At 64.8% G+C, this 230686-nt stretch carries 206 protein-coding genes, 1 tRNA gene, 3 pseudogenes and 1 riboswitch (2 of these 211 running past the window's edge); of the genes and pseudogenes, 98 read left to right on the plus strand and 112 right to left on the minus strand.

The window, feature by feature from the left end:
* Positions 1–29: the end of a sulfite exporter TauE/SafE family protein gene (locus MTX21_RS23425; RefSeq protein WP_280967043.1), read on the plus strand. The gene continues 889 nt to the left of window position 1, outside the view; 29 of the gene's 918 nt are visible here — the last part of the coding sequence; its start codon lies beyond the left edge, outside the window; it ends in the stop codon at positions 27–29.
* On the plus strand, positions 26–796 hold the full coding sequence (locus tag MTX21_RS23430) for a TIGR02186 family protein (RefSeq protein WP_280967044.1): 771 nt from the start codon (positions 26–28) through the stop codon (positions 794–796). Before MTX21_RS23425 ends, MTX21_RS23430 begins: the two co-directional genes overlap by 4 nt.
* Before the next feature lie 130 nt (positions 797–926).
* Here MTX21_RS23430 and MTX21_RS23435 read toward each other — a convergent pair whose 3' ends face one another.
* Together MTX21_RS23435 and MTX21_RS23440 are read right to left on the minus strand one after the other, a co-directional pair.
* Entirely contained in the window at positions 927–1700 is a 774-nt protein-coding gene (locus MTX21_RS23435; RefSeq protein WP_280967045.1) for an MBL fold metallo-hydrolase, read from the minus strand.
* A gap of 12 nt (positions 1701–1712) precedes the next feature.
* Positions 1713–2627, minus strand: coding sequence for a DMT family transporter (locus tag MTX21_RS23440; protein ID WP_280967046.1), 915 nt, complete (start codon positions 2625–2627; stop codon positions 1713–1715).
* A 95-nt stretch (positions 2628–2722) separates the two neighbouring features.
* Here MTX21_RS23440 and MTX21_RS23445 point away from each other — a divergent pair, with 95 nt between their 5' ends.
* On the plus strand, positions 2723–3586 hold the full coding sequence (locus tag MTX21_RS23445) for a LysR family transcriptional regulator (RefSeq protein ID WP_280967047.1): 864 nt from the start codon (positions 2723–2725) through the stop codon (positions 3584–3586).
* 121 nt (positions 3587–3707) lie between these two features.
* On the opposite strand, the gene pdeM is transcribed toward MTX21_RS23445, so the two are convergent.
* The 4 genes from pdeM to MTX21_RS23465 form a co-directional block, all read right to left on the minus strand.
* The gene (gene pdeM / locus MTX21_RS23450; protein ID WP_280967048.1) at positions 3708–4406 is read right to left on the minus strand and encodes a ligase-associated DNA damage response endonuclease PdeM; all 699 of its coding nucleotides are present in this window, start codon (positions 4404–4406) and stop codon (positions 3708–3710) included.
* A gap of 179 nt (positions 4407–4585) precedes the next feature.
* On the minus strand, positions 4586–7252 hold the full coding sequence (locus MTX21_RS23455; protein ID WP_280967049.1) for a ligase-associated DNA damage response DEXH box helicase: 2667 nt from the start codon (positions 7250–7252) through the stop codon (positions 4586–4588).
* Positions 7253–7484: 232 nt separating this feature from the next.
* On the minus strand, positions 7485–8714 hold the full coding sequence (locus tag MTX21_RS23460; protein ID WP_280967050.1) for an ABC transporter substrate-binding protein: 1230 nt from the start codon (positions 8712–8714) through the stop codon (positions 7485–7487).
* A gap of 116 nt (positions 8715–8830) precedes the next feature.
* The gene (locus MTX21_RS23465; RefSeq protein WP_280967051.1) at positions 8831–9757 is read right to left on the minus strand and encodes a methyltransferase domain-containing protein; all 927 of its coding nucleotides are present in this window, start codon (positions 9755–9757) and stop codon (positions 8831–8833) included.
* A 204-nt stretch (positions 9758–9961) separates the two neighbouring features.
* Between MTX21_RS23465 and MTX21_RS23470 the strand changes: the two genes are divergently transcribed.
* The 5 genes from MTX21_RS23470 to MTX21_RS23490 all read left to right on the plus strand — a co-directional run bounded on the left by MTX21_RS23470 (position 9962) and on the right by MTX21_RS23490 (position 15439).
* The gene (locus tag MTX21_RS23470) at positions 9962–10999 is read left to right on the plus strand and encodes a ligase-associated DNA damage response exonuclease (RefSeq protein WP_280967052.1); all 1038 of its coding nucleotides are present in this window, start codon (positions 9962–9964) and stop codon (positions 10997–10999) included.
* Positions 10996–12924, plus strand: coding sequence for an ATP-dependent DNA ligase (locus MTX21_RS23475; protein ID WP_280967053.1), 1929 nt, complete (start codon positions 10996–10998; stop codon positions 12922–12924). Before MTX21_RS23470 ends, MTX21_RS23475 begins: the two co-directional genes overlap by 4 nt.
* Positions 12925–12997: 73 nt before the next feature.
* Positions 12998–13300, plus strand: a complete 303-nt coding sequence (locus tag MTX21_RS23480; protein ID WP_280967054.1) for a DUF6460 domain-containing protein — start codon at positions 12998–13000, stop codon at positions 13298–13300.
* A 23-nt stretch (positions 13301–13323) separates the two neighbouring features.
* The gene (locus MTX21_RS23485) at positions 13324–14058 is read left to right on the plus strand and encodes an MBL fold metallo-hydrolase (RefSeq protein WP_280967055.1); all 735 of its coding nucleotides are present in this window, start codon (positions 13324–13326) and stop codon (positions 14056–14058) included.
* Between the two features lies 1 nt (position 14059).
* Positions 14060–15439: an MATE family efflux transporter gene (locus tag MTX21_RS23490; RefSeq protein ID WP_280967056.1), complete on the plus strand. Its 1380-nt coding sequence runs from the start codon at positions 14060–14062 to the stop codon at positions 15437–15439.
* Positions 15440–15526: 87 nt separating this feature from the next.
* Here the strand turns inward: MTX21_RS23490 and MTX21_RS23495 are convergent, their stop codons facing one another.
* Positions 15527–16624 carry a quinone-dependent dihydroorotate dehydrogenase gene (locus MTX21_RS23495; protein WP_280967057.1) on the minus strand — a complete coding sequence of 366 codons (1098 nt, stop codon included), beginning with the start codon at positions 16622–16624 and terminating at the stop codon, positions 15527–15529.
* A complete protein-coding gene (locus MTX21_RS23500) occupies positions 16621–16965 on the minus strand; it encodes a DUF952 domain-containing protein (protein ID WP_280967058.1) in 345 nt (114 codons plus the stop codon). The genes MTX21_RS23495 and MTX21_RS23500 overlap by 4 nt, the downstream gene beginning before the upstream one ends.
* 190 nt (positions 16966–17155) lie before the next feature.
* On the opposite strand from MTX21_RS23500, the gene MTX21_RS23505 reads away from it, so the two are divergent.
* On the plus strand, positions 17156–17809 hold the full coding sequence (locus MTX21_RS23505; RefSeq protein WP_280967059.1) for a helix-turn-helix transcriptional regulator: 654 nt from the start codon (positions 17156–17158) through the stop codon (positions 17807–17809).
* A 149-nt stretch (positions 17810–17958) separates the two neighbouring features.
* On the plus strand, positions 17959–18711 hold the full coding sequence (locus MTX21_RS23510) for a carbonic anhydrase family protein (RefSeq protein ID WP_280967060.1): 753 nt from the start codon (positions 17959–17961) through the stop codon (positions 18709–18711).
* Between the two features lie 433 nt (positions 18712–19144).
* On the opposite strand, the gene MTX21_RS23515 is transcribed toward MTX21_RS23510, so the two are convergent.
* The 5 genes from MTX21_RS23515 to MTX21_RS23535 form a co-directional block, all read right to left on the minus strand.
* Positions 19145–20788, minus strand: coding sequence for a lysine--tRNA ligase (locus MTX21_RS23515; protein ID WP_280967061.1), 1644 nt, complete (start codon positions 20786–20788; stop codon positions 19145–19147).
* A gap of 220 nt (positions 20789–21008) precedes the next feature.
* Positions 21009–21947, minus strand: coding sequence for a transporter substrate-binding domain-containing protein (locus tag MTX21_RS23520; protein WP_280967062.1), 939 nt, complete (start codon positions 21945–21947; stop codon positions 21009–21011).
* A 135-nt stretch (positions 21948–22082) separates the two neighbouring features.
* Positions 22083–22673, minus strand: coding sequence for an SCO family protein (locus MTX21_RS23525; RefSeq protein WP_280967063.1), 591 nt, complete (start codon positions 22671–22673; stop codon positions 22083–22085).
* A gap of 28 nt (positions 22674–22701) precedes the next feature.
* Positions 22702–22896, minus strand: coding sequence for a hypothetical protein (locus MTX21_RS23530; protein ID WP_280967064.1), 195 nt, complete (start codon positions 22894–22896; stop codon positions 22702–22704).
* A 113-nt stretch (positions 22897–23009) separates the two neighbouring features.
* On the minus strand, positions 23010–23531 hold the full coding sequence (locus MTX21_RS23535; RefSeq protein ID WP_280967065.1) for a hypothetical protein: 522 nt from the start codon (positions 23529–23531) through the stop codon (positions 23010–23012).
* Positions 23532–23778: 247 nt separating this feature from the next.
* On the opposite strand from MTX21_RS23535, the gene MTX21_RS23540 reads away from it, so the two are divergent.
* The 3 genes from MTX21_RS23540 (at position 23779) to MTX21_RS23550 (ending at position 26451) form a co-directional block, all read left to right on the plus strand.
* On the plus strand, positions 23779–25449 hold the full coding sequence (locus MTX21_RS23540) for an FAD-binding dehydrogenase (protein WP_280967066.1): 1671 nt from the start codon (positions 23779–23781) through the stop codon (positions 25447–25449).
* 173 nt (positions 25450–25622) lie between these two features.
* Positions 25623–25973, plus strand: a complete 351-nt coding sequence (locus MTX21_RS23545) for a RidA family protein (protein WP_027549734.1) — start codon at positions 25623–25625, stop codon at positions 25971–25973.
* A 112-nt stretch (positions 25974–26085) separates the two neighbouring features.
* The gene (locus MTX21_RS23550) at positions 26086–26451 is read left to right on the plus strand and encodes a nuclear transport factor 2 family protein (protein WP_280967067.1); all 366 of its coding nucleotides are present in this window, start codon (positions 26086–26088) and stop codon (positions 26449–26451) included.
* A 189-nt stretch (positions 26452–26640) separates the two neighbouring features.
* Here the strand turns inward: MTX21_RS23550 and MTX21_RS23555 are convergent, their stop codons facing one another.
* From MTX21_RS23555 to MTX21_RS23605, 11 genes are all read right to left on the minus strand, one after another.
* Positions 26641–27489, minus strand: coding sequence for an amidohydrolase family protein (locus MTX21_RS23555; protein ID WP_280967068.1), 849 nt, complete (start codon positions 27487–27489; stop codon positions 26641–26643).
* 3 nt (positions 27490–27492) lie between these two features.
* Positions 27493–28470 carry an aldo/keto reductase gene (locus MTX21_RS23560; RefSeq protein ID WP_280967069.1) on the minus strand — a complete coding sequence of 326 codons (978 nt, stop codon included), beginning with the start codon at positions 28468–28470 and terminating at the stop codon, positions 27493–27495.
* 87 nt (positions 28471–28557) lie between these two features.
* Entirely contained in the window at positions 28558–29490 is a 933-nt protein-coding gene (locus MTX21_RS23565) for a sugar-binding protein (RefSeq protein ID WP_280967070.1), read from the minus strand.
* Between the two features lie 95 nt (positions 29491–29585).
* Entirely contained in the window at positions 29586–30668 is a 1083-nt protein-coding gene (locus MTX21_RS23570) for an ABC transporter permease (protein WP_280967071.1), read from the minus strand.
* On the minus strand, positions 30668–31429 hold the full coding sequence (locus tag MTX21_RS23575; protein ID WP_280967072.1) for an ATP-binding cassette domain-containing protein: 762 nt from the start codon (positions 31427–31429) through the stop codon (positions 30668–30670). The genes MTX21_RS23570 and MTX21_RS23575 overlap by 1 nt, the downstream gene beginning before the upstream one ends.
* A gap of 12 nt (positions 31430–31441) precedes the next feature.
* A complete protein-coding gene (gene xylA, locus MTX21_RS23580; protein WP_280967073.1) occupies positions 31442–32764 on the minus strand; it encodes a xylose isomerase in 1323 nt (440 codons plus the stop codon).
* Positions 32765–34219 carry a xylulokinase gene (gene xylB / locus MTX21_RS23585; RefSeq protein WP_280967074.1) on the minus strand — a complete coding sequence of 485 codons (1455 nt, stop codon included), beginning with the start codon at positions 34217–34219 and terminating at the stop codon, positions 32765–32767. It lies immediately after the preceding gene.
* Positions 34220–34324: 105 nt separating this feature from the next.
* Positions 34325–35389 (minus strand): LacI family DNA-binding transcriptional regulator, encoded by a 1065-nt coding sequence (locus MTX21_RS23590; protein WP_280967075.1) that lies wholly within the window; start codon positions 35387–35389, stop codon positions 34325–34327.
* 100 nt (positions 35390–35489) lie between these two features.
* Positions 35490–35954 carry a GNAT family N-acetyltransferase gene (locus MTX21_RS23595; protein ID WP_280971144.1) on the minus strand — a complete coding sequence of 155 codons (465 nt, stop codon included), beginning with the start codon at positions 35952–35954 and terminating at the stop codon, positions 35490–35492.
* 63 nt (positions 35955–36017) lie between these two features.
* Positions 36018–36599, minus strand: coding sequence for an XRE family transcriptional regulator (locus tag MTX21_RS23600; protein ID WP_027549745.1), 582 nt, complete (start codon positions 36597–36599; stop codon positions 36018–36020).
* A gap of 181 nt (positions 36600–36780) precedes the next feature.
* Positions 36781–36854 (minus strand) — tRNA-Gly (locus MTX21_RS23605).
* 178 nt (positions 36855–37032) lie between these two features.
* Here MTX21_RS23605 and MTX21_RS23610 point away from each other — a divergent pair.
* From MTX21_RS23610 to MTX21_RS23625, 4 genes are all read left to right on the plus strand, one after another.
* Positions 37033–37611: a methylated-DNA--[protein]-cysteine S-methyltransferase gene (locus MTX21_RS23610; protein ID WP_280967076.1), complete on the plus strand. Its 579-nt coding sequence runs from the start codon at positions 37033–37035 to the stop codon at positions 37609–37611.
* Positions 37612–37620: 9 nt separating this feature from the next.
* Positions 37621–38460 (plus strand): AraC family transcriptional regulator, encoded by an 840-nt coding sequence (locus MTX21_RS23615; protein ID WP_280967077.1) that lies wholly within the window; start codon positions 37621–37623, stop codon positions 38458–38460.
* A gap of 57 nt (positions 38461–38517) precedes the next feature.
* Positions 38518–38877: a VOC family protein gene (locus MTX21_RS23620; protein WP_280967078.1), complete on the plus strand. Its 360-nt coding sequence runs from the start codon at positions 38518–38520 to the stop codon at positions 38875–38877.
* Positions 38878–39006: 129 nt separating this feature from the next.
* Positions 39007–39405 (plus strand): SRPBCC family protein, encoded by a 399-nt coding sequence (locus MTX21_RS23625; protein ID WP_280967079.1) that lies wholly within the window; start codon positions 39007–39009, stop codon positions 39403–39405.
* A 25-nt stretch (positions 39406–39430) separates the two neighbouring features.
* On the opposite strand, the gene MTX21_RS23630 is transcribed toward MTX21_RS23625, so the two are convergent.
* The 4 genes from MTX21_RS23630 to MTX21_RS23645 all read right to left on the minus strand — a co-directional run bounded on the left by MTX21_RS23630 (position 39431) and on the right by MTX21_RS23645 (position 44253).
* On the minus strand, positions 39431–40876 hold the full coding sequence (locus MTX21_RS23630) for an MATE family efflux transporter (protein ID WP_280967080.1): 1446 nt from the start codon (positions 40874–40876) through the stop codon (positions 39431–39433).
* A gap of 382 nt (positions 40877–41258) precedes the next feature.
* The gene (locus MTX21_RS23635; RefSeq protein WP_280967081.1) at positions 41259–42311 is read right to left on the minus strand and encodes a hypothetical protein; all 1053 of its coding nucleotides are present in this window, start codon (positions 42309–42311) and stop codon (positions 41259–41261) included.
* 104 nt (positions 42312–42415) lie between these two features.
* Positions 42416–42835, minus strand: coding sequence for a PAS domain S-box protein (locus tag MTX21_RS23640; protein WP_280967082.1), 420 nt, complete (start codon positions 42833–42835; stop codon positions 42416–42418).
* A gap of 311 nt (positions 42836–43146) precedes the next feature.
* Entirely contained in the window at positions 43147–44253 is a 1107-nt protein-coding gene (locus MTX21_RS23645) for a 2'-deoxycytidine 5'-triphosphate deaminase (RefSeq protein ID WP_280967083.1), read from the minus strand.
* A gap of 109 nt (positions 44254–44362) precedes the next feature.
* A riboswitch (SAM riboswitch) is annotated at positions 44363–44442 on the plus strand.
* 74 nt (positions 44443–44516) lie between these two features.
* On the opposite strand from MTX21_RS23645, the gene MTX21_RS23650 reads away from it, so the two are divergent.
* Positions 44517–45704, plus strand: a complete 1188-nt coding sequence (locus MTX21_RS23650; protein ID WP_280967084.1) for an O-succinylhomoserine sulfhydrylase — start codon at positions 44517–44519, stop codon at positions 45702–45704.
* A 204-nt stretch (positions 45705–45908) separates the two neighbouring features.
* Here the strand turns inward: MTX21_RS23650 and MTX21_RS23655 are convergent, their stop codons facing one another.
* The 3 genes from MTX21_RS23655 to MTX21_RS23665 are packed head-to-tail and all read right to left on the minus strand — an operon-like array spanning position 45909 to position 48940.
* On the minus strand, positions 45909–46907 hold the full coding sequence (locus MTX21_RS23655; RefSeq protein WP_280967085.1) for an SGNH/GDSL hydrolase family protein: 999 nt from the start codon (positions 46905–46907) through the stop codon (positions 45909–45911).
* Between the two features lie 12 nt (positions 46908–46919).
* A complete protein-coding gene (locus tag MTX21_RS23660; RefSeq protein ID WP_280967086.1) occupies positions 46920–47699 on the minus strand; it encodes an SGNH/GDSL hydrolase family protein in 780 nt (259 codons plus the stop codon).
* A complete protein-coding gene (locus MTX21_RS23665; RefSeq protein ID WP_280967087.1) occupies positions 47699–48940 on the minus strand; it encodes an OpgC domain-containing protein in 1242 nt (413 codons plus the stop codon). Before MTX21_RS23665 ends, MTX21_RS23660 begins: the two co-directional genes overlap by 1 nt.
* A gap of 178 nt (positions 48941–49118) precedes the next feature.
* Between MTX21_RS23665 and apaG the strand changes: the two genes are divergently transcribed.
* On the plus strand, positions 49119–49511 hold the full coding sequence (apaG, locus tag MTX21_RS23670) for a Co2+/Mg2+ efflux protein ApaG (RefSeq protein ID WP_280971145.1): 393 nt from the start codon (positions 49119–49121) through the stop codon (positions 49509–49511).
* A gap of 140 nt (positions 49512–49651) precedes the next feature.
* Here apaG and MTX21_RS23675 read toward each other — a convergent pair whose 3' ends face one another.
* From MTX21_RS23675 to MTX21_RS23685, 3 genes are all read right to left on the minus strand, one after another.
* Positions 49652–50659 (minus strand): Hsp33 family molecular chaperone, encoded by a 1008-nt coding sequence (locus MTX21_RS23675; RefSeq protein ID WP_280967088.1) that lies wholly within the window; start codon positions 50657–50659, stop codon positions 49652–49654.
* 132 nt (positions 50660–50791) lie between these two features.
* Complete coding sequence (gene argF / locus MTX21_RS23680; RefSeq protein ID WP_280967089.1) at positions 50792–51727, minus strand: ornithine carbamoyltransferase; 936 nt, start codon at positions 51725–51727, stop codon at positions 50792–50794.
* Positions 51727–52929, minus strand: a complete 1203-nt coding sequence (locus MTX21_RS23685; RefSeq protein ID WP_280967090.1) for an aspartate aminotransferase family protein — start codon at positions 52927–52929, stop codon at positions 51727–51729. Before MTX21_RS23685 ends, argF begins: the two co-directional genes overlap by 1 nt.
* A gap of 453 nt (positions 52930–53382) precedes the next feature.
* On the opposite strand from MTX21_RS23685, the gene MTX21_RS23690 reads away from it, so the two are divergent.
* A complete protein-coding gene (locus MTX21_RS23690) occupies positions 53383–53895 on the plus strand; it encodes a GcrA family cell cycle regulator (RefSeq protein WP_280967091.1) in 513 nt (170 codons plus the stop codon).
* Between the two features lie 226 nt (positions 53896–54121).
* On the opposite strand, the gene phoB is transcribed toward MTX21_RS23690, so the two are convergent.
* From phoB to MTX21_RS23765, 15 genes are all read right to left on the minus strand, one after another.
* A complete protein-coding gene (gene phoB, locus MTX21_RS23695) occupies positions 54122–54829 on the minus strand; it encodes a phosphate regulon transcriptional regulator PhoB (RefSeq protein WP_212432749.1) in 708 nt (235 codons plus the stop codon).
* Between the two features lie 14 nt (positions 54830–54843).
* The gene (gene phoU / locus MTX21_RS23700) at positions 54844–55560 is read right to left on the minus strand and encodes a phosphate signaling complex protein PhoU (protein WP_280967092.1); all 717 of its coding nucleotides are present in this window, start codon (positions 55558–55560) and stop codon (positions 54844–54846) included.
* A gap of 11 nt (positions 55561–55571) precedes the next feature.
* Positions 55572–56390 carry a phosphate ABC transporter ATP-binding protein PstB gene (pstB, locus tag MTX21_RS23705; RefSeq protein WP_280967093.1) on the minus strand — a complete coding sequence of 273 codons (819 nt, stop codon included), beginning with the start codon at positions 56388–56390 and terminating at the stop codon, positions 55572–55574.
* Complete coding sequence (gene pstA, locus MTX21_RS23710) at positions 56387–57232, minus strand: phosphate ABC transporter permease PstA (protein ID WP_280967094.1); 846 nt, start codon at positions 57230–57232, stop codon at positions 56387–56389. The genes pstB and pstA overlap by 4 nt, the downstream gene beginning before the upstream one ends.
* Before the next feature lie 4 nt (positions 57233–57236).
* Positions 57237–58226: a phosphate ABC transporter permease subunit PstC gene (pstC, locus tag MTX21_RS23715; protein WP_280971146.1), complete on the minus strand. Its 990-nt coding sequence runs from the start codon at positions 58224–58226 to the stop codon at positions 57237–57239.
* 171 nt (positions 58227–58397) lie between these two features.
* The gene (gene pstS / locus MTX21_RS23720) at positions 58398–59408 is read right to left on the minus strand and encodes a phosphate ABC transporter substrate-binding protein PstS (RefSeq protein WP_280967095.1); all 1011 of its coding nucleotides are present in this window, start codon (positions 59406–59408) and stop codon (positions 58398–58400) included.
* Positions 59409–59551: 143 nt separating this feature from the next.
* Entirely contained in the window at positions 59552–60847 is a 1296-nt protein-coding gene (locus MTX21_RS23725) for an ATP-binding protein (protein WP_280967096.1), read from the minus strand.
* 32 nt (positions 60848–60879) lie between these two features.
* Positions 60880–61935 (minus strand): lysylphosphatidylglycerol synthase domain-containing protein, encoded by a 1056-nt coding sequence (locus MTX21_RS23730; protein ID WP_280967097.1) that lies wholly within the window; start codon positions 61933–61935, stop codon positions 60880–60882.
* Positions 61936–62130, minus strand: coding sequence for a hypothetical protein (locus MTX21_RS23735; protein WP_280967098.1), 195 nt, complete (start codon positions 62128–62130; stop codon positions 61936–61938).
* Between the two features lie 216 nt (positions 62131–62346).
* On the minus strand, positions 62347–62778 hold the full coding sequence (locus MTX21_RS23740) for a GNAT family N-acetyltransferase (protein WP_280967099.1): 432 nt from the start codon (positions 62776–62778) through the stop codon (positions 62347–62349).
* Between the two features lie 22 nt (positions 62779–62800).
* Positions 62801–63028, minus strand: coding sequence for an Rdx family protein (locus MTX21_RS23745; RefSeq protein ID WP_280967100.1), 228 nt, complete (start codon positions 63026–63028; stop codon positions 62801–62803).
* Between the two features lie 12 nt (positions 63029–63040).
* A complete protein-coding gene (locus tag MTX21_RS23750) occupies positions 63041–63973 on the minus strand; it encodes a haloalkane dehalogenase (RefSeq protein ID WP_280967101.1) in 933 nt (310 codons plus the stop codon).
* Positions 63970–64560: a TetR/AcrR family transcriptional regulator gene (locus MTX21_RS23755; protein WP_280967102.1), complete on the minus strand. Its 591-nt coding sequence runs from the start codon at positions 64558–64560 to the stop codon at positions 63970–63972. The genes MTX21_RS23750 and MTX21_RS23755 overlap by 4 nt, the downstream gene beginning before the upstream one ends.
* 117 nt (positions 64561–64677) lie before the next feature.
* Positions 64678–64974 carry a hypothetical protein gene (locus MTX21_RS23760; protein WP_280967103.1) on the minus strand — a complete coding sequence of 99 codons (297 nt, stop codon included), beginning with the start codon at positions 64972–64974 and terminating at the stop codon, positions 64678–64680.
* A 2-nt stretch (positions 64975–64976) separates the two neighbouring features.
* Positions 64977–66371 carry an OmpA family protein gene (locus tag MTX21_RS23765; protein ID WP_280967104.1) on the minus strand — a complete coding sequence of 465 codons (1395 nt, stop codon included), beginning with the start codon at positions 66369–66371 and terminating at the stop codon, positions 64977–64979.
* A gap of 165 nt (positions 66372–66536) precedes the next feature.
* Between MTX21_RS23765 and MTX21_RS23770 the strand changes: the two genes are divergently transcribed.
* Together MTX21_RS23770 and MTX21_RS23775 are read left to right on the plus strand one after the other, a co-directional pair.
* Complete coding sequence (locus MTX21_RS23770) at positions 66537–67595, plus strand: polysaccharide deacetylase family protein (protein WP_280967105.1); 1059 nt, start codon at positions 66537–66539, stop codon at positions 67593–67595.
* Positions 67596–67777: 182 nt separating this feature from the next.
* Positions 67778–68587, plus strand: a complete 810-nt coding sequence (locus tag MTX21_RS23775) for an SDR family oxidoreductase (RefSeq protein ID WP_280967106.1) — start codon at positions 67778–67780, stop codon at positions 68585–68587.
* 177 nt (positions 68588–68764) lie between these two features.
* Here MTX21_RS23775 and boxB read toward each other — a convergent pair whose 3' ends face one another.
* The 4 genes from boxB to MTX21_RS23795 form a co-directional block, all read right to left on the minus strand.
* Positions 68765–70216 (minus strand): benzoyl-CoA 2,3-epoxidase subunit BoxB, encoded by a 1452-nt coding sequence (gene boxB, locus MTX21_RS23780; protein ID WP_280967107.1) that lies wholly within the window; start codon positions 70214–70216, stop codon positions 68765–68767.
* A gap of 120 nt (positions 70217–70336) precedes the next feature.
* Positions 70337–72025 (minus strand): 2,3-epoxybenzoyl-CoA dihydrolase, encoded by a 1689-nt coding sequence (boxC, locus tag MTX21_RS23785; protein WP_280967108.1) that lies wholly within the window; start codon positions 72023–72025, stop codon positions 70337–70339.
* A gap of 201 nt (positions 72026–72226) precedes the next feature.
* Positions 72227–73045 carry an alpha/beta hydrolase gene (locus MTX21_RS23790; protein ID WP_280967109.1) on the minus strand — a complete coding sequence of 273 codons (819 nt, stop codon included), beginning with the start codon at positions 73043–73045 and terminating at the stop codon, positions 72227–72229.
* Between the two features lie 301 nt (positions 73046–73346).
* Positions 73347–74888, minus strand: coding sequence for a benzoate-CoA ligase family protein (locus tag MTX21_RS23795; RefSeq protein WP_280967110.1), 1542 nt, complete (start codon positions 74886–74888; stop codon positions 73347–73349).
* Between the two features lie 136 nt (positions 74889–75024).
* Between MTX21_RS23795 and MTX21_RS23800 the strand changes: the two genes are divergently transcribed.
* The gene (locus tag MTX21_RS23800; RefSeq protein ID WP_280967111.1) at positions 75025–75933 is read left to right on the plus strand and encodes a helix-turn-helix transcriptional regulator; all 909 of its coding nucleotides are present in this window, start codon (positions 75025–75027) and stop codon (positions 75931–75933) included.
* A gap of 93 nt (positions 75934–76026) precedes the next feature.
* Complete coding sequence (locus MTX21_RS23805) at positions 76027–76422, plus strand: group II truncated hemoglobin (RefSeq protein ID WP_280967112.1); 396 nt, start codon at positions 76027–76029, stop codon at positions 76420–76422.
* Positions 76423–76506: 84 nt separating this feature from the next.
* Here the strand turns inward: MTX21_RS23805 and MTX21_RS23810 are convergent, their stop codons facing one another.
* Together MTX21_RS23810 and MTX21_RS23815 are read right to left on the minus strand one after the other, a co-directional pair.
* Positions 76507–76839 carry a PRC-barrel domain-containing protein gene (locus MTX21_RS23810; RefSeq protein WP_027549787.1) on the minus strand — a complete coding sequence of 111 codons (333 nt, stop codon included), beginning with the start codon at positions 76837–76839 and terminating at the stop codon, positions 76507–76509.
* Between the two features lie 128 nt (positions 76840–76967).
* Positions 76968–77753 carry an IclR family transcriptional regulator C-terminal domain-containing protein gene (locus MTX21_RS23815; RefSeq protein WP_280967113.1) on the minus strand — a complete coding sequence of 262 codons (786 nt, stop codon included), beginning with the start codon at positions 77751–77753 and terminating at the stop codon, positions 76968–76970.
* A gap of 117 nt (positions 77754–77870) precedes the next feature.
* On the opposite strand from MTX21_RS23815, the gene MTX21_RS23820 reads away from it, so the two are divergent.
* Together MTX21_RS23820 and MTX21_RS23825 are read left to right on the plus strand one after the other, a co-directional pair.
* Complete coding sequence (locus tag MTX21_RS23820; RefSeq protein ID WP_280967114.1) at positions 77871–79229, plus strand: aromatic ring-hydroxylating dioxygenase subunit alpha; 1359 nt, start codon at positions 77871–77873, stop codon at positions 79227–79229.
* Between the two features lie 189 nt (positions 79230–79418).
* Positions 79419–80855, plus strand: a complete 1437-nt coding sequence (locus MTX21_RS23825; RefSeq protein ID WP_280971147.1) for a glutamine synthetase family protein — start codon at positions 79419–79421, stop codon at positions 80853–80855.
* Between the two features lie 591 nt (positions 80856–81446).
* Here MTX21_RS23825 and MTX21_RS23830 read toward each other — a convergent pair.
* The 7 genes from MTX21_RS23830 to MTX21_RS23860 all read right to left on the minus strand — a co-directional run bounded on the left by MTX21_RS23830 (position 81447) and on the right by MTX21_RS23860 (position 86924).
* Complete coding sequence (locus MTX21_RS23830; RefSeq protein WP_280967115.1) at positions 81447–82172, minus strand: ABC transporter ATP-binding protein; 726 nt, start codon at positions 82170–82172, stop codon at positions 81447–81449.
* Positions 82165–82932: an ABC transporter ATP-binding protein gene (locus tag MTX21_RS23835; RefSeq protein ID WP_280967116.1), complete on the minus strand. Its 768-nt coding sequence runs from the start codon at positions 82930–82932 to the stop codon at positions 82165–82167. Before MTX21_RS23835 ends, MTX21_RS23830 begins: the two co-directional genes overlap by 8 nt.
* On the minus strand, positions 82925–83869 hold the full coding sequence (locus MTX21_RS23840) for a branched-chain amino acid ABC transporter permease (protein ID WP_280967117.1): 945 nt from the start codon (positions 83867–83869) through the stop codon (positions 82925–82927). The genes MTX21_RS23835 and MTX21_RS23840 overlap by 8 nt, the downstream gene beginning before the upstream one ends.
* Complete coding sequence (locus tag MTX21_RS23845; RefSeq protein ID WP_280967118.1) at positions 83866–84783, minus strand: branched-chain amino acid ABC transporter permease; 918 nt, start codon at positions 84781–84783, stop codon at positions 83866–83868. The genes MTX21_RS23840 and MTX21_RS23845 overlap by 4 nt, the downstream gene beginning before the upstream one ends.
* Positions 84784–85229: 446 nt before the next feature.
* Positions 85230–85448, minus strand: coding sequence for a hypothetical protein (locus tag MTX21_RS23850; RefSeq protein ID WP_341512037.1), 219 nt, complete (start codon positions 85446–85448; stop codon positions 85230–85232).
* Position 85449: 1 nt separating this feature from the next.
* Positions 85450–86109: an acyl-homoserine-lactone synthase gene (locus tag MTX21_RS23855; RefSeq protein WP_280967120.1), complete on the minus strand. Its 660-nt coding sequence runs from the start codon at positions 86107–86109 to the stop codon at positions 85450–85452.
* Between the two features lie 86 nt (positions 86110–86195).
* Positions 86196–86924 (minus strand): LuxR family transcriptional regulator, encoded by a 729-nt coding sequence (locus tag MTX21_RS23860; RefSeq protein WP_280967121.1) that lies wholly within the window; start codon positions 86922–86924, stop codon positions 86196–86198.
* Positions 86925–87090: 166 nt separating this feature from the next.
* On the opposite strand from MTX21_RS23860, the gene MTX21_RS23865 reads away from it, so the two are divergent.
* The 10 genes from MTX21_RS23865 (at position 87091) to MTX21_RS23910 (ending at position 97148) form a co-directional block, all read left to right on the plus strand.
* A complete protein-coding gene (locus MTX21_RS23865; protein WP_280967122.1) occupies positions 87091–87267 on the plus strand; it encodes a hypothetical protein in 177 nt (58 codons plus the stop codon).
* Positions 87268–87530: 263 nt separating this feature from the next.
* Positions 87531–88469 (plus strand): LysR family transcriptional regulator, encoded by a 939-nt coding sequence (locus MTX21_RS23870; protein ID WP_280971148.1) that lies wholly within the window; start codon positions 87531–87533, stop codon positions 88467–88469.
* Positions 88470–88601: 132 nt separating this feature from the next.
* On the plus strand, positions 88602–89480 hold the full coding sequence (locus MTX21_RS23875; protein ID WP_280967123.1) for a shikimate dehydrogenase: 879 nt from the start codon (positions 88602–88604) through the stop codon (positions 89478–89480).
* 57 nt (positions 89481–89537) lie between these two features.
* Positions 89538–90668 carry an ABC transporter substrate-binding protein gene (locus tag MTX21_RS23880; protein WP_280967124.1) on the plus strand — a complete coding sequence of 377 codons (1131 nt, stop codon included), beginning with the start codon at positions 89538–89540 and terminating at the stop codon, positions 90666–90668.
* Positions 90669–90868: 200 nt separating this feature from the next.
* Entirely contained in the window at positions 90869–91744 is an 876-nt protein-coding gene (locus tag MTX21_RS23885) for a branched-chain amino acid ABC transporter permease (protein WP_280967125.1), read from the plus strand.
* Positions 91741–92739 carry a branched-chain amino acid ABC transporter permease gene (locus MTX21_RS23890; RefSeq protein ID WP_280967126.1) on the plus strand — a complete coding sequence of 333 codons (999 nt, stop codon included), beginning with the start codon at positions 91741–91743 and terminating at the stop codon, positions 92737–92739. The genes MTX21_RS23885 and MTX21_RS23890 overlap by 4 nt, the downstream gene beginning before the upstream one ends.
* Positions 92736–93479 (plus strand): ABC transporter ATP-binding protein, encoded by a 744-nt coding sequence (locus MTX21_RS23895; protein ID WP_280967127.1) that lies wholly within the window; start codon positions 92736–92738, stop codon positions 93477–93479. The genes MTX21_RS23890 and MTX21_RS23895 overlap by 4 nt, the downstream gene beginning before the upstream one ends.
* 11 nt (positions 93480–93490) lie before the next feature.
* On the plus strand, positions 93491–94225 hold the full coding sequence (locus tag MTX21_RS23900) for an ABC transporter ATP-binding protein (protein ID WP_280967128.1): 735 nt from the start codon (positions 93491–93493) through the stop codon (positions 94223–94225).
* Positions 94222–95280 carry a Gfo/Idh/MocA family oxidoreductase gene (locus tag MTX21_RS23905; protein ID WP_280967129.1) on the plus strand — a complete coding sequence of 353 codons (1059 nt, stop codon included), beginning with the start codon at positions 94222–94224 and terminating at the stop codon, positions 95278–95280. The genes MTX21_RS23900 and MTX21_RS23905 overlap by 4 nt, the downstream gene beginning before the upstream one ends.
* Positions 95277–97148: a sugar phosphate isomerase/epimerase and 4-hydroxyphenylpyruvate domain-containing protein gene (locus tag MTX21_RS23910; RefSeq protein ID WP_280967130.1), complete on the plus strand. Its 1872-nt coding sequence runs from the start codon at positions 95277–95279 to the stop codon at positions 97146–97148. The genes MTX21_RS23905 and MTX21_RS23910 overlap by 4 nt, the downstream gene beginning before the upstream one ends.
* 185 nt (positions 97149–97333) lie before the next feature.
* On the opposite strand, the gene MTX21_RS23915 is transcribed toward MTX21_RS23910, so the two are convergent.
* Positions 97334–98506 carry an ABC transporter substrate-binding protein gene (locus MTX21_RS23915; RefSeq protein ID WP_280967131.1) on the minus strand — a complete coding sequence of 391 codons (1173 nt, stop codon included), beginning with the start codon at positions 98504–98506 and terminating at the stop codon, positions 97334–97336.
* Positions 98507–98806: 300 nt separating this feature from the next.
* Here MTX21_RS23915 and MTX21_RS23920 point away from each other — a divergent pair, with 300 nt between their 5' ends.
* Positions 98807–100072 carry an NAD(P)/FAD-dependent oxidoreductase gene (locus tag MTX21_RS23920; protein WP_280967132.1) on the plus strand — a complete coding sequence of 422 codons (1266 nt, stop codon included), beginning with the start codon at positions 98807–98809 and terminating at the stop codon, positions 100070–100072.
* An 86-nt stretch (positions 100073–100158) separates the two neighbouring features.
* Positions 100159–101118, plus strand: a complete 960-nt coding sequence (locus MTX21_RS23925) for an IS5 family transposase (RefSeq protein ID WP_280964961.1) — start codon at positions 100159–100161, stop codon at positions 101116–101118.
* Between the two features lie 144 nt (positions 101119–101262).
* Here the strand turns inward: MTX21_RS23925 and MTX21_RS23930 are convergent, their stop codons facing one another.
* Genes MTX21_RS23930 through MTX21_RS23940 form a run of 3 tightly spaced genes read right to left on the minus strand, consistent with a single transcriptional unit; the run spans position 101263 to position 104089 of the window.
* The gene (locus MTX21_RS23930; protein ID WP_280967133.1) at positions 101263–102474 is read right to left on the minus strand and encodes an ABC transporter substrate-binding protein; all 1212 of its coding nucleotides are present in this window, start codon (positions 102472–102474) and stop codon (positions 101263–101265) included.
* Between the two features lie 58 nt (positions 102475–102532).
* The gene (locus MTX21_RS23935; protein ID WP_280967134.1) at positions 102533–102856 is read right to left on the minus strand and encodes a 2Fe-2S iron-sulfur cluster-binding protein; all 324 of its coding nucleotides are present in this window, start codon (positions 102854–102856) and stop codon (positions 102533–102535) included.
* 12 nt (positions 102857–102868) lie between these two features.
* Positions 102869–104089 (minus strand): cytochrome P450, encoded by a 1221-nt coding sequence (locus tag MTX21_RS23940; RefSeq protein ID WP_280967135.1) that lies wholly within the window; start codon positions 104087–104089, stop codon positions 102869–102871.
* Between the two features lie 83 nt (positions 104090–104172).
* Here MTX21_RS23940 and MTX21_RS23945 point away from each other — a divergent pair, with 83 nt between their 5' ends.
* On the plus strand, positions 104173–104679 hold the full coding sequence (locus MTX21_RS23945; RefSeq protein ID WP_280967136.1) for a MarR family transcriptional regulator: 507 nt from the start codon (positions 104173–104175) through the stop codon (positions 104677–104679).
* Positions 104680–105170: 491 nt separating this feature from the next.
* Here the strand turns inward: MTX21_RS23945 and MTX21_RS23950 are convergent, their stop codons facing one another.
* Positions 105171–107030, minus strand: a complete 1860-nt coding sequence (locus tag MTX21_RS23950; RefSeq protein WP_280967137.1) for a feruloyl-CoA synthase — start codon at positions 107028–107030, stop codon at positions 105171–105173.
* 155 nt (positions 107031–107185) lie between these two features.
* Here MTX21_RS23950 and MTX21_RS23955 point away from each other — a divergent pair, with 155 nt between their 5' ends.
* A complete protein-coding gene (locus MTX21_RS23955; protein ID WP_280967138.1) occupies positions 107186–107692 on the plus strand; it encodes a MarR family winged helix-turn-helix transcriptional regulator in 507 nt (168 codons plus the stop codon).
* 192 nt (positions 107693–107884) lie between these two features.
* Positions 107885–109693 carry an allophanate hydrolase gene (gene atzF / locus MTX21_RS23960; RefSeq protein ID WP_280967139.1) on the plus strand — a complete coding sequence of 603 codons (1809 nt, stop codon included), beginning with the start codon at positions 107885–107887 and terminating at the stop codon, positions 109691–109693.
* 119 nt (positions 109694–109812) lie between these two features.
* Here atzF and MTX21_RS23965 read toward each other — a convergent pair whose 3' ends face one another.
* The 9 genes from MTX21_RS23965 to ugpB form a co-directional block, all read right to left on the minus strand.
* Positions 109813–110535 carry a GntR family transcriptional regulator gene (locus MTX21_RS23965; protein ID WP_280967140.1) on the minus strand — a complete coding sequence of 241 codons (723 nt, stop codon included), beginning with the start codon at positions 110533–110535 and terminating at the stop codon, positions 109813–109815.
* A gap of 4 nt (positions 110536–110539) precedes the next feature.
* On the minus strand, positions 110540–110932 hold the full coding sequence (hpxZ, locus tag MTX21_RS23970) for an oxalurate catabolism protein HpxZ (RefSeq protein WP_280967141.1): 393 nt from the start codon (positions 110930–110932) through the stop codon (positions 110540–110542).
* Position 110933: 1 nt separating this feature from the next.
* Positions 110934–112328 (minus strand): AtzE family amidohydrolase, encoded by a 1395-nt coding sequence (locus tag MTX21_RS23975; RefSeq protein WP_280967142.1) that lies wholly within the window; start codon positions 112326–112328, stop codon positions 110934–110936.
* Between the two features lie 7 nt (positions 112329–112335).
* Positions 112336–112515: a DUF4089 domain-containing protein gene (locus tag MTX21_RS23980; RefSeq protein ID WP_280967143.1), complete on the minus strand. Its 180-nt coding sequence runs from the start codon at positions 112513–112515 to the stop codon at positions 112336–112338.
* Between the two features lie 20 nt (positions 112516–112535).
* Positions 112536–114404, minus strand: a complete 1869-nt coding sequence (locus MTX21_RS23985; RefSeq protein ID WP_280967144.1) for an ABC transporter ATP-binding protein — start codon at positions 114402–114404, stop codon at positions 112536–112538.
* Positions 114405–114757: 353 nt separating this feature from the next.
* A complete protein-coding gene (locus tag MTX21_RS23990; protein ID WP_280967145.1) occupies positions 114758–115657 on the minus strand; it encodes an ABC transporter permease in 900 nt (299 codons plus the stop codon).
* A 65-nt stretch (positions 115658–115722) separates the two neighbouring features.
* Entirely contained in the window at positions 115723–116736 is a 1014-nt protein-coding gene (locus tag MTX21_RS23995) for an ABC transporter permease (RefSeq protein WP_280967146.1), read from the minus strand.
* A 542-nt stretch (positions 116737–117278) separates the two neighbouring features.
* Positions 117279–118901 (minus strand): ABC transporter substrate-binding protein, encoded by a 1623-nt coding sequence (locus MTX21_RS24000; RefSeq protein ID WP_280967147.1) that lies wholly within the window; start codon positions 118899–118901, stop codon positions 117279–117281.
* Between the two features lie 433 nt (positions 118902–119334).
* Complete coding sequence (gene ugpB / locus MTX21_RS24005) at positions 119335–120657, minus strand: sn-glycerol-3-phosphate ABC transporter substrate-binding protein UgpB (RefSeq protein WP_280967148.1); 1323 nt, start codon at positions 120655–120657, stop codon at positions 119335–119337.
* A 212-nt stretch (positions 120658–120869) separates the two neighbouring features.
* Here ugpB and dctP point away from each other — a divergent pair.
* The 10 genes and pseudogenes from dctP to MTX21_RS24055 form a co-directional block, all read left to right on the plus strand.
* A pseudogene (gene dctP / locus MTX21_RS24010) lies at positions 120870–121259 on the plus strand (TRAP transporter substrate-binding protein DctP); the annotation flags it as partial.
* Between the two features lie 147 nt (positions 121260–121406).
* Positions 121407–123395: an ATP-binding protein gene (locus MTX21_RS24015; protein WP_280971149.1), complete on the plus strand. Its 1989-nt coding sequence runs from the start codon at positions 121407–121409 to the stop codon at positions 123393–123395.
* The gene (locus MTX21_RS24020; protein ID WP_280967150.1) at positions 123365–125110 is read left to right on the plus strand and encodes a DUF3369 domain-containing protein; all 1746 of its coding nucleotides are present in this window, start codon (positions 123365–123367) and stop codon (positions 125108–125110) included. Before MTX21_RS24015 ends, MTX21_RS24020 begins: the two co-directional genes overlap by 31 nt.
* Before the next feature lie 80 nt (positions 125111–125190).
* The gene (locus tag MTX21_RS24025) at positions 125191–125925 is read left to right on the plus strand and encodes a response regulator (protein ID WP_280967151.1); all 735 of its coding nucleotides are present in this window, start codon (positions 125191–125193) and stop codon (positions 125923–125925) included.
* A gap of 310 nt (positions 125926–126235) precedes the next feature.
* Complete coding sequence (locus MTX21_RS24030; protein ID WP_280967152.1) at positions 126236–126847, plus strand: sigma-70 family RNA polymerase sigma factor; 612 nt, start codon at positions 126236–126238, stop codon at positions 126845–126847.
* A 500-nt stretch (positions 126848–127347) separates the two neighbouring features.
* A complete protein-coding gene (locus MTX21_RS24035; protein ID WP_280967153.1) occupies positions 127348–128046 on the plus strand; it encodes a cytochrome c biogenesis CcdA family protein in 699 nt (232 codons plus the stop codon).
* A gap of 30 nt (positions 128047–128076) precedes the next feature.
* Entirely contained in the window at positions 128077–128640 is a 564-nt protein-coding gene (locus MTX21_RS24040; protein ID WP_280967154.1) for a thioredoxin family protein, read from the plus strand.
* Positions 128641–128742: 102 nt separating this feature from the next.
* Positions 128743–129717 (plus strand): hypothetical protein, encoded by a 975-nt coding sequence (locus tag MTX21_RS24045; RefSeq protein ID WP_280967155.1) that lies wholly within the window; start codon positions 128743–128745, stop codon positions 129715–129717.
* A 198-nt stretch (positions 129718–129915) separates the two neighbouring features.
* Positions 129916–130509 (plus strand): annotated as a pseudogene (locus MTX21_RS24050) (L,D-transpeptidase).
* A 111-nt stretch (positions 130510–130620) separates the two neighbouring features.
* Positions 130621–131658 carry an amino acid ABC transporter substrate-binding protein gene (locus tag MTX21_RS24055; RefSeq protein WP_280967156.1) on the plus strand — a complete coding sequence of 346 codons (1038 nt, stop codon included), beginning with the start codon at positions 130621–130623 and terminating at the stop codon, positions 131656–131658.
* Between the two features lie 271 nt (positions 131659–131929).
* Here the strand turns inward: MTX21_RS24055 and MTX21_RS24060 are convergent, their stop codons facing one another.
* Both MTX21_RS24060 and MTX21_RS24065 read right to left on the minus strand, forming a co-directional pair.
* Positions 131930–133069, minus strand: coding sequence for an acyl-CoA dehydrogenase family protein (locus MTX21_RS24060; protein WP_280967157.1), 1140 nt, complete (start codon positions 133067–133069; stop codon positions 131930–131932).
* A 155-nt stretch (positions 133070–133224) separates the two neighbouring features.
* Positions 133225–134439 (minus strand): acyl-CoA dehydrogenase family protein, encoded by a 1215-nt coding sequence (locus MTX21_RS24065; protein WP_280967158.1) that lies wholly within the window; start codon positions 134437–134439, stop codon positions 133225–133227.
* Positions 134440–134597: 158 nt separating this feature from the next.
* Here MTX21_RS24065 and MTX21_RS24070 point away from each other — a divergent pair, with 158 nt between their 5' ends.
* A complete protein-coding gene (locus MTX21_RS24070) occupies positions 134598–135143 on the plus strand; it encodes a carboxymuconolactone decarboxylase family protein (protein WP_280967159.1) in 546 nt (181 codons plus the stop codon).
* Between the two features lie 110 nt (positions 135144–135253).
* Positions 135254–135748: a VOC family protein gene (locus MTX21_RS24075; RefSeq protein ID WP_280967160.1), complete on the plus strand. Its 495-nt coding sequence runs from the start codon at positions 135254–135256 to the stop codon at positions 135746–135748.
* A gap of 128 nt (positions 135749–135876) precedes the next feature.
* Here MTX21_RS24075 and MTX21_RS24080 read toward each other — a convergent pair whose 3' ends face one another.
* Positions 135877–137109 carry an MFS transporter gene (locus tag MTX21_RS24080; RefSeq protein WP_280967161.1) on the minus strand — a complete coding sequence of 411 codons (1233 nt, stop codon included), beginning with the start codon at positions 137107–137109 and terminating at the stop codon, positions 135877–135879.
* Positions 137110–137325: 216 nt separating this feature from the next.
* On the minus strand, positions 137326–138573 hold the full coding sequence (locus tag MTX21_RS24085; protein ID WP_280967162.1) for an MFS transporter: 1248 nt from the start codon (positions 138571–138573) through the stop codon (positions 137326–137328).
* A gap of 191 nt (positions 138574–138764) precedes the next feature.
* Between MTX21_RS24085 and MTX21_RS24090 the strand changes: the two genes are divergently transcribed.
* A complete protein-coding gene (locus tag MTX21_RS24090; protein ID WP_280967163.1) occupies positions 138765–140840 on the plus strand; it encodes a prolyl oligopeptidase family serine peptidase in 2076 nt (691 codons plus the stop codon).
* A 287-nt stretch (positions 140841–141127) separates the two neighbouring features.
* Here the strand turns inward: MTX21_RS24090 and MTX21_RS24095 are convergent, their stop codons facing one another.
* Positions 141128–141802: a DUF938 domain-containing protein gene (locus MTX21_RS24095; protein WP_280971150.1), complete on the minus strand. Its 675-nt coding sequence runs from the start codon at positions 141800–141802 to the stop codon at positions 141128–141130.
* A 237-nt stretch (positions 141803–142039) separates the two neighbouring features.
* On the opposite strand from MTX21_RS24095, the gene soxX reads away from it, so the two are divergent.
* From soxX to MTX21_RS24150, 11 genes are all read left to right on the plus strand, one after another.
* Positions 142040–142396 (plus strand): sulfur oxidation c-type cytochrome SoxX, encoded by a 357-nt coding sequence (gene soxX, locus MTX21_RS24100; protein WP_280967164.1) that lies wholly within the window; start codon positions 142040–142042, stop codon positions 142394–142396.
* Between the two features lie 26 nt (positions 142397–142422).
* A complete protein-coding gene (gene soxY, locus MTX21_RS24105; RefSeq protein ID WP_280967165.1) occupies positions 142423–142914 on the plus strand; it encodes a thiosulfate oxidation carrier protein SoxY in 492 nt (163 codons plus the stop codon).
* 11 nt (positions 142915–142925) lie between these two features.
* The gene (gene soxZ, locus MTX21_RS24110) at positions 142926–143237 is read left to right on the plus strand and encodes a thiosulfate oxidation carrier complex protein SoxZ (RefSeq protein WP_280967166.1); all 312 of its coding nucleotides are present in this window, start codon (positions 142926–142928) and stop codon (positions 143235–143237) included.
* Positions 143237–144091 (plus strand): sulfur oxidation c-type cytochrome SoxA, encoded by an 855-nt coding sequence (soxA, locus tag MTX21_RS24115; RefSeq protein ID WP_280967167.1) that lies wholly within the window; start codon positions 143237–143239, stop codon positions 144089–144091. The genes soxZ and soxA overlap by 1 nt, the downstream gene beginning before the upstream one ends.
* A complete protein-coding gene (locus MTX21_RS24120) occupies positions 144088–144396 on the plus strand; it encodes a hypothetical protein (RefSeq protein ID WP_280967168.1) in 309 nt (102 codons plus the stop codon). The genes soxA and MTX21_RS24120 overlap by 4 nt, the downstream gene beginning before the upstream one ends.
* A gap of 55 nt (positions 144397–144451) precedes the next feature.
* The gene (gene soxB / locus MTX21_RS24125) at positions 144452–146200 is read left to right on the plus strand and encodes a thiosulfohydrolase SoxB (protein WP_280967169.1); all 1749 of its coding nucleotides are present in this window, start codon (positions 144452–144454) and stop codon (positions 146198–146200) included.
* Positions 146197–146655, plus strand: a complete 459-nt coding sequence (locus MTX21_RS24130) for a hypothetical protein (protein ID WP_280967170.1) — start codon at positions 146197–146199, stop codon at positions 146653–146655. The genes soxB and MTX21_RS24130 overlap by 4 nt, the downstream gene beginning before the upstream one ends.
* A 365-nt stretch (positions 146656–147020) precedes the next feature.
* A complete protein-coding gene (locus MTX21_RS24135; protein WP_280967171.1) occupies positions 147021–148061 on the plus strand; it encodes an MBL fold metallo-hydrolase in 1041 nt (346 codons plus the stop codon).
* Between the two features lie 83 nt (positions 148062–148144).
* Positions 148145–148300, plus strand: coding sequence for a hypothetical protein (locus MTX21_RS24140; RefSeq protein WP_280967172.1), 156 nt, complete (start codon positions 148145–148147; stop codon positions 148298–148300).
* 330 nt (positions 148301–148630) lie between these two features.
* Entirely contained in the window at positions 148631–149839 is a 1209-nt protein-coding gene (locus MTX21_RS24145; RefSeq protein ID WP_280967173.1) for an MFS transporter, read from the plus strand.
* A gap of 107 nt (positions 149840–149946) precedes the next feature.
* Positions 149947–151665 (plus strand): amidohydrolase family protein, encoded by a 1719-nt coding sequence (locus MTX21_RS24150; RefSeq protein WP_280967174.1) that lies wholly within the window; start codon positions 149947–149949, stop codon positions 151663–151665.
* Between the two features lie 197 nt (positions 151666–151862).
* Here the strand turns inward: MTX21_RS24150 and MTX21_RS24155 are convergent, their stop codons facing one another.
* A complete protein-coding gene (locus MTX21_RS24155; protein WP_280967175.1) occupies positions 151863–153212 on the minus strand; it encodes an MFS transporter in 1350 nt (449 codons plus the stop codon).
* A gap of 141 nt (positions 153213–153353) precedes the next feature.
* On the opposite strand from MTX21_RS24155, the gene MTX21_RS24160 reads away from it, so the two are divergent.
* From MTX21_RS24160 to MTX21_RS24175, 4 genes are read left to right on the plus strand one after another with little or no spacing between them, the layout of a single operon-like run.
* Complete coding sequence (locus MTX21_RS24160) at positions 153354–154007, plus strand: ABC transporter ATP-binding protein (RefSeq protein WP_280967176.1); 654 nt, start codon at positions 153354–153356, stop codon at positions 154005–154007.
* Entirely contained in the window at positions 154004–156466 is a 2463-nt protein-coding gene (locus MTX21_RS24165; protein WP_280967177.1) for an ABC transporter permease, read from the plus strand. Before MTX21_RS24160 ends, MTX21_RS24165 begins: the two co-directional genes overlap by 4 nt.
* Entirely contained in the window at positions 156456–157538 is a 1083-nt protein-coding gene (locus MTX21_RS24170; protein ID WP_280967178.1) for a lipocalin-like domain-containing protein, read from the plus strand. The genes MTX21_RS24165 and MTX21_RS24170 overlap by 11 nt, the downstream gene beginning before the upstream one ends.
* 25 nt (positions 157539–157563) lie before the next feature.
* Positions 157564–157950, plus strand: a complete 387-nt coding sequence (locus MTX21_RS24175; RefSeq protein ID WP_280967179.1) for an MAPEG family protein — start codon at positions 157564–157566, stop codon at positions 157948–157950.
* Between the two features lie 207 nt (positions 157951–158157).
* On the opposite strand, the gene MTX21_RS24180 is transcribed toward MTX21_RS24175, so the two are convergent.
* The 3 genes from MTX21_RS24180 to MTX21_RS24190 form a co-directional block, all read right to left on the minus strand.
* Complete coding sequence (locus MTX21_RS24180; RefSeq protein WP_280967180.1) at positions 158158–159345, minus strand: ABC transporter substrate-binding protein; 1188 nt, start codon at positions 159343–159345, stop codon at positions 158158–158160.
* Between the two features lie 287 nt (positions 159346–159632).
* A complete protein-coding gene (locus tag MTX21_RS24185) occupies positions 159633–162788 on the minus strand; it encodes a multidrug efflux RND transporter permease subunit (protein WP_280967181.1) in 3156 nt (1051 codons plus the stop codon).
* Positions 162785–163984, minus strand: coding sequence for an efflux RND transporter periplasmic adaptor subunit (locus MTX21_RS24190; protein WP_280967182.1), 1200 nt, complete (start codon positions 163982–163984; stop codon positions 162785–162787). The genes MTX21_RS24185 and MTX21_RS24190 overlap by 4 nt, the downstream gene beginning before the upstream one ends.
* Before the next feature lie 504 nt (positions 163985–164488).
* On the opposite strand from MTX21_RS24190, the gene MTX21_RS24195 reads away from it, so the two are divergent.
* Both MTX21_RS24195 and MTX21_RS24200 read left to right on the plus strand, forming a co-directional pair.
* Positions 164489–165643 carry an iron-containing alcohol dehydrogenase gene (locus tag MTX21_RS24195; RefSeq protein ID WP_280967183.1) on the plus strand — a complete coding sequence of 385 codons (1155 nt, stop codon included), beginning with the start codon at positions 164489–164491 and terminating at the stop codon, positions 165641–165643.
* Between the two features lie 17 nt (positions 165644–165660).
* A complete protein-coding gene (locus tag MTX21_RS24200) occupies positions 165661–167211 on the plus strand; it encodes an AMP-binding protein (protein ID WP_280967184.1) in 1551 nt (516 codons plus the stop codon).
* 238 nt (positions 167212–167449) lie between these two features.
* Here the strand turns inward: MTX21_RS24200 and MTX21_RS24205 are convergent, their stop codons facing one another.
* Positions 167450–168226 carry an SDR family oxidoreductase gene (locus MTX21_RS24205; RefSeq protein WP_280967185.1) on the minus strand — a complete coding sequence of 259 codons (777 nt, stop codon included), beginning with the start codon at positions 168224–168226 and terminating at the stop codon, positions 167450–167452.
* An 80-nt stretch (positions 168227–168306) separates the two neighbouring features.
* Between MTX21_RS24205 and MTX21_RS24210 the strand changes: the two genes are divergently transcribed.
* The 6 genes from MTX21_RS24210 (at position 168307) to MTX21_RS24235 (ending at position 175232) form a co-directional block, all read left to right on the plus strand.
* The gene (locus tag MTX21_RS24210; RefSeq protein WP_280967186.1) at positions 168307–169230 is read left to right on the plus strand and encodes a 3-keto-5-aminohexanoate cleavage protein; all 924 of its coding nucleotides are present in this window, start codon (positions 168307–168309) and stop codon (positions 169228–169230) included.
* 338 nt (positions 169231–169568) lie between these two features.
* Positions 169569–171167, plus strand: coding sequence for an ABC transporter substrate-binding protein (locus MTX21_RS24215; protein WP_280967187.1), 1599 nt, complete (start codon positions 169569–169571; stop codon positions 171165–171167).
* Between the two features lie 42 nt (positions 171168–171209).
* The gene (locus tag MTX21_RS24220; protein WP_280967188.1) at positions 171210–172157 is read left to right on the plus strand and encodes an ABC transporter permease; all 948 of its coding nucleotides are present in this window, start codon (positions 171210–171212) and stop codon (positions 172155–172157) included.
* Positions 172158–172351: 194 nt separating this feature from the next.
* Complete coding sequence (locus MTX21_RS24225; protein ID WP_280967189.1) at positions 172352–173245, plus strand: ABC transporter permease; 894 nt, start codon at positions 172352–172354, stop codon at positions 173243–173245.
* A complete protein-coding gene (locus tag MTX21_RS24230) occupies positions 173245–174249 on the plus strand; it encodes an ABC transporter ATP-binding protein (protein WP_280967190.1) in 1005 nt (334 codons plus the stop codon). The genes MTX21_RS24225 and MTX21_RS24230 overlap by 1 nt, the downstream gene beginning before the upstream one ends.
* Complete coding sequence (locus MTX21_RS24235) at positions 174246–175232, plus strand: dipeptide ABC transporter ATP-binding protein (protein WP_280967191.1); 987 nt, start codon at positions 174246–174248, stop codon at positions 175230–175232. The genes MTX21_RS24230 and MTX21_RS24235 overlap by 4 nt, the downstream gene beginning before the upstream one ends.
* Positions 175233–175379: 147 nt before the next feature.
* On the opposite strand, the gene MTX21_RS24240 is transcribed toward MTX21_RS24235, so the two are convergent.
* From MTX21_RS24240 to MTX21_RS24270, 7 genes are all read right to left on the minus strand, one after another.
* The gene (locus MTX21_RS24240; RefSeq protein ID WP_280967192.1) at positions 175380–177356 is read right to left on the minus strand and encodes an acetyl-CoA carboxylase biotin carboxylase subunit; all 1977 of its coding nucleotides are present in this window, start codon (positions 177354–177356) and stop codon (positions 175380–175382) included.
* On the minus strand, positions 177353–178969 hold the full coding sequence (locus tag MTX21_RS24245) for a carboxyl transferase domain-containing protein (protein ID WP_280967193.1): 1617 nt from the start codon (positions 178967–178969) through the stop codon (positions 177353–177355). Before MTX21_RS24245 ends, MTX21_RS24240 begins: the two co-directional genes overlap by 4 nt.
* Before the next feature lie 107 nt (positions 178970–179076).
* On the minus strand, positions 179077–179943 hold the full coding sequence (locus MTX21_RS24250) for a 3-keto-5-aminohexanoate cleavage protein (protein ID WP_280967194.1): 867 nt from the start codon (positions 179941–179943) through the stop codon (positions 179077–179079).
* 199 nt (positions 179944–180142) lie between these two features.
* Positions 180143–180943, minus strand: a complete 801-nt coding sequence (locus tag MTX21_RS24255) for an AraC family transcriptional regulator (RefSeq protein ID WP_280967195.1) — start codon at positions 180941–180943, stop codon at positions 180143–180145.
* A gap of 307 nt (positions 180944–181250) precedes the next feature.
* Positions 181251–181907, minus strand: coding sequence for a glutathione S-transferase family protein (locus tag MTX21_RS24260; protein ID WP_280967196.1), 657 nt, complete (start codon positions 181905–181907; stop codon positions 181251–181253).
* Positions 181907–183070 carry an acyl-CoA dehydrogenase family protein gene (locus MTX21_RS24265; RefSeq protein ID WP_280967197.1) on the minus strand — a complete coding sequence of 388 codons (1164 nt, stop codon included), beginning with the start codon at positions 183068–183070 and terminating at the stop codon, positions 181907–181909. Before MTX21_RS24265 ends, MTX21_RS24260 begins: the two co-directional genes overlap by 1 nt.
* 131 nt (positions 183071–183201) lie before the next feature.
* On the minus strand, positions 183202–184338 hold the full coding sequence (locus MTX21_RS24270) for an acyl-CoA dehydrogenase family protein (protein ID WP_280967198.1): 1137 nt from the start codon (positions 184336–184338) through the stop codon (positions 183202–183204).
* Between the two features lie 265 nt (positions 184339–184603).
* Here MTX21_RS24270 and MTX21_RS24275 point away from each other — a divergent pair, with 265 nt between their 5' ends.
* Both MTX21_RS24275 and MTX21_RS24280 read left to right on the plus strand, forming a co-directional pair.
* Positions 184604–186157 carry a long-chain fatty acid--CoA ligase gene (locus MTX21_RS24275; RefSeq protein ID WP_280967199.1) on the plus strand — a complete coding sequence of 518 codons (1554 nt, stop codon included), beginning with the start codon at positions 184604–184606 and terminating at the stop codon, positions 186155–186157.
* Between the two features lie 77 nt (positions 186158–186234).
* Complete coding sequence (locus tag MTX21_RS24280) at positions 186235–187458, plus strand: ABC transporter substrate-binding protein (RefSeq protein WP_280967200.1); 1224 nt, start codon at positions 186235–186237, stop codon at positions 187456–187458.
* A gap of 87 nt (positions 187459–187545) precedes the next feature.
* On the opposite strand, the gene MTX21_RS24285 is transcribed toward MTX21_RS24280, so the two are convergent.
* Positions 187546–188316: a helix-turn-helix transcriptional regulator gene (locus tag MTX21_RS24285; RefSeq protein WP_280967201.1), complete on the minus strand. Its 771-nt coding sequence runs from the start codon at positions 188314–188316 to the stop codon at positions 187546–187548.
* A 187-nt stretch (positions 188317–188503) separates the two neighbouring features.
* On the opposite strand from MTX21_RS24285, the gene MTX21_RS24290 reads away from it, so the two are divergent.
* From MTX21_RS24290 to MTX21_RS24310, 5 genes are all read left to right on the plus strand, one after another.
* Positions 188504–190765 (plus strand): marine proteobacterial sortase target protein, encoded by a 2262-nt coding sequence (locus MTX21_RS24290; protein WP_280967202.1) that lies wholly within the window; start codon positions 188504–188506, stop codon positions 190763–190765.
* 176 nt (positions 190766–190941) lie between these two features.
* Entirely contained in the window at positions 190942–191511 is a 570-nt protein-coding gene (locus MTX21_RS24295) for a class GN sortase (RefSeq protein WP_280967203.1), read from the plus strand.
* Between the two features lie 64 nt (positions 191512–191575).
* A complete protein-coding gene (locus MTX21_RS24300; protein WP_280967204.1) occupies positions 191576–192292 on the plus strand; it encodes a DUF1614 domain-containing protein in 717 nt (238 codons plus the stop codon).
* Between the two features lie 275 nt (positions 192293–192567).
* Positions 192568–194787 (plus strand): acetate--CoA ligase family protein, encoded by a 2220-nt coding sequence (locus MTX21_RS24305; RefSeq protein ID WP_280967205.1) that lies wholly within the window; start codon positions 192568–192570, stop codon positions 194785–194787.
* Between the two features lie 308 nt (positions 194788–195095).
* Positions 195096–195932 carry an MlaD family protein gene (locus tag MTX21_RS24310; protein ID WP_280967206.1) on the plus strand — a complete coding sequence of 279 codons (837 nt, stop codon included), beginning with the start codon at positions 195096–195098 and terminating at the stop codon, positions 195930–195932.
* A 144-nt stretch (positions 195933–196076) separates the two neighbouring features.
* On the opposite strand, the gene MTX21_RS24315 is transcribed toward MTX21_RS24310, so the two are convergent.
* The gene (locus MTX21_RS24315) at positions 196077–197579 is read right to left on the minus strand and encodes an NAD(P)/FAD-dependent oxidoreductase (protein WP_280967207.1); all 1503 of its coding nucleotides are present in this window, start codon (positions 197577–197579) and stop codon (positions 196077–196079) included.
* A 125-nt stretch (positions 197580–197704) separates the two neighbouring features.
* A complete protein-coding gene (locus MTX21_RS24320; RefSeq protein ID WP_280967208.1) occupies positions 197705–198463 on the minus strand; it encodes a trypsin-like serine protease in 759 nt (252 codons plus the stop codon).
* Between the two features lie 135 nt (positions 198464–198598).
* On the opposite strand from MTX21_RS24320, the gene MTX21_RS24325 reads away from it, so the two are divergent.
* A complete protein-coding gene (locus MTX21_RS24325) occupies positions 198599–199234 on the plus strand; it encodes an HAD-IA family hydrolase (protein WP_280967209.1) in 636 nt (211 codons plus the stop codon).
* Positions 199235–199418: 184 nt separating this feature from the next.
* On the opposite strand, the gene mtnA is transcribed toward MTX21_RS24325, so the two are convergent.
* The 3 genes from mtnA to MTX21_RS24340 all read right to left on the minus strand — a co-directional run bounded on the left by mtnA (position 199419) and on the right by MTX21_RS24340 (position 202005).
* Positions 199419–200525, minus strand: a complete 1107-nt coding sequence (gene mtnA / locus MTX21_RS24330) for an S-methyl-5-thioribose-1-phosphate isomerase (RefSeq protein WP_280967210.1) — start codon at positions 200523–200525, stop codon at positions 199419–199421.
* Positions 200526–200542: 17 nt separating this feature from the next.
* A complete protein-coding gene (locus tag MTX21_RS24335; protein WP_280967211.1) occupies positions 200543–201418 on the minus strand; it encodes an S-methyl-5'-thioadenosine phosphorylase in 876 nt (291 codons plus the stop codon).
* 314 nt (positions 201419–201732) lie between these two features.
* Positions 201733–202005 carry a phosphopantetheine-binding protein gene (locus MTX21_RS24340; RefSeq protein WP_280967212.1) on the minus strand — a complete coding sequence of 91 codons (273 nt, stop codon included), beginning with the start codon at positions 202003–202005 and terminating at the stop codon, positions 201733–201735.
* Between the two features lie 355 nt (positions 202006–202360).
* Here MTX21_RS24340 and MTX21_RS24345 point away from each other — a divergent pair, with 355 nt between their 5' ends.
* The 4 genes from MTX21_RS24345 to MTX21_RS24360 all read left to right on the plus strand — a co-directional run bounded on the left by MTX21_RS24345 (position 202361) and on the right by MTX21_RS24360 (position 206334).
* Positions 202361–203581, plus strand: a complete 1221-nt coding sequence (locus MTX21_RS24345) for an acyl-CoA dehydrogenase family protein (RefSeq protein WP_280967213.1) — start codon at positions 202361–202363, stop codon at positions 203579–203581.
* Between the two features lie 33 nt (positions 203582–203614).
* Positions 203615–204595: an amino acid--[acyl-carrier-protein] ligase gene (locus MTX21_RS24350; RefSeq protein ID WP_280967214.1), complete on the plus strand. Its 981-nt coding sequence runs from the start codon at positions 203615–203617 to the stop codon at positions 204593–204595.
* Positions 204596–204632: 37 nt separating this feature from the next.
* Complete coding sequence (locus tag MTX21_RS24355; protein WP_280967215.1) at positions 204633–205508, plus strand: acyl-CoA acyltransferase; 876 nt, start codon at positions 204633–204635, stop codon at positions 205506–205508.
* Positions 205509–205716: 208 nt separating this feature from the next.
* Positions 205717–206334, plus strand: a complete 618-nt coding sequence (locus MTX21_RS24360) for a class I SAM-dependent methyltransferase (RefSeq protein WP_280967216.1) — start codon at positions 205717–205719, stop codon at positions 206332–206334.
* Between the two features lie 239 nt (positions 206335–206573).
* On the opposite strand, the pseudogene MTX21_RS24365 reads toward MTX21_RS24360, so the two are convergent.
* Positions 206574–207459 (minus strand): annotated as a pseudogene (locus MTX21_RS24365) (branched-chain amino acid aminotransferase).
* 175 nt (positions 207460–207634) lie between these two features.
* Here MTX21_RS24365 and MTX21_RS24370 point away from each other — a divergent pair.
* The 6 genes from MTX21_RS24370 to MTX21_RS24395 all read left to right on the plus strand — a co-directional run bounded on the left by MTX21_RS24370 (position 207635) and on the right by MTX21_RS24395 (position 214798).
* Positions 207635–208570: an alpha/beta hydrolase gene (locus MTX21_RS24370; protein ID WP_280967217.1), complete on the plus strand. Its 936-nt coding sequence runs from the start codon at positions 207635–207637 to the stop codon at positions 208568–208570.
* A gap of 369 nt (positions 208571–208939) precedes the next feature.
* The gene (locus MTX21_RS24375; protein WP_280967218.1) at positions 208940–210241 is read left to right on the plus strand and encodes an O-acetylhomoserine aminocarboxypropyltransferase/cysteine synthase family protein; all 1302 of its coding nucleotides are present in this window, start codon (positions 208940–208942) and stop codon (positions 210239–210241) included.
* A gap of 12 nt (positions 210242–210253) precedes the next feature.
* Positions 210254–211255 (plus strand): homoserine O-succinyltransferase, encoded by a 1002-nt coding sequence (locus MTX21_RS24380; protein WP_280967219.1) that lies wholly within the window; start codon positions 210254–210256, stop codon positions 211253–211255.
* A 103-nt stretch (positions 211256–211358) separates the two neighbouring features.
* On the plus strand, positions 211359–212102 hold the full coding sequence (locus MTX21_RS24385) for a polysaccharide deacetylase family protein (RefSeq protein WP_280967220.1): 744 nt from the start codon (positions 211359–211361) through the stop codon (positions 212100–212102).
* 184 nt (positions 212103–212286) lie between these two features.
* Positions 212287–213144 carry a class A beta-lactamase gene (bla, locus tag MTX21_RS24390; protein WP_280967221.1) on the plus strand — a complete coding sequence of 286 codons (858 nt, stop codon included), beginning with the start codon at positions 212287–212289 and terminating at the stop codon, positions 213142–213144.
* Between the two features lie 46 nt (positions 213145–213190).
* The gene (locus tag MTX21_RS24395) at positions 213191–214798 is read left to right on the plus strand and encodes a Na+/H+ antiporter (RefSeq protein WP_280971151.1); all 1608 of its coding nucleotides are present in this window, start codon (positions 213191–213193) and stop codon (positions 214796–214798) included.
* A gap of 79 nt (positions 214799–214877) precedes the next feature.
* On the opposite strand, the gene MTX21_RS24400 is transcribed toward MTX21_RS24395, so the two are convergent.
* The 9 genes from MTX21_RS24400 to MTX21_RS24440 form a co-directional block, all read right to left on the minus strand.
* Complete coding sequence (locus MTX21_RS24400; RefSeq protein ID WP_280967222.1) at positions 214878–215687, minus strand: N-acetylmuramoyl-L-alanine amidase; 810 nt, start codon at positions 215685–215687, stop codon at positions 214878–214880.
* Positions 215688–215899: 212 nt separating this feature from the next.
* Positions 215900–216499 (minus strand): DsrE family protein, encoded by a 600-nt coding sequence (locus MTX21_RS24405; RefSeq protein ID WP_280967223.1) that lies wholly within the window; start codon positions 216497–216499, stop codon positions 215900–215902.
* A 38-nt stretch (positions 216500–216537) separates the two neighbouring features.
* Positions 216538–217089 carry a hypothetical protein gene (locus MTX21_RS24410; RefSeq protein ID WP_280967224.1) on the minus strand — a complete coding sequence of 184 codons (552 nt, stop codon included), beginning with the start codon at positions 217087–217089 and terminating at the stop codon, positions 216538–216540.
* Positions 217090–217166: 77 nt separating this feature from the next.
* Positions 217167–218204 carry a TAXI family TRAP transporter solute-binding subunit gene (locus MTX21_RS24415; RefSeq protein ID WP_280967225.1) on the minus strand — a complete coding sequence of 346 codons (1038 nt, stop codon included), beginning with the start codon at positions 218202–218204 and terminating at the stop codon, positions 217167–217169.
* A gap of 60 nt (positions 218205–218264) precedes the next feature.
* Positions 218265–220511, minus strand: a complete 2247-nt coding sequence (locus MTX21_RS24420) for a hypothetical protein (RefSeq protein ID WP_280967226.1) — start codon at positions 220509–220511, stop codon at positions 218265–218267.
* Positions 220512–220651: 140 nt separating this feature from the next.
* Positions 220652–221548, minus strand: a complete 897-nt coding sequence (locus MTX21_RS24425; protein WP_280967227.1) for a TauD/TfdA family dioxygenase — start codon at positions 221546–221548, stop codon at positions 220652–220654.
* A 220-nt stretch (positions 221549–221768) separates the two neighbouring features.
* On the minus strand, positions 221769–223052 hold the full coding sequence (gene ispG / locus MTX21_RS24430) for a flavodoxin-dependent (E)-4-hydroxy-3-methylbut-2-enyl-diphosphate synthase (RefSeq protein ID WP_280967228.1): 1284 nt from the start codon (positions 223050–223052) through the stop codon (positions 221769–221771).
* A gap of 140 nt (positions 223053–223192) precedes the next feature.
* Complete coding sequence (locus MTX21_RS24435) at positions 223193–224176, minus strand: DMT family transporter (RefSeq protein WP_280967229.1); 984 nt, start codon at positions 224174–224176, stop codon at positions 223193–223195.
* A gap of 36 nt (positions 224177–224212) precedes the next feature.
* Positions 224213–224707 (minus strand): transcriptional repressor, encoded by a 495-nt coding sequence (locus MTX21_RS24440; protein WP_280967230.1) that lies wholly within the window; start codon positions 224705–224707, stop codon positions 224213–224215.
* 157 nt (positions 224708–224864) lie between these two features.
* Here MTX21_RS24440 and MTX21_RS24445 point away from each other — a divergent pair, with 157 nt between their 5' ends.
* From MTX21_RS24445 to MTX21_RS24455, 3 genes are read left to right on the plus strand one after another with little or no spacing between them, the layout of a single operon-like run.
* Positions 224865–225347 (plus strand): MarR family transcriptional regulator, encoded by a 483-nt coding sequence (locus MTX21_RS24445; RefSeq protein ID WP_280967231.1) that lies wholly within the window; start codon positions 224865–224867, stop codon positions 225345–225347.
* A complete protein-coding gene (locus MTX21_RS24450; RefSeq protein ID WP_280967232.1) occupies positions 225340–226503 on the plus strand; it encodes an HlyD family secretion protein in 1164 nt (387 codons plus the stop codon). Before MTX21_RS24445 ends, MTX21_RS24450 begins: the two co-directional genes overlap by 8 nt.
* A 4-nt stretch (positions 226504–226507) precedes the next feature.
* On the plus strand, positions 226508–228064 hold the full coding sequence (locus MTX21_RS24455; protein ID WP_280967233.1) for an MDR family MFS transporter: 1557 nt from the start codon (positions 226508–226510) through the stop codon (positions 228062–228064).
* Positions 228065–228283: 219 nt separating this feature from the next.
* On the opposite strand, the gene MTX21_RS24460 is transcribed toward MTX21_RS24455, so the two are convergent.
* The 3 genes from MTX21_RS24460 to pcaH all read right to left on the minus strand — a co-directional run.
* Positions 228284–229348: a phosphotransferase gene (locus MTX21_RS24460; RefSeq protein WP_280967234.1), complete on the minus strand. Its 1065-nt coding sequence runs from the start codon at positions 229346–229348 to the stop codon at positions 228284–228286.
* Positions 229349–229438: 90 nt separating this feature from the next.
* Positions 229439–230029, minus strand: coding sequence for a protocatechuate 3,4-dioxygenase subunit alpha (pcaG, locus tag MTX21_RS24465; protein WP_280967235.1), 591 nt, complete (start codon positions 230027–230029; stop codon positions 229439–229441).
* Positions 230030–230686, minus strand: partial view of a protocatechuate 3,4-dioxygenase subunit beta gene (gene pcaH / locus MTX21_RS24470; protein ID WP_280967236.1) — the 3' portion only. Its footprint extends 45 nt past the window's final position; only the last 657 of its 702 coding nucleotides appear in the window; the start codon falls outside the window, past its right edge — the gene reads right to left on this strand; it ends in the stop codon at positions 230030–230032.

Below are 230686 nucleotides of genomic sequence, written 5' to 3' on the forward strand. Positions count from 1 at the left end.
CCATCCGCGAGCTGGGGGTGAACGGATGATGCGCGCACTGATCGCCGCGTGTCTCATCCTGCTGCTCGGCACATCCGCGCGCGCCGAGCGGCTGATCGTATCGGTCTCCAACCATCGCGTCACCGTGACGCCGAACTATTCCGGCGAGGAGCTGGTGCTGTTCGGCTCGGTCGAAAAGGACGCCACGACGCCGGCCGATCGCACCGCCTACGATCTCGTCGTCACGGTGATCGGCCCGCGCGCCGACATGGTGACGCGGCGCAAGGAGCGCACCTTCGGCATCTGGATCAACACCGACTACCGGCAGTTCCTGCAGGTGCCGAGCTATCTCGCGCTGTTCGCCAATCGCCCGTTCGACCAGATCACCTCGCCCGAGATCGCGCGGCGGCAACAGATCGGACTCAACAACGTGCTCCTGATGCAGCGCGTCGGCGGCGACTATGCCGACGTGGTGCCGAACGACGCCTTCCGCTCGGCCTTCGTTCGCTTGCGCACCCAGCGCGGGCTCTACCGCGAAGACGCCGCCGCGGTGACGTTCCTGACGCCGACACTGTTCCGCACCGGCATTCCGCTGCCCGCGGAGGTGCCCATCGGGACCTATCAGGTCGAGATCAAGCTGTTTGCCAACGGCGCGCTTGTCACCAAGACGGAGACCGCGTTCGAGATCGTCAAGGTCGGCTTCGAGCAGTTCGTCGCCACCAGCGCGCGGCAGAACGGGTTGATCTACGGCCTCGCTACGGCGGCCATGGCGCTGATGACGGGATGGATGGCGTCGATCGTGTTCAGGAAGGATTGAGTAGCGCTACTCACTCGTCTCGTCGTCGCCCGGCCTGACCGGGCGACCCAGTATTCCAGAGACGGCGGTGAGATACGGAGAAGCCGCGGCGTACCGGATGCCCCGCCTTCGCGGGGCATGACCGCCGAGACTACGGCGCCTCGATCACCGTCGGCACGCCCGGCTCGAGCAGCCGCAGCCGCGGGCCGAAGCCGAGCACGTCGAAGGTCTTGCGCAGATCTTCGCTGTTCTGGCGGAAATGCGCCCAGCCTTCGGTGTGAACCGGGACGATCATCGCATCGGGAAAAGCGCGTGCGGTCTCGATGGTATCGTTGGTGTCCATGGTGAGATGGAACGGCCCGCGCGTTTGCGCAGCGCCGGCGAAGGGCACCACCACGCCGCATTTGAAGCGGCGCGCGACCTCGGCAACGCCGTCGAACCAGGTGGTATCGCCGCTGATATAGACCGGGCGCGTCTCCTTGCGGCTCGACGACACCACAAAGCCGATGACATCGCCCGACAGCGGCTCGATGCCGGCCGGGCCGTGCCGCGCGGGCGTGGCGGTGATCGTCAGCGTGTTGCCGTCGCCATCCCTCAACTGCGCGGTGGCCCAGGGCGCGAGGCCCTCGACATCGCCGCCGAGGCGCTTTGCGCCGGCCTCGGTCGTCAGCACGCGCTTGACCTTGAAAAGAAACTCGCGGCCGGAATTGTCGAGATTGTCCGAGTGCTGGTCGTGGCTGAGCAGGACGGCATCGACCGGACCGATCGCATCGGCCTTCAGCGCGGGCCCGATGGTCTTCTCCAGCTTCACATGCGGCAGTTGGTAGGCGCCGGGCGCATCGAAGGTTGGGTCGGTCAAAAGGCGAAAGCCGTCGATTTCGATCAGCGCGGTCGGGCCACCAATCAGGGTGATGGATACGGGCATGAAAGATTCTCCTTAACCTGCTGCTTTCGCTGCCGGGCGCGTCACCAGGTAGATGCCGAGCGCGACCGGAATGACGCCGAAGAGGTCGCGCGCTTCGACATGCTCGCCGAGCACCAGGAAGGCGAACAGCATGCCGAGCGGCGGCATCAGGAAATGATACGCGCTCGCGGCGGTGGCGCCGCACACTTTCAGGAGATGGAACCAGAGCAGATAGGCGAGGATCGAGCCGCCGAGCACGAGGAAGGCGAAGGCGCCGATCAGGCTCGGCGTATAGTCGATCGCGTGGATGTCGGCGAAGGTCAGCGCGACCGGCGTCAGCACGATGCCGGCGGCGAGATTCTGGATGCCGTTGCCGATCCACAAGCTTCCCTTCGGCGCGAGCAGCTTGAACAGGATGGTGCCGGCGACGATGGAGGCCAGCGAGGCCAGCGTGAAGACGATGCCGTGCAGGCTGTCGGTGCCGACCGCGAGGCGGTGCCAGACGATCAGCGTCACGCCGATGACGCCGAGCAAGAGGCCGCCGGCCTTACGCCAGGTCATGCCCTCGCCAAGGACGAGAGCGGCCAGCGCCGCTGTGAACACCGGATTGGCCGAGACGATCAGACCACCGAGACCTGCAGAGACGGATTGCAGGCCGGTGTAGCCGAGGCCGAGATAGAGCGCGTTGTTGGCGATGCCGAGCACGGCGTAGATCGCGGCATCGCGCCATGACAGCGACCAGCCGTCGCCGCGGATCAGCGTTGCGCCGAGCATCAGGATGCCGGCGAGCGAGAAGCGCGCGGCGAGCAGGATCAGCGGTGGGCAATGGGTCACGCCGATCTTGCCGGCGACGAAGGCATAGCTCCAGAGCAGGCAGAACACACCGATATACAGCGGCAGCGGGTTGAAGCGGCTGCGGGGGACCGAAATTGAAGGCGCGAGGGACATGACATTCTCCTGAGCCCCCGATCTAGGGACCCGGCTTGTCATTTGGAAATTAAATGATTAACTTCCGATCAGTGGATTTTCGAATGGAGGCGGCCATGCTCGATCTGGAGCTCCTGCGCAGCTTCGTCTCGGTGGTCGAGGCCGGCGGCTTCACCCGCGCCGGCGAGCGTGTCCACCGCACGCAATCGACCGTGAGCCAGCAGATCAAGCGCTTGGAAGAAGATGTCGGCCAGGCGCTCCTGCACCGCGACGGCAAGGACGTGCGCCCGACCGAAGCCGGCGAGCGGCTGCTGTCCTATGCGCGACGGCTGCTCTCACTCGCCGAGGAGGCGCGCGACATGCTGCGCCAGCCTGATGGCGAAGGCGCAATTCGCCTCGGCATCCCCGAGGATTTTGCCGCCTACCGGCTCGCGAAGCTGCTCGGCGCATTCTCGCGCTCGCATCCGGGCCTGCGGCTGGATGTGCGCGCCGACCAGAGCAAGAATCTTAGCCGCGATCTCGAACGCGGCGAGCTGGATCTGGCGCTGTTCAAGCGCGCGGCTGGCGAAAAGGGCGCGATCGCGGTGTGGCCGGAGCGTGTGCATTGGGTCACCAGCAAGAGCCATCCGATCAAGACCGACGTCGCCTCCGTGCCGCTGATCGGCTTTCCGCTCGGCTGCCTCTATCGCGCCGGCGCCATCCACGCGCTGGAGAGCGCGGGCCGGCCCTGGCACATGGCCTATACGTCATCGAGCCTCGCCGGCATCCAGGCCGCGGTCGCTGCCGGAATGGGGCTGAGCATCTTGTCCGAGATGGCGATCCAGTCCGATCACCGCGTGCTGACCGCGAAGGATGGGTTTGCGCCGATCAACCGGACCGAAGTGGCACTGATGGCCTCACCCGGCGCCAGCCCCGCGACGCTGCGGCTCGCGGATCGGCTGGCGGAGTTTTGCGATAACGTGCAGGCGAAGGCGGCTTAGCTGCTGCAACGATCGTATCTGCCACCACGATGAAAGTAGGTTCCCTCCCCCCTTGCGGGGGAGGGAGCGCAGTGTGCGCGTGGCGAGAGGATCGAGATCAGATGGATTCGGCTATCGCCAATCAATAGCACCGCGACGCGGCGATGGCGTGGACGCGGCGGTCGCCGAGGAGATGCGCGACAAAGCCGTTCTTCGGGAAGATCTTTGCGAACGCGGCATCGCGGATGCTGAGGCCGCCGGCATAGGCACCGAAGGCGGGCATCACGGCGCGCATCCCGTCACAAGCGAAGCAGCGCCGCTCCATCGAACGGCCGCGCGCGGAAACGCGCGCCTTTGGATGCAGATGGCCGGCGATCTCACCGATTGCGCCGGTCGGCTCGTGGCGGAAGGTGATCGGCCCGACCGCGACTTCGTCCGCAAGTGTGCCGCCGAGATCGCGCGGCAGCAGCGGATCGTGATTGCCGGAGATCCAGATCCAGTCGCGTCGAGCCTGGAGCGCAGCGACGGTGTCGCGATCGGCCTCCGACAGCCGCTCATGCGCGGTGCGATCGTGAAAACTGTCGCCGAGCGCGATGACGATGCGCGGATCATGGCGGGCGACCACGGCGGCGAGTCGGCTCAGCGTTGCGACCGTGTCGTAAGGCGGCAGCAGTACGCCGCGCGCGGCGAAACTCGAGCCCTTTTCGAGATGCAGGTCGGAGACGACGAGCAGGCGTTGCTCTTCCCAGAACAACGCGCCGGAGAGATCGGTGTACAGCGAGATGCCCGCTACGTCCAAAGCGCGCGTTGAAGAGATTTGCAGCGCCGCGTGCTCCGTCATGGCCGGGCCTGCTCGCCCGGCGAAGCCTTGGCGTAGCCGGGTCCCGGCCATCCACGTTCTTGCCGCGGAGACAAAGACGTGGATGCCCGGGTCTTCCAATTGAAGACGCGTTCCGCGCTTTTGCCCGGCCATGACGATGTGGAGAGAGTTGCGCCCCGAAAAGTCATTTTTACAGCAGTCTACGACATCGCCTCTTTGACCAGCTCATCGGCGGCTTCCGCCAAAAGCTCGTCTGCAGCTTCGCCATAGACCGACTCGCGGCCGATTTCCAGCATCACGGGGACGGCGAGCGGGGAGACGTGATCGAGTTCCCGGTGGGTAATACGGCCCTGGATGCGCGTGAGCATGTCGCCGAGCCGACGCAGGTCGAGCAGGCCCGTGGCGGCATCGGCGCGCGCGGCGCGCAGGAGGACGTGGTCGGCCTGATGCTTGCGCAGGACGTCGTAGACGAGATCGGTGGAGAACAGCACCTGGCGGCGGCTCTTGTCCTCGTCGGCGAAGCGGCGCTCGATCAGGCCGGAGATCAGCGCGCAGTTGCGGAAGGTGCGCTTCATCAGCGCCGATTCCGCGAGCCAGGCTTCGAGATCGTCCCCTAACATGTCGGGACTGAACAGCGCATCGAGATCGAGCTGGCCGTTGCGGGTCATGAAGGAGGCATCGCCGAGCCCCCAGATCGCCACCGCATATTCGTTGGCGACGAAGCCGAGCGGCCGGGCGCGGGCGCGCTCCAGGCGGCGCGTCAGGAGCATGCCGAGCGTCTGGTGCGCGAGCCGGCCCTCGAACGGATAGCAGATGAGGTAATGCCTGCTGCCGCGTGGAAAGGTCTCGACCAGGAGCTCGCGCACGCCGGGGACGCGCGAAACGTCCTTCTGCAGCGACAGCCAGTCGCGCACCTGCTCGGGAAGACCATTCCAGGCACGCTTGTCGTCGAGCAGGCGGCGGACGCGCTCGGCGAGATAGGTCGAGAGCGGAAACTTGCCGCCCATGTAGGACGGCACCTTCGGATCCTTGTCGTTGGCGCGGGAGACGTAGACCTGATCTTCCGCCAAGGCCTCGTAGCGCACCACCTCGCCGCCGAACACGAAGGTGTCGCCGGGGCTCAGGCCCTCGATGAAATATTCCTCGATCTCGCCGAGCACCCGGCCGCCGCGGGCGATCGCGCCGGTCGAGCCGCTGCCGGTGGAGCGCGAGCGCACCAATCGCACTTTCAGCATCGGCTCCTCGACGATGGTGCCGACATTGAGGCGATAGCTCTGCCGCACCTTGGGATTGGCGACGCGCCAGCGCCCCTGCTTGTCCTGCTTGATGCGGGCGAAGCGCTCATAGGTCTTGAGCGCGTAGCCGCCGGTGGCGACGAAATCGACGACATCGTCGAAATCCTGGCGCGAGAGAGATGCGTAAGGGGCGGCGGTGCGCACCTCCTCGTAAAGCTCGTCGCCGAGGAACGGCTCGCCGCAGGCGCAACCCAATACGTGCTGGGCCAGCACATCGAGCGCGCCTAGGCGCAGCGGCGGCGTGTCCTGCGCATTCTCGGCGATGGCATCGATCGCGACACTGCACTCCAGCACTTCGAAACGGTTCGCCGGCACCAGCACCGCGCGCGAGGCTTCGTCGAGGCGGTGGTTGGCGCGGCCGATGCGCTGCATCAGGCGCGAGGATCCCTTCGGCGCGCCGATATTGACGACGAGATCGACATCGCCCCAGTCGACGCCGAGGTCGAGCGAGGAGGTGCAGACCACGCCGCGCAAGCGTCCTGCCGACATCGCGTCCTCGACCTTGCGACGCTGCGCGACGTCGAGCGAACCGTGATGCAGCGCGATCGCCAGGCCGTCGTCGTTCATGCGCCACAGATCCTGGAATAGCATCTCGGCCTGGCTGCGGGTGTTGACGAAGACCAGCGTGGTCTTGTTCTGCTTGATCAGCTCATAGACCTCGGGAAGCGCATGGCGCGCGCCGTGGCCGGCCCAGGGCAGCCGTTCGCGCGTATCCAGCATCTCGACCAGCGGCGGCGCCGCGCCGCCGGCGACGACGATGTCGGCGGCCTCGGCTTTGCCGCTCGGCTGCGGCACCAGGAAGCGCGCGAGTTGATCGGGCTCGGCCACGGTCGCCGACAATCCGATCGCGCGCATCTCGGGTGCGAGCCGCCACAGCCGCGCGAGGCCAAGCGACAACAAATCGCCGCGCTTGGAGGTCACCAGCGCGTGCAGCTCGTCGAGCACGATGCGCTTCAAGGAGGAGAATAGAAACGGCGCGTCGTCGGAGGAGAGCAAGAGCGCGAGCTGCTCCGGCGTCGTCAGCAGGATGTCCGGCGGATAGCGCCGCTGCCGCTGCCGCCGCGACACCGGCGTATCGCCGGTGCGGGTCTCGACCTTGATCGGCAGCTCCATCTCGGCAATCGGCCGCTCCAGGTTGCGCGCGATGTCGACGGCGAGCGCCTTGAGCGGCGAGATGTAGAGGGTGTGCAGGCCGCCGGTGCGCTGCACGGTGCGGCCAGTGGAGATGAGCTTGCCGTTGTCACCTCCCCCCTTGTGGGGGAGGTCGGCAGCCGAAGGCTGCCGGGAGGGGGGTAGCCCCACGAGCGGTGCCCGTGGCCATCCCCCTCCCCGACCCTCCCCCGCAAGGGGGGAGGGAGAAGAGAGCTCCACCAGCGTCGGCAGAAATCCCGCCAGCGTCTTGCCGGCGCCGGTCGGCGCGATCAACAGCGCAGAGCGATCCTCGCGCGCCTTCTCCAGCAGCGCCAATTGATGCGCGCGCGGCGACCAGCCGCGACCCACGAACCATTGTTGGAAGCGGTCGGGCAGCAGCGCGGCCGGCTCGGCCGATGTTTTGAGGGTACGGGGCGGCACGGCGTAAGAGGTAAGCCGTGGGGATGGGTTCGTCGAGGGGTGAGAGCTCTACGATGAGCAAGACGCCGTCCCCTCTCCCCTTGTGGGAGAGGGTGGCTCGCCGCGTAGCGGCGAGACGGGTGAGGGGTCTGTCTCAGCGAGTGAACCTCTCTCATTCGGACACGCGGATAGAACCCCTCATCCGGCGCTTCGCGCCACCTTCTCCCACAAGGGGAGAAGGGAAGAAGGCGCCCTACTCCGACATCGGCTTGTCGGAGATCTCCCAGTCCTTGCCGCTGAAGGTGGAGATGAAGAGCGTCTTCATCGGCGTGTAGTCCTCGGGCGTATAGCTGTAGGTGACGCCGTCGAGGAAATAGGGCGAGTGGAAGCCGGCGAGCGTGGAGGCCTGCTTCAGCACGTTGGCGCGGGTGAGATCGTCGCCGCAGCGGCGCAGGATCTCACCCATGGTCACAGCCTGGCCGTAGCCGGCAAAGGCGATGGTGTTGTCGGGGTCGATGCTCGGCAGGTATTTCTTGCGCAGCTCCTCGAACGCCATCACGTCCGGATCCTTCTCCCACTTCGGCAGCCCCACCTCCTTGTTGTAGCGGATCGCGACGATGCCGGTGGCGTTCTCCAGGCCCGCGGCGTTGAGGATGGAGCGCCCGGTCGAGCCCGCCGACAACAACTGCAGCGGCTTCCAGCCGAGCTCGGCGACTTTGCGGATCGACTGAGACGTCGCCTTGCCGGTGGTGATGTTGTAGAAGACATCCGCACCCGACTTCGAGAGATTGATGAGCTGGGAGTCGACGGTCGGATCGGTGAGATCATAGGTCTGCTCCATGATCACCTGCGCGGTGCCGCCGGCATCCGCCAGCACCTTCTTGAAGGGCCCCAAGAAGTCGCGACCGAAATCGTCGTTCTGGTAGAGGATGCCGATCTTGGCGTTCGGCTTCACGTTGACGACGTGCCGCGCCAGGATGCGTGCCTCGGTCGGATACAGCGGCAGGCCCGCCATCGTCCACTTGAACTCCTTCGGATTGTTCCACTTGGACGCGCCGGTGTTGAGCAAAAGCTGCGGCACGCCCTTGGAGTTCAGGTATTTGTGCACGGCGGTCTGCGGCGCGGTGCCGAGCGAGCCGTAGAGCGCCAGCACCTCCTCCTGCTCGACCAGGCGCCGCGTTGCCTCGACGCATTTCGGCGCGCTGTAGGCGTCGTCCGACGTGATGAACTTGATCTTGCGCCCGTTGATGCCGCCCTTCTCGTTCAGCATCTGGAAATAGGCCTCGCCAACGCGCCCCAACACGCCATAGAGCGAGCCGGGGCCGGAATGCGGCACGGTCTGTCCGATCTTGATCTCGGTGTCGCTGGCGCCCGCATCGTATTTCTTGTCCGCGGCCCAGACATGCGGCGCGGGCAGCGTGGATGCAGCGATGGTCGCGAGCGCGGCGGCGCTGAAATCGCGCCGCGATGGATTCTTCATCATTGTTGTTTTCTCCCTAATGCAAGCATTGTGCTGGCATCGGGCCGCGCGTCGCAAGTGGCAAGTCGCGGCTTTGCGACGCAATGACGCTCAAATCGCTGCAAGTGCAGCGCCTAGACTCAAGTTTTCTCGGCGACGACGACGAGGCCGCGCACCGGCTCGTTGTTCTCGTTGCGTGGGGACGCGGCCTCGAGTGTCAGGAGCTTGAGCCCGGCCTTGGCGATCGCGCCGCGCACATATTCCGCGGAGTGGGCATAGCGCAGGCCTTCGCCGAGCACGACGCCGCTGCCGTCATGCGTTTCCAGCGTGAATGCGAGCACGCCACTGGGCGCGAGCACGCGCTTGGCTTCGCCCAGCACCGGCGCGAGATCGGAGAGATACACGAACGCATCCGCCGCAACGACGAGGTTCGCGCTTGCATCAGCCTTGCCGCGCAGGCCTTCGATCATGTCGGCGACTTCGAGCTCGGCGTAGAGATCGGTGGCGCGCGCCTCCTTGATCATGCCGGGCGACAGATCGATGCCGGTGAAATGATCGACCTGATTGGCGAAGGCGGACGCCGCGAGCCCGGTGCCGCAGCCGAGATCGACGGCGCGCTTGAAGAAGGCCGGCTTCTTCGCGGCAACGCGCGCGGCCAGCACCGCCTTGAAGATTAGCGCCGGCGCGCGATAGCCGAGATCGTTGATCAGCGCGTGCTCGAAGCGCGGCGCATATTGATCGAACAGCGCCTGTACATAGGCCTTGGGCATCTCCGCCAGTTGCGCCTCGCCGAGCCGCATCAGATGCAGGCCGGCGCCATGCTGGTCGTCCGGGTCGGAATCACGCGCCTTGCGGAACGCCGCAATGGCCTTGTCGCGCTCGCCGAGTTCTTTGCGGATTTCGCCAAGCATGAACCAGGCCGAGATGAAGTTCGGCGCGAGCTCGATCGCCTGCTCCAGGAGATCGGCGGCGGCGGGCAGGTCGCCCTTGAGCTGGAGGTCGCGCGCGAACTCGAAGCGGCGGTCGGCCATCAGATCGCCGGAGGACAGGAACAGGCGCAGGGGCATTTTGGAACCAGAGACTGTCGTTGCCGGACTTGACCCGGCAATCCATCTAAAAAAGGGAGTGTTTAAGAGGATGGATGCGCGCGTCCCGCCTCCGCCAATGGCTTCGGCGGGCTTTTACACCACTGGGGCGGCGAAGCCTAGCGGAGACGGCAAGCCCGCGCATGACGGGTGAACATTGCGGTAGCGGCGCCCTATATAACCGGCATGCGTCCGCAAGACATCCTGCTGCCAGTTGCTGCCGGCCTGTGCTGCAAGCCCGGCGGCTTCCATATCGATCCTGTCTGCTCCGTGGAGCGGGCCGTAATCACCCACGGCCATTCCGACCATGCGCGCGCCGGCCACGGCGCGGTGCTGGCGACGCAGGAAACGCTGGACATGATGCGGCTGCGCTATGGCGAGAATTTCGCGGGCTCGACGCAAGCCATCCGCTATGGCGAGGAGATCCGGCTCGGCGATGTCCGCGTCAAGTTTCACCCGGCCGGCCATGTGCTCGGCTCGGCGCAGATCGCGGTGAGCTGCAAAGACACCTGCATCGTCGCCTCCGGTGACTACAAGGATGCGCCGGACCCGACCTGCACGCCGTTCGAGCTCGTGCCCTGCGACGTCTTCATCACGGAGGCGACGTTCGGATTGCCGGTGTTCCGGCACGGCAATGCGGCCGACGAGGTGAAGAAGCTGCTCGCGTCGGTCGCGCTGTTTCCCGAGCGCGCGCATCTCGTCGGCGCTTATTCGCTCGGAAAAGCCCAGCGCGTGATCGCGCTGCTCCGGCGAGCCGGCTACGACGCGCCGATCTATCTGCATGGCGCGATGGAAACGATCACGCATTACTACCAGAGCCGCGGGATCGATCTCGGCGAGCTGCGACCCGTGAAGGGCATGAAGAAAGCGGCTCTCGCCGGCACCATCACGCTGGCGCCGCCCTCGGCCACATCCGATATCTGGACGCGACGCTTTCCCGATCCCGTGACCGCGTTCGCCTCGGGCTGGATGCGGGTGCGTGCGCGAGCGCGGCAACGCGGCGTCGAACTGCCGCTGGTGATCTCCGATCATGCCGATTGGGACGGCCTCACCGCCACGATTGCCGCGACCGGCGCCGGTGAGATCTGGGTCACACACGGCCAGGAGGACGCGCTGGTGCACTGGTGCAGGAGCAGAGGCCTGCAGGCGCGACCGCTCAATCTCGTCGGCTATGGCGATGAGGAAGAGACCGAGACGCCGCTCGCTGACGAGGCCGAGGCATGAACCGCTTCGCCGAACTCCTCGATCGCCTCGCCTACGAGCCCGGCCGCAACAACAAGCTGCGGCTGATCACCAGCTATTTCCGCGAGGTCGGCGATCCCGACCGCGGCTATGCGCTGGCCGCGCTGACCGGCGCGCTCAGCTTCAAGCACGCCAAGCCCGCGTTGATCCGCGACTTGATCGCGGCGCGCACCGACGAGGTGCTGTTCGGGCTGTCCTATGACTATGTCGGCGACCTCTCGGAGACGGTGGCGCTGATGTGGCCGAGGGGAATCGTCAACGACAATCAGTCTTTCCTGGGCCACCCCCCTCCCCAGCCCTCCCCCACAAGGGGGGAGGGAGCGCAGCAGCGAATATGGCGAGCGACCAACGAGGTAACTGACAGAGACCCCGAAAGTGATGGACGCACGGCTCTCAACGTTCCCTCCCCCCTTGCGGGGGAGGAGACGAGCTTCGCTCGCTCCGGGGGGCAGGGAGGGAGGTACCCCGGGCGAGATGCTGACGCATCGCTCCGCCCGCGCAATCATAACAACCCACCACCTCCTACCCTCACCGACGTCGTCACAACGCTCCGCACGCTCGGCAAGACCGACATGCCGGCACAGCTTGCGCGCTGGCTCGACGAGCTCGACGAGACCGGCCGCTGGGCGCTGTTGAAGCTCGTTACCGGCGCGCTGCGCATCGGCATTTCGGCGCGCTTGGCGAAAACCGCGGCCGCCGCGCTCGGCGACAAGGATCCACATGAAGTCGAGTTGATCTGGCCGGGCCTATCTCCGCCCTATCTCGACCTGTTCGCCTGGCTGGAGGGGCGCGCGGAAAAACCCGTCAACCGCGATCCGGCGCCGTTCCGCCCCGTGATGCTGGCGCATGCGATCGAGGAGACCGATTTTGCCACGCTCGATCCAGCAGACTACATCGCCGAGTGGAAATGGGACGGCATCCGCGTGCAGGCGGTCGCGGGCCGCGACGACCGCGGCCATATCACGGCGCGGCTCTATTCGCGCACCGGCGAGGACATCACGGGAAGCTTTCCCGATCTCGTGCCGTCGCTGCGCCTGCCCGGTGCGATTGACGGCGAGCTTCTGATCCTGCGCGACGGGCGCGTACAAAGCTTCAACGTTCTGCAACAGCGCCTCAACCGCAAGGTCGTCTCACCAAAGCTGATCAAGGAGTTTCCGATTCACTTGCGCGCCTACGACCTGCTCGGCGACGACGAGAACGATTTGCGCCAATTGCCCTTTGCCGAGCGGCGCGAGCGGCTGGAGACATTCATCAAAAAACTCGACGATGCCCGCATCGACCTGTCGCCGACGGTCCCCTTCGCAAGCTGGGAGGCGCTGACCGCGGCACGCGCCGATCCGGCCAACGCCGGCGCGGGCGAGGATGCGGACGCCGTCGAAGGCGTGATGCTGAAGCGGCGCGACGCACCCTACTTGCCTGGGCGGCCAAGGGGACAATGGTGGAAGTGGAAGCGCGATCCACACATCATCGACGCCGTGCTGATGTATGCGCAGCGCGGCCACGGCAAGCGCTCCTCCTACTATTCCGACTACACCTTCGGCGTCTGGACCTCGGGCGAGAATGGCGACGAGCTGGTGCCGGTCGGCAAGGCCTATTTCGGCTTCACGGACGAGGAGCTGCTGCAGATCGACCGTTTCGTCCGCCGCAACACCACGGAAAAATTCGGCCCCGTCCGTCACGTCGTGCACGAGCCCGAGAAAGGGTTGGTGCTGGAGGTCGCCTTCGAGGGCCTGCAGCGCTCACCGCGGCACAAATCCGGTGTCGCCATGCGCTTTCCCCGCATCAGCCGCCTGCGCTGGGACAAGCCGCCACGCGAGGCGGACCGGCTGGAGACGCTGGAGAAGATGCTGAAAGCGGACGAATCCCTACCAACAATTAACGCGGCGACCGGAACCGGCGGCCATTGACGGCGGGAGGCGGGTTCCCCATGTGCCCTGCCGTGACCTATAATGCAGGCGAATCCGGCGAGGAGTTTTTGCGATGGCCAACGACGTCAGAGATTTGCCGGCAAGCCATGACGGCCTGAACCGCTTCCTCGGCGGCTCGCCACTGGCGGTCGCATTCCGCCTCATCATGCTCTCGATCCTAGTCGGCGTCGTGCTCGCCGCGATCGGCTTCGATCCCTGGAATATCATCTACAGCATCCGGCTGCTGTTCCGGCGGCTGTGGGATCTTGGCTTCGACGCCGTCAACTGGCTGTGGCGCTACTTCCTGCTCGGCGCGGTCATCGTGATCCCGATCTGGCTGCTGTCGCGCGTCTTCGGCGCGCCACGCGGCCGGTAAGACGCAAGGAAAGAGCACAGCCGATGCAATTGCGCTTTGTCGGCTGCGGCGATGCCTTTGGTTCGGGCGGCAGGCTGAACACCTGCTTCCATGTTACCGGGCAACAAGCCAATTTTCTGATCGATTGCGGCGCGTCGGCGTTGCCGGCGCTGAAGCGGCTCGAGATCGATCGCAACGAGATCGATCTCATTCTGATCACGCATTTCCACGGCGATCACTTTGCCGGCCTGCCGTTCTTCGTACTCGATGCGCAGTTCTCGCGGCGGACGCGGCCGCTCATCATCGCCGGCCCGCAAGGGATCACGACGCGGCTTGCGCAGATGATGGAGGCGCTGTTCGAGCACTCCTCAAAAACCAAGCAACGCTTCGAGCTCTCCGTCATCGAGCTACAGCCCGAGCAGAGCCGCAGCTTCGGCGCTGTGACGGTGACGCCCTACCCTGTCGTGCACGGCGAATCCGGCGGGCCGTTCCTCGCCTATCGCGTCGAGGCCGAGGGCCGCACCCTCGCCTACAGCGCCGACACCGAATGGACGGAGACGCTCATTCCGCTGGCGCATGGCGCGGACCTTTTCATCACGGAAGCCTATATGTACGAGAAGGTGGTCAAGAACCATCTCAGCCTGAAGACCTTGGAACAGCATTTGCCCGCCATCGGCGCCAAGCGGCTCGTCCTCACCCATATGAGCGACGACATGCTGTCGCACCTCGATGACGTCGCGCATCTTGCGGCCGAAGACGGCATGGTGCTCGCGGTCTGACATGCACGCGCCCGCTCATCCCAAGGTCGGTACCCGCCAGGTCTTCGCCATTGCGGGGCCGGCGATGGTCGCGAATCTCACCACGCCGCTGATCGGCGTGGTCTCGACCACCGCGATCGGACGACTCGACGACGCCGCGCTGCTCGGCGGCGTCGCGATGGCCTCGGTGATCTTCGACTGCCTGTTCTGGCTGTTCGCCTTCCTGCGCATGAGCACGCTCGCCTTCACTGCGCAGGCGCTGGGCGCGGGCGAGACGCACGAACTCAGCGCGATCCTGGTGCGCGGCTTCATCGTCGCAGGCCTGATCGGCGCCGCGCTGATCGCGCTGCAACTGCCGCTGGCTGCCGTGCTGTTCGACCTGATGGGCGGCAGCGAGGGCGTGACGCGCGCTGCAACAACCTATTTCATGATCCGGATCTGGTCGTCGCCGTTCGCCTTCGCCAACTATGTCATTCTCGGCTGGCTGGTCGGTCAGGCCCGTGCCAATCCGGCGCTGCTGCTTCAGATCGTCATCAACCTCATCAATATGATGGCGACGATCCTGCTGGTGCTCGTCTACGACACCGGCATCGCGGGCGCTGCGATCGCCGCACTGCTTTCGGAAACGGTCGGCTTCGTCCTCGGCGTGATCGTCTGCCGGCGCTATGCGGATGGCGGCTTCGCGGTGCCGCGAAAGACGCTGCTCGACCGGGCGAAGCTGATGCGGATGCTGTCGGTCAATTCCGACATCATGATCCGCACCGCGGCGCTGATCGCCGCGTTCCTGTTCTTCACCGCCAAGGGCGCCCGCGCCGGCGACGTCACGCTGGCCGCGAACTCCGTGCTCAACAATTTCCTGCTGGTCAGCGCCTTCTTCCTCGATGGCCTTGCCAATGCAGCCCAGCAGCTCTGCGGGCGCACCTTTGGTGCACGCGACGCAAAGGGCTTTGCCGCTTCGACCCGGCTGGTGCTGATGTGGGGGCTCGGTTTCGCGTTGGTGGTTGCGGTGCTGTTCGCCCTGTTCGGGCCGGCCATGATCGACTTCATGACCGCGAGCGAAGGCGTCCGCCGCAGCGCGCGCGACTTCCTAATGTTCATCGTGCTCGCGCCGGTGCCCGGCGTGTTCGCCTTCGGCTTCGACGGCATCTATGTCGGCGCGACCTGGGCGCGCGAGATGCGCAATCTGATGCTGGCCTCGCTCGCGATCTTCTTCGGCACCTGGTGGGCGCTGCAATCGCTCGGCAACGCCGGACTGTGGTGCGCGCTGCTCGCCTTCTATGTCGCGCGTGGCGGGTTGCAGGGCGCGCGCTATCCGGCGCTGTTCAGGGCGACGTTTGCTTCTCCCTCTCCCCGCTTGCGGGGAGAGGGTTGGGGTGAGGGGGACTCTCCGCGGGGGCAGTGACAGTTGGACTCGCGGAGAGTCCCCCTCACCCGGATTGCATCTTCGATGCGATCCGGCCTCTCCCCGCACGCGGGGAGAGGCGAAGGGCTACATCCCCGGCCAGTCTTCCGCCGTGAGCGTCGCGGCGTCGGCGCCGACGATTTCGGAGAGGGAATCCCTCCCTGTGCGCAACAGCGTCGAGGTGAGGTCGCGTTTGATCTCGTCGACGAGGCCGAGGCCCTTGTAGACCAGCGACGAATAGAGCTGGATCAGGCTCGCTCCGGCGCGGATCTTCGTCAGCGCCGCGCCGCCGGAATCGACGCCGCCGACGCCGATCAGGGGGAACGCACCCTCGACCCGCACATAGGTCTCCGCGACCATGCGCGTCGACAGGCGGAACAGCGGCCGGCCGGAGAGACCGCCCTGCTCTTTCGCGCGCATCTCCTCGCGCAGCGTGCTCGGCCGCGCGATCGTCGTGTTCGACACGATCATGCCGTCGACCCGGCGCGAGCGCGCGACCTGCACGACGTCATCAAGCTGGGCGAGGCTGAGGTCCGGCGCGATCTTGAGCAGCACCGGCGTGTCGCCGGCCTTCTGGCGCACCCGCTCGCGCGCGTCGATCACCTTGGCGAGGAGATCGTCGAGCAGCGCACCTTCCTGCAGGTTGCGCAGGCCCGGCGTGTTCGGCGAGGAGATGTTGACGGTGAAATAGCTCGCAACCGGCGCAAAGGTCTCAATCAGCTTGACGTAGTCGGCAACGCGGTCCGGCGAATCCTTGTTGGCGCCGACATTGACGCCGACGATGCCGCCGTTCTGCGCGCGCGCGGCCAGACGTCGTAGCGCGGCCTCCGCGCCGTCATTGTTGAAACCCATGCGATTGATGACGGCCTCGTCGCGCTCGAGGCGAAACAGCCGCGGCCGCGGATTGCCGCTCTGCGGGCGCGGCGTCACCGAGCCGATCTCGACGAAGCCGAAGCCGAGCCGAAGCAACGCATCCGGCACCTCGGCGCTCTTGTCGAAGCCAGCGGCCATGCCGATCGGATTGGGGAAGTTGAGCCCGAAGGCGCGCACCGCGAGCTTGGGATCGTCCTCACGGGGCTTTCCCGGCGGCAGGAACCGCAACCCCTGGATCGCGAGCCGGTGCGCATCCTCCGGATCGAGCCAGCGCAGGACCGGCAGCGACAGGGCATCGAAGGCGCGGATCACGGCGCAAGCTCCGGAATGTCGTGACCGCCATCGGAGCGCATTGCCAGGTTGATCACCGAGATCACCGCGCCGAGGTCGAGTTCGCCATAGAGGTGCGGAAACAGCTCGTCATTGCGCGAGCGCTCCCAGCGCAAGTCGGCGCCGAGCGCATCGCCATCGACCTCGACCAGGAACAGCGCACGCTGCCCGAAGAAATGCTTTCGCGCGGTCTCGGGAACCTGGGATGCGGTCGAGAAATGGATGAAACCGTCGCGCGCGTCATCCGCGCTGCCCCGGTAGACACCCTGCCGCTCCGCCTCGCGCCAGGCCGAGGCCGGACAGATTTTGTAGATCTTGACCACCGCTTAACGGGCCCTGTTTGCTCTTTGAGTCTCTTGGGGTTTTTCGCCTGGTACGGGTCCGAAAACCCGGGCGCGACCGTAAAGGCGGCCCCTGCCGAACTCAAGGCTTGCATGCCGCCTCTTGCACGGAAAACGGAAAACCGGTTGATTTGAGGATAGTTTTCCTGAGTTGCGACGGGCTGGACCTTCCATGGTCAGGCAGGCCAAAGCGCAGAGGATGCTGACCCACGATCAGATCTGGGGCGCGCTGGATCGGCTGGCCGCGCGCGCAGGCCTGTCGCCCTCGGGCCTTGCCAAGCGCGCCGGGCTCGATCCCACCACCTTCAACAAATCCAAGCGCGTGACCTCCGACGGCCGCGAGCGCTGGCCCTCGACCGAATCGATCGCAAAGGCGCTCAGCGCGGCCGGTTCGTCGATCGAAACCTTCGTCAGGCTGATCGACGACAGCCCGGGCGATGGCCGCTCGGTGCCGCTGATCGGCTTCGCGCTCGCCGAGGGAAGCGGCTATTTCGACGATCGCGGCTTTCCATCCGGCAAGGGCTGGGACCAGGTCGCGCTGCCTTCGGCCGAGGACAGGCATACCTTTGCGCTGGAGATTTCCGGTGACGCGCTCGCGCCGGCCTATCGCGACGGCGACATCATCCTGGTCTCGCCGGGCACACCGATCCGCAAGGGCGACCGCGTGGTGGTGAAGACCCGCGCAGGCGAAGTGATGGTGAGGACGCTGATGCGCCGCACGGCGAAGGCGCTGGAACTGCAGCCGCTCGATACGGCACAGGCCGGGCGCACGCTCGCCGTCGCTGACATCGCGTGGATCGCGCGGATCGTCTGGGCGAGCCAGTGATTGCCTTGCGCCAGGCCTCGTCAAAGGACGATGACAGGACGATCGCTGCGTAGGGTGACGATCCGCCCCCGATCGCCATTGCGACTCACCGTACCTCTCGCCTAGGTTGCGCGCCTATCGCGCACCGAATCATCGCGAGGGGGAATATGATGGATCGACGTCATGCATTGAAGGCGCTTGCAGGTCTCGCGCTGTGTCCGCTGTGCAAGCCGGCATTCGCCGCCGAAGGCGCGCATTGGAGCTATGAGGGCGCCGGCGGCCCCGCCAAATGGGGTGAACTCGACGCGGCCAACAAGGCCTGCACGGTCGGCCTGCAGCAGTCGCCGATCGACATCGAGGCGGCGATCAAATCGCAATTGCCCACGCTGAAGCTCAACTGGGCCAGGAGCGCCGATACCATCGTCAACAACGGGCACACGATCCAGCTCAACTTCGCGGAAGGCAGCACGCTGACGCTCGGCGACGTCAAATACAAGCTGCTTCAGGTCCACTTCCACCGCCCGAGCGAACACACGATCGGCGGAAAGAACTTTCCGATGGAGGCGCATTTCGTCCATCGCGCCGACTCGGGCGGGCTCGCCGTGGTCGGCGTGCTGATGGCCGAGGGCAAGCCGAACGCGGCCTTCAGCCGGATCGTCAAGACCATGCCTGGCACGGAGGGTCCTGTGGTGAAGGCGGATGCGGGCATCAATCCCAACGCCATGCTGCCACCGAGGCTCGGCTATTTCCGCTATCCCGGTTCGCTGACGACGCCGCCCTGCTCGGAGATCGTCGAATGGCTGCTGCTGACCGATCCGATCCAGGTCGCCAGCGCCGACATCGCCGCCTTCGCAAAGCTCTATCCCATGAACGCGCGCCCGGTGCAGAAGGACAACCGGCGCTCCGTGCTGCGATCGATCTGATGGGCGACACGACACGGCTATCAATGTCGTTCTGGCGAAAGGACGATTGCGCATGAAGATGCGGTGCCGACGCCCCAATCAACAATGTCGTCCCGGCGAAGGCCGGGACCCATTACCACAGGGAGCAGTTTGGCGAAGATTCGTAGTTGCGCCTTCGTCGGTACCGAGACCGCCGTTCCCCGCTAGAGCATGATCCGGAAAAGTGTGCAGCGGTTTTCCTAAAGCGCGATGACGATTTATCCTAATCTCATCGCGCTTTAGATCACGCGGTATGCGTCCCGGCCTTCGCCGGGACGACGTTGGGGAGATCGCTTGCGCCGCAACGGAGGTCTGTCGCCCGGATGGAGCGAAGCGCAATCTGGGACGGCTGGTGCCTTGTGAAGGCCCCGGATTTCGCTTTCGCTCCATCCGGGCTTCACGTTCACTACGCCGCTCACGCACTCCGCGCCAGCGCGCCGTCGATCATGTTGACCGCGTTCTGGATGCCGTAGACGGCGACGAAGGAGCCGAAGCGCGGGCCTTTCTCCTGGCCGAGCAGCACCTGGTAGAGCATGTTGAACCAGTCGAGCGTGACCCCGGGACGGCCGTCCTTACCCTTCTTGACCTGATCGAGGAACGGCTCGCGCCGGCCGATCTCGTAGACGACGTTCTGGATATCTTCGGCCGAGGCGTCCTGCGGAAGCTGCGACAGCGCGTCGCGCAGATCCTGCAACGCGGCGCGCTCGGTATCGGTCGGCTCGCGGAACTGCTTCGTCGGCGCGACGAAGTCGCGATAATAATTGATGGCGTAGCCGACCATCGCATCGAGCTTCGGATGTGTCTGCGGGCTCACGCCGGGCCGGTAGCGGCCGATGAAGCCCCACAGCGTCTCGGCGTTCTCGGCATTCGACGATGACACCAGCGTGAGCAGGAGCTGGAAGGTGACGGGCATATCGCCGCTCGGCGGATTGCCGTTGTGGATGTGCCAGACCGGATTGCCGAGCTGCTGCTTGGCATCCTGCCTCGGGAAGCCATCGATGAACTGCTGATAGTCGTCGACGTTGCGCGGGATGACGTCGAAATACAGTCGCTTGGCCGCCTTCGGCTCGCGATACATGAACAGCGACAGCGATTCCGGCGAGGCGTAGCGCAGCCATTCGTCGATGGTGAGACCGTTGCCCTTCGACTTCGAGATCTTCTGGCCCTGCTCGTCGAGGAAGAGCTCGTAATTGAAGCCTTCGGGCGGCGCGGCACCGAGCGCCCTGGCGATCGCGCTGGAGAGCTTCACCGAATCGATCAGATCCTTGCCGGCCATCTCGTAGTCGACGCCGAGCGCGACCCAGCGCATCGCCCAGTCGGCCTTCCACTGGCACTTCACGTTGCCGCCAGTGACGGGCGTCTCGACCTCCTCGCCGCTGTCGGGATCGACATAGGTCACCGTGCCGGCGGCGACATCGCGGCGGATCATCGGCACCTGGAGCACGGCGCCGCTGGTCTTGCTGATCGGTAGGAACGGCGAATAGGTGGCGCGGCGGTCGGGCCCCAGCGTCGGCAGGATGATCGCCATGATCTCATCGTAGGCGGCGAGCATCTTCAGAAGCGTCGCGTCGAAGCGGCCCGACTTGTAGTAGTCGGTCGAGCTCGCGAACTCGTAGTCGAAGCCGAAATGATCAAGAAAGGCGCGCAGGCGCGCATTGTTGGCGGCGCCGAATGAGGGATGCTCGTTCGAGAACGGGTCCGGCACGGCGGTCAACGGACGGCCGAGATACTGCGCCAAGAGCTCTTTATTCGGAACGTTGTCCGGCACCTTGCGCAGGCCGTCCATGTCGTCGGAGAAGGCGAGCAGGCGCGTCTTGATCTTGTCCTCGGTCAGCACGCGGAAGGCGTGGCGCACCATCGAGGTGCGCGCGACCTCGCCGAACGTGCCGATATGCGGCAGGCCGGACGGGCCGTAGCCGGTCTCGAACAGCACCTCGTCCTTCGGCTTCTTCTTCAGCCGCGCGACGAGCGCCTTCGCCTGCTCGAACGGCCAGGCGTTGGATTGTTCGGCGAGCGCGCGCAGATCGCTCGGGTTTGCGGCAAGATCGATAACGGACATTACGGGGCCTCCGGGCCGCGGAAATTAGCGATTTCCGGGCAGAATGCAATTTTGTGGGATGATGCGGCACCACACACCGTCATTGCGAGCCAACGGGTCCGCGCGAAGCGCGGCCCGATGACAGGCTCCGCGAAGCAATCCAGAATCTTTCCGCGGAGACACTCTGGATCGCTTCGTCGCTGCGCTCCTCGCAATGACGACGGAGGCGGCAGCGACAGAACTAAAACGGACTCACCGAGAAGTAGCGCAGCCACAGATCGGTGTAGCGGCCTTTTTCCCAGACGCGGAACAGCGCCCAGTTCAGGGCCTGGCGCAGCACGTCATTGCCTTTGCGCACGGCAATGCCGATGCCCTCGCCGAAGAAGCGGCTTTCGACGAAGGGGCCACCGGAGAAGGCGCAGCAATCGCCCGAATCCGTGCCGTTGATCCAGAAGGCGAGCGAGATGGCGTCGCCGAAGATGAAATCGACCTCACCCCTGCGGAGAGCGGCACGCAACGCCTCGTCATTGGGATAGGCGTGCAGCTCGGCGTCGGTGAACATCGCCTTGAGGTAGGCCTCATGCGCGGAGCCCGCGATGACGCCGACCTTCTTGCCCTCGAGATATTCGGGGCGGATCTCCGGCATCACCGCGTCCTTGCGCGAGGCGAAGCGCGCCGGCACGCGGTAATAGGGATCGGTGAAATCGACGCGCGCGCGGAGCTGCGGGCTCACTGCCATCGAGGCGATGATGGCATCGCCGCGATTGGACGTGAGCGCATCGACCAGCGTCTCGAAGCGGCGCATCTGCACCGTGCAGGTAATCCTGATCTCATCGCACAGCGCGCGGGCGAGATCGACGTTGAAGCCGGCCGGATTGCCGTCGGCCCCGGTATAGTTGAACGGCGGATAGTCCGTCTCGGTCAAAAAGCGGATCACGGTCAGGCGCGACAGGTCCGGCCGCTCAGGGCGCCGCCGCGGATCCCAGAAGCCGGGCACGGCCTGGGGGGCCGCGGCTTGAGGGGGGGCTTTGGGCGGAGCCTGAGGCGCCGCAGCCGGCGGCTGGGCCGGGGTCTGCGCCTCCGCGCCCGGCGCCAGCGCGAACAGGCACACCCCGACAGCCAGCCCGGTCAGGAGGCCACGGACAGTTTTGGGCAATTTCGCCTGTTGCGATGGGGCCATCGGCGGAAAATGAACGAATTTCGTTGAGATCGGAGGGCCTTATAGACCATCCCACCGGGAACGCGAGCGGGGATTGTGGCCAAGCGGGAGAGGTGCACCGAGTCCATGGATCGGTCGATCCCGCCAATGAAAGTATCAGAGATATCGCTTCAGCTCGGCCGCGGCCTCTTCCGGCGTGCGCTTCAGGTTGAAGGGGGAGACGAAGCGGCCGTCGCGGTCCATCAGGTAGATCAGTGCGGTGTGGTCCATTGTGTAATCGCCGTCCTTGGTCGGGACCTTCTTGGCATAGACCCGGTAGGACGTGATCACCTTGGCGATATCAGCGGGATCGCCGCTGAGGCCCTCGAGGTGAGGATCGAAGCTCGACAGGTAATCCTTCATCGCGGCCTGGGTGTCGCGCTCGGGATCGACCGAGATGAAATAGGCGTTGACCTTGTCGGCATCCTTGCCCATCGCGCGCAGCACCTCGGAGATCTCGAACAGCGAGGTCGGGCAGACGTCGGGGCAATGGGTGTAGCCGAAGAAGATCAGCGTCGGCTTGCCCTTCAGGCTCTTGTCGGTGACGGTCTTGCCGTGCTGGTCGGTGAGCTGGAACGGGCCGCCGATCGCGGCCGGCTGCGCCACCTTGCTCACGCCGCCCATCGTCCAGAACACCACGAGCAGCCCGACGACCAGGCTTGCGGCGAAGGCGGTTGCGATCACCAGCGGGCGGGTGGTGGAGCTCATGGTCGAAAAACTTCCTGTTGTCCCAGCGTCAGAAACAGGCGGCAAAGCCGGTCCTGATCATTTCAAAGAACACCTGGGTGCCATAGTGGAACCACAATGCGAGCGCGCCGATCACGATCAGGCCGCCGAGACCTGCGCCAGCCAACACCAGCATGGACGGCGTCCGGCCGGCAGTGGGCGAATTGTCCAATACCGGATGGGCGGGGTGCAGCGGTTGAGCCATGACAACGATCCGGGCGAACGCTCCGGTTCCCTGCCCTTCAAATAGGCGCTAGCCCGCGGGCGGGCAAGCGCCGCCGGCGGGCAAAACGATCAGGTCACGTCGCGCTGATGGATTTAGTGAAACAACTCGCCCCGGGCGGACTCGAGCTGGTCCGCTGGCGGAAGAGGCCGGCGCAGCGGCCTGCTGGTCGAAGCCTGCGCGTCCAGGTAGCAGGGCTTGTACATGGCCTGAAGCTGCTTGCCCCGGAGGAAGAGCATGTGCGGGGTGAGACCGCCACGCTGTGCGATCCAGCGCCTCACCTGCGAGGGATACATCGCGTAGAGCATCTGGGTGGCTTCGGCATTGGTGATGGCCCGGCCATTGGCGCCAAAATCCCAAGCCGCGTGGAAGCCCAGCGTCGCGTGCGAGGTGACGCAGATGCGATCGCGCGGGATCGCGCCGAGGACGATGGTGCAGGCCGAAGCACAAAGGCCGTCGATGATGACGGTTTCACCGGACTGGCGCAGATCCTGGTAGCGGTCGACATAGGTTCCGATCCGGCCGCCACGATCGTCCGCGATCCGAACCACCGCGTGAGAGGCCCCCATGCCCGCGATCAAGAGAATCGCCGCGAGCAACCCCGTCAGAAGCTTCATTTCCCCGCCCCAGTCGATTTCGAATCTTTGTGTCTGGTGGTGATGCGCAGCTAGCGTCCGTCGTAACCGTGGTTTTGTCTAGGCACGCTGGCCCGCTCAAAACAAATTCAAATCCAGTGTTGCGTCCGCGCTGCACTCCGCCGGCCTCGGTCCCAAACCGGAACAAGTTAACGGACTCTTACGCCTTCCACACTTGATCTCAGCTACGGCCGCTGGCTTCAATCCGGACAACTACAGGGGGAACCTCATGACCGTACATTCGGGCGAGCAGGCGGACGTCATCGTCGTCGGCGCGGGACTGTCGGGACTGGTGGCCGCAACCGAGATTGCGGATGCCGGCAAGCGCGTGATCGTCGTCGACCAGGAGGGCGAACAGTCGCTCGGCGGCCAGGCGTTCTGGTCGTTCGGCGGATTGTTCCTGGTCGATTCACCCGAGCAGCGCCGGCTCGGTATCAAGGACTCCTTCGATCTCGCCTTGCAGGATTGGATCGGCACCGCCGGTTTCGACCGCGACGAGGATTTCTGGCCGCGCCAATGGGCCGAGGCCTATGTGGCGTTCGCCGCCGGCGAGAAGCGCGACTGGCTGCGCGCGATGGGCCATCGCATTTTTCCGGTGGTCGGCTGGGCCGAACGCGGCGGCTATGACGCGATGGGCCACGGCAATTCGGTGCCGCGCTTCCATGTCACCTGGGGCACCGGCCCCGGTATCGTCGAGCCGTTCGAACGCCGCGCGCGCGAGGCGGCGAGTTCCGGACGGCTGATCTTCAAGTTCCGTCACCGCGTCGATGCGCTCTCCGTCACCAATGGCACGGTCGACGGCGTGAGCGGCGTCATTCTCGAGTCCGACAACGTGGAGCGCGGCAAGAGCTCCTCGCGCAAAGTCGTCGGCGAGTTCGCGCTGAAAGCGCAGGCGGTGATCGTCGCCTCCGGCGGCATCGGCGGCAATCACGACCTGGTGCGGCAGAACTGGCCGAAGCGGCTCGGCGAACCGCCGAAATTCATGATCTCCGGTGTGCCCGAGCATGTCGACGGCCGCATGATCGGAATCACCGAGGCGGCAGGCGCGCGGCTGATCAACCGCGACCGCATGTGGCATTATGTCGAGGGCATCCAGAACTGGTCACCGATCTGGCCGCGCCATGGCATCCGAATCCTGCCCGGCCCTTCCTCGATGTGGTTCGACGCGACCGGCACGCGCCTGCCGGCCCCGCTGTTTCCCGGCTCCGACACGCTCGGCCAGCTCGGCTACATCATGTCTACGGGCTATGATTATTCCTGGTTCGTCCTGACGCAGAGCATCATCAAGAAGGAGTTCGCGCTGTCGGGATCGGAGCAGAACCCCGATCTTACGGGGAAGAGCTGGCGCATGACGCTCCGCCGCGCCACCAACAAGGGCGCGCCGGCGCCGGTGGAAGCCTTCAAGAACCATGGCGTCGACTTCATCGTGCGCGACAAGCTCGAGGACCTCGTTGCGGCCATGAACAAGCTTGCCGGCAACGATCTCCTCAAGCTCGACTATGTCAAAATGCAGATCGAGGCGCGCGACCGCGAGATCGCCAACCCTTACGTCAAGGATGCGCAGGTGATGAACATCCACAATGCGCGCCGCTACATCGGCGACAAGCTGATCCGCACCGCCTCCCCGCACCGGATCCTCGATCCTGCGCACGGGCCGCTGATCGCGGTCAAGCTCAATATCCTCACCCGCAAGACGCTGGGCGGCTTCGAGACCGATCTCGACTCGCGCGTGTTCGGCCAGGAAGGACAGATCATTCCCGGGCTCTACGCGGTCGGCGAGGCCGCCGGCTTCGGCGGCGGCGGCATGCACGGCTATCGGTCGCTCGAGGGCACCTTCCTCGGCGGCTGCCTGTTCTCGGGCCGCAATGCGGGCCGCGCCGCGGCGAAAGCGGTGGGATAGATCGCGCGCCGGCACGCCGTTGCGGCATTCGCCGATACGATCGACGTCAAGGGCGTGACGACTCGATCCGGGCTTTTTCGGCCGATTTCCGTGGGCGACGCATGCGCCGCACGGGGTGGCAGAGCGCGAGGCCCTGCGCTAGACAGGGCCGCCCTTCCATCAGGAGACCCGCAATGAGCATTCAGCGTTTCGAAACCGGCCCGCGCATGAGCCAGGTCGTCGTGCACGGCAACACCGTCTATCTCGCCGGCGTCGTCGCCAACAAGGCGGCCGGCGAAAGCGTGACCAAGCAGACCCAGGACATCCTGGCGACGATCGACGGCCATCTCGCCAAGGCCGGCACCGACAAGTCGAAGCTGCTGTCGGCGACGATCTACATCACCGACATGAAGACCTTCCAGGAGATGAACGCGGTGTGGGACGCCTGGGTGTCGCCTGGCAACACGCCGGCGCGCGCCACCGTCGAAGCCAAGCTGGCGGCGCCGCAATACACCGTCGAGATCATGGTGACCGCGGCAAAGTGACGCCGCGTGATTTGTGCGCGCGCCGATAACCTCAGAGGTAATCGATCGGCGCGCGCAAACCTTCGATAGTCACGGTCAGCCGAACCACACGGCGCCATCGAAGGAGAGCACCATGACCGATCACGTCACCATCGCCCGCCGCTATATCGACCTCTGGAACGAGCGCACGGCGAGCCGCCGGCGCCAACTGCTCAGCGAAAACTGGACGGCGGACGCGAGCTACGTCGATCCCCTGATGAAGGGTGACGGCCATGACGGTGTCGACGCGCTGATTGCCGGCGTGCAGCAGCGCTTTCCCGACTTCAAGTTCAAGCTGATCGGCGAGCCCAACGGCTATGGCGACCATGTTCGTTTCAGTTGGGGCCTTGGCCCCGACGGCGTCGACAGCCCGATCAAGGGCACCGACTTCGCCGTACTCCGCGACGGGCGCATCAAGAGCATCACGGGATTTCTGGATCAGGTGCCCGCGGGGGCGTGAGGATCCGCGTTCTGCTTACCCTCTCCCCTTGTTGTGGGAGAGGGTGGCTCGCCGCGTAGCGGCGAGACGGGTGAGGGGTCTCTCTCCGCGAATAACTCTGCTGCGGTGAGCGCGCGGAGAGAGACCCCTCATCCGGCGCTTCGCGCCACCTTCTCCCACAAGGGGAGAAGGGGCAGCGAGGTCGCGGCTTTAGTTAGCCAGCAACCGATACGCAGCCTTCGCATTCGCCCCAAACGCCTTCTCGCGCACATGCGGGCCGAGCTTCGCCAGGCACGCTTCCAACGCGCCCTTGATCTCGCTGTAGCTTCCGGCAAGCAAACACACCGGCCAGTCGGAGCCGAAGATCAGACGGTCCTCGCCAAAACATTTGGCGACGTGGTCGACGTAGGGAAACAGCCGCTCCGCGGTCCAATCGTCCCATTTCGCCTCGGTCGCTAGCCCTGAGATCTTGCACCAGACATTGCCGCAAGCGGCGAGCGCGGCGATGCGATCGGACCATTCGGCGCTGCCGCCATCGGCGATCGGCGGCTTGGCGGCGTGGTCGAGGACGAAGCGCGCCTTGGGAAAGGCCTGCGCGGTAGCGATCGCGGCCGGCAGCTCGCGGCTGCGGACCAGGAGGTCGTAGGCGAGATCGTGCGCGAACACCGCGGTGAGTCCGCGCTGGACGTCCTCGCGCAGCAGCCAATCCGGATCGGACTCATCGTGGACCTGGTGGCGGATGCCGACGAGCTTCTCGCCACCAGGCGAAGTACGCAGCCGATGAAGCGTCTCGTCGAGCGCGCCGTCCGTAAGATCGGCCCAGCCGACCACGCCGATGACGGAGGGCGTTGCGCTGGCAATGCGCAAGAATTCCTCGGTCTCCGCCAGCGCGGAGCGGCATTGCACTAGGATGCTCGCGTCGATGCCGTTCGCCTTCAGAAGCGGCGCGAGGTCGACCGGGCCGAATGCGCGGCGGATCGGCGCCAGCTCCGGCGCTTCCATCCAGGGATAGTCGGCGCGCGCCGGATCCCAGAAATGCTGATGGCCGTCGATCACCATGCGCTACACTCCACCGGGCAACGGCGCCCGCGCATCGACGAGGTTGCGCGCGCGCAGCTCCTGCCAGAAGGCCGGCGGCACGGTTCGTTCCGACATCGCGATGTTGTCGGACACTTCCGCCGGCGTTCGGGCGCCGGTCAGCGCGACCGTCACCGCCGGATGGGCCATGCAGAACTGGAACGCGGCCGCCTTCAGCTCCGTGCCGTGCTTGCGACAGAGCTCGTCGAGCTCGATCGCGCGCTTGACGAGCACTGCGTCGGCATCCTCATAGTTGAATTTCGCGCCGGCGCGCGGATCGGCGAGGATGCCGCTGTTGTAGATGCCCCCGAGCAGGATGCCGATGTTTTTCCTAAGGCACAGCGGAAACAGCGCATCCAGCGCGCCCTGGTCGAGCAGCGTGTAGCGACCGGCCAGCAGGAAGCAGTCGAGGGACACGGCCTCGGCGAAGCGGACCAGCATCTCGGACTGGTTCATGCCGGCGCCGATCGCCTTCACCGTGCCCTCATCGCGGAGGCGACGGAGCGCGCGGAAGGCGCCGGCAACTGCGGCCTCAAAGTGGTCGTCCGGATCGTGAACGAGCAGGATATCGACGCGGTCGAGCCCAAGGCGCTTAAGGCTCTCCTCGACCGAACGCATGACGCCGTCATGACTGAAGTCGAACACCGGCCGCTCGCGCGGCGTGTCCTTATAGTGATCGTCCTCGCCCGCAACGCCGGCCGGCGCCCGCAAGAGCCGTCCGACCTTGGTGGAAATGACATAGGAATCGCGCGGTTTTTGCCGCAGGAAGCCACCCAGCCGCCGCTCGGCGAGGCCGAAGCCGTAGAGCGGCGCGGTGTCGAAGAAGCGGACACCAAGCGACCATGCGCGCTCGATCGTCGCTTCCGCGTCAGTGTCGCTGACCGCGGAAAACAATCCTCCGAGCGGCGCGGTGCCGAGACCGATTGATGTGACATCGAGAGCGCCGAACTGCGACCGTTTCATTGCCGTTCCTTCCGGGAGCCAGTGTCCCTCCCGCTTGCGGGCTCTGCAAGCGGGAGGGAGCATAAGAGTGTGGGGCTGGCGACACTCCTATTTCAACATCTGTGCGACGTTGTCCTTGGTCACGAGATCGAGGCCGGTATAGACGATCTCCGGCACCTTCTCGCCCTTCTTGATGGCGAGCAGCGTATCCATCGCCTTCTCGCCCATCTCGAACGGGCGCTGGCCGACCAAAGCATTGGCATAGCCGTCGCGCAGCAGCTCGAGCTGCATCTTCAGCGTATCGGCGACAACAAGCGTGAACTTGCCGGCGTCGATGTCCTTCTTGTACCTCGTGGCGAAAGCTTTGAAGCCTTCGGGGGCGAACATCGGCCAGCCGCCCACGGGAACGATCGCGGCGAGGTCGGGCGTCGCGGTACGCAAATCCGTCATCTGCTGGACCGCGAGCGCGGGATCATCGTTGCAGAAGGTCGGCGAGCCGCCGACCTCGGTCCATTTCGAGCCCTTCAGCGCCTCGCGAACGCCATCGACGCGTTCGGCGAGATTCTTGGCACCGGGGCCGCCCGAGACCATGGCATATTTGCCGCCGTCGGGCCGAAGCTTCAGCAATTGCTTGCCGAGCGCGAGGCCGAACTCCTTGTTGTTGGTGCCGATATAGGCGATGCGCTTGGAACCCGGCGCATCGGCGTCGAAGGTGATGACGGGGATGCCGGCCGCGGTCGCCGCCTCGATCGACTTGGTCATGGCCGCGACGTCGGCGACTGAGATCGCAAGGCCATCGACCTTCTGGGTGATGAAGTCCTGGATGATCTGCGCCTGCGTCGCCGGCTCGTGCTCGACCGGCCCCTTGTAGATGCACTCGATGTTGCCGAGCTCCTTGGCGCGCTTCTGGCAGCCATCGCGCGCGAAATCGAAGAACGGGTTGTTCATCGCCTTGGGCACGATCACGAAACGGTAGTTCGCGGCAAACGCCGGGGCCGCCATCATCACGACGGCCATGCCGGCAAGAAGAAGTCTCCTCATTGCTCTCCTCCACCCTTGTCTGGCGCCTATCCTCTCAAAATCGTCCGGGAAGCGGATAGGCGGCATCTTCGTTGCCCTCCCGAAACGACGTCACTTCAGATCATCCGCGAGCGGATGCGGTCGACCAGCACCGCCAGGATGATGATCACACCCACCAGCGTCTGCTGCCAGTAGGAGCTGACCTGCGCCAGCACGAGACCGTTGCGGATCACCTCGAGCAGCACGCAGCCGACGATGGCCCCTAACGGACCGCCGACGCCGCCGGCAAGATTGGCACCGCCGATCACGGCCGCCGCAATCACGTTGAGCTCATAGGATGTCGCCATGTTGGCCGGCGCCGATCCGAGCCAGCCGGAGATGATGATGCCTTGGAGTCCCGCGGCGAGCGCGCAGATCACATAGACCTCGATCTTTACCCGCACGACCGGGATGCCGGTCAGTTCGGCCGCCTTCTCGTTGCCACCGAGCGCGAAGACATGCCGGCCGAAGCTGGTGTGGTGCAGGACGATGGCCATCGCCAGCGCGAGGATGACGAGATAGATGAAAGGTACGGGTACGCCGAGCACGTCACCGGAGGTCGCTGCGTAGAAGTAATCGGCGTCCGGCCCGCCCGGAAAACTGCCGCGGCCGTTGGAGACGACATAGCCGAGCCCGCGCACGATCGAGAGCATACCGAGCGTGGTGACGAAGGGCGACAGGCCAAGCACGGCGATACAGAAGCCGTTGACGAGACCGGCGATCAGCGCGACGCCCAGACCGGCGAGGAGCGAGATCAGCAGGATGAGCCCCGGCACGTTGGCAATCACGGTCTTGCCGTCTGCGGCCATGTGAACGAACAGGGAGGCTGCGGGCGAGCCGGGCGTCGACAGCTCGGTCATGACCATCGAGGTGATCATCGCCGAGAAGCACATCATCGAGCCGACCGAAAGATCAATGCCGCCGGTGATGATCACGAAGGTGACGCCGAGCGTCGCAATGGCGATGAAGGAGAAATTCTTCGCCACGTTCTGCATGTTGCCTTCGGTGAAGAAATAGGGGCTGGCGAAATGCATGATCGCCAGCAGCACCGCGAGCGCGAGCAGGACATAGCCGGTCTGGGAGGCGAAGATGCCGCGCTGCCACCACCTGGCCTTGCCGATATTGGTGAAGGTGATCGGGGATTCCATGGGCATGGCCATCACGCCGCCTCCTTCGCGCCGGTGATGAGAGCGGTGACTTCCTCAGGGGACGTCTCATGGATCGGCTTGTCGGCGCGCTTCTCGCCGCGGCGCATGACCACGACGCGGTCGCACACCGCGAATACGTCCGGCATGCGGTGCGAGATCAGCATCACGGCGACGCCCTGCTCTTTCAGCCGGTGGATCAGGCTCAGCACCTGCTCGACCTGACGCACCGAGATCGCGGCCGTCGGCTCGTCCATCATCACCAGCCTGGCATTGGAGAGCCGCGTCCGCGCGATCGCGACCGCCTGGCGCTGGCCGCCCGACATCTGCTTGACGAGATCATACGGCCGTGTCTCCGAGCGCAGTTCGCCGAACAGCTCCAGCGCGCGCGCCGCCATCGCCTTGTGGTCGAGCAAGGCAAACGGGCCGAACTTGCGCTTCAGCTCGCGGCCGAGAAACACGTTGGCGGCCGCCGTCAGATTGTCGGCCAGCGCGAGGTCCTGATAGACCACCTCGATGCCGACCGCGCGGGCATCGACCGGGCGGTTGAAATGGACCGCGCTGCCGGCAAAGCGGATCTCGCCGTGGCTCGGGCGAAAATTACCGGCGATGATCTTGACCAGCGTCGACTTGCCGGCGCCATTGTCGCCCATCAGGCCGACCACCTCGCCCGGGAAGACCTGCATGTCGACGCCATGCAGCGCACGGATCGCGCCGAACTCCTTGCCAATCCCGGTCAGTTCGAGGACTGGCTGCTGTGCTGCTGCATTTGCCATAAGCCGCCTCGCTCAGACGTAGCGGTTGACCAGGGATTCCAGATACTCCTGCCGGCCCGAGCGCGGCTGCGGGTCGAAGCCGGGTGTGAGTGCACGATCGGCGAGATCGGCAAGCGAACGCTCTCCGCCGAGAATGGCACGGCCTTCGGCGCCCGCCCATCTGCCGTAACGCTCGGCGAGCGGCGCGGTGAGAGCGCCGGCATCGATCATGTCAGCGGCGGCAAGGAACGCGCGCGCGCAGGCATCCATCGAGCCGACATGGGCATGGATCAGGTCGTCGGGATCGATCGACTGGCGCCGGATCTTTGCGTCGAAATTGAGCCCGCCGGAGGTGAAGCCGCCGCGGTTCAGGATCTCGTGGAACACCAGGGCGAGCTCCGGCACGTTCATCGCGAACTGGTCGGTGTCCCAGCCGAGCAGATCATCGCCGCGGTTGATGTCGAGCGAGCCGAAGACGCCGAGCGCCTCGGCGAGCGCGACCTCGTGATGGAAGGAGTGGCCGGCAAGGATGGCGTGGTTCTGCTCGATGTTGAGCTTGACGTCGTTCAAGAGGTCGTAGCGCTGCAGAAAGCCGTAGCAGGTGGCGACGTCGAAATCGTATTGATGCTTGGTCGGCTCCTTCGGCTTGGGCTCGATCAGGATCGGGCCCTTGAAACCGATCTTGTGCTTGTGCTCGACCACGAGCGAGACAAAGCGGCCGAGCTGGTCGAGCTCGCGCCTGAGATCGGTGTTGAGCAGCGTCTCATAGCCCTCGCGCCCGCCCCACAGCACATAGTTCTGGCCGCCGAGCCGATGCGTCACTTCCAGCGCGGCGCGGACCTGGCCGGCGGCATAGGTGAAGACGTCGGGATCGGGATTGGTTGCAGCACCTGCCATGTAGCGGCGGTGCGTGAACAAGTTTGCGGTGCCCCAGAGCAGGCGCACCTTGCTCGCGGCCATCTTCTTCTCGAACAGATCGGCGATCGCGTTGAGGTTGGCGACAGATTCGGCGAGCGAGGCGCCTTCCGGCGCCGCATCGACGTCGTGGAAGGTGAAGAAGGGCACGTCCAGCAGGCGGAACAGCTCGAAGGCGATATCGGCCTTGGCCCGCGCCAGAGCCATCGCATCGGTGCCGTGGTGCCAGGGCCTCAAGAACGTCTCGCCGCCGAAGGGATCGCCGCCCGGCCAGCAGAACGAATGCCAGTAGCAGACCGCAAAGCGCAAGTGATCCTCGAGCCGCCGGCCATGGACCATGCGGTCCTTGTCGTACCAGCGGAAGGCAAGCGCTTGTCCGGCATCCTTGCCGGCAAAGGCGACGGGTGCGCTTGCATCGAAGAATTTGGCTGACGCGTTCACTTAAGCGGACTCCTTCAACGCGGGGTAAAGATCGCGCCAGCGGCGATAGGCATCGTCGTAGGCGGAAGCAGTGGCTGAGCGGGGCATGAAACTCGCAAGCCGCCGCGGTCGCGAGCAGACCTCTGCAGGCTCCTCGCCGGTGGCGGCGAGCCGGCCGAGCCGCGCGGCGCCGAGCGCTGCCCCCACCTCGCCTTCCTCGACGCGGTGGACGGGAATGCCGAGCACGTCGGCGCAGATTTGCGCCCAGAGTGGCGAGCGCGAGCCGCCGCCGACGAGATCGACCTCCGCGATCGGTCCGCCCGCTGCGCTCAGCGCCGCCAGATTGTCGCGCGCGGCAAAGGCGACGCCTTCCAGCACGGCCTGAACGATCTGGCCGCGGCCGGTCGCACCGCGTAGGCCTACAAAGGCACCGCTGGCCGCAGCGTCGTTGTGCGGTGTGCGCTCACCGTCGAGATAAGGCAAGAATTTGACGGGACTCGGCCGATCGACACGCTCACCGAGCGGCGCCAAGAGCGCAGCCGCCGGTGTCTCCATGACGCCGGCCAGCCAGGCAAGCGAGGCCGCCGCCGACAGCATCACACCCATCTGGTGCCACAGGCCGGGCAGCGCGTGGCAGAACGCATGGACGGCCGAGGCCGGCGCCGGCGCAAACCGATCGGTCACGCGAAACACCACGCCCGAGGTGCCGAGCGACAGGAAGGCATCGCCGGGTGCAATCGCGCCGAGCCCGATAGCACTCGCCGCGCAATCGCCGGCGCCGCCGGCGACCACGACGTCCTTTGCCATGCCCCAGCGCTGCGCCAATTCCGGCGCGAGCGTCGCGCTGACCTCGCTGCCTTCGATGAGGCGCGGCATATGGTGAAGATCGAGCCCGGTGGCATGCAGCAGCAAGGCGGACCAGCGGCGCTGGCCGACGTCGAGCCACAGCGTACCCGCGGCATCCGACACGTCCTCGACCATCTCGCCGGTGAGGCGATAACGGACATAGGCTTTCGGCAGCAGCACCTTTGCCACGCGCTCGAATATCTTGGGCTCATGCCGTGCGACCCAGAGCAGCTTCGGCGCGGTGAAGCCAGGCATCGCCAGATTGCCGGCGATGCCCTGCAGCGATGGACAGCGCCGCTCGAGCGCGGCGCATTCGGCCTGCGAGCGGCCATCGTTCCACAGAATGGCCGGGCGCAGCGGACGGCCGTCCGCGCCGAGCAGCGTCGCGCCATGCATCTGACCGGACAACCCGATGCCGCGCACCCGCGCGACCTCGCGCGGATGGCTTGCGGCAAGATCATCGACGGCGCCGATTGCCGCATCGACCCAGGCGTCCGGATCCTGCTCGGACCACAGCGGCGCGGGATGCGACAGCGCAAGCTCGCGCGCGGTCGTCGCGACGATCGCGCCGGCCTCGCTCACGAGCACCGCTTTCACACCGGACGTGCCGATGTCCATTCCGAGATACACGCCATCCTCCCTTTCGATCCTGTCGCGGCGTGCGAACTTTCGTCGCCTTCCCGCTAGGGGCCTTCTCGAAATCCGTCCTGCCGTTCGGCTGATCGTCCCTTGGGCCTAGGGCAGATTGTCCCGCATCACGATGTCGATCCTTATCTTCTCCTGTTCGCGCAGGATCGGCTCGCCGCGGGCGAGCGCGAGCAGCACGCGCACGGCGGCGCGCGCTTCATGCCCCGGGTTCTGCGAAATCGCGGCATCCATTACGCCCTGCAACAGCAGTCTGCGCGTCAGCACCGTGACGTCGTGACCGACGAACACCACCTGCTTATCCCGTCCGGCATCGCCGAGCGCCTTGGCGACGCCTTGCGTGCCGGCGCCGACGTTGTAGAGGCCGACTATGTCGGAATGAGCGCGCAGCAGTCGCCCCAAAACCTGTTCCGAGCGGTCGTCCTCGTCGCGGCCTTCCAGCACCGGCAGCACGTTAAGCCCGTGAAATTCCGCCGCCATCACCTGGGTGAAGCCGAAGATGCGCTCTGCATGGTCGCGCAGCCCCTGCGATCCCGCAACAATCGCGACCTTGCCGGACTTTTGACCGGCCAGCCGCCCCACCAGCGCGCCGGCGGTGCGGCCCGCGGCGATGTTGTCGATGCCGACATAATGGTGGCGGCGCGAGGACGGCACGTCCGAAACCAGCGTCACCACCTTGGTGCCGGCATCGACGAGGTCGTTGATCGCGGCGCGGACGCTCGGATGGTCCAGCGCCACCACGGCGACACCATCGCAATCGCCCGACAGCGCCTCAAGCGAGGCGGCGAGCACGGACGGATCGAACACATCGGTTGCAACGACCTCGACCGCGAGGCGGCGGGCCGAAAGCCAGGCCGACATCTCGCCGAGATAGTCCTGGATCTGCTGCATGAACAGGTTCGGCCCCGACGGCATCACGAAGGCGAAGCGGCGGGCCCGGCCGCGGGCGAGCTCGGCCGCAGCCACATGAGGCTGGAAGGCGTTGCGCGCGATCGCCTCCTTGACGCGCCGGACCGTGTCCGGCCGGACGCCCGGGCGGTTGTGCAGGACGCGGTCCACTGTCGCAAGACTGACGCCCGCCTGGCGGGCGATGTCCTTCAACGTCAGCGCGGTGCCGGCGACCGTGTCGGTATGCGTGTCGGTTTCCTCGGCCATGGCTGAAGGCTAGCAGAGGCGTTTTGAGGTACGCAACTCATTTTGAGGGGGCAAGCGGTGTTTTCGAGTCACGGTTGTGCGCCGCACGCCGCGCGAAAGCTCAACGATCACTCAAATCGAGCGTCAGGAACAGGCTGTTGGGGTCCTCGACATAGCCCTCAAACGGGCCGCAGGGCACGAAGCCGTGCGCGCGGTAGAGCGCGACCGCGGGCTTGAAATAGTCCCAGGAGCCGGTCTCGAGACTCAGCCGCTTGAGGCCCCGCGCGCGGCCGGCCGCGATGATGTGGCCGAGCATCTGGCCCGCAAAGCCGCGGCGTCGCGCTGCTGCAAGCGTGTGCATCGACTTCACTTCGCCATGGTCAGCCGAAAGCGTCTTCAGCGCGCCGATGGCAACCAGCGTCTCGCCGTCCCAGCCGGTCCAGAATGCAACGTCGGGCGCGCGCAGGCCTGAGAGATCGAGCGCATGCGCGCTGCCCGGCGCGGTCTGGGCCCGCGCCGTCGTGGCGTGATAGTCAAGGAGCGCGATCACACGCGGATCGTAGGTGTCGCCGGTGCGGATCTGCATCGTCATGGTTTTACCTCGCTCGCGAGCCGCCGCTGCATGAAGACGTCCGCACGGTCAGCGACATCACATCTTCCCGTAAGAGGTGCCGCGCCGCACGATGATGATGTAGCGCGCGTCCTGCCTGGTTTCGTTCTCGAAGATCACCGAGCGCATCACGTCGAAGTCGAGGCAATCGCCCTCGCGCAAGCGCACCGTCTTGGCGTCGATGTGCACGGCGATCGCGCCCTCCAGCATCAGGAGTTGCTGGGTGAAGGCGTTGCGGCCCCAGGGGCTGTACGGCACCCGGGCGCCGGCCGGCAGGTCGACGACGATGATCTCGATGCCGCTCGCCGCATCGGTCGGCGAAGCGTGGCGGCGGCGATAGCCGCTCTCGGGATCGCGCCAGTGCGGCTGGTCGGCAAGGCGCACCAGCCGCTCCGGCGGCTTCTCGGCGAGCGCGACCACGTCGCTCAAGGACACATCGAGCGCCGCGCAAAGTTTTCCCAGCAGCGAAGCCGTGGCGCTGCTCTGCGCCCGCTCCACCCGTCCGATCATCGCCCTGCTGACGCCCGAGCGCGCGGCGAGTTCGTTCAGCGTCATCCCGGCATGCGTCCTCAAGGTCTTCAAGCGGCGACCGATCGCGCGATCGAGTTTTTGCTGGTCCATGGCCTTCATCCGAACCTCGCCCGGCATCCGGACCGCACCTGCCGGGCAAGAGGAGCTTAGGCCGGGACGCGGCGAATGCCGGGAATGAGGGACCAATATATTAGAATCTTGGCGCTGCGCGCGACGGAGCGCTGGCGCCTGTCTGGCCGGCTCGAAACGGAATTAGCAATCAAAGGAAACTTGGAGCGGGCGAAGGGAATCGAACCCTCGTATGCAGCTTGGGAAGCTGCCGTTCTACCATTGAACTACGCCCGCGAGATGCGCGGCAACCAGCGCCCCTCCTGATTAGCCGAGACAGCGGCCCGCGCCAAGCGCTTTGGCGCACCCGGCCGGACGCATCTTAACTTCTTGGCAAGATTCCAGGTGCGGCGGAATGTGGCGGTGTTATGATCGCGGCCGGGTTGAGGAAGCGTGGTGTGAGTGGGGCGTGCGCATGGTGGGGCGTGCTTACGCGATATTCGACACGGCCATCGGGCGCTGCGGCATCGTCTGGAGCGATACCGGCGTGGTCGCCGTGCAATTGCCGGAGGCGCGGGAGATCGACACCCGCCGCCGGATCTTCCAGGTCCATCCCGAGGCACGCGAGCAGCGGCCTTGCGACAACGCCGAGCTGGCGATCGAGGGCATTGCGCTGCTGCTGCAAGGCGGCGATCCCGATTTTTCCGACGTCAGCCTGGATGCCGGCGGCGTGCCCGCCTTCCATCGGCACGTCTATGAATTTGCCTGCACCATCCCGCGCGGGGAGACTCGCACCTATCATGAGGTCGCCAAGGCTCTCGGCGCCTCCGGCGCCGCGCATACGGTGGCACAAGCGATCGCGAAAAATCCCTACGTGATCATCGTGCCGTGCCACCGGGTGCTGGAGACCGGCAACTACACCGACCGGATCTCGCCGTACGGCGGGGTGATCTCCAAGCGGCGGCTGCTCGCGCTGGAGGGCGCTCACCCTGTCGCGAGCAAGACGCTGTTCGAGGTGTTGCTGCCCGTTGCCCCGCCGCGGGCGCCCTCCTAAATATCGCGGATGGATGCGACCACGCTGCTGACGACCCAAACGATGACGGTCTCCGAGTTTCGCTGCGATGCGGGACCGGACGACAAGCCGTTCGCGGAGTGCCGCACCGGCCATTCCATCGCCTATGTCCGCGCGGGCAGTTTCGGCTGCCATTGCCGCGCCGGCTTCTTCGAGCTGGTGGCCGGCTCGGTGTTGGTCGGCGCGCCCGGCGAGGAATACACCTGCACGCATGAGCATGTCTGCGGCGACGTTTGCCTGTCGTTCTTCCTCAGCGAGGACTTCGTCGACGCGCTCGGCGGGCGGCGTGAGGTGTGGCAGGTCGGCGCGACGCCGCCGCTGCCCGAGCTGATGGTGCTGGGCGAGCTCGCCCAGACGGCAGCAGATGGCAACAGCGACATCAGCCTCGACGAGGTCGGCCAGATCTTTGCCAGCCGCTTCGTCGATGTGGTCTCGGGCAAGGCGCGCAAGCAGGCCACGCCGACCGCGCGCGATCGCCGCCGCGCGGTCGAAGCTGCGCTGTGGATCGACCAGAATTCGCACGCCGAGGTCGACCTGGAACAGGCCGCCCGGCAGGCGGGACTGAGCCCCTTCCATTTCCTGCGGCTGTTCTCGGCCGTGCTCGGCGTCACCCCGCATCAATATCTGGTGCGCTCGCGCCTGCGGCATGCGGCGCGCCTTCTGACCGATGACGGGATCGCGGTCACCGACATCGCCTATGACGTCGGCTTCGGCGATCTCTCCAACTTCGTCCGCACCTTCCATCGCGCCGCCGGTGTCTCGCCGACGAAGTTCCGCCAGGCCTCGCGCGGGGAGCGCAAGATTCTCCAAGAGCAGCTCGCCCTCAACTGAGTAGGGTCGTCTCCGGCGCGCGCCACCACGCGGCGCGCTTTGCAAATGGAGACGATCATGTACGATCACATCGGACTACGCGTTGCCGATCTCGACGCCGCCACGCGCTTCTACACGGCGGTGCTGGCCCCGCTCGGTTACGTCCTCTGCTCCAGCGGCGACGGCTATGCCGGCTTCGGGCCGAAGGGCGAGCCCGCGCTCTGGCTGCATCTGAACAAGGGACGCAAAGCCGACGGCGCCCACATCGCCTTCCGCGCGAAGGACCACGACGCTGTCAAGACATTCCATAGCGAAGGACTGAAGAACGGCGGTCGCGATAACGGCGGCGCCGGCCCCCGCAAGGATTACAGCCCGACCTACTACGCCGCGTTCCTGATCGATCCCGACGGCAACAATGTCGAGGCGGTTTGTACGTGAGCGCTGGCCACTAGTTCCGTCATTGCGAGCGAAGCGAAGCAATCCAGACTGTCTCCGCGGATGCTTCTCTGGATTGCTTCGTCGCTTTGCTCCTCGCAATGACGATCCCTCTACAACAAGGACTGTTTCATGGCCTCCATCCACAACGACATTCCCCTCAATGCCTCCGCGCGCGACGTCTGGGACGCGGTGCGCGATTTCGGCGCGTTGCACGAGCGCCTGGTGCCGGGCTTCGTGACCGCCTGCACGCTTGACGGTGACGCGCGCGTCGTCACCTTCGCCAACGGTTCGGTGGCGCGCGAGGTGCTCGTCGATTGCGACGACGCGCGGCAACGCCTGGTCTATGCGATCAGCAACGAACGGCTGAAGCATTACAGCGCCTCGGTGCAGGTGATCGCCGACGGCGAGCGCAGGAGCCGCCTCGTCTGGACCATCGACATGCTGCCGAACGAGCTTGCGGCTTACGTGCAGGGGCAGACGAATGAGGCGGTAACCGCCATGCACAAGGCGTTTCCGCCCGCGGCCTAGCGGCGGCGCCGTCGCCGCCACAAGCTTAGTCCGCCGCGCTCGACAGGGCCGGACGAATGCTGCGATTGCTCTCGCGCGGCCCCCAGCGCGTCAGCACCACGCTGGAGCATGAGAGCACCCCGAGCACGACCATCGAGCTCGCGGCCAGCCAGAAGAAGCTTTGCGCGGTGGCATCATGGGTCGACAGCCACCACCCGCAAGCCGCGATGTAGACGAGCCGCGCGGTCTGCGCCAGCACCGGCCCGATCACCTTGGCCGCGCCTTGCGAGGAGAAATACATCGTCGAGGCAAGGCCGATGAAGGCGTAGAACGGCGCCACCGTCGACAGATATTGATGGCTCGTTCCGCGCACCGCCGCGCTGTCGGTGAAGATGTTGACCCAGAGATCGGGGAACAGCGCGACAAGGCACGCCGGCGCGCCGACCGCCACGAAGGCGGATGCACCCGCGATCCAAGCGATGCGCCGGGCACGCGCGATGCGGCCGGCGCCGACCGCCATGCCGATCATCGGCACCGAGGCGATGCCGAACGAGAACGCGATCGAGGTCAGCAGAAACTCGAGCCGGGCGCCGATGCCGTAGCCGGCGAGGATCGCGGTGCCGAACTTCGCCAGCATGTGGGTGAAGATCGAGATCGTCAGCACCGATTGCAGCGGCGAGAAGCAGGCAATGGCGCCGACCTTCAGGATGTCGAAGAACATCGCCCATTGAATGCGCAAGCCGCGCAGCTTCGGCACGACACGGGCACGGCCGGAAAACAGGTACCAGCCCATCACGCAGATGTTCATCGAATAGGCGATCAGCGCGCCGGCCGCGACGCCGCGCATGCCGAGTTGCGGCACCGGCCCGAGTCCGAGCCCCAGCGTGCCGCCGAGCACGACCTGCCAGACCGCGGAGTTAAGGATCAGCAGCGAGGGCAGCTTCATGTTGCCGGTGCCGCGCAACACGCCGGCCATGGTGTTGAGCAGCCAGGGCAGCACAGCGCCGCCGAAGAACACCTGCGTGTAGGCGATCGCATGCGCGAGCACCGCGCCGCGGCCGCCGAGCACTTCCAGGAGCCGCGGCCCGAAGATGAGCATGCCGAGCATGAAGACGAGGCCGAAGCTGATGCCGATCAGCAGCGCATGCGCGGCAAGCGTGCCGGCGCGCTCACGATCGCCGGCGCCCAGCGCGCGTGCGATAGCCGAGGCCACCGCGCCGCCCATCGCGCCGCCCGACATCGTCATGGTCAGGATCACCGTCGGAAACACCAGCGCCATCGCCGCCAGCGCCTCGACGCCGAGCCGGCCGATATAGGAGGTCTCCGCGATCACCACGCAGGTGCCCGCCGACAGCGCAACCACGTTCGGCCACGCAAGCCCGAGCAGCGTGCGCAGGATCGGTCCATCGGTGAGCGCGCTCTTCACCGGCCGCGAAGGCGGTGGCAGCGGACGCTCTCGTTCATCGACCGGGATTTCGGCGATGTCGGACATTTCCTCTCCGGAGCACGGACGCCGATCAAGGGCGCGGCAATGACTAGGTGTGCCAATGGTTTTCTTCGCGCGGAAGGCGCGCTGCGGTGCTTGTTAGCACGGCGGGCGCAGATTCCTCCTGCGCCGGGCGCAGGCGTGCCCTGCGGCAGCGCATTTCAGCGGATGGAATTGAGCTGCTTCCGCTCCTTCTTCTCCCTCTCCCCGTTCTTACGGGGCCGCGACGAGCTTCGCTCGCGCTGAGAGGACCGGGGTGGGGGGCCGCTTCCGCAATCACGTAAATTGACGGACTCGCGGAAGCCCCCCTCACCCGCATCCCATCTTCGATGGGCTGCGGCCTCTCCCCGCAAGCGGGGAGAGGCGAAACCTGCGGATCGAATCTTCGCTAGCCGATCGTCCACACCAGCGGCGGCCGCCCACCGCCAGCCGCGCGCATGTGCACGCCGATATGCCGGCCGCATCCGGCGGCGAGTCCCCCGAACAGGCCCTCCAGCACCTTGGCGCATACAGGATGATAGTCGGCGACGTCGTCCATCAGCTTCCAGCTCTGCTGGCGAACTTCGAACGTGCCTTCGGACCTCATCGTCTCCTCGGCATCGTCCTGCGCGGCGAATAGCGCTTGCAGGAACGATGCGAACTCGCCCGCGCCACCACGGCTTGCCGACAGCGCCGCTGCGACCTCGTCGAAATACTGCATGCCGATCAGCTTGCCGGTGAGATGCAGCAGATAGCCGGCATCCTCCGGGCCGAAGAGTTGCACCATCACGGGCGCGGCGGTGCGCACATATTCCATGGCGTAGTTGCGATGCGCCTTTTCCAGCCGTGGCTTCGGCCAGCTTGCGACCGGCAAGGCCGGTGCCATCTTCGCATCGAACAGCGGCGCCTCCAGATGCCGCGCGAACACCAGGCGCTGGTCGAGTTCGAGCGGATGATCGTATTCGTAATAGTATCCTTCGAGCCCGTCCTGGCCGTCGACGCTCTGCTTGGTGCAGACGAAGCCGAGCCGGAGATCGCCGAGCGCGACGCCGTTGTTGGCGTGCCAGCCGCGCAGCATCGCGCGCGAGACCTCGCCCGGCACGCCGCAGATCGCGGTGCCCTTCCAGATCCAGCGCGGCGGCGGATAGCGTATCCAGGCCTTAGCGTCACTCTCATACATGTATTCGACGTGCACGCCGCCGATCCAGTTGGAGAGATAGTGATATTGCGCGGCCGCCACCGCGGGCGGCAGATGATTGATCCCGAGCTTCTCGAGCCCGGGCAGGAAGCGCTCCTGCTGCTGTCTCCTGAACACGCGGAAGACGAATTCGGCAGCATCCGCCGTGCCCCGCCGCGTCACCACAGTGAGGATGAGGCCAGTGAAATAGGCGTGGTAGAGGTCGGCGATGGCGCGCCAGCGTTTCCACTGGGCTTCCTGCGCGGAGTCTAAAGCTGCGGCCATGTTCACTCCCGATCGTTGTTTTGATCGAGTGTGTCACTGCCCCTCGTGGCAGGCAACATGATGCGCATGCAGGGCGCCCTGCACGGCTGCCCGTCAATTCCGCATCACGAATTTTGCGACGTTGCCGCCTTGGCGGCGCGCTCGCGCTCGACCCGCTCGGTCACGTCGCGCGCCATCGCCACCGACCCCTGCACGGCGCCGCCGGCGTCCCGCACCAGCGCGAACGTCATCTCAATGTAGAGCCTGCGTCCGCTCTTATGCAACGCGCGGGTCAGCGTCGGCCGCCCTGCAAGCTTCATCGCGCCGCTCGCAATCGCAGCCTCAAATCCCTTCCAATGCGCGGCGCGCAAATGTTCGGGAATGATCAGATCGAGATTTTGGCCGAGCGCTTCTTCCGCGGAGAAGCCGAACAGAGCGCTCGATGCCCGATTCCAGCGCACGATCGTGCCCGAGCGATCCGAATAGATCAGCGCATCCGCGACGTCGTCGAGGATTCTTGCGTCGAGTTGGGGTTGATCTGTCATTTCGGTACCTCGCACGAAATGTAGCCCGGATGAAGCGCAGCGCAATCCGGGATATTTGGTGGGGAGAGTTCCGAATGTCGCTTCGCGACCTGACGCACATTCGGTGTCATCGCCCGACTTGATCGGGCGATCCAGTATTCCAGAGGCCGTGACGAATACGGAGAAGCTGCGGCGTACTGGATTCCCCGCTTTCGCGGGGAATGACAGCGGAGAAATATGCGAAACAGTCGCCCGCATCAGCGCGAAGCGAGCTGCGGGATCACCAGATCCCGGATGTCGCTTCGCTGCATCCGGGCTGCTGCAGGATGTTGCTACACTCGAAAATGCTTCGATAGCTTGAGGCCCTGCGCCTGGTAGTTGGAGCCGATGCGCTGGCCGTACATCGCGTCGGGCCGCGCCAGCATCTTCTCGTAGACGAGGCGGCCGACGATCTGGCCGTGCTCGAGGATGAAGGGCACTTCGCGCGAGCGCACCTCCAGCACCGCGCGGGCGCCCTGCCCGCCGGCGCCGGCATAGCCGAAACCGGGATCGAAGAAGCCGGCATAGTGCACGCGGAATTCGCCGACGAGCGGATCGAATGGCACCATCTCCGCGGCGTAGTCGGGCGGCACCTGCACGGCTTCCTTGGAGGCGAGGATGTAGAACTCGCCGGGATCGAGGATGAGGTTGCCGTCGGGACGCGCCGAGATCGGCTCCCAGAAATCCTCAACCGCGTAGCCGGAGCGGCGGTCGACATCGACCACGCCGGTGTGGCGCTTGGCGCGGTAGCCGACGAAACCGCCGCCCTTCTCGCCGGAGAGATCGACCGAAACGGCGACACCGCCGGAGAGATCGGCCTCATCGATGTCGACGAGACGCTCGGCCGCATGCAACGCATCGAGCTCATCGGCATTGAGGATGGCATCGCCGGTGCGGAAGCGCACCTGCGACAGCCGCGAGCCCTCACGCACCAGCACCGGAAAGGTCTTCGGGCTGATCTCGGCATAGAGCGGACCGTGATAGCCGGCGCCGATCATGTCGAAGCGGCGGGTGCCGTCGGCGATCACGCGGGTGAAGACGTCGAGCCGGCCGGTGGAGCTCTTCGGGTTCGCCGCGGCGACGATCTCCGGCGGCAGCGCGAGGCTTTCCAGCAGCGGCACGATGTAGACGCAGTTGGTCTCCAGCACCGCGCCGTCGGCGAGACTGAACTCGTGCAGCTTCAATTCGTCGATGCGTTCGGCGACGGTGGCCCCGGGGCCCGGCAGAAAGCTCGCGCGCACGCGGTAGGCGATGTCGCCAAGGCGCAGGTCGAGGCTTGCGGGCTGGATCTGGCTTTCGACGAAGTCGTAGGCGGGCAGGATGAGCCCGTCATCCGCCATCGCCGCGATCATGCGGTCGGGCAGGATACCATTGGCATCGGCGGCAACCGTGAACGTCAAACGGTGGTCCTCAACTCGGGTCAAAACGCATCCGATACGCGGAAAAACGAACCTTTTACCGCTATCCGATGGACGCCTTGACGGGAAGGGCGCGGCAGAATAAGAGCATGACTTATCCCGTGGTGATTTGAGCCGGCCGGCTTGCAGCCACGTTAAATAAGTCGCTAAACAGGCCGGGGACCTCTGTGATCCCGGCCAGTGGAGATATCCAGGCCGGTTTTTTTGTGACCATTTTCGCTCATGTGGTCACGTCGGAGGTACCTATGTCGAAGTCGCCTGCCAACTATCGTCCCGAAACCCGCCTGGTCCATTCCGGCACTCTGCGCTCGCAATATGGCGAGACGTCGGAGTCGCTGTTCCTGACCCAGGGCTACGTCTACGGCAGCGCCGAGGAGTGCGAGGCGCGGTTCAAGGGCGAGGATCCCGGCTTCATCTACTCGCGCTATTCCAACCCGACCATCGCCATGTTCGAGCGCCGCATGATCGAGCTGGAGGGCGCCGAAGCCGCCCGCTCGGCGGCGACCGGCATGGCCGCGGTAACCACCGCGATCCTGGCGCCACTGAAGGCCGGCGATCACGTGGTGGCCTCGCGGGCGCTGTTCGGCTCGTGCCTCTATGTCGTGCAGGACCTGTTGCCGCGCTACGGCATCGAGACGACGCTAGTGGACGGCCTCGACCTCGACCAGTGGCAGCGTGCGCTGAAGCCGAACACCAAGACGTTCTTCCTGGAAAGCCCGACCAATCCGACGCTCGACGTGCTCGACATTCCCGCCATCGCCGAGATCGCGCACAAGGGCGGCGCACGGCTCGTCGTCGACAATGTGTTCGCAACCCCGATCTGGCAGAGCCCGCTCGCGCTAGGCGCCGACGTCGTGGTCTATTCCGCGACCAAGCATATCGACGGCCAGGGCCGCTGCCTGGGCGGCATCATCCTCTCCTCGGAAGCTTTCATCGCCGAACACATCCACAATTTCATGCGCCAGACCGGGCCGTCGATCTCGCCCTTCAATGCCTGGGTTCTGCTGAAAGGCCTGGAGACGCTCGGCGTGCGCGTGCGCGCGCAGACCGATACGGCCGCCCGTGTCGCCGAAGTGCTGGCGAGCCATCCGAAGATTTCGCGATTGGTCTACCCCGGCCGCGCCGACCATCCGCAGGCGGCGTTGGTGAAGAAGCAGATGCGCGGCGGCTCGACACTGGTCGGCTTCGAGGTGAAGGGCGGCAAGGCGGCTGCTTTCCGCGTGCTGAACGCGCTCAAGCTCGCGAAGATCTCCAACAATCTCGGCGACGCCAAGAGTCTCGTCACGCATCCGGCGACCACGACGCATCAGCGCCTGAAGCCGGAAGACCGCGCCGCGCTCGGCATCAGCGAGGGCTTCATCCGCTTCTCCACGGGGCTGGAGCATGCGGACGATCTGATCGAGGATCTCACCGCGGCGCTGGAAAAGGCGTGAGATCGCAGAGAAGTCGCAAATCGTAGGGTGGGCAAAGCGCAGCGTGCCCACCATTCACGATCACACTGTCGATAGATGGTGGGCACGGCGCGCCAAGAGCGCGCCTTTGCCCACCCTACAACTGCAGCGCTGGAGCAGGCGTGAGGTACGAATGGCGAGTGGTGAATCCCTATTCGCTATTCGCGATTCCCTACTCGCTTCTGCCTACATCGGCCGATACGTCCGCACGTCCGCCGGCACATTCACGCCGAGCTTGATCTGACCGACGGACTGGATGATGTCGTCGCCGAGGAGCTGGGCGAAGCAGGCATAGCCCCAGTCGTTCATGTGCAGGCCGTCGGCGATGACGAAGCTCTCCACCGGGATCGCCTGCTTCTCGTGCCACTCGCGCATCACCTCGAAGCGCGGAAAGATGCCGACGTGACGGAGCTCGGCGACCTTACCGAGTAGCTTCACCATCTTGCCGGCGCTCTCGGCGCGCCGATTGACCTGTGGCGAATATTGCGGGTCGACCAGCACGATGTCGGCGCCGCCGGCGGCCTGGATGCGGCCGATGCCGTCCTCGACGAGCTTCGCCGTCTCGCCGGGATCGAGATTGCGCAGCACGGCGTTGGTGCCGACCTGCCAGATCACGAGATCCGGATGCCGGTCGATCACCTCCGTCTGAAGGCGCTTCATCATCTCGGGCGCGTCCTCGCCGCCGACGCCGGCGTTGATGACGCTGATGTCGGCGGTTGGATAGTGCCGGCGAAGCTGGGCTGCGAGGCGGTTCGGGTAGTTGAACTCCGGCGAGCTCGCGCCGAAGCCTGCGGTCGACGACGATCCGAACGCAACGATGACGACGGGCTTGCCCTCGACCAGCTTGTTCGCGACATGCGGCAGCGAGCCCATCGTCTTCGCGCCGCCCTTCGGCGGCAGGCAGGGCACGCGGTTGAAGATGTCGCCCGCGGACTTTGCCGCCTGCTTCACCTTGTCAATGGCGCGCGCGGTGATGCCGCGCTGCTCGGCAGGCGGCTGCGTGGTCGCGGCCGCCGTGGTCTGGGACTGTGATGCGGGAGCAGGATTATTGGCCGTCTGCTGCGGCGCGGGCGTTGCCTGCGCGGCCTGCGCCTGCGCCGGCGAGAGCGAGGCAGATGTCAGCAGCAGCGCCGCCGTGGACGCGGCGAGCCATGCCGACAGGCAAAAAGGGCGGAGAGAACTCATTAACTCTAGACCTCAATTTTGCTGCTGGACCGGCCCAAGATGGGCGGCGTCGATCAGGAATTGCGCCAGCGCCCGGCCGAGGCAGTCGTGGACCTGCTTTGCCAGTTCGGGGCCACGCGATGGGCTGAATAGGTCAAACTGACCCTGATCATTCCATTGCCGCATGATCGCGAAACGGTCGAACAGCGGGACGTCGTGCTCCTGGGCCACCACGCGCATATTGTCGAGATAGGGCGGCACCGAGATCATGGTTTCGGTTCGCGGGCTGTACTGCAAATTCATCAAGACGACGTCAGCCCCTGCATTTTGCAACGCAGCAACCCCTTCGGTGACTGCGCCACGAAAATCGTCGGGATCGATGGATCGGATAGCATCCACGGTCCCGGTCTGCCAGATGACCAAAGTAGGCTTTTTCTCTTCCATCAGCTTAACGAAGGTGGAGGCGGCCTCCTCGGCGGTCTTCTTGCTCTGTATTTCTACGGAGACGTGCACTGCCTCCGACGGCGGCAGCATCTCCTTCAGGATCGCCTCCATGCGCGCGGGATAGGAGCTGTTTTCCGAGGACGGAATGGTGGTCGAACGGCTGCCGATGACCAGGATCTCGAGCGGCTTGCCGGCCTTGACGGTATCGGCGACCTTGTGGAGCTGGCTATCGGTCGTGAGCAGGTAGGACGGCAGCTCGCAGGATGGGGGTACGGCCGCAGCGGGCGGCGCAGCATCCTCCGCGCGCGCCGACGGCGCGGCGAGGCCACCGCATAGCAGGATCAGGCTCAGGAGAACCTTCGCCTTCATCAGCCCCCTCCCGCCATATCGGCGTTGCCGACGGCGTTTTTGCTTTTCGTACCGCTCTTGTCAGCCACGCGCTTGTACCACGAAATCACCCAGGCCACGCCCCACATGATCAGGATTCCGCAGAGACTAATCAGCGCATGCATGGCCGGGCCGCCGGAGACTTCGGCCAGGATGAAGTGGCCGGCGAAGGCCAGGAACACGCCGAGACAGAATATCTCCAGCGAATGCTGGCCGCACAGGATCAGTGGCCGCAGCCAGGGCGATTTCAGCCCCGGCCAGTCCCGCGGCAGGAAGCGCACCGTGAGCGCGGCGAGCGCCAGGAAATGCGTGAAGCGCAGCACGTCGAGATCGGTCTTGTCGATCGGGTACATCCACTGCTCGATCCGCTTCGGCATGAAGTGGGAGAGCTGCGGCACGTACCAGGTCAGCGTCACGTAGAACGCCGCGGCCAGATAGGCGATCGCGATCCACGTCGTGACAGGCGATGCCAGGATCCGCGACATGCGCCGCGCACCTCCGAGCGCGCACCAGGCCCCGAATACGAAAAGCAATTGCCAGGCCAGAGGATTGAACGCCCAGAAGCCGTTCGGATAGGCCGAGAAATACAGATCAAATTCCCAGGTGACGACGTAGAGAACGACCGAGAGGCCGAGCGTGACGTCGGGCTTCCACTTCATCGACCAGAGGATCACCGGCAGCGCCAACATCAAGACGATGTAGAGCGGCAGCACGTCCATGTTGACGGGACGGAAACGCAAAAGCAGCGCCTGCACGATGGTGACGTCGGGCTGCTTGAGGAAATCCATGATGCCCATCTCTTCCGTGTAGAGCGGGTTCTCGAAGCTCGTCGCGACATAGGAAATTTCCGCGAGGAAGATCGTGAACAGGAAGACGTGGGCGACATAGATCTGCCAGACCCGGCGCAGGATGCGCGCGGTGGCGATAACGAAGCCGGAATCCAGCATCGCGCGGCCATAGACGAAAGCGGCGGTGTAGCCGGAGATGAAGATGAAGATCTCGGTGGCGTCGCTGAAGCCGTAGTTGCGGATCGTGAACCAGGTCAAGAGGTTCGGCGGCAGATGGTCGATGAAGATCAGCCACAGCGCGAGCCCGCGGAATAGATCGAGCCGAAGCTCGCGTTCGCCGATCGCAGGCAGCGTGATGGCCGGCGCGGCTGCGCGCGACTTGGCGTTGGCGGTTCCCGCGATCGGCGATCCCGTCACTTGGTCGGCAATGGTCATCGGGGCCAAGAACCCTTTGCAAATCGCGACGTTGGAGGAGTGTACTGGTCCGCCGTCGCCTAGCAAAGCGACCGGATCACAATCGAAGTGTACTTCCCTGTCAATTCGGGCGGGACGATGTCGCGAAAAGCGACGCGGGCGTTTGGTTCCCGGGCGGGATTTCGGTATGATGGCAGCTATGTACCGCGCCGTGACCCGCCAGATCGAAGTGACCGTCGAGCCGAACTTTGTTCCGGAGCAGTCGTCGGCCGAACGCTCGCGCTATTTTTGGTCCTACACCATCGTCATCACCAATTCCGGCGAGGAGACCGTGCAGCTCAAGACGCGGCACTGGATCATCACGGATGCCTCCGGCCGGCAGCAGGAGGTCAAGGGCGAAGGCGTGGTCGGTGAGCAGCCGATCCTGGCCCCCGGCGAGCGCTTCGAATACACCTCAGGCGTGCCGCTCTCAACCGCGTCAGGCTTCATGACCGGCCGCTACCAGATGGTCAGCGAAAGCGGAGAGCGCTTCGAGATCGACGTGCCGACGTTCTCGCTCGACAGCCCGGACAGCAAGCGGGTGTTGAATTAACGCACGGCGCGCTGCCGTAGAGTGGGTCAGCCCCGCGGCTGCGCAAAGCGCAGTCCGCTGGCGTAACACACCACTTCTCTCTTCGCGCGGATAGTAAAGAGGTGGGTTACACTGCGCTAACCCGCCCTACGATTCCGGCGTCAGGCGTTTTCGACGCCCGCCTCGTGTGGCGTGAATTCATACACCGACGAGCAGAACTCGCAGGTCACGACGACCCTGTCGTCCTTGACCATCGCGGCGCGATCGTCAGGCGAGAAGCTCTTCAGCATGCCGGCAACCGCATCGCGCGAACAGGAGCATTGCGCCTTGAGAGGCTCCGGATTGAATACGCGCACGCCGCGCTCGTGGAACAGGCGGAAGAGCAGGCGCTCGCCGGACAGCTCGGGATCGATGAGCTCGACGTCCTCGACCGTTTCGATCAGCGAGCGCGCCTCGACCCAGGCGTCGTCCTCGGCGATACTGTGCGCCTCCGTGCCTTCCGGAGCGTCACCGGGATGCAGATCCGCCTGCCGCGCGCGCTCCGGCGCCTTCGGCAGGAACTGCATCAGCATGCCGCCGGCGCGCCAGCGATGCTTGCCGCCGTCGCTCGAGCGCCACTCCTCGCCGACCGCGAGGCGAACGCGGGTCGGGATCTGCTCGGAGCGCAGGAAATATTCATGGGCGGCATCTTCCAAACTGCCGCCGTCGAGCGCCACCAGGCCCTGGTAGCGGCTCATGTCGGGGCCCTGATCGATGGTCATGGCAAGATGGCCACGTCCAAGCAGCGCGCCGGAATCCTGCGCCGCGCCGAGACGCGAAGCATCGTAGCGGGCGTAGGCCCGCAAGCGATCCGGCGCCTTGTAGTCCACGACCAAGAATGACACCGGGCCGTCAGTCTGGGCCTGGAGGATGAAGCGGCCTTCGAATTTCAGTGCCGAGCCGAGCAGCGTCGTCAGCACGATGGCTTCGCCGAGCAGCTTGCCGACCGGCGCGGGATAGTCGTGCTTGGTCAGGACCTCGTCGAGCGCCGGACCAAGCCGCACCAGGCGACCGCGCACGTCGAGCGCGTCGACCTCGTAAGGCAGGACCGCGTCATCGATCGGAACCGCTGATGGCGCGCGAACCGGGCTTTCAGGCCCGGTCTTCATGTCAGGGGATTGGAAAACCATGGCGCTTTATCTGGGGTCGGAGGAGGTGAAATGGAAGAGGCGTGAGGAACTCCTGTTCCGCGCAGAGCAGATTGTACGAAGCAACCTCAAGTTCGGAGTCGTCCCGGCGAAGGCCAGGACCCATAACCAAACCTACTTCACCGCGTCAAAGCACCAGGCCAGGATGCCCTTCTGCGCATGCAAGCGGTTTTCGGCCTCATCGAACACGACCGATTGCGGACCATCGATCACCTCGTCGGTAACCTCTTCGCCACGATGGGCGGGCAGGCAGTGCATGAACAGCGCGTCGGGCTTGGCCAGCGACATCAGCTTGGAATTGACCTGATAGGGCTTGAGCACGTTGTGGCGGTGTTCGCCTTCCTTGTCGCCCATCGACACCCAGGTGTCGGTGACCACGCAATCGGCGCTGCGTACGGCGGCCTCGGGATCGGTGCCGAGCACGATCGGGGCACCGGTCGCCTTGATCCAGTCGCGCATCGCCTTCTTCGGCGCGAGCTCCGGAGGCGTGGCCACATTGAGCTTGAAGTTGAAGCGCTCGGCGGCATGGGCCCAGGATGCCAGCACATTGTTGTCGTCACCGGTCCAGGCCACCGTCTTGCCCTCGATCGGGCCGCGATGCTCCTCATAGGTCATGAGGTCGGCCATCACCTGGCAGGGATGCGAGCGCCGCGTCAGTCCGTTGATGACGGGCACGGTCGCATTCGCCGCCAGCTCGAGCAGCGCATCGTGATTGAGGATGCGGATCATGATTGCATCGACGTAGCGCGACAGCACGCGCGCGGTGTCGGCGATGGTCTCGCCGCGGCCGAGCTGCATCTCGGCGCCGGTCAGCATGATCGCCTCGCCGCCGAGCTGGCGCATGCCGACGTCGAACGACACGCGCGTGCGCGTCGAGGGGCGCTCGAAGATCATCGCCAGCGTCTTGCCTTCGAGCGGCTTGACCGGCTGATGCGCCTTCTGCTTCGCCTTCATGGCGGAGGATGCGGCGAGCATGCGCTTGAGCTCCGACAGCGGGAGCTCGTTGATATCCAGGAAGTGCCTTGGCATTTTATTGGGCGCCTTGCTCATCAGCTTGCCGCCCGCTTGTTGCCGGAAAGCGCGGTGCAGGCGCGCTCGAGCCGCGCGACGCTGTCCTCGATCTCGGCTTCAGTCACGATCAACGGTGGCAGGAAGCGCACGACGTTGTCGCCGGCCCCGACGGTGAGCAGCTTTTCGTCGCGTAGCGCCGCGACCAGATCGCCCGAGGGCACCACGGCCTTGATGCCGATCAGGAGCCCCTCGCCGCGAACCTCGCTGACGATGTCGGGATGACGATCGATCACGGACGCGAGCTTCTGCTTCAACAAGAGCGACATCTTCTGAACGTGATCAAAGAAGCCCGGCTTGAGCATGACGTCGAGCACCGCATTGGCGGCCGAGATTGCGAGCGGATTGCCGCCGAAGGTCGAGCCATGCGAGCCGGGCGTCATGCCCGAGGCGGCTTCCGCGGTCGCAAGGCAGGCGCCGATCGGGAATCCGCCGCCGAGCGCCTTCGCCAGCGACATCACGTCGGGCGTGACGCCGAAGCGGCGGTGCGCGAAGAGATCGCCAGCGCGGCCCATGCCGGTCTGCACCTCGTCGAACGCGAGCAACAGGCCGCGCTCGTCGCAGAGCTGGCGCAGCGACTTGAGGAATGCGGGCGTCGCCGAGCGCACGCCGCCCTCACCCTGGATCGGCTCGATCAGGATGCCGGCGGTCTGCGGACCGATCGCCTTCTTGACGGCGTCGAGGTCGCCATGCGGCACCTGGTCGAAGCCTTCCATCGGCGGCCCGAAACCTTCGAGATATTTGGCCGAGCCGGTTGCAGCCAGCGTCGCGAGCGTGCGGCCGTGGAAGGCACCCTCGAAGGTGATCATGCGATAGCGCTCGGGATGACCTTTCGACGCGTGATAGCGGCGCACGACCTTGATGACGCATTCCAGCGCTTCCGCGCCGGAATTGCAGAAGAACACGAAGTCCGCAAAGCTCTCGTTACAGAGGCGCGCCGCAAGACGCTCGCCATCCGGGCTCTGGAACAGGTTCGACATGTGCCAGAGCTTCGTCGCCTGCTCCTGCAACGCCTTGACCAGTGCGGGATGGGCATGGCCGAGCGCGTTGACCGCGACGCCGGAGGTGAAGTCGAGATAGCGCTCGCCATTCGTGGCGATCAGCCAGCAGCCTTCGCCACGCTCGAAACCGATGTCGGCTCTGGCGAAAACAGGAAGCAGATGCGGCGCGGCGCTCTTGGTCATGACTGTCACTTGGTGTTGAGGACGGCCTCAACGCGCATTGCGCAGCGCACCATTGACCGTCCCGGAAAACGAAACGTGCCGCCTTTTCAGGGCGGCACGTAGAACTATCTTATGCTTGGTAGAACGCCTGTCAATGCCGCCGGCAAGCCTCGGGAAACGCAGAATCCGTAGTCTTGCGGTGCCTACTTTGCGGGGTTTTCGTTACGGAACATGTGGAAGCGAGTCGGCGGACTCTTGCGCGTGAGTCACGCCATATTGTAGCGTTTGGGCTGTCAGATACGACATCTCGTGCAGCGGTTCTGATCCTCTAAGTTCTCATGTACCGGCGTAAACGTTCGGGCGCTCTAGTCGCGCCCGGCGAGCCTTAAAGGATTCTGGCGGCACGGGTTTTCGAGGCTTAGGCATTCGCCGCGAGGGCCAGGGTGGCTGGCGCGCGGCGAGGGAAAGGGTGCAATGACGGTTTTGACATGGTCCGACGATCGCGTCGAGCAGTTGAAAAAGCTCTGGGAGGCTGGACTTTCGGCCAGCCAGATCGCAGCCGAGCTCGGCAATGTGACCCGCAATGCCGTGATCGGCAAGGTGCACAGGCTCGGCCTGTCCGGCCGCGCCAAGAGCCCCTCGTCGGCGGCGCCGCGGCCGCGTAAGGCGCGCCCCGCGCAGCACATGATGCGGGTGGCTCGTCCGATCTCGCGCGGCAACACCGCGCTGGCGCAGGTCTTCGAGGTCGAGGTTGAGCCCGATCCGGTCACCTACGACAACGTCGTGCCGATGAGCCAGCGGCTGTCGCTGCTCGAGCTGAACGAGGCGACCTGCCATTGGCCGGTCGGCGATCCCTCGAGCCCGGATTTCTTCTTCTGCGGCGGCAAGGCGCTCACCGGCCTGCCCTATTGCGCCCAGCACTCGCGCGTCGCCTATCAGCCGGCGGCGGATCGCCGCCGCGCTCCGGCGAAGCCGGGCACGCGCTGAGTTAGCGTTTAGTCGGTGAACTAGGTGCCGTCGTTACACGACGGCACTTCAACTAGCTCGGTGTCGTCCCGGCGAACGCCGGGATCCATAACCACCGGCCGATGTGGTTACGGGGACTCGGAGTTATCATCGTCGCGCGACAACTGCGCCCTGGGGTTATGCGTCTCGGCCTTCGCCGGGACGACGACTGAAAGTGTGGCAACAACCAGCCATCCCGCCCCAGACTTTACGTCTGCTCCGCCTTCGCGAAACGGTCATCCAGCGCATAGCCGGCGCCGCGCACGGTGCGGATCGGATCCTGCTCGCGGCCGAGATTGAGCAGCTTGCGCAGGCGGCCGATGTGCACGTCGACCGTGCGTTCGTCGATGTAGATGTCGCGGCCCCAGACGCTGTCGAGAAGCTGCTCGCGCGAGAACACGCGACCCGGATGCTCGAGGAAAAACTCCAACAGGCGATATTCGGTCGGACCGAGATCGATCGGCCGGCCCGAGCGCGCCACGCGGCGCTTTTCACGATCGAGCTCGATGTCGCCATAGGCGAGCACGGTGGCGAGCCGCTCGGGGCTTGCGCGCCGGAGCAGGCCCTTTACGCGCGCCAAGAGCTCGGGCACCGAGAACGGCTTGACGATATAGTCGTCGGCACCGGTCGCAAGACCCCGCACCCGCTCACTCTCCTCGCCGCGCGCGGTGAGCATGATGATCGGAAGCTGCTTGGTGTCGGGCCTGGTGCGCAAGCGCCGGCACAGCTCGATGCCGGACAGGCCCGGCAGCATCCAGTCGAGCACGATCAGGTCGGGGATATGTTCCTTGAGACGGGTATCGGCGTCGTCGCCGCGCATCACCGTCTCGACGTCATAGCCGTCGCCTTCGAGGTTGTAGCGGAGGAGCTCGGTCAGAGCCTCCTCGTCCTCAACCACCATAATGCGTGCGCCCATGGGGTCGTCGCTCCTTACGTATTCGGGACCGTCGTGGCGAAGGTCGTCATGTCGCCCTTCGGCCGCTTGTCGGCGATGGCCTGACCTTCGATCATGTAAAACACGGTCTCGGCGATGTTGGTGGCATGGTCGCCGATCCGCTCGATGTTCTTGGCGCAGAACATCAGATGGATGCAGAACGAGATGTTGCGCGGATCCTCCATCATATAAGTGAGGAGCTCGCGGAACAGCGAGGTGCAGATGGCGTCGACTTCCTCGTCGCCCTTCCACACCGCCATCGCCGCCGGCAGGTCATGCGCGGCATAGGCGTCAAGCACCGACTTGACCTGCTGCTGCACCAGGTCGGTCATGTGTTCCAGGCCGCGGAACAGCTTTAGCGGATGGAAGTCCGTCTCCAGCGCGGCGACGCGCTTGCCCATGTTCTTGGCAAGGTCGCCGATGCGCTCGAGGTCGGTCGCCACGCGCATCGCACCAACGATCTCGCGCAGGTCGATCGCCATCGGCTGACGGCGGGCGATGGTGAGCACGGCACGCTCCTCGATACGCTTCTGCAGCGCGTCGAGCTCGACGTCGGTGGCGACGACGCGCTGGCCGAGCGCGACGTCGCGGCGGATCAGCGCATCGACGGAATCGACGATCATGCGCTCGGCAATCCCGCCCATCTCTGCGACCAGTCGAGTGAGCTCCTGAAGGTCGGTGTCGAAGGCCTTTGCGGTGTGTTCGGAACCCATATCCTGTCTCCTCAGCCGAACCGGCCGGTGATGTAATCCTGCGTACGCCGATCGCTCGGCGACGTGAAGATCTTGCTGGTGTCGTCGAACTCGATCAGCTCGCCGAGATACATGAAGGCGGTCTTGTCGGAAACGCGCGCCGCTTGCTGCATGTTATGGGTGACGATCGCGATCGTGTAGTTCTCGGACAGCTCCTGGATCAGCTCCTCGACCTTGGCGGTCGAGATCGGGTCGAGCGCCGAGCAGGGCTCGTCGAACAGGATCACTTCGGGGCGCACCGCGACGGTGCGCGCGATGCAGAGGCGCTGCTGCTGGCCGCCGGAGAGCGAGAGGCCCGAGGCGTTGAGCTTGTCCTTGACCTCGTTCCAGAGCGCGCCGCCGCGCAGCGCCTTCTCGACGCGGTCGTCCATCTCCGACTTCGAGATCTTCTCATAGAGGCGGATGCCGAAGGCGATGTTCTCGTAGATCGTCATCGGGAACGGCGTCGGCTTCTGGAACACCATGCCGACGCGGGCCCGCAGCAGGTTGAGATCGAGCTTGGGGTCGAGAATGTTGGTCTGGTCGAGCATGAGCTGACCGGTCACACGCTGGCCCGGATAGAGATCATACATCCGATTGAAGATGCGCAGCAGGGTCGACTTGCCGCAGCCCGACGGACCGATGAACGCCGTGACGCGGTTGGTGCCGAGCGTCAGGTTGATGTTCTTCAGCGCGTGGTGTTCGCCGTAATAGAAGTTGAGGTTGCGAACCGTCACCTTGGCCGGGGCCTCCGGCAGCGGTTGCGACGCCAGGTGACCGTTGGAACTCACGGATACGGACAGGTCGGTCATTTTGCGGTCCTCTCGGCGCCAAGGATGCGCGCGCCAATGTTCAGGGCAAGCACGGTGAGCGTGATCAGCAGCGCGCCGCTCCAGGCGAGTTGCTTCCAGTAGGCGTACGGGCTCTGCACGAAGTTGTTGATGGTGACCGGCAGGTTCGCTATCGTCTTGTTCAGGCTCAGGCTGAAGAACTGGTTCGACAGCGCAGTGAACAGCAGCGGCGCAGTCTCGCCGGCGACGCGGGCGGTCGCGAGCAGCACGCCGGTGATGAGGCCGGAGCGCGCCGCGCGATAGGCGATCCGCTTGATCACCAATGAACGCGGCAGGCCCAGTGCCGAGGCCGCCTCACGCAGCGCGTTCGGCACCAGGAGCAGCATGTCCTCGGTCGTGCGTAGCACCACCGGGATCACGATCACGGCGAGCGCGAGGCTGCCGGCGATCGCCGAGAAGCCGCGCATCGGCACCACCACCGCGCCGTAGATGAACAGGCCGATGATGATCGAGGGTGCGCTGAGCAGGATGTCGTTGATGAAACGGATGACCGAGGTCAGCTTGTCATTGCGGCCGTACTCGGCGAGATAGGTGCCGGCGAACAGGCCGAGCGGCGCACCGATGCCGACGCCGAGCACGGTCATGATCAGCGAGCCGACGATGGCATTGAGCAGGCCGCCTTCGTTCGAGCCGGGCGGCGGCGTGCTTTCGGTGAAGATCTGGAGGTTCAATCCCGTCAGGCCGTTGTAGAGCAGCGTGATCAGGATCAGCGCGAGCCAGGTCACGCCAAAGGCGGCGGCGCCGATGCAGAGACCGCGGATCAGGATGTCCTTGCGGCGGCGGCGTGCATAAATCGGGTTCATGGCGTCACTTCCCCGCTTTCTTTTCGAGGCGCAGCAGCATCAGCCGCGCGGCCGCGAGCACGAAGAACGTCAGCACGAACAGCAGGAGGCCGAGCAAGATCAGGCCGGATTGATGCAGGCCGTCGCTTTCGGCGAACTCGCTGGCGATCGCCGCCGAGATCGTGGTGCCCGGCGCGAAGATCGATGAGGAGATCCGGAACGAGTTGCCGATGATGAAGGTCACCGCCATGGTCTCGCCAAGCGCACGGCCCAGCGCCAGCATGACGCCACCGATGATACCGACCCGCGTGTAGGGGATCACCACGCTGCGGACCACCTCCCAGGTGGTGCAGCCGACGCCGTAGGCAGCCTCCTTCAGCACCGGAGGCACGGTCTTGAACACGTCGACCGAGATCGAGGTGATGAAGGGCAGCACCATGATCGCCAGGATCAGCGAGGCGTTGAACAGGCTGAGATAGGACGGCGGGCCGGCGAAGATCGCGCCCAGCACGGGAACGCCGTCGAAGATTTTGATCATGAAGGGCTGGAAGGTGTTGGCCAGGAACGGGCCGAGCACGAAGAAGCCCCACATGCCGTAGATGATGGAGGGAATGCCGGCGAGCAGCTCGACCGCCATGCCGATCGGACGGCGCAGCCATTGCGGGCAGAGCTCGGTCAAAAAGATCGCAATGCCGAGACCGACGGGGATGGCGATCAGCATCGCAATGAAGGAGGTGACGAGCGTGCCGTACATCGGCCCGAGCGCGCCGAGCACGGGCGGATCGGCGGACGGCGCCCAGCGCTGCGTCCACAGAAACGACAGGCCATACTCCTTCATCGCCGGGAAAGCACCGACGATCAGCGACACAATGATGCCGCCGAGGATGAGCAGGACCGAGATCGCACTCAGCCGCGTGATCCAGTAGAAGGTGAGATCGCCGAGCTTGAAGGCGCTCAACGCCTTGGCACGATCATAGGGTCCGGCGTCATCAATCACGTCGCTCTGAACGGCCATCTCTGCCACGCCGATCCCCTGTACTGACTGTATTTGCTCTTTTGTCACCGGTCTCGCGCTCCGGATGCGTCTCATCGCGACAGCGACCCGACGCATCCGGGAACGAGGCCTTGCGGATCCCGGACCGACAGCGCGGCAGATGATGCCGCGCTGCGCCCAGGACAAGAGCGCTTAGCTCTTGATCTCGGCAGCCCAGGTCTTCTCGATCTGCTGGACGACGCTGTCCGGCATCGGGATGTAGTCGAGCTCCTCGGCCATCTTGCCGCCGTTCTTGAAGGCCCAGCGGAAGAACTTGATGGCTTCCTGCGAGGCCGCCTTGTCGGTGCCTTCCTTGTGCATGAGGATGAAGGTCGCCGCCGTGATCGGCCAGGACTTGTCGCCGGGCTGGTCGGTCAGGATGACGTAGTAGCCGGGCGCCTTGGACCAATCGGCGTTGGAGGCGGCCGCCTGGAAGGCCTCGACCGTCGGCTGCACCGTCTTGCCGGCCTTGTTGACGAGGCCGGTGTAGGTCAGCTTGTTCTGCTTGGCATAGGCGTACTCGACGTAGCCGATCGAGTTCTTGGTCTGGCTGATGTTGCCGGACACGCCCTCGTTGCCCTTGGCGCCGACGCCGACCGGCCACTCGACAGCCGTGCCCTCACCGACCTTGCTCTTCCAGTCAGCGCTGGCCTTCGAGAGATAGTTGGTGAAGTTGAAGGTCGTACCCGAACCGTCGGAGCGGCGCACCACGGTGATCGCCTCGGACGGCAGCTTCACGTTCGGATTGAGCTTCTTGATGGCAGCATCATCCCACTTGGTGATCTTGCCGAGATAGATGTTGGCGAGGGTCTCGCCATCGAACACCAGCTCGCCGGCCTTGACGCCCTCGATGTTGACGACGGGAACGATCGCACCCATCACCATCGGCCACTGGGCGAGGCCGTCCTTCTCGAGCTGCTCGGCCTTGAGCGGCGCGTCGCTGGCGCCGAACGTCACGGTCTTGGCCTGGATCTGCTTGATGCCGCCACCGGAGCCGATCGACTGGTAGTTCAGGCCGTTGCCGGTCTCCTTCTTGTAGGCGTCAGCCCACTTGGAATAGATCGGGAACGGGAACGTCGCACCGGCGCCGGTAATATCGGCGGCGAAAGCCGACGTCGATGCGGCGACCAAGCCAGCAGCGACGATAGTTTTGAGGAAATTCATGCTGGTCTCCATACTGGGGAGCGAAGCGCCATCCGCGCCCGATCGCGCTCCCGCGCCGCCCCTTTAGGAGCGGTCGGCTGTGCTTTTACGAAGGTTTGGTGACAGTCAGATGACAGCTTTAAGTGGCTGGAATCGCTTGAATATCAGGTTGACGCCGAGGTCCTGGCCTGGGGAAAACAGGCGGTGAAGGTGGCGCCCTGCTTGGGCACGCTTTCGATCAAAAGCCGGCCGCGATGACGGTTAAGAATATGTTTCACCAGCGATAATCCGAGGCCCGTCCCGCCTTGCGAGCGGCTGTCGCCGACGTCGACCCGGTAGAAGCGCTCGGTCAGCCGCGGCAGGTGCTCGGGCGCGATGCCGGGGCCGAAATCGCGCACGAAGACGCGGATTTCCTGAGTTCCATCAGTCGCCGCGCCGATGTTGAGCGACACGATGACGCGCCCGCCCGAGGCACCATATTTGAGCGCGTTCTCGATCAGGTTCTCGAACAGGCGCAACAGCTCTTCACGGTCGCCCGCGATCATCACCGGGCTCTCCGGCAGATGGGTCTCGACGTCGACCTGGCGTTCGCGGGCCAGCGGCTCGAGCCCGTCGGCGACCTGGCGGATGATCGGCACGAGATCGACCAGGGTGTCGGGTCGCACATGGGCGGACAACTCGACGCGCGACAGCGACAAGAGGTCATCTATCAGGCGCGCCATGCGTGTGGCCTGAGCGTGCATGATGCCGAGGAAGCGCTCGCGGGCCTTGGGGTCGTCCTTGGCCTGCCCCTGGAGCGTATCAATGAAGCCCGACAGCGCGGCGAGCGGCGTGCGCAATTCGTGGCTGGCATTGGCAACGAAATCGGCGCGCATCTCCTCGACCCGGCGCAGCGGCGTCTGGTCGTGGAAGGTCATCAGCATGCATTTGTCGGCGCCGCCGAAGGTGGTGGGCACCGGCACCGGCGTGATGATGAGCTCCATCCAGCGATCGACCGGCACATGGTCGAGATAGTCTGCGCGCCGCGGCTCGGTGGTGGCGATCGACTCGCGCAGCGCGGTGATGATCTCCGGCGAGCGCAGTGCGAACTGCGCCAGCTCGTTCTTGCGCAGCGCCGGCGCAAGCTGGGCGGCGGCCGCATTGAGATGGATCACACGGCCGGCGCGGTCGAGCAGCACCGCCGGATCCGGTATGCCGGCGACGACCGCCGCAACCGCCGCGCTTTCGACGGGATTGATGCGGCGGACGTCGTCGCGCGAGGCCGCATTGTCATGCAGTCGCCACGGGATCAGCGCGGCGGCCGCTATGCAGAGAAACACCGCCACGGCGCGCACCGCCGACAATTCGCCGAGCGAAACCACGACCGACAGCGCCAGCGCTGCGGCGATCAGGATGATAGTCGAGTGCCGCAGCCGGTCGGACCAGGGCTGGGCGGGAGAAGGAGGGGCATCAATCGCCATCGGGGCGGGCTTCTCCTAGGGGCTTGCGCGGTTCAGGCGCCGCTGTCGCTGCGCTCTCTCACATAGGCGGCTTCAGGTGCCGGACCGGGGTCGAGCTTGAGCGCCGCCTGCTGCAGGCGCTTCGATCGGGCGCCGATGATAACCTCGCGAAACGTCAGCAAGATTACAGATATGACGAAGGGTGAAAGATAATAGAGCACCCGGAACAGGAGCATGCCGCCCAGGAGCTCCTCCCGGTCCATCTGCCAGAGGCCGACAAGCATGGCAGCGTCGAAGACGCCGAGGCCCCCGGGCGAATGGCTGGCAAAGCCGAGCAGCGTCGCCGAGACGAAGATCACCGCGACCACGACGAAGCCGAGATTGGGCTCGTCCGGGACCAGCACGTACATCGCGAGCGCGCAGAAGCCGAGATCGATGATGCCGATCGCGATCTGCAGCAGCGTCAGCGGGCCGCCCGGCAGCACCACCGTCCACGGTCCGCGGCCGACCACCCGCGGCTGGGTCCAGACCCAGACCACATAGGCAACCAGCGCGACGATGATCCCCATCGCCGCCGTGCGGTTCAGCCAGGGCGGAAGCTGGTCGATCGAGGCGGCCGCCTCCGGATGGTAGGAAATTCCAAGCCCCAGCACGGCGGCGTTGCCGAGCCAGAAGGTCAGACCGGCGAGGAAGCAGATCTTCGCGACGTCGATCGCGTTCAGGCCATGGGCTGAGTAGATGCGGTAACGCACCGCGCCACCGGTGAAGACGCTGGCGCCTACATTGTGACCGATCGAGTAGCTCGTGAAGGCGGCCAGCGCGTTGATGCGATAAGGCACATGGGCATGGCCGATCGCGCGCACGGCGAACAAGTCGTAGAAGGTCAGGGTAAAATAGCCCGCGGCGACGAACAGCGCCGCCATCGCAATCTGACGCGGCTCGGTGCTCTTGATCGCTTCGACCACCTCGTTGAAATCGATGCCGCGCAGCATGTGATAGAGCACATAGCAAGCGATGCCGATGACCGTGACGCTGATGACAACGCCAAGCTTATGCAGGATTTGCTTCTGGCGCAGAAACGACATCGCCCTGCGTATGGCTTCCAGCATCTAGACCTCGAACAACGCTCCAGCGGCCACGTTGGCCGGCGAATTGACGGCCGGCGAACCCGCGCCGCCGGCGCCGGCATCGCGCATTCCCCCCGCCCCTCCAGTAGCGCGTTTCGGGCCGGAGTGGAATTCGCCAATGCGACCAAAAAGCCGTTCCTTCAATGTTTTAGATAGGCTTTCGAGCAGGGAATACACGGGGGGCGGCTCTTTCCGCGACAGGGTTCACGCGAATCTCCATGGCAATCCTGCGCAGGGGCCGTGAAGTTTTGATGATTTCGATCGTGCAATGTTCCGTCCGGCCTTAAGCCGACGTCAATCTATGCGCCGCGCCCGACTGTTGAAAGGCGGGACGGCACGGCCGGTTTTGCGTGGATTATCCTCTGCGCTGAGAGGTCGCGGCGTGAGCGCCGCCTAGGGCGCGGTCAGATAGCCGCGCTCATAGGCATGGGTCTGATCCTCGAAGATGGCCATGGCCGTGGTCATCCGGCGGAAGCCGAGACGTTCGTAGAAGGCCTCCTTGCCCGGCACGGCATAGAGGATGATTTTTCGGTGCGAGCCGCAGCGCGCAAGCAGCCGCTCGATGATCTGGCGGCCGAGGCCCTGGCCCTGACAGTCCGGGTGCACCGCGATATCGCAGAGATAGGCGCAGTCGCGGCCGTCGGCGAGCACGCGGCCGGCGCCGACGAGACGGCCGCTATCGTAGACGAAGGCCCGGAACATGCTGTTGCCGAATACCAGCGCGAGATCGGCCGGCGCCTTGTTGCCCAGCGGCGCGATGCGGTAGAGCACGGAGAGTTCGTCCCAGTCGATCGCGGTGAGATCGTCGGTCCAGACAATCGACATCGGCAAACCTTCCTGTGCTCAATCAGCGCCGCGCGGCGGCAACGGCGGCGACGATCTCGTCAGCTCCAGGAAAATGCCCCTTGCTGCGGCTAGCGACAATCCTGTCGCCGAGCTTGAGCTGGAAGATCCCGCCCTTGCCCGGCACGAGATCCGACTCCAGCGCCAACTGTTCATGCAGCGCAGCGGCTGCTTCCTTCGCGCGTTTTTCGTAGCCGCAGGGCCGACAATAGACAATCGTGACGTCCGACATTTTGCTCTCCGTTCAAGCCGCAAGCTGCGGGCGCACCGCTTCGATGCCGGCGATCCAGCCCGCGACCGACCGGCCGATCGCCTCGGGGTGATCCTCCTGGAGGAAATGCAGTCCCGGACCAAGACGCACCAGCGCGCAGTGCTTCAACGGAGCTGCGAACCGCTCGGCAAATTCGGGCGAGACCAGCGCGCCAGGCTCGCCCGTGAACAGCAGCTTTGGATAGGACGAGGTTGCCAATGCCGCATGGGCGGACTGAAGCGTTTCATAGACATCGGCAGGCTCGCCAGCGATCGGCAGTTCGCGGGGAAGGGCGAGAACGGGGCGGCGGCTCTCGGGCGTCGGGAACGGTGCGCGATAGGACGACATCTCCTCGTCGCTGAGCCTGCGCAGGATGCCGCCGGGCAGCACGCGTTCGACGAACGCATTGGCCTGAAGGATCATGGCCTCGCCCTCGCCCGGTGTTCTGAACTTGCGAAAGATGGCCCTCGCCGCCTCGGCGTGCTCGAACTCCTCCGCGACCTCGCTGTGGTGGAAATCCTGCCAGGTCGGCATCGGGCGGATGAACTCCATGAAAGCGAGGCCGCGGACGAAATCCGGCCGGCGCGCAGCAAGATGAAATGCGAGCGCGGTGCCCCAGTCCTGCGCGACGAGGTAGGCCGAGGAGATGCCGAGTTCGTCGATCAGTGCATCGAGATGGCGGACGTGGTCGAAGAAGCGATAGTCGATGTCGGGCTTGCCGGACCGGCCGAAGCCGACGAGATCGGGCGCGATGCAATGCGCCACCGGCGCCACCAGCGGCAGGATGCTGCGCCAGATATACGACGAGGTGGGATTGCCGTGCAGAAACAGCGCGACCGGCGCATCCTGGGCGCCCGCCTCGCGCCAGGCCATGGTCGTTCCCAGGATGGACGTGTTGCGAATCTCGATCTCGGCTTGCTGGCTCATGTCGACTCCTTGAACACGGTTTGGAATGCGATGCTCTTGAAACGCTCGAGCGCTTTGGGATTGCGATCGACCTTCATGCGCAGGATCGCGCCCTGCCAGGATGCGAGCAGGAAGTCGGCAAGCTCCTCGGGCTCGAAATCCGACGCTATCTCGCCACGTTCCTGGGCTTCTGCGATGCAGACGGCGAACGGCACGCGCCATTCGGCAAAGATCTCGGCGAGGCGCGTGCGCAGCATCTCGCTGCTGCCGGTGGCCTCCAGGCTGAGATCGCCAATCAGGCAGCCGCGGCCATAGCCGTCGGCCTCCAACCTGCCGGTGATGATGTCGAGGTAGCGGCGGAGCCGCGCGCGCGGTGTCAGCGAGGTATCCTCGAGCGCCTGCGCGACCAGCCCCCTGGTGACGCCAAAATAGCGGTCGAGCACTTCGGAAGCGAAGGCCTCCTTGGAACGAAAATGGTTGGTGAAGGAGCCCTGCGGCGCGCCCGCCGCGGCGGTGACGTCGCGCACGCTGGTGCCATGATAGCCGGTGCGGAACATGACCTTGAGGCCGGCGTCGAGGATAGCGTCTTTGAGTGAGGGCTTTGGCATGACATGCACAATACGCACGTACGTATTATTGTCAAGCTCAACTTTTCGCCTCGACGTTCTCCTTTGTCATCAGACAGTTACCGCAATGTTGGATGCGCCTATACGCGGGCCGGAAGCTCAGGCCGCTGGCGCGCTGCGCGAGACCACGCGATCGCGTAGCCACGCGCCGATGGTGCAGCCGACCAGATAGCAGGCAAAGATAATCAGACCGAGGTCGAGCCAGTAGCCGAACCGTCCGGGGACCACACGGGTGAGCGACGCCGCGACCAGTCCCGCGACCAGCACCGCCAGCCAGCGTGCTGTCACCTTCGAGGTGCCGTTGCCGCGCTGGACCACCGAAATCCAGCCCATCGCCAAGCCCAACAGCAGCGATCCGATCAGCCAGCCCAAATGAAACGAGACGAGATACGGCATCGTCACCTCACCAGAAATTCGATGCGGCGGTTCTGCGCCTTGCCATCATCGGTGTCGTTGCCGGCGACGGGCTGCGTCGCGCCATAGCCGACCGCGGTGAAGCGGGTCGCCGGCAGGCCGGCCTTGACCAGATAGTCGATCACCGCCTGCGCGCGCTTTTCCGAGAGGGCCTGGTTGAAGGAATCCTCGCCATCGGCATCGGTGTGGCCGGCAACCTCGATATTGGTGGTCGGACAACGCAGCGCCGTCTCGATGAGATGGTCGAGAATGCCTGCAGAGTCCGGATCGATGTTGGCGCGCTTCGGCTCGAAGCGAATCTTGCCCTTGCCCAGGAGCTCCGAGAACAATTGCTGGCAGACGGTGCCGTCGACCGGGCCCGCCGCAGGCTTCACCGTTATTTCCGGCTTGTACTGCCAGGTCTTTGGAAAATCCTTGCCGAGACCGGCGCGAATATCGTTGGCCGCGCCTTCATACAGCGCATCGCCCGACAGCTTCACCTCGCGGTCGGACACCACAAGTGTGCCGGTCGACAGCCGCGACAGCGCGCCGAGGGCTGCGACCACCGCAGTGCTGAAGGAGCTAGGCGCCCCGATGCTGGACTTGAGATTGTCGACGACCTTTTCGGTGAAGAACCTTCGCGAGGCGCTGCTTGCGATGGCCGCGTGCACGTTGTCGTCAGGCACGTAGCCGGTCAGCGTCAGCGTCGCGGCGACCGGATCCTTGTAGGCCTGGAAGATATAGGGCGGTGCCTTGACCTCGTTCGCGGCGATTGAAAAACCTTCGGGCAGGTTCTTCAACGCCACCGCGATCGCCTCGCGGCCGCCGAGGTCCCGGGCCATGCCCGACAGGCTGATCTTGGTGTCGGAGATCGTGATCTTGCCTTCCTTGAGCTTGCCGATCTGGTCGAGCAGGAGCATCGCGGCCGCCTCGAACCGCGGTGGCGCGCCGCGCGCCAGCCCCATCTGATCGGCCACCTCGACCCCGCCGAGCTCCTTGCGCGCCGCCTCCACGAGCCGCGCCTTCATCGCCGGCAACGGCGCGCTGCCCGACAGCGTCACCCGGACCACGTCGCGCTCGGCGTTCCAGACGAAGGGCTTGGCCTCGGGAACGAGGCGGGTCGCGTCGTCGACGAGGCGAACGCCTGGAACGTTCTCGACCGCCATCACCGCATCGCGGCGGCCCTCCTCGGAGAAGGCATCCGCGGCCAGGCTGACATCGCGGCCGTCGACGGCAATCCGGGTCTTGTCCAGAACGGTGCCCTTGAGCGCGGCGCTGCTTCGGGCCGACAGGTCGGCTTCGACCGGCAAGGTGTTATTCCAGGCCGCAAATCCCCACATGACGGCCAAGGGGATCAGCCCCGGCCACCATTTGCTGGCCCACTTGAAAAGCTTCTGCATTCGACGACCCGAACTCTGGAACCGGAGACAAAACAAACCCTTGGCAGGCTGTCAAACCGGAAATGCCGGCCGTCTGAAGGCCCTGCGTGGACAATTGGAATAACTTTTTCTTCAAGGGTCCTTCCTTAAGTTGAAGGCGGAATGCCAGGGGTCCGCCAGCCTTCGATGAAACAACTCCGCAACAACGTCATCCGCGCCGGGCTGGGAGCACTCTATTTCAGCGGCGCGCACCATCTCCTGCGTCCGCTTTTGTCGGGCGTCGGTGCCATTTTCATGCTGCACCACGTGCGGCCGGCCCGAGACGACGCATTCCAACCCAACCGGCACCTCGAGGTCACCCCGGATTTCCTGCGCGCGACCCTTTGCCACCTGCGCTCGCGCGACATCGACATCGTCAGCATGGACGAGTTGCATGAGCGGCTGGTCCAAGGCAACTTTGCTCGCCGCTTCGCCGCCTTCACCCTCGACGACGGTTACCGCGACAATCTGGAGTTTGCGCTGCCGGTGCTGCGCGAGTTCGACGCGCCTTCGACCGTCTATGTCACCAGCGACTTCGCCGAAGGCATCGGACGCCTGTGGTGGATTGCGCTGGAAGCGGTGATCGCCAAGGCCGAACAGATCGACGTGCAGATCGGCAAGGCCGCGCTTCGCCTCGATGCGACGACGCCTGCGGCAAAGCAGGCGGCGTTCGACCGCCTGCACGACTGGCTGCGCGCGCTGCCGGGCGAGCATGATCTCAAGCGCGAGATCGAGACACTCTGCACCAGATACGACGTCGATATGGCCGCGCTGTGCCGCGGCCTTTGCCTGCCCTGGGGCGAGGTCACGGCGCTTGCCGCCGATCCACTGGTCACGATCGGCGCCCACACCATCAGCCACTGCAATCTCGCCAAGCAGAGCGAGGCGATCGCCGCGCAGGAAATGGCAATGAGCCGCGCGCGGATCGAACAGGCGCTCGGACTTCCCGTGCTGCATTTTGCCTACCCCTATGGCGACCGCGAGGCAGCAGGCCAGCGCGAATTCGCGCTTGCCGCTTCCGCCGGTTTCAAGACCGCCGTGACGACGCGACCCGGTATGCTGTTCGCCGAGAACGCCGGCCACATGACCGCGCTGCCGCGCGTCTCGCTCAACGGCAACTACCAGGACACCCGCATCCTGCCGGTGCTGACCTCGGGCGCCGCGACCGCGATGTGGAACGGCCTACGCCGGATCGCTGCGGCCTGATCGATCCGCACACTCAGACCTCATCCTGAGGAGCGCTCCGAAGGAGCGCGTCTCGAAGGATGGTGCGCCCGCATCCTTCGAGACGCGCTAACGCGCTCCTCAGGATGAGGGCGGAGCTAGCGACGGTTCCTTGACTCCCCTCATCGCCCCGCCCACAACGAGTGCCAACCAAGGGAGGCGTCATGTTCAAAAATCTGTTCTCGCTCGAAGGCCGTGTTGCGCTCGTGACCGGCGGCTCGCGCGGCATCGGCAAGATGATCGCAGCAGGCTTTCTTGGCGCCGGCGCGGCGAAGGTTTACATCACTGCGCGCAAGGCCGGGCCTTGCGAGGAGACCGCCAAGGAGCTCTCCGCGCAATTTAACGGCGAATGCATCGCGCTGCCGATCGACATCTCCGCGCTTGCCGGCGTCGAGCTGCTCGCGGGCGAATTCAAAAAGCGCGAGCCAAAACTCGACATCCTCGTCAACAATGCGGGAGCAGCCTGGGGAGCGAAGTTCGACGAGTTTCCGGAGAGCGGCTGGGACAAGGTGATGAACCTCAACGTCAAGTCGCCGTTCTTCCTGACCAAGGCGCTGGCAGCTCCCTTGCGTGCGGCTGCAAGCGCGGAGCGGCCGGCCAAGGTGATCAACATCGCGTCCATCGATGGCATCTTTGTCAATCCGATGGAGACCTACTCTTACGCGGCAAGCAAGGCCGGGCTGATCCACCTGACGCGGCGGATGGCGGTGAAGCTGATCTCCGATCATGTCGTGGTCACCGCGATCGCGCCGGGACCGTTCAAGTCGGACATGAACCGCGCCGCGCGCGATCACGGTGACGAGGTTGCGACGCGCGTGCCTGCAGGTCGGATTGGCACCGACGAGGATATGGCGGGCGCCGCAATCTATCTCGCCTCACGCGCGGGCGACTATGTGGTGGGCGCGACGATCGCGGTGGATGGCGGGATCGTCTATGCGAATCCCGGCATCAAGGGGAGCGGGTGGGATAGTTGAGACTGGCTGCGAGTGCAGCACCCTCGCCTCACACTCGCTGTCATGCCCCGGCTTGACCGGGGCATCCAGTACGCCGCGGCCTCTCTGCGAAGCCACGACCGCCTCTGGAATACTGGATCACCCGCTTTCGCGGGTGATGACAGCATTCGGTCTTGCGCAAAACTCAGTCCCTGGCCCTTACGACTCGATCTTCACGTATTCGAAATCGCCGGGCTTGTTGTCGATGCCGACTTTCGGCGGCGAGATCCAGGAGGCGAACTTGCCGGTCTCGGTGACGGGCTGCATCAGCGATGTGATGAAGTCGCCGTCGCTGGCCGACGGCAGCCACTCGTCCCTGCGCTTGGCCCAGGTGGCATCGTCGATCAGGATGCCGTCGGGCGTGGCGTGGACGTCCTTGAACTCGCCGATGTGACGATGGAAGGCGACGTTGGGCAGCGTCAGCTTGAAGTCGTAGCCCGCGGTCGAGATCACCTTGTTCCAGCGCAGCATGCCCTTGACGCAATCCTGGCTGTAGTCGTCGCGCAGGCGCATGTTGAGCGCGGTCAGCGCCGGCTCGTCGACCAGCTTGGCTTCGCCGTTGATCAGCTTGAGCACCGGATAGGTGGCATTCTTGAGTTGATGATCGTCCTCGATCTGGGTCTCGTGATAGCGGCCCTTGATGCCGGCGTTGAAGGCGTTCGCCGCATTGGTCGAAACTTCGGAGCCGAACAGGTCGAGCGACAGCGTATAGTGCAGGTTCAGCTTCTTCTGGATGGTCGGCAGATCGATCACGCCGAGTGCGCGGACCTTGGCGATATCCGTCGGATCGGAGATGCCCGCTTCCCGCATCGCATCGCAGGTGCGCTGCACGACGCGGGTGATGCCGGTCTCGCCGACGAACATGTGGTGCGCCTCTTCCGTCAGCATGAAACGGCAGGTGCGCGACAGCGGATCGAAGCCTGACTGCGCGAGGCTGTGGAGCTGCATCTTGCCGTCGCGGTCGGTGAAGTAGGTGAACATGAAGAAGGACAGCCAGTCCGGCGTCGCCTCGTTGAAGGCGCCCAGCATGCGCGGCGCATCCGCATCACCCGAGCGGCGGCGCAGCAAATCGTCGGCTTCCTCGCGGCCGTCGCGGCCGAAATACTTTTGCAGCAGATACACCATCGCCCAGAGGTGACGGCCTTCCTCGACATTGACCTGGAACAAATTGCGCATGTCGTAGAGCGAGGGCGCGGTCTTGCCGAGATGACGCTGCTGCTCGACGGACGCGGGCTCGGTGTCACCCTGGATCACGATCAGGCGGCGCAGCATGGCGCGATGCTCGCCCGGGACTTCCTGCCAGGCCGGCTCGCCGTAGTGCTCGCCGAACGGCACGACGCGCTTTTCTTCCTGCGGCGCAAGCAGAATGCCCCAGCGATATTCGGGCATGCGGACATAATCGAACTTGGCCCAGCCGCGCGGATCGACCGAATAGGCGGTGCGCAAGTAAACCAGCGATTCCTGAAAACCTTCCGGTCCCATGTCGCTCCACCAGTCCATGTAGCCGGGATGCCAGCCTTCCAGCGCTTTCAGCACCTGGCGATCTTCGGCGAGATTCACGTTGTTCGGAATCTTGGTCGAGTAGTCGACGTTCATGATGTTCATGTTCATGGCGCATCTCCCGTGGGGGACTGGTTCATTTAATTTCTGGCGTCGAACTGCGGATCGCGAATAGCGAATGGCGAGTAGTGAATGGACTTCCCTCATTCGCTATTCGCCATTCCCTACTCGCTATACCCGCGTCATATCGAATTTCGGCTTCTGTCCGCTGCCGTAGCGGCGCAGTGCGCCTTCCTCGCCGACGGCATTGGGGCGCTGGAAGATCCAGTTCTGCCACGCAGTCAGACGCGCGAAGATCTTTGACTCCATCGTCTCCGGGCCGACGAAGCGCAGGCTCGCTTCCATACCGGTGAGGCTGTCGGGCGAGAAGCTGGCGCGCTCCTCGAGGAAGACGCGGACCTCGTCATCCCAGTCGATGTCGTCGAGCGCGAAGGTGACAAGGCCGAGCTCCTCGGCCTGCTCGGCGTCGAGCGCCTCGCCGGTATGGCCCTTGGCGCGTTCGACCTCGGACGGATCTGCCTGGAAGCGCGACTCGAGCCGCGTCAGCCCGTGGCTCATCGGATACGGGCCAAAATTCATCGCGGAAAGCTCGATCGCGGGCGGCGGGCGGTTGTCGCCTTGGCGCGTGCCGACCAGCATGTAGGAGCGGTCGGCGGCGAAGACGAGCTCGGCGAGCGTACCAGCAAAGCAGGAGCCGGGCTCGACCAGCGTCACCAGCGTGCGCGAGGTGACGTCGATGCGCTTCAAGACACGCTTCCAGTAGTGGCGGATCTCGTTGACGAGCCAGTGCGCCTTGTTGGCTTCGAGGAACGCGTCGCAGGCGAGCACATGGGCGCGGTCGCCATGGCTCTTGAACACCAGCATGGCGATCTCGAGCTCGTTGATGCGCAGATGCAGGATGGCGTCATCGAGCTCGCGCGCGACCTGAAGCGGCCAGAACGAGGCACCCTGCGCCATCATGCCGTCGATATCGGCGGGCGGTGAGGCCTCCGGAGCCTTGATCGCGACGGTGGCAATGCGGGCGGCGCGGTCGATGTCGACGCTGACGAAGCCGTAGCGGACGCTGTTCTCGTCGATCGTCCGCTTGAGCGGCGTCAGCGCGATACCCTTGCCGCTGCCGTTGCGCTTCGAGGCGCCGGCGAACTCCTTGGCGCGCTCGGCGATCCTGGCCTCGAGCTTGGAATTCGGCGCGATCTCGTCGACCAGGCGCCAGGCCACTGCGCGCTTGCCCTTCACACCTTCCTCGATGGTGCAGAAGAAGTCGGCATGGTCGCGGCGAACCTTGCGCTTGTCGACGACGCGGGTGAGACCGCCGGTGCCCGGCAGCACCGCGAGCAGCGGCACTTCGGGCAGCGCAACAGCAGAAGAGCCGTCATCGGCGAGGATGATGTGGTCTGTGGCGAGCGCGAGCTCGTAGCCGCCGCCGGCGGCCGAGCCGTTCACCACGGTGATGAAGCGCTGGCCGGAATTCTCCGAGGAGTCTTCCATGCCGTTCCGGGTCTCGTTGGTGAACTTGCAGAAGTTGACCTTGTGGGCGTGGGTCGAGCCGGCAAGCATGCGGATGTTGGCGCCGGCGCAGAACACGCGGTTCTTGGCCGAGCGCAGCAGCACGACCTTCACCTCCGGATGTTCGAAGCGCAGCCGCTGGATCGCATCGGCGAGCTCGATATCGACGCCGAGATCGTAAGAGTTGAGCTTGAGTAGATAGCCCTCGAACAGGGCGCCGTTCTCGTCGACATCCATGATCAGCGTCGCGACCTCGCCGTCGACCGCGAGCTTCCAGTGCCGGTAGCGGGACGGATCGGTCTGGAAATCGATGAATGTCGCACCGCCTGCGAGGCGACGATCTTCCCCGGCCATGGGCCACCCTTGAGCTGGATTATGAGCTTCGGTCTTTAACCGTTAGATGCACAATAATGCATCTTTTCGGATGCGTCTAGCCCCCGCGCTGTCGCCACATGCATTTTGTTTCATGGGTCGGGATCGCGGCGGCGCGCCGGACCACGGCTGCGGCCCGCTCGCCTTTAGCGGCACACCCATCAAAGATGTGCCTGCAACAGTTCAAGCGGCCCGTCCCTGAAGACTCTGGTCGTCGCGCAGGGCCGCCGTTGCAAACTGGACAATCGCGTCAAGCGTCGCACCCGGCGCTTCGCGATGCGGCGAATGCCCCGCGCCTGAAATGACTTTCAAATCTACCGGGCAATAACATTCTGCCTGCGCGATCTCGACCTGACGCAGTGTCCCGTATTGATCATCGACACCCTGCAGGACCATCACAGGGACGCGGATGTAGGCGAGGTACTCGGAGATGTCCCAGTTGCGGAATTTTGGATCGAGCCAAGCGCCGTTCCAGCCATAGAAGGCGTTGTCGACATCCTTGTGCCAGCGCGCGAGTTTGGCCTTCAGGTCCGTGGTCTCGTAGGCCGTCTTGATCGCGGCGATCGACTGCACCGAGATATCCTCGACGATGAAATGCGGCGCCAGCAGCACGAGGCCGCCCAGCCGGTGATCCTGGTGCGAGCCGGCATAGATCGCCGCGATCGAGCCGCCGTCGGAATGGCCGAGCAGCAGGCCGCGCTTGAACCCGATTGCGTCGAGCACCTTCGGCAGCACGTCCAGCGCCTCGCGCTGCATGTAGTCGAGCGGCCGCGGCAGCTTCACGGGGCTCGACTGGCCATAGCCCGCGCGCGAGTAGACGAACATGCCGGCGCCGGTGGCCTGCTGCAGCTTCTCGGGAAAATCATTCCAGAGCCCGACCGAGCCGAGCCCTTCATGCAGCATGACAATGGTCGGCGCGTCCTGGACTTGTGGCGCGAGCCATTTGTATTCGAGGCTGGCGCCATCGATGCTGAGGAAGCCGGTGGGGGTGAGGTTGGTCATGCTGTGACTCTTCTTCGTTCGCGCAATGAGGACGAGACGCGTTCTCTCGCTCCGTCGTTCCCTCCCCCCTTGCGGGGGAGGGCTAGGGAGGGGGTTGCCACACGGCACCCTCTCTCAATTTGAACAAACGATGTTGTGACGATGGATAGACCTTTTGCTGGGCTACCCCGCTCCCACAGCCGAAGCTCCGCTTCGGCGTTCATTAGAAGGACGGCCGCCGAAGGCGGCCTACGCCTCCCCCGCAAGGGGGGAGGGAGCGCAGCGGAGTTCGCGGTAACAGCACTACGCCATATGAGCACGCTCAGTTCGCCCCTTCACGCAGCTTGAACCGCTGAATCTTTCCCGTTGCCGTCTTCGGCAAGGACTCCACCACGTCGATCCACCGCGGATATTTCCATGGGCCGATCTTCTGCTTGACGTGCTCTTTCAACATCTCCTGCAGATCGTCCGTCTTTGCGCCAGGGCGCAGCACGACGAAGGCTTTCGGCTTCAGCAGTCCTTCCGGATCGGCCTCGGGCACGACGGCAGCCTCCAGCACGGCGGGGTGCGTGATCAGCGCGCTCTCGACCTCGAACGGCGAAACCCAGATGCCGGAGACCTTGAACATGTCGTCGGCGCGGCCGCAGAAGGTGTAGCGGCCCTCGGCGTCGCGCACATATTTGTCGCCGGTGCGCGTCCATGGCCCTTCAAAAGTGCGGCGGCTCTTGTGGCGCTGATTCCAGTAGCCCTCACCGGCAGAGGGCGCATCGACCAGGAGCTCGCCGACCTCACCGTCGGCAACGTCCTGGCCGGCCTCGTTGACCAGCCGCACGGCATAGCCCGGTACCGGCTTGCCGGAGGAGCCGTACTTGATGTCGCCGGGCGCGTTCGACAGGAAGATGTGCAACAGCTCGGTCGAGCCGACGCCGTCGAGAATGTCGACACCGAAACGCGCTTTCCAGCTATTGCCGACGGATTCCGGCAGCGCCTCGCCGGCCGAGGTGCAGATGCGTAATGCGCTGCCGCCGCGCTCACTCTTCATCGTCTCGTCGTTGAGCATCGCCGCGAACAGCGTCGGCACGCCGTAGAAGATCGACGGATTGTACTTGTTCATCAGGCCGAACATCCGCGCCGGCGTCGGGCGCTCGCTATTCAAGACCACGCTGGCGCCCACCGACATCGGGAAGGTCAGCGCATTGCCGAGGCCATAGGCGAAGAACAGCTTTGCCGCGGACAGGCAGACATCGCTCTCGCGGATGCCGAGCACCTGTTTTGCGTAGGTGTCGGCGGTTGCCTGCAGGTTCGAATGCAGATGGCGGACGCCCTTGGGCATGCCGGTCGAGCCGGACGAATACAGCCAGAACGCCGGCTCATCGGGGTGGGTCGCGGCCGTCGCGAACTGATCGCTCTCACCCGCAAGCTCCTCAGTGAGCTGCTTGTGGCCGTTCATCTTGGCGCCGGACACCACGACATGCTCGAGATCCGGCATGCGGCCGACGACGTCCTTGATGACGGGATAGAGCGCTTCGGCGACGAACAGCGCGCGCGCGCGGCAGTCGGCGAGGATGTAGGCGTACTGGTCCGCAGTCAGCAGCGTGTTGAGCGGCACCGGCACGATGCCGGCTCGGATCGCGCCGAGAAATACGATCGGGAAGTCGACCGTATCCAGCATGATCATCGCCACCCGCTCCTCGCGGCGGACGCCAAGCCGGCGCAGCATGTTCGCGGCGCGCCGCGTTTCGCGCTGGAGCTCGCCATAGGTGAGCCGCGAGGCGGTATCGTCGAAGACCAGCTTGTTGCCGCGGCCTTCCTCGACGTTGCGGTCGAGCAGCCAGGTCACCGCGTTATAGGATCCCTCGCTCACGGACTTCTCCCCAGAATTTAGAATTATAATTCATAGAAAGACACCGGAGCGGCTTGCTGTCAATGCCATCAGGCATTATGTTTCATTTAAATGCGCCGCAGGACCTCCGCTAAAGAAGGCCCATGATCTGTAGTCCATGACCGACAGTCCCGACGCCGAATCCCGATTTCTCGAACAGCTCGGCCAGCGCGTGCGCACCATGCGTGCGCTGCGCGGCATGTCGCGCAAGGTGCTCGCCAAGGTATCAGGAATTTCGGAGCGTTACATCGCACAGCTCGAGAGCGGCAAGGGCAACGTCTCCATCGTGCTGCTGCGCCGCGTGTCGGACGCGATGGGTGCGCATCTCGAAGACCTGCTTCCCTCAGCCGATCCGACGCCGGACTGGCAGATGTTTCGCGATCTCCTCCGCAAGGCGACGCCGAGCCAGATCGCGCAGGCCAAGGATCTGCTTGCCGGCGGCAGCGCCTCGGCGCCGCGGCGTGCGCCGTTCTGCGGCATCGCGCTGATCGGCCTGCGCGGTGCCGGCAAGTCCACGCTCGGCAAGATTTTGGCGAAGAAGATCGGCTGGAGCTTCGTCGAGCTCAACAAGGCGATCGAGGAGCAGAACGGGCTTTCGATCGCCGAGATCATCGCACTCTACGGCCAGGAAGGCTTTCGCCGCATGGAGCAGACGGCGCTGCAACAGCTCCTGGCACGCAACGAGCTGATGGTGCTGGCGACGGGCGGCGGCATCGTCTCGGAGCCGCTGACCTTCGACCAGATCCTGTCGTCGTTCTACACGATCTGGCTGAAGGCCGAGCCCGAGGAGCACATGGCGCGCGTGCGCCGCCAGGGCGATCTGCGCCCGATGGCCGATGACCGCTCCGCAATGACGGAGCTGCGCAACATCTTGCTGAGTCGCGAGCCGCTGTATTCGCGTGCGACGGCGGTGGTGGATACCGCCGGCCTCTCCGTCGACGCCGCCGCCGCGCGCCTGATCGACGCAGTGCGCCCCGTGCTCCAGAACGAAGCCCGCAGCTTCGGCCTGCGCAGCGTGGCGCTGTAGATTCTTCGCCGTCGTCCCGGACAAGCGAGCGCAGATGTTTGTGGGCGCGCCACAATGCATATCCGAACCCGGCAGCAAGCCTTGGGATTAGCAATGACCGATAGCGACGTCGCAGCTTCCATGTTCGAGCGGATCGGCGGCAGCGCCACGATCGATCGGCTGGTCGAGCGCTTCTATGCGCGCATGGACACGCTGCCGGCTGCGAAAGTCATCCGCACCATGCATGCGGCCGATCTCGGCGACATCAAGGACGTGCTGAAGCGCTATCTCACCGAATGGACTGGCGGACCGCGACTCTATTCGGTCGAGAAGGGCCATCCGCGGCTGCGCCAGCGGCATATCGGCTTTGCGATCGGCGATGCCGAACGCGATGCGTGGCTGCTCTGCATGCGCGGCGCGCTGGAGGAGACGGTCGTCGACACGGCTGCGCGACAGGACCTCGACCGCGCGCTATCCGGCCTCGCCGACTGGATGCGCAACCGGCAGTGAGGGTGCCGGCAGAGGGGCGAGGACACGCGGGGCGCGACATGGAGCGCGAAGCGGCGGGGCATCAAGACGAATGAAGTCGATCGCCTAGATCGACCAGTAATTCGGATGCTGGTAGGGCCGCGAGCGGTCGCCCCAGTCGAACTCATCGCCATCGACCTCGCAGGGGCCGCTGCTCAGTTGCTCCGGCGTCAGCTCGACCTGGAAGGCCTGACGTCCCGGATCGTATTTCAGTGCGCTCCACTGCAGAGGATAATGATGGTGGGTCCCGAGCAGCCTGCCGGTCTTGATGACGGCGTAGGCGACCGTTCCGCTCACCTTGTCGAGCATCAATCGCTCAATCGTGCCGAGCTTCGTGCCGTCACATCCGTAGACGGCGACGTGCTCCACGCGATCACTGGGAACCATGGTGTGTTGCATGGCGTACTCCCTGGTCTTCTGTGGAGCACATTATAGCACAGGCTGCGGCAATGTAGGGTGGGTTAGCCGAAGGCGTAACCCACCTCTTTGCGTCGCACACGGTGAGAGAAGTGGTGGGTTACGCTTAGCTACAGCAACTGCGACCGCACCGCCTCGGCACCTTCCCGTAGCAGCGGCAGGAAGCGGTCGAGCAGTTCCCGCGCCGGCACGCGGTCGACATGGGCGCCCATGTTGATGGCGGCGACGATCACTCCGTCGTAGCGGCGGACGGGAACGGAGATCGAGCGAAAATGCGGCTCGGCCTCGCGATCGACCAGCGAATAGCCTTGCGTACGGTCGGCAATGATGCGCGCGCGCAGCGCCTCGGGATCGGTCACCGTTTGCGGCGTCAGCGCCTCGCGCGTCATGGCCTTCAGCCGCGCGGTGAGACCGGCATCGTCGAATTGACCGAGCATCGCGCGACCGACCGAGGTGCAGAACGAAGGCAGGCGGTAGCCGATTTCGAGTCCGCCCGAAAACACGCGCGCCGGGCCGCCGCGGGCGATGAATACGACATCGTCGCCATCGAGCACCGCAAGCGAGGAGATCTCCTGCGCGGCGGTTGCGACGCGGTCGAGCACGGGCTGAAGCACGGCGACGAGCTGGCTCGAACGCAGATACGACGCCGCGAGCGTCAGTACATGCGGTGTCAGCGTGAACAGCTTGCCGTCGCCGGCAACGAAGCCGCCGCGCTGGAGCGTGAACAGCATGCGCCGCGCGGTGGCGCGCGGCAGCTCGGCGGCGCGGGCGAGGTCGCTCAGCGTCATCGGACCCGCGGCGGTGCCGAAGCACTGAAGCAGGCGCAGGCCGCGATCGAGGCTTTCGACGAAATCCGTCGCGCGCTCCTCGCTCTCGCTCCGCTTCAGCTTGGGCATCGGTGTCGGGACATTCCTGCAAAATAGTGCTTGCTGCGGATCCAACGCATGGCATAATTCGCCCATTCGTTCAATAGGCGAACAGAACGCCCCTCCAGAAAAAGGACGCGACCCGCCATGATGAGCCAGGAGCAGAACGACCTGATCACCCGCACCGGGCCAAGGGACCCCTGCGGCAAGCTGATGCGGAGCTATTGGCAGCCGGCGGCGCTGGTGGATGAGCTGGAGGGCGCGCGGCCGATCCGACCCGTCAAGCTGCTCGGCGAAAATCTGGTGCTGTTCCGCGACGAGCAGGGGCGCTACGGCTTGATCGACCGCCACTGCGCCCATCGCGGCGCCGACCTCGCCTTCGGCCGGCTCGAGCATGGCGGCCTGCGCTGCGCCTTCCATGGCTGGCTGTTCGACGCGACCGGCCAGTGCATCGAGACACCGGCAGAGCCGAAGGACTCAAAACTCTGCCAGAACATCCGCCAGCGCTCCTATCCCGTGATGGAGAAGGGCGGCATCCTCTGGGCTTATCTCGGCGAGGGAGAGCCGCCGGCATTCCCGGAGATCGACTGTTTTGTCGCCCCTGGCACGCACACCTTTGCCTTCAAGGGCCACATGGCCTGCAACTGGCTGCAGGCGCTGGAGGTCGGCATCGATCCCGCGCACGCCTCCTATCTGCACCGCTTCTTCGAGGATGAGGACACCTCGACCGCCTACGGCAAGCAGTTCCGCGGCGCCTCCGCAGGGTCCGACCTGCCGATGACGAAGATCCTGCGCGAGTACGACCGCCCGATCATCAATGTCGAGCACACCGAATACGGCCTGCGGCTGATTGCGCTGCGCGAGATCGACGACGAGCGCACCCACGTGCGCGTGACCAATCAGCTCTTCCCGCACGGCTTCGTCATCCCCATGAGCACGGAGATGACGATCACGCAGTGGCACGTACCGGTCGACGACGAGAACTGCTATTGGTACGCGATCTTCACCAGCTACACCAATCCCGTCGACAAGAAGAAGATGCGGGAACAGCGGCTCGAGCTCTATGAGCTGCCGGACTACACCTCGCGCAAGAACAAGAGCAACGAATACGGTTTCGATCCGCACGAGCAGCAGACCGCGACCTACACCGGCATGGGCACCGATATCAACGTGCACGACCAGTGGGCGGTGGAATCGATGGGCGCGATCCAGGACCGCACCAAGGAGCATCTCGGGCAGAGCGACAAGGCGATCGTGCTGTATCGCCGCCTGCTGCGGCAGGAGATCGAGAAGGTTGCAGGCGGCGAGAAGCCGATGCTGTTCCTGGACGAGGGCAACGCGCGCAGCATCCAGGGGCCGGCGACCATGGACGGCATCGGGCCGACGCGGGGCTGGGAAACCTACTGGATGGAGGTCGACGTCAAGCGCCGCCGCGGCGCGCCCTGGACTGCACCGGTGCCGAAGGAGATCGAAGGCAAGGTGCAGCATTTGACGGCGGCGGAGTGATGTCGTCTCCTGCCGCCGGGTCACAACGGAGGCTCATACGCTCCGCTGTCATGCCCCGCGAAGGCGGGGCATCCAGTACGCCGCGGCCTCTCGTGGACACGCTACCGTCTCTGGAATACTGGATCGTCCGCCTTCGCGGACGATGACAGCGTGGAATATGCTCTCACCGAGCAGGAAGGAGCAATCAAAGTGACTTTCGTCGCGCGTCATGGGTTGTGGTCGGATGAGCAGAAGGACGCGGCGACGCGGCTGAGCCGTATCGTCGAGGAGAAGAACCTCGAAGTCATCCGCCTCGCCTTCCCGGACCAGCACGGCATCTTGCGCGGCAAGACGATCATCGCCTCCGAGGCGATCGCCTCGCTGGAAAGCGGCTGCTCGATCACCACGACCATGCTCGCCAAGGACACCTCGCACCGCACGGTATTTCCGGTGTTCACCGCCGGCGGCGGCTTCGGCATGAAGGAGATGGAGGGCGCCGCCGACGTGCTGATGGTCGCCGATCCCACCACCTTCCGCGTGCTGCCCTGGGCGCCGACCACCGGCTGGCTGCTGTGCGACCTCTACTTCAGCGACGGCCGTCCAGTCCCGTTCGCAACGCGCGGGCTCTATCGCAAGGTGCTCGATGAGCTCGCAAGCCGCGGCTACGATTTCGTTGCGGGACTCGAGGTCGAATTCCACATTTTCAAGCTCGACGACGCGCACATGCGCGCCGAGGATGCCGGCCAGCCCGGCACGCCGCCCTCGGTGAGCCTGCTCAGCCACGGCTATCAATATCTCACCGAGCAGCGCTTCGATCAGATGGAGCCGGTGCTTGAGATCCTGCGCCGCGACATCGTCGCGCTCGGACTTCCCTTGCGCTCGGTCGAGGTCGAGTTCGGGCCGAGCCAGTGCGAGTTCACCTTCCAGCCGAAGAGGGGAATGGAGCCCGCCGACAACATGGTGCTGTTCCGGTCTGCCGTAAAGCAGATCGCGCGGCGGCACGGCTACCACGCCACCTTCATGTGCCGGCCGAAGCTGGCCAATCTGTTTGCGAGCGGCTGGCACCTGCACCAGTCGATCGTCTCGCGCGCTACGGCTGAGAACCTGTTCATGGCGAAGGGAGGCGCCGAGCCGCTGAGCGAATTCGGCCGCGCCTATCTCGCGGGCCTGCTCGACCATGCCCGCGCTGCGACCGTGTTCACGACGCCAACGATCAACGGCTACAAGCGCTACCGCTCCTATTCGCTGGCGCCGGACCGCGCGATCTGGGGCCGCGACAATCGCGGCGTGATGATCCGCGTACTCGGCGGGCCGAACGATGCCGCGACGCGCCTGGAAAACCGCGTCGGCGAACCCGCCGCCAATCCCTATCTCTACATGGCCTCGCAGGTCCTTTCCGGCCTCGATGGTGTCGACCGCAAGCTCGACCCTGGCCCGTCGGCCGATACGCCGTACGAGACCAAGGCCCCGCTGTTGCCGAAGAGCTTGCGCGACGCTGTCGCGGCACTGAAGGACGACCCGTTCTTCCGCGAGAAGTTGGGCGCCGAGTTCGTCGACTACTACACCCACATCAAGAACGCCGAGATCGACCGCTTCCTCGCCGAGGTGACCGACTGGGAGCACCGCGAATATTTCGAGATGTTCTGATTGTTGGCGGTCATTTCGGGGCGGTCCGCAGGACCGAGCCCGGCATGACAAGAGCACTTCACACCCCTGTGAGGCGACTTCGTCCCGCCTGTTCCGACGACATCACTACCCTCGCCGACGAAGCCATTTTCCCGATCCCGCGAAAACCGTCGGAAAGACTGGCGCGCTAGGCTGCATCCAAGTGATCAAACAGCGGAATTGGATCATGTGGGGTCATTTCTTCAGCCTGATTTACCGCCTGTCCTGCCGGACAACCCTGATTGAAATCGGCACGCATCGCCTGGCGCGCTAGTGTCGGCGCGATCTAGGCAAGACCCCACAATGTCGTCCTGGCGAGAGCCGGGACCCATTATCCCAGGGGGATGTTTGGCGAAGACCGGTCGTCCGGGACCTCCTTTCACGCCCGATCGATAGATTCCGCGGGATGGGTCCTCGCTTTCGCCAGGACGACACCGACTCGGTGGCGCAGCCGCACCGCTCCTCATTCAGCCGTAGTGCCCGGACTTGTCCCGGGGAATGTATGTCTCGCTTCCTCGCGGCCCACGCCTGATTAGCCGGGACAGGCCCGACCACAACGACGCGGAGAGCGAACTAAATCCCCAGATAGCGGTGCTGCAACTCCGGCTCGGCCATCAGCTCGCTCGATGTGCCGTTCCATACCGTCTTGCCGCGCTCGATGATGTAGTGGCGGTCGCAGATGCGGGCGAGGTGATCGACGTTCTTGTCGACCACGAGGATCGACTGCCCGCGCTTCTTGAGCAGCGACAGGCAATTCCAGATCTCCTCGCGGATCAGCGGTGCGAGGCCCTCGGTCGCTTCGTCCAGAATCAGGAGCTTTGGGTTGGTCATCAGCGCGCGGCCGATCGCGAGCATCTGCTGCTCGCCGCCGGAGAGTTGGTTGCCCATGTTGGAGGCGCGTTCGGCCAGCCGCGGAAACAAGGAGTAGATCGCGGCAAGCGTCCAGGGATTGTCGATGCCGAAGCGGTCGGCGGCGGCGGCAACCAGATTTTCGCGCACGCTGAGGTTCGGAAAGATTTGGCGCCCCTCGGGGACGAGACCGACGCCGAGCTTTGCGATCTTGTAGGACGGAAGCTGCCGCACGTCCGCACCCGCAAACCGGATCGCGCCGGCGCGCGCCGGCGTCAGGCCCATGATGGAGCGGATCGTGGTGGTCTTGCCCATGCCGTTGCGGCCCATCAGCGAGACCATCTCGCCCGGCTTGATGGACAGCGACAGGCCGAACAGCACCTGGGACAGGCCGTAGCAGGTCTCGATGCCGTCGACGTCGAGCAGCGTGTCAGCCAGCCGATCAATCATGACGCGTCACCACGTGCTGGTCGCCGAGATAGGCGCGCTTGACCTCCTCGTTCTGCCGGATCGCGGCCGGGTCGCCCGAGGCGATGACGCGGCCATAGACCAGCACCGAGATGCGATCGGCCAGCGCGAACACCGCCGGCATGTCGTGCTCGACCAGCACGATCGAGACCTCTTTACGCAGCTCCTGCAGCAGCTTCACCATGCGCTGGGATTCGGTGACACCCAGGCCCGCCATCGGCTCGTCCAGCAGCAGCAGTTTCGGCTTGCTGGCCAGCGCGACCGCAAGCTCGAGCTCGCGCCGCTCGCCGTGACTGAGCCGCGAGACCACGACGTCGGCGCGATGGGACAGACCGACGCGGTCGAGCGCGGCATGCGCAGCATCGCGCAGCCCCTTTTCCTTGCGCGCATTGGCGAAGAAGCGGAAGGACGTGCCGGCATGCGCTTGCGCCGCCAGCGCCACATTGTCGGCAGCAGTGAAATCGAGCAACAGCGAGGTGATCTGGAACGAGCGTGCAAGCCCCAGCGCGCAGCGGCGATACGCCGGCAGGTAAGTGATGTCGAGACCGCCGAGCGAGACCGTGCCGGCATGCGGGGCAAGGTGCCCGGTGAGCTGGCTGATCAGCGTGGTCTTGCCGGCGCCGTTGGGGCCGATGATGGCATGCAGTTCGCCGGCCGCGACGTCGAGCGACACGTTATCGGTTGCGGTGATGCCGCCGAAGCGGCGTACCAGCTTTTCGACCCGGAGCAGCGGTTCAGCCACGGCCAACCCTCCCGAGCAGGCCCATGATGCCGCCGCGCCCGAACAGCACGACGAGCAGCAATAGCGGGCCCATGATCAGCGCCCAATATTCGGTGACCTGCGACAGCAGCTCTTCGAGCACGAGATAGACCACTGCGCCCATCACCGGGCCGAACAGCGTGCCCATGCCGCCGAGGATCACCATCACCATGAGGTCGCCGGAGCGGGTCCAGTACATCACGGCGGGGCTGACGAAGTCGGTGTTGTTGGCGAGCAGCGCGCCGGCGAGCCCGCACATGGTGCCCGATATCACGAAGCAGACGAGCTGATAGCGTTTCGCCGGAAAGCCGATCGCCTGCATGCGCTGCTCGTTGGAGCGCAGCCCCTGCACCACGAGGCCGAAGCGCGAATTGACGACGCGCCAGATCAGGAAGATCACGCCAAGGAGACACGCGACGCAGAGATAGTAGAACTGCACGCGGTCGGAGAGATTGACCAGGCCGGAGAAGTCGCTGCGCTTGTAGACGGTGAGGCCGTCGTCGCCGCCGTAACGCGCAAGGCCCGAGGCGACGTAATAGGCCATCTGCGCAAAGGCCAGCGTGATCATGATGAAATAGACGCCGCGGGTTCGCAAGCTGAGCGCACCGATCACGAGTGCGAACAACGCGGACGCGGCGAGCGCGACCGGAAACTGGACGAAGCCGGAGCCGACGCCTTCCTGCGCCAGAATGCCCACGGCATAGCCGCCGATACCGAGATAGGCGGCGTGGCCGAAGCTCATCATGCCGCCATAGCCCATGATCAGGTTGAGGCTCGCAGCCGCCAGCGCCAGGATGACGATGCGTGTGAACAGCGTCAGGATGAAGATGTTGCCGGAGAGCGACGAATAGAGAGGCAACAGCACGAGGCCCGCCAGCATCAGGGCCGTGACGGCCTTGCTCACGCTCAAACCCTTCATCGACGGTTGGCCGGAAACAGCCCCTCCGGCCGCACCACCAGCACGATTGCCATCAAGAGATAGATCAGCATCGAGGACAGCGCCGGCGCGGCGGTGGAGGCCGCGGTCGAGCTCAGCACCTGGCGCAACAGGTTGGGCAGGAAGGCGCGGCCGAGCGTGTCGATCATACCGACGAAGATCGCGGCAAGGAACGCGCCGCGGATCGAGCCGATGCCGCCGATCACGATGATGACGAAGGCGAGAATCAGGATGTTCTCGCCCATGCCGATCTGCACAGTGAGGATCGGCGCCTGCATCAGGCCCGCGAGGCCCGCGAGCGCCGCACCGAGGCCGAAGACCAGCGTGTAGAGCAGCTTGATGTTGATACCGAGCGCGCCGATCATCTCGCGATTGGAGGCACCGGCGCGGATCAGCATGCCGATGCGGGTGCGCATCACGCCGAGATAGAGCAGCAGCGCAACGAGCAACGCAACCACGATGATCGCGAGGCGGTAGGCCGGATAGTAGATGCCGGGCAGAAGCTGCACCGGCACGGTGAGCCAGGCCGGCAGCGGCAGCGCGAGCCCGGCGGGACCCCAGATCAACCGCACGGCCTCGTTGAAGAACAGGATCAGGCCGAAAGTCGCGAGCACGTGGTCGAGATGGTCGCGGCCGTAGAGATGCCGCAGCGCCGTCACTTCGAGCACGATGCCGAGCAGCAGCGTCGCGCCGAGCGCCATCAGCGCGCCGAGCACGAAGCTGCCGGTCCAGGCGACGAAGGTCGCTGCGAAATAGGCACCCATCATATAAAGCGAGCCGTGCGCGAGGTTGACGAGATCCATGATCCCGAACACCAGCGTCAGCCCGGCGGCAAGCAGGAACAGCAGCAGGCCGAATTGCAATCCGTTCAAGAACTGTTCGACGACGAGCAGCATCAAAACTCTTTCAGGCGCACGCAGCGTCGCGCCGATGTTCAAACACGGTCGCCATCAGTGAAAGAGCTCCCCCCGCCTCTTCAAGGCCGAAAAATGGGTAATGGCAGTATCGTTCCGAGGCAAGAGCGATTCTGCGCCAGACATGCACTTTGTTGCATCTCGGTGCCTGCAGCCGAGCGGCAATGCAGGAAAGTTGCCACGCTGAATGGGTCAACCTGCCGCACCGGCCTGCCTCCAGAACTGAGCGGTTGGTGTTGAACGGTCAGGTTGCTGACGGCGCCGGCCTGCAACTCTTCGGCTATGGCCGAAAGCAAGAGATGCGCGTGATCGGCACGGTGACGCCAACGAACGCGGTGCGATGCACCTCCATTCGAGGCGCGTGATCACCCCTCCCCGCAAGGAGGAGAGGTTGAGAGCATGCCCTTTAGGAACGGAAGAGGATCCGCCTAATGCGATGTCATCTGGTGAGGGAAATCATCCGGCTCGGCCATGACGGTGTCCACGGTGGAAGCTTCCAGCGCAGCCATCCGGAACAGATAGGCGAGCGTTGTCAGTCCGGAGTCCTCCGCCATTTGTGCAAGCTCGAGCGCCATGTCGGACATGTAGCCGAGGTTCTCGTCCCTGGTCTGCGCCATGATCTGGCTGTCCCGCATCATGTCCGACATCTCAGGCGGTCTTTCGTTGCGCCGCGGCGAGGCCGCAGCCGTTGGCAAGGGCGATGGCGTCGAGGCGCGGACCATCCTGTTGGATGACATGCGTCATCCCGATGCGATTCCGCACGATGTCGAGGGACTCCTGACGAACCTCGATCGTTGCAGCCATAGTCCAGGAGTCCTCGATCAGGGACGGCAGTCCGAGGGGTGTCACGACGAATCCGATGTCGTGGAAACGCGGCAACCACCACGTCTCCATGACCAGGCAGAGACGCTCGATGCCCTGGCTGAGACAGAACTCCTGCGCTGACGCCATGAGCCGCAGGTTGAGCGCGCCGTCGCGGCGATCGCGCGCGACGAAAAAGCGGGACCATTCCCAGACCAGCGGATCCACGGGGCAGCCGCGCACCGCGGCGAGATGCGGGAACACCTCGCTCATCATCGTCGGCTTGGTGGTGGGATAGAGCCGGTAGCCGCCGAGCACGCGGCGATCCTCCAGGGCGAGGAAGTAGATCGCGTCCTCGTTGTCGTAGACGTCGATCTCGCGGCCGTCGGGCTTGCGCAGCGCCTCCCACTTCCGCTCCTCGACGAAAATCTCGTGCCTTACCCGGAAGTGCTGCTCGATGACGTCTTCATAGAGGTGCCGATTGGTGGCGGAAATCACATGAATCATGGAGTCCCCCATTGCTTGAAATGGAGGAAGCCTCGGAGAAAAACGCCGCGACGACTATTGGGAAATTTCCCAGTAGGCGGACAGCCTCAGGGATTGATGATTCTGTGGCGGATCGCGATCGCGACCGCATGCGTCCGGTTGACCGCCCCGAGCTTGCGCGCGGCGGTTGCAAGATGCTCCTCCGCCGTACGCTGCCTGATGTCCAGGATCTCGCCGATCTCCCAAGCCGACTTGCCTTGCGCGGCCCAGGCAATCACCTCGCGCTCGCGGGGCGTGAGCCGCGTCGAGGGATGGGGTGCGGGATCCAGCAGGCGGCGGATGTGGTCGAACCCGTACATCGCCATCAGATGCAGCGCCGGCTTGCTGCGCGCATTGAGGTCGAGATGGACACCCGCGAGCGAGACGCCGGCCTCATAGCCGGTCAGCCCGTGGATCGGCACGACGAAGCCGCGGGACATGCGGAAATCGGCGGCCCGCCGCATCACCTCCACGGCGCCAGGCTCGAGCTCCGCATCATAAGGCGCCTCCGACCATTCGAACGGATTCACCGTCTGCCGGCATTTGCGGATGACGGGGTCGACGCGGTCGTAGTTTCTCTCAGTGTAAATGTCGAACCATTCCACCGGCCAGCGCTTGGCAAGCACCATCTGGGAGAAGCGCTGATCGGGATTCGGCAGACCGGTTACGATGATGTGCTCGAAGCCGTATCGGCCGAAGGCCATTGCGAGTGCATCCATGGCGTCAGGAACCCTGCTGTAGGCTCCCAGACCCTCGATGAAGTCGAGCGCTTCCCGACCATAGTCAACGGCGGACATCGGTGCGTTTCCCGTCCCTTGCCGCTCGCTATAGCACGACTTTGGGGGACGCCTCAATTCGCCGCCACCGTAGTTTCACGGAGCGCTACACGCTCCGAAGATTTAATCTACTTGTGGAGGAATCGGCATCAAGATACAGCTTGAATGTCCGAAGCGGGAAACCACGATGGAAGACGAGAACATCGCCCTCAACAGCGTGCTCGGCCTGGAACTCAACCGCGTGTTTTTCGCCGTTCGCGAGACGGCAAACAAACAGAAGATCGTCGAGTTCGCGCGCGCGGTGCTGGAAAGCGAACGCGCCAGGCTGCCCGACAGCGCTTCGCCCGAGGGACCGGCGAGCTGAGGCATGCCGTTGCTGCAAAAGCGTACGAACGGGCGTGCGCCGTCATTCCATTCGAACTTGCCTTTTTTAGTCGAAACAATCTGACCGCGAAGCTTCTCCGTCGTTGTCATCGGCGAGTGAGCTGCGCTCTCACTTACCCTCCCCTGGAGGGGGAGGGTGAAGCGTCGCCCTCCCGTCCGTATTGACAGGCATTTGCCGCTGGAAGTCCTCGCATCGCTCGTGAGATGATCGCCGTCGCGATCGCCTTTCGGGATGTCCAGGACATGATGACGCTGCGCCAGGTCGAAGTGATCCGTGCCGTGATGGTGACGGGCACCATCGGCGGCGCGGCGAAGCTGCTCAACGTGTCCGCGCCGGGCATCAGCCGGCTGGTCAAATACACCGAGCGCTCGCTCGGCATCCGCTTCTTCCAGCGCCAGAACGGCCGCTACTTCCCGACGCCGGAGGCTGAGAACATTTTTGAGCAGATCAACGGCGTCTACAAGAAGGTCGATGATCTCTCCGAGATCATCTCCAAGATCGGACGCGGCGGATTGTCCGAACTGCGCATCGGCTCGGTGCCGAGCATCTCCCAGGTGATGGTGCCGCGCGCGATCGAGCGCGTCCGGCGCCGCTATCCGGATCTCGGCATCGACATCAACATCCTCAAGCTCGAGGAGGCCATCGACTATCTCCTGCTCGGCCGCGGCGAGTGCGTGGCGATGAGCTACCGGCTCGAGCATTCCGGTCTCGACTTCATGCCGCTCGCCTCCGGCGAGCTCTATTGCATCGTGCCGCCCGGCCACGAGCTCGCGGGGCGCAAGCAGGTTTCGGCTGCCGAGATCACCCGTTATCCGCTGATCGGCATCGACCCGAACGACCCTTACGGGCGGATCATGGCCGAGATCTTCGCGCGCAACCGGCTCGACTACAACATCACCATCCGCGCACGTTTCGGTACCACCGTCTGCGCGCTGGTGAAGGCGGGCCTCGGCATCGCCATCATCGACCAATTCACGGTGGCCCATGGCGGCTACCCCGGAATCGAGCTGTTGAAGATCACCGAGCCGACGCGGTTCGATACCTACATCGCGGTGAAGCGCGGCGCGCCGCTGTCGCTCCATGTCGAATATTTCATCGAGGCGCTGCGCGCCGAGATGCGCGCGGTCGAGCCCTCCCGCAGCAACGGAAAGGGTGGAGCGGTGCGCGGCCGGCGAAAATAACACTATGTTAGGTTTGTCGGATAAATGGGTAATTGTGTTAGCTGAGGGAAAGTCTATCGTCGCACTTGGAATTGCGCGGATTTCCCCGCTAATGGCCGGGAAAGAACGCCCCTCACCAGACGATAGTGGATCATGTCGAAGCGCGGCCCCGCCACCAGCAAGAAGCTCCTCACCGGCCTGCTCGGCGCACCGATCGCGCATTCCGCCTCCCCCGCCATGCACGAGCGCGCCGCCGAGGCGCTCGGCTGGCGCGGCCATTACCAGCTCATCGAGATCGCCGGCGCCGATGCCGCACAGCTCAGCACTTTGCTCGAGGGCGTGCGCCGTCTCGGCTTTGCCGGCATCAACGTCACCTATCCCTACAAGGAGGCGGTGGTCCCGCTGCTCGACGAGCTGGCACCGGGCGCCGCCGCCATGGGCGCGGTCAACACCGTCGTTGTCCGGGACGGCCGGCTGATCGGCCACAACACCGACACCACGGGCTTTGCCCGCGCCGTTGCGCCGCTGCTGGCGCCATCCGGCAACGCGGTCGCCGTGATCGGCGCCGGCGGCGTCGGCAAGGCGATCGCTTTCGCACTGGCGAGCCTGGAGGTGGCCGACATCCGCATTTTCGACAGCGAGCCCGCGCGCGCCGAAACGCTCGCCTCGCTGCTTGCCCCACGCGCGGGCGCCAGGGTGGCTGGAAGCGTCGAGGATGCGCTTGATGGCGCAACCGGCCTCGTCAACGGCACGCCGGTCGGCATGCTGCCGAACCGGGGTATTCCGGTCCCGGCCACGCTGCTGCACGAAAAATTGTGGGTCGCTGACGCCGTCTATTCGCCGCTGATCACGCCGCTGCTGGCGGCAGCCCAGGCCAAGGGCGCGCGGATCATGACCGGACGCGAGCTCGCGATCTACCAGGCGGCCGACGCCTTCGAGCTGTTCACGGGCCTTGCCCCATCGACCGAAGTCATGGGACAGGCTTTCGACGAGGTGATGGCGGCCCGAAGCTCAGCCTATTACGCAGCGTAACCCGAGCGGCCGGACACAAGGCTGCCGACGACATCAAGTGAAACGGGAGGAGAGACGATGAAATCGACCATTCTGGCGGGCGCCTTGTTTGCCTTTGCCGCAGCAACCAGCGCCCATGGCCAGGCGATCAAGCTTGCCGACGTCGCCGAGCTTTCGGGCGGCGGCGCCACCGTCGGCACCAATTGGAAGAACGGCATTGATCTTGCGATCGAGGAGATCAATGCCAAGGGCGGCGTGCTCGGCCGCAAGTTAGAGGTCACCCACGCCGACTCGCAATCCAACCCCGGCGTCGCCCGCGCCCAGGTGCAGAAAGCGCTCGACGCCGAGCCCTATGTGCTGCTCGGGCCCGGCTATTCCGGCTCGGTGAAGGTGACCGCGCCGCTGGCGGCGGAGGCCGGCATCGCCCAGATCATGGGCGGCGAGGCCGCCGAGCTGACGCAGGCCGGCAACAAATTCCTGTTCCGCACCTCGTTCGGCCAACAATCCTCGATGCCGAAGGTCGCGAAATACATCCACGACGAGATGAAGGCGAAGACGGTCGCGGTGGTCTGGGTCAACAATGACTTCGGCCGCGGCGGGCGCGACGTCATCGTCAAGGAGCTCGACCGCCTCGGCTCCAAGGTCGTCGCCGACCTCTCGACCGAAGCCGGCCAGGCCGACTTCGCCGCCGACGTCGGCAAGATCAAGGCCGCCAATCCCGACGCCGTCTTTGTCTACCTGAACGAGGAGGAAAGCGCGCGCATCCTTAAAGAGCTGAAGCGACAGGGCGTCACTGCGCCGCTGATGGGCGAGACCACGCTGATCGGCCAGAAGGTGATCGAACTCGCGGGCGACGCCGCCAACGGCGCGCGCGGCCATGTCGGCCTCACCACCGACGCACCGGTCGACCTGATCAAGGCGTTCCGCGACAAGTTTTCCAAGAAGTATAATTACGTGCCGGACCACAACGGTCTGAAGGGCTACCTCGCCGTCTACATGATCAAAGCCACCACCGAGAAGATGGGCAAGGTCGATTCCAAGGCTTTCGCCGACACGCTGCACGGATTGACGATCAAGGCCGCGGATGAGCCGGGCATCCTGATGGACGTCACGTTCGATCAGAACGGCGACATCGATCGCCAGAGCTTTCTGGTCGAGGTCGTGGAAGGCAAGCAGGTCGTGAAGCAGGTTCTGCCGAAGCTGAAGTGAGGTCCTGCCCTTCTCCCTCTCCCCGCTCTTCGCGGGGAGAGGGTTGGGGTGAGGGGCCGCTTCCGCGGTCACGGTGACAGTTGAATTCGCGAGGAGAGCCCCTCACCCCACCCTCTCCCCGTAAGAACGGGGGAGAGGGAGTGATAGGCCTGAATTCGCGTCGACCCAATTCGATCGGGCTCTAACGAAAAGAGAACCCCATGTCCAATCTGTTCGATCTTCTGGTCGCGGGGCTCGCCACAGGCGCAATCTATGCGCTGGTGGCCGTCGGCTTCACGCTGCTCTGGCAGACCTCGCAGACCATCAACTTCGCGCAAGGCGAGTTCGTGATGCTGCCGGCTTTCCTGATGCTGGCGGCGATGCATGTCGGCGCGCCGTTCTGGCTCGCCATCATCCTCGGCATCCTGCTCTCGATGATCCTGCTCGGCCTCGCCTTCAAGCTGCTGCTGGTCGATCCCATGATGCGCCACGGCGTGCTGCCGCTTGCGATCGCCACCATGGCGCTGGCGATCGGCATCAAGGAAGCCGTGAAGCAGTTCTTCAGCGCCGAGGCCTCGTCGTTTCCCTCGATCGTGCCGACCGGCGACATCTCGGTGCTCGGTCACGCGGTCTCCCTGCAAAGCATCGGCGTGCTCGCCGTCGCCATCCTCGCCGTCTTCGGTCTGACCACGCTTTTGAACCGCACTTCGCTCGGCCACCAGATGCAGGCGGCGGCGCAGAATCCAACGGTCGCACGCATCATCGGCGTTCCCGTCGAGCGGATGATCCTCCTGACTTTCCTGATCAACGCTTTCCTGGTGGCGCTGGCTTCGCTTTTGATCACACCGATCTATCTGGCTAAATTCTCCTCCGGCGAGGTGCTGGGCCAGGCCGCCTTCATCGCCGCCATCGTCGGCGGCTTCAACCAGGTGCGCGGCGCCATCGCCGGCGGCCTGTTGATAGGCGTGCTCGACAATCTCGCAGCCGCCTACGTGTCGACCCAGTATCGTGCGGCCGTGCCGCTGATCTTCCTCATCGTCGTCATCCTGTTCCGGCCGCAAGGATTGCTCGGCCGCGCCGAGGAGCGCACGGTATGAGCGGATTTGGCAAGCCTCTGAAGATCGCGCTCGCCCTCGCCGTCATCGCGGCGCTGATCGTGGTCCCCATGAACTTCAATCGCTACGGCCTGTTCATCCTGAGCCAGTGGGCCGTGATGACCATCGCCGCGATGGGGCTGAACCTCACGCTCGGCTATGCCGGCCAGGTCTCGCTGGCACAGGGCGCCTTCGTAGGCATCGGCGCCTATGCCGCGGCGATCATGACGACGCATGGCTGGCCGCTGCCGGCCGCGATCGTCGTCGCGATTGCCTTAAGCTTCGCGGTCGGCTGGGTGCTCGGCTATCCGGCACTGCGCGTGCAGCACCACTATCTCGCCTTCGTCACGCTCGCCTTCTCCACCCTCGCCTTCCTGGTGTTTCGCAACGAGAGCTGGCTCACCGGCGGCATCTATGGCATTTCCAATATTCCGCGGCCGCACATTTTCGGGCTCGCGACCAACAAGCCGCTGCCCTTCTATTATGTCTGCCTCGGCTCGCTCGCACTCGTGTCGATCGCGGTGTGGTGGCTGATCCGCTCGCCCTGGGGCCGCGCTTTCATGGCGCTGCGTGAAAATCCGCTGCGCGCGCAGTCGCTCGGCGTCGACACGCGGCGCTACACGCTGATGGCCTTTGCCATCGGCTCGGCGCTCGGCGGCGTCGCCGGTGCGCTCTACGCGCCGCTGACGCAATATATCGATCCCGTGCCGTTCAACCTGTCGCTCTCGCTCGACCTGTTGATGATGGTGATCGTCGGTGGCGCCGGCTTCTACTTCGGCCCCTTCCTGGGGGCGATGATCGCGGTGCTGCTGCCGGAATGGCTGCGCTTCACCGAAGGCTACTATTTGATGCTCTACGCCGTCGCGGTGATGCTGCTGCTGATCTGGTCGCCGACCGGCATCCTGGGAATCCTCGATCGTTACCTCGCCGCGCGCCGCACCAAGGCAGCCTCTGCACTGCGCGCCGTCGCGAAATCACGACTGGAGACGGCGCAATGAGTCCGGTTCTCGAAGTCACCAACATCAAGAAGAATTTTGGCGGCATCAGCGCCGTCGACGGCGTCAGCTTCGACGTGCGCGAGGGCGAGATCCTCGGCCTGATCGGGCCGAACGGCTGCGGCAAGTCGACCCTGTTCAACTGCATCCTGGGCCAGCTCACACCGAGCAGCGGCGAGGTCAAGCTCGACGGCAAGACAGTGACGGGCTTGCGACCCGCCGAGCTCAACAAGCTCGGGGTCAGCCGCACCTTCCAGCTCCTGCAGGTCTTCCCAAAGCTCTCGGTGCGCGAAAACCTGATCCTTGCGGGCCAGGAGCATCAGGGTAACATGGCTTCGCGCCTGGTCGGCCGCTCCGATGCGGGATTGACCGGCGCAGCGGACCAGATGATCGGCTTCTTCAAGCTCGATCATCTCGCCGCCGAGCCGGCCGGCGGCCTCTCCTACGGCCAGCAGAAGCTGCTCGACGCCGCCATGGCCTTCATGGGCGGACCGCGCCTGGTGCTGCTCGACGAGCCCGCCGGCGGCGTCAATCCGTCGATGCTGGCCGACCTGAAGGACCGGCTGGTCGCGATCAACCGCGAGAAGAACGCCACCTTCGTCGTGATCGAGCACAACATGGAATTCGTGATGTCGCTGTGCTCGCGCGTGATGGTGATGGCGGAGGGCAAGGTACTGGCGATGGGACGGCCGGACGAAGTCCGCAAGAACCCCGCCGTGATCGAAGCCTATCTGGGTCATTGAGGGAGCGAGCCATGAGCGACCCGATCCTCTCCGTTCAGAATCTTGTCGGCGGCTACGGCAAGATGACCATCCTGAACGGCACGACATTCTCCGTGCCGCAGGCGACCATCACCACCATCATCGGCCCGAACGGCGCCGGCAAGTCGACGGTGTTCAAGGCGATCTTCGGCCTGTTGAAGCTGCGCGAGGGCAAGATCAGCTTCGCCGATCGCGATGTGACTAACTTGGGCCAGCGCGCGCTGCTCAATGCCGGCATCTGCTACGTGCCGCAGGGGCGCAACATCTTCCCCGAGTTGTCGGTGCGACATAACATCGAGCTCGGCGGCGTCGCGGCGAAGGGCATCGACCTGCAGAGGCGGATCGAGGCCGTGCTCGACCCGTTTCCGGCACTGCGGCGGAAGTCCACGCAGCAGGCCTCGACATTGTCGGGCGGCGAGCAGAAGCAGCTCGAGATCGCGCGCTCGCTCCTGCTCGAGCCAAAACTCGTGCTGATCGACGAGCCCTCGATCGGGCTGTCGCCGCTGATGGTGCAACAGACCTTCGATATCCTCAAATCTCTGCGCGACCGCGGCGTCACCATCCTGATGATCGAGCAGAACGCGCGCTCGGCGCTGGAGATCTCCGATTTCGGCATCGTCTTGGAGCTCGGCCAGACCCGCATGGTCGACAAGGCCGAACGCATCCTGAATGATCCCCGCATCGGCCAGCTCTTCCTCGGCGGCGTCATGGAGGAGAGCGCCGCATGAGCGCGAAAATGCGCATCGCCGTTGCCGGTGCCGGCCTGATCGGCCGCCGCCATGTCGAATTGATCGAGGCATCAAGGGATTGCGCGCTGGCCAGCATTGCCGATCCTTCACCTGGCGCAAAGGACTACGCGGAGGCACGTGATGTGCCCTGGTATGCGGACCATCGCGCGCTGCTGGAGCAGGAGAAGCCCGACGGCCTCATCATCGCCTCGCCCAACACGCTGCACCTGCCGATGGCGCTCGATTGCGCGGCGGAGGGCGTGCCGGCGCTGATCGAAAAGCCGGTGACGGAGAATGTTGCCGCCGCGCAGCGCCTCTGCGCCGCGGTCAAGCGGATCGGCGTGCCGATGCTGGTCGGCCATCATCGCCGGCACAATCCGATCATCAAGGCCGCGCGCGAGGCCGTCGCGACCGGCCGCCTCGGCCGGCTCACCGCCGTGGTCGGACTGTGGCTCCTGAAGAAGCCGGACGACTATTTTGGGGTGGCCTGGCGACGCGAAGCGGGCGGCGGGCCGCTTCTCATTAATCTCATCCACGACATCGACAACCTCCGCTTCATCTGCGGCGAGATTTCCGAGGTCCAGGCGCTGACCTCGAACGGGGTCCGTGGCTTTCCCGTCGAAGACACCGCCGCTCTGCTGCTGCGCTTCGCCAATGGGGCGCTTGGAACGGTGACGGTGTCCGATGCGACGCCGGCGCCGTGGAGCTGGGAGCTGAGCTCGGGCGAAAACGCGGTGTATCCGAAGCAGGATCAGCCCTGTTACGTCTTTGCCGGCACGAGCGGCTCGCTGTCGGTGCCGACCATGGAGCTGTGGTCCTATCCGAGCAATCCCGGCTGGCACGCACCTCTGTCGCGCGAGACGATCGCACCGCGGGCGTTCGACCCTCTGGTCGAGCAGCTCCGTCACTTCTGCGCGGTGATCGCGGACCGTGAACAGCCGCTGATCACGATCGAAGATGCAATGGGAACGCTGGCCGTCGTCGAGGCCGTCAGCGAGGCCGCCCGCACGGGACTCACCGTAGCGCCGGGCAGGATCATGGAGCAGGCAGCATGAACAAACGTTCGATCGCGACAGTCTCCCTCTCCGGCGCTCTCGATGAAAAGCTCCGTGCCATCGCCGCGGCCGGCTTCGATGCAGTCGAGATTTTCGAGAACGACCTGTTGTCGTTCGGCGCAAGCCCGCGCGAGATCGCAAAACTCTGCCGCGATCTCAATCTTGGGATCTGTGCGTTCCAGCCGTTCCGCGATTTCGAGGGCATGCCGGAGCCGCAACGCGCGCGCAATTTTGCCCGCGCCGAACGCAAGTTCGACCTGATGCAGGAACTCGGGACCGATCTGCTGCTGATCTGCTCCAACGTCTCCCCTAGCTCGCTCGGCGGCATCGACCGCGCGGCGGACGATTTTCGCGAGCTCGGCGAACGCGCCGCGAAGCGCTCCTTGCGCGTCGGGTACGAGGCGCTCGCCTGGGGACGGCATGTCAACGACTACCGCGACGCCTGGGAGATCGTGCGGCGCGCCGATCATCCCGCAATCGGCGTCATCCTCGACAGCTTTCACGCCTTGGCGCCCGGCTTTCCAACCCGCGCGATGGCCTCGATCCCCGGCGACAAGATTTTTCTGGTGCAGCTCGCCGATGCGCCGAGGCTCGAGCTCGACATCCTGTCCTGGAGCCGCCATTTCCGCTCCTTTCCGGGCCAAGGCGATCTGCCGGTCGGCGAGTTCATGGAGGCGATCGCGGCGACCGGCTATGCCGGCCCGCTGTCACTGGAGATCTTCAACGACCAGTTCCGCGCCGGCTCGGCCGCACAGACCGCGATCGACGGCCTACGGTCGTTGATCCTGCTGCAGGATCAGCTCGCGGAGAAGTGGCCTAAGGCTTCCGACAGGTCGCTTACACCAAGAGCCGTGAGCCACGGCACCGGCTTCGTCGAGTTCGCGGTCAACGAGACCAAGGCGGGCGATCTTGCCCGCCTGTTCGCGCAGCTCGGCTTCCGCAAGACCGGCAAGCATCGCAGCAAGGCGGTGGAGCGCTGGTCGCAGGGCAAGGTCGAGCTCGTGATCAATTGCGAGACCGACGGCTTTGCGCATTCCCACTACGTCACGCACGGACCCGGCGTCTGCGCCATCGCGCTCGACGTCGATGATGCCGGCCGCGCCATGGCGCGCGCGGAGGCGCTGAAGGCGCGCACCTTCTACCAGCCGGTCGGGCCGGGCGAGCTGGAGATTCCGGCGATCCACGGCGTTGGCGGCAGCCTTTTGTATTTCCTCGATCAGGCCGGCCGGAACTGGGACACGGATTTCGAGCCGGTCGCGAGCAATGCAGACAAAGACGCGCTGCTGGCCGTCGATCACATCGCGCAGTCGATGCCCTATGACGAGATGCTGTCCTGGCTGTTGTTCTACACCGGCATTCTCGACCTGACGCGGCTGCCGCAGATGGAGATCGCCGATCCCAGGGGTCTCGTGCAGAGCCAGGCCGTCATCAATGGCGACCAGAGCCTGCGCTTCGTGCTCAACGGCTCCTCCGCCAACCGCACGCTGCCGGCGCGGTTCATCTCGGAGTTCTTTGGCTCAGGCGTGCAGCATGTCGCGTTCTCATGCGAGGACATCTTCGCAACGGTCGCAGCGATGCGCGCGCGCGGCGCCGAGTTCCTGGATATTCCGGACAACTACTACGATGATATCGAAGCCAAATACGACCTTGGGCCGGAAGTCATGGCGAAACTCCGCGCCAATCACATCCTCTACGACCGCGAGGGCGACGGCGAGTTCTTCCAGGTCTACACCCACATCTTCGATGAGCGCTTCTTCTTCGAGATCGTGGAGCGACGGGACTATCAGGGATTCGGTGCAGCCAACGCCGGCATCCGCCTCGCCGCGCAGGCCCGCGAGGTGCGCCCCGCAAGTATGCCGCGGGTGTGAGTTTCTTCCCCTCTCCCCTTGTGGGAGAGGGTGGCTCGCCGCGAAGCGGCGAGACGGGTGAGGGGTCTCTCTCCGCGCGCGCAACTCTCGCAGAGAGTTTGCGGAAGCCCCCCTCATCCGGCGCTTCGCGCCACCTTCTCCCACAAGGGGAGAAGGGAACGCAGCTCGTTCGTGGCTAATTCAGCTCACTTCATCGGGCACTTGTCGTGGAAGCGATCCTGATCGTTCTCGACGATGGTGGCGACCGTCTTCAGCGAGAGCTGGCCTTCGGCGTCCTTGACCACGTCCTGCAGATAGAAGCTCTGCACCGGGATATGGTTTTTGCCGTATTTGAATGCGCCGCGCAGCGACTTGAAGTTGGCCTTCTCCATCTCGGCCTTCATCGCGTCCTTCTTGCTGGTGTCGCCCTTCACGGCGACCACCGCGCTGTTGATGAGCTGGGCGGCGTCATAGCTCTGGGCGCCGTAATAGGTCGGGCGCAGACCGGTGTACTTCTTGCGATAATCGGCGACGAAGCGCTTGTTCTGCTCGTTGGGGAGGTCGTTGACCCATTCCTGCGCGCCGGGCACGCCCAGCGCGTTCTCCTTCTGCAGCGGCAGCGACAGCTCGTCGACGGTGAAGGCGGTGTAGAGCGGCATCGTGTTCTTGAGGCCGGCCTGCACATACTGGTTGAGGAACTGCACGCCGGCCGCGCCGGGATAGAACACGAAGATCGACTCGGCGCCGGAGGCTCGCGCCTTGGAGAGCTCGGCGGAGAAGTCGAGCTGGCTCGGCCAGACCGTGTATTCCTCGCCCTTGATCTCGCCCTTGAAGGTGCTCTTCACGCCCGCGAGCATGTCCTTGCCGGCGGCGTAGTTCGGCCCGATCAGGAACACGCTCTTGACGCCCTTCTGGTTCATGTAGAGGCCCATCGCCTGCGGCGTCTGGTCGTTCTGCCAGGAGGTCGAGAACACGTAAGGCGAGCACAGCTCGCCGGCGAGCTGCGACGGACCGGCATTGGCTGAGATCATGAAGGTCTTCGAGTCGACCGCCGTCTTCAGCGAAGCCAGCAGCACGTTGGACCAGATGTAGCCGACGATGAAATCGACTTTGTCGGACTGCACCAGCTTCTCGGTCTTCTGCTTGCCGACATCCGGCTTCTGCTGATCGTCCTCGTAGATCACCTCGACCGGCTTGCCGTCCATCTTGCGCCCGAGATGATCGAGCGCGAGCTCGAACGAGTTGCGCATGTCGTTGCCGATCACGGCGGTCGGGCCGCTGAAGGTCGAAACGAAGCCGATCTTGATGGTGTCGCCGGCGACTGCCGGGCTTGCCAGCGCGAGCGCAGCCGCGCCCGCCAGCCAGAATGCCGTCCTCATAGTCACTCCCCTCCTCATTTATTAATCCCGGAGACGAGGTGATCGCCGCCCCCGGGTCTGTCTCTATTGAACGCAAAATCTGTCGAGCCGCCAATGGCTCAGCCCCTGCCCTGCACCATATTTCGCCCCAATCGGGGATGGCAAGAAATATAATTCTACTCACTTCGGCGAAGGCTGCGGCGCTTTTTCGCGGACCTCGATACATGCCGTCTATTCGCCGATTGATGAAGGCTATTGGACCACTGCGCCCGATCCGCTCTTAAATAAAGTAAGAGACCAGCGAGATTCGAGGGCGCATCCATGACCACGACACCCCATCGCGTCGTCATCGTCGGAGCCGGCTTTGGCGGGCTGGAGACGACCTACCGGCTCGCAGGCAGCCCGGTCGCGATCACGCTGATCGACCGCCGCAACCACCATCTGTTTCAGCCGCTGCTCTATCAGGTCGCGACCGCCTCGCTCGCGACCAGCGAGATCGCCTGGCCGGTCCGCCATCTCATGCGCGACAGGCCTGAGGTGACGACGCTGTTTGCGACTGTGAGCGGCGTCGATGCGGCACGGCGCTGCGTGCTGATCGACGACGGCAGCGAGGTGCCCTACGACACGCTCGTGCTCGCGACCGGCGCGCGCCACGCCTATTTCGGCCACGACGAATGGGAGCAATGGGCGCCCGGCCTGAAGACGCTGGAGGACGGGACCACGCTGCGCCGGCACATCCTGGTGGCGTTCGAGCGCGCCGAGCGCGAGACCGACCCCGCGCGGCGCGCGGCCCGGCTCACTTTCGTCATCATCGGCGCCGGTCCCACCGGCGTCGAGCTCGCCGGCACCATCGCCGAGATGGCGCATCACACGCTACCTAAGGACTTCCGCAACATCGATACGCGGAAAGCACGCGTCGTGCTGATCGAGGCGGGTCCGCGCGTGCTGGCCGGCTTCGCCGACGATCTCTCCGCCTACGCGCAGGCCTCGCTGGAAAAGATCGGTGTCGAGGTCGTGCTGGGACAGGCGGTCACCGAGATCGACCGTGATGGCGTGGTCTATGGTGGGCAGCGCCTGAATGCCAAGACCAGGATCTGGGCCGCCGGCGTGCGCGCCTCACCCGCCGCCGAGTGGCTGGGCGCGCCGGCCGATCGCGCCGGACGCGTGCAGGTCGAAGCCGACCTGACGATCCCCGGTCATCCCGAAATCTTCGCGATCGGCGACACCGTCAGCATCAATGCGTGGGAGGGCAAGCCGGTGCCCGGCATCGCGCCGGCCGCCAAGCAGCAGGGGCGTCATGTCGCCGAGACCATCAAGGCGCGCCTGCGCGGCCAAGCGACCGGTCCGTTCCGCTACAAGCACGCCGGCAGCCTGGCGCAGATCGGCAAGCGGCTCGCGGTGATCGACTTCGGCCGCATCAAGCTGCGCGGCACGATCGCATGGTGGATCTGGGGCATCGCCCACATCTACTTCCTGATCGGCCTGCGCCATCGCCTCAGTGTCGCGCTTAGCTGGCTCTGGATCTACGCCCGCGACCAGCGCGCCGCGCGCCTGATCACGCAGGGCAGCAGCAAGGTGGTGGGGTAGAGGGATCTTCTTCCTTCTCCCCTTGTGGGCCTGTTGCGTAATCCCACGACTGTGATTCTGTAGGGCAGAGCCCTGGAGGACTGACGATGGCGGTGAAGCAGACGGGGCAGCCGAGTTTTATTGAGGCGTGGCTGCCGAAGGGAGCCGGTGCCAATGCGGCGCTGGATCGGTTGTCGAGCTTGGTCAAATGGTACCGGTTCGAGAAGCTGATGGCGCATTTGCGGGATGAAGGAAGCCCTGGCCGCCCGGGCTATCCGGTGCTGGTGCTGTTTCGCGCGCTGCTGTTGCAGTCGCTCTATGGTCTTTCGGAGCGCGAGCTCGAGGAGGCGCTGGGGGACCGCTTGTCGTTCAAGCGCTTCGTGGGTCTCAGTCTCGAAGATGCGACGCCTGATCACACGGTCCTGAACCGCTTCCGGAACCAGCTTGTTGAGCAAGGGCTGCTGGACAAGCTGTTTGGTGAGCTCGATCGTCAGCTTGAGAATGCTGGTGTCATCCTGAAGCGCGGCACGATGCTGGATGCGACATTGATCCAGGCGGTGTCAGCGCCTCCGACGCAAGAACAGCCGTCGAAGGATCCCGATGCCCGGTTTGCCAAGCGGCAAGGCAAAAGCGGCTCGACCTTCGGTTACAAGGCTCACATGGGTGTCGATGAGGGCTCCGGCCTGATCCGGTCGGTGCTGACCACGCCCGCCAATATCAACGACACGACGCCTGCGGACGATCTGATCCGCGGCGACGAAGCCGTGGTGTGGGCCGATGCCGCCTATGACACCCATGCCAGGCGGGCCCGGCTGAAAGCTGAAGGCAAAAAGCCCCGCATCGCACGTCGTCCCAACAGGCATCACCCGGAGCTGCCGCCGAGGCTCAAACGCTACAACCTTCTCATCGCCCGACGACGGGCAACGGTGGAGACCACCTTCGCCACCCTCAAACGCCGCATGCGACTGACCTGCATCCGTTATGTCGGTCTTGCCAAAGCAAGCGGGCAAGTCCTGCTCGCCTCCATCGCGTTCAACATGAGGAAATGGGCTGCGATCACAGCCTGAGCCGCCCGCCGAGGGCACCAGCCGACCCCTTCGTCGGCCCGCTACCCCGGCAACCAGCTTCTCCCCTGACCTGTCTCGGCCTCAAAAGCCAGTAGCGCAACAGGCCCCTTGTGGGAAAGGGTGCAGCAGCGTTCTCGGCTGCAATTACTTCACCAGCTCACACCCGCCCTCGGCCATCGGCCGGAACGCCTGATCCGCCGGGATGGTCGAAACCAGCTTGTAGTAGTCGTACGGATACTTCGACTCCTCCGGCTTCTTGACTTCGAACAGATACATGGGATGCACGACCCGGCCATCTTGGCGAATTGTCGTGTCGCCGAACAGCCTGTCTTTGCCCCTAAACTTTTTCATCTCGGGCACGACGTCCTTGGCGTTGTCGCTGCCGGTGGCCGCAACGGCGTTGAGAAAAGCGAGCGTGGACGCATAGACGCCGGCCTGGTTGCCGCTCGGCATCTTGCCGTTCATGCCGGGTCGCGCGGCGAAGCGTTTTGCGAAGGCGCGGGTATCGTCGTTCATGTCCCAGTAGAACGCTTCCATGAGCTGAAGACCCTGCGCGACCCTGATGCCCATGCCGTGGATGTCGTTGATGAAGAGCAGGAAGGCGACGAGCTTCTGGCCGCTTTGCTGGAGGCCGAATTCGGCGGCCTGCTTCACCGCATTGATGGTGTCGCCGCCGGCATTTGCCAGGCCGATCACCTGCGCTTTCGAACCCTGCGCCTGCAGCAGGAAGGAAGCGAAATCGGAGGTGCCGAGCGGATGTTTCGATGAGCCGAGCACCTTGCCGCCGTGGCCCTCGATATATTTCTGCGCCTCCGCTTCGATGCCCTTGCCGAGCGCGTAGTCGACCGTGAGGAAGTACCAGTCCTTGCCGCCGCGCGACATCATCGCGGCCGCCGTGGTGTTGCCGGTCGCCCAGGCGTCGTTGACCCATTGAATCGTGTTGGGCGAGCAGGCTTTGCCGGTGAGATCGGAACTTGCCGTGGAGGACGCCAGGAACGTCATGCGGCTGTCGCGCAGCAGCGTGTTGATGGAGAGGCCGACGGCCGAGTTCGGCACGTCGACAATGGCGTCTACGCCTTCGACATCAAGCCATTTGCGCGCGATCGCATTGCCGACGTCGGCCTTGTTCTGGTGATCAGCGTAGACGATCTCGACCTTGATGTTCTTTCCACCGCCGTTGAAATCCTCGGCGGCCATGCGCGCGGCTTCGACCGAGCCCATGCCGTTGGTGTCCTGGAAAATGCCGGAGATGTCGTTGAGTACGCCGACGCGCACGACATTGTCCGAGATCTCGGCGCTCGCCGCGCCGCTCAAAACACTTACGGCCAGCACGAGCGTCCACTTCAGATATTTCATGGTTCCCTCCCCTGTTCGATTTGCTGTCGCGCCGGTCGTTGCCGGCACATTGGACGATTCAGATCTGCCGCTCGGGCAGTCGCACGATGAGCCCGTCGAGATCGGGCGTTATCACGATCTGACAGGACAGCCGGCTCGCCGGCTGGCGCTCCGCAGCGGTGCCGTCGAGCAGCGCGTCCTCGTCGTCGGCCATCGCCGGCAGCCGCGCCAGCCAGCTCTCGTCGACATAGACGTGGCAGGTCGCGCACATTGCGTTGCCGCCGCATTCGGCCAGGATGCCGTCGAGGCCGTGGCGAGTCGCGGCCTGCATGGCGCTCTCGCCGTCGCTGGTCTCGATGCGGTCCGACTTGCCGTCGGGATGGATGAAGATAATCGCAGGCATCAAGGCTCCTTGTCAGGCCGGGGTGATCGTGACCGGCAGGCTGTCGAGCCCGCGCAGCGTGTTGTTGAAGCGGCGTTTCGGCTCGCCGGTGATCTCGATCCCCGCGATGCGCCGGGCCAGCGCGGTCAGCATCACCTCCCCCTCGAGGCGGGCGACGAGTTGGCCGACGCACATGTGGATGCCCGAGCCGAAGCCGACATGGCCTGAGGTGCGGCGGGTGATGTCATAGCTGTCGGGCTTGTCCCAGCGCCGCGGATCGCGATTGGCGGCGGCGAGGAACATCAGCACCTTCTCGCCCTCGCCGATGGTCGCGCCGGAGAGCTCGACCTGCCGCGTCGTGGTGCGGAAGAAGGTCTGCACCGGACTTTCGAACCGGACCGCCTCCTCGAAGGCGTTGCGCGCGAGCGAGAGATCGTCGCGCAGGCGCTGCCATTGATCGGGGAAACGCGCGAGGCAATACACTGCGGCGCCGATGCCGTTGACGGTGGTGTCGAGACCGGCCGACAGCAGCGAGCGCACCAAGAGCGGCGCCTCGGTGGCCGCAATCTCGCCCTCGTCAACGCGGGCATGAATACAGGCGCCAAACCCGCCGGGTGCGAGATTCTCGCGCTGACACTGCTCGGCGACATAGGCCTGGTGCGGCGCCGAGCGCGCGATCGCCTCCTGGCGGAGCTGGTTGGGCGGGCCGAAGGCGTTGAACACCACGCTCGCATAGGGAATGAGGTGCTCGCGGCCGTCCGGCTTCAAGCCCAGCGCATCCGGGAAGATCGAGAGCGGATAGGCTTCGGCAAGGTCCGCGATCGCATCAAAGCTGCGCTTCTCGAGCAGCGCGTCCACCCGTTCCTCTGCCGCTGCGGTAAAGCGGTCGCGTACCTGCTTCATCACGGTCGGCGACAGTACCTTTGACAGCACGGCGCGGGTGCGGGTGTGCGCGGGCGGATCGGCCTCGAGGATCAGGCTCGGCGGCCGCCATGGCGTCTCCTTCTTGAAGTCGCTAAGGCCGACGCCCCGGCTGGAGCAGAACGTCGCGGGATCGTTCAGGATGGCATGGACCTCGGCATAGCGCGCCACGCCGTAGACGTTCCACTTGTCGAGATAGACGACGGGCCCGGCCTCCCGCAGCACTTCGTGCGTGGGATAGGGGTCGGCAAAAAAATTCATTGCGAAGGGATCGACGTCGAGATGCGGAACGGCCGTTGGGCCGGCAGATACAGGGGAGCCGGATGCACTCATTGAAGTCCTCCCTCATTTTGATCTTGTGAAACGCGAGCGCATGTCCTTAGGTCTCCGGGCACGCCGAAAGTCCAAAGCCCGACATGCCTCCGCCTTCGACCAGAACCCGACAGAAGCCTGCGGCCTCCGAAGCCGGACCGACGCTCGACCTCGACCGTTATGTCCCGGCCTTCATCACCTTCATCGCCAATAAGCTGTCGAACAGCGCGACCGCGTTCTATCAGCGGCAGTTCGGCGTCAACGTCACGGAATGGCGGATCATGTCGCTGCTTGCGATCGAGCCCGGCATTCCGGCCTCGCGCATCTGCCACGTCATCGGCTTCGACAAAGGGCCGGTCAGCCGGACGCTGGCGGGCCTCGAGAAGCGCGGGCTGGTAGCGATCCGCACCGACCCCAACGACGGCCGGACCCATTCGATCTCGCTCACGGCGAGGGGCCGCACCACCCACGACAAGGTGATCGTCGCCGCGTTCGAGCGCGAGCGGCGCCTGTTGTCCTGCCTCAGCAAGGACGAGCGCGAGGTGCTGATCGACCTGCTGCGCCGGCTGCACGAGAATCTCGGCGCCGTGACGGCCGGCACCGACGCCTGACACGCCGCGTCGCACGCGCGATCCGTCCTCGGGCGCGCAGCGGCGTTTGCCGACGGCGCCATTCCTGCCGAGCATGTTTCCTCCAGATCAGCCGCAGCGGTTCGCCCGCCGTCATCCTTGTTTGGAACGGTTCGCACAAATTAGTTGCCTAGGCAACAAAAGATTTGAGACCGAGAATGCGGCAGGTTGGCTGGCCTATTTGGCAGGCTACCTCACTCCCTCTCCCCGTCCTTACGGGGAGAATGAGGGTGGGCTGCTTCAGCATCCATCGAGGTCGAGCACGCGCCCACTCTCCGTCATTGCGATGGCAGCGAAGCAATCCGGAGTCTTTCCGCAGAGGGATTCTGGATTGCTTCGCTGCGCTCGCAATGACGATGTGGAACGAATGCATATAAGAGGCGTCTACTGCTCTCGTGTCCCGGACGCGGCGCGGCATGAAATGATGCGCTGCGTCGCGTCCGGGGCACGAGCGCTCCGTAAAGCCGGCGTGTTCAACCGGCGCAACCAATCCACTCCGCCGACGCATCACCGTTCAGCCGCGCGACCGCATCGGCGCGGCGCGTCAGCACGGCGCGCTGGTTGATGTAGCCCTTGTCGGTGATCTCGCCGCCGTCGACCGACGGCGGCTCGGCGAGCAGAAGCGCCCGCGTCGCATGGCCGGAGGAGTTGGCGCTCTGCTGTTTCAGCTTGGCCAGCCCCTGCGCGATCGCGGTCCTGACCTTGTCGTGCGCGAGCACATCGTTGACGCCTGCCGTCTCGGCAAGACCGGCATGGACGCGGCAGGCAGCCAGGTTCGGGAAGACCAGGAATGTCACCTCGTCACCGCCGTGGCCGGCAACGACGATGTCTTGCGCAAGCGGCGCCAGCGCGGCGATGCCGGCGACGCGCAGCGTGCCGACGCTGACCCAGGTGCCCGAATTGAGCTTGAAGTCCTCCGCGACGCGGCCGTCGAAGAACAGGCCGCGCTCCGGCCGCTCCGGATCGGCAAACTTCACGGCATCGCCGATGAGATAGAAGCCCTCTTCGTCAAAGGCCTGCTTCGTCAGCTCCGGCGCCTTCCAATAGCCCGGCGTGACGTTGGGTCCGCGCACGCGCACCTCGAGCTTGTCGCCGGAGGCGACGAGCTTCAGCTCGGTCCCGGGGATCGGCACGCCGATATTGCCGGAGCGCTCGGCGAGGAAATGGCAGTCGGTCGCGAGTGGCGAGGTTTCAGTCGAGCCCCAGGCGGAAACCATCGGCAGCGGGCGGCCGACCGTCTCCACCGAAAGCTGCGCGAGCGCGTCCCAGAGATTCTGCGGCAGCGCCGCGCCGGCGTAGAAGGCGAACTTCACCTCGCCGAAGAAGCGGCGGCGCAACGCCTCGTCGCTGCGCAGCGCCGCGATCAGCATGTCGAAGCCACGCGGAACGTTGAAATAGACCGTCGGCATCACGCTTTTCAAGTTGGCTAGCGACGTCGCAAAGAGCCCCGGCGCGGGCTTGCCGCCGTCGATATAGAGCGAGCCGCCGTTGCGCAGCACGAGGTTGAAATTGTGGTTGGCGCCGAAGGTGTGGCTCCAGGGCAGCCAATCGAGGATGACGAGATCACCGCGGCCCTGCGCGAGAAAGGTCCAGGTCTGCGCCTTGGCCTCCTGGCTGGAGGTCAGCATGCGCTGGGTGTTGATGACGGCCTTGGGCGTGCCGGTCGAGCCGGAGGTGAACAGGAATTTTGCGATCGTATTCGGCGTCACCGTCGCGAATGCGCTTGCGACGTCGGGCGTCTCCGGCGTGGCTGCGATGGCGCGGAACGCACGCGCATCGGTGTCATCGGCGTTACTACTGATGACCTGCGCCTGATGCAGCGACTTGATCGCGGCGAGCGCCGCGGCGAACGGTTTTGTGGCGGCGACATAGATCGCGCCGGGCTCGAGCAGCGCGATCATGCTCTTCAGCTTGTCGAAATCTCGGGACATCAGCGAATAGGCCGGCGAGATCGCGGCCGAGGGCACGCCGACGTGCTGGGCAGCCAGCGCGAGCAGCGCGTGATCGATGCTGTTGTCGGAGAGGATGACGACGGGGCGCTCTGCGCTCAGACCCTGCGCCAGGATCCAGGACGCGACGGCACGTACCTGCCGTAGTGCCTGCGCATAGGTGACGGTGGTCCAGGGCGCTTCGACATTGCCGCGCTCGGCGAGGAAGACCCTGTCGGGCGTCTGCCGTGCCCAATGCTCCAGCCAGTCGCCGATGCAGCGCGCGCTCTCACGCAGCCGCTCCGGCGAGCGCAGCACGATGGTGCCGTCGGCGCGATGCTCGGCGACGGTCGACGGCGTTGCGAACAGGCTGGAAGCATCACCGCGTGCGGCGGGCGTGGTCATCGTTTCCTCCTCGCCCGGTCGAATGCCGGGACCGGCCGCAGCCTCGTTCCGGACTGCTTGACCGTAATGTTGAGCACGGCAATTGTTGTCGTCAACAACAATCTTTCGCTGCGCTTGCCGCCGCGCTACAAGGATGCGAAGGCAGGAGACACGATGTGACAGCCAGCGTAGCCCGAACCGACGGCCGCACCTCCCCGCGCAAACGAGCCGGCAACGGCGCAGCGCGTCCCGATGTCGCGGACGAGGTCGGCCTCGATGCGCTGGTCGGCCACGCCGGCTATGCCGTGCGGCGCTTCCAGATCTGGATCTTCCAGGATTTCATCAAGACGCTTGCCAATGTCGACATCCGCCCGACGCAGTATTCGGTGATGACCATCATCGGTGCCAATCCCGGCCTCTCCCAGATGGCCGTCGCAAAACGGCTCGGCATCGAGCGCGCCCGGCTCGTGCATCTGCTCGACAGCCTTGAATCCCGCAGGCTGGTAAAGCGGATCAAGTCGAAGACGGACCGACGCTCGCATGCGCTGCATCTCACCGCGCAAGGCGAGACGGCGCTGGCGAAATTCAAACGGCTTGCCGCCGAACATGAGCGGCACGTCGAGGCGAAGATCGGCAAGGAGAACCGGGAGCACCTGCTCCGGATCCTCGCCTGCTTCACCTGATCCTCCCTGCCCAGGATTTGGGCAGATGCCCCTATTGGGGCGCGGACGCGGCGGCCCTTTGGCCATCGAAATACCGACTAAGCGCATGATAATTCGATAATATCCGGAGCACCTATCCTTCCCGGCTGCTGTACACAATGGCACATCGCTTGCTTCAATCGGGCGAAGACAAATTGCCGGAGTTTTGTCGCCATGGGGGCGGAACAGCCTGAAACGATCGCCGCGATTGTGGCCGCGCATCGCGCGGGCACGCTGACGCCGGCGCAAACGGTCGCGCGCAGCTATCGGCGCATTCGCGACCATGACGATCCCGCGGTCTTCATCGGCCTGCGCGACGAGGCGGATGCGATCGCCGAAGCCGAGAAGCTTGCCGCACGAAGGGACGCAGCGCACCTGCCGCTCTACGGCGTGCCGGTCGCGGTGAAGGACAATATCGACGCGCAGGGCTTTGCGACCACCGCGGCCTGCCCGGCTTTCTCCTACATGCCGGGGCATGACTCCACCGCGGTGGAGCGCCTGCGTGCCGCTGGCGCCATCGTCATCGGCAAGACCAACCTCGACCAGTTCGCAACCGGTCTCGTCGGCGTGCGCTCGCCCTATGGCATCCCCAGAAATTCGATCCGCGACGATCTCATTCCCGGTGGCTCGAGCTCGGGATCGGCGACCGCCGTCGGCGCGGGGCTGGTGCCGCTGTCGCTCGGCACCGATACCGCGGGCTCAGGCCGCGTGCCGGCGATGCTCAACAACATCGTCGGGCTGAAGCCGAGCCTCGGCATGATCTCGACCGCGGGCGTTGTGCCGGCCTGCCGCACGCTCGACTGCGTCTCGGTGTTCGCGCTGACCGTCGACGATGCCGCACTCGCGCTTTCGGTGATGGCGGGGCCCGATCAGGCCGATCCGTTCTCGCGCGACAGGCCGCTGGGCGCGCTCACGCCGTTCCCGGCGAACTTGCGGCTCGGCGTACCACGCAACGGACAGTTGATCTTCTTCGGCGACAAGAAGGCGGAGGCCGCCTACGGCGAGGCACTTGAGCGCTGGACCGCGCTCGGCGCGACCCTGGTCGAGTTCGATCTCGAGCCGTTCTACGAGACGGCGCGGCTACTCTATGAAGGACCATGGGTCGCCGAGCGCTATCTCGTGATCCGCAACCTGCTGGCGTCCGCACCGGATGCGATCCATCCGGTGACGCGGGAGATCACCGCGGCCGGCGCGCGGCTGACGGCGGCGGAGACCTTCTCCGCGTTCTACCGCCTGCAGGGCTTGCGCAGGATCACCGAGCGCACCTTCGTCAATCTGGACGCGCTGGTGCTGCCGACGGCGCCGACGGTCTATTCGACCGCGCAGGTGCTGGCCAATCCGATCGAGCTCAACAGCCGGCTCGGCACCTACACCAATTTCGTCAACCTGCTCGACCTCTGCGGCCTCGCGGTGCCGGCATCGATGCGGTCCGACGGCGCGCCGTTCGGCATCACCCTGCTTGCACCGGCTGGCCGCGATGCGCTGCTCGCCAGCATCGGCCGCGTTTTCCATGCCGATACCAAGCTGAGCGTCGGCGCAAAGGGCGTTGCGCACCCACCGCTCGCTCAGCCATCCGCAAGCACGAGCGATGAGATTCCGATCGCGGTGATTGGCGCGCATCTCTCCGGCATGGCGCTGAACGGCGAATTGAAGGCCTTGAACGGACGCCTGATCGAGGCGACCAAGACTGCGCCGGACTACAAGCTCTATGCGCTCCAGACCACGCCGCCGAAGCCCGGCATGCTGCGTGTCGAAGCCGGCAAAGGCGCCGCGATCCAGCTCGAGATCTGGTCGCTGTCGGCATCCGCCTTCGGCAAATTCGTCAACGCGATTCCCGCGCCGCTGTCGATCGGCACGGTGCGCCTCGCCGATGGCCGCAGCGTGAAAGGCTTTATCGTGGAGCCCGAAGTGCTCGGCGATGCGCGCGACATCACCGCCTATGGCGGCTGGCGCGCGTATATGGCGGAGAGGGCGACGGCGTAGCTTTTGCAGGGTGGGCAAAGCGAAGCGTGCCCAGCATGGTGTCGCGAGAGAGATGGTGGGCACGGCGCTTCGCGCCTTTGCGCACCCTACGACAGCGAATGTGTGCCACCGTCGTCGCGCTACACCGACACCGCGTAGATCTCGTATTCTCCACGCACCAGCTCGATATGCGCGCGCATGGCGGCGGCGGCGGCCTGCTTGTCGCCGCGCATGATGGCGACGACGACGCGGTCGTGCTCGGCTTGGGACTTGGCCAGACGCCCGAGGTTGCGGAACTGGGCGCGGCGGAACGGCTGCACGCGGACGCGGGTGGCCAGCGTGATCTCGGCGATGTAGCCGTTCTGCGAGCCGGCATAGATCGCGTTGTGGAAGCGCTCGTTGACCTCGTGGAAGCGTTCGGGATTGCCGGCGTAGCTCAGGACCCGGAGTTCCTCGTGGATGGCCTCGAGGCCATGACGCTCGGCCGCGGACATGCGTTCGGCGGCAAGCCCGGCGCACAGCGCCTCGAGCTCGGCCATCGCCTCGAACATGCTGGTCAGCCGTTCGATCGAGGGCTGCGCCACGACCGCGCCGCGATGGGCGCGGGCCTCGACGAGGCCGCTGGCCACGAGCTGGCGCAACGCTTCCCGCACCGGCGTGCGCGAAACGCTGAAGCGGCGCGCGATATCGGTCTCATCCAGCGGCGCGCCGGGAGCCAAAGCTCCGCGCACGATCTCGTCGGCGAGCTGCAGCCGCAGCTCCTCGGCGCGCGTGACCTTGTGCACGGTCGGGTGCGGCCGGTCGACACGCGGCACGACCGGCTCGGTCGGCAATGTCCCAGGCGGGAGGTCGTCGAGCGTCATGCGATCACGCCTCTTTCGGCTCGTCGATGATGCTGACATGGGCAGCTACGACGCGCCAGCCCTCCGGGAAGCGAATCCAGGTCTGCATCTGCCGGCCGACCTTGCCGGGCGCGGTGTCGCGATAGAACAGGGTGGAGGCGACCGCGGTGTCGCGGCCATAGCTGGTGATGACGGTTTTGGCGGTGCGGCGGTTGAGGCCGACCGGCGAGCGCGCGGCGCGGAAGCCGGAGATCGCCTCATAGCCGTAGAGGTTTTCGCCGATGCCGTAGCGCAGCGTGCGGGGATCGTTGCGAAAGAGCTCGCCGAGCACGGCGACGTCGTTGCTGACCAGCGCCGTCTCGTAACGCTCGAACGCGGCTTTGACTTCCGCGACCACGTCGGGAAGATCGATCTCCATTTCAAAATCCTCTCGGTGACGGCGCTGATACTACGCCCATTCGTTCCAGCGCATGCGCGACCCGCAGCGCGATGTCCTCGCGCCAGGGCGCTGTGATGATCTGCACGCCGATCGGCAGCGGCTCCAGCGGCACCGGCACCGCCACCACGGGCAGGCCGATGAACGAGATCGGTTGGGTATGGATGCCGATATTGGCGCGCACCGGCAATTCGACGCCGTCGAGTGTGAAATTCACCTGTCCGAGCTTCGGCGCCGTACAGGGCGTCGCGGGCGCGAGCAAAACGTCGACCGACCTAAACAGCTCCATGACCTGCGCGCGATACCAGCGGCGAAATTTTTGCGCACGATCGACCAGCGACGCCGGCACCATCGCGCCGGCGATCAGCCGGTCGCGCACCGCCGGATCGAAATCGTTCGGGCGCTTGCGCAGGCGATCGAGATGGAGCGAGGCGCCTTCCGTCGTGGTGATGACATAGGCCGCGGCGCGGGCGCGCGAGGCTTCGGGAACGTCCACAACTCGCGTCGCGCCGAGCGCCTTGGCGACGCGGCTGACGGCTTCGACGGCCTCGGGAAACACGTTCTTCTGGAAGTGGCCGCCGGCGATCGCGACGCGCAGGCCTGCGATGGATTCACCGAGCAGCGGCGTCACCGGCTCGACGCCGCGCGTGGTGCAAGCGGCATCGTCCGCATCCGGGCCCTGCATCGCGTCATAGGCCAGCGCGAGATCGGTGACGGAGCGCGCGAGCGGGCCGACATGGTCGAGACTCGCGACGAACGGGAAGGAGCGCGCTCGCGACAGCCGGCCATAGGTCGGCTTCAAACCGAAAATGCCGCAGAACGAGGACGGCACGCGGATCGAACCGTTGGTATCCGAGCCCAGCGCGATCGGCACCAGCGCGCCGCCGACGGCACTGCCGGAGCCGCCGGAGGAGCCGCCGCTCATCCGATCAATGTCATGCGGATTGCGCGAGGGACCATCGTGCACGTTCTCGCCGGTGAAATCGTAGGCGTATTCGCCCATGTTGAGCGCGCCGACCAGCACGGCACCCGCGGCTTCCATGCGCTCGATCAGGGTGGCATCGCGCTTGGCCTTCGGCAGGTCGCGGTTGATCTTCGAGCCGGCGTAGGTCCTCAGCCCAGCAACGTCGAACAGATTCTTAACCGCAAAGGGTACACCAGCGAGTGGGCCGACCTGCTTACCATCGGCAATGTCGGCGTCGATGGCGAGCGCCTTGGCGCGAGCTCGCCTGAAAGTGAAATCAGTAAAGGCACCGAGCAGGCCGTTGTATCGAGTGATGCGCGCCAGCGCCGCTTCGGTGACCTCGAACGCAGTCAGCTTCTTGGTGGCAATAGCTGCGGCGATCTCCGCGGCCGTCATTTCGGGATCAATCGTCATGGCGGCGTCAGGCCGTGAACACGGGCGCCGGCTCGGTCTCGTCCGGCAGCGCGAATTCGTCGACAAGGCGGCCGAGCCGCAGCGACACTTCGAGGTTGGCGCGCACCGCGGGCCGCCAGGCTTCCTCGATCGGCAGCGACAGTGCTTTCGACACGGCGTCGATATAGTCGTCCAGCGGTTCGGCCATCATGCTCCCACGAAAGTCTCTCAGTGAACCGGCAACGGCGGATGCGGAATCGCCGTCAACAGCGCCTTGGTGTAGTCGTCCTGCGGATCGCTCAGGACCTTCTCGGAAGACCCTTCCTCCACGATTCGACCCGTCCGCATCACAATGACACGATCGCACAGCAAGCGCACCACATTCAAATCATGCGAAACGAACAGGTAGCTCATGCGAAGCCGCTGCTTGAGGTCCTCCAGCAGATTCAGCACCACCGCCTGGACCGACACGTCGAGCGCGGCCGTCGGCTCGTCCAGGATAACGAGCTTTGGATGCAGCGCGATCGCGCGGGCGATGCCGACGCGGGCCTTCTGGCCGCCGGACAATTGGTGCGGGAAACGATCGAGCAGATCGAGCGGCAATCCGACCATTGCCGCCAGCTCCTCGCAGCGCGCGCGCAGCGCATCACGCCCCCGGACGTCGCCGAGTTGCAGAAGCGGGTCGACGATGGCGCGCGCGGCGGTGAAGCGCGGATTGAGGCTGTCGGTCGGGTCCTGGAACACCATCTGGATGCGACTGCGCAGCGGCAGCCGGGCAAAGGCGCTCGGCATGATGCTGCCGATCTCCTCGCCGTCGAATTGGATGCGGCCCGAGGTCTGGTCCAACAGCCGCATCACCATCATCGACGTCGTGGATTTGCCGCAGCCGGATTCGCCGACCAGGCCGACGCTCTCGCCATGGCCGATCGAGAAGCTGATGCCGTCGACGGCGCGGAACACATCCGGCTCGACCGGCGGCTTGCGGCCGAACAGCTTTCCGAGCACCGCGGTGGCGCCCTGGCGGGGATAGTCTTTCACGAGCTTTTCGACGAGGAGAAGGGGCTTGCCGCTCTTCTCCCTCTCCCCGCTCTTCGCGGGGTCGAGACGAGCTTCGCTCGCTCTGAGAGGGTTGGGGTGAGGGGCTGTTTCCTCGAGCTCGACTCGCGGAGAGTCCCCCTCACCCGCCGGACTCTGGCGCGCAAGTGCGCTGCCGAGTGCGTCGGCCTCTCCCCGCGCGCGGGGAGAGGCGAAGGAAGCTGCCGCGCTCCCGTCTTCCTCTGGCAACAAGTCTCTTAGCTGCACGCCGATCCGCGGCGTCGCACGCATCAATTTTCGCGTGTAGGGATGCTGCGGGCTGGCGAAGATGTCGGCGGCCTTCGCGGTCTCGACCACGCGGCCCTTCTCCATCACCACGACGCGGTCGCAATAGGCCGCAGCAAGGCCGAGGTCGTGCGTGATCAGGATGGTCGACATCGCGCGCCGCTTGGTCAGCTCGACGATCAGGTCCATCACCGCCTTCTGCGTGGTGACGTCGAGCCCGGTGGTCGGCTCGTCCGCGATCAGGAGCTGCGGATTGCACGCGAGCGCGAGCGCAATGACGACGCGCTGGCACATGCCCCCGGACAGCTCGAACGGATAGGCGTGATAGCGCTCGCGCGGGCGCGCGATCTTGACCTGCTCCAGCGCTTCGATCGCTTTCTCGCCGTGACCTGTGACTTGCGCCTGCTGCACATGGGTGCGCAGCACGTCCTCGATCTGGTCGCCCACTTTCCGTATCGGGTTGAGTGCGGCACGCGGGTTCTGGAAGATCATCGAGACTTCGCGGCCGCGCAGATCGCGCATCTGGTCTTCGGTCGCGGCCTTCACATCGATGCCGGAGAACATCACCGAGCCCTCGGCGATCCGCCCCGCGCGGTCGAGGATGCGCATCACGGCGTAGGACGTCACCGACTTGCCGGAACCGGACTCGCCGACGATCGCCAGCGTCTCGCCCTTGGCGACGGAGATGTCGACGTGCTGCACCGCTTTGACGATGCCGCGGCGGGTGGTGAATTCGACGGTGAGGTCGTGGACGTCGAGCAGGGGCTGAGCAGTCATGAATGCCTCCCACTCAAAAATCGCGAAAACAACCCCATGCAAAGTAGAACGGGGTTGGATTCATTGGACAATTTCCGCGGTGGACTTAGGCGCGAGGCGGGTACAACTCTCTCGCTCCCTCCCCCACGCAACCGGGGTGTACCCCGGTTGCGCATCCTTTGTTTGCGCAAGTCGGGCAGGCCCGACTTGCGACGGGGGAGGGTTGGGGAGGGGGGTAGCCCCAAGCGAGGTCTGAGTTCGTGGCTACCCCCCTCCCTGCCCCTCCCCCGCAAGGGGGGAGGGAATGAGAGGATTGTGCGCTCCTCACATGTGAGCCTCGCGTTGCTCACCACACACTCGAGCCCAACCATCGCTCACGTCCTCCGCTGCGGGTCGACGATGTCGCGCAGACCGTCGCCGAGGAGGTTGAAGCAGAACACGGCGATCATCAGCGCGAGGCCCGGGAACAGCGCGATCCACCATTCGCCCGACACCATGAAGCCGGCGCCCTCGGCGACCATGATGCCCCATTCGGCGGTCGGCGGGCGCACGCCGAGGCCGATGAAGGAGAGGCCGGCGGCATTGAGAATGGCGTAGCCCATGGTCAGCGACATCTGCACGATCATGATCGGCATGATGTTGGGCAGGATGTGCACCAGGAGGATGCGGAATTCGCCGTTACCCGACAGCCGCGCCGCCTGCACGAAGCCGGCATCGCGGCGGACGTTGGCTTCGGCGCGCGCGACGCGGGCATAGAGCGGGAAGTTCACGATGGCGGTCGCCAGGATGATGTTCTGCACGGTGTTGCCGAGCGCCGCCACGATACCCATCGCCAGCACGAACAGCGGAAAGGCCATGATGGTATCGGCGATGCGGCCGACGACGCGGTCGGTCCAGCCGCCAAAATAGCCCGCCGCGATGCCGGCGAGCCCACCCATCAGGAACACCAGCGCAACCGATGCGACCGCGATGAAGACGTCGAGCCGCGTTGCGACGATGACGCGACTGAAGATGTCGCGGCCGAGCTGGTCGGTACCGAACCAGTGCGCCGCCGATGGCGGTTTTAACGCAGCCGCGGTGTCCGAGGCGAGCGGATCGTGCGGCACGATGGAGGGACCGAACAGCGCCGCGCAGATGATGAGCAGGAGCAGCGCGAAGGCAAAGCCCGTGACCTTGTTCTCGCCGAGCACATAGCGGGTGTGCTCGAACATCGCCGCGAGTCCCGAGGTTCGCGCCGGACCGACCGGTTCAACAGCAGGCGCAACGGTGCTCATGATGGCACTCTTTCTTGGAGCATGATCTTGCCGGAAAACCGGTCTCCACTTTTCCGGATCATGCTCTACCCTTCCAGCCGCACGCGCGGATCGATCACGCCGTAGAGAATGTCGATCACGAGATTGAGCAGCACGTACATGACCGCCATGGTCAACACGAAACCCTGCACCGGTGCGAAGTCGGACGCGATCAGCGCTTCCACCGCGTAGGAGCCGATGCCAGGCCAGGCGAAGACCTTTTCCACCAGCACGTTGGCGCCGAGCAGGAACGAGAACACCATGCTGAGCGTGGTGATCACCGGAAGCATCGCGTTGCGAAAGGCGTAGGTGACGATGACGGTTGCCGGCGACAGGCCGCTGGCTCGCGCGGTGCGGACGAATTCGGAGGCGAGCACCGCCAGCATCGAGGCGCGCGTCATGCGCGCGATCGGCGCCAGCGAGAAGATCGCGAGCGTTGCCGCCGGCAGGATGAGCTGGCTCAGCGCCGAGCGAAACGCCTCAAAGTCACGCGCGATCAGGGTGTCGATCAGATAGAAGCCCGTCACCGTCGCCGGCGCGCTGTAGAACACATCCAGCCGGCCGAGCGGCGCCGGCGACCAGCCGAGCCGGAAGTAGAAGACATACACCAGCACGAGGCCGGTGAAGAATACCGGCAGCGACACGCCCGCCGTCGTCGTCACCCGGCAGAGATGATCGATCCACGAGCCCGGGCGCGTTGCCGCCAGCACGCCGAGCGGAATCGCAATAGTGATGGAGACGATGAGGCCGAGCAGCGTCAGCTCGGCGGAGGCCGGCAGGCGATTGCGAATCTCGGTCGCGACCGGCTGGCCGGTCGTCAGCGACGTGCCGAAATCGCCATTGGCGAGATCACTCGCGTAGCGGAAGAACTGCTCGACCAGCGGCTTGTCGAAGCCGAGTTTCCTGCGGATCTGCTCGACGGCTTCCTTCGTCGCGGCGGGACCGGCGAAGTAGGCAGCGGGATCACCCGGCAGCGCGCGCGTGAGCAGGAAGGTGACGATGACGACCCCGATCAGCGAGGGGATCGCGAACATCAGCCGCTTGCCGATCAGGGTCAGCATGGCGCGGCACTCCAGCATGACAAACAGCTCTCGCTGGTTCGCGAGGCTGTCGCCACTTGCCCCGCTGCGTTCCCTCCCTCCTTGCGGGGGAGGGCTAGGGAGGGGGGTGGCCCCAAGCGAGGTCGGAGTTCGTGGCTACCCCCCTCCCTGCCCCTCCCCCGCAAGGGGGGAGGGAATGAGAGAGGAGTGCCTGCCTGACTCAGATCGAAGAGAACGACGAGACTCGTAGATGCTGATGCGTCATCGAAGAGTGCCTTCTCGATAGTTGGCGAATGCGCCGCCGCACGCTCCGCTGCGCTCCCTCCCCCCTTGCGGGGGAGGGCTAGGGAGGGGGGTGGCCCCAAGCGAGTTCGGAGTTCGTGGCTACCCCCCTCCCTGCCTCTCCCCCACAAGGGGGGAGGGAATGAGAGAGGAGTGCTCGCCTCACTTGGGAAGGCGCTTGCGCGTGCGAATGGCAAATAGCGAATGGCGAATAACTGGTCGCTGCCGTGCATATCCATTCGGTGCTCCCTACTCACTACTCGCCACCCGCTATTCGCCCCTCACCCCTTCGCCATCGCGCGGTAATCGAGCCTGCGGTGAAACCAGTATTCGTAGCCGGAGATGTTCTTTTGCATCGCGACGTTGACGAAGGGCTGGTAGAGCGGGATGCGAGGGATGTCGGCGTAGGCGAGATCGACGAAAGCCTTCACGTCGGCGTCGTAGGTGGTCTTGTCGCCGGTCGCGGCAGCAACGCGCGCGCCGTCGATGAGCTTGTCCATCTCCGCCGACTTGTAGCTCATGGTGTTGAAGACGGAATTGTTGCCGTGATAGCACCAGTAGAAGAAGTACTCGGGGTAATCGAGCCAGCCCGAGAACACGTTAGTGAAGAGCGGCATCTCCTTCTTGTTGAGCTCGGTGCGCCAGTTGGCGCCGGGCACCTTGTTGATGGTGGTCTTGATGCCGAGCTGCGCCAGTGATTCCTGCACCAACACGCAGAGCGGCTCGTTGACGCCGGCAAAATTGAGGTCGAACGAGATCGTGGTCTCGAAGCCGTTGGCGTAGCCGGCTTCAGTCAGCAGCGCCTTTGCCTTCTCCATGTCGGTGTTGAATTTGTGCGGCTGCGGCCAGGCCACTTCGGTGGCCTTGTCGTTGGGCGCGCCGAACATGGGATTGCCGAGGCCGAACAGCACGGCGTCCATGATCTTCTGATACGGCATCGCATAGGCCATCGCCTGCCGCACCTTCGGATTGTCGAACGGCGGCCTGGTCACGTTCATGCCGATGTACTGGATGCCGTTCGAGAACGGCAGCGACACCACGTTGAGCTTGCCGTTCGCCTTCATCTCCTGGAAATCCCTAAACGGCAGCTCGTAGGAGATGTCGGCATCGCCGCGCTCCAAGAGCGCGCGGCGGTTGCCGGCCTGCGGCACCATGCGCCAGATCACACGCTTGATCTTCGGCAGCGGACCGCAGGCCCAATCCTCATTGCGCTCCATCACCACTTCGGTGCCGGCGGTCCACTTCGTCACCTTGTAGGCACCGGAGCCCGCGGTCTGCTGTTTTGTGAATTCCAGGCCCCACGGATCCTTCTCGCTGGCGTTCTTCTTCACCAATTCCGAGTTGACCACGCAGGGCACGATTACCGCGAGATCGGGGATGGTGAGGCGATCCTTCCTGAGGAAGTCGACGCGCACCGTATAGTCGTCGACCGCCACGAACTGCTCGGGCTTGGTCAGCGAGCCCGCGCTCATCTGGAAGGTCGGAAAGCCGCCGACGCTCACGGCGCGGTCGAGCGACCATTTCACGTCCTTCGCGGTGACCGGCGTGCCGTCGTGGAATTTGGCGTTCTTGCGCAGCTTGAACGTGACCGACATGTCGTCGATCTTCATGTCCTCGGCGAGCTCGCCCTTGAACTTGTCGCGGTCGTAATAGGGCACGCCGCCGGGACCGCTCTTCATCTCGTGGCTGATCAGGCGGTCGTAGCAATTCCAGGACACCTCATAGCCGGGCACGTTGGTGCCGACGCCGTGGATGTCGAGATTGTTCGGCCCGCCTTCGGAGACGATCAGCAGCGTCTCGGAGCGCGCATCGGCCCCGGCCGGAGAGATCACCGCAGGCATCGCCGGAAGCGCCGCGCCTGCGGCCAATCCAGACACGGACTTGAGGAAATCGCGGCGCTTCATGCAATGGCTCCAACACAAACGTTCTTGGTTGGAGGTGGCATCGCAAGGTTCGTGCCAAGGCTTAGCGGAGCATTGGCGGCAGGCTAAGGTATTGGCATTGCGGGAGAATGCAAAAATATGGGCCACTCGCCGCCGATACGCGCGCTCTCCCATTGCATACAAAGATGTACATTTGCTCATGAAATGAGCTGAATGAAGATCGCGCTCATTTGTTGAGCTGACACAAGCAGCGCCCCAATCAACGCTGTCGTCCTGGACAAGCGCAGCGAAGCGGAGCGCCGATCCAGGACGACCGTGGTGATTGGGTCACCACTGTTTCCACCGTCATTGCGAGCGCAGCGAAGCAATCCAGAATCCCTCCGCGGCGACAGTCTGGATTGCTTCGCTGCGCTCGCAATGACGGATGTGGCGAGGCCGGCGCCCCACCGCGCACCTACCGGTCCGGGCTGGCGCGCTCGAACTGGCGCAAGAGCTTGTTGCCGCGCTCGACGGCGGAATCGAGCGCGGCCTGCGCGCCCTTCTTGCCGGCAAAGGCCTGCTCCAGCTCGTCCTCGATCGCGCCGCGGATCAGCACGAAGGAGCCGAGCCGGATGCCCTTGGAATTCTCCGTCGGCGGATGCAGCGTGATCTCCTCGAACGAGATCGCCGAGCCCGGGTTGCGTTCGTAGAAGCCTTGCGCGCGCGTCAGCTCGAAGGCGGCGCGGGTGATCGGCAGATAGCCGGTGTTCTGGTGCCAGGCCGCCTGCACGCCGGGCTGCGACAGATAGGCGAAGAACCTCGCAACGCCCTTGTATTCGTCGCGCGGGCGGTCGCGCAGCACCCACAGCGTGGCGCCGCCAATGATCGAGTTCTGCGGCGCGTCGTTCACGTCCGGCCAGTACGGCATCATGCCGTAGCCGATCTCGAATTTCGAATTCGCCCTGATGTCGGCACGCGTCGCCGAAGAGCCGATGAAGATGCCGCACTCCCCGTTCTGGAAGCGCGGCTCGGCCGACTGCCCGCGGCCGCTGTAGTCGAACACCTTGTCCTTCTGCCATTCGGCGAGCTGGGCGATGTGATGGACGAGGGCTGCGTTGTTGATGGTCAATTCCGCGTCGAGCCCGGCAAAGCCGTTGGTCTTTGTCGCGAGCGGAAGGTTGTGGAAGGCGGAAAAATTCTCGACATGGATCCAGGACGGCCAGGACGTGGTGAAGCCGCACACCGCGCCGCGCTCGCGCAGGCGTTTGGCGGCAAGCCCGAGCTCGGGCCATGTCTTCGGCGGCTTCTCCGGATCGAGGCCGGCGCTGCGGAACATGGTCTTGTTGTAGTAGAGGATCGGCGTCGACGCATTGAACGGGAAGGACAACAGATTGCCGCTAGCGTCGGCATAGTAGCCCGAGACCGCAGGAAGATAGACCTCAGGCCTGAACGGCTCGTTCAAATCCCTCATCAGGCTGAACACCGGATAGATCGCGCCCTTGGCTGCGGTCATGGTCGCGGTCGCGACCTCGTTGACCTGGACGATCGCAGGCTGGCCGCGCGAGCGGAATGCGAAGATCGCCGCCGTCACGGTCTCGGTGTAGCTGCCCTTGTAGCTCGGCAGGATCCGATAGTCGGATTGCGAGGCGTTGAAGTCGGAAGCGAGCTTCTCGAGCTGCCGGCCGAGCTCGCCCGACATCGCGTGCCACAGCGCGATGTCGGTGGCGGCGCGGGCCGGCGAGACCAGGGCAACCACCGCGGCAACGGCAAGGACTGGCAAGAGGCGCGAGACTGACATCACGATTCGCTCATCCCGTCGGTTGCGAAAAAAAGCGACTTGCGTTCGCTCGTGCTTAAGCCCCGGCATCTCCGGTTTCAACCGGGAATAAGGCTCGGTCGCACCGCACAATCGAAGGCCGGTCCGCGCCGGGATGGCCTTCCCTTAACCATCTGCTAGATTGCATTGAACCTTTTAGTCCTGCCATAGACTTCATCACTGAGGGGTTGAGTGTGCCAGTGTTGAGCCGTGCCGAACTCTCGCGGACCGGGGTGATTTTCGTCGTGCTTTTGTTCGCGATATGCGCGACCGAGGCGTTTGCGCGCGAATTTCGCGCCGCCGACACCCAGAGCGAGGACTACCCGACCGTGCAGGCGCTGCGCTACATGGGCGCCCTGATCGCGGAGCGCACCAACGGCCGGCACGAGATCAAGGTGTTTCACTCCCGCCAGCTCGGCGAGGAGAAAGAGACGATCGAGCAGACCCGGGCCGGCGCGATCGACCTCAACCGGATCAATGTGGCACTGATCGGCAACTTCGTCCCGGCGATGAATGTGCTCGCCATGCCGTTCCTGTTCCGCTCCATCGAGCACATGCAGAAGGTGACGGACCGGCCGATCGGCCGTGATCCCGCCGCGGCGGCCCTGATCGAACGCATTCGCAAGGTGGAGTGAGGCGTCTTGGCCGAGCCCGCACGCAGCGAGCACGCAGACAGGCAGCCCGGCCCCGTCGGGCGGCTGCGCGCGCGCCTGGTCGGCGCGTTGCGGGCGGTGCCGATCCGCTGGCGCATCCTGTCGATCGCAGCGCTGAACTCCGCCGTGGTGGTGGTGCTGGTCGGACTGATCTGGAACGGGTCGCAGGTGCTGGGCTCGGCCTGGGACGATGTGCGCCAGGTGCGCGAGTCCGACAAGATCCTGGCGCTGCTCGAAAGCGAAACCGGGCGCCTGCAGAACCTGATCCACCGCTACATCAACCAGCCGAGCCCGGACCTGTTCGCCGAAATCCTGCTGTTGCGCGAGGCGGTGCTGGGCACGCTGACCAACCGCGCCGCCAAGGACCCGATGCTATCAGGCTCGGTCGAGGAGCTGGAGCGCACCACCGAGCGCTTCCTCAACGGCTTCGGCGAACTGCGCAGCGTGCAGGCGACCATCGCCAAGACCTATGAGGAGCAGGTGCAGGGCCCGGCCAAGGACATGGCGGGCCTCTATTCGATCATCGAGGGCGCCACCGGCCACCGCGACGCGCTGATCTGGCCCTCGCTCGGCAAATCCCGCGAAGCCTTCACCGCCATGCTGGTCGCGGCGAACTCCTATTACCTGTCGCTGTCACCGGCCGCCGCCGACGACGCGCGCCGCAACACCGAGACGATCGAGAAGACCATTCCGGTCATGATCGACCTCGCCGACAACGACCTCCAGCGCATGGCGCTGCAAAGGCTGGAAGCGCGCACCACCGCGATGCGCGAGGGGTTTGCAAAGCTCTCCGAGCAGCTCACGAGCCGCACCGAGCTGCTCCGCAACACGATCGATGCCAGCCAGGCCGAGGCGATCGGCGCCATCGACGACCTCTCGACCAAGATGCGCCAGCGCGAGCAGAAGGCGCAGGAGACGTTCGACCGCACGCTGGCGGACATTTCGCGGCGGGTGCTCTCGATAGCGGTGATCTTCCTTGGCATCATCCTGAGCGCCGGCGTGCTGATCGCGCTGTCGATCCGGCTGCCGCTGCAGCAGATCATGACCGCGATGCGCGCGATCACGCTGGGCGATCTCGATCGCGAGGTGCAGGGCATCAAGGCGCGCGACGAGGTCGGCGCCATGGCACGCGCGGTGGAGGTGTTCCGCGAGAACGCGATCGCCAAGCGCAAGGCCGAGGACGAGCTGCGCGCGTCCAAGGAAAAGGCCGAGAGCGCGCTGCTCGAGCTCAACACCGCACAGCAGAACCTGATCGATGCCGAACGGCTTGCGGCACTCGGCGGCCTCGTCGCCGGCGTCGCCCATGAGGTCAACAATCCCATCGGCATCAGCCTGACCGTTGCCTCGAGCTTCGCCCGGCGCAGCGACATCTTCGAGGCGCAGCTCAAGGGCGACGGCGGCTTGCGCCGCTCGCAGCTCGAGGAGTTCGTGCAGGCCTCGCGCGACGCCTCGCAGCAGCTCGTCGCCAACCTCACGCGTGCCGGCGAGCTGATCCAGTCGTTCAAGCAGGTCGCAGTCGACCGCTCGCACGCCGAGCGGCGGCAGTTCTCGCTGAGCGAGGCCACCGACCAGATCATCGCGAGCCTGCGCCCGGTCCTGAAACGCTCGCCGATCACGCTACAGGTCGACGTGCCCGAAGGGTTGCTTCTCGACGGCTATCCCGGCTCCTACGGCCAGATCCTGACCAATCTCTTCCTCAACGCCGCCAACCACGCCTTCGGCGACGGTCGCGCCGGCACGATCGCGATCTCGGCAAGGCCGCGCGGCTCCGACGACATCGAGATCATCTTTGCCGATGATGGGGCCGGCATGACGCCCGACGTGCAACGTCAGGCCTTTGACCCTTTCTTTACCACCCGGCGCAACGAAGGCGGCACGGGTCTCGGCCTCCATATCGTCTATAACCTGGTCACCCAGCAGCTCGGCGGGCGGATGATGCTGGAATCCAAGCCGGGACAAGGCACTACCTTTCGGATTATCATGCCGCGGGTCGCCAAGGGCGGCGCGCAAAGCACAGAGACTGACGGGACTTCTCAATGGCCGAACAGGACGATGTCCTCCACCTGATCGACGATACCGGTACCGCGTCGGAGGATACCAACGCGAGGAAGTGGAAGATCGCCGTCATCGACGACGATCCGGCCGTGCATGACGGCACCCGCTTCGCGCTGTCCGACTACAGCCTCAACGGCCAGAGCCTGGAGATCCTCTCCGCCCATTCCGCGGCGGAAGGTCGCAAGCTGATGGCCGAGCACCACGACATCGCCGCCGTGCTGCTCGACGTCATCATGGAGACGGACGTCGCGGGCCTCGAACTCGTCGAGTTCATCCGCAACGAGCTCAAGAACGAGACCGTTCGCATCATCCTGCGCACCGGCCAGCCCGGCCAGGCGCCCGAGCGGCGCGTGATCGTGCAGTACGACATCAACGACTACAAGGCCAAGACCGAGCTCACCGCGGACAAGCTGTTCACCTCGCTGACTGCGGCGCTGCGCTCCTATCAGCAGCTCGAGCGCATGGTGCAGACCAGGCGCGGACTCGAAATCATCATCGATGCGGCCTCGACGCTCTACGACTTCAAGTCGATGCAGCGCCTCGCCGAGGGCGTGCTGACCCAGCTCGCTTCGCTGCTCAATGTCGACTGCGCCGGAATACTGGTCCTGCGCGACAATGGCGGATCGGACGCCGAGCTCTCGGTGCTGGCGGGCAGCGGCTGCTACAGCCGCTTCATCGGCACGACCTCCTCGAAGGCGCTCGATCCCGATCTGCGCGCGATGGTCGAGGCCGCGTTCCAGCGCCGCAAGAACGAATTCGCCGACCATCGCAGCGTGATCTATCTGCGCACCGGCAGCGGCCGCGAGGTCGTGGTGCTGCTGCAGGCCGAGCGCGAGCTGTCCGAGACCGATCGCTCGCTGGTCGAGATATTCTCCAGCCGGCTCTCGATCGCCTTCGACAATGTGATCCTCTATCAGCAGCTTCAGGACGCCAACACGCAGCTCGAGGACCGCGTCGCCCAGCGCACCCGCGCGCTGATGCAGGCCAACCGTCGCCTCTCGGCGCAATGGCTGCGGCTGCAGCGCGCCAACGGCTTCAAGAACGAGATCCTGGGCACGGTCGCGCACGACCTGAAGAATCCGCTGGGCGTCATCCTCGGCCGCACCGAGATGCTGAAGGAGCTGATCTCGACCGGCGCCTCCGAGGGCGGCGTGGTCGCGCAGGTCGACCACATTCGCGACGCCACCAAGCGGCTGACCACGATGGTTGATCATCTGATCTCGGACGCGATGGCCGATGCCTTCGACATCACGATTCGCCGCGAGCCCGTCGACGTCGCCGCGCTGGTCCAGGAGGTCGCCGAGGCCAACCAGCCGCTGGCGGTCAACAAGCAGCAGGCGATCACCGTCGCGGCGCCGCCCAACATCGTCACCATGTGCGACACCGACCGCATCCGCGAGGCGATCGACAATCTGATCAGCAATGCGATCAAGTACAGCCCGATCGGCGGCAGGATCACCGTGGCAGTCACGCACGAGGGCAATGACACCGTCGTCCGCGTCACCGATGAGGGCGCCGGGCTGTCGCCGGAGGATCTCGGCCGCCTGTTCGGCCGGTTCCAGCGGCTGTCGGCAAAGCCAACCGCGGGCGAGAGCTCGACGGGCCTTGGGCTCTCCATCGTCAAGCGTATTATCGACATGCATGGCGGGGAGGTCACCGCCGAGAGCAACGGCCCCGGCAAGGGATCGACCTTCACCATCACGCTGCCTGCGACCGAAATACCCTGATCTGAACGCAAGAATCAGAACGACAATATCTGTACGCCAAGATCTGTACGCCAAGATCCGAACGCCAAGATCCGAGTAACATGACCCAAAGCCAGCACATCATGATCGTCGACGATGAGGCCCCGGCCCGGGAAATGGTCGGCGATTACCTCAAGATGCACGGCTTCACCGTGACGCTGTGCGACGGCGGCAAGTCCTTACGCGCCGCGATCGAGGGCAGCATGCCCGATCTCGTCGTGCTCGATCTCAACATGCCCGAGGAAGACGGGCTCTCGATCATCCGCGACCTGAAGAGTCGCATCAACGTGCCGGTGATCATGCTCACGGCGACCGCAAGCCCGATCGACCGCGTCGTGGGCCTCGAGCTCGGTGCCGACGATTACGTGGCCAAGCCCTGCGAGCTGCGCGAATTGATGGCACGCATCCGCTCGGTGCTGCGGCGGAGCGCGCCGGCAAAGGCGGCACCGGAAGCCGCGGCGGCGAAGTCGGACAAGGATCAGCTCGTGCGCTTCGGCACCAAATGGCTCGACCTCGAAGCCCAGGCGTTGCGCGACGACGAAGGCAACGAGCATCCGCTGACCGCGTCCGAGTTCGGGCTGCTGAAAGTGTTCGCGGCCAATCCGAAGCGTGTGCTGTCGCGCGAGCGTCTGTTGGAGTTGGCCAATGCGCGCGATGCCGAAGCGTTCGACCGCGCCGTCGACCTGCGCATCATGCGCATCCGCCGCAAGATCGAGCCCGACCCGACCAAGCCCGCCGTCATCCGCACCATCCGCGGCGGCGGCTATCTGTTCTCGCCGGCGGGCGAGAAGGCGTGAGGCGCGCGTAGGCGTACACGCCACAACGCGTCCTGGCTTTCGCCAGGACGACAGCGGAGCGCGTGGCGCGACCAAACGTGGCAACCCGAAATTCGTTCCGCCCAGTCCAAGTCCGCAGTACCGTATTTTCCGCACATTGAAATTGCACGATTTTTTGCCCCGAATGTTTCGTCGTGCCTCTTCCGACGAAACAATTTGGCGGCCCACGAAACCATTTTCCGCTTGTCGCGCAGACGTCCCGAAACGCTGGCTCATTAACACTTTCACCCAAGGAAACGCCGCTCGGTTGCGGCGCTACGGGGAGCCATTCATGCAGAACGTCGTCGCCATCAACGCCGAAGCCAGCCAGGGCATCATTGCTGCTCAGGCGACCTCGGACGACATGCTCCTGGAAAGCATCGCCGACGGCAACCGGACGGCCATGCACATCCTCTATTGCCGGCATAATGTGCGGGTGTATCGCTTCATCCTGCGCATCGTGCGCGACGCCACCACGGCCGAGGACCTCGTCAGCCAGGTCTTCCTGGACGTGTGGCGGACCGCCAGACAATTCCAGGGCCGCTCGCAGGTCTCGACCTGGCTGCTCTCGATCGCCCGCTTCAAGGCCCTGACCGCGATGCGCCAGCGCCGCTTCGAGGACATCGACCAGGAAGACGTGCGAGAGATCGCCGACGAGGCCGACACGCCCGAGACCTCGCTCGACCGCAGCGACACCAGCGCGATCCTGCGCGCCTGCGTGGCCAAGCTGTCGCCGGCGCATCGCGAGATCATCAACCTCGTCTACTACCATGAGAAGTCGGTGGAGGAGGTCGGGGCGATCATCGGCATCCCGCAGAGCACGGTGAAGACGCGGATGTTCTACGCCCGCAAGCAGCTCGCCGATTTGCTTAAAGGAGCCGGCGTCGACCGCTTCGCCGCGTAAAAATTCGAGATTTCAACGGGATAGGACCTCGGCTTTGGCGCCGTCCCGCTCGCGAAAGCGTTACCGGGCTCGAAACAATTGAAACAAACCACAACATCAGGCGGAAAAACTTCGTCCCTATAACGCTTTCATACGGTTTTGCCTAAACCTCCCAAGGACCTCCAGCGACCCGGACGGGATGCCCCCCTCCGGGTCGTTTTGTGTTTGGGCGATGTAGCGTCTCGCCCGTCCGCGTGATTAAGCGTCAGGACGGGCCACGAACCCAGCGTTGGTGGCTGCACTTAAGTGAGGCGGGCACCACTCCCCCCTTGTGGGAGAGGGGCAGGGAGGGGGGTAGCCACGAACTCCGATCTCACCCGGGGCTACCCCCCTCCCCAGCCCTCCCCCGCAAGGGGGGAGGGAGCGCACCGTCATTGTGGCTCGTAACGAACGCGTGACGCTGCGTAACGACCGACGCATCCGGCTCGAAGCAACCTCGTGACCCATTCACGAGTGGCCCGATGCTCGACCTGATTTTCGCTGTGCTTGCCGGCATCCTCACCATCGCCGCGCCCTGCACGCTGCCGATGCTGCCTATCCTGCTCGGCGCCTCGATCGGACGCACCTCGCATTTGCGCCCTGTCCTGATCGCGCTCGGCTTCGTGATCTCGTTCTCGGCGACGGCGCTGCTGCTCGGTGCCCTCACGCGGCTATTCGATTTCGATCCCAATGTGCTGCGCTCGGCCGCGGCGATCCTGCTGATCGGATTCGGCCTGTTGATGCTGTGGCCGGCGCCGTTCGAGTGGCTCTCGATCCGGCTCAACGGCTGGCTCGACCTCGGCGCATCCAGCGCCGCGCAGCGCGAGGGCGCGGTCGGCGGGCTCGTGCTCGGCACCACGCTTGGCCTCGTCTGGACGCCCTGCGCCGGCCCCGTGCTCGGCTCGATCCTGACGCTGGTTGCGACGTCGAAGAACCTGTCCTGGGCCGGCACTCTGCTGGTCGCCTACGCCATCGGCGCCGCGATCCCGATGCTGGCGATCGCCTATGGCGGGCAGGCCGCGACCACGCGCGTGCGCAGCCTCGCGCGCATCTCGCCACGCCTGCAGCAGGGCTTTGGCGTCGTCGTGATCGCCTTCGCGCTCGCCGCCTACTTCCAATACGACACGCTGATCGTGGCGTGGCTCACCGGCTTCTATCCCACCGGCCAGATCGGCCTGTGATCATCCCTCATTCCACCGGAGGACGCTTCCATGACGCTAAAACTGCCCACTGTGTCTGCTTCGCTGATTGGCTTCGCCCTGACCGGCGCCGTGATCCCCGGCATCTGCGACGAGGCCTCGCCCGCAAGACCGATCGTCACCGCTGCCGCGAGCCAGCAGACCGCGCCCGACTTCGCCGGCATCAGCAACTGGTTCAACTCCAAGCCGCTCAGCCTTGCCGATCTCCGCGGCAAGGTCGTGCTGGTGGACTTCTGGACCTATGGCTGCGTCAACTGCGTCAACACGCTGCCGCATGTCACCCAGCTCTACGCCAAATACAAGGACAAGGGCCTGGTGGTGGTCGGCGTGCACACGCCCGAATTTCCGTTCGAGCGCTCGGCCTCCAATGTGCAGGCCGCGCTGAAGCGCCACGGCATCACCTATCCGGTGGCGCAGGACAACGACTCCCGGACCTGGAACGCCTACCGGAACCAGTATTGGCCGGCGCAGTACGTCATCGACCAGAACGGCAAGATCGTCTTCCAGCATGCCGGCGAAGGCAGTTATGACGAGATCGACCGGACGGTGGCACGCCTGCTCAGCGCCAATAGCTGAGGCGGCGCGGACGTCGCGCGGCTGGTTCCGCCCGTCGCTATTGTTGCTTGACTCCACGGATTCGTCCGTGGAGTTTCGTGCCGACGGAATCAGCCGCCCGCGATGGACGAAGCGCCCCCCAGCAACGACATTCGCCTTCGTGAAGGCTCTTCAATTGCGCAGCGGCTGGTCATGGCCGGCTTTGCGGCAGCCGTTTCCCTCTGCTTCACGCCAGGCCTGTTCACGCACGACTACCTCGAGGTGATCATCTCCGTGGTCGCGCTCCTCTTGGGGGCCGCGTTCATCGGCGCCGTCATGCTTGCACCGGCCGTGGTCTGGATCATCACGCCGAATGAAATCCTGATCGGGCGACAGCGACCGTTCGGACGGCTCCGCAGCAGGATCGTCGCGAAGGACGACGTAGCGGAGCTGCGGGTCCCCAAAAGCAAGGTTTCCAGGGCGCGCTTCCATCTGGTCTTCACGCTAGCTTCGGGCGAGCGCCTGACGTCCCCGCCGATCTCCGACGTCACGCATGTTCGCGAAACGGTTGCCCGGATCGCGACCCAATTCGGCGTTGCCAACGTCGAGGCGCCGGTCAATCCGCTCGATGCCAGCAATCCCGAGATGCATCTTGGCGAACCCGTCGAGCCGTTTAGCGAGAGGGACGTTCGGATCGTTGCAGTGATCGTCGTCGCATTGTCCGTCGTTCCCTACGCCTACAAGCTGTGGCGCGGTTTGTCGCCCGGCCCCATCGACATCATGCTGTTGCCGATTGGCGCGATCGCCGCGTTTGCCGTTCACCGATACGCCAATCTCGTGACCGGTGCCTTCTGGATCATCCGGCAGCGGGATATTCGCATCGAGCGCCTATCGGGCGATGGCAAGCTGCGCGCCGACCATATCGAAGGGCGCGACGTGAAGGCGATCACGGTCGAGCGCCGCGGTCGATCCGAGGACGAGCACTGCATCGTTGTCATCAGATTGCGGTCCGGGCGAAGGTTTCGCAGCCCCCGCATCGGCTCGAGGAACGAGGCGCGCGCCGTGGGTGCCGAAATCGTCCGGCGGCTCGCCATCGCGCCCGAAAGCAACCAGATCTGAGGCGCCCTCCCGCCCGCTGAGGATGTGGGGCGACTGCTTTTCGCGCCATCCCCTGTTTTTGGCGTTGCCGCGCCTCGTCAAAAAACCAAAGCATTCTCGTGACATACCTGCTGGGCGCGCCATGACCTTGCCATGAAGCTGCCCCTGAGTTCTGATGGTTCCGAATGATTTGCGCTGTGGCAGCGGGGAGAGCTTGAAATGACGGATTTTCGTCGCCTGACCGGGATGTTTATGGCCGCGATCGGGCTGATCCTGTCCGGGCCTTAGGCTTTCGCCCAGCAGCCCGACCGCGGCGACGAGCCGGGCCTGATCGCCGACGACAGCTACCAGCTCGATCCGGAATGGCAGAAGCAGGTCGTTTACTTCCGCACGACCGAAGCGCCGGGCACGATCATCATCTCGACCGCCGAGCGTCACCTCTATCTGGTCCAGCCCGGCGGGCGCGCGATCCGCTACGGTATCGGCGTGGGCCGCGACGGCTTCCAGTGGCAGGGTCTGCTGAACATCACCAACAAGAAGGAATGGCCGGACTGGACGCCGCCGCCGGAAATGATCCAGCGCCAGCCCTATTTGCCGCGCTTCATGGCCGGCGGCCCCGGTAATCCGCTCGGCGCGCGCGCCATGTATCTCGGCACGACGGTCTACCGCATCCACGGCACCAACCGGCCGGACACGATCGGCACCAAGGTGTCGTCGGGCTGCTTCCGCCTGGTCAACAACGACGTGGCCGATCTCTATGATCGCGTCCCGGTCGGCACCAAGGTGGTGGTGCGGCAGAAGCCTGAACTCTGAGAGTTATCGTTTGAGCATGATCTTTTCGGAAAACCGCTTCGCGCTTTTCCGGATCATGCTCCCCGCCTCCGTCCAAATTCCTTTTGCCGATTATTTCGAGAGAGAGACATCATGCGCACATTTCGAGGCGGCCTGCTGATCGGGCTCGCAGTCGCCGTACTGGTCGGTGCCCTGGCCGTTACCTATGAGTTCTACGACACCCGCACCTTGAAGCGCACGATCCGGCGCGGCGAGGTGCTGTGCGGCGTCAACAAGGGCCTGCCGGGCTTCTCGATCCCCGACGACAAGGGCAACTGGACCGGCTTCGATGTCGATTTCTGCCGCGCGGTGGCGAGCGCCATCTTCAACGATCCGAGCAAGGCGAAATTCGTTCCGCTCGACGCCAGCGAGCGCTTCAAGGAATTGCAGAGCCGGAAAGTCGACATCCTCTCGCGCAACTCGACCTGGAGCATGGCGCGTGAGCTCGACTACGATCTCTACTTCCCGGCCGTCGCCTATTACGACGGCGCGGGCTTCATGGTGCCCCGCTCCCGCAACAAGGAAACCTCGCTGGACCTGAACGGCAGCAAGGTGTGCGTGCAGGCCGGCACCACGACGCTGCTCAACCTCACCGACTACTTCCGTGCCAACAACATGAAGTATGAGGAGGTCAAGCTCGACAAGCTGGACGACGTCGTGAAGGCCTACGACGCCGGCAAGTGCGACACGCTGACCGCCGACGTCTCCCAGCTCTATGCGCTGCGGCTCAACCTGTCCAAGCCCGGCGACCACATGATCCTCCCCGACATGATCTCCAAGGAGCCGCTGGCCCCCGTCGTGCGCCAGCGCGACGACGACTGGATGATGATCGTGAAGTGGACGCTCTATGCGATGATCAACGCCGAGGAGTTAGGGGTCACCTCGGAGAACATCGACGAGGCGCTGAAGTCGAAGAAGCCCGAAGTGATGCGGCTGGTCGGCACCGAGGGCAATTACGGCGAGCAGCTCGGCCTCACCAAGGACTGGGCCGTGCGCATCATCCGCCACGTCGGCAATTACGGCGAGATGTACGAGCGCAATATCGGCGAGAAATCCAAGCTGAAGATCCCGCGCGGCATGAACCAGCTCTGGAACGCCGGCGGCGTGCAATACGCGCCGCCGATGCGGTAACGGGACTCTCCGCCGTCATTGCGAGGAACGAAGCGACGAAGCAATCCAGACTGCCGCCGCGGAAGGATTCTGGATTGCTTCGCTTCGCTCGCAATGACGGGCTTGGGGCGAGCATTCTCCATTTTTCTGGTGTCATCGCCCGCGAAAGCGGGCGATCCAGTATTCCAGAGACGCCTGACGTATGCGGAAAGGCCGCGGCGTACTGGATCGCCCGGTCGAGCCGGGCGATGACGCCTGAGGGTGAGGCGGCGTTCCCGCGCCTCACTCCGCCTCAATACCCCCTTGCCCGCGCGAGCTGCTCGGCGTGGTAGTTGGCGTCGCCGAACAGCTCCTCGCAGACCCGCGCGCGCTTCATGAAGAAGCCGATGTCGAACTGGTCGGTCATGCCCATGCCGCCGTGCATCTGTACGCCTTCCTGCACCGCGCGCGTTGCGGTGGTGCCGGCGCGCGCTTTGGCCACAGCAACGGCTGACGCGGCCTTGGTCACGTCGGCATCGAGCGCCTGCAGCGCCTTCATCACCGCGGCGCGCGTGATCTCGATGTCGACATAGAGCTGGGCGGCGCGGTGCTGCAGCGCCTGGAATTCGCCGATCAGCTTGCCGAACTGCTTGCGCTGCTTGAGGTACTCGGTGGTGCGGCCGAACACCTCATCGCTGAGACCCACCATCTCGGAGGCCACCGCACCGCGGCCGATATCGAGCACGCCGTCAAGCAGGCCGGCGCCCTGATCGACCTCGCCGAGCACGCCATCGGCATTGACCTCGACATTGGCGAGTTCGATCCGCGCCGCGTTGTGCGAATCCACCATGATGGTGCGCTCGATCGCAACGCCCTTGGCTCGCGGGTTGACCAGGAACAGCGTCAGCCCCTCGCGTTCGCCGGCGGAGCCCGCGGTGCGCGCGGCGACGATCAGAAGATCGGCAACGTGGCCGTCGACGACCAGCGCCTTGGCGCCGGAGAGCTTGAAGCCATTGCCGGCGCGCACCGCCTGCAGGCTGGTCTGGAGCGGCCGGTGCTTGGCGCCCTCGTCGATCGCGAGCGTCGCGAGCAGCGAGCCGCTGGAGATCTTTGGCAGATATTCCGACTTCTGGGCGGCATTGCCGCCGCGCGAGAGCGCTGAGGCGGCGACCACGCTTGTCGCCAGAAACGGCGAGGGCATCAGCGTGCGGCCGATCTCCTCCATGACGACGCCGGCTTCGACATAACCGAGGCCGCTGCCGCCGAACTCTTCCGGCACGAGCAGGCCGGCAAAGCCCATCTCGGCGAAGGATTGCCAAAACTCCTTGGAGAATCCGGTCGGATCCTTGGAGTCGCGCAGGTGGCGCAGATGCGATACCGGCGCTTTGTCGCTGATCAGCCCGCGCGCAGAGTCGCGGAGCATCGATTGTTCTTCGGTGAGGACGAGGGCCATGGTGGTGTTTCCGATTCGAAATCTATCTGATCTTCGTCATTCCGGGATGCGCCGTAAGGCGCAGGCCCGGAATCCATACTCCCGATTGGTGGATATGGATTCCGGGCTCGCCGCTATCGGCGGCGCTCCGGAATGACGTGCTGCGAAAGTGTGCCTCACGCCCCCGGCAGATCGAGGATGCGCTTGGCGACGATGCCGAGCATCACTTCGGATGTGCCGCCCTCGATCGAGTTGGCCTTGGTGCGCAGCCAGGCGCGCGGACGGGCGCCCTGCTTGGAGCGCTCGCTCTCCCATTCCAGCGCATCGACGCCGCCGGCCGACATCAGGATCTCGTAGCGGCGCTTGTTCAGTTCGGTGCCGTAATATTTCATGGCCGAGGAAAATGCCGGATGCGCCTGCCCCGCCTTGGCGAGATCGACCGCGCGCTCGGCGCAAGCCGCAAGCGCGGCTTCATCGACCTCGAAGGTCGCGATCTGGCTGCGCAGGATCGCATCGTCGAGGCGCCCCACCGCATCGGTGCCGATCGAATCCGCAGCGATCTGGCCGAGCGGACGGCCGACGCCGCGCTCGCCCATGCCGGAGATCATCGCGCGCTCGTGCTGCAGCAGATATTTCGCGACGTCCCAGCCGCGGTTGACGGTGCCGACGACATGCGACTTCGGCACGCGGACATTGTCGAAGAAGGTTTCGCAGAACGGCGAGTAGCCGGAGATCAGGAGGATCGGCTTGGTCGAGACGCCCTTCGAGGTCATGTCGAACAGGATGAAGCTGATGCCGTCGTGCTTCTTCGCCGCAGGATCGGTGCGTACCAGGCAGAAGATCCAGTCGGCGTAGTTCGCATAGGACGTCCAGATCTTCTGGCCGGTGATGACGAAGTCGTCGCCGTCACTCTCCGCGCGGGTCTGCAGCGAAGCGAGATCGGAGCCGGCGTTCGGCTCGGAGTAGCCCTGGCACCAACGGATCAGGCCGGCCGCAATCTTCGGCAGATGCTCTTGCTTCTGCGCCTCGGTACCGTATTTCAACAGCGCCGGCCCGAGCATCCAGATGCCGAAGCTCGACAGCGGCGGACGCGCACCGATCTTCGCCATCTCCGCGCGCAGCACCTTGTGCTCGGCGGCACTCAAGCCACCGCCGCCATATTCCTTCGGCCAGTCCGGCACGGTCCAGCCCTTGTCGCGCATGCGCTCGAACCAGACGCGCTGCGGCTCGGACGAGAACTTTGCGTTGCGTCCGCCCCAGAACACGTCGGCGTCTGATGTCGCGGGCTTGCGCATCTCCGGCGGGCAGTTGGCTTCCAGCCAGGCGCGCGTCTCGTTGCGGAATTGTTCGAGATCCGCCGCCTCGGAATCTGTGGTCTTAGAGTCGCTCATGGGTCGCTTCCATCACTCAAAATCAACTTGTTGCCGGCGACTCTGGGCCATCGCACCGCGGAATTCAACCACTTCCGTGCGCTCCGGCTACTCACAACGTGAGGCATCAGGCTATAGTGGCGGCCACGGCGACGCTAAAAAACAACGAGGAAACAACGATGCGCCTCAAACTACTTTCGCCTGACGAAATGAGCGACAACCAGCGGCAGACCTATGAGGAGTCGATTGCCGGAAAGCGCGGCAAGCCGCCGGCACCGATGATGGCCTGGCTGAGCAGCCCCGACATGGCCCGCCACGCCACGCGGCTCGGCGAAGTCCTGCGCTTCGACACCGTCTTCCCCGCAAAGCTCTCGGAGATCGCGATCCTGGTGACGGCGCGGCACTGGACGGCGCATTACGAATGGTATGCGCATAAGCGCCTCGCGCTGCAGGGCGGCATGAAGATTGAGATCATCGAGGCGATCCGCGACCGTCGCACGCCGGAGTTCGATGATCCCAAGGGCAAGATGATCTACGACGTTGCGAAATCGCTGCATGAGGGTCACGGCCTCGAGAAGGGCCTCTATGACGACGCGGTCAGGCTGCTCGGCGAACGCGGGCTCGTCGAGGTGATCGGGCTGTGCGGCTACTATACGCTGGTGTCGATGACGCTGAACACGTTCGAGTTCGGCTTGCCGGAGGGCGAGGTATCAGAGCTCTCGTAATTACGCATCCGGGTGCGCAATTGCGCATCCGGAAACGCTGGGTTTCGAGATAGGCTGATAGCACGGTCCCGAAGCCCGGCTTATGTGGAGTTGGTCAACGGAGCAATCACATGTCGCAAAGCCCAGCCGTCAATGCCGGCACCCGGATCGGCCACGTTCACCTCAAGGTCGCCGATCTCGATCGCGCGCTCGGCTTTTATTGCGGCGTGCTCGGCTTCGAGCTGATGCAGCGCATGGGCTCCGGTGCCGCCTTCATCTCGGCCGGCGGCTATCACCATCACATCGGGCTCAACACCTGGGAAAGCAAGGGCGGCTCACCGCCGCCGCCCGGCACGACCGGGCTCTATCACACCGCGATCCTCTATCCGACACGTTCCGCTCTGGCTGATGCACTGCATCGCGTGCTCTCGGCCGGCATCGCGCTCGACGGCGCCAGCGATCACGGCGTCAGCGAAGCGCTCTATTTGCGCGATCCCGATGAGAACGGTGTCGAGCTGTATTGGGACCGGCCGAAAGAGCAATGGCCGTTTGCGCCGGACGGGAAGCTTGCGATGTTCACCAAGCGGCTGGATCTTGAGGATTTGTTGAAGCAGCGGGGGGCGTGAGCTCCGCTGGATCCGCTTACTCCGTCATTGCGAGCGCAACGAAGCAATCCAGACTGCCGCCGCGGAAAGATTCTGGATTGCTTCGCTCCGCTCGCAATGACGAAGTGTGTTGAAGCGCCGTCGCGCCTCTATGACGCCTTCGCGTTGCCACCGCGCACCATGATCAGCACCGCGGCCGTCACCTCCAGCGCGATGCAGACATAGAACGGCAGCGCGTAGCCGCCGGAGAGATCGCGCAGGAAGCCGACCACGCCCGGGCCGAATGCGTAGGTGACCTGGTTGATCGCGGTGTTCAGGCTGATCAGCACGCCAAACGAACGCGAATCGAATTCCTGCTGCATGATCAGCGACGGCAGTGTGATGAGGTTGCCAACGGAGAAGCCGAACACCGCGCAGGCGGCGATCAGCACGTAGTCATTGTGCAGGTTGATCACGACGAGGAGCGCGGCCGCCTGGCTCAGGAACGACAGCGCGGAGGCGAGCCGCTGATTGAGACGATCGATCACCATCGAGAACAGCACGCGGCCGACCACGGCCATCGCCGTCAGCACCGCGACGGCAACGGCGGCGCGCTCGCGCCCGATCACGGGATCGAGGAACGAGATGAGATGTACGATGAAGCCGACCTGCGCGAACAGCACAAGCGCAAACGCGACCGTCACCGTGAGGAAGCCGACATCGCGCACCGCGTCCTTTCGGATCTGCGCCGATGATCGCGCCTTCGCTTTTGTCGCGGCGTGCCAGCCGTGGCGGTCGGGCGGATGACCGACGACGATCAGAATCACGGGCAGGAGCAGCACCAGCATGGCGCCGGCGGCAGTGAACATCGCGCTCGCGAAGCCGACATGGCCGATCATGGTCACCAGCAGCGGCACGCCGGCGATGCCGCCGAAGCTGGCGCCATTGAGCGCCAGGCTGATGGCCATGCCGCGCTTGTGGTCGAACCACAGGCTGATCGTGTTGGTGATCATCGCGAGACTCGTGCCGGCCCAGCCGAAGGCGAGCACGGCATCGGCGAGATAAAGCTGCCAGGGCTCGCGCACCGCGCCGATCGCAACCGCGGCCGCCGCCATCGCCAGCGTACCGGCGATCAGGCAAAGCCGCGGGCCATATGTCCGGATCGCCTCGCCGACGAAGACGACCAGCAGCGCGCCGAACAGGTAGAAGAAGGTCGTGCCCGAGGAGATCAGCGAGACCGGCCAGCCATGCGCGCGCTGAAGCTCGGCGACATAGACGCTCTGCCCGTAGAAGCCGAGCCCCCAGCCGAAGGTCGCGAGCAGGAAGCAGACCGCAACGATGCGCCAGCCTTCGTAACGGAGGGAGGATTCGTCGATGGCCGGGGACTGAGGATTGTCGAGCATTTTCTTGCTTGCCGGTTGTTTTGCTCCGTCATTCCCGGGGCGTCCCGGGCATCCACGTCCATCCTCGCGCCAAAGATGTGGATGGCCGGGACATTTGGCGTGAAGACGCGCTTCGCGCTTTCGCCCGGCCATGACGACATCGTCTAGCAATCATCGCAAGGCGAACGCTTCGATGCAAATCGAAGCGTTCAGACTGCTGCCAGGCTCCTGCCAGCCTCAGATCGCGTCGGGGAATTCGCCCATGGCCGCCTCCAGCCGCTCCTTGCGGCGGCGGGCCCAGGAGGCGAGCGAGAGGACGACGAGGCCGAGCAGCACCGGCGGGAACACCACCATGTTCACTGCCGACCAGCCGTAGCTCGCGAGCAACTGGCCGGAGGAGAACGAGCCGATCGCCATCATCCCGAACACCAGGAAATCGTTGAAGGCCTGCACCTTGTTGCGCTCCTGCGGGCGGTGTGTCTCCAGCACCAGCGCGGATGCGCCGATGAAGGAGAAATTCCAGCCGACACCGAGCACGATCAGCGTAGCCCAGAAATGCATCGCGGTGATGCCGGAGAGACCGATCGCGGCCGCACCCGCTTCCAGCAGCAAACCGGCCGCGACGATTCTCGGCGCGCCGAAGCGTGCGATCAGCGAGCCCGTGAAGAAGCTCGGCCCGTACATGGCGACGATGTGCCATTGGATGCCGAAATTGGAATCGCTGACGCTGAGGCCGCAGAGCTTCATGGCCAGCGGCGCCGAGGTCATCACCAGATTCATCATGGGATAGGAAATGACGCCGCACAGCGCCGCGGCAATGAAGCGCGGCTGGGTCACGATCTGCATGAGCGGCCGCCCGCCATGGAGATCGGCCGCCGCGGGCTTCGGGATATCGACGCCGGCGACGATGCCCATCGCCACCAGCGCGACCGCGGCCTGGATCACGAAGCTGAACGCGAACAGATAGGGCGGCCAGACGTCCATGGTCCATTGCACGAGCTGCGGACCGAGCACGCCGGCGAACACGCCGCCGGCCATCACCCAGGACACCGCCTTGGGCCGGTACGCTGCGCTGGCGCCGTCGGCGGCCGCGAAGCGATAGGATTGCGCCACCGCGCCATAGAGGCCGCCGAGGAAGGTCGCCAGACAAAACAATGGAAACGATGCGTGCAGAATCGCGAACGCGCCGAGCAGGCCGGTCAGCGTGCCGCAGGCCGTGCCGATGATGAAAGCTGTGCGGCGGCCGAAGCGGCGCGAGATCGCGCCGGTCGGCAGCGTGCCGGCGGCAAGCCCGAGCACATACATCGACAGCGGCACGGTCGCGAGCGACATGTCGGGCGCGAGCGTCGCGCCGACGATCGAGCCGGTGGCGAAGATCACGGCGGAATTGGCGCCGGTCAGGGCCTGCGCGGCCGCAAGGCGCACCACATTGGCGCGCGCTCGGGCGTCGTCGGCGATCTCGTCGGCTGCAGTCACATCTAGCATCGGTATTTTCGCCCCGCGGCGCTCTGGTGATTCGCGGCACTATGGAGACAGCGGCGTAGGCGGGCAACCGGCGCAAATGAGCGCAAGCCATGCCCCTGACGCAATTGCACGGAGTATAACGGGGTCGCGCGGCTTCCCGCTTGCGCACGATCAAGCCGAACCCTGCGGCCCGATCTGTTGGAGATCCGATCATGTCCGTCGACGACAGGCCTACGCTCGAAGCTCCGGACAATGATCCCTGGCTCTGGCTAGAGGAAATCGAAGGCGCACGGGCGCTCGACTTCGTCGAACGGCAGAATCGCCTGACGCTGGACAAGTTCGGCGGCGCGGCCTTCGAACGCGACCGCGACACGCTCGCCGCGATCTACGATCGCCCGGACAACATCCCCTATGTCAGCCGCAGCGACGGCCTGCTCTACAATCTCTGGAAGGATGCAAGCCATCCGCGCGGACTGTGGCGGCGCACCACGATCGCGGAATTCCGCAAACCCAATCCGTCCTGGGAGACCCTGCTCGACATCGACCAGCTCGCGGCGGAAGAAGGCGAGGACTGGCTGTTGAACTGGTCGAGCTCGCTGCCCGGGAAAGCGCCGCAGACGATGCTGAGCCTGTCGCGCGGCGGCAGCGATGCCGTCACCTTGCGCGAATTCGACCTGAACACGAAGAGCTTTGTCGCCGGCGGCTTCACGCTGCCGGAGGCCAAGGGCGGCGCGGTCTGGATCGATCCCGACACATTGCTATTGTCCAGCGCCTATGGCGGCGACGACATGGTGACGAACTCGGGCTATGCGCGGACGGTGCGCCTATGGCGCCGTGGCGAGCCGATCGAGCAGGCGCGTGTGGTGTTCGAGACCACGTCCGATCGGATGAGTGTGTATTGCGACGTCGACCGGACCGGCGAGACGCCGCGGGTCTGGTTCATCGACCGGCTGGATTTCTTCAATCTCGACCTCTGGCTCGGCACCGAACATGGTGCCACCGTCAAGCTCGACGTTCCCTCCGACGTCTGGATCGAAGCGCATCGGGACTGGTTTGCGATCAAGCTCCGTTCCGCCTGGACCATCGCCGGCACGACTTACGGCCCGGACACTGTGCTCGGAATGTCGCTGTCGGCGTTTCTCGCCGGCAAGCGCGATTTCGCGGTCGTGTTTGCGCCGGCGCCACGCCGCGCGCTGCAAGGTTGGTTCTGGGCCAACGGCAAGCTCATCCTCTCGATCCTCGACGAGTTGCGACCGGTGTTCGAGATCTGCACGCCGTCGGCGGCGGGCTGGAGCAGCACACGCCTGCACGGTCTTCCCGGGATCGGCGTCGTCGACGTCTGGCGCTTCGATCACCACGAATCCGAGAGCAATGGCGATCTGCTCGCCAACGTCCAGGACCCGCTCACGCCGCCGTCGCTGATGCTGATCGAGCCCGATGTCGCAAGCCCGACTGTCCTGAAGCAGGCGCCGCGAACGTTTACCGCGGATGGGCTCATCGTTACCCAGCACGAGGCGATCTCGATCGACGGCGAGCGCATCCCCTATGTGCAGACCGGCCCCGCTCGGGAGACCGGCGACGCGCCGGTTTACATGAGCGCCTATGGCGGCTTCGGACATTCGGTGAAGCCCTACTACAACTCCGCGCTCGGCAAGCTGTGGTTGGAGCGCGGCGGCACCATCGTGCAGGCGAATTTGCGCGGCGGCGGCGAGTTCGGCACGCGCTGGCACGATGCCGGCCGGCTCGCCGGCAAGAGACTGTCGCATGACGATTTCGCGGCCGTCGCATCCGACCTCGTCCGCCGCGGCGTCACGAGGCCGAAACGCATCGCGGCGCAGGGCGGATCGAACGGCGGCATCCTCATCACCAACATGCTGACGCGCTATCCCGAGCGCTTTGGTGCCTTGTTCTGCACGATCCCACTGATCGACATGCGCCGCTACACCAAGCTGCTCGCGGGCGCGAGCTGGATCGCGGAATATGGCGATCCCGACAACGTGGAGGAGTGGGAGTGGCTGAAGACATATTCTGCCTATCATGCCGCCAAACCCGGCCAACCCTATCCGCCGATCCTGATCGCCACCACGCGGCGCGACGATCGCGTCCATCCCGGACATGCGCGCAAGATGGCCGCCAAACTCCAGGCGATGGGCTATGAGGCCTATTTCTACGAACCGGCGGCCGGCGGCCACGGCTACGGCAAGGACAACAAAGAGCGCGCCGGCTTCGAGGTGCTGGGCTTCCGGTTTTTGAAGGACAGGGTTGGCTGGCGGGACGGCGAGGCGTGATGGGCTTGTGTCTTCAGGTCAGGGCGCCGGATTTGAAAGACCGTTTGGCGGCCCATCCCTCGAGATGCTCGCCATTGCGACACTTCAGGATGAAGTTCGCTCGCACAGGCCCCTTGTAAGGCGGGCACTGTTCTCTCATTCCCTCCCCCCTTGCGGGGGAGGGGCAGGGAGGGGGGTAGCCACGAACTCCGACCTCACCCGGGGCTACCCCCCTCCCCAACCCCCCCCGCAAGGGGGGAGGGAGCGCACCTTCTTCCTGGCCAGTTCAGATCTCATCTCATCGCGCCTCACGCGCGCGCGAACACCAGCGTCAGGTTGTTCGCGGGCATGTCGATGACATCGACCAGGCGGAGGCCTGCTGCCTGCGCGAGCGTCTCGACGTCGGCGACGTCCCGCACGCCCCATTCGGGATTGCCCTCGCGCAAGGAGGTGTCGAACACGGCATTGCTGAGCGCGGTGTGCTTGCCACCGCGCTTGAATGGGCCGTAGAGGAACAGCTTGCCGTCGGCCCGCAAGTAGCGGCCGGCCCCGGCGAACAGGCCCTCGGCCACGTTCCATGGCGCGATGTGGATGACGTTGGCGCAGAAGATCGCCGCAAGGTTCGCCGGCCCCTCGCCGCTCTTCATGTCCGGACACCAGTCCGGGTCGGACAGATCGATCCGCAACGGCGGGCGGATGTTCGGCAGGCCGGCATGCGCGCGCCAGGCTTCGATGCTCCTCAGGTGGCGCTGATTGAGGTCGCTGGGCCACCAGATGAGCCCGGGCGTATGGCGGGCAAACTGGACCACATGCTGACCGGTTCCGCTGCCGACCTCGACCACATGGCCCGAAAGGCCTTTGAGGTGCTTTTCCAGGGCCGCCCAGATCGGTTCGTGATTGCGATGAAACGCCGGTGCATCAAGGCGCCCATCGGGCTCGACCCGCCCGCCGTCCCTGCCAAATTCAACGAGATATTCAGCCAATTGAGGTCCCCGAAAACGAGAAGACAAGGAAAACGAAGCTGAAGTGCCGAAACGCCTCAAAAAATTGGCCCGCGCCCAGGCCGCATCCGCCAAAGAGATAATCTCTGGGTTGCAATGCGGCGGATATTAACGCCATTTTGGGGCGTGCATAGTCTTGATTGTCAGGCGATGCCCTTTGTGCTTTGAGCATTGTATTTCCGCGAACGAGATCATCGACATAACGGTTTGGAACGACCCTTGCCCGCCCTCCCCCGGAAGCCTTCCCTGACGTTCATGCTGGCCCTGCTGGCCGGCCTTGCCGTGAGCCCGGCGCGGGCGCAATCAGCTATGGCCGAGGGCCAGAAGCTCGCCTTCGACCGCGGCAAGGGCAATTGCCTCACCTGCCATGTCATCAGGGGCGGCGACCTGCCCGGAACGATCGGCCCCGAGCTCAAGGACATCAAGAGCAGGTATCCAGACCGCAACGAGCTGTTCGCGATTCTGTTCGATGAGACCAAGCGCAATCCGCAGACCATGATGCCGCCGTTCGGACGGAACCGGATTTTGACCGAGCAGGAGATCAACGCGATCGTTGATTTCCTGCAAACCCTGTGACGGCCGGCACGCCAGGAGACCTTAAGATGACGACCGTCACCGGCCCTCTCGCGACGCGGCGCCTGATCCTTCGGGGCGCGGTTTCCGTCGCGCTGATCGGCCTCGGTAACCTGCCGTTCGCCACTGAACCCGCGCGCGCCGCCGCCAACGACAAATATCCGGAAGAGGCGTTCAGGCAGAAGAGCGAGGCCGACGCCATCAAGGCACTCTACGGCAAGACCGCCGAGCCCTCCGACAAGGTCAAGTTAGACGCGCCCGAGATCGCCGAGAACGGCGCCGTGGTGCCGATTGCCGTGACGACCGCGCTCGACAAGGTGACTTCGATTTCGTTCTTCGTGGCCGAGAACCCGAACGCGCTCGCAGCTTCCTACAAGATCCCGGACGGCACGGTGCCGAGCGTCTCCAACCGCCTGAAGATGGCGAAGACCACCAAGGTCGTCGCGATCGTCGAGGCCGACGGCAAGCTCTATAGCGCGACCAAGGAAGTCAAAGTCACCGTCGGTGGCTGCGGCGGTTAAGGAGAACCGAGATGGCATCCACCATTCGCGTACGTGCCACCACCAACGGCGACATCACCGAGGTGCAGGCGCTGGTCCAGCACCCCATGGATTCCGGCTTCGTCAAGGATTCCAAGGGCGAGCTGATTCCGGCGCATTTCATTCAAGAGCTCAAGTTCGAATGGAACGGCAAGGACGTCTTCGTCGCCGATTGGGGCCCCGCCGTCTCCAAGGACCCCTACATCAAGTTCAGCTTCAAGGGGGCTAAGAAAGGCGACGACCTCAAGATCTCCTGGGTCGATAACAAGGGTGCGTCGGACACGACCACCGCGAAGATTTCGTGATGAAGGCCCGATCTGCAATCCTGCTCGGCTCCGCGCTGGTCGCGGCCGCCCTTGCGTCCTCGCAAGGGATCGCCGCCGACAAGGTCGATCCCGCCGCTGACGCCAAGGCGTTCCAGAACTTCTTCTTCCAGAAATTCCCGACCGTAAAGCACGAGGATTTCGTCAACGGTCCCTATTCCATGAACGAGGACATGAAGCGGCAGTGGCAGGAGAAGGAGGAATTCCCTCCTTACGAGTTCGCGCTCGATGCCGGCAAGGAGATGTTTTCGACGCCGTTCAAGAACGGCAAGACCTATGCCGACTGCTTCCCGAACGGCGGCATCGGCATCCGCCAGAACTATCCTTATTTCGACGAGAAGGAAGGCAAGGTCGTCACGCTGGAGCTCGCGCTCAACCGCTGCCGCGAGGCCAATGGCGAAGCGCCCTATTCCTACGTCAAGGACGAGATGGCCTCGCTGACCGCCTATATGGCGTACACCTCGCGCGGCAAGCCGATGGACATCAAGATTCCCGATGACCCGCGCGCGCTTGCCGCTTTCGAGAACGGCAAGCGCTATTTCTACTCCCGCCGCGGCCAGATGAATTTCTCCTGCGCGAGCTGCCATGTGCAGAGCCCGGGCGAGCGCATCCGCGCCGAGATCCTGGCGCCGGCGCTCGGCATCCTCAATGCGATGCCGATCTACCGCTCCGAATGGAGCGGTATGGGCACGATCAGCCGCCGCTTCATCACCTGCAACAGCCAGACCCGCGCGGTTCCGCTCGAGCCGCAGTCCGATGAGTATCGCGACGTCGAGTATTTCCTCTCCTACGTCGCCAACGGCCTGCCGATTTCCGGACCGGGAGCACGGCCATGAAGCGGTCACTTCCTCTCGCCATGCTGCTCGTCGTGAGCTTCGCGCTGCCATCGGCGCGCGCGGCAACCGAAGCTGACTACAAGGCGGCCTATGCTGCCGCGGAGGCCGCCTCCAGGGAGGCGGCCGGCTTGCGCAACCAGTGGACCACGACCATCTCGAATTTGACGGCAGCGAAAAAGGCGGCCGACGGCGGCGATTTCGACCGCGCCGTTGCCGCAGCGAAAGAAGCCGAGGCGTTGGCGAAGGCGTCGATCTTCCAGGCCACGTCCGAAAAAGAAGCCTGGAAGGCGCTGGAAATCCGCTAAACTGGGCTTCCTTGGAACCGTCGGACTGTCGTCAAGGGGCGCGGAGTACTCAAGCATGGCTATCCGCCGCCGCGATTTCCTGAAGAGCGCAGGCGCCATTGCCGCAACAGCCGGCCTGCCGCGGCTTGCGCGCGGCGCCGAGACGGCCAGCATCTACGACCTCGAGCGTTTCGGCAATGCGCGGATCCTGCACATCACCGACACGCACGCGCAGCTCAATCCGGTCTATTTTCGCGAGCCCAGCGTCAATATCGGCATCGGCGAGATGGCGGGACGGCCGCCGCATCTGGTCGGCCGCGCATTCCTGGACCATTTCGGCATCCGCTCCGACAGCGCCGATGCCTATGCTTTCACCTGCTTCGAGTTCGAGAAATCCGCGCCACGTTTCGGCAAGCTCGGCGGCTTTGCCCATCTGAAGACGCTGGTCGACCGCTTGCGCAGCGATGTCGGCGAGAAGCATTCGGTGCTCGTCGACGGCGGCGATCTTTGGCAAGGCACCGGGCTTGCCAACATCATGCAGGGCCGCGACATGGTCGAGGTCGCCAATTTGCTCGGCATCGAGGCGATGACCGGGCATTGGGAATTCACCTATGGCGAGCAGGTGCTGCGCGACAATCTCGAGCGCTTCAAGGGCGAATTTCTGGCGCAGAACGTGTTCCTGACCGAGGAAGCCGCGTTCAACGACGCTCTCGCCTTCGACAAGGCCACGGGCCGCGTGTTCAAGCCTTCGACGATCAAGGATCTCGGCGGCCATCGCGTCGCGATCATCGGCCAGGCGTTCCCTTACGTGCCGATCGCACATCCCAAGCGGTTCACACCGGATTGGACCTTCGGCATCCGCGAGGAGGAATTACAGAAGCATGTCGACAGCCTGCGCGGCCACGACAAGGTGGATGCCGTCATCCTGCTGTCGCACAACGGCATGGATGTCGACCTCAAGCTCGCCAGCCGCGTCACCGGCATCGACGTTATCCTCGGCGGCCATACCCATGACGCCGTGCCGCGGCCGGTCGCAGTGAAGAATGCGAGCGGCACGACGCTGGTCACCAATGCCGGCTCCAACGGAAAATTCGTGGCGGTGCTCGATCTCGTGCTCGACAAGGGCAAGGTTGGCGACGTCCGATACCATCTGCTGCCGGTCTATTCCGAGCTGTTGAAGGCCGATCCGGCGATGGCGGAATTGATCGGCCGGGTGCGCGCGCCGCATGTGACGGACTGGTCGGAGAAGATCGCAACACCCGACCGCCTGCTCTATCGCCGCGGCAATTTCTCCGGCCCCGTCGATCAGTTGATCTGCACCGCGCTCCGCACCCAGCTCGACGCCGAGATCGCGCTGTCGCCGGGCTTCCGCTGGGGCGTCACCACGCTATCCGGCCAGGCGCTGACCATGGAGGACGTGCTCGCGGAAACCGCGATCAGCTATCCCGAGACCTATGTGCAGGAGATGACCGGCGCAGAGATCAAGAACGCACTCGAGGATATCTGCGACAATCTCTTCAACGCCGATCCCTACTATCAGCAGGGTGGCGACATGGTCCGCGTCGGCGGCCTCACCTACACCTGCACGCCGACGGTCGCCGTCGGCAGCCGCATCTCGGAGTTACAGCTCGATGGCGGCAAGGCGCTTGCCGCAAGCAAGCGTTACAAGGTTGCAGGCTGGGCCTCGATCAACGCCCAGCGGGGCGCACCTGTGTGGGATGTCGTCGGCAAATATCTGCGCTCGGGCCGGATGCCCGAGCCGTACCACTCCGGCGTCAGACTGCAGGGCGTGGAGGACAATCCGGGCATCGCAGGACAGGGATGATGGGCTTGCAAACGTTTCGCGCGATGATGCTGGCGCTGTTCGCCTTTGCTTCGGCGGCGCCGGCCGCAGCCCAGCAGGTGCCGCTCCAGGACAAGCCGTTCGCGGAGCACAAGATCGTGCTGCAGCTCTCCGACGGCGATGCCCGGAAGCAGGCGCTGGTGCTGAGCGTCGCCAACAACCTGTTGAAGTTCTACGACCCCGACAAGGTTGCGATCGAGGTGGTGGCGTTCGGTCCCGGCATCGACCTCCTGCTCACCGGCAGCGACCATCGCAAGCAGGTCGAAAGCCTGATCGCACAGGGCGTGCGCTTCGACATCTGCCTCAACACCGTCGATACGATCGAACGCGACAGCGGCAAGCGGCCGGACTTCATCCCCGCCGCCACTCCGGTCCAGGTCGGGGTCGGGCAGATCCTGTTCCTGACCGAAAACGGCTACACGCTGGTCAGGCCGTAACTTCTCTCCTGTCATCCCGGGGCGGTCCGCAGGACCGAACTCGGAATTCGTGGCACGTCCCCCTGCAACACATTCGCCGTCCTCGCCCGCGAAGGCGGGCGATCCGGTATTCCAGAGACAGCGAAGGTACGGAGAAGCCGCGGCGTACTGGATTCCCCGCATTCGCGGGGAATGACAGCGGTAGCTGGGGCGACGCTACAGCGTCCACGACCGCCTTTGAGCTTTCCGGGTTCGGCTCTGCGAGCCGCCTCGGAATGACGACTAAGTAAAATAATATTCCCTATTTCCCTCCCAACACAGTGACTTGCTTCTCCTTTTATCCCGTGGCGTAGTAGAAACTGCAATCAGCTCACGCGGGTCCTGCCATGATCTTTCGCCAGCTCTTCGACAGCGTTTCGGGCACCTACAGCTACGTGCTTGCGAGCCGCCCCGGCGGCGAGGCGCTGATCCTCGATCCCGTGCTGGAAAAGGTCGATCGCTACTGCCAATTGCTGCGCGAGCTCGACCTCAAGCTGGTCAAGGCCGTCGACACCCACCTTCATGCCGATCATGTCACCGGCCTCGGCGAGTTGCGCGACCGCACCCATTGCATGACCATCATGGGCGACCAGAGCAAGGCCGACGTGGTGGCGATGCGCGTCTCCGACGGCGACAAGGTGACGATCGAGGGCCTGTCGCTCGACGTGATGTACACGCCCGGCCACACCGACGATTCCTATTCCTATCTGATGGGCGACCGCGTCTTCACCGGTGACACGCTGCTGATCCGCGGTACCGGCCGCACCGATTTCCAGAACGGCTCCTCGCGCGCGCAATACGAATCGATCTTCAATCGCCTGCTCAAGCTGCCGGAGGAGACGCTGGTCTTCCCGGCGCATGACTACAAGGGCGATACCGTCTCCACCATCGGCGAGGAGAAGCGCTACAACCCGCGCCTCCAGGTGCGCTCGGTCGACGAATATATCGAGCTGATGGCCAATCTGAAGCTGCCCAATCCGAAGATGATGGACGTGGCGATCCCTGCCAACATGCATGTCGGACTGCATCAGGAAGAGCTGGAGAAGGAAGGCCGCGTGCTCAGCGCGGTCGAGGCGATCCGCTCGCTCGGCCGGCCCGATATACTCTTGGTCGACCTGCGCGAGAGCAACGAGCGCGCCAAGCACGGCATGCTCGAAGGCGCGCTGCATACGCCCTACCCTACTGTCGAGGAGAGCCTGAAGCCCGGCGGCATGCTGCGCGAGGTCGCGGCCGCCACCGGCCGTCGCGTCGTGTTCTTCTGTGCCTTCGGCGAGCGCTCGGCGATGGCCGTGGCCGCGGCGAAAGAAGCCGGCCTTGCCAACACCGCCCATATCGCCGGCGGCCTCGACGCCTGGAAAAAGGCCGGCGGCCCGGTGGTGCCAGCCTGACCCATCGGCGGCTTGAGATAAGTCAGGAACCCTCGGCAGTTTCCGGCTAAAATCGGATGCAGCATCACCATCCGGAACCAGCCATGGCCAAGACCGGCAAGACAAGCGAGCCGCCGAAAAAGGCGGACGACAAGGCGAAGAAGCCGCGGCCCCCACGCGACACCGACGACGACTGCGAAGACGGCGATATTGCCACGCCCAAGCGGGATCGTTACGGCCCGGATGACGAGCCGTTGTGAGGGTGGGGGCGGCGCGTTGTGATGCACGCTTTCGCACATCCTCCAGTGTCGTCCCGGCGAAGGCCGGGACCCATGCCCCCAGGGAGGAGTTTGGCGGAAGGTCGTCGTTCGGTTCTACGATCATCCGCAACTGATGGATTCCGCGGTATGGGTCCCGGCCTTCGCCGGGACGACATTGGGGATAGAGTCTGCCCGCACTGCTACAGACTTTGCGGGACGACGGTGGGAAAAGCCCCACCCCGCACTACCTGCCATGCGCCGCCGTTCATGGACAAATAACCGCCCTGGCCGATAGTTTGCGCATCCCTCGGGACGCAACACGGAACTGCAATGGCCGATGTTCTCGCCGCATCGCAGCAAGGTAAAGCGGACAGCGCGCTGCGCACGCTGACCGGAATTTCGATCGCGCATTGGGTCAGCCATTTCCATCTGCTGGTCCTGCCGATGCTGTTCCCGTTCCTGAAGAGCCAGCTTGGCGTCGGCTATATCGAGCTCGGCTTCGCGCTCACCGTGTTCGCGGTGGTGTCCGCCCTGACCCAGGCGCCGACGGGCTATCTCGTCGATCATTTTGGCGCGCGAAAAATCCTGCTGGCAGGACTGGTGCTGGGCGGCTTCGCACTGATCCTGCTCGGCCTGCACCTCAGCTACGCCTCGCTGATTGCCTGCGCCGTGCTGCTCGGGCTCGCCAACAGCGTCTATCACCCGGCCGACTACGCGATCCTGGCCGAGCACATGGATGAGGCGCGGATGGGCCGCGCCTTCTCGATTCACACCTTTGCCGGCTTTCTCGGCGGCGCGGTCGCGCCAGCGATCGTCGCGGCCCTCGTCACCGTCTCCGGCGGTGTCGGCGCGCTGATCGCATCGGGCGCGATCGGCGTACTGGTGGCGCTGCTGCTGGTCCTCATGAACATTCCCGACGCCGGCGCGCACAAGAAGAAGCCGGGCAGCACGAATGCACCGAAGCAGGCCGTCATCACCCCGGCGCTGATCATGCTGACGATCCTCTTCACGTTGCTCAGCCTGTCGGTCGCCGGCATCAACAATTTCGGCGTGGTGGCGCTGATGAGCGGCTATGGTGCCTCTTACTCCACGGCCAACGTCGTGCTGACGGCGTTCCTTGGCGCAAGCGCCATCGGCGTGCTTGCGGGAGGCTTCCTCGCCGACCACACCGAGCGCCATGGCCAGGTCGCAGCGGCCTGCTTTGCCGCGAACGCAGCGATCGTGCTGCTGATCGCACTGGTCGCGCTGCCCACCTGGGCTCTCGCCGCCGCGATGACGGCCGCGGGCTTCCTCTCTGGCGTGATCGCACCCTCGCGCGACATGCTGGTGCGCAATGCCGCACCTCCCGGCGCCGCCGGCCGCGCCTTCGGCATAGTCTCCACCGGCTTCAATCTCGGCGGCATCGTCAGCCCGCTGCTGTTCGGCTGGATCATGGACCAGAGCGCCCCCCACTGGGTCTTCGGCGCCTCCGTGATCTTCATGGTCGCGACCGTGGTGCTGTCGCCGTTCACGGAACGGAAGCAGCAAAGCAGTTCGTGAGCCCAGCGGCTCAAGCACAAACTCGACTGTCGTCCCGGGGGCGCGACAAAAGTCGCGAGCCCGGGACGACGTAGAGATAACCACAACAACAAAACGGGAAGAAACATATGACCAATCCTGATCTCGTGATCCGCGGCGGCACGATCGCGGATGGCCGCGGCGGCGAGCTGTTCGAGGCCGATGTCGCCATCACCGGCGGCAAGATCAGCGAGGTCGGGAAGGTTGCTGCAAAGGGACAAGAGGAGCTCGACGCGCGCGGCAAGCTGGTGACGCCGGGCTTCGTCGACGTCCACACGCACTATGACGGCCAGGTCACCTGGAGCCAGGACATCACGCCGTCGTCGCAGAACGGCGTCACCACCGCGATCATGGGCAATTGCGGTGTCGGCTTTGCGCCGTGCAAGCGTGAGGACCACACCCGCCTGATCCAGCTCATGGAAGGCGTCGAGGACATTCCCGAGCCGGTGCTGAGCGCCGGCATCCCCTGGGCCTGGGAGAGTTTTCCGGACTACATGAACTGGCTGTCGAAGCGCGATTTCGACATCGATGTCGGCGCGCAACTGCCGCATGCGGCGCTGCGCGTCTATGTCATGGGCGAGCGTGGCGCGCGCCGCGATCCCTCGACCGCCCAGGACAATGCGGCGATGGCAAAGCTTGCAGGCGAGGCGGTGCGATCAGGCGCGCTCGGCTTCTCGACCTCGCGCACGCTCAACCACCGCACCTCGACCGGCGATTTCACGCCGACGCTGAAAGCGGGCGAGGACGAGCTCACCGCGATCGCCGGCGCCATGCAGGCTGAGGGCCGCAGCGTGCTGCAGTTCGTGCTCGACCTTTCGACCATCCACGAAGACCTGCCGATGATGCTGCGGGTCGCCGACAATACCAAATGTCCGATCTCATTCTCGATCACGCAGAACGACAAGTCGCCGCGGCGCTGGCGCCAGACGCTGGACGAGATCAATGCGGCGGCAAAGCGCGGCCTCTCCATCACCGCGCAGATCGCGGCGCGGCCGGTCGGCCTGTTGCTCGGGCTCGAGCTGTCGCGCAATCCGTTCCAGACCCATCCGAGCTACAAGGCGATTGCGCATCTGCCGCTACAGGAGCGGCTGGCGCGGTTGCACCAGATGGAGGTGCGCAAGGCGATCCTCTCGGAGACGGCGACCGCGACCGATGATCCGCTGTTCTTCCGTCCCGACTACGACAAGATGTTCTTGCTCGGCGATCCCCCGGACTACGAACAGCCGCCGGAGAACGCGCTGGGCCCGCAGGCGCGCAGGCAGGGCCGCCAGCCGGAGGAGCTCGCCTATGAGGCGATGCTGTCCGATGAAGGCCGCGGCATGCTCTACGTGCCCTTCCTCAACTATTCCGACGGCAATCTCGATGCGACGCGCGAGATGCTGATCGATCCGCAATCGGTGCCCGGCCTCTCCGACGGCGGCGCGCATTGCGGCATCATCTGCGACGCGAGCTTCCCGACCTATCTGCTGACGCACTGGACACGCGATCGCAAGCGCGGCGAGAAGCTGTCGATCCCCTTCGTGGTCGCGGCGCAGTCACGCAAGACCGCGCTTTCGGTCGGGCTGACCGATCGTGGGCTCGTTGCGCCCGGATATAAGGCCGACGTCAACGTGATCGATTATGACCGGCTGCACCTGCATCCGCCGAAGGTGCATTACGACCTGCCGGTCGGCGGCCGCCGTCTGCTGCAGGATGTCGACGGTTACGAGGCCACCATCGTCTCCGGCGTGGTGACGCGGCGGCAAGGCGAGGCAACCGGACGCCGACCGGGGAAGCTGATCCGCGGCGCGCAGGGGGTGGCGCAGTAGCGCAGATTGCGTGTGAGGCGAGCAGGCCGCCTCAACTACTCAGCGTCGTCCCGGCGAAGGCCGGGACCCATACCCCCAGGGAAAAGTTTGGCTAAGACTCGGAGTGAGAGCTTCGCGCCACAACTCAATCCTGTGGTTATGGGTCCCGGCCTGTGCCGGGACGACCGTAGCATTTGTGGTGAGCAGCAATGGCCCCCTCACGTCGGCGACACCACGCCCTTCAGCGCGCTCGCCTGCGGGACGGCGCCGCGGGTCAGCCTGGCGCGCTCGGTATTCGGCCACAGCAGCAGGAGGCCGAGCAGGCCGGAGCCGACCATGACGGCGGCGTTGATGGTGAAGCCGGTCATGTAGCCGCCGAGCATGCTGCCGGCGCGCTGGATCACCGTGCCCATCACGCTCGGCGCGATGATGCCGGCGAGCGTGTACAGCGCGCCGTAGATCGCGATGATGGCGCCGCGCTGCGACACCGGCGTGAACTCGCCGAGCATGGGCGGGCAGACGACGTAGATCGCGCCGCACAGGCCCGTTCCGACCACGAGCAACGCGAGCTGGAGGCCGGCTCCTTCGACATGCGGCATCAAGGCCAGGATCAGACCGCCGATGACCAGCGGCACGGAGCCGAGCACGCCGCGCGCGATGCGCGTGGTGGCGCCGCGCGCCATCATCACCTGCGAGATCCAGCCCGTCAGGATCACGATGGTGGCGCCGAATATCCAAGGCATGGTCGAGATCCAGCCGGCATCGCTCTGCGAGAAGCCTAGTCCCTTGATGATGAAGGGCGTGAACCAGGTCAGCCCGAGCGACAGCGCCCAATAGGCGCCGAAGGTTGCGGCCACGCAGCCGACAAAGGTGCGCGAGGTGAGGAGCTGGAGATAGGGAATCTTCTGTTCGGTGACCGCCAGGACCTGCGTATCCTCCAACGGTCCTTCCCTGCCGAGGGCGAGCCAGGCCGCGACCCAGATGAGGCCGACGACGCCGAGCGCGCCGAACGCATAATGCCAGGAATGATTGACGATGATCCAGTTCAGCGCCGGCACCGCCAGGATGACGCCGAAGGCGGAGCCCTGCGACAGGATCGCGGTCGGCAGCGTGCGCTTCTCATCGGGAAACCATTTGTAGATGGCGTGCGCGGCAACCGCGAAGGCCGGCCCCTCGCCGGCGCCCAGCACGATGCGGCAGATCAGGAGCGTGGTGAAGCTGACGGTGCCGACCATCGGAAACTGCGCCAGTGCCCAGATCACGGCGAGCGTCAGCAGCACCCAGCGTGTCGCCACCTTGTTGACGATGAAGCCGACTACGATGGCCGAGATCGAAAACAGGAAGAAGAAGGACGAGCCGAGCAGGCCGAATTGCGCGGGCTCGAGCTTCAGATCGGTCATGATCGGCACGCCGGCGAGACCCACGACGATCTTGTCGGCGAAGTTGACCAGCATGAACAGAAACAGGAGAAATGTGATTGTCCAAGCGCCCTTCGGAGTTTGCTTGCCGGCTTCTCTGGACGTCCCTGTCGTCTTGCCCGCCGCCATTGGCGTTCCCTGAGCGCTCATCGTTCTCCCCGCTGTCTTTTGGCACTTTTTGATTTGGCCGTTTTGGAGCTAACAACGGCTTTGAAGCCAACGCAACCCCGGCATTTCCGCACCGAGTGTGCTACGCAGCATTCCGGTTAATTCCATCCGGCGCCATTCATCGTGCTCAACATCAAAAATCTCTCCAAGAGCTTCTCCTCGGCCGGCGAGCCGGTCCGCGTGCTGCGCGGCGTCGATCTCGACCTTAAGGCCGGCGAGCGCGTCGCGCTGACCGGGGAATCCGGCAGCGGCAAGAGCACGCTGCTGCATCTGATCGCGGGGCTGGATGCCGCCGACGGCGGCTCGATCCGGCTCGAGGACACCGAGGTCACCGCGCTGTCCGACGCGGGGCGCGCAAGGCTACGGTGCGACCGGATCGGCCTCGTCTTCCAGCAGTACAACCTGATCCCGAGCCTGTCGGTCGAGGACAATCTCGCCTTCCAGGCGCGGATCGCCGGTCGCCATGATGCGGCCTGGAGCAAGGAGCTGGTCGAACGGCTCGGGCTCGGCAGCCTGCTCAAGCGCTATCCCGAGCAATTGTCCGGCGGCCAGCAGCAGCGCGTTGCGATCGGCCGCGCGCTGGCAACGAAACCTTCGCTGCTGCTTGCGGACGAGCCGACCGGCAATCTGGACGAGGCGACGGCCGATGACGTGCTGGCGCTGACGCGCGACCTCGTCGCGCGGACCGGCTGCGGCTTCCTGATGGTGACGCACAGCCTGCATCTCGCCGCCACGCTCGATCGCCATGTCACCCTGCATGCGGGGCGAATCACATGAGGCGCGCGCTGTGGGTCCTCGCGGTGCTCCTGAGCCATTGGCGGCGGCACAAGATGCAGTTCGCGACGCTGCTGATCGGGCTGATCGCGGCGACCGCGTTGTGGAGCGGCGTGCAGGCCATCAACCAGCAGGCCCGTAACGCCTATGATCGCGCGGCGGCGACCTTCGGCGGCGTGCGCATGGCGATGCTGGTCGCGCCGAACGCCGCGACCTTCTCGCAAGACCTGTTCGTCAAGCTGAGGCGGGCCGGCTGGCCGGTCTCGCCGGTGCTCGAAGGCCGCGTCCAGCTCAACGGGCATTCGTTGCGCCTGCTCGGCATCGAGCCGGTGACGCTGCCGGCCGATGTCGGCAACGCGCCGCGCCTCGGTGCTGCGGATTTGACGCGCTTCGTCGCGCCGCCAGGACAAACGCTGGTCGCACAGGAGACGCTGACCGATTTGCAGGAGCAGGAAGGGACGGCTCCGCCGATCAGCAGCGGCGCAAAGCTGCCGCCGCTGCATGTGCAGCCTCAGCTCGTGCCTGATGTGCTGGTGGTCGACATCGGCGTGGCGCAGCGGCTTCTGAACAAGCCGGGCCAGGTATCGCGGCTCCTGATCGGCAAGCCGAAGGGCACGCCGGCGCCGCTTCAAAGCGTCGTCGGCGACAAGCTGCAGCGCGTCGAGGCGACTGCGGAGACCGAGCTGGAGCGTCTGACCGACAGTTTCCATCTCAACCTCACCGCGTTTGGCCTACTGTCGTTCTTCGTCGGCCTCTTCATCGTCAACTCGGCCGTTGGCCTCGCCTTCGAGCAGCGGCTGCCAATGCTGCGCACCCTGCGCGCCTGCGGCGCCTCGGCGCGGCTCGTCAACACGGTGCTGGTGCTCGAGCTGGTGGTGCTGGCGCTGATCGCGGGCCTGATCGGGCTCGTCTGCGGCTATTTCATCGCGGCCGCACTGCTGCCCGATGTCGCGGCGTCGCTGCGCGGGCTCTATGGTGCGCAGATTCCGGGACAGCTCACGCTACATGCCGAGTGGTGGTTCGCCGGCATCGGCATCAGCATCGCCGGTGCGATGGTGGCGGCGGCGACCAGCCTGATCAAGGCGATCCGGATGCCGGTGCTGGCGACGGCGCAGCCGCGCGCCTGGCAGCAGGCACAGCACCGCTGGCTGATCCTGCAAAGCGCCGCCGCCTGTGCCGTGTTCGCGGTCGCGCTGCTCGTGCTTCGCTACGGCGAATCGCTGATCGCGGGGTTTGGCCTGCTCGCCGCACTAATGCTCGGCGCCGCGCTGATCCTGCCGGCTTTCCTGGAAATCATCCTGCTCGCGGGCCAGCGCCGCGCGCGCGGACCGCTCGCGCTGTGGTTCTGGGCCGACAGCCGGCAACAGCTCTCCGGACTGTCGCTGGCCTTGATGGCGCTGTTGCTCGCGCTTGCCGTCAATGTCGGCGTCTCCACCATGGTGGAAACCTTCAGCCGCACTTTCATCGGCTGGCTCAATGGACGGCTCGCCGCCGACGTCTACATTAGCGCATCCGACAACGCGCAAGCTATTGCGATCCGGAACTGGCTGAAGGACCGCGGCGAGGTGCAGGCGATCCTGTCGGGCGGGCGCGCCGAGACGCAAGTTCAAGGACAGCCCGTGGAATTGCTCGGACTGCCCGATCACGCGCTCTATCGCGAGCGCTGGCCGCTCTTGGAAGCCGCGCCACGCGGCTGGACCCGGCTCATACCGGGCAATGCCGCTTTCATCAGCGAACAATTGAGCCGCCGCCTGAACGTCCGCGTCGGCGATGTGGTCGAGGTCCCGGCGCCGGGCGGCCCCTGGGAGCTCGACATCGTCGGCATCTATGCCGACTACGGCAATCCCAAGGGGCAGCTCGCCGTGAACGTCGCGGCGCTGATCCGGCAGTTTCCGCAGACGCCGCAGACGCGGATCGGGCTCATTGTCCCGCGCGAACAAATCCCCTCGCTGAACGCAGCATTGCAGCAGCAGTTCTCGCTCGACGACCGCAGCGTCGCCGACCAGGCCACGGTGAAGGCGGAATCGATCCGCATCTTCAACCGGACCTTCGCGGTCACCTCCGCGCTGAACGCCTTTACGCTCGGCGTCGCCGGAATCGCACTGCTGACCAGCCTGCTGACGCTGGCGAACTCGCGCCTGCCGCAGCTCGCGCCGCTCTGGGCGATCGGCATCACGCGACCACGGCTCGCCGCGATCGAGCTGACCAAGACGCTGTCGGTCTCGCTGTTCACCGCGCTCCTGGCACTGCCGCTCGGGCTGGTGGTGGCGTGGTGCCTGATCGCAATCGTGAATGTGAAGGCATTCGGCTGGCGGCTGCCGTTCCACGTATTTCCGCTGCAGCTTCTCGAACTGGTGGCGGTGGCGCTGTTCGCTGCGCTGCTGGCTGCGCTCCTGCCCGTCGCGCGGCTCGCGCGGATGCAGCCGACCGACCTCGTCAAGGTGTTCGCCAATGAGCGCTGAGATGATCTCGCGGCGCGCCTTCGCCGGTGGCATCGCCGCACTCAGCTTCGCCCGCCGCGCAGGTGCGCAGGGCTATGCCGGCCTCGGCGATACCGCCGACGGTTTTGCGCCGGTCACGCCCGGAAAAGTGTTCACTTTTCCGGCCGATCACGGCCCGCACCCTGAGTTTCGCATCGAGTGGTGGTATCTCACGGCGAACCTCACCGACGGCAGTGGCGCGGCTTGCGGCCTGCAATGGACGCTGTTTCGCCAGGCGACGCGGCCGGGACTGCAAGAAGAAGGCTGGGCCAATCAGCAGGTGTGGATGGGACACGCCGCCGTGACGCGCGCTGAGACCCATCGCTTCAGCGAGCTGTTTGCACGCGGCGGTGTCGGGCAGGCCGGCGTCGAAGCAAAACCGTTCATGGCCTGGATCGACGATTGGGAAATGAAGGGCGCCGCGCGCACCGACGATCGGACATTGGCACCGCTGACGCTGAAGGCCTCGGGCACCGATTTCAGCTACGCGCTGACGCTTGAAACTGATCGTCCCGTGGTGCTGCAGGGCTATGCCGGCTACAGCCGCAAGTCCGATCGCGGCCAGGCGTCCTACTATTACAGCCAGCCGTTCTTCCGCGCCCGCGGCACGCTCACCATCGACGACAGACCGGTCGACGTTTCGGGGCAGGCCTGGATGGACCGCGAATGGAGCAGTCAGCCGCTGGCGTCCGACCAGACCGGCTGGGACTGGTTCTCCCTGCATCTGCCTGATGACGAGAAGCTGATGCTGTATCGCCTGCGCCAGAAGGACGGCCGCGACAACCTGCTCGGCAACTGGATCACGCCGGATGGCCGCTCGGTCGAGATCGCCGCGCCCGGCAACAGCCTCACGCCACTGGCGATGACCGAGATCGACGGCCGCAAGCTGCCGACCTCTTGGCGCGTGAACCTTCCCGCCCGCGGCCTCGCGATCGAAACCACGCCGCTCAACCCGAAGGCCTGGATGGGTACCGGATTCTCCTATTGGGAAGGCCCGATCCGGTTTGCGGGCAGCCACGCGGGAATCGGCTATCTTGAGATGACCGGATATTGAGACCAGCAACGAGGAAGTGCCTGCAATGTATCATGACACCGCGATCGTGACCTGCCTCGCCGTCGCATTCTACTTCTTCACTTCGACGCAGGTCGCGCGTGCCCGCATCCGCTATGGCGTGATGCTGCCGTCGATCTCCGGCAATGCGGATTTCGAGCGCATGTTCCGCATCCAGATGAACACGCTGGAATGGATGCCGATCTTCCTGCCGTCGCTGTGGCTGTTCGCGATCTATATCAGCGATGTCATCGCGGCGGCGCTCGGCCTCGTCTGGATCCTCGGCCGCATCGTCTACTTCGTCGGCTATCGCGAGGCGGTGGCCAAGCGCAGCCCGGGATTCGCGATCCAGGCCTTCGCCTGCATCATCCTCTGGGCGGGCGCGACCGGCGCCGTGGTGTGGCGGCTGGTGTGAGGGGCGCTGCGGCAGCAACTCCGATCTCGGCCGTCGTCCCGGACAAGCGCAGCGAAGCGGAGCGCTGATCCGGGACCCTAACCACAGAATGCGGTTTGGCGAAGATTGGTAACCACGATCTCGCGCCACAACTTCTCCCTGGGGTTATGGGTCCCGGCCTTCGCCGGGACGACACGGAGGTTGTGGCGCGGGCGTTGCCTTTTCCCGCTACTTCGTCAGCGGGCAGCCGCTTTCCTTGGCGCTGAAGAATGCCTTGTCGCCGGGGACGGTGGCCAGCAGCTTGTAATAGTCCCAGGGCTTCTTCGACTCCGAGGGCTTCTTCACCTCGAACAGATACATGTCGTGGACCATGCGGCCGTTCTCGAGCACCTTGCCTTGCGCGAAGGCGTCGTCGACCGGCAGCTCCTTCAGCTTCTTGGCGACGGCGTCCGGATCCTTGGTGCCGGCCGCCTTGACCGCCTTGAGATAGCTCAGCGTCGCCGAATAGGTGCCGGCGTGGATCATGCTCGGCATCCGCCCGGTGCGCTTGAAGAAGCGCTCGCCGAGGCTGCGCGTCTTGTCGTTGAGATCCCAGTAGTAGCCCTCGGTGAGCACGAGGCCTTGCGCGGCCTGGAGGCCAAGGCCGTTGACCTCCGCGAGTGTCATCAAGAGGCCCGCAAGCTTCTGGCCGCCGGTGACGATGCCGAACTCGGCGGCCTGCTTGATCGAGTTGGTGGTATCGAGGCCGGCGTTGGCGAGCCCGACGATCTTGGCCTTCGAGCTCTGCGCCTGGAGCAGGAAGGAGGAGAAGTCCGACGAGTTGAGGGGAACGCGGACCGAGCCGACCACCTTGCCGCCATTGGCGGTGACGATCTCGCTGGTGTCCTTCTCCAGCGCGTAACCGAAGGCGTAGTCGGCCGTGAGGAAGAACCAGGTGTCGCCGCCGGCTTTCGTCAGGGCGCCGCCGGTCCCGACCCCGAGTGCGCGGGTGTCATAGGCCCAGTGAAAGCCGTAGGGCTGGCAGGCATCGCCCGTCAGGCGCGATGTTGCGGCCCCCACGACAATGTCGATCTTCTTTTTTTCCTTCGAGAGCTCGTGGATCGCGAGCGCGACCGAGGACGTCGTCAGCTCCGTGATCATGTCGACGTTCTCGACATCGTACCAGCGCCGCGCGATCGAGGTCGCAAGGTCCGGCTTGTTCTGGTGATCGGCGGTGACGAGCTCGATCTTCTGGCCTAAAACTTCGCCGCCGAAATCCTCGATCGCCATCTTGGCGGCTTCGACCGACCATTTGCCGCCGTAATCCGCATAGACGCCGGACTGGTCATTGAGAATGCCGATCTTGACGCCCTGTGCGGACGCCGGCGCCGCCAGCAATACGGCAGAGGCCGCAGCGGCCAAAAGTGCTGATTTCATATTTTAACTCCCAGCAGTCTTCTGTTGTGAAATCGGGCGGATACTAGTGAAGAACCCCGCCCCTGCCCATCCATTTCGGCCTCAGCCGTTAGTATGGCGGGTGTGCGCTAAATCCAATGCCGTCGTCCCGGCGAAGGCCGGGACCCATAACCACAGGATTGGGTTTGGCGATGACTCGCGGTTACCAGCTTCACGCCACAACCACTCCCTGGGGTTATGGGTCCCGGCCTTCGCCGGGACGACACCGTGATTGTGGACACGTCAGTGGCCGCCACACTGACGCGCAATCACCCCGCAATCTCCGCCTTCTTCCCGCGGCCATCGGCTAGATTGCGCACGACCACGTAGAAGATCGGCGTGAAGAGCAGGCCGAACAGGGTGACGCCGATCATGCCGAAGAAGACGGCAACGCCGACGGCCTGGCGCATCTCCGAGCCCGAGCCGGTCGAGATCACCAGCGGCAGCACGCCGAGGATGAAGGCGAAGGACGTCATCAGGATCGGCCGCAGGCGCAGGCGGCAGGCCTCGATCACGGCCTCCAGCCGCGGCTTGCCTTCCAGCTCGATGTCGCGGGCGAACTCGACGATGAGGATCGCGTTCTTCGCAGCTAAGCCCACCAGCACGACGAAGCCGATCTGCGTCAGGATGTTGACGTCCTGCCCCATGATGCGCACGCCGATGGTGGCGGCGAGCAGGCACATCGGCACGATCAGGATCACCGCAAACGGCAGGCTCCAGCTCCCATATTGCGCGGCGAGCACGAGATAGACGAACAGCACGCAGATCGGGAACACGAACAGGCCCGCATTGCCGCCGGTGACCTGCTGATACGACAGGTCGGTCCATTCGAACGAGAAGCCGCTCGGCAAGGTATCGTCGGCGAGCTTCTTGATGGTGTTGAGCGCGGTGGTCGAGCTCGTGCCCGGTGCCGGCTCGCCCTGCAGTTCGGAGGCCGCATAGAGATTGTAGCGCGCGACGCGGTCGGGACCCGAAACGTCGCGGAAATCGACCACGCTACCGAGCATCACCATGTCGCCGGACGCGTTGCGGGTGCGCAGCCGCGACAGATCGCTGGTCTCTTTCCGGAACGGCAGGTCGGCTTGGGCTGTGACGTGGTAGGTGCGGCCGAACAGGTTGAAGTCGTTGACGTAGGTCGATCCGAAATAAGTCTGGATCGTGTCGTTGATGCTGGCGATGGGAACGCCGAGCTTCTGCGCCTTGGTGCGGTCGATGTCGACGAAAAGCTGCGGCGTGTTCGCCGTGAACGGCGAAAACACCGAAGTCAGAGTGGATGCCTTGCGCGCGGCGGCGACCAGCTCGTCGGTCGCAGCGGCGAGCATTTCCGGTCCGCGGCCCTGGCGGTCCTGGATGCGGATCGTGAAGCCGCCGCCGGTGCCGATGCCAGGCACGGCCGGCGGCGGAATGACGATGATGAAGGCGCCCTGGATCGCGGCGAGCCGCTTGCGCAGCTCGGCGGTAATGGCGTTGGCGGACAGGCCCTTCTTCAGGCGGACCTCGGGCTCGTCGAACACCGGAAACAGCGCCGCAGCATTGCCGGCCTGGGTGCGCGTCGCGCCCGAGAAGCCGGCGAAGGCAGCGACGCGAACGATGCCCGGCGTATCCAGCGAGATCCGCTCGATCTCGCGCACCACCTCGGTGGTGCGCGCCAGCGACGCCGCGCCCGGCAATTGCACTGAGATGATGACGTAGCCGCGATCCTGTGCCGGAATGAAGCCCTGCGGCGTGGTCACGATCAGCCAGCCGGCGCTGCCGATCAGCACGACGTAAATCAGCAGCATCACCACCGAATGCCGGATCACGAAATTGGCGGCGCCGGCATAGCCATGTGACAGCCGGTCGAACACGCGGTTGAAGACGCCGGTGAAGGCGCCCCAGCCCCGCGCGATGACATTCCAGGCCGCCGGCGGCCGCTTCTCTTCATGCGGCACCAGTATCTGCGAGGCCAGCGCCGGCGACAGCGTCAGCGAGCAGAAGCAGGAGATCGCGGTTGCGACCGCGATGGTGACGGCGAATTGCTGGAAGAACTGTCCGGAAATACCTCCCAGGAATGCCGTCGGCACGAACACCGCGCACAGCACCAGCGCGATCGAGACCAGCGCGCCGCCGACCTCCTCCATGGTCTTCAGCGCGGCATCGCGCCGGCTCAGGCCGTGCTCGAGATGGCGCTCGACATTCTCGACCACCACGATGGCATCGTCGACCACGATGCCGACGGCGAGCACGAGGCCGAACAGCGTGAGATTGTTGATCGAGAACCCGAGCGCCGCCATCACCGCGAAGGTGCCGACCAGCGAGACCGGGATCGCGATGATCGGAATGATCGCGGGCCGCCAGCCCTGCAAAAACACCAGCACCACAATGACCACCAGCAGCATGGCCTCGTAGATAGTCTTGATCAGCTCGTGGACGGATTGCGCGATGAACTCGGTCGGGTTGTAGCCGATGTTGTAGTCGAGGCCCTTCGGAAAGCTCGCCTTGAGCCTGGTCATCGTATCGGAAATGTTCTTGGCGGTGGCCAGCGCGTTCGATCCTGGCCGCTGGGTCACCAGCATGGCGACCGCCGATTTGCGCAAGAGGAAGCTGTTGGTGGTGTAGGACAGCGCGCCGAGCTCGATGCGGGCAACGTCGCGTAAGCGCACCGTGCGGCCGTCCGAGCCGGCCTTGATCAGGATGTCCTCGAATTGCTTCTGATCCTTCAGTCGCCCCGTGAAGGTGAGATTCGGCTGGAAGGCGCGGTCCGCGATCGGCGGCTCCGCGATCTGCCCGCCCGCGATCTGCACGTTCTGCGCACGGATCGCCGCGAGCACTTCGGTCGAGGTCAGGCCGAGATTGGCGATCCGGTCAGGATCGAGCCAAAGTCGCATCGAATAGTCGCGTGCGCCGAAAATCTGGATATCGCCGACGCCGTCGAGCCGCAGGAGCTGGTCGCGAACCTGGAGCAGCGCATAGTTGGAGATGTAGAGCTGGTCGAACGTGTCGTCGGGCGACAGCATGAACACGACCATCAGGATGTCGGGCGAGTTCTTGCGCGTGGTGACGCCGTTGCGCTGGACTTCCTCGGGCAGGCGCGGCTGCGCGATCGCGACGCGGTTCTGCACCAGCACCTGCGCCTTGTCGAGATCGGTGCCGAGCTTGAAGGTGACGGTGATGGTGAGCTGGCCGTTCGAGGTCGCCTGGCTGTAGAGATACAGCATGTCCTCGACGCCGTTGATCTCCTGCTCGATCGGAGCAGCGACCGTGTCGGACACGGTCTGCGCGGAGGCGCCGGGATATTGCGTGGTGACGACGACGGTGGGCGGCACCACCTGCGGATATTCGGAGACCGGCAGCGTGGTGTAGGCGATCGCGCCGACGATCAGGAGCACGATCGACAGCACCATCGCCAAGATGGGCTGGTTGATGGAGAGGCGGCCGAGATTCATGACTTGCCACCGGCCTGCACTTGCGCTGTGTGCGGGTTGACCTTGGCGCCGACACGGGCGCGCTGGATGCCGTCGACGATGACGCGATCCTCGGCTTTGAGCCCTTCGCGGATCACGCGCAGGCCGTCATCGAGCGGCCCGAGTGTCACGGCGCGCGCTTCGACGGTGTCGTCCGGCTTGACCACGAACACGATCTTGCGGGACTGGTCGGTCGCGATCGCGACGTCCGGGATCAGGAGCGCCTCATAGGGCGCGCTGCCGATCAACCGCACGCGGGCGAATTGTCCCGGCAAAATCGAGAGATCGGTATTCTTGATCACGGCACGGCTACGCAGCGTGCCGGTCGAGACGTCGAGGCGGTTGTCGAGGAAGTTGATGGTGCCCTCGTGCGACGGCTTGGTTTCGCCGGCGAGCGTCACCTGGACCGGGTTTGCCGTGTCGCGCGAGCTCGGGCGGCGGCCTTCGAACCACAGCTTGCTGTACTTGATGAACGTCGCCTCATCCATGTCGAAATAGATGTAGATCGGATCGAGTGTGACGATCGAGGTGAGCAGCGTCGAGGAGCCGGCGTCGCTGCCCTGCACGAGATTGCCGGGGCTGACGAGATGACGGCTGACGCGGCCCGTGATCGGCGCCACCACATGCGTGAACTCGATATTGAGCTTGGCGGCCTTCAGCGCGCCTTCGGCCTGCATCTCGGCGGCGTGCGCGGCCTGCAGCGCCTGGCGGCGCTGGTCGACGACCTGTTCGGAGACGGCACTGGTCTGGACCAGGTTCAGGCCGCGGTCGAGCTCGCGCTTGGCTAGCTCCACCTTGGCACGCGCGTCCGACAACTGTCCCTCCGCCTGCGCGGCCACCGCCTCGAACGGACGCGAGTCGATCACATAAAGGAGATCGCCGGCATGCACGATGGCGCCGTCCTGGAATTCGACCGAGTTGACGTAGCCGCCGACGCGGGGACGCACCTGCACTTCCTCCACGGCCTCGAAGCGGCCGGTGAATTCGTCCCAATCGGTCACGGTGCGCTTGGCCGGCTGGGCAACTGTGACGGCGGGCGCCGGCGGGGCGGCGGCCTGCGAGGCCGGCTTCTCACAGCCGGCGAGCAAACCGGCAACGGCGAGCGCCAGGACCGCAGAAAGGGCAGGCGGCGCGGATCGCCTCCGAGCTGGGTGCAGTCCTCGGTTCGGCTCGCTCATGTCTTGCCCTCTTCCTTGGTGGCTACGGCAACAAACAGGGTAGCTTCTTACCCGCAGGCGGCACAAGATGGGTTTCGATGATGAAACCTTCAAGACGAGAAGAACACGCAATTTCTTGGGTGGATGATCCTAGCCGAGTGGACGGGTTGACAGAAGGAAGGTCGCGCGCGCACGCGGCGATAATCGGGCGGATGCGAATGAATTTACGCGCCGGGCTCCGGAATGGAGTGGCAGGTGCGAGGCCCACGAAGTGACCTTCCCCTGGAGGAGGGTCGGCACGCAATCGAGCAGAGCGAGATTGCGTGACGTGGTGGGGTGATCTCTCCGCCCGGACACCGTTCAACGCGGAGAGACCGTCACCCCACCCCGCTCGCGCTTCGCGCGTCGACCCTCCCCCTCCAGGGGAGGGTCAACTCAGCTCCAGCGTCTTCGCACATGACGCAGGCCATTGCGTCGGCTAGATTGTGCACACAAAAACAAGACGAATTGTCCGGGAGGACAGCCGTGCACCAAGGACGTGTCGTTTTCGGCGCGATCGAGGAGGTCGTGTTCGGCCATCCGGCCGCCGAGGCCATTCTGGCGCAGATGGACCGGTTGGGATCGAACCGCGCCTTCCTGATGGTCTCGGGCACGCTGAACCGGCAGACCGACGAGATCGCGAAGATCAAAGAGACACTGGGCGCGCGTTGCGCCGGCGTGTTCGATGCCATGCCGGCCCACACGCCGCGCGAGGCGGTGATCGCGGCCGCCAATGCAGCACGGGACGCCAGGGCGGATCTGATCGTCACCGTCGGCGGCGGCTCGATCACCGACGGCGCCAAGGCGGTGCAGCTCTGCCTTGCCAACGACATCGACGATATCGACGGCATCGAGCGCATCCGTGTGCACAAGGGCGTTGCACCGGAGATGAATGCACCCTTGGTGCGACAGGTCAGCGTACCGACCACGATCGCCGGCGGCGAGTTCAGTTCGATCGCAGGCGTGACCGACCGTAGCACGCATGTGAAGCAGATGCTGCGCCACCCGCTGATGGTGCCGCGCGCGACTATCCTCGATCCCGCCATCACCGTGCACACACCGGAATGGCTGTTCCTATCGACCGGCATCCGCGCCGTCGATCATTGCGTCGAGGCGATTTGCTCGCGCGAGACGCACCCTTATGCCGACGCGCAATCGATGAAAGGCCTTGCCATGCTCGCCGACGCGCTGCCGCGAGTGAAGGCCGATCCCGCCGACCTCGACGCGCGCATGGACGCGCAGCTCGGCACCTGGCTGTCGATGGGCGCGCTTTCGGCCGGCGTGCCGATGGGCGCCAGCCACGGCATCGGCTACGTGCTCGGCGCCGCCTTCGACGTGCCGCACGGTTACACCTCCTGCGTCATGCTGCCGGCGGTGATGCGCTGGAATGCGACTGCCAATGCCGAGCGCCAGCAGGTCGTCGCAGCCGCGATGGGCTTCCCCGGCCAGGATGCCGCCAACGTGCTCGACGCCTTCATCCGCTCGCTCGGCATGCCGCGCAGCCTCACGGAAGTGCGCGTATCGCCGGAGCATTTCGACGCCATCGCCGCGCAGGCGATGCGCACGCCCTGGGTGCCGCGCAACCCGCGCAGGATCGATGGCCCTGCGCAGGTACGCGAAATCCTGCTTCTCGCCGCATAATCCAAGCCGGAGGATCGATGTACACAGGTACGCATGCCCGCCTACGCCCGCTCCAGCCCGCTTTCATCATGGCCGGCACCGGCGAGACGGTGACGTATCGCGAGTTGGAGGCGCGCAGCAACCGCCTCGCGCATCTGTTCCGCAAGCAGGGCTTGAAGCGACTCGACCACTACTCGATCTTCATGGAGAACAATTCGCGCTATCTCGAAGCCTGCGGTGCAGGCGAGCGTTCCGGGCTCTACTATACCTGCATCAACTCCTTCCTTACGCCGGGCGAGCTCGCCTACCTGCTCGTCAACAGCCAGTCCAAGATCCTGATCACGTCGGTGGCGAAGCTGGACATCGCCCGCGAGGCGATTCAGGCCTGTCCCGACGTCAAGCTCTGCATCGTCGCCGACGGCCCAGGCGAGAGCGATCGCATCGTCGGGCTGGCCGAGATAACCGCCGATCTGCCGGGCACACCGGTCGCGGACGAGTGGCTCGGCACGGCGATGCTTTATTCGTCGGGCACGACGGGACGGCCGAAGGGCATCTTGCGGCCGCTGCCGCAGGAGCCGCCCAAGCACAACCTGCCGCTGTTCGATTTCCTGACGAAGCTTTGGCACTACCGCGAAGGCATGGTCTATTTGTCGCCGGCGCCGCTCTATCACTCGGCGCCGCAGGCCGCGGTCAACCTCACGATCCGCATGGGCGGCACCGTGATCATCATGGAGAGTTTTGACCCCGAGCGGTATCTCCAACTCGTCGAGAAATGGGGCATCACCCACACTCAGCTCGTGCCGACGATGTTCTCGCGCATGCTGAAGCTGCCGGAGGAGGCGCGCGGCCGCTACGACCTGTCCTCGCTCGAGATTGCGATCCATGCCGCCGCGCCCTGCCCGGCACTGGTCAAGGACGACATCATCAAATGGTGGGGGCCGATCATCCACGAATATTACGGCGCGACCGAAGGTCTTGGCTTCACCGCCTGCAATACCGAGGAATGGCTCGCGCATCGCGGCAGCGTCGGCAAGGTGCTGCTCGGTGACCTCCACATCCTCGACGAGAACATGAAGGAATGTCCGACCGGCACCGCTGGCACCGTGTGGTTCAAGACGGGATCGCCGTTCGAATACTTCAACGACCCCGAGAAGACGAAAGAGGCGCGCTCGCCCGACGGCAGCATGAGCACGGTCGGCGACGTCGGCTACGTCGATGCGGACCGCTTCCTCTATCTCACCGACCGCGCCACCTTCATGATCATCTCGGGCGGCGTGAACATCTACCCGCAGGAATGCGAGAACCTGCTGATCACCCACCCGAAAGTCGCCGATGCCGCGGTGTTCGGCGTGCCCAATACCGATCTCGGCGAAGAAGTGAAGGCCGTGGTACAGCCGATGCCGGGCGTGGTGCCGGGGCCAGCACTCGCCGAAGAACTAATCGCCTTCTGCGGCCAGTCGCTATCGCGGCAGAAGGTGCCGCGCTCGGTCGATTTCGAGAAGGAACTGCCGCGGCTGCCGACCGGCAAGCTTTACAAGCGGCTGCTGCGGGACCGGTATTGGGGCAACAAGGCGTCAAGGATTGTGTGACTCTTCGCCTCTGCCCGCTTGCGGGGAGAGGCCGGAATTCAAGCGAAGCTTGAATTCCGGGTGAGGGGGCGCTTCCGCGAGTCCAACTGCCACCGCCCCCGCGGAGACTCCCCCTCACCCCAACCCTCTCCCCGCAAGCGGGGCGAGGGAGCACTGCGCCGATGCGGCTACAGTGTCGTCCCGGATCTGCGCTCCGCTTCCCTACGCTTGTCCGGGACGACGAACTTGCTGACGCAGCCTACCCCAACATCTGCGTGTCACCACATATCGAGATCGCCTGGCCGGAAATGGTGCGGCCGCGCGGGCTGCACATGAACAGGATCTGGTCGGCGATCTGCTCCGGCGTGACGTAATCCTTGATAGATGTATAGGAGAACGCGATACGCTCCATTTCGGTGTAGGAGATGCCGCGCTGCTGCGCCTTGGCCTCTAGCACGCGGCGCTGGCGGTCGCCGGCGACGAGGCCCGGCAGGATGGCGTTGACGCGGATCTTGTCGGGGCCGAGCTCGATCGCCAGCGACTTGGTCAGGCCGATCACGCCCCACTTCGACGCCGCGTAGGGCGTACGCATGGCGAAGCCGACCTTCCCCGCCGCGGAAGAAATATTGACGATCGAGGCATTCTTGCTCTCGCGCAGCAGCGGCACGGCAAGCCGCGTGCAGTTGAACTGGCCGGTAAGGCAGACCTCGACGCAGCGGTCCCAGTCTTCCGGATTCATCTCCTCGATCTTCGCCGTCGGGCCGGCGATGCCGGCATTGTTGACGAGCACGTCGAGGCCGCCGAGCGCGCGGACCGCCGCGTCGAACATCGTCTTCACCGCGGTGCGGTCGGACACGTCGCATTGCGAGTGCGTCAGTGCGGGATCGCTTTTGGCAAGGGCGGCGAGCGCCATCTCGTCGACATCGCAAACATGCACCTTTGCGCCCTCGCCGGCGAAACGGCGGGCGATTGCAAGCCCTATGCCGCCCGCACCCGCGGTCACCAATACGCGCAAACCTTTGATGTCGAGATCCATGATGGCTCCAGTCGGTCCGAAATGCTAAGCGTGACCTTAGATCACAGCCCGCTTCGAGTTAAAACCGGGAGTTAAAGTCCATGGCCCGCAAAGTCATCATCACCTGTGCCGTCACCGGCGCGATCCACACGCCGTCGATGTCGCCAGCGCTGCCCGTGACGCCGCAGGAGATTGCGGATGCGGCCGTAGAGGCCGCGGAAGCGGGCGCTGCGATCGTGCATCTGCATGCGCGCAACCCCGAAACCGGCCAGCCGGATCAGTCGCCGGAGGCCTTTGCGCCATTCCTGAAGATCATCAAGCAACGTTCCAACGCGGTGATCAACCTCACCACCGGCGGCTCGCCGACCATGACGGTGGACGAGCGCGTGCGCCCCGCAGCGGTCTACAAGCCGGAGGTCGCCTCGCTGAACATGGGCTCGATGAATTTCGGCTTCTTCGGCATGCTCAACCGCTTCAAGACCTTCAAGCATGAGTGGGAGCGTAAGCATGTCGAGAACAAGGACATCGTGTTCCGCAACACCTTCCAGGACATCGAATTCGTGTTGAAGACGCTGTCGGAGACCGGAACGCGCTTCGAGTTCGAGTGCTACGACACCGCGCATCTCTACAATCTGCAATACTTCCTTGATCAAGGCCTGGTGAAGCCACCACTGTTCGTCCAGACCGTGTTCGGCCTTCAGGGCGGCATCGGCCCGCACCCGGAAGATGTGCTGCACATGAAGCGCACGGCAGAGCGGCTGTTCGGCGACAAGTTCGTCTGGTCGGTGCTGGGGGCCGGGCGACATCAATTGCCGATCGCGGCGATGGCGGCGGCCATGGGCGGCAATATCCGCGTCGGCCTGGAGGACTCGCTGTGGGCCGCGCCGGGCCGGATGGCGTCCTCGAACGCCGAGCAGGTGCGGCTCGCCCGCAAGATCATCGAAGGCCTCGGCCTCGAAGTCGCGACCTCGGATGAGGCGCGCGAGCTGCTGCACCTGAAGGGCGGGGACACGCTGCAGGTGTAGGCTCGAGACGCTCGCAACGACGAGCGGTGTCTAAGCGAGATATCTCACCAACGTCGTCCTGGCGAAAGCCAGGACCCATACCGCGGAATCCATCTGCGGAGCGTACGGTGCAAGTCCCAAACGACCAGTCTTCGCCAAACTATTCCCTGGGGTAATGGGTCCTGGCTTTCGCCAGGACGACATGGGGAACCTCTCACATTATGCGGGAGCGCCGTGCGACCTTACGTCATCCGAATTACCAAGGCCGCAGAGGGCCTTCGCCGGTTGCCTCCCTCCGCCCGCGTCGCTATCGTCACGATCAACAGGCCGCAAAAGGCCGGTGTCCAGGGAGGATGAGCATGCGGAGCGTGTGGGCGCTCGCCGCAATGGCGGCGCTATCTGTGCTGACGACCTCAACCACAACGCTCGCCGGCGAGCCCAAACAGGGCGGCATTTTGCGGATGTATCACCGCGACAGCCCCGGCAACGCCTCGATCCACGAGGGCGCGACCTATTCGCTCAACGTTCCCTTCATGCCGGTCTTCAACAACCTCGTCATCTACAAGCAGGACGTGGCGCAGAACAGCATGGACACCATCGTCCCGGAACTCGCGGAGAGCTGGGCGTGGGTGAACGACAACAAAACGCTGACCTTCAAGCTTCGCCAGGGCGTGAAATGGCATGACGGCAAGCCGTTCACCTCGGCGGATGTCAAATGCACCTTCGACATGCTGATGGGCAAGTCGCAGCAGAAGTTCCGGCAGAACCCGCGCAAGGCCTGGTACAACGAGGTCAACGACGTCACGACCAACGGCGATCTCGAGGTCTCCTTCAACCTGAAGCGGCCGCAGCCCTCGCTGCTGGCGCTGCTCGCCTCCGGCTATACGCCGGTCTATCCCTGCCACGTCTCGCCCGCCGAGATGCGCACGCATCCGATCGGCACCGGCCCGTTCAAATTCGTCGAGTTCAAGGCCAATGAATCGATCAAGCTGACCCGCAACCCCGACTATTGGCGCAAGGGTCGGCCCTATCTCGACGGCATCGAGTTCACGATCATTCCGAACCGCTCGACCGCAATCCTCGCCTTCGTCGCCGGCAAGTTCGACATGACCTTCCCGACCGAGGTTTCGATCCCGCTGCTGAAGGACGTCAAGTCACAGGACCCGACGGCGGTGTGCGTCGTCGAGCCCAACAACGTCTCGACCAACATCATCGTCAATTCGACCGCACCGCCGTTCGACAATGCCGATGTCCGCCGGGCGATGGCGCTGGCGCTCGACCGCAAGGCTTTCGTCGACATCCTCTTCGAAGGCCAGGCCGACATCGGCGGCACCATGGAACCGGCTCCCGCGGGACTCTGGGCGATGCCGAAGGACATGCTGCAGAGCATCCCGGGTTATGGTCCGGATGTAAAAGCCAACCGCGAGGAGGCGAAGAAGCTGATGCAAAAAGCCGGCTACGGACCGGACAAGCATCTCGCGGTCAAGGTCTCGACCCGCAACATCCCCGTGTACCGCGACCCCGCGGTGATCCTGATCGATCAGCTCAAGAGCATTTACATCGACGGCGAGCTCGACGTCGTCGAGACGGCGAACTGGTTCCCGAAAGTCGCGCGCAAGGACTATATGCTCGGTCTCAATCTGACCGGCAATGCCGTCGACGATCCCGATCAGTCCTTCTACGAGAACTATTCCTGCGGCTCCGAGCGCAACTACACCAATTACTGCAACAAGGAGATCGAGAAACTGTTCGACGTGCAGTCGCAGGAGACCGACATCAACAAGCGCAAAAAGCTGGTGTGGGAGATCGACAAGAAGCTCCAGGAGGACGTTGCCCGGCCCATCATCTTCCACGCGCGCACCGGCACGTGCTGGAAGCCCTATGTCAAGGGCGTGACGGTCATGTCGAACAGCTCCTATAATGGCTACCGCTACGAGGACGTGTGGATGGACAAGTAGCGCAGGCGGCGGGCGGCTGACGAGCTCGGCAGGAGGCGGAAGATGTTTGCCTATCTGGTACGACGCCTGTTCCTGATGCTCGTGACCCTGTTCGGGATATCGATCGTCATCTTCTTCCTGCTGCGCATCGTGCCCGGCAACATCGTCGACATCCTGTTTGCTGCCGCCGGCTATGTCGACCCCGCCGACAAGGCCAATCTGGAGAAGGAGCTCGGCATCGACCAGCCGCTGGTGGTGCAATATCTGCACTGGATCGGCGGCTTCCTGCGCGGCGACTTCGGCTACTCCTATGTCTCCGAGAAACCGGCGCTGCAGGAGATCCTGCCGCGGATCCCGATCACGGCGCGGCTCGCCGGGCTTGCGCTGCTGTTCTCCGCCTCGATCGGCATTCCACTCGGCGTCATCAGCGCGGTGAAGCAGGGAACCAAGCTCGACTACGGCTTACGCGTGGTCAGCCTCAGCGGCTTGTCACTGCCCTCGTTCTGGCTCGGCCTGCTCATCCTGACCGCGTCGGTGGCCATGTTCGGCCAGATGCCGATCTTCAATCCCAATCCGCAGACCTGGCTGGAAGCGTTCGCGACCTACGCGGTGCCGGCCGCCGCAGTCGGCTTCCGCAGCGCCGCGCTGACCATGCGCATCACCCGCTCCTCGATGCTGGAGGTGCTGCGGCAGGACTATATCCGCACCGCCCGCGCCAAGGGCGCATCCGACGCCGCGGTGAACTATCACCACGCCCTGAAGAACGCGATTCTGCCCGTCATCACCGTGATCGGCATCGAGGCGGCCTTCCTGATCGGCGGCCTCATCGTCACCGAGACCGTGTTCAACATCCCCGGCGTCGCGCGCTTCCTGGTCGAGGCGATCCGCTGGCGCGACTATCCGATCGTGCAGAATCTCGTGATGTTCATCGCGGTCGTCGTGGTGTTCGCGAATTTCACCGTCGACATGCTCTACGCCGTGTTCGACCCGCGCATCCGGTTTACGGATTGATCGTATGATCCTCACTCGCACAGCGCATGCACGTTCCTTCACCTCTCCCCGCTTGCGGGGAGAGGTCGAATTCGCGCGCAGCTCGAATTCGGGTGAGGGGGACTCTCCGCGAGTCCAGCTCTCACCACCCCTGCGGAGAGCCCCCCTCACCCCAACCCTCTCCCCGCAAGCGGGGAGAGGGAGAAGGTAGGCATATGGCCACGATCGACTATGATCTCGAACTGAGGCGCGCTGGCGCCCATGCGACCGGCGGCTGGCGGCGGGTGCTGTTCCTGGCGCAGCGCCATGTGCTGGGCGCAGCGGGGCTCATCATCATGACGGTATTCGTGTTCACGGCCGTCTTTGCCGACTTCATCGCGCGCTATGATCCGCTGACGGTCGATGCCGCGCGTGCGCTGGCCCGCCCCAGCGCCGCGCACTGGATGGGTACGGATTCCTTCGGCCGCGACGTGTTCAGCCGTATCATCCACGGCGCGCGGATATCGCTCGCGGTCGGCCTCGGCTCGACGGCGCTCGGTGGCACCATCGGCGTGATCGTGGGATTGACCTCGGGCTACCTCTCCGGCTGGTTCGACCTCGTATTCCAGCGCGTCTCCGACATCCTGCAGGCACTGCCGCTGCTGGTGCTGGCCCTGGTGATGACGGCCGCGCTCGGTCCGTCCTTGCCGAACGTCATCATCGCGATCGCCATTCCGCTGATCCCGACCGTCGCCCGCGTGATCCGCGCCAATACGCTGGCGCTGCGCGAGCAGCCGTTCGTCGAGGCCGCCAAATCGATCGGCATGAGCGAGATGCAGATCGCGGTCCGCCACGTGCTGCCGAACACGCTGGCGCCGTTGATCGTGCTTGCCACCGCGCAGCTCGGCTCGACCATTCTCACCGAAGCCTCGCTCTCCTTCCTCGGCCTCGGCATTCCCGAGCCCTATCCGTCCTGGGGCCGCATGCTGTCGGAATCGGCCGCCGAATACGTCCGCACCGCGCCGTGGCTGGTGATCTTTCCGGGCATCGCGATCAGCCTTGCCGTGTTCGGCACCAATCTGTTCGGTGACGCCCTGCGCGACATTCTGGATCCGAGGCAGCGCGGCTGATGACGAAAAAATCCGATATCGTGCTCGATGTGAAGAACCTGAAAACGGTGTTCTTCACGAATTCCGGCCTGTTCAAGGCCGTGGACGACGTCTCGTTTACCGTCAGGCGCGGCGAGACGCTGGCGATCGTCGGCGAGTCCGGGTGTGGCAAGAGCGTCACCGCGCTGTCGCTGATGCGGCTCGTGCCCGATCCGCCGGGCCGTATCGTCGGTGGCTCTGTGACGCTCGAAGGCACCGATCTCCTGGCGCTGGATGATGCGGCCATGCGCGCGATCCGGGGAAATCGCATCTCGATGATCTTCCAGGAGCCGATGACCTCGCTCAATCCGGTGATGCGGATCGGCGACCAGATCATCGAAGCGGTGCGGCTGCACCGGAACATGCCGGCCAAAGAGGCCCAAGACCTCGCGATCGAAATGCTGCGCCTGGTGCGCATCCCGGAGCCGGCGCGGCGCGCACGGGAGTATCCGCACCAGCTTTCGGGCGGCATGCGCCAGCGGGCGATGATCGCGATGGCGCTTGCCTGCCGGCCGGCGCTGCTGATCGCCGACGAGCCGACCACCGCGCTCGACGTCACCATCCAGGCGCAGATCCTGGCCTTGATCCTCGACTTGCAGAAGGAGCTCGGCACCGGCCTCGTGCTCATCACGCACGATCTCGGCGTCGTCGCGCAGACGGCGCAACGGGTCATCGTGATGTATGCGGGGAAAAAGGTGGAGGAGGCGACCGTCGAGGCGCTGTTCGCCGCACCCAAGCATCCCTATACGCGCGGGCTGATGGCCTCGATCCCGGCGGTGCCGGCGTCTGGCGTCGCGACGCAGGCCCGGCTCAACGAAATTCCCGGCACCGTGCCCTCGCTGGTGCGCCTGCCGGCAGGCTGCGCTTTCGCGCCGCGCTGCAAGCTCGCGATCAAGCGCTGCGAGGAATATCCGCCGCTCCTGGATCAGGGCGGCGGCCATCTCGCCGCCTGCTGGCGCGCGGCTGAAGTCGCGGAGGTCGCATGACCGAAGCGCTGCTCGAGGTCACTGACCTGAAGAAGCACTACCCGGTGCGCGCGGGCGTGCTGCGCCGGCAGGTCGGCACCGTGCATGCGGTCGACGGCGTGTCGTTCGCGCTCGGTGTCGGCGAGACGCTCGGCCTCGTCGGCGAATCCGGCTGCGGCAAGTCTACGGTCGCGCGCAGCGTGCTGCGGCTGGTCGAGCCGACCTCGGGCCGGATCCGCCTTGAGGGCGAGGACATCACCCATCTCTCCAAGACCGATCTCAGGCCGCATCGCCGTTCGATGCAGATCGTGTTCCAGGACCCGTTCGCCTCGCTCAACCCGCGCATGACCGCGGGCGACATCGTCGGTGAGCCGCTGGCCGTGCATGGGCTGGCCAGCGGCAAGGCGCTGGAGACGCGCGTCGCAAAGTTGTTCGAGCAGGTGGGCCTGCGGCCCGACCAGATGCGCAACTTCCCGCATCAGTTTTCCGGCGGCCAGCGACAGCGCATCTGCATCGCGCGCGCGCTCGCGCTTGAGCCGCGGCTGATCGTCTGCGACGAGCCGGTCTCCGCGCTCGACGTCTCGATCCAGGCGCAGGTGATCAACCTGCTGATCGACCTGCAGCGGCAGCACGGTTTCTCCTACCTCTTCATCGCGCATGACCTGGCGGTGGTCGCCCATATCAGCCACCGTGTCGCGGTGATGTATCTCGGCCGCATCGTCGAGATCGCCGACAAGGACGAGCTGTTCCGCAATCCGCGCCATCCCTACACGCAGGCCCTGCTCGCCTCGGTGCCGATCGCGAACCCGCATGCCAAGAAGATCGCGCCGCTGGTCGAGGGCGACGTACCGAGTCCAGTCAATCCGCCGTCCGGCTGCGCGTTTCACACGCGCTGCCGGTTTGCGATGGAGCGATGCAGGACGGAGCGGCCGGCGCTGCTACAGGCGGGTGAAGGGCACAGGGTGGCGTGTCTGCTGAATGAGGGGACGGGGCGGGGGCAATAGAATTGTAGGGTGGGTTAGCGAAGCGTAACCCACCGCTTTTCTCATCGCGGATACATAAAGTGGTGGGTTACGCTTTCCGCCTTCGCTTGTGGAAGCTTCGGCGCACGTAGTTGGCTAACCCACCCTACGATTGCGGTGTTTGCGGCGCTAACCCGCCTCGATCTCCACCACGATCTTCCCCGTGGTGACCTGCTCGCCCTCGGTGACATCGATCGCGGAGACCACACCGTCGATGCCGGCCTTGTGGACGTGCTCCATCTTCATCGCCTCCAGCGTCATCACCGGCTGGCCGGCGGTGACGCGGTCGCCGGGCTTGACCAGCACGGCGACGACGCGGCCGTTCATCGCGGCGCGGACCTTGCCGTCACCGCCGTTTGCTGCGGCGGCTTTCGGCGCAGCAAGGGTCAGATCCGTTACCGCAAGCGGGATGCCGCGATGCCCAAGGTAGAGCCGGTCGCCATCGCGCAGGAATTTTGCATTGTCCATCACACCGTCGTGGCGGAAGCGAACGGCGTCGGACTCGAGCTGATCGATCTCGAACCTGTCTTGTCGGCCATCGCCCGCCACCGTATAGCTGCCGTCGCGCTCGCGCGTGACTTCGAGCTCGTGGACGCGACCGGCAATCTCGATCCTGACCGGCAACGGAAACGTTGCTGCGAGACTCCGCCCGCCGCGCCATGATGGCGCATGCGGATCGGTGACGTAGAGCAGGAGGCCGGCGAGCGCTGCCTCAAACGCGCTGGCCTTGCCGGGCGCCAGCAATTCGTCGCGATGCGCTCCGATGAACGCTGTTGTCGCCTCGCCCCTGGCAAAGCCGGGATGGCGCAAGCAGGACATCAGGAAGGCCTGGTTGGTAGTCACGCCGAAGGCCGTGAGCTGCTCCAGGCCGCAGATCAGGCGGCTGCGCGCCTCTTCACGCGTCGCACCATGGGCGATGACCTTGGCGATCATGGAATCGTAAAAGGGCGGAATCTCCGAGCCCGACTGCAGCGCGTGTTCGACCCGGATGCCTTCCGGCACCTGCCAGCGCGCCATGCGGCCGGACTGCGGCATGAAGTCGTGCGCGGCATCCTCCGAGCACAGCCGTACCTCAATGGCGTGGCCGGAGAACCTGACGTCCTGCTGCTTCACCGGCAGCGGCTCGCCGCGCGCGATGCGCAACTGCAGCTCGACGAGATCGAGCCCGGTGATCGCCTCGGTCACGGGATGCTCGACCTGGAGGCGCGTATTCATCTCCATGAAGTAGAATTCGCCGTTCTCATCGAGCAGGAATTCAAGCGTGCCGGCGCCTTCGTAGCGCAGCGCCTTCACGGCGGCGACGGCCACCTCGCCCATTTTCGCGCGCAGCTCGGGCGTGACGGCAGGCGACGGCGCCTCCTCGATCAGCTTCTGGTGCCGCCGCTGCACCGAGCAGTCACGCTCGCCGAGGTGAATGGCGTTGCCGTGCGCATCGCCTAACACCTGGATCTCGATGTGGCGCGGGTTCTGGATGGCGCGTTCAAGGATCACTGTAGGATCGCCAAATGCAGCTTTCGCCTCCGACCGCGCGCTGCGCAGCGCGCCGGGAAACGATGCGGCGTCGGCCACGAGCCGCATGCCACGTCCGCCGCCACCAGCGACCGCCTTGATCATCACGGGAAAGCCGATCCTCCCGGCTTCCCCGAGCATCACCTCGTCGTCCTGCTCCGCTCCCTGATAGCCGGGCACGATGGGCACACCGGCCCTCTTCATGAGTTCCTTGGCGCCGGCCTTGTTGCCCATCGCCTCGATCGCCTGCGACGACGGGCCGATAAAGACGAGACCGGCCTCCTTGCAGGCTTGTGCGAACTCCTCGTTCTCGGCAAGAAATCCATAACCGGGATGCACGGCGTCCGCGCCGCTCGCGTTCGCCGCGGCAATGATCGCTGATATGTTGAGATAGGATTGCGCCGGCAAGGCTTCGCCGATGCGCACGGCCTGGTCTGCCTGCCGCACGTGCAGAGCATCGCGGTCCGCGTCCGAATAGACTGCAACGACACCGAGGCCCAGCCGCCGAGCGCTTCGCATCACCCGCAACGCGATCTCGCCGCGGTTCGCGACTAGGACCTTGAAGAACGGCCGCTGCTGCGCTGATCCGTTCCTCATGGCCGGGCCACCGAGAATTGCATGCGCTGGGGGTTCCGTGCATCGCCCTCGCGGCAGATCGCGAGCACCTCGGACAGGACCGCCCGCGTGTCGCGCGGGTCGATCACGCCGTCGTCGAGCACGCGGGCGCTGGTCGAGAACACGTCCATCTGGCCGTCGAAGACGCCGACGATCTGCGCCTTCATGGCCTCCAGCTTGTCCTTCTCGATCGGTTTGCCGCGCCGTGCGGCCGCGGCCTCGGTCACGATCGCCATGGTCTCGGCGGCCTGCTCGCCGCCCATCACCGCGGTCTTGGCGTTCGGCCAGGAGAAGCAGAAGCGCGGATGAAAGCCGCGGCCGCACATGCCGTAATTGCCGGCGCCGAAGGAGGCGCCGCAATAGATGGTGATCTGCGGCACCGTCGCCGATGTCACCGCCTGGATCATTTTCGAGCCATGCTTGATCATGCCTGCTTCTTCATAGGCTTTTCCGACCATGTAGCCCGTGGTGTTGTTGAGATAGAGCAGCGGCGTGCGGGTCTGGCAGCAGGCCTGGATGAAATGAGTCGCCTTGTTGGCGCCGGCGGGATCGAGCGGGCCGTTGTTGGTGATGATGCCGATCGCCTGACCCTCGATGCGGGCATGGCCGCAGACGGTGGCCGGACCGTAGTTCGGCGCCATCTCGGTGAAGTCGGAATCGTCAATGATGCGTGCGATCACCTGCTTCATATCCACGGGACGCTTGTGATCCATCGGCATGATGCCAAGCAGCTCGTCCTGGTCGTAGCGCGGCGGCTTGAACTGCGCAGCCACCCTGCCCGGCCGCTCCCATTGCATAGCCGCCATGATCTCGCGCGCGATACGCAGCGCGTCGCGATCGTCCTCGGCGAGATAGTCGCCGAGCCCGGAGATCTGCGTGTGCATCTCGGCGCCGCCGAGCTCCTCCTCGGTCGCAATCTCGCCGGTCGCGGCCTTCAGCAGCGGCGGCCCGGCGAGGAAGGCCCGGGTGCGACCCCGGACCATGACGATGTAGTCGGACAGACCGGTCTGGTAGGCGCCGCCGGCAGTCGATGAGCCGTGCGTCACGGTGACGACCGGCAGGCCCGCCGCCGAGAGCCGCGCGAGGTTGCGAAAGATGTTGCCGCCGCGGACGAAATCCTCGACACGGTAGCGCAGGAGGTTGGCACCGGCGCTTTCGACGAGCTGAACGTAAGGCAGCTTGTTTTCAAGCGCGAGCTCCTGCACCCGCAGAGTCTTGTCGAGGCCATAGGGCTGGAGCGCGCCGGCATCGATGCCGGCGTCATTGGCGCTGACCATGCAGCGGATGCCCGAGACGAAACCGATGCCGGCAATCACGCCGCCGCCGGGCACGCTCTTGTTCGCATCCGGCACATCGAACATGTAGCCCGCGAGCGTCGAGAGCTCGAGGAAAGGCGCGCCGGGGTCAAGCACCAGCGCGACCCGCTCGCGCGGCAGGAGCTGGCCGCGCTTGTGGAAGCGGTCCTTTGCGGCGGCTGATGTGGCGCGCGTGCGCTCTTCCAGCGCGCGCATGCGGTCGATCAGCGCCAGCATGCCGTCGCGGTTGGCATGATAGGCGGCGCCGCCGGGGGAGATGGTGTTTTCGAGAATGGACATAACTCTATCCTATTGCGAGGAGCGAAGCGACGAAGCAATCCAGGCTGTTTCCGCGGAGAGATTCTGGATTGCGTCGCTTCGCTCGCAATGACGGTTGAGGCGTAACCTTACCGATTCGTCCCAAAGATCTTCCGCGCCTCGGCAGGGCTCGCGATCTCGCGCCCGGCGCGACGGGCGCAGGCGGCGACCGCTTCGATGAGCTGGCCGTTCGACGTCACCTTCTTGCCGTCGGCGAGATAGAAGGTGTCCTCGAGCCCGGTGCGCAAATGGCCGCCGAGCTCGGCGCAGCGCTGGTGCAGCGGCCAGATCTCTTCGCGGCCGATCGCGGTAACCTGCCAATGCGCCTCGGGGCGCTTCAGCTTGAGCAGGATCGGCAGCAATTCGGGATCGGACGGCATGCCGGAGGCAACGCCCATCACGAAGTTATATTCCAGCGGTCCCTTGTACATGCCGACTTGGGTGTACATGCCGACGCTGCGGACGATGCCGACGTCGAAGCATTCGAATTCCGGGATGGTGCCGACCGCGTTCATGACGTCGAGATAGTCCTTCACCTTCTCGACCGCATTGTCGAACATCATCGGCGGCCAGGCCCAGGTGTTGTCGGCCTTCACTTTGAGATAGTTCAGCGAGCCGGCGTTGCAGGCGGCGATCTCGGGCCTGGTCTCGCGGATGCAATCGAGCGCGCCGCTGTAGTTCGGCCCGGAGACCCCCGAGGTGTGGTTGATAATCACGCCGGGGCAGGCCTCGCGGATCGCCTGCTGGATCTCCTTGCTGACGCTGACTTCCCAGGACGGCAGGTGCCCCTTGTTCGGCGCCTGCTGGCGGAGATGGATGTGCATGATGCTGGCGCCGGCATCGAACGCGGCCCTGGCCTCGCGCGCCATCTCTTCCGGCGTGACCGGCACGTTGTGCTGCTTGGGGTCGGTGAGCACGCCGTTCAGCGCGCAGGTGATGACGGCCTTGTCGCTCATGCCTTGGATGTCTCGCAGAGGTGAGAGTGCAACGTTGGCGATCATGTGATGCGCGACATGCGGCTTCTTGCGCGGAGAAGCTAGAAAAAACGGCACTGCCGTAGGGTGGGTTAGCCGAAGACGTAACCCACCACTTCCATCCCCGCAGAAACTAAAGAGGTGGGTTACGCTTCGCTAACCCACACTACGGAAGACGATGCTAGCTCGCTTCCGCGAGCCGCACCGTCTCGCTGCTGCGATAGATCGCAAGATCGCGCGAGCCGACGAAGATCGCGCGCGGCTTCAGTCCATAGAAGCGCCGGATCGAATGGCTGAAATGGGTCGAGTCGGGATAGCCGATGTCCTGCGCCAGATGGGCGAGGTTGAGGTCCTGGTTGGCGTAGTGCAAGAGGTGCCGAGCGCGCTTCCAGGCGCGGAACGAGCGGAAGGAGATGCCGGTCTCCTCCTTGAATAGGTGCAGGAAGCGCGAGGCCGAGAGACCAGCTTCCGCGGCACAGGTATCGGCCGTCACCGGCTCGCCGGAGAAGCGCTCGATGCGCGCGACGGCGCGCGTCACGCGCGCGTCGAGCACGCGGCGCGGCAGCGCCTCGCCGAAACACATCTCGTCGAACTCGGCGGTGGTGATGTCGCCATAGCGGCGCTGGCGCAGCAGCGCGTAGGCCGCGAGGATCTTGCGGGCATAGGCGGCGCTATCCGGTCCGGTCAACCGCTCGGCCAATGCCTCGATCACACCGTCCGGCATGCTTTCCGGCTCGAGCGTCACGCTGATGGCAGTGCGATAGTCGCTGGCAATGGAATGCCGCTGATTCGGCAGGGTGACGAACAATTCGCCGGTGGCAGGGACGTCATCAAGCGTCAGATGCAGGCTGCCCTTGACCGCGACATAGACGTGGCAGCAACCGGGCGTCCGCTTGCGCGGGCGGCCGAGCAGGCCGGCATAGAACACCCGCTCGGGCGTGATCAGCATCAGATGGTCGGATTCGCGACCCTTGTCTTCCATTGGCGGTCCTCCTCGCGCGGCTCTCTGGCCGCTGCGGACGGAGGTCACCTTAGCGGAAATTTGGGCGCTGTCACGACGGGATAGCGCTGTCATGGAGGTGCAAAGCATCGTCGTTCCGGGACGGTCGAGGGACGAACCCGGAACCCCTCACACCGTCGTCCTGGACAAGCGCAGCGAAGCGAAGCGCTGATCGAGGACCCGTTACCCCAGGGATAAGTTGCGGCGCGGGACTGGCGACCACGAGTCTTCGCCAAACTGCTCCCTGTGGTAATGGGTCCTGGCTTTCGCTAGGACGACAAAAATAAAGCTAAGCCCTTACCCGCGGCGCGACGTTCTGCTCTATCCCGGCCTTCTGCTCTGCCGCCACCGCGCGTTTGAAGCCGTCGCGTTGCTGCAGGCGCGCCCAATAGGCTGCGACATTTGGCCCAAAATCCTTGGCGAGCCCGATGGCGTCGGCGAGCCGGAGCGCGTAGCCGATCACGATATCAGCGGCGGTGAAGCGGCCGGCGCACAAGGTTTCGGCATTCGTGGTCGCTGCCTCAACGGCGCGCAATCGCCCTAAGAACCATTTCGCATAATCGCCGGCGACCTGCGGGTTGCGGCGTTCCTCCGGCTCGAGCTGGGTGTATCGGAGCACCAGCGTCTGCGGGAAGGTTAACGTGGCGTCGCTGAAATACATCCAGTTCAGGAACGCACCGTAGGCGGGATCCTCAGGGCCAACCATCAGCGGCGTCGGTCCGTAGGTGATGCCGAGATAGTGGCAGATGCCGGAGGACTCGGTCATCCGCGTTTCGCCGTCGATCATGAATGGAATTGTCCCGAGCGGATTGATGCCGAGATAGTCCTTGGCGAAGACCCGCGGCGGGAACGGCAGCATCTTCAGCTCGTATGGGAGGCCCATCTCCTCCAGCATCCAGAGCGGGCGGAACGAACGCGCGGCGTCGCAGTGATAGAGCGTGATCATCAGGCATTTCCTCTGCTGCCGGGCAGCGTGCCCATCATCTTGCACAGGACCATCAGCATGACCTCGTCGGCGCCGCCGCCGATCGAAGTCAGGCGGCTGTCGCGATAGGCGCGGCTGACCGGCGTCTCGTTGGTAAAGCCCATTCCGCCCCAATATTGCAAGCAGGCGTCGGTGAGCTCGCGCCCGAGCCGGCCGGCCTTCAGCTTGGCCATGGTCGCAAGCCTGGTGACGTCCTCGCCAGCGACCAGCGCCTCCCCGGCACGATAGACCAACGCGCGCAACAGCTCGACCTCGGTCTGCATCTCGGCAAGCTTGAAGTGCACGACCTGATTGTCGAGGATGCTCTGGCCGAAGGCTTTCCGGTTGCGGGTATATTCGATGGTCTCGTTGATGATGTATTCATGCGCCTTCAGGCAGGCCGCAGCGCCCCACAGCCGCTCCTCCTGGAACTGGATCATCTGGTAGGTAAAGCCCTTGCCCTCCTCACCGATCCGGTTGCGTTTGGGCACGCGGACATTGTCGAAGAAGATTTGCGCCGTGTCGGAGGAGCGCATGCCCATCTTGTCGAGCTTGCGCGCGACAGTGACACCCTTGGCCTTCATGGGCACGCAGATCAGCGACTTGTTGCGATGAACCGGTCCATCGCCGGTGTTGGCGAGCAGGCAGATCCAGTCGGCCTGCGTGCCGTTGGTGATCCACATCTTGCCGCCGTTGATGACGTAATCGTCGCCGTCGGCGCGCGCATTGGTCTTGATCGAGGCGACGTCCGATCCCGCGCCGGGCTCGGAGACGCCGATGCAGGCGACATAATCGCCGGCGATCGAGGGCGCCAGGAATTCGCGCCGCACCTCGTCGGAGCCGAACCGCGCCAGCGCCGGCGTCGCCATGTCGGTCTGCACCCCGATCGCCATCGGCACGCCGCCGCAGGTGACGGCCCCTAGCTCCTCCGCCATCATCAACGCGTAAGAATAATCAAGACCCGAGCCGCCGAACTCGACCGGCTTGTTCAGCCCGAGGAAGCCGAGGCTGCCCATTTTCTTGAACAGCTCGTGCGCCGGAAAGATATCGGCCTTCTCCCAGTCATCGACATGAGGGTTGATCTCGTTGGTGATGAATTTTTGCAGGGAGCGGCGGATGTCGTCGTGGTCGGCGGTGAACAGCATTAGCTCTCAGCCTCGTCATTCCGGGACGCGCCCCTTGGCGCGGGCCCGGAATCCATAGCCACGATCGTGAGTATGGATTCCGGGCTCGCTCCGCTTCGCTCGCGCCCCGGAATGACGCGAGGAGAGAGAATTCATAGACCCATCTGCCTGCTCGCGAGATCCTTCATGATCTCCTCGGTGCCGCCGCCGATGGCGTTGACCTTGACCTCGCGGTAGATGCGCTCGGCCTTGATGCCGCGCATGAAGCCGGCGCCGCCGAAGATCTGCACCGCTTCCGAGGCGCAGAACGCCATGGTCTGCGTCGCCTGGTTCTTCATCATGCAGATCTCGGCGACCGGGCTTTCGCCTTGCTCCAGCCGCCAGGCCAGCATCTCCAGCATAGCCTGGCTTGCTGCGACCCTCTGCGCCATGTCGACGATCTTGTGGCGGATCACCTGGTGCTGCGCGAGCGGCTTGCCGAAGGTCTTGCGCTCCTTGGCGTAGGCGATCGCCTCATCGACGCAGACCCGCGCAAAGGCGGTGCAGCCCGCCGCCATGCCCATGCGCTCGCTGTTGAAATTCCGCATGATGATCTTGAAGCCCTGGCCCTCCTCGCCGATCAGGTTCTCGGCCGGCACGCGGCAGTCGTCGAAATGCAGCGTCGCGGTATCGGAGGCCCACCAGCCCATCTTCTTGAGCTTGATGCGTGATAATCCCGGCGTGTTGCCCTCGATCAAGAGCAGGCTGACGCCGCCGGCGCCCTCGCCGCCGGTGCGCACCGCAACGGTCAGATAGTCGGCGCGCACGCCGGAGGTGATGAAGGTCTTCTCGCCGCTCACGACGTAGTGATCACCGTCCCGCCGCGCCTTGGTGCGAAGGTTGGCGACATCGGAGCCGCCGCTCGGCTCGGTGATCGCGAGCGCGGAAATCTTCTGCCCAGTGAGAATTTGCGGCAGCACTCTTGCCTTGATCTCAGGCCGGCCTGCCCGTGCAATCGGCGGCGAGCCGATGGTATGGCTCATCAGGCTCGCGCTGACGCCGCCAGCGCCGGCCCGCGCCAGCTCCTGGCTCGCCACGATCTTCATGAACTGGTCGGCGGGAATACCGCCATATTCCTCGGGAAATCCCAGCCCCAGCAGCCCGATCTCGGCGGCCTTGCGATAGAGCGCGCGCGGGAATTCGCCGGCCTCGTCCCATTCATGGGCGTAAGGCTCGATCTCCTTCGCGACGAAGCGGCGCATCACGTCGCGGAAGGCATCATGCTCGGCGGTATAGAACGGGCTCTTCATTGCGCGCCTCGCTGACGGCGATTCTTCGCATGTACCATGGCCGGAACATTGGCGGCTCACTTGCGCGGAGTGGCTGACCGGACAGAGCTGCTCCGAGCAGGCCATGACCTAGCAACTGAACGCAAGACAGTTTTCGTCCCTCGCGGACCAACTCCGGGTCAAAAAAGACTTGGTGCACAAACTCCGGCTGGCCTCCCAGGGCCACGCCGGGCCTGGTGCACGGCAACAAGAATGCAGGCGGCAAAAGCCGCCGAGGGAGGGAGTTTTGGCCGTTCGTTATTACGACTGGATCGCTCATCATGCCCGCCGCACACCTGGCAAGGTCGCGGTCATCGACCTCGCGAGCGAGCGCCGCTTCACCTATTCGCAGTTCGACGCCCGCGTCTCGCGCCTTGCCTCGTTCCTGCGCGATGCGCTGCAGATCTCGCGCGGCGATCGCGTTGCGGTGCTGGCGCTGAACACGACGGACACGCTGGAAGTGCAGTTCGCCTGCGGACGGCTCGGCGCCATCTTCGTGCCGCTCAACACCCGCCTCACCGTCCCCGAGCTCCAGTTCATCGTCGGCGATTGTGCGCCGAAGGTGATGATCCATGACACCGATCTCGCCGAGACCGCGCTCACCGTGGCGAAGCTCTGCAACGTCGCGACCAGCCTGCTGCTCGCCGCGGGCGGCACCTATGAGGCCGGCATCGCCGCGACAAAGCCGCTCGATGCAATCGAAGAAGTCACGCTCGATGACGTCTCGACCATCATGTACACATCGGGCACCACGGGCCATCCGAAGGGCGCGACCATCACCCACGGCATGACCTTCTGGAATTGCGTCAACCTCGGCGGTCCCGCCTGTATCGGTCCGTCCTCGGTGCTGCTCACCGTGTTGCCGCTGTTCCACACCGGCGGGCTGAACTGCTACACCAACCCGGTGCTGCATGCCGGCGGCACCGTGCTGATCATGCGCGCCTTCGATCCCGGCGCGGCGCTCGGCCTGATCAACGATCCCGCCCAGGGCATCAACGTGTTCTTCGGCGTGCCTGCGATCTACCAGTTCATGGCGCAGCATCCGGCTTTCGTAACCACCGATCTTACTCGGCTGATCGTCGGCGGTGTCGGCGGCGCACCGATGCCGGTGCCGCTCTTGAAGGTGTGGGAGGCGCGCGGCGTCGCTCTGCAGCAGGGCTACGGCATGACCGAGACCTCACCGGCCGTGCTGGTGCTCGACCGCGAGGATGCGGCGCGCAAAGCCGGCTCCGCCGGCAAGCCGGTTCTGCACACAGAGGTGCGGATCGTGCGGCCAGACGGCAGCGATGCCGATGTCGGCGAACTCGGTGAGCTCTGGGTGAAGGGACCGAACATCACGCCGGGCTACTGGAACAGGCCGGAGGCAAACGAATCCTCCTTCACTGACGGCTGGCTGCACACCGGCGATGCGACGCGCGTCGACGAGGAAGGTTTTTACTACATCGTCGACCGCTGGAAGGACATGTACATTTCCGGCGGCGAGAACGTCTATCCGGCCGAGGTCGAGAACGTCCTGCACCAGCTCACCGCGATCGCCGAAGCCGCCGTGATCGGCATTCCCGATCCGCAATGGGGCGAGGTTGGCCTCGCCATCGTCGCGGTCAAGCCAGGTGAGAACCTTTCCGAAGCCGACGTGTTCGCGCACTGCGCGGCCAATCTCGCGCGCTTCAAATGCCCGCGCCAGGTGCGCTTTGTGCCTGCGCTGCCGCGCAACGCCACCGGCAAGATCCATAAGCCGACCTTACGCAAGGAATTCTCCGTGGCCTCCGAAACCGACAAGGTCAAGGTCGCCACCGCCTGACGAAAGCGCCCCTCCGCGGGTGCTTTTGCTTTTCTGACGTGCCTGTCTCCACCCCAGAAGAAACCCAAGGAATTTTCATGAACAACAAGAAACTCTCCCTGCTCGCCGCAGCGACCGCCTTGACGTTGCTCACCGTCCAGGGTGCCTACGCCCAGAAGAAATACGACACCGGCGCCAGCGACACCGAGATCAAGATCGGCAATGTCGAGGCCTATTCCGGCCCGGCGTCCGCCTACGGCATCATCGGCAAGACCGAAGAGGCCTATTTCAAGATGATCAACGAGCAGGGCGGCATCAACGGCCGCAAGATCAACTGGATCTCTTATGACGACGCCTATTCGCCGCCGAAGACGGTGGAGCAGATCCGCAAACTGATCGAGAGCGACGAGGTTTTCCTGGTGTTCAACGCGCTGGGCACGCCGACCCAGACTGCCGTGCAGAAATATCACAACACCAAGAAGGTGCCGCAGCTCTTCCTGGCCACCGGCGCCAGCAAGTGGAACGATCCGAAAGCCTTCCCATGGACCATGGGCTTCCAGCCGAGTTACCGGGTCGAGGCGCGAGTCTTCGCGAAGTACATCCTGCAGGCGAAGCCCGACGCGAAGGTCGCGATCTTCTATGCCAACGACGATTTCGGCAAGGATTACGTCGCCGGCATCAAGGAGATCTTCGGCAACAAGGCGTCCTCGCTGATCGTCGCGGAAGAGAGCTACGAGACCACCGAACCATCGATCGACTCCCACATCGTCAAGCTGAAGGGCACCGGCGCCAACGTCTTCGTCAACATCGCGACGCCGAAATTCGCCGCCCAAGCGATCAAGAAGATCGCCGAACTGGAATGGAAGCCGATGCAGGTGATGACCGACGTCTCGATCTCGATCGGCGCGGTGATGCAGCCTGCGGGCCTGCAAGCCTCCGAAGGCGTGCTGTCGGCGACCTATCTGAAGGATGCATCCGACCCGCAATGGAAGGACGATGCCGGCATGAAGAAGTTCATGGCCTTCATCGACAAATACATGCCGGGCGCCAATATCTCCGACATCAACCTCGTCTACGGCTACACCGCTGCGCAGACCATGGTGCAGGTGCTGAAGCAGTGCGGCGACGAGCTGACGCGGGACAACGTGATGAAGCAGGCCGCCAGCCTCAAGGACTTTACCCCCGACGTCCTGATTCCCGGCATCAAGATCAACACTTCGCCGAACGACTTCGCCCCGATCGAGCAGCTCAAGATGATTCAGTTCAAGGGCGGCAAGTGGGATCTGATCGGCGACGTCATCAGCGCCGAGACCGGCGGCTAGCAAGAGCCGGCTTCGGCCGAAACATTCTCGGATCGAACAGAATGGCGGCCGAAAGGCCGCCATTCTTTTAGCGATGCCGGCGCGCGTCTAGCCGGGCAGGAACAGCGCAAAGGGTTCGTTGACCGTGCGCCGCAGGTGATCCCGATACAGCTTGTAATTGGCATGGTCGGGCGCGATCCGGCCCACCGCCGGATCGCCGATATTTCGCGCGGGAACATAGGCGATGGGCGCCGCAATCGGCGTCAGTTGCGAGCCCGGGCCGGCGCGGAGCGTCGAGATGATACCGTACATCTCGCCGGCGACGGTCGGCCGCGACACCGTGATGACGCGATGCTGGCCGTGCTTGATGATGACGAGATAGATGAAGCCGGACTGGTGGGGCACCGCGACCTCGCCAGTGTGCTCATAAGCGGCATCCGTCCGCTCGCCCTCGCGGAAGACGAGCGAGGAGACTCGGGGCTCCCAGACGATCTCGGTGCGGTAGGCGAAGATCGCATCGTTGGTGCCGAACGACGGCCGTAACGTGATGTAGACGTCTTCCAGCCAGGTCACCGCGCGGTGCGAATAGGACCCGAGGCTGTCGGGCGCGACATCGTTGCCGGCTTCAGGCGCCGCCACGACGACGCTCTTGCGCAAGGACACGCCCAGTGCCTGCTCGAGCCGCACGGTCGTCGCCAGCGTGAACGGCCGGCGGCCGCCCAGCACCTTCTCAAGGGTCGACAGGCTGAGCTTGGCCTGCGCGGCCAGCGCCTGGCGGGAGATCCGGCGTTTGGCCAGCTCCTCGCGAATGGTCTCGGCGATTTCGCGGCTTTGCTCGTCCGAAAGCTGCTTGTCGTTGAGTTTATCCTGCGTCTGCATCGTTAGCCCTGCTCCATGAGGGCCATTCTAGCAGGGCGGACAAGTCAGCACAAAACCGCACAGGACCGTCGCCGCCGCTGCGCGGCCCGGCCGGCCGCGGCGGAACATTGCCGATCATTCTGCTCGCAAAATCGGCCTCTCCCGGCGGAAGGTCAGGGCCAGCAAACATCCTTCGGGAGCAGGCCAAATGGATAGCTACGACGCGTTCGACAACGATGAACACCCCATGCTGGGCAGACTGATCAAGCTCGGACTGTTTCTTCTGGTGCAGGGCATTGCCGTGATCCTGGTCGGCTTCGTCGCCCTGCTCGTCAGCTTCGAGCCGGGATGGTCGGCGACGGCGGAGCAGGCCAGCCTGCTCCAGCCCGGCGATGCCCGTTCCGGCACGCTGCTCCTGAAGGACGACGGCGCCTATAGCGAAGCCATCCGCCTCGGCCTTGATGTCGACATCACGGTGTCGGGCCCGACGCTGCGCGCCCGCGTCACGCAAGTCTTCCGCAATCCGACCAAGGACTGGGTCGAGGCGACCTACGTCTATCCGCTCGCGACCGATGGTGCCGTCGACACGCTGAAGATGGTGGTCGGCGACCGTATCATCGTCGGTGACATCAAGGAGCGGCAACAGGCTCGCGTGATCTACGAGCAGGCGCGACGGGCGGGCCAGAAGGCCGCGCTGACGGAGCAGGAACGACCGAACATTTTCACCAACTCGGTCGCCAATATCGGCCCCGGCGAGACCGTGCTGGTGCAGATCGAATATCAGGAGCCGGTGCACCAATCCGGCAACGAATATTCGCTGCGTGTGCCGCTGGTGGTCGGGCCGCGCTATAGTCCGGCGCCGATCGCGCAGAGCGTCGACTTCCGGCCCGACGGCTCCGGCTGGGGCACGACCACCTCCGATCCGGTGCCGGACCGCGACCGGATCTCGCCGCCCGTGCTGGATCCTGCCAAGAACTCGCCGGTCAACCCGACCAGAATCACGGTGCGTCTGAATGCCGGTTTCGCGCTCGGCGAAGTGAAGAGCCACCACCATAACATCAAGCTCGAGAGCCCGGACAGCGCGACGCGCATCGTCACGCTCGCCGACGGCGTCGTGCCCGCGGACCGCGATTTCGAACTGACCTGGAAGCCGGCCGCAGAGAAGGCGCCGTCGGTTGGCCTGTTCCGCGAACATGTCGGCGACGCCGACTATTTGCTCGCCTTCGTCACGCCTCCCACGGTCGGGCAGACAGCGCAGAAACCGTTATCGCGCGAAGTGGTGTTCGTGATCGACAATTCGGGCTCGATGGGCGGCACCTCGATCGTTCAGGCCAAGGCGAGCCTGCTTTATGCCCTCGGCCGGCTCCAGCCGAGCGACCGTTTCAACGTCATTCGCTTCGACGACACCATGGACGTGCTGTTTCCGACATCTGTGCAGGCCGATGCCGCACATGTCGGCGAGGCGACTTCGTTCGTCAGCGCGTTGCAGGCTCGCGGCGGCACCGAGATGGTACCGGCGATGCGCGCCGCGCTGACCGACAAGCTCGGCGAGACCAACATGGTTCGCCAGGTCGTATTCCTCACCGATGGTGCGATCGGCAACGAGCAGCAATTGTTCGAAACGATCACGGCGATGCGCGGCCGCTCGCGCATCTTTATGATCGGCATCGGGTCTGCTCCCAACACCTATCTGATGACACGCGCCGCCGAGCTCGGCTGCGGCGCCTTCACCCATATCGGCTCGGTCGAGCAGGTGGAGGAGCGCATGCGCGGCCTGTTTGCAAAGCTGGAGAACCCGGCCGTGACCGGCCTCACCGCAAAGTTCTCCGAGGCCAAAGCCGACATCACGCCCGCGATCATTCCCGACGTCTATCGCGACGAGCCGCTGGTGCTGGCCGCCAGGCTCGACAAGCTCGCGGGCGCACTGGAGATCAAGGGACGCGTCGGCGACCGGCCGTGGTCAGTGACGCTGCCGCTGCGCAATGCCGCCGAGGGCAAGGGCCTGTCGAAGCTCTGGGCCAGGCGCAAGATCGGCGATGCCGAGGTCGCGCGCACGATGCGGGAAATGTCACCGGAAGACTCCGACAAGGCCATCCTAGCGCTAGCGCTCGATCATCAGATCGTCACGCGGCTGACCAGCCTCGTCGCGGTCGATAAGACGCCGAGCCGCCCTGCGGGCGAGCCGCTCAAGCTCAGCGAGCTGCCGATCAACCTGCCTGCCGGCTGGGACTTCGAGAAGGTTTTTGGCGAGCGGCCGCAAGTGCCGACGCAACTGCGCGAACGTCGTGCCGATGCGAGCGGTCAGCCGGCAGCAAGGCGGCCGACGCCTGCCGCGCCCGACGCGATCCGCCTGCCCAAGACCGCGACCTCGGCCGAGCTCAAGATGATCGCGGGCCTGATCCTCATCCTGCTCAGCCTGGTCCTGTTCGTGTTCAACCGGCGTCAGCCCTTGCTCACTGACGCCGTTTGAGGGAGGAGCCCCCGACTCCTCTTCCTCAGCGCGCGCGGTTGCCCGTTCCCACAGCCGCGCGCGCTTTTTTATTCAACGTCATAGCGAGGAGCGAAGCGCGGAAGCAATCCAGACTGTCGCCCAGGAGACAATCTGGACTGCTTCGCTTCGCTCGCAATGACGGGAGAAAATACGCCATGCCCCGCCTGACCTCGCCGCTCGTTCTTGCCATCGTCGGTATCATCCTGTTCGGCGACGGCGCTTACATCCATGCGAAGGCGTGGCTGGCACAGGCGCTGCTGGAGCGCGCGTTCGACCAGAGCGTTGCGACCGGACAACCGGTGAAGTCATGGTCCTGGGCGGATACCTGGCCGGTCGCGCGGATCGAGGTGAAGCGGATCGGCGCCAGCGCCATCGTGCTGGCGGGCAGCAGCGGGCAGGCACTCGCCTTCGGACCCGGCCATGTCGAGCGGACGGTCGATGCCGGCGAGCGCGGCGTTGCGGTCTATGCCGCACACCGTGACACGCATTTCCGCTTCCTGCGGAATGTTGCGATCGGCGACGTCATCGAGATCACGCGCCGCGACGGCAGGCGTTTTCGCTATCGCGCGGACGCCTCTGCAGTGGTGCGCTTCGACGCCTCAGGCATCGATCCTGCAACACAGGATTTTGAACTTGTGCTCACGACCTGTTGGCCGTTCGACGCTGTCACGTCAGGTCCCGAGCGCTACATCCTGCATGCCACCTTGATCGGAGCCGACGGGTAAGTTTGTCATCCATGCCATCCCGTGGGATGCTGCCGGTCGAGATCGTCTGCGATCGGATCCGACCATGCATGGCCAAGCCCAGTATCTGCCGATCACGCCCGGATTGTTTTCCGTCCTGGTGCTGCTGTTCGCCGGGCTGATTATCCTGATTCAGCTCCGCATCCTGCGGCACGCCTATATGCGGCTCGGGGTCGGTCCGGGCATGGCGCTGCTATTGCTGTTCGGCTCGCTGATCGGCAGCTATTTCAACATTCCCATCACGGTTCTGCCGGCCAAGGTGGTGCGGTCTGGCGAGATCGTCGACTTCTTCGGCATGCGCTACGTGGTGCCGCTGGTGACGCAATGGCCGGGCACGGTGCTCGCTGTCAATGTCGGCGGTGCCGTCATCCCGACGATGATGTCGACCTATCTGGTGCTGCGATATCAGCTCTGGGTGAAGGCAACGATCGCCGTCATTGCAATCGCATTCATCATCCACATCATGGCCACGCCGGTGCAGGGGGTTGGCATCGCGGTACCCGTATTTGTGCCCGTCGTGGCCACGGCGATCCTGGCCTTCCTGCTGTCGCGCGAGTATGCCGCGCCGCTCGCCTATATCGGCGGCTCGATCGGAACTCTGATCGGGGCCGATCTGCTCAACCTCGACAAGATCGGCGGCCTCGGCGCACCCATCGCGTCGATCGGCGGCGCCGGGACGTTCGACGGCATCTTCCTCACGGGAATCCTGGCCGTGCTGCTCGCGGGACTCGCCTCGCCGTCACGGCCGCGCGAGGTCTGGTAACGTACCGAACAACTCAAAGCGAAGCGCGCGAAAGCCGGAGTGCGCGCCGCGTGAGAACGGCGATTGCCGGAGCACAGCATTGGCGATCACTGGCGATTGCCGGCACGCGCGTGGATCGTTCGCACTTTCGCCAAAAGTCCGGTGATGCTAGCCTTCTCGCATGAAGTCCCGCCCATTCCGTCTGGCGGCATTGTGCTCGCCGCGATTGCCTCGCCAGAACTCGCCATAGAACAGAACAACGCGCCGCAACAAAAACAACAGGTGAGGATTGCGCCATGGAAGCCCAGGTGTCTGCTGCGTTCGTCTCTCTGCGCCCATGGTCGCCGCCACCCGATGCCAGCGACATCGTCAAGGGCATTCATGCCATGCTGCACCCGCGCAACATCGTGCTGGTGGGCGCGACCGACAAGCCCGGTAATTATGCCGAGCGCATCTGGAATAATCTGGTCAAGTACGGCTTCGAGGGCGGTCTCTACCCGGTCAACGCCAAGCGCGAAGCCATCTGGGGCGTCACCTGCTACAAGGATTTCGCGAGCCTTCCCGAGAAGCCCGATCACGTGCTGGTGCTGGTGCCTGCGCGGTTTGCCGTGCAGGTGATCCGCGATGCCGGCGCGGCCGGCGCGCGTTCGGCCACCATCGTCACCTCCGGCTTCAGCGAGTTGCAGGATGAAGAGAGCCAGAGGCTCGCGGCCGAACTGCAAGCGGCGGTGCGCGAGACCGGACTTGCCGTCACGGGCCCGAACTGCCTCGGCAATTTGAGCGCCGGCGAAAAGCTCTTCACCAACATCGACGACCGCGTCGTCACCATGGAACAGGGCGCGGTGGCGATCGCCGGGCAATCCGGCGCGATCGTCATGGCGATCCGGCAGGCGCTGGAGGATCGCGGCGTCGGCGTCGGCTACATGGTCACGACCGGCAACGAGACCGGGCTCGAAACGCCCGACCTCATGCGCTATTTCGCCGAGGATCCCGGCATCAAGGTGATCGTCGTCTATCTCGAAGGCGTCCGCAACACCAAGGCGTTCCGCGACGCCTGCAAGGCGGCGCGCGCCGCACACAAGCCGGTGATCGCGCTCAAGCTCGGGGCGTCCGAGGGCGGCCGCGCCGCGGCGATGGCGCACACCGGCGCGCTCGCTGGCTCGATCGAGACGTTCGATGCGATTGCGACCCGCGAGGGCGTGATTCGCGTCGACGGCCTCGATGAGCTGATCGAGACCACCGAATGCTTCGCCCACGCCGCGGTGCCCAAGGGCGATCGGCTTGCCGCCGTCACGCTGTCCGGCGGCAAACGCGGCATGCTGATCGACGCTTTCTATGCCGCGGGCCTGAACTTCGCGCCGCTGAGCCCGCATGTCAGCGGCGAACTCGCGAAGATGCTCGGACCCGGCTCGATCGTCGGCAACCCGCTCGACGCCGGGTTTGCCGCGGTGGTCGATCCCTCCGTCTACATGAAGTCGATCAAACTGATGATCGACGATCCCGATATCGACGTCGTCATCATCGATTCCGAGCTGCCGAAGGCGCCGCACGAGCTGCGCGAGCGCAACTTGCGCATCGTCAACGAGATGGCGAGCCGGGCCTCAAAGCCCGTGATCTATGTCAGCGCGATGTCGATCGGCTTCACCGACTTCACCAAGGGCTTGCGCAAATCGTTGCCGCATCTCACGGTCATGCAGGGCATGGACCGCGCGGTCACCGCGATCAAATCGCTGCTCGACTATGCCAGGCTGCGCAAGGAGGTGCCTGACATCCTCTCGAGCTCGAAGCCTGCCGCACGCGCCGTGCTGGAGAAGACGCTGAACTCGGCAACCGGCGCCGCGCTCGACGAGGTCGCCTCGAAGAAGCTGCTGAAGGCCTACGGCATCCCGATCTCGAAAGAGGCGATCGCGCAGACCGCGGCGGAGGCCGTCAGAATCGCCAAGCAGATCGGTTTCCCGGTCGTGGCCAAGGTCGTCAGCGCCGAGATCCTGCACAAATCGGATATCGGCGGCGTGATGCTGAACCTCAACAGCGCGGCCGAGGTGAAGAAGGCATTCGCCGACATCACCGCGCGGGTGAAGAAGCTGAAGGGCAAGCCGAGGCTCGACGGCATCCTGATCGCGCAGCAGGTCAAGGCCGATCTCGAGCTCGTGGTCGGCGCGTCCCTGGATGCCGAGATGGGCCCGGTTGTGCTGTTCGGAACCGGCGGCATCGATATCGAGCTGATGAAGGACGTCGCGCTCGCCGGCGCACCCCTGAACGCGGCCGAGGCAAGGCTCCTGATCGGTCGCACCAAGGCCGGCATCAAGGTGCGCGGCTATCGCGGCAAGCCGAAGCTCGACGAGGCCTCCGCCGTGAAGGCGCTGGTCGGGCTCTCCAACCTGATCGCGGATGCCGGCGACCGGATCGCCTCGATCGACATCAATCCGTTCCTGATCAATCCAAAGACTGGCGTAGCAGTCGATGCGCTGATCGTCCTGAACAATGCTGCGGCAAAGCGCGCCGCCGGTCACTGAGATGGCATAGGGCGGACTAGCCCTACTGCGTCACAAGTCCCCGGCCCCATCCTGGGGAGCCCGCAACACGCGGGCGTCTCGAAGGATGGGCGCGGGCGAGAGCTGGGCCTTCACGGTTCGAGACGCGCGTTCCGCGCTCCTCACCATGAGGGTCTTGTGACGCAGCAAGTCTAGCCCGGCGCAATCCACCAATTCGGGCAACGGTCGAAGACAGCAGCGGGTTACGCTTCGCTAACTCGCCCTGCCTAGCATTGTGGCCAAATGGATATCCTTCCAACTGACCCGGTTTGACCGTAAAATCGAACTGCATGGCACGCGCAAGCAATCTGGTGATCGGAACGGCGACGCTGGCGGTGATCGCCGTGGCGTTCGGCGGCCTGCTCGGCGTGCAGAAATGGCGCTCGATCCAGAGCCGCAGCCAGCTCCGGGTCGTTTTCGAGGGCGGATCGGCGAGCGGGCTGCGCCGCGGCGGTCCGGTCAATTTCGACGGCGTGCCCGCAGGCCATATCCTGTCGATCAAGCTGGACAATCCCCGCCGGATCGTGGCGCTCGTGATGCTCGACAACAATGCGCCGATCCGCAAGGACACCGTGGCGGGGATCGAGCTTCAGGGCCTTACCGGCATTGCCGCGATTTCGCTGATCGGCGGTGCGCCCTCGGCGCCCCCCGTGCCGCTGGATTCGGACGGAATCCCGGTGCTGACCGCCGATCTCAGCGACGCCGAATCCATCGTCGAGACGCTGCACAGCGTCGACCGCATGATCGTCAGCAACTCCGCCGCGATCACGGACACCCTCCGCACGTTCGAAGATTACACCGCCGATCTGAAGGGCAAGGGCGATGAGATCGACGCCGTCATGGCCAAGGTCGACAGCGCCTTTGCCGGCTTCGACAAGGCGGTCACCAAGATCGAGGGCGTGGTGCCGGGCTTCGTCGATGGCAAGGCCGACGAGCTGTTCGAGAAGGTGCAGGGGCTACGCGAGCTCGCCGAGACCATGAAGAAGAAGTCGGCAAGCTTCATCGAGGACGGGCGCAGAACGCTGCTCGACATCAGCGAGGGCGCCAACAAGATGAGCGGCAAGTTCGATCCGCAAGGCACCCCCGCCCCGCGCCAGCCCCGCAGGCCGCCGCAGCAGAAGCGGTAAGCGTGGCGTGCTTTGACGAGCACTCGCGACTATCGACTCCCGCTACAAAAATTTCCCTGGGGTATTGGGTCCCGGCCTTCGCCAGGACGACGGCGGAGTGTGGGGCGATTGTTGCCGTCCCTAACTAGTCCAGGACCTGCTCCCTCACCCGTATACGAACGCATTGTCGTCCAGATCCGTCTTCGGGATCTCGTCCTTCTCGGTCCAGTAATCCTGGCTGTGCTGCCATTCCGGCTTGTCGCCGCGCTTGGGCAACAGGTGCATGTTGCGCATCATATAGCCGGGGTTGAAGTTTTCCGGATCGATCCAGGGCAGGATCGGCATGTTGTGATCCTCGGGCCGCAGCTTGACCTCGACCTTCTTCGCGCCCTTGTCCTTCATATGGCCGAGCAGCCTACAGACGAAGTCGGCGACGAGATCGACGCGCAGCGTCCAGCTTGCGCGGAAATAGCCGAACACCCAGACCATGTTCGGCACACCCGTGAACATCATGCCGCGATAGGTGACGGTGTCGCCGAAGGCGAGCGGCTGGCCGTCGATCTCGAACGCGATGTCGCCGAGAGCGGCGAGGTTGAATCCGGTCGCGGTGACGACGACGTCGGTCTCGAGCAGCTTGCCCGACTTGAGCTGAATGCCGTTCTCGACGAAGCACTCGATCTCGTCGGTGACGACGGACGCCTTGCCGCTGGCGATACCCTTGAACAGGTCGGCATCGGGCACGAAGGCGATGCGCTGCCGCCACGGCCGGTACGTTGGCGTGAAGTGGGTCTCGACGTCGTAGTCCGGCCCGAGAACCGCGCGGATCTGATCGATCAGGTCCTTCTTCACCTGGTCGGGCTTGGCCACGCAGAGCTTTGTGAACGCATCCTGCTCGAACAGTATCTTTCGCCGGACGATCTCGTGGATCCACTCTTCGTCCACCTGAAGCCGGCGCAGTTCCTCGGCGATCTCGATGGCGTTGCGGCCGAGCCGGAAATAGGTCGGCGAGCGCTGCAGCATGGTGACATGCGCGCAAGCGTCCGCGATGTTGGGCACCAGCGTCGCCGCGGTCGCGCCCGAGCCGATCACGACCACTTTCTTGCCTGAGAGGTCGAGATCATCCGGCCAGGTCTGCGGATGGACGATACGGCCCTTGAAGCGATCCATGCCCTTCCATTCCGGCGTGTAGCCCTCGGAATGGCGGTAGTAACCCTGGCACATCCAGAGGAAGTTGGCGGTGAAGGTTCTGGCCTCGCCGGTGTCGGTCGTTACCGCTTCGATGGTCCAGAGATTCGTCTCGCTCGACCAGCTCGCCGAATTGATCTTGTGCCCGTAGCGGATGTGCCTTGCGATATCGTTGTCTTCGATCACCTCGTTCATGTAGGCGAGGATCTCTTCGGCGGTCGCGATCGGCGGGCCGACCCAGGGCTTGAAGCGATAGCCGAAGGTGTGGAGATCGCTGTCGGAGCGGATGCCTGGATAGCGATGCGTGGTCCAGGTGCCGCCGAACGTCTCCTGCGTCTCCAGGATCACGAAGCTCGTGCCGGGAAGCTGCTTGGTGAGATGATAGGCGCTGCCGATGCCCGAGATACCGGCACCGACGATCAGCACGTCGAAATGTTCTGAAGCCTGTTTGGTCGTGGCGTGACTGCGAACAGCGACATTCATTGTTGCTTCTATGCCTTGCTTGGTTTTTGGACCGCCCTTGACCGGGCGGCGCGTTTCCTCCGCGATCGGCTTGGTCGCCCATCGCGCTTCCACTGCAAAATGACATAGATCAGGTCGCGATCAAATCACAGCGCCGCACCCCAGCTCCGCGCGGTCTGCACGATCCAGTCGCGATAGAGCGTGAGTGGGGTGACGCCGGTCAATCCACCGCAACCGGCCGCGCCATTCGGCCCGGTCGACCAGCTAATGACGCCAACGATCACGGGCCCGCTCGGCCTATCCTCGAACACTGGGCCGCCGGAATCACCGGTGCAGGCGCCGATTCCGTCGCGAACACCGTTGGTTACGGGATCGACCAACCGGATCTGGAGCGTGCCGGGCTGACCCGTGGCAACAAGGCCGGCGACCCGCGTGATACCGCCGCTCTTGCCATCGCCGCGCGTGGTGACGCCGATGCCAGCGATGGTGAAGCGGCTGCCGACGTGAATTGGAATTTGCGGCGCGCCGACCGGCACCGTCGATTTTCCCTTGAGTGGAATTTCGAGCTGCAGCAGCGCCACGTCGGCGGTGGCACGATGCGCCTGCATCGCCTGCATGTTGAAGCTCGGATGGATCGCGACGGTGCGGACATTCAGGAGTTGCGGCTTACCATCGGCGCCATAGTCGACGACCTTGTAGTCTGCACCGGGTTGCACACAGTGCGCCACCGTCAGCACCAGCTTCGGTGCGATCAGGCTGCCGGTGCAGAAATTGCCGCGCGAGCCGACGATGGTGACGATGGCACGCGCCACGCCTTCGGCCTGCGGCGTGCCCCCGCCGACGATGGCATGGGCGGGCGTGGTGAGCAGCAGGACACCTGCAATGAACGTCGCGAACTTTGTCATGGAAACACGTCTTGATAGGAACACGTATTGGCGGTCGATCGTAAAGATCCGACATGGCTTCGGACTCGCCCTTGCCGATACCCCGTGCTAGCCGTCTTGTCAGCTATCTTGGCACGAATTGACGAGGGTGCGACATTGACGATCGAGGCCGTGATTTTTGATTTTGGCGGTGTGTTGACCAGCTCGCCGTTCGAGGCGTTTACGCGCTTCGAGACCGAACGGGGCCTGCCCGCCGACATCATCCGGCGTACCAATGCCGCCAATCATCTGGAAAATGCATGGGCCAAGTTCGAGCGCGCCGAGGTCGATATCGATACCTTCGATCATTTGTTCGCCGCGGAATCGCTCGCGCTCGGCGCCGAGGTCCGCGGCCGTGACGTGCTGCCGCTGCTGCAGGGCGATCTGCGCCCCGAGATGGTCGAGGCCTTGAAGCGTATCAAGGCGAAGTTCAAGACCGGCTGCATCACCAATAACCTGCCGGCGAACGCGATCGGCAGCCTCACCGGTCGCACACTCTATGTCGCAGAGGTGATGGCGCTGTTCGACCACGTCATCGAGTCCGCCAAGATCGGCTTACGCAAGCCCGACCCGCGCATCTACCGGATGATGGTCGAGACGCTGAAGGCCGATCCGGCACGATGCGTTTATCTCGACGATCTCGGCGTCAACCTCAAGCCGGCGCGCGAGATGGGCATGACCACGATCAAGGTCACCAGCGGCGCGCAGGCGATCGCCGAGCTCGAGGCGGCGACGGGGTTGAAGCTCGGATAGCTGCGGCAACGGCACTCTCACCCCTCGTCCTGAGAGGGTGAGGGATGTAGATGGTCACGTGCTGCCTCAACAATCGTCATTGCGAGCGAAGCGAAGCAATCCAGGCTGTCTCCGCGGTGGGATTCTGGATTGCTTCGCTGCGCTCGCAATGACGGTGTGGCGCGATATCGCTTAATGGAGAGGCCTATTCCGCCGCGGCAGCGATCCGCTCCGGGAATGCGGCTGCCAGCGAGGCGCGGTCGGGCTTCAGCACGCCGCGCTCGGTGATGAGGCCGGTGACGAGCCGCGCCGGTGTGACGTCGAACGCGTAGTTCGCGACCGGCGAGCCTTCCGGCACGATGCGCACCGTCTCCAGCCGGCCATCGGCGGTGCGGCCGGTCATGTCGGTGACCTCTGCGCCGCCGCGCTGCTCGATCGGAATGTCCCTGATGCCGTCATTGACGGCGAAGTCGATCGTCGGCGACGGCAGCGCGACGTAGAACGGCACGCCGTTGTCATGCGCCGCGAGCGCCTTGAGGTACGTGCCGATCTTGTTGCAGACGTCGCCATTGGCGGCGACGCGGTCGGTGCCGACGATGGCGAGGTCGACCATGCCGTGCTGCATCAGATGGCCGCCGGTGTTGTCGGGGATCACCGTGTGCGGCACGCCGTGATGGCCGAGTTCCCAGGCGGTCAGCGAGGCACCCTGATTGCGCGGGCGGGTCTCGTCGACCCAGACATGGACCTTGATGCCGCGCTCATGCGCGAGATAGATCGGGGCCGTCGCGGTGCCCCAGTCCACGGTCGCAAGCCAGCCGGCATTGCAATGGGTCAGCACGTTGACCGTCTCGCCCGGCTTCTTCGCCGCGATAGCGTCGATCAGCATAAAGCCGTTACCGGCGATGCCGCGGTTGATCTCGACGTCCTGCTCGACGATCTCGTCGGCGCGCGCATAGGCGGCTTCCGCCCGCTCTGAGGGGTCGATCGGCGCGAGCGTCGCGCGCATCTCGTCCAGCGCCCATTTCAGGTTGATGGCGGTCGGCCGCGCCACGACCAGCGTTTCATAGGCGCGCTTCAGGCCGGCATCGGAACTGTCCTCGCGCATGGCGAGCGCCACGCCATAGGCCGCGGTGGCGCCGATCAGCGGCGCACCGCGCACCAGCATGTCGCGGATAGCCGTAGCCGCATCGTCACACGAGGTCAGCCGCGCGACGACGAATTCATGCGGCAGCCTGCGCTGGTCGATCGCACCGACCGACCAGCCGTCACGCTCGCGCCAGATGCTGCGAAAATGCTTGCCGTCAACCTTCATCGCATCTGCCTTTCGCTTCAGGCGCGCAGCACGCGCCCCGCCACCGCGTCGAGCTTCGCTAGCAGCTCCGGATCGCGCGCCTCGGGCGCCGTGATCAGCGCGGTGTCGAGCGCGCGGTCGGAGCCGACCGGGCACGGCTCATGCTCGCGCGGAAAATCCTTTGCCAGCCGCGCCACCAGCGTCTTCGCCTTGTCGGCGTTAGAAGTCAGCATCCGGATGATGTCCTGCACGGTGACGGCATCATGATCGGGATGCCAGCAATCGAAATCCGTCACCATCGCCACCGTGGCATAGCAAATCTCCGCCTCGCGGGCGAGTTTTGCCTCGGGCATGTTGGTCATGCCGATCACGGAGTAGCCCAGCGTCTTGTAGGTCATGCTTTCCGCAAGGGTCGAGAATTGCGGCCCCTCCATGCAGACATAGGTGCCACCGCGGGCGATTGCGATGCCCTCGGCCTCGGCCGCGGCGGCAAGATGAATGCGCAGGCGCGGCGAGACCGGATGCGCCATCGATACATGCGCGACGCAGCCCCTGCCGAAGAACGAGCTCTCGCGCTTGTAGGTGCGATCGATGAACTGGTCGACGAGAACGAAGGTCCCGGGCGGCAGTTCCTCCCTGAACGAGCCGCAGGCCGACAGCGACACCAGGTCAGTGACGCCGGCGCGCTTCAGTACGTCGATATTGGCGCGGTAGTTGATGTCCGAGGGCGACAGCCGGTGACCCCTGTCATGGCGCGGCAGGAACACGATCGGCAGGCCCGCGATGGTGCCGCGCCGTAAGGGAGCCGAGGGCTCGCCCCAGGGGCTCCTGATCACCTCTTCGTGTGCGCCCTCGAGGCCCGGCAGATCGTAGATGCCGGAGCCTCCGATGATGCCCAATACCGCCTGCGTCATGTCTGCTCCACCCCGTTCGCAATCCGCGATCCCGTGGAGAAGCTATGCCAGTTTTGCGGCGGTTTTGGAACGGGATAGGGGTCGGGATGTCGTCAGGAGAATGACACCCCTCGCCGCACATTCGCTGTCGTCCTGGCGAAAGCCAGGACTCATTACCCCAGGGGGTGGTTTGACGAAGACTCGTGGTTCGGGACTGCGACCATCCGCAATCGATAGATTCCTCGGTATGGGTCCTGGCTTTCGCCAGGACGACGTTCGAGCGTTTGGCAGCAGCTTCGCCTCAATAACGACAGGGGAGGCCGCGGTACAGCCAACTAAGCCGCCGTCGCGGGCTGCAACTGGGTCACGATCATCCGCTCCAGCGTTTCGACGGACTGAAAATTCTCCGGCGTAATCTCGGACTGCGGGATGGTGAAGTCGAACTCGGCTTCCACGCCCAGCATCAGGTTGACCATGTCCATCGAGGTCAGGCCGACGTCGACGAGCTTCGCGGACGGCGTGACGTCAGCAGCAAGCGAATTCTGTTCGAGGATGCCCTTCACCAGCTTGATGATGCGATTGCGCACGTCGGTATCGAAGGCCTGCATCGGCAAATTCCCATCTATCTAGGTCGGACCGGATTGCCAGTTACGATGGGCAGGGACGGCCGATCCCGCAATGGGCGTGACCATTACTTCGCGTTTCTTAGTAAACGATGACTCAGATTGTCCGAAATTCATGCTTCTTCCAAATCGCTAACACGATGCCGGAAAATTCGGCGATACGAAAAACTGCCCCTTAACTGTTCGTTCGGAATTGGACTTCGTTTACCCTCTATTTCATCGACGAATTTGAATTAAATCCCTAGCCTTACATCACAAGCAAAGATGGTCGGATGATCGCGATGTGCATCGCCAATGATGCCGGGCGATCTCGAACGACGAAATGGAGAGGCGGACGAGCATGAACGTGCGTGAAGCGGTCCTTCAGCCTGTCGGCGAGGCGCAAGCGAGCTTTCTCGAACAAGGTCCCTCGCTGGTCGAACGCGCGGCCAAGACCGCCGCGGTGGCCGCCGCCGATGCCGAGGGCGTCGATCGCGACGCCCGCTTCCCTCACAAGGCGTTCGAAATGGCACGCGAGCAGAAGCTGCTCGGCGTCATGATCCCGGTCGAATTCGGCGGGCTCGGTGCTTCGATCTACGACGTCACCGACATCTGCTACACGCTCGGGCGCGCCTGCGCCTCGACCGCGATGATCTACGCGATGCATCAGACCAAGGTCGCCTGCGTCATCAGGCACGGCCACGGCATCCCCTGGATGGAGACCATGATGCGCCGCGTCGCCCGCGACCAGTGGCTGCTCGCCTCCTCCACCACGGAAGGTCAGAACGGCGGCAACATCCGCGCCAGCGCAGCCGCGGTCGACAATGCCGGCGACACCGTTACGCTCGTGCGTGACGCCACCGTGATCTCCTACGGCGCCGAGGCCGACGGCCTCGTTACCATTGCCCGCCGCGCCACCGAGGCCGTCGCATCCGACCAGGTGCTGCTGGCGCTCGCCAAGGACGACTATTCGCTGAAGCGGACGCTGGGCTGGGAAACACTCGGCATGCGCGGCACCTGCTCGACCGGCTTCGAGCTGAAGGTGGACTGCCCCGCCGATCGCGTCTTCCCCGAGTCCTATGACAAGATCCACGCCCAGACCATGACCCCGTTCGCGCATCTGTGCTGGTCGTCGGCCTGGGCCGGCATTGCCGCCGCGGCCGTGACGCGCGCGCAGGCATTCATCCGCAAGGCGGCACGCGGCGCGGGCGGGCAGATGCCGCCGGCGGCGGCGCACTTCACCGCCGCGAAAATGTCGCTCGCCAAGCTGCGCGCGCTGATCGCCGCCAATGTCGATGCTTTCGCGCGCGCCGAGCATGACGAGCGCGCCCTCGGCTCGCTCGATTTCCAGTCGTCGATCACGCTCCTGAAGGTCCAGGCCTCCGAGCTCGCGGTCGAGACCGTGATGCACGCGATGCGCACGACCGGGCTGTCGGGCTATCGCAACGATGGCGAATTCACCATGGGCCGCCATCTGCGCGACGTGCTGTCGTCGCCGATCATGATCAACAACGACCGCATCCTCGCAAACGCTGCGACGGCGACGCTGATGAGCGGCGTGCCGATGAGCCTTCGCGACTGACAAGAACAATTGCAGATAGCAGGAATCGCAAACATGAACATTGCCGTTCTCCCCAACGCGCCCGAGACCGCGCCGCAACTTGCCGATCCGCTCGATCATCTCGCTGATGTCCTGTTCCATCGCATGGGCTCGGACGGCGTCTACGCCCGTACCGCGCTCTATGAGGATGTCGTAGAGCGGCTCGCCGCGCTGATAACTCGGCACCGCGAAGCAGGCACGGAGGTGATGCGCTTTCCCCCGGTGATGAGCCGCGCCCAGCTCGAGAAGTCCGGCTACCTCAAGAGCTTTCCGAACCTGCTCGGCTGCGTCTGCGGCCTGCACGGCACCGAACGCGAGATCAACGCTGCGGTAAGCCGGTTCGACGCCGGCGGCGACTGGACCACCTCGCTATCCCCGGCCGATCTCGTGCTGTCGCCCGCCGCCTGCTATCCCGTCTATCCGATCGCGGCGAGCCGGGGGCAGCTCCCGAAGGGCGGCCTGCGCTTCGACGTTGCCGCCGACTGCTTCCGCCGCGAGCCGTCGCGCCATCTCGACCGGCTGCAATCGTTCCGCATGCGTGAATATGTCTGCATCGGCACGCCCAATGACGTCGCCGACTTCCGCGAGCGCTGGATGGTGCGGGCGCAGGCGATCGCCCGCGACCTCGGCCTGACCTTCCGCGTCGACTATGCCAGCGATCCCTTCTTCGGCCGCGTCGGCCAGATGAAGGCGGTGAGCCAGAAGCAGCAGCAGCTCAAGTTCGAGCTCCTGATTCCGCTGCGTTCGGAAGAGCAGCCAACCGCCTGCATGAGCTTCAACTATCATCGCGAGCATTTCGGCACGACCTGGGGCATCCGGGATGCCAATGGCGAGCCCGCTCACACCGGCTGCGTCGCCTTCGGCATGGACCGGCTCGCCGTCGCCATGTTCCACACCCACGGCACCGATCTCTCCGCCTGGCCCGCCAAGGTGCGGGATATCCTGGGCATGCAGCCGCACGTTCCGGCCGATGCCCATGGCGAGGGCTGGCGCTAAAGCAACGAGGCCGACCATTTCCACGGGCAAGACGAGCGTGATCCACACCAAGGTCCGATGCCGCGAGATCGCTGAGTCCGACGTCGAGGCGATCGCGGACCTGCTGACGCGCGGCTTCGTCGGCCGCTCGCGCAACTATTGGATCCAGGGCCTGCGACGGCAAGCCTTCCGCCCCGTACCGGAAGGCTATCCGCGTTTCGGCTACATGCTCGACGATGACGGCACCCCCGTCGGGGTGCTGCTGCTGATCTACACGACGCGGAAGAACGGCGAAGCGACCGCGATCCAGTGCAACCTGTCGAGCTGGTATGTCGACCCGGCGTATCGCAACTACGCGCCGCTGCTGACCAAGATCGCGCAGCGGCACAAGGACGTGACCTATCTCAACATCAGCCCGGCGGCGTGGACCTGGCCGATCGTCGAGACGCAGGGCTTTCGTGCCTATTCCAGCGGCATGTTCTTCTCGGTGCCGGCGCTGACGCGCGCGCCGCGCTGGAGCAAGATCGAGGTGATCTCGCAGCACGTCAAGCAGATCGACGGGCTCTCCGAAGCCGAGACTGAACTGTTGAGACGGCATGCGCGCTACAATTGTCTCAGCGTGGTCTGTCGCACGCCGCAGGGCGCGTTTCCGTTCGTCCTGCAATCGGTGCGGATCCGCCGCGGCTTCATCGCGCCGCCGGCAATGCGGCTGATCTACTGCAGGAGCGCCGCGGAATACGTTGCCTGTGCCGGCCGCATCGGCCGGCTGTTGCTCCGGCTCGGCAAGATCTCGGTGATCGTCGATGCCAACGGCCCGATCCCGGGCCTGGTCGGCATCTACACCGAGCGGCGCGGCCGCAAATATTTCAAGGGCCCGCACCGGCCGAACCTCGCCGACCTCACGGACACCGAGCTCGTGCTGTACGGGCCGTGAGAGGGCGTAGCCAACACGGGATGGGCAATACGCGCCTGTCATGCCCGGCTTGACCGGGGCATCCAGTACGCCGCGGCTTTTCCGTATTCGTCGCTGTCTCTGGAATGCTGGATCGCCCGGTCAAGCCGGGCGATGACACCTGCGCATGCGGCTTACGGACAAGAATGCGGACGACGTGGTAAGCTCTACCAAAGCCGGAGCGCACGCCATGTCTGACCGCAGCATGCATTGGGAGAACGTCTACGCCACCAAGGGCGAGACCGAGGTGAGCTGGTTCCAGGATTGCCCGGAGATCTCGCTCGAGATGATCCGGGCAGCAAATCCGGCTCGAGACGCCGCCATCATCGATATCGGCGGTGGTGCATCGCGACTGGCCGACTGCCTCCTGCGCGAGGGATATCGCAACCTGGCGGTGTTGGATCTCTCGGCCAATGCGCTCGACGCGGCCAAGCGACGAATCGGCACCGGCGCTGGAGCTGTCGACTGGATCGTCGTGGACGTGACGACTTGGCAGCCGGCGAAGACGTGCGACGTCTGGCATGATCGCGCGGCATTTCACTTCCTGACCGATCCGGTGGACAGGGCGGCCTATGTCGAACGCTTGCGCGCGGCCGTGGCGCCCGGCGGCCAAGTCATCATCGCCACCTTTGCGCCCGACGGTCCGGAGAAATGCAGCGGCCTGCCCGTGCAGCGGCACGACAGCGCGAGCCTCTCGGCAGAGCTCGGGCCGGAATTCGAACTCGTCGAGACCCGGCGCGAGATCCACCATACGCCGTGGAATTCGACGCAGGCGTTCCAGTTCAGCCGGTTCAGGCGGCGCAGTTAAAGACGCATGTCATGCCCGCGAAGGCGGGGCATCCAGTACGCCGCGGCTTCTCAATGGACGACGAACGTCTCTGGAATACTGGATCGCCCGATCAAGTCAGGCGATGACAGTGCAGAGATCGGTACGTATATGCCCCAACCTCGTCATTGCGAGCGCAGCGAAGCAATCAAGGCTGCCCCCGCGGAAAGACTCTGGATTGCTTCGCTGCGCTCGCAATGACGGAGCGTGTGCAGACCAGCCTATGCTGCCAGCTTCACCGCGTGCGCAAAGTCCCAATAGAGCTTGCGCGCTTTGGTGTAGAATGGGCCCGGCTTCAGCTCACGATCATCGATGCGGATGACCGGGGCGACCTTGGCGAAATTGCCGGTGGAGAAGATCTCGTCGGCGGTGACGAAGTCGGAATAGCGCAGCGTCTTCTCGACCACCGTGACGCCGTCGGCGCGCAGCAGGCCGATGACGCGCTGGCGCGTGATGCCATTCAGGAACGTGCCGTTCGGCACCGGCGTATAGACCACGCCGTCCTTGGCCATGAACACGTTGGAATTGCCGAACTCGGCGACGTTGCCGAGCATGTCGAGCATCAGCGCGTTCTGGAAGCCGCGCGAGGCGGCTTCCGCCAGTGCCCGCGAATTGTTCGGATAGAGACAGGCGGCCTTCGCCTCGACCGGGGCACATTCCGCGGTGGGTCTGCGGAACGGCGACAGCGTGATGGCGTTGCCGACGGGTTTCGGCATCGGCGCCTCGTAGATGCACAGGCACCAGTTGGTGGTCTCGGGATCGAACAAGACCCCACCGCCGGAACCGTTCTGCGCCCAATACATCGGGCGGATGTAGAGCTCCGCATTCGGCGCAAAGCGCGCCAGCCCATCGCGCGCGAGCGCGAGCCAGGTGTCGGTATCGACCATCGGCTTCAGGCCGAAATTGATCGCAGATTGATTGGCACGGGCGACGTGGCGGTCGAGATCGGGCGCAACGCCCTCGAACGCGCGCGCCGTCGAACACGACCGAGCCGAGCCAGGCCGCATGCGTGCGCGGCCCCATCATCGGCACGTTGCCGTCGTGCCATTTGCCTTCGAAGAAGGTCCAGCTCGGAGAATACTCGATGGGCTTCTTGATCTCGGCCATGACCGGCCTCCCCTTGGCGTGATGCCGCATTATGCCACGACTATGGTGCCCGATTCCTAAACGATTTCCTGCGGGGAGCTACTGTGCATCTTCCACGAGGGGGAAGGAAGAGACGTGGGCGATTGCACGATTTCGCAGTATTATCTGCACGTCGACTGTCGTTAACCGGTGCCCCATGCCGCTCGATCCGCTCGCGAAGCGTTTGTTGACCATGATGGCCGCGGCCGCGCCGCAGGCGCGGAGCCGGCCGAGCGTCGAGGCGCGGCGACAGTCGCTGGCGAAGCTGATGCAGTTCGCGCGCGCCGAGGCGCCGGATGTGACGACGTCCGACGGGGTACTCCCCGGTCCGGGCGGCAACCTCCCCTATCGGCTCTACACGCCCGCGAACGCGGGCGAGCGCGCGCCGGGGTTTGTGTTCTTCCACGGCGGCGGGTTGGTCGCCGGCAGCATTTCGACACACGACCGCATTGCCGCGGCGCTTGCGCATGCGACCGGCTGCCGGCTGGTCTCGGTCGATTACCGGCTCGCACCCGAACATCAATTCCCCGCCGCCGTCGACGACGCCATCGCCTCGACCGAATGGGTCGCGCGAGAGGCGTCGTCGCTCGGCATCGACGCCGAGCGGCTCGTGGTCGGCGGCGATTCCGCCGGCGCCACGCTCGCGGCGATCGTCTGCCAGGAGGCGCTGCAGAACGCCGGCCTCTCGATCATCGCGCAATGCCTGATCTGCCCTGTGCTGGATTTCGAAGAGACGTCACCTTCGCGCGAGGCGTTTGCCGAAGGGCACCTGATCGACCGCGTCACGATCGAAGCCGACCTCGCCGACTATCTGCCGGACGGCATCAACACCGCCGATCCCCGCATCTCGCCGCTACGCGCAACGCGGCTCGTCGGCCTTGCTCCAGCGATCATCCACACCGCCGAGTTCGATCCGATGCGCGACGAAGGCAATGCCTATGCGCACAAGCTGCTCGCCGCGGGCGTCACGGTCGAGCATGTCTGCCACGACGGCATGGTTCACAATTTCCACGCCATGGGCGCGATCCTGCCGCAGGCGCAGCTCGTGCTGTCGCAGATCGGCGAGCAGGTGCGGCGCGCGGTTGGCGGGTGAGGTGCTTCTTACCCTCTCCCCTTGTGGGAGAGGGTGGCTTCGCGAAGCGAAGCCGGGTGAGGGGTATCTCTCCGCAAATTCGATAGAGGTTACTCTGCGGAGACAGACCCCTCATCCGGCGCTTCGCCGCCACCTTCTCCCACAAGGGGAGAAGGGAAGAAACACCGCCTAAGCGATAACCATCACGAGCAACGCTTACAAATTCGACTCAAATTTTCGCCAATTCGGCAGCAACCGTTAGGGTTACTTCCTCGATCTCTAGGCGAATTATTGTCCGCTTTACCACCCGCCTCTAACACGAGGACGGCGGACAACGCACATCCCTCACTCAGGCCAATAAGTGCGGCCCGCCCCACTCGGAGGTGGACGATGCGCAACGAGACGATCGCTATTCACGCCGGCTACGAACCCGAAGCCACCACGCACGCAGTCGCCGTGCCGATCTATCAAACCGCAGCCTACGCCTTCGACAGCGCCGATCACGGCGCAGCGCTCTTCAATCTCGAGGCTGAAGGCTTTCGCTACAGCCGCATCGCCAATCCGACCAGCGCGGTGCTCGAGAAACGCATCAGCCAACTCGAAGGCGGCGTCGGTGCGCTCGCGGTCGCGACCGGCCAGGCCGCCTTGCATTTCGCTTTCGTCAACGTCGCCGATCACGGTGGCAACATCGTCTCCGTGCCACAGCTCTACGGCACCACCCACACGCTGCTCTCCCACATCCTGCCGCGTCAGGGCATTACGGGCCGCTTCGCCGAGAGCGACAAGCCGGAGGCCATTGCAAAGCTGATCGACGAGAATACCCGCGCGGTGTTCGCCGAAACGATCGGCAATCCTGCCGGCAATGTCTGCGACATCGAGGCGCTCGCCAGAATCGCGCATGCGCATGGCGTGCCACTGATCGTCGACAATACGGTTGCGACCCCGATCCTGCTCAAGCCGTTCGACTACGGCGCCGACATCGCCGTGCATTCGCTGACCAAGTTTTTGGGCGGCCATGGCACGACGCTCGGCGGCGCCATCGTCGATTCCGGAAATTTCCCGTGGGCCAAGCACGCCGACCGCTTCCCGGCCTACAACAAGCCGGACGCTTCCTATCACGGCCTCGTCTATGCCGAGCGGTTCGGCCGGACCGCCTATATCGAGCGCGCGCGCAGCGTCTATCAGCGCACCATGGGCGCGGTGCTGTCGCCATTCAACGCGTTCCTGCTGCTCCAGGGCATCGAGACGGTGGCGCTGCGCATGGAACGCCACGTCGAGAACGCTCGCAAGGTTGCGGAATTCTTGCGTGCGGACCCGCGCGTCGCCTGGGTCAACTACGCGGGTTTCCCCGATAGCCCCTATTACCCGCTGGTGCAAAAATATCTGAACGGCAACGCCTCCTCGCTGTTCACCTTCGGTATCAAGGGCGGCATGGAAGCCGGCAAGGCTTTCTATGATGCGCTGAAGCTGATCACGCGCCTCGTCAATATCGGCGATGCCAAGTCGCTCGCCTGCCATCCGGCCTCGACTACGCACCGGCAGATGTCGGCCGAGCAGCAGCGCACGGCGGGCGTACTGCCGGAGACGATCCGCCTCTCGATCGGCATCGAGCATGCCGCCGATATCATCGAGGACATCGACCAGGCGCTGGAAAAGGCCTGCGCGTCGGTGCGCCTTCAGGCCGCGGAGTAGGCGACGGCGCCGATGAGCATCTTGATCGAAAGGGATCAGGGTGTGCCGAGCCCGGCGCTAGTGCCGGCGCAGGAGGATATCGCGCACGGCCGCGGCGGCGCCGAGCTCACGATCGGACTGATCAACAACATGCCCGACCCGGCGCTGAAAGCGACCGAGCGGCAATTCATGAAGCTGCTCCAGGCTGCAGCCGGCGCGCGCCGCATCCGCTTCCACTGCTTCTCGCTGCCGTCGGTGAAGCGCTCACCCGAAGCGAAGTGGCATGTCGAGAGCGAGTATTCGGATCTCGCCGATCTCAAGCGCCGCAGGTTCGACGGGCTGATCGTGACCGGCGCCGAGCCGGTCGCACCCGAACTCGACCAGGAGCCGTACTGGCGCGATCTCACCGAGCTGATCGACTGGGCCAAGGTCAATACCCGCTCGACGATCTGGTCGTGCCTGGCCGCGCATGCGGCAGTGCTCCACCTCGATCGGATCGGGCGGCGGCGCCTGCCGGCCAAGTGTCACGGCATCTTCGACTGCGAAGCGGTCACCAGCGATCCGCTGACGGGGGCAGCGCCCGCGTCGCTCAAAGTTTCGCATTCGCGTCTCAACGAAGTCGCCGGGAGCGATCTTACTCAGGCCGGCTATCAGGTGCTGACGCACTCGCGCGAGGCCGGCGTCGACATCTTCGTCCGGCAATATGCCAGCCGTTTCGTGTTCTTCCAGGGTCATCCCGAATATGATGCGCTGTCGCTCCAACGCGAATATTTGCGCGACATCGGCCGCTATCTCGCGCGCGAGCGCGACAACTATCCGGCTGTGCCGGTGAGTTATTTCGACGCAGCGACCGAGGAGAGGCTAGCGCGGTTCGAGAAGAGGGCACGACAGCAGTGCCATCCGGCGCTGGCGGCCGAGCTGCCCGCGCTGACTTTGCGCACTGATATCGCGGCCGGAAGCGCGGCGGCGGCCTTGTTCCGGAATTGGCTGAGCTATCTTGCCGCAGGCACGGAAGCCGCACTGCTGGCGCGCTAGAAGACCGCGAGTTTTACGTTAGGACTAATCAGGCGTTAAGCTTGCCTCGGACGATGAACGGATGGTTCAGTCGGCAAGGTCGGGGCAAACAGGGAAAGCAGTCGTGTGGTCGGCAGTCAACGGACGCGTGAGCAATCGGCTGGCCCGGCATTTTCGCACGGCGCCGCATCGGCTGACGGCCCACGCTCCGATGGTCAGCTTCACCTTCGATGACGCGCCCGACAGCGCAGCTAGCCTCGGCGCATCACTCCTGGAAGATCATGGCGGGCGCGGCACGTTCTACCTCGCCGGCAGCCTCATCGACCGGCCCTCGGACCACTGGCACGCGCTGTCGAAGGAGGCCATCGTACGACTGCACCAGACCGGCCATGAGATCGCCTGCCATACCTTCTCACACCTGTGCGCGATCGACCTCGACGAGGGCGCCATGGCGCGCGAGATCGAGCAGAACCGCCGCTACTTCATGGACGTCGATCCTTCGATCAAGCTGGAGAACTTCGCCTATCCGTACGGGATCGCCTCGATCTGGCGCAAGTCGCAGCTTGCGAAGAACTTCCGCTCCGCACGCGGCATTCTTCCCGGCGTCAACCGCGACGTGATCGACCTGCAGTTCCTGCGAGCCTCGCCCCTGGTCGATTGCGAGATCGACACTGATGGCATCGACCGCTATCTCGACCAGGCGATCGACAGCGGCGGCTGGCTGATCTTCTACGGCCATGACGTCGTCGATCAGCCGAGCTCCTATGGCTGCACGCCGGCGCTGCTGCGCCACGCGTTGAAGGCGGCGCAGACGCGCGGCATGCCGATCGTGACGGTGGCCGAGGCCTTGCGCCGGATCGGCGCCTGAAAGCATGATCCGGAAAAGTGCGAAGCGGTTTTCCGAAAAGATCATGATTAAACAACAACCTAAAGCGCGATGACGATTCATCCCATCGCGCTTTAGTCGATCTTTCTCACTGCCTGACGCTTTGTCATAGATTCGTCGAGGAAATCCATCAGGCACGCCCGGTCTCGCCGCAAAAGGACTTCCCATGCCTCTCGATCGTCGTTCCGTGCTGGCCTCCCTGTGCTGGATGGCCGCCGGCCCCGCGCTTGCCGCAGAGGCGCCGCCTGAGTTCATCGGCTATGAACGTGAGAGCGGCGGGCGGATCGGCGTCTATGCGGAAAACCTCACCACCGGCGCAAAACTCGCCTGGCGCGCCGACGAGCGCTTCGTCATGTGTTCGACCTTCAAGGCTTCGCTCGCGGCCTGCGTGCTGGCGCGGGTCGATCGCGGCGAGGAGCAGCTCAGCGCCATGATCCCCTACGGCCAGGCCGACCTGTTGGAATACGCCCCGGTCGCCAGGCAAAATCTCTCAGCCGGCGCGATGTCGGTCGCCGACATGTGCAAGGCGATCGTCGAGCTCAGCGACAACACCTGCGCCAATCTGCTGCTGGCGAGGGTCGGCGGCCCCGCCGCCCTGACTGCGTTCTGGCGCTCGCTCGGCGATGCCACCTCGCGGCTTGACCACAACGAGCCCGAGCTCAACCGCTCCCCGCCCGGCGATCCCCGCAACACCACGACGCCTGCCGCGATGGCGGGCAACCTGCGCCGGCTGGTGCTGGGCGAAAGCCTCTCCCCGGCATCGCGCAGCCAGCTCACCGACTGGATGGTGAATTGCAAGACCGGCGCCAACCGGTTGCGCGGCGGGCTGCCCGCAGGCTGGAAAATCGGCGACAAGACCGGGAATAACGGCAAGGACGCCTCGGGCGACATCGCGGTGGCATGGCCGAAGCCCGACAAGCCGATCCTGATCGCGGCCTATACCCAGGGCGGCACGCCGACCGCGGCGCAAATCGAGGCGCTATTCGCGCGCATCGGACGGACGGTCGTCGAACGGCTGGCCTGACCCGCCGCATTGACCTTGTGGCCGCTTCCGGCGAAGACAGGCCATGATCGAAGCGCAGTTTCAGACCTTTCTCATCCTGCTCGCCGTGCTGGCGGGCACCGCGCTCGCCGCACGTCGCTTCAATGTCGCGCCCGCCATTCTCCTGATGCTGGCCGGCGTCGGCCTCGCCTTCGTGCCCGGCATGCCGCCGGTGGAGCTGCCGCCGGAACTGGTGCTGCTGATGGTGCTGCCGCCGCTGATCTATTCGGCCAGCGTCGCGATGAGCTGGCGCGAGTTCAAAAACAATCTGCGTCCGATCGTGCTGCTCGCGGTCGGCGCAGTGATCTTCACCGCGGCAATGGTCGCGACCGCCACGCACTATCTGATCGGCCTGCCCTGGACCATCGGATTCCTGCTCGGAGCCATCGTCGCGCCGCCCGACGTGGTGGCGCCGCTCGCGATCGCGCGACGGCTCAATTTGCCGCGCCGGATCCTGGTCGTTCTCGAGGGCGAAGGGCTCGCCAACGACGCCACCGCCCTGATCCTCTACCGCTTTGCGCTCGCCGCGATCATGGTCGGGCATCTATCGCTGCCGGTGGCGGCGGGCGAGTTTTTTCTCATCGTCGCCGGCGAGATCGCCTTCGGCATCGGCGTCGGCTGGCTCTCCTTGCGCGCCCGCAAATGGGCTCACGATCCGCAGGTCGAGCTCACGCTGTCGCTGATCACGCCCTACGTCGCCTACTGGCTGCCCGAGCATGTCGGCGGCTCCGGCGTGATCGCCACAGTGGCCTGCGGACTCTATGTAAGCTGGAACGGCCCGCTGCTGATCTCCTCGGCGACACGCCTGCAGGGCATCTTCTTCTGGGACCTCGTGATCTACCTGATCGAGGGCCTTCTGTTCCTGCTCACCGGCTTCCAGATGCGCGCGCTGTACGAGAAGTCGAGGGCGTTCCCGCTCGACGACATCATGATCGCGACCGCCGTGGTCGTGGCGATCGTCGTCATCGCGCGCTTTGCCTGGCTCTATCCCGCGACCTATCTGCCGCGGATGCTCAGCCCGTCGCTGCGCGCGCGCGACCCGTCGCCGCCCTGGCAATGGGTGTCCACCCTCGCCTTCATCGGCGTGCGCGGTGCGGTATCGCTCGCCGCCGCGCTGGCGCTCCCATTCACGCTGCCGAACGGCGAAGCCTTCCCGTTTCGCGACTTGATCCTGTTCGTTGCCTTCGGCGTCATCTTCATCACGCTGGTCGGCTTCGGCCTCGGCCTTCCTGCGATGGTGCGATGGCTCGGCGTCGCCGATGCCGGCCGCAGCGAGCATATCGCCGAGCACGAGGCCGAGATTGCCGCGCGGCGCCAGGCGCTCGACGCCGCCTTGCAATCGCTGGACGTGCTGACCGCGGAGAAGGAGGTGTCGGACGAAGTGATGCGTCTCCTGCGCGCGCGCCACGAGATCCGCGTCAACCAGCTTCCGGACTCGCTTGATCCCGCCCACCACGACGTCTCCGCCGCCGGCACCGCACTGACCCGCGAGCTGATCGTCGCCGAGCGCAAATTCATCCACGACCTCTTGCGCGACGGCCGGATCACCGACGAAACACGACGCCGGATCGAACGCGACCTCGACCTCGAAGAGGCGAGTCTTGCGAACAGGGAGTATCGCGGAGCGCCGCTGTAGGCGAGCGGGATCGCGATGACTCCACGTCGTCATTGCGAGCGCAGCGAAGCAATGACGATTGTCGAGCCGCCAGAGCCACCTACCGCCTCCCGCAATACTCCTCCATCGCCGCCGTCACAGCCGACGCGATCAGCTCCTGCCGCTCGGGCGAGTTCATCGTCATCTCCTCGTCGCGGTTGATGATGGAGCCGGCCTCGAGCAGCACCGCGGGGCTTCGGGTCTGGGCGAGCACGATGAGCGCGTCATAGCGGTAGACGCCGACGTCCTTGTCGAGCAACTGGCGGCGGTAGCGTCCCATCACCGGCAGGGTGTATTGGTTGGCATATTGCAGCCCGCGGCTCTTCAGCTCCTTGCCGAGAAGTCGGGCGAACGCCAGGCTTGCGCCGAACCTCGGATTGCGCTCCGACACGAACAGGGAATGGCCGCCGAATCGATCGCTGAACCAGCTCCTGGCACCTTCGAACTCCCACTCCTCCAGCAGCTTGTCCGGCACCGAATCGTGATGGATCGACAGGACGAGATCGGCATGCGCGTGGTTGGCCGCAGCGACCCGCTTGAACAGGCTCGCTCTCGCCTTGCCCTCCGTCACAAGGATCCGGGTCGCGGCAAAGCCATCCGACTTCAGTCTCTCGCCGATCAGCCTGGTCAAATGGAGGTTGAAGCCGAATTCGGTATCGTTGCGCGCGCTGGTCGCGCCGAACGATTCGGGCGTATGTCCGACATCCAGGATGATCCGGAACCGTCGCGGCTCGCATGTCTCCAGCGCCGGCGGCTTGGCTCTGGCTTTCGTGACCTTCCGGGCCGGTGCAGCGTGGCCACGGTCGGCCGGCAAGAACGTCAGCGCGACGAGCAGGACGACGATGGCTGCGACGATGCCCCGCGACGACAAACCCTACTCCGCCGCTGCAATCCGTGGCCGGCCGACGAGGCCTGCGACATCGCACAGCAAATCACCCATGCCCGTTCCAGGGCCCGATTCGGTCAGGAACTTGTTGTCTTCGGTGCGGAGCACGGCGTTTCCCCGGGATTGTTTCTTGATTTTCCCGGAGCTTGGCGTAGCGGGTGCGGGACGTCAATGCGATTGACGCCGCGTGGCTCACCTCACGGCTTCACGTAGGTCCATCCCTTTTCCTGCAGTTCCATCACGCGCACGACGCCCGACTTCACGACCTCCGCCTGCTTGACGATCGGTATGGACTTGTTCTCGGCCTTCTGCATCTTCTCCTGGGTGTTGCCGCAGGCCTTGAACGATACTTCGGGCGCGCTGAGGGCCATCTCCTCGATGCGAGCCTTCACGGGCGAGGTATCCTCGCGGAGCATGTGCAGGCCCGGGCCGAACGTGACCACCTCGATCTTCACCTTTTCGCCGAGGCCTTTGTAGTATTCGGCCACGTTCGTTGCGTTGTTGAGCGAGAGATTCATGGCGGCAGGATCATTGGTGTTCACCTGCAGGATCAGGTGATGCTCCTTCTCCTTCGGCGCCGCCGGATTGTGCATGCGCGCAAATGCCGATCGCTTCCGTGTTTCGGCCGTGGCTCGCGGCCTTACAGGTTTCCGAGCCTCGCCCGCCCGGTGGGTTGCGGACTGTTGGTTCGGCACCCAGTATTTTCCACCTTGCTGGGCCGCCGTGTACGACGTGGAAGCCAGCACGGCGACGGCACCAATCGCAATCAATTTAGCAACAGATTTAAAATGACACATCAGGCATCTCCATCTCGAAAACTCGACAAACACCATTTTCAATTGCTTGGCCTTGCGACAGCTTGAGGCCATTTGCAGATCGCGGCCATCCTCGCGCGCATCGCGTCCAACCCTGCGAGGGAGAATGTTGCGTCATGAACGGCCCCGGTACGGGGTGAGAGGTGGACAACAAGGTCGGCGTTATCGGGCAGCGACTGCAACAAGCGAACAACATCGCCTGCGACTGCGACGCCGGAGCCGATCGCCGGCACAGTTGCCGCGACCTGCACGGGCTGACCGCCATTGATGCGATACGAAATCACATAGTCGTCGCCCCGGCCTGAAATGCCGGGCCCCGCGAGAGACAATTCGGTCCGCCCGCCGCGACACCGAATCGACAGCTTCATGGACTGCTCGACCGAGCCGGCGCGCGGCGATGTCGTCGCAGTGGCGATCGGCGAATAATCGACGGGAGACGTCGTCTCGCTGATCGTCCAATTGTCCGCTCTCGCCGTTTCGCGACGGGACGGCGCGACGGCACGCGACAGCTTGTCGAGGCATTCCAGACGCGCCTCACGTTCCAACTGGGAACAGGCCCGAAGCTGTGCCATGGGGTCTTCCGTCCCTTGCGCCAAGGCAATCCCGTTGACGGCGGCAATTGCGGCAAGGAGCGGGACGGCGAGCCTGGTCATTGCGATGCCTGTGTCGTGCGCGGCTGACGATCGAGCCACGCCTGTGCGGCAGGAAAGCGCGAAAGGCCGGGCACAGTCGCTCCGAGATTGATCGACTTCCACTTTGCATCGAACCCCGGCCCCTGCAGCTTGTCGATGCGCGAGAACAGATGATCGACGAAGCGTGCAACGCGCTGGAAACGGTTGGTGTTGGCGGGCCAATTGAAGGCGACGAGAGCAGTCGGTACGGCTATCGTGGCGACGCGATCACCCGGCTTGATCAGATTTGGGTAATCCGCCGCGTCGAGAGCTGCGGGAAGATAATAGTCCTCGAATTTGCTCTCATACGGGACGGGCAGGAACTTGAAGCCCGGTTCAAACCGGCCTTTCACAAAAGCGTCGACCGGCTTCGAAGTAATAAAGACGACCGCAGCCATCTCGCCTTTGCGCATCTGCTCGAGCGCGATCTGATGCGGAATGAAGGTCTTCTCGATCTCGATGCCGAGGCGGCTGAAGATCAGCGGTCCCGAATAGGCCGCAGCCGTACCTTGGCTGTTGAAGTTGACCTTCTTGCCGGCGAGATCGCTCAGACTCTTAATCTCCGGTCGAACGAAGACATGCAGTTCGGACGGGAACAAGTTCAGGACATAAGCAATCCGTCGCTGGATGTCCGGCACCTGGCTCTTGTATTCCTCGAGCGCGTCGGAATTGATGATCGCCGCGTCAATGCCGCGCAAATACAGCAGCGAATTCAGATTTTCCGTGGCTCCCCGCGTCACCACCGGCAGAACGTGCAGATTGTCGCCATCATCGACCACGCGGGCCACCTCCGCGGCCAGGCGGATCGGCGCGCCCTCGAGAAGACCGCCGGCGAGGCCCACGGTCCAGGCGTTCATTGCCAGAATTTCAGGCTTGAGCTGCGGTTGGGTCACGCGCGCCTTGTGAGGCCGAGCATGCTGCGACCGCGCATCCGCCCGGGACGGCTGAAGCGCCAGGAGCAACGGCACCAGGGTCGCAAGCAGAAACAGAAGGCGCAATCCGATAGATCTTCTCATCGACCAGCTCCCTTGCATCATCCTGTCAGCGCGTTCGACCACCTTGCCGCGAAGACCGCTCTATCGGCGCAGCGCCTCGAATCGTGCCTTTGCTTCCTTGATTCCTCCGGCCTCGGCCTTCGCGTAGAGATCGCGTGCCTTCGCCGCATCGCCGCGCGTTCCATACGTTCCCCAGCTTGAGAGGATCAGCGGATCGTAGGTTTCCGCCAGCGCGAAACTCGCCTGGGCACTGCCCATCTCGGCGACGCGTTCCAGCACGATCCGCGCACCACCGACGTCTCCTCGCTCCAGCAGCAAACGCGCCCGCGCCATCAGTCTCGCCTCCTGCACACCATCGTCAGCGTTGAGCTCGGCATTGCCCGGTGTACGCGCCACCGTGGCCTGGGCCTCCGTTGACGCCACCGGCGCGCTTGCCGGCTGCTCCTGCACGGACCGGCTGGTGGCGACAGTGTTAATCACCTGAGGCGCAACAGACGGCACGTTCGCGGCGAACGCGCCAATGTCGCGGCGCGCCGATGCAAGCAGCAGGCTGCGCTGCTCGGCCACAGCCTGCGCCGCGGCTTGCTTCATCCCGGCGACTTGCGCATTCGCTTTGGCTGCCCGCTCGGCCTGCGCATCGAGCTCACGGCTTCTTGTTGCAAGATCACGAGCGAGCTGCTCGGCCCGCTGCCGCTCGCGTTGTAGTAGGCTGCGCTGCTCGGCCACCGCCTGTTCCGCGGCTTGCTTCGTCCCGGCGACCTGCGCGTTCGCTTCGGCTGCCCGCTCGGCCTGCGCATCGAGTTCGCGGCTTCTTGTTGCAAGATCACGAGCGAGTTGCTCGGCCCGCTGCCGCTCGCGCTGGAGTGATTGTCGCAACTCGGCGGTATCGCTTACCTCCGCCTGCTTGTGCTGCGCTGCTTCGTCCTTTGCCTTGGCCGCCTGAGCCTCGTATGCGTAGATCTTGGTGCGCGCCATCGAGAGATCCTGTGCCAATGCATCGGCCCTCTCATGCTCCTTCTGCATCGATCGGCGCAGTTCCGCAGCGCTTGCTTCCGCCTGCTTCAGCCGGGCGAGTTCGTCGCCTGCCTTCGCCGTCAGCGCAGCTTGCGTTTCCACGTCACGACGGGCCGCTGCAAGGTCCTGCTCCAGTCGCGCGGCTCGCTCGTGCTCCTGCTCCAGCGACTTCCGCAAGTCCACCGCCCCGCTTTGCGCGGCCCGCTTCAGCTCCGCCGCTTCCTCGCTTGCCTTCGCCGCCAGTGCGGCCTGCTTTTCCACCTCACGACGGGCCGCCGCGAGATCCTGTTCCAATCGCGCGATCCGCGCGCGTTCCTGCTCCAGTGCCTTCTGCAGGTCCGCCGCACCGCTTTGCGAGGCCGGCTTCGGCCCCGCGGAGCCATCGCCTGCCTTGACCGCCGGCGCAGCCTGTTTTTCCACCTCACGGCGAGCCGCCGCGAGGTCCTGCTCCAGTCGGGCGGTCCGCGCGACCTCCTGCTCCAGCGCCTTCTGCAGATCCGCCCCGCCGCTTTGCGGGGCCTGCTTCAGTCGGGCCGCTTCACTGCTTGCCTTGACCGCCAATGCGGCCAGCGTTTCCACGTCACGACGAGCCGCCGCAAGGTCCCGCTCCAAGCGCGCGGACCGCGTGCGCTCCTGCTCCAGCGACTTCTGCACGTCTGCACCGCCATTTTGCGGGGCCTGCCTCAGCCGAGCCGCTTCGTCGCTCGCCTTGACCGCCAGTGCGGTCAGCGTTTCCACGTCACGACGAGCCGCCGCAAGGTCCTGTTCCAACCGCGCGGCTCGCCCACGCTCCTCTCGCAATGACTTCTGCTGGTCCGCCGCACCGCCTTGCGACAGCTCCTTCAGCGATTGTCTCAGTTCCGCGGCTTCGCTCTGCAACGCATTCTCGACCCGAGCCGACTCCTCGCGTTCCTTGCTCAACAGGCCTTGCAGCGATTCGATATCTCGCCGTGTCGTCGCGAGCTCGCGGGCGAGCGTCTCCACGCTTTGCACTTGTTCTCCAGCCGGGCGCGCGTCGCCCGTATTGCCCGTCTTTGCTGGTCCAAGTTGCTGGGAATTGGCGGCGATGCCATTGGACTGCGCGCGCGCTCCGTCGCGCAAACCCGGCGCATCTGAAAGACACATCACCACCAGGGTGGCTGCCAACCACAGGGGAGCCGCCGGACGTCTCGTCGCGCTGTGAAGAAATCGCACTTGATCCGATTTGACGCGCGAGCCGGCACTTTCACAAGAGTTACCGTCATCGTTGCGAATGACGATGCCCTTACGTCTCGGCGCGTCCACTATCACCTGTGGCATGGTGATATGGCCCATTCTGATGCGGCATCATAGGGCCAGCCGGCTCACGGATTCTATGCCTCGCATGGGCGACCCCCTGCCTACCCCTTTTGGGTTAGGCTGCGAGTATCGAGTTCAGCCGCGGTCTGCGCGGCAGTGCATGGCAAGAGCTGCACTCACACGGGTCTTTCACCCTTCACCGTCACGCGCGTGCCCGAGCGCGTATGCGGCCAGTAGTCCCACATCGCGCGATGCTGGGTGCAGCGGTTGTCCCAGAAGGCGATCGCGTTCTCGGTCCAACGGAACCGGCATTGGAACAGCGGGTTTTCGGCATGCTGGTAGAGGTAGGCGAGCATCGCGTCGCTCTCATCGCGGGGGATGCCGTTGATATGACGGGTAAAGCCGCGATTGACGTAGAGCGCCTTCTTGCCCGTGACGGGATGCGTGCGCACCACGGGGTGCTCCGCGTGCGGATAGGACGGCCGGTCGGCGACGCCGTAATTGGCATAGAGCCCGCGATAGATCGGCTCCCCGTCATGCAGCGCGGTCAGTCCGTCGAGATAGGTCTTCATGCGATCGGATAGCGCCTCATAGGCCGCGTACATGTTGGCGAACAGGGTATCGCCGCCGCGCGGCGGGCATTGCTTGATGTAGAGGATCGAGCCCATCGGCGGCTCGAGATCGCAGGACACGTCGGAATGCCAGCCCTCGCCGTTGGCGCGCGGCGAGTTCCTGTCGGCGTAGATCTTCATCAGCGCCGGGTCTTCGTCCTCGTGCGGCGCGGCGGGATGGAAATGCAGCTCGCCGAATTTGCGGCCGAAGGCGAGATGCTGTGTCGGCGTGATGTGCTGGTCGCGGAAGAAGATGACGAGGTTCTCGGCGAGCGCGCGATGGATCTCGTCCATCTGCCGGTTGGAGCGCGCGTCGTCCGAAACGAGCTTGCCGATGTCGACGCCGGTGATTTCCGCGCCGATGACGGGCGTGAGCTTTTCGACCGCGATGGTCTCATATGGCGCGCCATCCTCGACCATGTGGCGATAGCGCGGACCTTGCTTGCCAGCGAGTGAGCTCATGGCGTGTCTCCCGATCGTTTTGGTTGGGAAACATGGTAGCGCGCAGTGATGGATGTGCAATCTGCACCGCAAACTCAGCCCGTCGTCCCGGACAAGCGCAGCGAAGCGGAGCGCAGATCCGGGACCCATATGTGGCCGGCCCCCCGTGCGCAATTGCGCACTAGGCCGGGACGACAGCAGTGGGTGAGGCGCAAGCGGAGTAAACTACTCCGCCTTTGTTCTACTCCGCTGCGGTCACCGGGACCTTGACGCCCTGGCCGTAGCGCTGATCGATGTAGTCGATCACCAGCGCCTTGAAGTCGGACGCGATCGTGGGCCCGCGCAGCGTACGGAACTTCTTGCCGTCGACGAAGACCGGGGCGGCCGGGGCTTCGCCGGTGCCCGGGAGCGAGATGCCGATATTGGCGTGCTTGGATTCGCCGGGGCCGTTGACGATGCAGCCCATCACCGCGACGTTGAGCTCCTCGACGCCGGGATATTTCGTCTTCCAGGTCGGCATCTCGTCGCGGATGAAGTCCTGGATCGAGCGGGCCAGCTCCTGGAACGTGGTCGAGGTGGTGCGGCCGCAACCCGGGCAGGCCGCAACCAGCGGCACGAAGGTGCGGAAGCCCATGGTCTGCAACAGCTCCTGGCCGACCTGCACCTCGCGGGTGCGGTCGCCGCCCGGCTCCGGCGTCAGCGAGATGCGGATGGTGTCGCCGATGCCCTGCTGCAACAGGATGCCGAGCGCCGCGGACGAGGCGACGATGCCCTTCGAGCCCATGCCGGCCTCGGTGAGACCGAGATGGATGGCGTAATCGGAGCGCGCCGCGAGATCCTGGTAGACCGCGATCAGGTCCTGCACCTGCGAGACCTTAGCCGAGAGAATGATGCGGTCCTTGGACATGCCGAGCTCCTCGGCGCGGGCGGCCGAGAGCAGCGCGGACTGCACCATGGCCTCGCGCGTCACCGCGCGCACGTCGCGCGGATTGGCGGACGCCGCGTTCTCGTCCATCAGCTTGGTCAAGAGCTCCTGATCGAGCGAGCCCCAATTGGCGCCGATGCGCACCGGCTTGCCGTTCTTGTTGGCGATCTCGATGATGTCGGCGAACTGCGTGTCGCGCTTGTCCTTGAAGCCGACGTTACCGGGATTGATGCGGTACTTGGCGAGCGCCTCGGCGCAGGCCGGATGCTCCGCGAGCAGCTTATGGCCAATATAGTGGAAGTCGCCGATCAGAGGCGTGGTGATGCCACGCTTGCGCAGTCCATCGCGGATGTGCGGAACGGCCGCTGCGGCCTCCTCGCGGTCCACTGTGATGCGGACCATTTCCGAGCCGGCGCGCGCGAGCGCTGCGACCTGGGCGATGGTGCCGTCAATATCGGCGGTGTCGGTGTTGGTCATCGACTGCACGACGATCGGCGCGCCGCCGCCCACAGTGACGTCGCCGACCTTGACCTGGGTGGTCTGGTGCCGGGGCGCGGGGCCCGCGATCTCGGAATCGAGGGGGTTTTCGAGCTTGTTCATGGGGTCCAAATATCAGGTTTTAGTGACGTTCAGCAATGCACCGCGCGCCGCCGCGGCCACTTGGCGGTCTCTCTTTGAATTCGAAGTTCGCCTGTCTTGCCACTGCGAGCGAGCTTCGAATTCAAAGAGATACCAAGAACTTATGAATCGAGTGCGGCTTCCGGTTCAGGAGTTCCCTGGCGAGCGGGTGGCACCGGGAGAGGGAGCTCCTGAACCGCCGCACTCGGACGGTTAACCAGAAAAAGCCCAGCAATTACAAGGAGCGCAGCCGCCCCAAACGCCAGGCTCAGGTTGTCGTGCATGATGAAATAGCTACCCACCACGCCAAACAAAGGGGTGATGAAGGTAAAAGCCGACAATTTACTGGCCGAATAGGTCTTCACCAGCGCGAACCAAAGCGTGAACGTGGTTCCGACCACCCAGATCGCCTGGAACGCCAACAGCGCCAGGGACAGCGGCGCCGGCGTGTGGGTGATCGATTCGCCGAACAGCCAGGCCGCCAGGCCCAGGATCGGGATCGAGGTCGCGACCTGATACCCGAGCGCCTTCTCCGGTGCGGCGAAACGCAGCCGCGTGCCCTTGGCGACCAGCGTGGTCGCGGCCCACAGCGAAGCGCCGCCGACGATCATGAGATCCCCGAGCAGCACCTTCGCATCGACATCCGGCTGCGGCACGCCGATCGCGAGCGCGACGCCGGCGAAGCTCACGGCAAGTCCCAGCCATTGCGATCCGCCAAGCCGCTCGCCGAGCACCTGATAGGAGCCGAGCGCGACGAAAAACGGCGCGGTGTAGAGGAACACCACCGCACGGGACGCCGAGGTGAAGCGGATGCCCTGGTAGATCAGCACGAACTCGATGCCGAACATCAGTCCGGCCACGAGGCCGGGCTTCCAGGTGCCGTCGGGCTCGAAGAATTTGACGCCGCGCAAGCTGCCGATGATGAACAGCACCGGCAGGGCGCCGATCGAGCGGATCGTGGCCTGGAGCATCGGCGGGATGTCCGGCAGCACCAGCTTCACCGCGATCTGGTTGAAGCCCCAGGTCAGGCACAGCATCAGCATCAGGGCGATGGCGCCGGCACTGAGAGGGCGGCCGGCGGACGGTATGGCTTGCGGTGAGGACATGTCTTCCCGAAAAACCGGCTTGGCGCCGTTGTTGCTTTAAGAAGTCTTCTGACAATGGGTGCAGGTGCCCGTGATCTCGACCACGGACAGTTTCGGCGCGAAGCCCGAGGCGCGCGCGGCGGCGTTGAGGTCCGGCGCGAAGGAGGCTGACGGGATTTCGCCGACGAGGCCACAGCGCTCGCAGATCAGGAACGCCACCGCCGAGGTCGCGTCATGGTCATGGGCGGCGCAGGCGAGATAGGCGTTGCGGCTCTCGATGCGATGCACGAGGCCGTTCGCCATCAAGAAATCGAGCGCGCGATAGACCGTGATCGGCGCCGGCCGCGGCATCGATTTGGCCAATTCATCGATCACCTCATAGGCCCCGAGCGGGCGATGGCTCGAGAGCAACGCCGCGAGCACCTGGCGGCGGATCGGCGTGAATTTCTGCGCGCGCTGCTCGCAGACCTCCTCGGCATGCGCCAACGCGTCCGCGGTGCAGCGGCCGTGATCGTGGTCGGGCGCGGGAAAGGCCGGTTTTGCGAGGCTCATGCGTTTGGCGTTTTAGCATCTTGGCCGGGGAACCCAAAGCGCGACCGGCAAAACGGCGGTCAGCCATGCCTTTACGGTGGGACAGCGTCCCGCTGCGCCGCCATGAAATAATCATAAGCTTGCTTATTATATCTCAAGCTTATTGGAGACTAAGCTCATGAGCCGCGGATCCGTGGACCAGAACTTCCTGTTTACGCTTGGTGAACTCTATCGCCTGCTCCGCGTCTACGCCGACAAGGAGGCGTCGCGCTTTGGCATCACCCGTGCGCAATGGGCGGTGCTGGCCAAGGTCGAGCGCAGCGAGGGCATGAAGCAATCGGAGCTTGCCGAACTGCTCGAGGTGCAGCCGATCACGCTGACGCGCCTCATCGACAAGCTTTGCGACAACGACTGGATCGAGCGCCGCAGCGACGCTTCCGACCGCCGCGTCAAGCGCCTGTATCTCAAGAAGGCCGGGCGGCAATTGCTCGGACGGATGAGCGGGCTGCGGTCCGAGATCACCGCCAACGCGCTCGACGGCATCAATCCGGCGGACGCCCACCGTCTCCTCACCCAACTCGAAACAATCAAAGAAAACGTGCGTAACGCGACCCAGACCAGCGGGGCGGAGCAAGCGCGTAAGGAGCAGCGCTATGGCTGATCAGGTCCTGAAATTCCAGCCCGAGCAGAAAATCGACAGCGGCAAGCCCACCAAGAAAGCCGGCACCCAGCCGCGCCGCCGCCTCATCGCCGGCCTGCGGCGTTATCGGCGCTTCCTGCTCATGGTCGTGCTGCCGATCGTTGCCGCCCTCGGCGGCATCACCTTCTATCTGAATGGCGGCCGCTATGTCGGCACCGACGATGCCTATGTCGGCGCGCAGAAGGTTTTGGTGACGCCCGACATCTCAGGCAAGATCGAGAAGGTCGTCGTCAAGGAGGGGCAGCTCGTCAAGCAGGGCGACGAGCTGTTCGAGATCGATCCCGTGCCGTTCCGCCTGGCGGTGGACGAGGCCAAGGCGCAGCTCGCGCAGGCGCAGACGACCTATGACAACCTCCACGCCAACATCAAGATCTACGGCGACATGCTCGACCTGGCTCAAAAGGGCGTCGACCTGAAGCAGCGCGACGTCGAGCGCAAGCAGGCGCTGGTGAAAAACAATTACGGCTCGCAGCTCGACCTCGACAACGCGTCGAACGCGCTGGTCACTGCCGCGGCGCAGGCGCAGTTCATCAAGCAGCAGCTTTCCAACGCCAGGACCCAGTTGCTCGGCAATCCCGAACTGCCACTGGACCAATTCCCGCCCTATGCGCAGGCAAAAGCGAAGCTCGAGGACGCCCAGCGCAACCTCGACCATACCGTGCTGCGCGCGCCGATGAGCGGCGTGGCGACGCAGGTCGAACAGATCCAGCTCGGCCGCTTCGTTGCCGCCGGCACCCCGGTGTTCTCCATCATCGACGTGGCCCATCCCTGGGTCGACGCCAATCCGAAGGAGAGTGATCTCACCTATGTCACCGTCGGCCAGCCCGTCACGCTCGAGGTCGATGCGTTCCCGAACCATGTGTTCAAGGGCAAGATCGGCTCGCTGTCGCCGGGCACCGGTGCGCAATTCGCGATCCTGCCGCCGCAGAACGCCACCGGCAACTTCGTCAAGGTGGTGCAGCGCGTGCCGGTTCGGATCTATTTCGATGAGGACGACAAACACGTGAGGAAGCTGAAGGCGGGCATGAGCGTGTATGCCACCATCGACACCGGCCACCAGCGCTCGCTCGCCGGCCTGCTCGGCCTGTCGGCCACGGCGAATCAGGACAAGGACTGATCCGATGTCCGGTCCCGCGACCAATCTGATGGTCCCCGGCCTGCGCCGGAACATGGTCACGATCTGCGCCATGACAGCGACCATCATGCAGGCGCTGGACACCACCATCGCCAACGTTGCCCTGCCCTACATGCAGGGCACGCTGTCGGCCTCGCAAGACCAGATCAACTGGGTGCTGACGTCCTACATCGTCGCCGCCGCGATCATGACGGCGCCGGTGGGCTGGATCGCGAACCGCTACGGCCGCAAGCGCATCTTCATCATCTGCTCGGCCGGCTTCACCGTCGCCTCGGTGCTGTGCGGACTTGCGCAGGACATCAACCAGATGGTGCTGTTCCGCCTGCTCCAGGGTGTGTTCGGCGCCGCGCTGGTGCCGCTGTCGCAGGCCGTGATGCTCGACTACTACACGCTCCAGGAACGCGCCAAGGCGATGTCGATCTGGGGCATGGGCGTGATGATGGGACCGATCATGGGCCCGTCGTTAGGCGCCTGGCTGACCGAGACCTATTCCTGGCACTGGGTGTTCTTCGTCAATCTGCCGTTCGGCGCGATCACCGTGCTCGGGCTGATCATCTTCATGGACGAAACCAAGAAGGATCTCAGCCTCAAATTCGACTGGTTCGGCTTCACCGCGCTGGCGATCGCGATCGGCGCGCTGCAGCTCGCGCTCGACCGCGGCGAGCAGCTCGACTGGTTCGAGTCGGCCGAGATCGTGACCGAGTTCGCCATCTCCGCCATCGCCTTCTACTATTTCTTCGCCCACTCGTTCACGACCTCGCGGCCGTTCATCCAGTTCGCGCTGTTTAGGGATCGCAACTTCCTCACCGGGTGCATCTTCATGACGGTGATGGGGCTCGTGCTGTACTCGACCATGGCGCTGGCCTCGCCCTACCTGCAGAACGTGATCGGCTATCCCATTATCACCGCAGGCGGCCTGCTCGCGAGCCGCGGCTTCGGTACGTTCTTCGCGATGATGCTGGTCGGCCGCCTGATGCGTTTCATCGAGGCGCGCACGCTGATCATCTCCGGCCTGATGCTGACCGCGGGCTCGCTGTTCTGGATGACCGGCTGGACCGACCAGACCCAGGTGCCGGAGATCGTTACCGTCAGCATCATCCAGGGTTTTGGCTTCGGCCTCGTCTTCGTACCGCTCTCGACCGTGTCGTTCCTGACGTTGCCGAACAATTTGCGCACCGACGGCACCTCGATGCTGACGCTGCTCCGCAACGTCGCGAGCTCCGTCGGCATCTCCATCGTGATCGCCGAGCTGACGCAAGGCACGCGGCGGACCTACGCGATCCTGTCCGAGCACATCAACCCGTTCAACCACGCGCTGCAGATGCCGGACGTCAGCCGCATGATCAACCTCTCCGCCGACGCCGGCCGCGCCATGGCCGACAAGCTCGTCGCCGTGCAGGCGCAGATCATCGCGTTCGCGCACGACTACCAGCTCGTGATGATCTTCATCCTCTGCACCATCCCGCTCGCGCTGATGATCGGCTCGACCAAGGCCGCCCTGCGCAAGCAGTCGGCGGGGCCGGAACATGCGGTGATGGAGTAGAAGGCACTCGTTCCGCAAGCTCCGCTGTCGTCCCGGACAAGCGCAGCGAAGCGAAGCGCAGATCCGGGACCCATAACCACAGGATTGGGTTTGGCGAAGACTCGTGACAACGAGCTCGGCCACAACCACTCCCTGGGGTTATGGGTCCCGGCCTTCGCCGGGACGACACCGAAGGAGTTGAACCGCCGTCGCGCCTCACACTTCCCGAATGCTTGGCCCCTACCCCAGAAATTCCTCGCAGCCCAAATCATCCACCGCCGCAAACACCCGCTCCAGATTGTTCCACCAGATCACCGGCGGAATGTTGATGCTCCACTGCCACACCGGCTTGGTGATGTGCCAGAGCACCGACCGGCGATAATCCTGATCGAGCGTCCCGCGCGTATAGCCGGTGACGCCGTGCGCGATCAGCGTCTCGTAGTAGCGGTTGAGCAGGGGGCGTTCGAGGGCCTGACGGCGCTCCGGATACCATTGCGTCGCCATCATATAGGCGAGGTCGCCGGTCGGCACGTTGATGCGCCACTGATCGAAATCGAAGATGCGCACGGAATCCGCGACGCCGGCGCGCGGCAGCAGGAAATTCCAGATATGCGCGTCGCCGTGGGCGATGCTGACGTGACGTCGCGAATGATAGCGCTGGAATAGCCGAGCCGATTGATCGATCAGACGGCGGTATATGATGCGGCGCTCTTCGCTGAGGCGGTCGCCGAGCAGATCGGCGAAGCGGTCGTAATGACCAGCGAAAGTCTCCATCAGCCTTGTGCTGTCATCGGTGCTCATCCAGGTTCCGACGGTTTCGCCAAGGCTGGCGTGATCCCACCACGCCGCGTGCATGTGCCCCAGGGCCGTGACGATCGCCATCGCCTGCTCGCGCGACGGCGGCAGCGGCCATTGGGTCGCGATCGCATGGCTGTCGGAGAGGTCCTCGAGCAGGAGATGCCAGGCGAGGCTCTCCTCGTCGAAGCTCCCGTCAAAGCACCGTGGCACGACCTGCGCCGGCATTTTGGGCGCGAGCTGCGTGTAGAAGGCCACTTCCTGCCGGCCGGCATTCGACAGGGTCTTTGCAAAATTGGCGTGCGCTGTCTTGAGGATCAGGGATTGCGGCGCGCCGGCGGACTCTCCGACATAGCGCAGTCCGAGACGGATGATGTGCGACACGATTGTGTCGCGCCGGTGCAGCACCTTCACTTCGCGGACGGCACCGCGGTCCAGCGCGCCGGCCTTGCGCAGCGCAGCCGTGAGAGGTGCGGGCTCAACCACCGCCGGCAGTTGTGGAGGTGTCATGAAAACGCGCCCCGGGTGCCGCAGCCATACTGCACGATCACACCCGGAAGCGCCAGACGGTCCGCCTTCGCTTAGAAGGCGTCCCCGGTTTTACACGTCGAAGAACACCGTCTCGTTGTCGCCCTGCAGACGCAGGTCGAGGCGGTAGACCGGCTTGCCGGCCTCGCGCTCCGCGGTCAGCGTTGCCCGACGATCGGCGGGAACCAGCGCCAGCACGGGATCGCCGGCATTGCCGGCCTCGTCGCTGAAATAGATGCGGGTGTAGAGATGCCGCAGCATGCCGCGGCCGAACACCGCAACCAGGATGTGCGGCGCCTGCGGCTTGCCGTCGGGATCCGGCACCACGCCCGGCTTGATGGTCTCGAAGGAATAATTGCCGTCCTTGTCGGTGCCGCAGCGGGCAAAGCCCCGGAAGCTGGCATTCGGCAGCGCGCGCTTGTCCTGCGGGTCGGCAAAGCGGCCCTGCCCATCGGCCTGCCAGATCTCCAGCATGCAGTCGGGCACGGCGACACCGTCGCCGTCGAACACACGGCCCTCGATGCGGATGCGGTCGCCGGAGACGTCGGGCGTCAGCGTCGAGTTGGTGAACGCGTCGTTCCAGGCGTATTCGCCGTTCGGCGTCAGGCCGTATTTGAAGAACGGTCCGACCGTCTGCGATGGCGTGATACCGTTGTCCTGCACTTAAGTGTTCTCCATTGGCGTGGCGTTCTTGCCGCGCAGCACGATATTGAAGCGGTAGCACAGCGCCCATTCAGGCTGGGTGTCCTCGAGATCGAAGGACGAGATCATCCGCGCACGCGCCTTCTCGTCCGGCACCGAATTGAAAATCGGATCGAACGGGAACAGCGGATCGCCCGGAAAGTACATCTGCGTCACCAGCCGCGTGACGAAGGAGTGGCCGAACACCGAGAGATGGATGTGCGCCGGCCGCCAGGCATTGTGGTGATTGCCCCAGGGGTAGGCGCCGGGCTTGATGGTGACGAAGCGGTAGTAGCCGGAGGCATCGCTCTGGGTACGGCCGGCGCCGGTGAAGTTCGGATCGAGCGGCGCGGGATGCTGGTCGCGGACATGGACGTAGCGCCCGCAGGCATTGGCCTGCCAGATCTCGACCAGCGAGTTCGGCACGCCGCGGCCGTCCTCGTCGAGGACATGGCCGTGCACGATGATGCGCTCGCCGAGCGGCTCGCCCGCGTGCTGGCGGGTGAGATCGTTGTCGCCCTCGCGCACGGTCTCGTGGCCGTAGACCGGGCCGGTGAGCTCCGACAGCGTGTGGCGCATCGGGATCAAGGGCTTGTTCGGCGCGCGCTTGATCGAGCTCTTGTACTCGGGCGACAGCGG

Source organism: Bradyrhizobium sp. ISRA430 (assembly GCF_029909975.1).
In the GTDB taxonomy this organism is placed as follows: Bacteria; Pseudomonadota; Alphaproteobacteria; order Rhizobiales; family Xanthobacteraceae; genus Bradyrhizobium.

Excerpts from the sequence above, each read along its gene's own strand:
- MTX21_RS24075 (WP_280967160.1), top strand. The coding sequence starts at position 135,254 with ATGTCGCAAAGCCCAGCCGTCAATGCCGGCACCCGGATCGGCCACGTT.
- pstS (WP_280967095.1), bottom strand. The coding sequence starts at position 59,408 with ATGAATTTCCTCAAAACTATCGTCGCTGCTGGCTTGGTCGCCGCATCG.
- MTX21_RS23485 (WP_280967055.1), top strand. The coding sequence starts at position 13,324 with ATGCAATTGCGCTTTGTCGGCTGCGGCGATGCCTTTGGTTCGGGCGGC.
- MTX21_RS24000 (WP_280967147.1), bottom strand. The coding sequence starts at position 118,901 with ATGAAGCGCCGCGATTTCCTCAAGTCCGTGTCTGGATTGGCCGCAGGC.
- MTX21_RS23775 (WP_280967106.1), top strand. The coding sequence starts at position 67,778 with ATGTTCAAAAATCTGTTCTCGCTCGAAGGCCGTGTTGCGCTCGTGACC.
- MTX21_RS23530 (WP_280967064.1), bottom strand. The coding sequence starts at position 22,896 with ATGGCTCAACCGCTGCACCCCGCCCATCCGGTATTGGACAATTCGCCC.
- MTX21_RS24320 (WP_280967208.1), bottom strand. The coding sequence starts at position 198,463 with ATGACAAAGTTCGCGACGTTCATTGCAGGTGTCCTGCTGCTCACCACG.
- MTX21_RS24135 (WP_280967171.1), top strand. The coding sequence starts at position 147,021 with ATGATCTTTCGCCAGCTCTTCGACAGCGTTTCGGGCACCTACAGCTAC.
- MTX21_RS23490 (WP_280967056.1), top strand. The coding sequence starts at position 14,060 with ATGCACGCGCCCGCTCATCCCAAGGTCGGTACCCGCCAGGTCTTCGCC.
- MTX21_RS23760 (WP_280967103.1), bottom strand. The coding sequence starts at position 64,974 with ATGCCGTATCTCGTCTCGTTTCATTTGGGCTGGCTGATCGGATCGCTG.
- MTX21_RS23725 (WP_280967096.1), bottom strand. The coding sequence starts at position 60,847 with ATGGCGATTGATGCCCCTCCTTCTCCCGCCCAGCCCTGGTCCGACCGG.
- MTX21_RS23985 (WP_280967144.1), bottom strand. The coding sequence starts at position 114,404 with ATGACTGCTCAGCCCCTGCTCGACGTCCACGACCTCACCGTCGAATTC.
- MTX21_RS23925 (WP_280964961.1), top strand. The coding sequence starts at position 100,159 with ATGGCGGTGAAGCAGACGGGGCAGCCGAGTTTTATTGAGGCGTGGCTG.
- MTX21_RS24360 (WP_280967216.1), top strand. The coding sequence starts at position 205,717 with ATGTCTGACCGCAGCATGCATTGGGAGAACGTCTACGCCACCAAGGGC.
- MTX21_RS23920 (WP_280967132.1), top strand. The coding sequence starts at position 98,807 with ATGACCACGACACCCCATCGCGTCGTCATCGTCGGAGCCGGCTTTGGC.
- MTX21_RS23895 (WP_280967127.1), top strand. The coding sequence starts at position 92,736 with ATGAGTCCGGTTCTCGAAGTCACCAACATCAAGAAGAATTTTGGCGGC.
- MTX21_RS24130 (WP_280967170.1), top strand. The coding sequence starts at position 146,197 with ATGATGGGCTTGCAAACGTTTCGCGCGATGATGCTGGCGCTGTTCGCC.
- MTX21_RS24140 (WP_280967172.1), top strand. The coding sequence starts at position 148,145 with ATGGCCAAGACCGGCAAGACAAGCGAGCCGCCGAAAAAGGCGGACGAC.
- MTX21_RS24310 (WP_280967206.1), top strand. The coding sequence starts at position 195,096 with ATGGCACGCGCAAGCAATCTGGTGATCGGAACGGCGACGCTGGCGGTG.
- MTX21_RS24070 (WP_280967159.1), top strand. The coding sequence starts at position 134,598 with ATGCGCCTCAAACTACTTTCGCCTGACGAAATGAGCGACAACCAGCGG.
- MTX21_RS23620 (WP_280967078.1), top strand. The coding sequence starts at position 38,518 with ATGTACGATCACATCGGACTACGCGTTGCCGATCTCGACGCCGCCACG.
- MTX21_RS24295 (WP_280967203.1), top strand. The coding sequence starts at position 190,942 with ATGCCCCGCCTGACCTCGCCGCTCGTTCTTGCCATCGTCGGTATCATC.
- MTX21_RS24145 (WP_280967173.1), top strand. The coding sequence starts at position 148,631 with ATGGCCGATGTTCTCGCCGCATCGCAGCAAGGTAAAGCGGACAGCGCG.
- MTX21_RS23855 (WP_280967120.1), bottom strand. The coding sequence starts at position 86,109 with ATGATTCATGTGATTTCCGCCACCAATCGGCACCTCTATGAAGACGTC.
- MTX21_RS24180 (WP_280967180.1), bottom strand. The coding sequence starts at position 159,345 with ATGAAATCAGCACTTTTGGCCGCTGCGGCCTCTGCCGTATTGCTGGCG.
- MTX21_RS23610 (WP_280967076.1), top strand. The coding sequence starts at position 37,033 with ATGGTGGGGCGTGCTTACGCGATATTCGACACGGCCATCGGGCGCTGC.
- boxC (WP_280967108.1), bottom strand. The coding sequence starts at position 72,025 with ATGGCCGGGGAAGATCGTCGCCTCGCAGGCGGTGCGACATTCATCGAT.
- MTX21_RS24120 (WP_280967168.1), top strand. The coding sequence starts at position 144,088 with ATGAAGCGGTCACTTCCTCTCGCCATGCTGCTCGTCGTGAGCTTCGCG.
- MTX21_RS23870 (WP_280971148.1), top strand. The coding sequence starts at position 87,531 with ATGATGACGCTGCGCCAGGTCGAAGTGATCCGTGCCGTGATGGTGACG.
- MTX21_RS23640 (WP_280967082.1), bottom strand. The coding sequence starts at position 42,835 with ATGACAGATCAACCCCAACTCGACGCAAGAATCCTCGACGACGTCGCG.
- MTX21_RS23790 (WP_280967109.1), bottom strand. The coding sequence starts at position 73,045 with ATGACCAACCTCACCCCCACCGGCTTCCTCAGCATCGATGGCGCCAGC.
- bla (WP_280967221.1), top strand. The coding sequence starts at position 212,287 with ATGCCTCTCGATCGTCGTTCCGTGCTGGCCTCCCTGTGCTGGATGGCC.
- MTX21_RS23975 (WP_280967142.1), bottom strand. The coding sequence starts at position 112,328 with ATGACGATTGATCCCGAAATGACGGCCGCGGAGATCGCCGCAGCTATT.
- MTX21_RS24340 (WP_280967212.1), bottom strand. The coding sequence starts at position 202,005 with ATGCAGGCCTTCGATACCGACGTGCGCAATCGCATCATCAAGCTGGTG.
- MTX21_RS24305 (WP_280967205.1), top strand. The coding sequence starts at position 192,568 with ATGGAAGCCCAGGTGTCTGCTGCGTTCGTCTCTCTGCGCCCATGGTCG.
- MTX21_RS23475 (WP_280967053.1), top strand. The coding sequence starts at position 10,996 with ATGAACCGCTTCGCCGAACTCCTCGATCGCCTCGCCTACGAGCCCGGC.
- phoU (WP_280967092.1), bottom strand. The coding sequence starts at position 55,560 with ATGGGTTCCGAACACACCGCAAAGGCCTTCGACACCGACCTTCAGGAG.
- MTX21_RS23745 (WP_280967100.1), bottom strand. The coding sequence starts at position 63,028 with ATGTCGGACGTCACGATTGTCTATTGTCGGCCCTGCGGCTACGAAAAA.
- hpxZ (WP_280967141.1), bottom strand. The coding sequence starts at position 110,932 with ATGGAGATCGATCTTCCCGACGTGGTCGCGGAAGTCAAAGCCGCGTTC.
- MTX21_RS24450 (WP_280967232.1), top strand. The coding sequence starts at position 225,340 with ATGGCTGATCAGGTCCTGAAATTCCAGCCCGAGCAGAAAATCGACAGC.
- apaG (WP_280971145.1), top strand. The coding sequence starts at position 49,119 with ATGTACCGCGCCGTGACCCGCCAGATCGAAGTGACCGTCGAGCCGAAC.
- MTX21_RS24350 (WP_280967214.1), top strand. The coding sequence starts at position 203,615 with ATGAACATTGCCGTTCTCCCCAACGCGCCCGAGACCGCGCCGCAACTT.
- MTX21_RS24285 (WP_280967201.1), bottom strand. The coding sequence starts at position 188,316 with ATGCAGACGCAGGATAAACTCAACGACAAGCAGCTTTCGGACGAGCAA.
- MTX21_RS23565 (WP_280967070.1), bottom strand. The coding sequence starts at position 29,490 with ATGAGGAGACTTCTTCTTGCCGGCATGGCCGTCGTGATGATGGCGGCC.
- MTX21_RS23505 (WP_280967059.1), top strand. The coding sequence starts at position 17,156 with ATGGTCAGGCAGGCCAAAGCGCAGAGGATGCTGACCCACGATCAGATC.
- MTX21_RS24035 (WP_280967153.1), top strand. The coding sequence starts at position 127,348 with ATGCTCGACCTGATTTTCGCTGTGCTTGCCGGCATCCTCACCATCGCC.
- MTX21_RS24335 (WP_280967211.1), bottom strand. The coding sequence starts at position 201,418 with ATGACGCAGGCGGTATTGGGCATCATCGGAGGCTCCGGCATCTACGAT.
- MTX21_RS24410 (WP_280967224.1), bottom strand. The coding sequence starts at position 217,089 with ATGGCACAGCTTCGGGCCTGTTCCCAGTTGGAACGTGAGGCGCGTCTG.
- MTX21_RS23730 (WP_280967097.1), bottom strand. The coding sequence starts at position 61,935 with ATGCTGGAAGCCATACGCAGGGCGATGTCGTTTCTGCGCCAGAAGCAA.
- MTX21_RS23650 (WP_280967084.1), top strand. The coding sequence starts at position 44,517 with ATGTCGAAGTCGCCTGCCAACTATCGTCCCGAAACCCGCCTGGTCCAT.
- MTX21_RS24440 (WP_280967230.1), bottom strand. The coding sequence starts at position 224,707 with ATGAGCCTCGCAAAACCGGCCTTTCCCGCGCCCGACCACGATCACGGC.
- MTX21_RS23590 (WP_280967075.1), bottom strand. The coding sequence starts at position 35,389 with ATGGCCGAGGAAACCGACACGCATACCGACACGGTCGCCGGCACCGCG.
- MTX21_RS24040 (WP_280967154.1), top strand. The coding sequence starts at position 128,077 with ATGACGCTAAAACTGCCCACTGTGTCTGCTTCGCTGATTGGCTTCGCC.
- MTX21_RS24190 (WP_280967182.1), bottom strand. The coding sequence starts at position 163,984 with ATGAGCGAGCCGAACCGAGGACTGCACCCAGCTCGGAGGCGATCCGCG.
- MTX21_RS24345 (WP_280967213.1), top strand. The coding sequence starts at position 202,361 with ATGAACGTGCGTGAAGCGGTCCTTCAGCCTGTCGGCGAGGCGCAAGCG.
- MTX21_RS23520 (WP_280967062.1), bottom strand. The coding sequence starts at position 21,947 with ATGGCCCCATCGCAACAGGCGAAATTGCCCAAAACTGTCCGTGGCCTC.
- MTX21_RS23525 (WP_280967063.1), bottom strand. The coding sequence starts at position 22,673 with ATGAGCTCCACCACCCGCCCGCTGGTGATCGCAACCGCCTTCGCCGCA.
- MTX21_RS23830 (WP_280967115.1), bottom strand. The coding sequence starts at position 82,172 with ATGATTGATCGGCTGGCTGACACGCTGCTCGACGTCGACGGCATCGAG.
- MTX21_RS23860 (WP_280967121.1), bottom strand. The coding sequence starts at position 86,924 with ATGTCCGCCGTTGACTATGGTCGGGAAGCGCTCGACTTCATCGAGGGT.
- MTX21_RS23595 (WP_280971144.1), bottom strand. The coding sequence starts at position 35,954 with ATGCAGATCCGCACCGGCGACACCTACGATCCGCGTGTGATCGCGCTC.
- MTX21_RS23575 (WP_280967072.1), bottom strand. The coding sequence starts at position 31,429 with ATGGCAAATGCAGCAGCACAGCAGCCAGTCCTCGAACTGACCGGGATT.
- MTX21_RS24220 (WP_280967188.1), top strand. The coding sequence starts at position 171,210 with ATGTTTGCCTATCTGGTACGACGCCTGTTCCTGATGCTCGTGACCCTG.
- MTX21_RS23660 (WP_280967086.1), bottom strand. The coding sequence starts at position 47,699 with ATGAAGGCGAAGGTTCTCCTGAGCCTGATCCTGCTATGCGGTGGCCTC.
- MTX21_RS24065 (WP_280967158.1), bottom strand. The coding sequence starts at position 134,439 with ATGAGCGACTCTAAGACCACAGATTCCGAGGCGGCGGATCTCGAACAA.
- MTX21_RS23995 (WP_280967146.1), bottom strand. The coding sequence starts at position 116,736 with ATGCTGACCCTGATCGGCAAGCGGCTGATGTTCGCGATCCCCTCGCTG.
- MTX21_RS23865 (WP_280967122.1), top strand. The coding sequence starts at position 87,091 with ATGGAAGACGAGAACATCGCCCTCAACAGCGTGCTCGGCCTGGAACTC.
- MTX21_RS24030 (WP_280967152.1), top strand. The coding sequence starts at position 126,236 with ATGCAGAACGTCGTCGCCATCAACGCCGAAGCCAGCCAGGGCATCATT.
- MTX21_RS23845 (WP_280967118.1), bottom strand. The coding sequence starts at position 84,783 with ATGCTGCTCGTCGTCGAACAGTTCTTGAACGGATTGCAATTCGGCCTG.
- MTX21_RS23875 (WP_280967123.1), top strand. The coding sequence starts at position 88,602 with ATGTCGAAGCGCGGCCCCGCCACCAGCAAGAAGCTCCTCACCGGCCTG.
- MTX21_RS24175 (WP_280967179.1), top strand. The coding sequence starts at position 157,564 with ATGTATCATGACACCGCGATCGTGACCTGCCTCGCCGTCGCATTCTAC.
- argF (WP_280967089.1), bottom strand. The coding sequence starts at position 51,727 with ATGAGCAAGGCGCCCAATAAAATGCCAAGGCACTTCCTGGATATCAAC.
- MTX21_RS24290 (WP_280967202.1), top strand. The coding sequence starts at position 188,504 with ATGGATAGCTACGACGCGTTCGACAACGATGAACACCCCATGCTGGGC.
- MTX21_RS24300 (WP_280967204.1), top strand. The coding sequence starts at position 191,576 with ATGCATGGCCAAGCCCAGTATCTGCCGATCACGCCCGGATTGTTTTCC.
- MTX21_RS24055 (WP_280967156.1), top strand. The coding sequence starts at position 130,621 with ATGCGCACATTTCGAGGCGGCCTGCTGATCGGGCTCGCAGTCGCCGTA.
- MTX21_RS23460 (WP_280967050.1), bottom strand. The coding sequence starts at position 8,714 with ATGATGAAGAATCCATCGCGGCGCGATTTCAGCGCCGCCGCGCTCGCG.
- MTX21_RS24225 (WP_280967189.1), top strand. The coding sequence starts at position 172,352 with ATGGCCACGATCGACTATGATCTCGAACTGAGGCGCGCTGGCGCCCAT.
- MTX21_RS24235 (WP_280967191.1), top strand. The coding sequence starts at position 174,246 with ATGACCGAAGCGCTGCTCGAGGTCACTGACCTGAAGAAGCACTACCCG.
- MTX21_RS24230 (WP_280967190.1), top strand. The coding sequence starts at position 173,245 with ATGACGAAAAAATCCGATATCGTGCTCGATGTGAAGAACCTGAAAACG.
- MTX21_RS24025 (WP_280967151.1), top strand. The coding sequence starts at position 125,191 with ATGACCCAAAGCCAGCACATCATGATCGTCGACGATGAGGCCCCGGCC.
- MTX21_RS23805 (WP_280967112.1), top strand. The coding sequence starts at position 76,027 with ATGACCGATAGCGACGTCGCAGCTTCCATGTTCGAGCGGATCGGCGGC.
- ugpB (WP_280967148.1), bottom strand. The coding sequence starts at position 120,657 with ATGTCAGTCTCGCGCCTCTTGCCAGTCCTTGCCGTTGCCGCGGTGGTT.
- MTX21_RS24215 (WP_280967187.1), top strand. The coding sequence starts at position 169,569 with ATGCGGAGCGTGTGGGCGCTCGCCGCAATGGCGGCGCTATCTGTGCTG.
- MTX21_RS23800 (WP_280967111.1), top strand. The coding sequence starts at position 75,025 with ATGACCGACAGTCCCGACGCCGAATCCCGATTTCTCGAACAGCTCGGC.
- MTX21_RS24270 (WP_280967198.1), bottom strand. The coding sequence starts at position 184,338 with ATGAAGAGCCCGTTCTATACCGCCGAGCATGATGCCTTCCGCGACGTG.
- pstA (WP_280967094.1), bottom strand. The coding sequence starts at position 57,232 with ATGAACCCGATTTATGCACGCCGCCGCCGCAAGGACATCCTGATCCGC.
- MTX21_RS23545 (WP_027549734.1), top strand. The coding sequence starts at position 25,623 with ATGAGCATTCAGCGTTTCGAAACCGGCCCGCGCATGAGCCAGGTCGTC.
- MTX21_RS23665 (WP_280967087.1), bottom strand. The coding sequence starts at position 48,940 with ATGACCATTGCCGACCAAGTGACGGGATCGCCGATCGCGGGAACCGCC.
- MTX21_RS24445 (WP_280967231.1), top strand. The coding sequence starts at position 224,865 with ATGAGCCGCGGATCCGTGGACCAGAACTTCCTGTTTACGCTTGGTGAA.
- MTX21_RS23950 (WP_280967137.1), bottom strand. The coding sequence starts at position 107,030 with ATGACCACGCCCGCCGCACGCGGTGATGCTTCCAGCCTGTTCGCAACG.
- MTX21_RS23945 (WP_280967136.1), top strand. The coding sequence starts at position 104,173 with ATGCCTCCGCCTTCGACCAGAACCCGACAGAAGCCTGCGGCCTCCGAA.
- MTX21_RS23770 (WP_280967105.1), top strand. The coding sequence starts at position 66,537 with ATGAAACAACTCCGCAACAACGTCATCCGCGCCGGGCTGGGAGCACTC.
- MTX21_RS24460 (WP_280967234.1), bottom strand. The coding sequence starts at position 229,348 with ATGACACCTCCACAACTGCCGGCGGTGGTTGAGCCCGCACCTCTCACG.
- MTX21_RS23615 (WP_280967077.1), top strand. The coding sequence starts at position 37,621 with ATGGATGCGACCACGCTGCTGACGACCCAAACGATGACGGTCTCCGAG.
- MTX21_RS23740 (WP_280967099.1), bottom strand. The coding sequence starts at position 62,778 with ATGTCGATTGTCTGGACCGACGATCTCACCGCGATCGACTGGGACGAA.
- boxB (WP_280967107.1), bottom strand. The coding sequence starts at position 70,216 with ATGAACATGAACATCATGAACGTCGACTACTCGACCAAGATTCCGAAC.
- MTX21_RS23635 (WP_280967081.1), bottom strand. The coding sequence starts at position 42,311 with ATGGCCGCAGCTTTAGACTCCGCGCAGGAAGCCCAGTGGAAACGCTGG.
- soxY (WP_280967165.1), top strand. The coding sequence starts at position 142,423 with ATGACGACCGTCACCGGCCCTCTCGCGACGCGGCGCCTGATCCTTCGG.
- MTX21_RS24250 (WP_280967194.1), bottom strand. The coding sequence starts at position 179,943 with ATGAGCGACAAGGCCGTCATCACCTGCGCGCTGAACGGCGTGCTCACC.
- MTX21_RS24240 (WP_280967192.1), bottom strand. The coding sequence starts at position 177,356 with ATGAGGAACGGATCAGCGCAGCAGCGGCCGTTCTTCAAGGTCCTAGTC.
- MTX21_RS23430 (WP_280967044.1), top strand. The coding sequence starts at position 26 with ATGATGCGCGCACTGATCGCCGCGTGTCTCATCCTGCTGCTCGGCACA.
- MTX21_RS23910 (WP_280967130.1), top strand. The coding sequence starts at position 95,277 with ATGAACAAACGTTCGATCGCGACAGTCTCCCTCTCCGGCGCTCTCGAT.
- MTX21_RS24380 (WP_280967219.1), top strand. The coding sequence starts at position 210,254 with ATGAGCATCTTGATCGAAAGGGATCAGGGTGTGCCGAGCCCGGCGCTA.
- MTX21_RS23755 (WP_280967102.1), bottom strand. The coding sequence starts at position 64,560 with ATGCCAAAGCCCTCACTCAAAGACGCTATCCTCGACGCCGGCCTCAAG.
- ispG (WP_280967228.1), bottom strand. The coding sequence starts at position 223,052 with ATGAACAAGCTCGAAAACCCCCTCGATTCCGAGATCGCGGGCCCCGCG.
- MTX21_RS23900 (WP_280967128.1), top strand. The coding sequence starts at position 93,491 with ATGAGCGACCCGATCCTCTCCGTTCAGAATCTTGTCGGCGGCTACGGC.
- MTX21_RS23560 (WP_280967069.1), bottom strand. The coding sequence starts at position 28,470 with ATGAAACGGTCGCAGTTCGGCGCTCTCGATGTCACATCAATCGGTCTC.
- MTX21_RS23555 (WP_280967068.1), bottom strand. The coding sequence starts at position 27,489 with ATGGTGATCGACGGCCATCAGCATTTCTGGGATCCGGCGCGCGCCGAC.
- MTX21_RS24170 (WP_280967178.1), top strand. The coding sequence starts at position 156,456 with ATGAGCGCTGAGATGATCTCGCGGCGCGCCTTCGCCGGTGGCATCGCC.
- MTX21_RS23980 (WP_280967143.1), bottom strand. The coding sequence starts at position 112,515 with ATGGCCGAACCGCTGGACGACTATATCGACGCCGTGTCGAAAGCACTG.
- MTX21_RS23470 (WP_280967052.1), top strand. The coding sequence starts at position 9,962 with ATGCGTCCGCAAGACATCCTGCTGCCAGTTGCTGCCGGCCTGTGCTGC.
- soxB (WP_280967169.1), top strand. The coding sequence starts at position 144,452 with ATGGCTATCCGCCGCCGCGATTTCCTGAAGAGCGCAGGCGCCATTGCC.
- MTX21_RS23465 (WP_280967051.1), bottom strand. The coding sequence starts at position 9,757 with ATGCCCCTGCGCCTGTTCCTGTCCTCCGGCGATCTGATGGCCGACCGC.
- MTX21_RS24255 (WP_280967195.1), bottom strand. The coding sequence starts at position 180,943 with ATGGAAGACAAGGGTCGCGAATCCGACCATCTGATGCTGATCACGCCC.
- MTX21_RS23820 (WP_280967114.1), top strand. The coding sequence starts at position 77,871 with ATGATGAGCCAGGAGCAGAACGACCTGATCACCCGCACCGGGCCAAGG.
- MTX21_RS23540 (WP_280967066.1), top strand. The coding sequence starts at position 23,779 with ATGACCGTACATTCGGGCGAGCAGGCGGACGTCATCGTCGTCGGCGCG.
- MTX21_RS23445 (WP_280967047.1), top strand. The coding sequence starts at position 2,723 with ATGCTCGATCTGGAGCTCCTGCGCAGCTTCGTCTCGGTGGTCGAGGCC.
- MTX21_RS24415 (WP_280967225.1), bottom strand. The coding sequence starts at position 218,204 with ATGAGAAGATCTATCGGATTGCGCCTTCTGTTTCTGCTTGCGACCCTG.
- MTX21_RS23915 (WP_280967131.1), bottom strand. The coding sequence starts at position 98,506 with ATGAGGACGGCATTCTGGCTGGCGGGCGCGGCTGCGCTCGCGCTGGCA.
- MTX21_RS23890 (WP_280967126.1), top strand. The coding sequence starts at position 91,741 with ATGAGCGGATTTGGCAAGCCTCTGAAGATCGCGCTCGCCCTCGCCGTC.
- MTX21_RS24280 (WP_280967200.1), top strand. The coding sequence starts at position 186,235 with ATGAACAACAAGAAACTCTCCCTGCTCGCCGCAGCGACCGCCTTGACG.
- pdeM (WP_280967048.1), bottom strand. The coding sequence starts at position 4,406 with ATGACGGAGCACGCGGCGCTGCAAATCTCTTCAACGCGCGCTTTGGAC.
- MTX21_RS24375 (WP_280967218.1), top strand. The coding sequence starts at position 208,940 with ATGCGCAACGAGACGATCGCTATTCACGCCGGCTACGAACCCGAAGCC.
- MTX21_RS24455 (WP_280967233.1), top strand. The coding sequence starts at position 226,508 with ATGTCCGGTCCCGCGACCAATCTGATGGTCCCCGGCCTGCGCCGGAAC.
- MTX21_RS23550 (WP_280967067.1), top strand. The coding sequence starts at position 26,086 with ATGACCGATCACGTCACCATCGCCCGCCGCTATATCGACCTCTGGAAC.
- MTX21_RS23815 (WP_280967113.1), bottom strand. The coding sequence starts at position 77,753 with ATGCCCAAGCTGAAGCGGAGCGAGAGCGAGGAGCGCGCGACGGATTTC.
- MTX21_RS23440 (WP_280967046.1), bottom strand. The coding sequence starts at position 2,627 with ATGTCCCTCGCGCCTTCAATTTCGGTCCCCCGCAGCCGCTTCAACCCG.
- MTX21_RS23810 (WP_027549787.1), bottom strand. The coding sequence starts at position 76,839 with ATGCAACACACCATGGTTCCCAGTGATCGCGTGGAGCACGTCGCCGTC.
- MTX21_RS23850 (WP_341512037.1), bottom strand. The coding sequence starts at position 85,448 with ATGTCGGACATGATGCGGGACAGCCAGATCATGGCGCAGACCAGGGAC.
- MTX21_RS24205 (WP_280967185.1), bottom strand. The coding sequence starts at position 168,226 with ATGGATCTCGACATCAAAGGTTTGCGCGTATTGGTGACCGCGGGTGCG.
- MTX21_RS24265 (WP_280967197.1), bottom strand. The coding sequence starts at position 183,070 with ATGCTGTTCACCGCCGACCACGACGACATCCGCCGCTCCCTGCAAAAA.
- MTX21_RS23905 (WP_280967129.1), top strand. The coding sequence starts at position 94,222 with ATGAGCGCGAAAATGCGCATCGCCGTTGCCGGTGCCGGCCTGATCGGC.
- MTX21_RS24420 (WP_280967226.1), bottom strand. The coding sequence starts at position 220,511 with ATGGGCCATATCACCATGCCACAGGTGATAGTGGACGCGCCGAGACGT.
- MTX21_RS24155 (WP_280967175.1), bottom strand. The coding sequence starts at position 153,212 with ATGAGCGCTCAGGGAACGCCAATGGCGGCGGGCAAGACGACAGGGACG.
- MTX21_RS24200 (WP_280967184.1), top strand. The coding sequence starts at position 165,661 with ATGTACACAGGTACGCATGCCCGCCTACGCCCGCTCCAGCCCGCTTTC.
- MTX21_RS24435 (WP_280967229.1), bottom strand. The coding sequence starts at position 224,176 with ATGTCCTCACCGCAAGCCATACCGTCCGCCGGCCGCCCTCTCAGTGCC.
- MTX21_RS23515 (WP_280967061.1), bottom strand. The coding sequence starts at position 20,788 with ATGTCCGTTATCGATCTTGCCGCAAACCCGAGCGATCTGCGCGCGCTC.
- MTX21_RS23750 (WP_280967101.1), bottom strand. The coding sequence starts at position 63,973 with ATGAGCCAGCAAGCCGAGATCGAGATTCGCAACACGTCCATCCTGGGA.
- soxA (WP_280967167.1), top strand. The coding sequence starts at position 143,237 with ATGAAGGCCCGATCTGCAATCCTGCTCGGCTCCGCGCTGGTCGCGGCC.
- MTX21_RS24080 (WP_280967161.1), bottom strand. The coding sequence starts at position 137,109 with ATGCTCGACAATCCTCAGTCCCCGGCCATCGACGAATCCTCCCTCCGT.
- MTX21_RS24210 (WP_280967186.1), top strand. The coding sequence starts at position 168,307 with ATGGCCCGCAAAGTCATCATCACCTGTGCCGTCACCGGCGCGATCCAC.
- pstB (WP_280967093.1), bottom strand. The coding sequence starts at position 56,390 with ATGACCGACCTGTCCGTATCCGTGAGTTCCAACGGTCACCTGGCGTCG.
- atzF (WP_280967139.1), top strand. The coding sequence starts at position 107,885 with ATGGGGGCGGAACAGCCTGAAACGATCGCCGCGATTGTGGCCGCGCAT.
- MTX21_RS24370 (WP_280967217.1), top strand. The coding sequence starts at position 207,635 with ATGCCGCTCGATCCGCTCGCGAAGCGTTTGTTGACCATGATGGCCGCG.
- MTX21_RS23685 (WP_280967090.1), bottom strand. The coding sequence starts at position 52,929 with ATGACCAAGAGCGCCGCGCCGCATCTGCTTCCTGTTTTCGCCAGAGCC.
- MTX21_RS24150 (WP_280967174.1), top strand. The coding sequence starts at position 149,947 with ATGACCAATCCTGATCTCGTGATCCGCGGCGGCACGATCGCGGATGGC.
- MTX21_RS24260 (WP_280967196.1), bottom strand. The coding sequence starts at position 181,907 with ATGATCACGCTCTATCACTGCGACGCCGCGCGTTCGTTCCGCCCGCTC.
- pstC (WP_280971146.1), bottom strand. The coding sequence starts at position 58,226 with ATGGCCGTTCAGAGCGACGTGATTGATGACGCCGGACCCTATGATCGT.
- MTX21_RS23625 (WP_280967079.1), top strand. The coding sequence starts at position 39,007 with ATGGCCTCCATCCACAACGACATTCCCCTCAATGCCTCCGCGCGCGAC.
- MTX21_RS24045 (WP_280967155.1), top strand. The coding sequence starts at position 128,743 with ATGGACGAAGCGCCCCCCAGCAACGACATTCGCCTTCGTGAAGGCTCT.
- phoB (WP_212432749.1), bottom strand. The coding sequence starts at position 54,829 with ATGGGCGCACGCATTATGGTGGTTGAGGACGAGGAGGCTCTGACCGAG.
- MTX21_RS23930 (WP_280967133.1), bottom strand. The coding sequence starts at position 102,474 with ATGAAATATCTGAAGTGGACGCTCGTGCTGGCCGTAAGTGTTTTGAGC.
- MTX21_RS24185 (WP_280967181.1), bottom strand. The coding sequence starts at position 162,788 with ATGAATCTCGGCCGCCTCTCCATCAACCAGCCCATCTTGGCGATGGTG.
- MTX21_RS23630 (WP_280967080.1), bottom strand. The coding sequence starts at position 40,876 with ATGTCCGACATCGCCGAAATCCCGGTCGATGAACGAGAGCGTCCGCTG.
- MTX21_RS24425 (WP_280967227.1), bottom strand. The coding sequence starts at position 221,548 with ATGAGCTCACTCGCTGGCAAGCAAGGTCCGCGCTATCGCCACATGGTC.
- MTX21_RS23885 (WP_280967125.1), top strand. The coding sequence starts at position 90,869 with ATGTCCAATCTGTTCGATCTTCTGGTCGCGGGGCTCGCCACAGGCGCA.
- MTX21_RS24090 (WP_280967163.1), top strand. The coding sequence starts at position 138,765 with ATGTCCGTCGACGACAGGCCTACGCTCGAAGCTCCGGACAATGATCCC.
- MTX21_RS23965 (WP_280967140.1), bottom strand. The coding sequence starts at position 110,535 with ATGACGCTCGACGACCTCCCGCCTGGGACATTGCCGACCGAGCCGGTC.
- MTX21_RS23690 (WP_280967091.1), top strand. The coding sequence starts at position 53,383 with ATGACGGTTTTGACATGGTCCGACGATCGCGTCGAGCAGTTGAAAAAG.
- MTX21_RS24020 (WP_280967150.1), top strand. The coding sequence starts at position 123,365 with ATGGCCGAACAGGACGATGTCCTCCACCTGATCGACGATACCGGTACC.
- MTX21_RS23675 (WP_280967088.1), bottom strand. The coding sequence starts at position 50,659 with ATGGTTTTCCAATCCCCTGACATGAAGACCGGGCCTGAAAGCCCGGTT.
- MTX21_RS23600 (WP_027549745.1), bottom strand. The coding sequence starts at position 36,599 with ATGGACCAGCAAAAACTCGATCGCGCGATCGGTCGCCGCTTGAAGACC.
- MTX21_RS24060 (WP_280967157.1), bottom strand. The coding sequence starts at position 133,069 with ATGGCCCTCGTCCTCACCGAAGAACAATCGATGCTCCGCGACTCTGCG.
- MTX21_RS24085 (WP_280967162.1), bottom strand. The coding sequence starts at position 138,573 with ATGCTAGATGTGACTGCAGCCGACGAGATCGCCGACGACGCCCGAGCG.
- MTX21_RS23480 (WP_280967054.1), top strand. The coding sequence starts at position 12,998 with ATGGCCAACGACGTCAGAGATTTGCCGGCAAGCCATGACGGCCTGAAC.
- soxZ (WP_280967166.1), top strand. The coding sequence starts at position 142,926 with ATGGCATCCACCATTCGCGTACGTGCCACCACCAACGGCGACATCACC.
- MTX21_RS23655 (WP_280967085.1), bottom strand. The coding sequence starts at position 46,907 with ATGAGTTCTCTCCGCCCTTTTTGCCTGTCGGCATGGCTCGCCGCGTCC.
- MTX21_RS23535 (WP_280967065.1), bottom strand. The coding sequence starts at position 23,531 with ATGAAGCTTCTGACGGGGTTGCTCGCGGCGATTCTCTTGATCGCGGGC.
- mtnA (WP_280967210.1), bottom strand. The coding sequence starts at position 200,525 with ATGAAGGTTGACGGCAAGCATTTTCGCAGCATCTGGCGCGAGCGTGAC.
- MTX21_RS23940 (WP_280967135.1), bottom strand. The coding sequence starts at position 104,089 with ATGAGTGCATCCGGCTCCCCTGTATCTGCCGGCCCAACGGCCGTTCCG.
- MTX21_RS23435 (WP_280967045.1), bottom strand. The coding sequence starts at position 1,700 with ATGCCCGTATCCATCACCCTGATTGGTGGCCCGACCGCGCTGATCGAA.
- MTX21_RS23765 (WP_280967104.1), bottom strand. The coding sequence starts at position 66,371 with ATGCAGAAGCTTTTCAAGTGGGCCAGCAAATGGTGGCCGGGGCTGATC.
- MTX21_RS24245 (WP_280967193.1), bottom strand. The coding sequence starts at position 178,969 with ATGTCCATTCTCGAAAACACCATCTCCCCCGGCGGCGCCGCCTATCAT.
- MTX21_RS23935 (WP_280967134.1), bottom strand. The coding sequence starts at position 102,856 with ATGCCTGCGATTATCTTCATCCATCCCGACGGCAAGTCGGACCGCATC.
- MTX21_RS23570 (WP_280967071.1), bottom strand. The coding sequence starts at position 30,668 with ATGGCCATGCCCATGGAATCCCCGATCACCTTCACCAATATCGGCAAG.
- MTX21_RS23990 (WP_280967145.1), bottom strand. The coding sequence starts at position 115,657 with ATGAGCACCGTTGCGCCTGCTGTTGAACCGGTCGGTCCGGCGCGAACC.
- MTX21_RS24165 (WP_280967177.1), top strand. The coding sequence starts at position 154,004 with ATGAGGCGCGCGCTGTGGGTCCTCGCGGTGCTCCTGAGCCATTGGCGG.
- MTX21_RS24405 (WP_280967223.1), bottom strand. The coding sequence starts at position 216,499 with ATGTGTCATTTTAAATCTGTTGCTAAATTGATTGCGATTGGTGCCGTC.
- MTX21_RS23510 (WP_280967060.1), top strand. The coding sequence starts at position 17,959 with ATGGATCGACGTCATGCATTGAAGGCGCTTGCAGGTCTCGCGCTGTGT.
- MTX21_RS23880 (WP_280967124.1), top strand. The coding sequence starts at position 89,538 with ATGAAATCGACCATTCTGGCGGGCGCCTTGTTTGCCTTTGCCGCAGCA.
- MTX21_RS24315 (WP_280967207.1), bottom strand. The coding sequence starts at position 197,579 with ATGAATGTCGCTGTTCGCAGTCACGCCACGACCAAACAGGCTTCAGAA.
- MTX21_RS23840 (WP_280967117.1), bottom strand. The coding sequence starts at position 83,869 with ATGAAGGGTTTGAGCGTGAGCAAGGCCGTCACGGCCCTGATGCTGGCG.